Genomic DNA, 228,096 nt, shown 5'->3' with positions numbered 1-228,096 from the left:
CACGAACGGAACCGTGTTGCCGTCCGCATCGACCTTCGGGTGGGCCGAGACGACCTGACCGGCGGCGATGTCGTCGTCGAAGGCCTCGTCGGTCGCTCCGACCTTGAGCCCGACCGCTTCGAGGGCGGCCTTGGCCTGCGCGGGGGACATGTTCCGCACGTCCGGGACAGGGCCAGCCGAGACGAGGAGGTCGACCGTCGAGCCCTGGAACGAACCGCCGCCGCCGGAGACGTCGACGCCAGCCGTCGTATCGGTGGCCGACAGGACGATGCCCTTGGCCGTCTCTGCGTTGAACTGCTCCGAGACGGTGCCCGTCTTCAGCTGCAGGTCCTCGATCGCCTTCTGCGCGTCCGTCTGGCTCAAGCCGGCCAGAGCCGGGATCGTCACGGGCTGCGGTCCCTGCGAGACGAGCACGGTGACGACGGAGCCCTTGTCCGCGAGGATGCGTGCGGCCGGGTCCGTTCCGGCGACCTGGCCGGCAGGGACCGTGAGGCTGAAGACCTCACCGGCCTTCGGCTGGAATCCGAGCTTCGTGAGCTCAGCGGTGGCCGCAGCGGGATCCGCGCCGACGAAGTCCGGGATCGCCACTTTGGAGCCCGGGCCCGACCCGAAGTACCAGCCGGTGCCGCCCGCGAGTGCCGTGAGCATGAGGATCGCGATGAAGAGGATGAAGCCCGTCTTCCGACGCTGCTTCGCTTTCGTCGCGAGGAGCGTCGGCCCGTCGTCGGCGGCGCGTTCGACCTGCTTCTGCGGCTTGGTCTGCCGCCCGATGACCTGCGTGACGTCCTCGGCGAGGCCGTCCGTGTACGAGGAGGGCATCACGATCGTGGGCTGGGCGCCCGTCGCGACGGAGGTGAAGCCGAGGCTCGACTCGATCGACCGGAGCCGTTCCAGCATCATTCCGGCGCTCGAGGGACGGTCGTCCGGGTTCCGCTCCGTGGCCCAGAACACGAGCTCGTCGAGTTCGTGGGGGACCGCGGGGTTCTTGGCGCTCGGGGCCGGCACGGATTCGTTCGCGTGCTGGTAGGCGATCTGCATGGGCTGTTCGCCCTTGTAGGGCTGTTCGCCCGTCAGCATCTCGTACATCATGATGCCGAGCGCGTAGATGTCGCTGCGGGTGTCCGCCTGGCCGCGGGTGACGAGTTCGGGGGAGAGGTAGGCGATCGTGCCGAGCAGGGCCTGACCGGTCGCCGTGTTCGCGCTTGCGGCGCGTGCGAGGCCGAAGTCGCCGATCTTGATGCGGCCGTCGTCCGCGAGGAGGACGTTCTCCGGCTTGACGTCGCGGTGCACGATCCCGGCGCGGTGCGCTGCCGCGAGGCCGGACAGCACCGCGTCGAGGATGTCGGCGGCCTGACGCGGAGTGAGCTTGCCGTTGTCCCTGATGAGTTCACGGAGTGTGATGCCGGGCAGGTGCTCCATGACGAGGTACGCCATGTCGAGGTCCTGGCCCTGGTCGAAGACGCTCACGACGTGCGGGTTGGCCAGACGGGCCGCAGAACGGGCCTCCTGGATGAACCGGTCCTTGAACGTGTTGTCGTCCGACAGATGGCTGTGCATGACCTTGATGGCAACTCGGCGCTCGAGCCGGAGGTCGTGTGCGAGGTAGACCGTGGCCATGCCGCCGCGCGCGATGCGTGAGCGCACCTGGTATCGCCCGTCCAGGAGACGGCCGATCATGGGATCGGTCTGTTGGTTGCTGCTCACCATCCGAGTGTATGGAACGTCCGGCCGCCTCGGCTGTCAACACCCCGTGCAGGCGCCAGGCGCCCGAGATCGTTACGAGACCGCGATGCGTGTACGACGGGCCCACCGACATGGCAGACTCGTAGGGTGACTGAGCAGAATTCCGAAACCGTGTGGTTGACCGTTCCCGATCTGACGACCGAACTCGGTCTCGAGGTCAGCCGGGTCAGGAGACTCCTCGAGGAGCACTACCTGCTGGCCGTCCGCGTCGACGGGGTGCTGAAGGTCCCGTCCTCGTTCATCAAGGACGGCGAACCGGTCCACAACCTCCGCGGCACGATCATGGTGCTCGGCGATGCCGGCTTCTCCGACGACGAGGCCATGGAGTGGCTGCTCAACCCGGAGGAGAGCATCGGCATCGCTCCCATCGAGGCGCTCCGTCAGGGCCGTCGGTCCGAAGTGCGTCGCGTCGCCCAGGCGCTCGCCTGAGCTGAGTCGTCCCCACCCGGTCCGGCCGGCTCGCATCACATGTTGCGGCGTGCCACCGAGACGGCGAGTCCGCGCAGGTGCGCCCTCGCGTCGTCGTTGATCGGAGCCTCACCGAGTGCGGTGAGCGCTTTCGCGACGTGGTCCTGGATGAGCTTCTCGACCCGGTCGACGGCTCCGCTGTCGCGGATGGTCGCCTGGAGCAGGCCGATCTGGTCCTCGTCGAGTTCCGGATCCCCGAGCAGTTCGTCGAGGATCGATCGCGAGCCCGGCTGCAGGGCCTCACGGGTGAGCGCGATGAGGATCGTCCGCTTGCCCTCCCGCAGGTCGTCGCCGCTCGGCTTGCCGGTCACCTCGGGGTCGCCGTAGACGCCGAGCAGGTCGTCGCGCAGCTGGAAGGCGATGCCGAGCGGCAGGCCGTACGCGCGGAGCGACTCGAGCTGCTGTTCGGACGCTCCGCCGAGGAGGGCTCCGAGGGCGAGTGGCGACTCGATGCTGTACTTCGCCGATTTGAAGATGAGGACGCGCTCCGCACGGTGCCGCTGCTCGGCGTCGGTCGAGTCGCGCCACGCGCGCTCCTCGAGGATGTCGAGGTACTGGCCGGCCGTCACCTCGGTTCGCATGCGGTTGAACTCCTGCCGCGCGGCCCGTGCCGCGAGACGGTCCTTGAGGACGTCGAGCCCGTCGTCGAGCATCTCGTCGCTCCAGCCGAGCAGGAGGTCGCCGAGGAGGGTCGCCGATGCCGTGCCGAACGTCTGCGGGTCGCCGAGCCAGCGCTTCTCGCGATGCATGCCGGCGAAGGCCATGTGGGCGCTCGGAGCGCCTCGACGCGTGTCGGAGTTGTCGATGATGTCGTCGTGGACGAGCGCTGCGGCGTGGAAGAGTTCGAGGGCTCCGCAGGCCGCGATCACAGTGTCGAGGCCGCCCGGCCCGCTCGCGTGACGGCCGCTGGACACGGCTTGCCAGCCGCGGAAGCAGAACTGGGCCCGGAAGCGCTTACCGCCACTGAGAAAGTTCCGAGAGAAGTCGAGGAATGGGGAGAGCTCCGGCCCGATCTGCGCGACAATGGAACCGCGCGAAGAGAGAAAGTCGGTGAGCCCGCGGCCTACCATGGTGGCGAGTTCAGTACTTTCGATCACGCACCTAGCCTAGTCATGGATTGGTGACTAGACTTGATCGACTACGTCGCGTCGCGTGACCTTGAGGGGAATCAGATGCCACTTTCAGAGCAGGAGCAACGGCTCCTCGATGAGATGGAACGCCACCTCTACCGCAGTGATGCCGATTTCGTGTCCAAGGTGAGTTCGGGCAAAGGCAAGCCGAGCTACCGGGGCATCGCGCTCGGCTCGCTCATCGCAGTCGTCGGCGCCATCGGTTTGGTGCTCGGCGTCGTGCTGCAGCAGCCGATCATCGGCCTCGTCGGATTCGCCGTCATGCTGACGGGTGTGCTCGTCGCCACGAAGCCGACCCGCGCACCGCTCGAAGCGCCGAAGCCGCGCTCCACCGCGAGTGCCTCCGCGAAGCCCACGCGTCTGATGGACCGTCTCAACGACCGCTGGGACAAGCGCCAGTCGGGCGACGGCCAGGAGTAGCTCCTCCGGCATGAGCAGTTGCCGCCGGGCCGAGGGGCACTGACCCTCCACTTCCCTCCACGGGTGCGCAAGCGCTCACCCGCACCACAGCCTCAACGGGGCCGATCTTCGGATCGGCCCCGTTTTTTTGTGCCCTCTTCGCCCTCCACGCGGCCCTCCGGCGGCGGACTTCCGCGCGCCGTGACGCCCGCGGAACTGATGTGAGCCTCCCCGAAGCTGAGAATCCCTCCCGGATGGTGAAAATCCCTCCACTTCCCTCCACCGCCAAGATCCCTGTATTTCCGGGGTAGTTGCCTCGACACGACCCGCAATTGCCGCAAAACCGCTGGTTAAGTGGGGGAAAGTGGAGTAAAGTGGAGGAGAACCAAGATGTTGGCCAGAACGATTGGGGGATGAGGCGATGTTCCTCGGTAGCCACGCCCCCAAACTCGACGAAAAAGGCCGCCTCATCCTGCCCGCGAAATTCCGTGACGAACTCGCCGGAGGCGTCGTCATGACGCGCGGTCAGGAGCACTGCATCTACCTCTTCAGCACGCGAGAGTTCGAATCGCTGCACGACAAGATCAGGCAGGCCCCCGTGACGAGCAAGCAGGCGCGTGACTACCTCCGCGTCTTCCTCTCCGGAGCGAGTGCCGAGACGCCCGACAAGCAGCACCGAGTGACCATTCCCGCGAACCTCCGCCAGTACGCCGGCCTCGGCCGTGACCTCACGGTCATCGGCGCCGGCAGCCGTGCGGAGATCTGGGACACCGAGGCATGGGAGACCTACCTCGCCGAACAGGAGAGCGCCTTCTCCGAGACCGCAGAGGAGGTGATCCCCGGACTCTTCTAGCGCCTGGCCTCTGACTCCCAGCCGTGCCTCGCCCTGACACACTTCCCCGGTGCCAGGTCGGAACGGATGGGGATCAGGAGCCAGGAGCCGTCCGGAATGCATATGGGAATCGACCAGATCCACACCCCAGTCATGCTCGAACGTTGTGTCGAGCTGCTCGGCCCCGCCATCGGTCGAGACGGAGCCGTCCTCGTCGACGCCACCCTCGGCATGGCGGGTCACGCGGAGGCGCTCCTCGAGCGGTTCCCCGGCCTCACCCTCATCGGCCTCGACCGCGACCTCGAAGCGCTCGCCATCGCCGAAGAACGCCTCGTGCGCTTCGGCGACCGCGTCGAACTCGTCCACGCGGTCTACGACGACATCGATGAAGCCGTCGAAGGCCTCGGCTACGAGGAGGTCGACGGCATCCTCTTCGACCTCGGCGTCTCCTCGATGCAGCTCGACCGCACCGAGCGCGGTTTCTCCTACTCGCAGGACGCACCGCTCGACATGCGCATGGACGGAACGAGCGAACTGACCGCGGAGGTCATCCTCGCGACCTACAGCGAGGTGCAGCTCCGCCGCATCTTCTGGGAGTACGGCGAGGAGAAGCTCGCGCAGCGCTACGCGCGCCGTATCGTCGAGGACCGCAAGACGAGCCCGCTGACCACGTCGGCTCAGCTCGTCGACCTCATCGACCGCGCGACGCCGGCCGCCGCACGCCGCACCGGCCACCCGGCCAAGCGCGTCTTCCAGGCGCTCCGCATCGAGGTCAACGCCGAACTCGCCGTCCTCGAACGCGCGATTCCGCGGGCGATCGACCTCCTCGCCATCGGGGGGCGCATGGTCGTCCTCTCCTACCAGTCGCTCGAGGACCGCATCGTCAAGCGCGAAGTGCAGACGAGGAGCGCCTCCACGGCTCCCGCCGGCCTGCCGGTCGAGCTGCCGGAGCACAGCCCTGAACTGAAACTGCTCGTCCGCGGCGCCGAACTGGCGACGCCGGAGGAGATCGACGAGAACCCACGATCGAAGCCGGTCCGACTGCGGGCCGTGGAGCGACTCAGGAGGCCAGCATGAGCAATGCCACGGCAGCACTCGATTTCGACCTCCTCCCGGATCGCCACCCCAGACGTCGGCAGGACGTCCGCAAGCCGGACATCCGCGCCGTCGCGGCCGGTGTCCGTTCCCGCACCAAGCCGAAGCCGCTCTACGCGGTCGTCGTCGTGGTGGCGGTCATCGGCATCGTGAGCGCACAGTTGCTCGTGAGCGTCTCGCTCAGCCAGGGCGCCTACGAGATCACGCAGCTGCAGGGCCAGCAGAAGGAGCTCGGGCGCACCACGTCGACGCTCACGGAGGATCTCAACCGACTCTCCTCGCCGCAGTACCTGGCCGAGAACGCTCAGGCGCTCGGCATGGTCGGCAACACGGTCCCGAGCTACCTCCGCCTGTCCGACGGAGCCATCCTCGGCGTCCCGACGCCCGCGGAGGCATCGACGAGCCCCATCTTCGACGCGTCGCTCGTCCCGAACTCGCAGACGGCCGGCCTGCCGCTCGTCTCCGCGGACAAGCCGGCCGGCACCGATCCGGCGAACGCCAGCGTGCCGCCCGCCGGAGGCGAACAGGGGCCCGTAGCGTTGCAGGACGGGTTGCCGTCGCCGACCACGCGATAGCCGCACGACTCGATGACACGATGACAACGACTCGATGACGACGACCCCGACGCCGGCGACGGCGCTCAAACCAGCAGCAGGCCCGGCGAAGGGGAACGTATCGTGGTGAGTCACACCAAGTCCACCAAGCGGCGGTTGGCCGCCTCGGTCCTGGCGGTGTCGCTCATCGTTGGGCTCTTCGTCGTCCGACTCGTCGACATCCAGGTCGTGCGGGCGAGCGAGCTCACGGCCGAGTCGCTCACGAAGACCGAGGTCTCGAACGCGGCCATCCTCTCCACCAGGGGGAGCATCCTCGACGCCAACGGCGAAGTGCTCGCGACCGCCGTCCTCCGGTACAACGTGCAGTTGTCCCCGAAGGACGCAGGGCCGTTCGAGCGCACGGTCGACGGCAAAGAGAACACGATCAGCCTCGACGAGGCCGGCGCCGAGATCGGCGCCGTCATCGGCCAGCCCGGGCCCGCCATCGTCGCGATCATCACCGACGCCCTCGCGATCAACAAGGACTCCGACTACGCGGAGGTCGCGAAGTCGATCACCGCGGAGCAGCTCAAGGCCCTGGACGCACTCGACATCCCGTGGCTGTACTTCAAGCCCGACCCGAGCCGCGTCTACCCGAACGGCGCCGTCGCGGGCAATCTCGTCGGCTTCGTCGGCTCCGAGGGCGAGGCCCAGGCCGGCATCGAGCTCAAGGAGAACTCCTGCCTCGCCGGCCACGACGGCACCCAGACGTACGAGAAGAGTCGGGACGGCGTTCCGTTGCCCGGAACGCTCGTGACCGACCAGGCCAAGAACGGCGGCGACGTCGTCCTCACGATCGATGCCAACCTGCAGTGGTTCGCCCAGCAGGCCCTCGCCGCACAGGCGCAGGCGACCGGCGCGAGCTGGGGCGTCGTCACAGTCATGGAGGTCAAGACCGGCAAGCTGCTCGCCGTCGCCGACTACCCGACCGTCGACCCGGGCAACGTCGGCGCCTCCGACGCCGACGACCGCGGTTCGCGCGCCTTCCAGGCGCCGTTCGAGCCGGGCTCGACCTACAAGACCATCACGGCGGCCGCGCTGCTCGACCAGGGCGCAGCCCACCCCAACGACCAGGTCGTCGCGCCGTACCGGATTAAACCGGCCAACGGCGCGGACATCAATGACAGCGACCGACACGGCGACCTCCGGTTGACGCTCACCGGCGTCCTCGTGCAGTCGTCCAACACGGGCATGTCGCAGTTCGGTGAACTGCTCTCGCCCAAGACGCGCTACGACTACTTCGAGAAGGACGGTCAGACCAAGAAGACCGAGGTCGGCTTCCCCGGGGAGTCCGGCGGCATCATGAACGACTACCAGGACTGGGACAACCAGACCCACTACACGACGATGTTCGGCCAGGGCTTCTCCACGACCGCGATCCAGGGCGCGAGCCTCTACCAGACCGTTGCGAACGGCGGCGTGCGCATGCCCGTCCAGCTCGTCGAGGGCTGCAAGAACGCCGACGGCACCTTCACGAAGACGAAGACCCCAGAGGGCACTCGCGTCTTCTCCGAGGAGGCTGCGGCCGGAACGACGTCGATGCTCGAGATGGTCGACCAGAACAGCTGGGTCGCGAACCTCGTCGACATCCCCGGCTACCGAGTGGCCATGAAGACCGGTACCGCACAGCAGCCGGACGGCGACGGCGGGTACAGCCACAGCTACCTCGTGTCGATCGCGGGATACGCTCCGGCGGAGGCCCCGCAGTACGTCGTTTCGGTGAACCTGGCCGACCCGGTTAAGATGAATACATCTGCTGCCGCCGCCCCGCTCTTCCGGGACGTGATGACCCAGGTGTTGAAGACCAGGGGCGTGCAGCCATCAACCACCACGGCGACCGATCTGCCGTTGGATTATTAAGAGCAATGAAACGAAGGATGGGCTCAGTTGACTAGTCAGGGCCCGATAAGCCTTCGGCCGGAGCATCCCCAGCACCGCGCACTCTCACAGCTTGTCGCCGATTTCGACCTCACCGTGGTCGGGAACGCCGACGGTGTCGAGGTGAGCGGAGTGAGCCTGAGCTCCTCGGCCGTCGAGCCAGGAGATCTCTACATCGGCATGCCCGGTGTCCGGGCACATGGAGCGAGCTACACCGCGGAAGCCCGAGACCGGGGCGCCGTCGCCGTCCTCACGAACGAGGCCGGCCGTGAACTGGCGGCCGAGAGCGGGCTGCCGATCGTCGTCGTCGCCGACCCGCGCGCTGTGCTCGGCCACGTCGCGGCGTGGGTGTACCGCACGGCGGAGGAGCCGCCGACGCTGTTCGGCGTCACCGGCACGAACGGCAAGACGAGCGCCGTGTATCTGCTGAACGGGATCCTCGGCCAGCTCGGCATCGTGTCCGGCCTGAGCTCCACCGCCGAGCGTCGCATCGGCGACGTCGCGGTCACGAGTTCGCTCACGACTCCGGAGGCGAGTGAACTGCACGCCCTCCTCGCCCGCATGCGCGAGTCCGAGGTGCGCGCCGTCGCGATCGAGGTCTCGGCGCAGGCGCTCACCCGTCACCGCATCGACGGCATCGTCTTCGACGTCGTCGGGTTCACGAACCTCAGCCATGACCACCTCGACGACTACGCCGACTTCGAGGAGTACTTCTCCGCCAAGCGCGAGCTCTTCGAACCAGAGCGCGCCCGTCGCGGCGTCGTCACGGTCGACTCCGAGTGGGGGAGGCGCCTCACGCATGAGAGCCGCATCCCGCTCGCCACGCTCACGACCGTCGAGGGCGTCGAGGCCGACTGGCGCATGACGATGCTCAGCGAGTCGAGCACGTCCACGAGCTTCCGTCTGGAGGGCCCGGAGGACCGCGTGCTCGAGACGAGCGTTCCGCTCCTCGGGTGGTTCATGGCCGCCAACGCCGCGCTCGCCATCGTGATGCTCGTCGAAACCGGCATCGAGTTCGACATGATCGCTCAGGCGCTCGAACGCGACGGCGGCATCGACGCGTACATCCCGGGACGAGCGGAACGCATCAGCGGCGACCGCGGGCCCGTCGTCTACATCGACTACGGCCACAGCCCGGACGCCTTCCTGAAGACGCTCGAAGCCATCCGCTCCGTCACCGAAGGACGGATCATCATGGTCTTCGGCGCCGACGGCGACCGGGACACGACCAAGCGCGTCGACATGGGGGCCATCGCCGCCCGTGGATCCGACGTCGTCGTCGTGACGGACTTCCACCCGCGATCAGAGGACCCTGCCTCGATCCGCCGGGTGCTCCTCGACGCCGCCCGCGCCGCGGTTCCGGAACGCGAGCTGCACGAGGTCGCAGACCCCGCGACGGCGTTCCGCGCCGCGCTCGCTCTGGCCGTCGAAGGCGATGTCATCCTCTACGCCGGTCCCGGCCACGAGGACTACCACGAGGTCGCCGGGGTCAAGATCCCGTACTCGGCCCGTGAGGATTCCAAACAGGCACTGCGAGAGGCCGGGTGGCTGTAGATGATCGGGCTCACGTTGCAGGAGATCGCCGACGCGATCGACGGCGGATTGGTGCTCGGCGCGTCCGGCGCCACGCCGGAGAACGTCGTGTCCGGGCTCGTCGACACGGATTCGCGGCTGATCGGCGCGGGTGACGTCTTCGTCGCCAAGCCGGGTGAGGAGACCGACGGACACCTCTTCGCCGGTCAGGCCGTCGAACGTGGGGCGGCGCTCCTCATCGTGGAGCGCCCGCTCGCCTTCGACATCCCGCAGATCGTGGTCGCGGACTCCGTCGTCGCGCTCGGCGCCCTCGCGACCGAGTCGATCCGTCGGATCCGTGCGCGCGGGGCGTTGCGCATCGTGGGCATCACCGGCTCGAACGGCAAGACGACGACCAAGAACCTCCTCGCCGCCGTGCTCGAGCGCGTGGGGAACACGGTCAGCCCGAAGGGCTCCTTCAACAACGAGGTCGGCGCACCCATCACGATGCTCCGCGTCACCGAGCAGACCGAGTTCCTCGTCGCCGAGATGGGCGCGAGCGGCATCGGCGAGATCGCACGCCTCATCCGCATGGCCAAGCCGGACATCGGCGTCGTCCTCAAGGTGGGCCTGGCGCACGCCGGCGAGTTCGGCGGCATCGAGGCGACCGTCACGGCGAAGACCGAGATGGTCTCCGACCTCGATCCGGACGACGTCGCCATCCTCAACATCGACGACAGCCGCGTCGCAGGAATGGCCGGAGCGACGAAGGCCCGGGTGCTCTGGTTCGGTCTCGACGACCGTGCCGACGTCCGTGCCTCCGCCGTCGAAGCCGACGCGACCGGCACCCGCTTCACGATCCATCTCCCGAACGGCGAGCAGGCCGACGTGCGCTTCCGGGTCCTCGGCGAGCACCATGTCATGAACGCCCTCGCCGCCGCAGCATCCGCGTACACGCTCGGCGTGCCGCTCACAACGATCGTCGAAGCGCTCGAGAGCGTCAGCCGCGCCGAACGGTGGCGCATGGAGCTCATGGGCGGCCGCGACGACGTCTCGATCATCAATGACGCCTACAACGCGAGTCCGGACTCGATGTCTGCCGCCATCCGCACGCTCGCGCAGATTGCCCGTACGGGCAGCCGCACGATCGCCGTCCTCGGCGCCATGAGCGAACTCGGCGATTGGGCGGGGGAGGAGCACGACCGCATCGGCCTGCAGGTCGTCAGGCTCGGCATCGGTCGGCTCGTCGTCGTCGGTCCTGAGGCTCGCCGCATGCACATCACCGCCATCAACGAGGGATCGTGGGATGGTGAGTCCGTGTACTTCGCAACGGCCGACGAGGCCTACGACTACCTGGCAACGGAGATCGCCGCAGGCGACACCGTGCTCGTGAAGTCGTCCAACTCAGCCGGTCTGCGGTTCCTGGGAGATCGATTGGGAGAACTGTACTCGTGAGAGCACTACTGATGGCTGGAGCGATCTCGCTCGCCTTCTCACTCTTCCTGACCCCCCTCTTCATCAAGCTGTTCCGGCGGCTGGCCTGGGGCCAGTTCATCCGGGACGACGGCCCGCAGAGCCACCACACCAAGCGCGGCACCGCCACGATGGGCGGCATCATCATCATCGTCGGCACGCTCGTCGGCTTCTTCGTGAGCATGTGGGTGAACGGCGAGCACATCACCGTCTCGGCGCTGCTCGTGCTGTTCATGATGGTCGGACTCGGCGTCGTCGGCTTCATCGACGACTTCTTGAAGACCAGGAAGCAGCAGAGCCTCGGGCTCGGCGGCTGGGCGAAGGTGTCGGGTCAGCTCATCGTGGCCACGATCTTCGCCGTGCTCGCGATCAACTTCCCGAACACTGCGGGATTCACCCCCGCCACCACGAACATCTCGTTCATCCGTGATCTGCCCATCAACTTCATGGCGATCGGGATCCCGGCGCTCGGTGTGCTGCTCTACGTGCTGTGGACCTCGGTCATCGTCACGGCAGCCTCGAACGGCGTCAACGTGACGGACGGCCTCGACGGGCTGGCGACCGGTGCGTCGATCCTCGCGATCGGCTCATACATCATCATCGGCTTCTGGCAGTCGAACCAGTCGTGCTTCAGCACGACCCTGCACTCCGACGTCGCCTACAAGTGCTACGACGTCCGAGATCCGCTGGACCTCGCGATCGTCGCGACGGCCATCGTCGGTGCGCTCATCGGCTTCCTCTGGTGGAACACCTCGCCAGCGCAGATCTTCATGGGCGACAGCGGCTCGCTCGCACTCGGCGGCGCCATCGCAGCCCTCGCGATCCTCAGCCGCACGGAGCTCCTCCTCGTCCTGGTCGGCGGCCTGTTCGCCATCGAGGCCGGCTCGGTCATCGTGCAGCGGGCCTACTTCAAGGTCACACGAGGCAAACGCATCTTCCTGATGAGTCCCATCCATCACCACTTCGAACTGAAGGGCTGGGCGGAAGTCACCGTCGTCGTGCGCTTCTGGATCATCGGCGGACTCCTCGTGGCAGCGGGTGTCGGCACCTTCTACCTCGAGTGGTTGAGTCAGTAGTGGGGGAGTCGATGTCCGGCGCAGGGTCCTCGGAGGAACGTGCCTCGAGCGCAGGTGTGTCCAACGAGCGTGCCTCGGCGACCGCCGAACGCCTCGCGGCGCTCACGAGTTGGCGCGCGGACTGGTCCGGTCTCCGGGTCGCCGTGCTCGGGCTCGGTGTGACCGGCTTCTCGGTCGCCGACACGCTCACAGAACTCGGGAGCGACGTCCTCGTGCTCGCGGGCGCAGCAGCGGACGAACGAGCGGACCTCGTCAAGGTCATCGGTGCGCGGCTCGTGCAGCGCGACCTCGGATCGGTGCCGGAGGAACTCGTCGAGTTCCTGCCCGAGCTCATCGTCGTCTCGCCCGGGTTCCACCCCGACCACCCCATCCTCGAGTGGGCGCGAGAGCAGGGCGTCGCCGTGTGGGGCGACATCGAACTGGCGTGGCGCGTCCGCGACAAGACCGGGAAGCCCGCCGAGTGGATCTGCGTCACCGGGACGAACGGCAAGACGACGACCGTGCAGCTCACGGCGTCCATGCTCGTCCAGGCGGGTTTCACCGCGGCGCCGTGCGGCAACATCGGCATCCCCGCCCTCGACGCGGTACGCGACCCGCAGGGCTTCGACTTCTTCGTCGTCGAACTCTCGAGCTACCAGCTCCACTACCTCGGGCGCCACGGCACGCCGAGCCCGGTCTCGCCGCTCTCGAGCGTCTGCCTCAACATCGCCGACGACCACCTCGACTGGCACGGCTCCGCGGACGCCTACCGGGACGCGAAGGCCGTCGTGTACGAGAACACCCGTGTGGCGTGCGTGTACAACCGCGCCGACCGGGTCACCGAGCGCATGGTCCAGGAGGCCGAGGTCGTCGACGGCGCCCGGGCCGTCGGGTTCGGCCTCGACGTGCCGGGACCGAGCGATTTCGGCGTCGTCGACGGCATCCTGTGCGATCGCGCGTTCCTCGAGGAGCGTTCGACGAGCGCCCTCGAACTCACGACGGTCGCCGAGCTGGCCCTCGTCGGCCTGTCCGCGCCGCACATCGTCGCCAACATCCTCGCCGCGAGTGCCCTGGCGCGGTCCGCGGGCGTCCCCGTCGAGGCCGTCCGTGCGACGCTGCTCGAATTCGGGCTGGACGCGCACCGCATCCAGGTCGTCGCGAGCTCGCAGGACATCGAATGGATCGACGACTCCAAAGCGACCAACCCGCACGCGGCGGACGCGTCCCTCGCCGCCTACCGCTCCGTCGTCTGGATCGTGGGCGGCCTCCTCAAGGGCGTCTCGATCGATCGACTCGTGGAACGGCACGCGGACCACCTGCGCGGCGCCGTCGTCATCGGCGCGGATCGGACCGAGGTCCTCGAGGCATTCGCACGACACGCGCCAACCCTCACCGTGATCGAGGTCACGGCGACGGAGACTGAACACGTCATGCCGGAGGCCGTCGAACGGGCCGCCGAGATCGCCCAGCCGGGGGACACCGTCCTCCTCGCACCAGCGGCGGCCTCGATGGACCAGTTCACGGACTACGGGCACAGGGGCCGGCTGTTCGCAGCGGCCGTCGAGGAGCATGTTGGAGGTGAGGCGGATGACCGATCCGCCTCGCAGTGACCGCGTGAGCACTTCTGGACGGACAGCCGCCAAACGCACTGGGCCGAATCCCATCGGGTCGAGTGGTGCAGCGACGGAGCCGACGGCCTCCAGCGGCGTGACGATGGCTCGGATCTCGCTCGGCAAGGTCCTCCGGCCCGAGTCGGCGAACTACTTCCTGCTGCTCGGCGTCACCCTCTTCCTCGTCGGACTCGGCCTCGTGATGGTGCTCTCGTCGTCGTCCGTCGACTCCCACCTCGACGGAGGCGGCTACTTCGGCGCGTTCTGGCGTCAGGCCACGTATGCACTCATCGGCGTGCCGCTCATGCTCATCGTGAGCCGTTTCCCGATCAGGTTCTGGAAACGATGGGCGTGGCCGGCACTGCTCGTCGGCATGTTCCTCCAACTCCTCGTCTTCACGCCGCTCGGCATCGAGACCGGCGGCAACCGCAACTGGATCGAGATCGGCTCCTTCACGGCTCAGCCCTCCGAGGCGGTCAAGCTCGCCCTCGTGATCTGGTTGGGGCTCATCCTCACGGTCAAGCAGGAGCGCCTGACCGACTGGAAGCACGCGCTCATCCCGGTCGTCCCCATCGCGGGGCTCTCGATCGGCTTCGTCCTCCTCGGCGGTGACCTCGGAACCGTCGTGATCATGGCGGCGATCGTCTTCGCGGCACTCTACTTCGCCGGTGTCAGACTCCGGGTGCTCGCGATCCCCATGCTCGGCGGCGCGCTGCTGTTCGCGATCATGGCCATCACGAGCCCCAACCGCATGCAGCGCATCATGTCGTTCCTCGGGGACGGCTGCACCGACTACGAGAACGCCTGCTGGCAGCCGTTGCACGGAACCTGGGCCCTCGCGAACGGCGGCATCTTCGGTGTCGGCCTCGGCAACTCCAGGGCGAAGTGGTCCTGGCTGCCCGCGGCGTCCAACGACTACATCTTCGCGGTCATCGGTGAGGAGCTCGGGCTCATCGGTGCGGTCCTCGTCCTCGGCCTCTTCGTCTTCCTCGCGATCATGTTCGTCCGCATCATGCGTTCGACCGACGACCAGTTCGTCCGCGTCACGACGGGAGCGGTCATGACCTGGATCATCGGCCAGGCGCTCGTGAACATCGGTGTCGTGCTCGGCGTCCTCCCCGTCTTAGGTGTTCCGTTACCGTTGATGTCATCCGGCGGCACCGCTCTGCTCACGACACTGATCGCCATGGGCATCGTGCTGTCGTTCGCGCGTGATCGCGCCAAACCCGTCCGTCCGTCGGCGAGGCGTCGCCCAGCCCGCCGCACGACGACCACCACTGTAGGAGCAAGATGACCACGTACCTCCTGGCCGGCGGCGGCACCGCTGGGCACGTCAACCCGCTGCTGGCGGTGGCTGACGCCCTGCGCGCCCGCAATCCGGACGACACGATCCTCGTGGTCGGCACCAAGGAGGGCCTCGAATCCCGGCTCGTCCCCGAGCGCGGATACGAACTCCTCACGATCCCGAAGCTGCCGTTCCCGCGGCGCCCGAACGTCGACGCGATGAAGTTCGGATCGCGTCTCCGCGCGGCGGTCGCCCAGGTCGCGTCGATCATCACGACGAACTCCGTCGACGTCGTCATCGGTTTCGGCGGCTACGCGTCCGCCCCCGCCTACCTCGCGGCCCGCCGCACGCGCGTCCCGCTCGTGATCCACGAGGCGAACGCGAAGCCAGGTCTCGCGAACCGCCTGGGCGCCAGGTACACGCCGTACGTCGGTGTCGCCTTCCACCACACGCGCATCCGCCACGCCCGCTTCGTCGGCATGCCGCTGCGCCTCGAGATCGAACAGCTCGACCGCGACGCCCTGCGTCCACTCGCCGTCGAGGAGTTCGGTCTCGACGCGTCCCGTCCGACCGTCCTCGTGACGGGCGGGTCGCTCGGTGCTCGCCGACTCAACACGACGATCAACGAAACGGCGACGGACCTCGTCGCCACCGGCTACCAGATCCTCCACATCACGGGCGCCCGCGGCGAAGCCCTCGACCCCGGGATCCCGCACTACCACGTGCTCGACTACTGCTCGCGGATGGAACTCGCCCTCGCAATCACCGATCTGGCGGTCTCCCGCGCCGGGAGCGCCACCGTGAGCGAGTTGTGCGCGGTCGGCGTGCCGGCCGTCTACATCCCGTACCCCGTCGGCAACGGCGAGCAGCGCTACAACGCCGCGGACGTCGTCCGTGCAGGCGGAGCGGTTATGGTAGATGACGCGCGTTTCGTTCCGGACTGGGTCAGATCGACCCTCGTTCCCCTGCTCGGCGATCGGATGCGGGTCCACGACATGGCCGCCCAGTCCAAGAGCGTCGGAGTGACCGACGGCACGGCGCGCCTCATCCGCCTCGTCGACGAGGCGATCGGCTCCCGCGTCTCGGCTGCACGCTGACGATGCACGAGCCCAGCCAGCGATTCCACCACGAAAGCGTGTCATTGTGATCAAGCCAGACCCAGCAGTCCAGATTCCCGACGACCTCGGCGCGGTCCACTTCGTGGGGATCGGCGGCAGCGGGATGAGCGGCATCGCACGTCTCTTCATCGGTGCGGGAACGACCGTGACCGGCTCCGACGTCCGTGAGTCGGCCAACATCGACGCGCTCCGCGACCTCGGCGCGACCGTCACGATCGGCCACGACGCCGCGAACGTCGGCGAGGCCGACACGCTCGTCGTCACGGGGGCGCTCTGGGCGGACAACCCCGAATACCTCCTCGCGAAGGAACGCGGGCTCACGATCCTGCACCGCTCGCAGGCGCTCGCCTGGCTGACGAAGGACAGTCGACTGATCTCGGTCGCCGGCGCGCACGGCAAGACGACGTCGACCGGCATGATCATCACCGCGCTTCTGGAACTCGGCGCCGATCCCAGCTTCGTCAACGGCGGCGTCATCGAATCGCTCGGGCTCAGCTCCGCGCGCGGAGAAGGCGAGCTCTTCGTCGTCGAGGCGGACGAGTCGGACGGTTCGTTCCTCCTGTACAACACGGCCGTCGCGCTCATCACGAACATCGACCCGGACCACCTCGACCACTACGGTTCCCTCGAGGCCTTCGAAGAGGCGTTCGTGACCTTCGCGCAGCAGGCGAGGGAGCTCGTCGTGATCTCCTCGGACGACGCCGGCGCCGTCCGGGTGACGCCGAAGCTCGAAGGCCAGCGCGTCATCACCTTCGGCGAGGCGGAGACGGCCGACGTCCGTGTGCACTCGGTCGTGACCGACGGTCCCGTCGCATTCTCCGTGTCCTACCAGGGCGTCGACTACCGCACGACGCTTCGCGTGCCGGGTCGCCACAACGCGATCAACGCGGCCGGGGCGTTCGCGGTCCTCGTCGGCGTCGGCTTCGACCCGGCGACGATCCTCGACGCCGTGAGCGCATTCGGCGGCACTCAGCGGCGCTTCGAGCTGCATGGCGTCGTCGACGGCGTGAGCGTGTACGACGACTACGCGCACCACCCGACCGAGGTCGCTGCAGCTCTGTCCGCCGCACGCACGGTCGTCGGTGAAGGACGGATCATCGCGGTGCACCAGCCGCACCTCTACAGCCGTACGCGCCTCTTCGCCCAGGAGTTCGCCGACACCCTCGAGCGCTACGCCGACCAGACGGTCGTGCTCTCCGTGTACGGTGCGCGCGAGGACCCGGAGCCCGGTGTCACCGGTGCCCTCGTGTCCGAGAAATTCTCCGATCCGTCAAAGGTCGCCTATGTCGACGACTGGCAGCGCGCCGCCGACTACACGGCGACGATCGTCCAGCCGGGCGACTTCGTGATCACCCTCGGGTGCGGCGACGTCTACCGCATCGTCCCGCAGCTCCTCGAGGCGATCTCGCGCCACGAGTCGGTGTGACGGTGCGGCAGTGAAGCGTCCGGACGGCTTCAAGCCGGCTGATCGAAGCGCTGCGGAACGACGCGCGGCGCTCGAACGGGCGGCTGGAGATCGTGAGGCATCATCACCGCGCGGGCGGAGCGTTCCGTCACCGGTCGATGAGCAGTCGACGGACATCCTCGACTTCGACGCCGACCGGCTGAAGAAGCGTTCTGCGAACACAGCCGGTCCGCAGGACTCCGGCACTGCCAAGGCCACACCGGTGAAGAGCGGCCCTGCGAAGAGCGGCCCTGCGAAGAGTAGCCCCGTCAAGAGCAGCCCTGCCAAGGCCGGCCCTGCGAAGAACAGCCCCACGTCCAGTCCGGAGCCCGAGCTCGATCCCCGACAGACGGCGAAGGATCGGAAGCGTCACGAACGCGAGGAGATCCGGCGGTTCACGGCGCGCAGGCGATCCCGCAACCGTGCCTGGCTGATCGTCGCGGCGGTGTCCGCCGCTCTCGTGGTGTTCTCGATCGCAGGCGCGTACTCGCCGCTCATGGCCGTGCGGACAGTCGAGGTCGTCGGTGCGAGCAGGGTGGACGCGGCGGCGCTCAGCAAGGCCCTGGACGGACAACTCGGCAGGCCGTTGTCGCTCGTGGACGCGAGCGAAGTGAAGGCCGTGCTCGTCACGTATCCGCTCATCGCGAGCTACTCGCTCGAATCGAGGCCGCCCGGCACGCTCGTCGTCCGCGTCGTGGAACGCGAACCGGTCGGGATCGTCCAGGGATCCGGCGGCTTCACGCTCGTCGACGCCGCAGGCGTGTCGATCCAGCAGAGCACGACCGCGATCCCTGGCTACCCGCTGCTCGAGGTCACGGGAGGGGCCGGCTCACCTGGATTCACCGCCGCGGCGGACGTGCTGCGCGCGTTGCCTGCCGATCTCCGCGCCAGGGTCGCCAAAGTGAACGCGTCGACGGCCGATGACGTGACGCTCACACTCGCCGACGTCTCCGCGCGCATCGTCTGGGGGAGTGCGGAGGACTCCGGACTGAAGGCCATCGTCCTGGCGCGCGCCCTCGGCTCGATCGATCCGAACACGGTCAACGAGTTCGACCTTTCGTCGCCTTCGAACGTCGTCACCCGCTAGCGGTCGGTCCGTGCGGTCCGCACCGTCCGCATGGTCCGCACGGATGTCGACGGGTTTCCCGTCCGATCTGCCGACACGCGGGCGCGCCTCCCCGAGCGCTCGGGGCGTGCACCTAACGTCAATCTCAGGAAATGCATACTGAGCATGACTTTAAACCTGAACTAGAGGTTGAAAGTTCTCACGGAGGCCGGAAGTGACTACAAACCAGAATTACCTCGCCGTCATCAAGGTCGTCGGAATCGGCGGCGGTGGCGTCAACGCAGTCAATCGCATGATCGAGCTCGGCCTTCGTGGGGTGGAGTTCATCGCCATCAACACCGACGCGCAAGCGCTGTTGATGAGCGACGCGGACGTCAAGCTCGACGTCGGTCGCGAGATCACTCGCGGTCTCGGCGCCGGTGCGGACCCCGAGGTCGGCCGTCGCGCCGCCGAGGACCACGCCGAAGAGATCGAAGAGGCCATCGCGGGCGCCGACATGGTGTTCGTCACGGCAGGTGAAGGCGGTGGCACCGGTACCGGTGGCGCACCCGTCGTCGCCCGGATCGCGAAGTCAATAGGAGCACTCACGATCGGTGTCGTCACGAAGCCGTTCGGCTTCGAGGGGCGCCGCCGTCAGGCGCAGGCCGAGCTCGGCGTCGCGCGCCTCAAGGAGGAGGTGGACACGCTCATCGTCGTGCCCAACGACCGCCTCCTCGAGATCAGCGACCGCGGCATCAGCATGCTCGAGGCCTTCTCCACGGCCGACCAGGTGCTCCTCGCGGGTGTCCAGGGCATCACGGACCTCATTACCACGCCCGGCCTCATCAACCTCGACTTCGCTGACGTCAAGTCGGTCATGCAGGGCGCGGGATCGGCCCTCATGGGCATCGGGTCCTCCAGGGGAGCGGACCGTGCCATCAAGGCCGCCGAACTCGCCGTCGCGTCTCCGCTCCTCGAAGCGAGCATCGAGGGCGCTCACGGCGTCCTGCTCTCCATCCAGGGCGGGTCGAACCTCGGCATCTTCGAGATCAACGACGCCGCCAAGCTCGTGCAGGAGGCCGTGCACCCCGAGGCCAACATCATCTTCGGCGCCGTCGTCGACGACACGTTGGGCGACGAGGTCCGTGTCACGGTCATCGCGGCCGGCTTCGACGGCGGGGAGCCGCTTACGCGCTCCGTCGCATCGCCGACCGACGCGGTGATCTCGGGCGGCATCATGAGTTCTGCCGATGAGACGCCTTCGTCGCCCACCACGGTACCGGCCGCCGCGCAGAGCTCCTCGAGCTCGGTCGGCTCGTCGAGCTCCTCGGACGGCAGCAGCGGAAGCAGCAGCTCCGGCTACGGGAGCGAACAGCAGCACGTCTCCTCGTACCGTCAGGAGAGCGTCGTCGAAACCGTCGTCGCCGACCCGTCATTCGACGATGAAGGCGAACTGGACATCCCCGACTTCCTGAAGTAGTGGGAGCCGATCTCGAATCGCCCGGTCCGGCATCCCAGGATGTCGGGCCGGGCGCTCTGGCATCGCGCCTCGCGGCCGTGCGTGAGGGCATCGCGGACGCTGCAGCCGAGGCGGGGCGGTCCGCCGACGAACTGACGCTCATCGCCGTCACGAAGTTCCATCCGATCGAACTCGTGCGTGAACTCGCCGCCCTCGGTATCACCGACGTGGGGGAGAACCGCCACCCGGAGGCGCGGGACAAGGCGGAGGCCGCACACGGACTCGGGCTGACCTGGCACTTCATCGGCCAGCTGCAGACCAACAAGGCCAAGCAGGTGCGCCGGTACGTGGACGCGGTGCACTCGATCGACCGGCCGGAACTCGTCCGGGCGCTCTCGAGCGAGGAACGGACGATCGACGGCTTCGTCCAGGTGAACCTCACGGAGGACGCCGGGCGCGGCGGCACCGACGACGCCGCATTGGAAGACCTCGTGACCGCTGTGCTCGACGCGCCCGGGATCCACCTGCGCGGGATCATGGCTGTCGCTCCGCTCGGAGCGGAACCGCGTGCCGCGTTCGCTCGCGTGCGCCAGGCGTCCGAACGCGTCCAGCGCCTCGCGCCGACGGCGACCGCGATCTCCGCGGGCATGAGCCACGACTACCGCGAGGCCGTCCTCGAAGGCGCGACACACCTTCGCATCGGGACGGCAATCACGGGGAATCGTCCGGCCGGAGGTTAATCTGCAAGGAGCACGGCTCGCAGATCATGGAGGAAACGATGTCCAACCCGCTCAAGAAGACCATGGTGTACCTCGGGCTCGCCGACGACGACCTGGAGTACGAAGAGCAGCAGCACGCAGCTCCTGCAGCTCCGGCAGCAGCACCCGCTCCGGTGCGCGCTGAGAAGTCAGCGCCCGTCACGCCTCTCCGGAAGCCCACCGCAGTCCGTCAGCAGACGCCGGCGCCTTCGGAGCTCAACGAGATCCTCACGGTGCACCCCAAGCAGTACCGTGATGCTCAGATCATCGCTGAGAGCTTCCGCGACGGCGTTCCGGTCATCATCAACCTCTCGCAGATGAGCGACGGCGACGCACGTCGCCTCATCGACTTCGCGAGCGGATTGTCGCAGGGACTCTACGGAAAGATCGAGCGCGTCACGAGCAAGGTCTTCCTGCTGTCGCCCGAACACGTCGCTGTTTCAGGCGACAACGGGAACGGTGCGCCGGAAGCGGCAGAGGCGACCTTCTTCGCTCAGTCATAATTGAGGAGTGGCTTCCCTCATCTCCGTGATCGGCACGATCCTCTACATCGCGCTGCTCATCTACTTCTTCCTCCTCTGGGGACGGTTCATCCTCGATCTCGCACGGGTGCTCCGCCCTCAGTGGCGTCCCTCCGGGGTGGCTCTGTTCCTCGCTGAGGCGAGTTACTCGGTCACGGACCCGCCGATCAAATTCTTCCGTCGGGTGCTCCCGAGGGTCGCGATCGGCCCCGTGGCGCTCGATTTCGGGTGGACGCTCACGATGCTGTGCTGCATCATCGCCATGACGCTCGTGAATGTGTGGCTACGATAGAGCGTCGGTTCACGACGAGACGTTACGTGCCGTTGTCAAGATGTCTCCACCACGGGGTCAGACTTTGCTAGCGTAGTGACGTTGTACAGATTTTCGATTCGACATGAAGGTGGTTCGCTATGGCGCTCACTCCCGAAGACGTGGTCCAGAAGCGGTTTCAGCAGACCAAGTTCCGCGAAGGGTACGACCAGGACGAGGTGGACGACTTCCTCGACGAGGTGGTCGTCGAACTCCGCCGACTGATCCAGGAAAAGGAAGACGTCCAGCAGAAGCTGACGGCTGCCGAAGCCAAGATCGCTGAACTGCAGGCCGGCGGCGGCAAGTCCTCCGCTCCCGCAGCAGCCAAGGTCGAAGAGGCCCCCGTCGCAGCTCCCGTCGTCGCAGCACCGGCCGCTCCTGCAGCAGCCGAGTCCGCGGACAACACGGCAGAGAGCTCCAACAACCTCCTCCAGCTGGCCCGCCGTCTCCACGACGAGCACGTCGCAGAAGGCGCACAGCGTCGCGACGCACTCATCGCTGACGGCCACGCCACGGCAGCCCGTGTCGTCGCTGAGGCGGAAGCCAAGCAGCGCGCACAGATGCAGGTCCTCGAGCAGGAACGCTCCGTCCTCGAGCACAAGATCGACGAACTCCGCAACTTCGAGCGCGACTACCGCCTCAAGCTGCGCGGCTACATCGAGAGCCAGCTCAAGGAACTCGACAGCTCCGCAACGAGTGCTGCACCTGCAGCACCCGTCGACAGCGTCGTTTAGGCTTGTCCGCCGTCTCACCGTCGAAGACCAGCGTCAGGACTCTTGGAGTCCTGGCGCTGGTCGCCGTCGTGGCCTATGCACTCGATCAGTTCACGAAGTTCCTGATCGTCTCGAACCTCGAAGTCGGTGAGGTCGTCCCCGTCATCGGGAACTTCCTCCAGCTGTACTTCGTCAAGAACTCCGGCGCTGCGTTCTCGCTCGCGAGCGGGTACACCTGGATCTTCTCGATCCTCGCGACCGTCGTGGTCGTCGTCATCGTGTGGTTCGCGCGGCGCATCCGATCGATCGCGTGGGCCGTCGTCTTCGGTCTGCTGCTCGGCGGTGTCCTCGGCAACCTGACCGACCGCCTCTTCCGTGAGCCGTCGTTCGGGCTCGGCCACGTCGTCGACTTCATCTCCACTCCGTGGCTCATCCCGGCGATCTACAACGTCGCGGACATGTGCATCATCGTCAGCATGGTGATCTTCATCCTGCTCACGCTGTTCGGCGTCAACCTGGACGGCACCCGGACGCCCAAGGCCTCGAAGGCTGTGCCGACGGATGCTGTGCCGCCGGATGCTGTGCCGACGGATGCGGGCACAGACGCTGGCACGGAGGGCCGTCCACTCGACACCTCGGCAGCGCCCGACGACTCCACAACGACCCCGAAGGCCGACTAGCTCTCCATGGAATCACGCAGCACGTTCGTCCCGGACGGTCTCGACGGCGAACGCGTCGATCAAGGTCTCGCCAAGCTCCTCGGGTTCTCTCGCACCTTCGCGGCCGAGGTCGCCGTCGCCGGCGGCGTCACGATGGACGGCAAGGCGGTTTCGAAGTCCGACCGGCTCGTCGCGGGCTCCTGGCTCGAGGTCGAATGGGCACCTCGTCGGGAGGCCGTGATCGTTCCGATCGCCGTGCCCGACCTCGGCATCATCCACGATGACGACGACATCGTCGTGATCAACAAGCCCGCAGGCGTCGCGGCCCACCCCTCCGTGGGCTGGACGGGTCCGACCGTGCTCGGCGCACTCGCGGCCGCAGGCTTCCGGATCTCGACCTCAGGCGCCGCTGAACGCGCCGGCATCGTGCACCGCCTCGACGCAGGCACGAGCGGGCTCATGGTGGTCGCCAAGACCGAGACCGCGTACACGGCGCTCAAGCGGGCGTTCCACGACCGTGAGGTCGAGAAGATCTACCGTGCGGTCGTCCAAGGTCACCCGGACCCGCTCGCGGGCACGATCGACGGACCCATCGGGCGGCACCCGCGCTCGGATTGGAAGTTCGCGGTCGTCTCTGACGGCAAGCCGTCGGTGACGCACTACGAGACCATCGAAGCGTTCCCGTACGCGTCGCTCCTCGAGATCCATCTCGAGACCGGGCGCACCCATCAGATCCGCGTGCACATGGCCGCGCAGCGCCACCCGTGCGTCGGCGACACCATGTACGGGGCGGATGCGGCCCTCTCGGCCCGTCTGGGACTCACGCGCCAGTGGCTGCACGCGGCGCAATTGGGCTTCGCACACCCGCACACGGGGGAGTGGGTCTCGTTCGAGGCGCCCTACCCCGAGGATCTGACGCACGCGCTCGGCATCCTCGAGCTCGACTAGCGCACGCGCCCGAACACCGATGGCTCCTCCGGAGCCCAGTTCCCAGCACCCAGCCGGACGCCGCTTCAGGCGTCGATGTCGGTGATCGACGTTAGGCTTGAGTGACCGTCCGATCGATCCTCCGGAGACGCCGTCGTGCCCAGTTCCACCGATTCCTTCGTGCACCTGCACGTCCACAGCGAGTACTCCATGCTGGACGGTGCGGCGCGAGTGAAACCGCTCATCGAGGCGGCCGTCGCGCAGGGCATGCCGGCCGTCGCCGTGACGGACCACGGGAACATGTTCGGTGCGTTCGACTTCTGGCGGACGGCCACTGAGGCCGGCATCAAGCCCATCATCGGCACCGAGGCGTACATCACGCCGGGAACCGCTCGCGGCGATCGCACGAGGATCCGCTGGGGCGACGGCGGTGGCGATGACGTCTCTGGCGCCGGTTCGTACACGCACATGACGCTCCTGTCGGAGACGACCGAGGGCATGCACAACCTGTTCCGCCTGTCGTCGAAGGCATCGATCGAGGGGTACTACTTCAAGCCCCGCATGGACCGTGAGATCCTCAGCCAGTACGGCAAGGGCCTCATCGCGACGACCGGCTGCCCGAGCGGCGAGGTGCAGACGCGCCTGCGCCTCGGCCAGTACGACGAAGCGGTCAAGGCCGCGGCGGAGTTCCGCGACATCTTCGGAGCCGAGAACTACTTCTGCGAGATCATGGACCACGGCCTCGGCATCGAGCGGCGGATCATGTCCGACCTCATCCGCCTGTCCAAGGACCTGGGCCTGCCGCTCGTCGCGACGAACGACCTCCACTACACGCACGCCGAGGACGCCAAGGCGCACGCTGCCCTGCTGTGCGTGCAGTCCGGATCGACGCTCAACGACCCCAACCGCTTCAAATTCGACGCCGACGAGTTCTACCTCAAGACGGCCGACGAGATGCGCCGGCTCTTCCGCGAGTACCCGGAGGCCTGCGACAACACGCTCGCGATCGCCGAGCGCTGTAACGTCGAGTTCAACACCAAGGCCAACTACATGCCCCGCTTCCCGGTTCCGGCCGGAGAGAACGAGGAGAGCTGGTTCATCAAGGAGGTCGAGGTCGGCCTCAACAACCGCTACCCGAACGGCATCCCGTCCTCGGTGCGCGAGCGCGCGGACTACGAGACCCAGGTCATCGTGCAGATGGGCTTCCCCGGCTACTTCCTCGTCGTCGCCGACTTCATCCAGTGGTCCAAGCGCAACGGCATCCGCGTCGGTCCCGGCCGCGGATCGGGCGCCGGTTCGATGGCGGCGTACGCCATGCAGATCACCGACCTCGATCCGCTGCAGCACGGCCTCATCTTCGAGCGGTTCCTGAACCCAGACCGCGTCTCCATGCCCGACTTCGACGTCGACTTCGACGACCGTCGCCGCGGCGAGGTCATCAAGTACGTGACCGAGAAGTACGGCGACGAGCGCGTCGCCCAGATCGTCACCTACGGCACCATCAAGGCCAAGCAGGCGCTCAAGGACTCCTCGCGCGTGCTCGGCTTCCCCTTCGGCATGGGCGACAAGCTCACGAAGGCCATGCCTCCGGCCGTGATGGGCAAGGACATCCCGCTCGACGGCATCGTCGACCCCAAGCACCCCAGGTACCGTGAGGCCGTCGACTTCCGAGGCATCATCGAGACCGACCCAGAGGCTCGCACCGTGTTCGACACGGCGCTCGGCATCGAGAACCTCAAGCGGCAGTGGGGTGTGCACGCCGCGGGTGTGATCATGTCGAGCGACCCGCTCATCGACATCATCCCCATCATGAAGCGCGAGCAGGACGGCCAGATCGTCACGCAGTTCGACTATCCGGCGTGCGAGTCCCTCGGGCTCATCAAGATGGACTTCCTGGGCCTCCGCAACCTCACGATCATCAACGACGCGCTCGACAACATCGAGTCGAACCGGGGTGAGCGACTGGTGCTCGAGGACCTCGCGCTCGACGACCAGGGTGCGTACGACCTCCTGTCCCGTGGCGACACGCTCGGCGTCTTCCAGCTCGACGGCGGGCCGATGCGCGCCCTCCTGCGGCTCATGAAGCCAGACAACTTCGAGGACATCTCGGCCCTCATCGCCCTGTACCGTCCGGGCCCGATGGGTGCGAACTCGCACACCAACTACGCGCTCCGCAAGAACGGCGCACAGGAGATCACGCCGATCCACCCGCAGCTGGAGGAGCCGCTGTCGGAGATCCTGTCGACGAGCTACGGCCTCATCATCTACCAGGAGCAGGTGATGGCCATCGCCCAGAAGGTGGCCGGCTTCTCGCTCGGCCAAGCGGACATCCTCCGTCGCGCGATGGGCAAGAAGAAGAAGTCGGAGCTGGACAAGCAGTTCGAGGGCTTCTCAGGCGGCATGGTCGACAACGGCTTCTCGATGGAGGCCGTGAACAAGCTCTGGGAGATCCTGCTCCCGTTCTCCGACTACGCCTTCAACAAAGCGCACTCGGCGGCGTACGGAGTCATCTCGTACTGGACCGCATACCTCAAAGCGCACTACCCGGCCGAGTACATGGCCGGACTGCTGACGAGCGTCGGTGATTCCAAGGACAAGATGGCGCTCTACCTCAACGAGTGCCGCCGCATGGGCATCCAGGTGCTCCCCCCAGACGTCAACGAGTCGATCGGCTTCTTCGCCGCTGTCGGCGAGGACATCCGTTTCGGCCTCGGCGCCGTCCGCAACGTCGGCTCGAACGTCGTCGAACTCATCCGTCAGGCCCGTGAGAGCGAAGGCCGCTTCACGTCCTTCCACGACTTCCTCCGCAAGGTGCCGCTGCCGGTGGCCAACAAGCGGACCATGGAATCCCTCATCAAGGCCGGCGCGTTCGACTCGATGGGCGATACCCGTCGTGCGCTGTACGAGATCCACGAAGACGCCGTCGACTCGGTCGTCAAGGACAAGCGCGCCGAGGCGTCGGGAAGCGTCGGCTTCGACTTCGACAGCCTCTTCGCCGAAGTGGGCGAGGTGCCGCTCGCGAGCGTTCCGGAACGCCCGGAGTGGACGAAGCGCGACAAGCTGAACTTCGAACGCGAGATGCTCGGCCTCTACGTCTCCGACCACCCGCTCGCGGGGCTCGAGATGGAGATCGCGAAGCACGCGACCACCACCATCACCGATCTCATGACCTCGGATGACAACGATGGGGAGACCGTCGTCATCTCCGGCCTCATCACGAGCGTTCAGCATCGCATCGCCAAGGCGTCCGGCAACCAGTACGGCATGATCCAGGTCGAGGACTTCGGCGGTGAGATGACCGTCATGTTCATGGGCAAGGCGTACCAGGAGTTCGCTCCCGTCCTCATCGGCGACACGATCGTCGTCGTCCGTGGTCGTGTGAGCGTCCGTGACGACGGCATGAACCTCCACGCGTACAGCATCTTCACGCCGGAGTTCCCGGAGACCGGTGCCGACCGGGCACTGCAGCTGCTCATGTCGGACAGCCGCGCGACGACCGAGGTCGTGACATCGCTCGGCGACATGCTCGTCCGTCACGCAGGCACGACCGAGGTCAGGTTGCGGCTTGTCCGCGGCGAGATCGCGAGGGTCTTCGAGCTGCCGCATCGGGTCTCGGTGTCGCCGGGGCTGTTCGGGGAGCTCAAGTCGCTTCTGGGTCCCAACTGCCTGGGATAGCCGGCTGACGGGGCTGCCCGCTGACGGGCTGCCTGTGCCCTGGCAATGCAGGGAGCTCAGGCTTCGGCGCCCGGCAACCGATAGTTTCGCTCGTGGTAGAGCAGTGCATCGTCGTCTTCGCCGGCGCCGCCGTCCTCGATCTGCACGACGACGACGGCACTGTTGTGCACTTCGAAGCGTTCGACGATGCGACAGATCATCCACGTCGTCACCCCGTCGATGATGGGGAGGCCGTGGGGACCGGCGTGCCAGTGATCGCCGACGAAGCGGAGCGCATGGTCTCCGGAGAGTCGTTCGGCGACGGCACGGTTCCGGCTGCCGAGCATGTGGATCGCGACTCGCTCCGCCTCGACGATCGCGGGCCACGAGCTCGCGCTCCGCGCCATGTTGAACGTCGCGAGGGGTGGCACCGCCGAAAGGGAGGCGAGGGAAGTGGCGGTGAAGCCGACGGGCAGTCCGTCCGGGGTGAGCGTGGTCACGATCGCGACGCCTGCTGCATGGCGCCGGAATGCGCGTTTGAACGCGTCGAGATCCGGGGTCACGGGTTCTGGGGTCACGGGTTCCGGGGCCACGGGTTCTGGGGTCGGGGGTTCCGGGGTCAGCTCGGGTCGGCGCTCGGATTCCATCGGATCGGCCCTCCTACGCGTTGGGCGGGGTCTCCGGCCGTGTGCTCCGCATCTCGGCTCGATCCGGCGGAACGATAGGATGGGCGGGCCATGATCACGACCATTGACCTTCGCGGATCCCACCCTACTCGCGGCGAACTGCTCGCCATGCTCCCGAGGCCCGTCGTCGACGTGTCGACCGCGGCCCGGTCAGCAGGCGAGCTCATCGACGACGTCAGAGCTCGCGGCTCCGAAGCGCTGCTCGAGCAGGCCGACCGGTTCGACGGAGGCCGCCCGCATGCGCTCCGTGTTCCGCAGGAGGAGATCGACCTGGCGGTCGAAGCGCTCGACCCCGCGGTCAAGGCCGCGCTCGTCGAGGCGATCGACCGGGTCCGGGCCGCGACGCGTGCTCAGATCCCGGACGAGCGCGTCACCACGCTCGCCGACGGCGCGACCGTCCGTCAGCGATGGGCGCCCGTCAGCAGGGTCGGCCTGTACGTCCCAGGAGGCAAGGCCGTCTACCCGTCGAGCGTCGTGATGAACGCGGTGCCTGCGCAGGAGGCCGGCGTGACGTCGATCGCCCTCGCCTCGCCTCCGCAGCGCGACCACGACTCCGCCGTGCACCCGACCATCCTCGGTGCGGCGGGACTCCTCGGCATCACCGAGGTCTACGCCATGGGCGGGGCCGGGGCGATCGGCGCCTTCGCCTACGGAGTTCCCGATGCCGGACTCGAGCCGGTCGACGTCGTCACGGGACCCGGCAACATCTTCGTCGCGGCCGCCAAGCGGATCGTCAACGGACAGGTGGGCATCGACGCGGAGGCGGGAACCACCGAGATCCTCGTGATCGCCGACTCGACCGCTGATCCGCGCCTCGTCGCAGCGGACCTCGTCAGCCAGGCCGAGCACGATGAGGCCGCAGCCTCCCTCCTCGTCACCGACGCCCCTGAGCTCGCCGTCGAGGTCGAGCGCTGGCTCGCCACGTTCGCGGGGGAGACCCGCCACGGTGCGCGGGTCGTCGAGGCCCTCGCGGGTCGCCAGTCCGCGATCGTCCTCGTCGACGACCTCGACGCAGCGGTCGCGTTCAGCAACGCCTACGGTCCGGAGCACCTCGAGATCCAGACGGCAGACCCTGAGGCACTCCTCGAGCGCATCACGAACGCGGGTGCGATCTTCCTCGGCGACCACTCGCCGGTCAGTCTCGGCGACTATCTCGCGGGTTCGAATCACGTTCTGCCCACCGGGGGCCAGGCCCGCTTCTCGTCGGGCCTCGGAGCGTTCACGTTCCTGCGCCCGCAGCAGATCGTCCGGTACGACGAAGCATCGCTTCGCGCAGTGGCCGACCACATCGTCGCGCTCTCCGGCTCCGAGGACCTCCCTGCGCACGGCGAAGCGGTGACCGCCCGCTTCCCGGTGCAGTAGTCTGGTCACAAGATGTATTGCCCTTTCTGTCGTCACCCAGACTCCCGTGTGATCGACTCGCGAACCAGCGATGACGGTCTCTCCATCCGCCGCCGGAGGCAGTGCCCCGAGTGCGGCCGACGCTTCAGCACGACGGAGACCGCCAGCCTCGGCGTCATCAAGCGCTCTGGCGTCGTCGAGCCGTTCAGTCGTGAGAAGGTCGTCAGCGGCGTCCGGAAGGCGTGCCAGGGTCGCCCGGTGACCGATTCGGATCTCGCGGTCCTCGCGCAACGTGTCGAGGAGGCGATCCGAACCACGGGCGCTTCGCAGATCGACGCGAACGACATCGGTCTCGCCATCCTCACGCCGCTCCGCGAACTCGACGAAGTCGCGTACCTGCGCTTCGCGAGCGTCTACCAGGCGTTCGAATCACTCGAGGACTTCGAGACCGCGATCGCCCTCCTCCGCGTCGAGCACCAGAATGCCCCGGAGGCAGCGTCGGACGAGGTCGGCCAGAACCGGTAATCTTGCAGAGGCATGTATCGCTTCCTGTTTACCCACGTCCTGTCGAAGCTCGATCCTGAGCGCGCCCATCACTTGGCCTTCGACGTCATTCGCGCACTCCCCGTGACGGGCCTCGGTGTCATCGCCAGAGCGGTCACCCGTCCCCGGGCGGACCTCGGCGTCGATGCACTCGGGCTGCATTTCGATTCACCGTTCGGCGTCGCCGCGGGCTTCGACAAGGACGGCAAAGCCGTGCTGGGTCTCGGGCAGCTCGGTTTCGGACACGTCGAGGTCGGAACGATCACGGCGATCCCGCAGCCGGGCAATCCGCGCCCGCGCCTGTTCCGACTCGTTCCCGACCGCGCTGTCATCAACCGCATGGGCTTCAACAACGGGGGAGCGGCTGCAGCCGCCGAACGCTTGCGCCGTACTGCCGCGAAGACGAAGCGTCCCGTCCTCGGCATCAACATCGGCAAGAGCCGGGTCGTCGACGTCGCCGATGCGACCGCAGACTACGTGGCGAGCGCGACGCTCCTCGCACCGCACGCCGATTACCTCGTCGTCAACGTCAGCTCGCCGAACACTCCTGGCCTCCGTGGCCTGCAGGAGCTCGACCAGCTCGCACCGCTCCTGGAAGCGGTCAAGGCCGCGGCGGGCTCGACCCCGCTCCTCGTGAAGATCGCTCCGGACCTGAGCGACGACGAAGTCGATCGCATCGCCGGACTCGTCGTCCGTCTCGGACTCGACGGCATCATCGCGACCAACACGACGATCTCCCGTGAGGGCCTTGTCACCGACCCGTCCGTCGTCGAAGCCGCCGGCGCCGGCGGACTGTCCGGCGCACCCCTCGCAGAGCGCTCACTCGAAGTGCTGCGCCTCATCCGCGCCATCGTGCCCGCAGAGCTGTGCGTGATCTCCGTCGGCGGCGTCGAAACGGCAGCCGACGTCCAGGAGCGCCTCGACGCGGGAGCCACGCTCGTGCAGGGCTACACGGCCTTCCTCTACCTCGGCCCGCTCTGGGCTCGTCAGATCAACCGCGGGCTCGCGAAGCGCGGATTCGCGAAGCGCGGATAGCAGAACCAGGGACCGCGCACGTGAGAACGGCCCCAGTCCTCGGACCGGGGCCGTTCTGCAGTTCTGGTGGGGTGCGCGTTACTTCGGGAACTGGCCGCGCTTGACCTGCGGCTTCGGCAGGCGGAGCGGACGCAGCTGGAGCGCGCGCATGGCGGCGTACCACCGGACGCCGCGCTCGGCCTCGCCGAACTTCGCGGCAAGCGCCTTGCGGACCCGGAAGCCGAGGAACACGCAGTCGAGGATCGCGATGATGAAGAACACCCACAGCGTGAGCATGCCGTAGACCTGGATCTCGGGCACGGGGATGAACGTGAGGAGGATCACGAGGAACATGACCGGGATCATGAACTCGCCGATGTTGAAACGTGCATCCACGAAGTCGCGCACGAACTTGCGCTGCGGTCCGCGTTCACGCGCCGGGAGGTACTTGTCGTCGCCGGCCGCCATACCGGCCTGAGCACGACGACGTGCCTCCGCCTGCTGGGTCTTGGCCTGCCTGGTCGCTTCCTTGCGGTCGGACGGGACGAGGGGACGCTTGTTCTGCGCTTCCCGTTCTGCACGGCTCGGGGTCGGTCGGCCCTTGGCGACGCTCGCGCTGCGCGCGATGCGTTCTGCCGTCTGCTCGGCGGTCTCGATGACCGGCTCGGGTGCTGGGGTGCTCTGCTGTTTCGCCACGATGGAACGTCCTTGATCGAAGATTCACCTTAAGATTACCTGCATGACGACTGGTACCACGACGGAATTCGGACAAGACCCATCGAATGAGCAGGAACGCGACGCGCGCCTGACCGAGGCGGTGGCCGGCTCATTGCCGTCGACCATCGCGGATCTGGGCACGCTCGTGCGCATCCCCTCGGTCTCCTGGGCCGCTTTCGACGACTCGCACGTCGAGCGGAGCGCCCACGCGGTGGCCGATCTGGCACGTGCGACGGGTGTCTTCGACGTCGTCGAGATCAAGCGAGCGCCCATCACGGACTCGACGGAACCCGGCCAGCGGGACCTCCTCGGCCAGCCGGCGGTCCTCGCGAAGCGCGCTGCCCGGAACGGCAAGCCGACGGTGCTGCTCTACGCCCACCACGACGTCCAGCCGCCCGGGAACGACGACGGCTGGGACTCGCCCCCCTTCGAGCCGACGATCCGCGACGGCCGTCTGTACGGCCGTGGCGCGGCCGACGACAAGGCGGGCGTCATGGCGCACATCGCCTCGATCCGCGCGCTGACCTCCGTGCTCGGCAACGACTTCGACCTGGGGCTCGTCCTCTTCATCGAGGGCGAGGAGGAGTTCGGCTCACGATCCTTCGCCAACTTCCTCGAGCAGAACCGCGACACGCTCGCGGCCGACGTCATCGTCGTCGCCGACTCCGACAACTGGGACGAATCGACGCCGGCCCTCACGGTCGGCCTCCGCGGCAACGTGACCTTCCGCCTGACGGTGAAGACGCTCGAGCACGCGTCGCACTCCGGCATGTTCGGGGGAGCGGTGCCCGATGCGATGATGGCGACCGTCACCCTGCTCGCCTCGCTCTGGGACGAGGCCGGTTCGGTCGCCGTCGAGGGCCTCACCTCGCACGAGACCGAGACGCCCGACTACTCCGAAGCCCAGTTGCGCGCAGAGGCGGGCCTACCGGAGGGCGTCCTCCCCGTCGGGCGTGGCACGATCCTCAGCCGGATCTGGTCGCAGCCCTCGATCACCGTCACCGGCATCGACGCTCCGACGGTCGCGAACGCGTCGAACACGCTCACGCCGGAGGTCTCGGTGCGTGTGAGCGCACGCGTCGCTCCCGGACAGGACGCCTCTGACGCCTACCGTGCGCTCGAGGCGCACCTGCTCGCCAACGCGCCCTTCGGCGCGCAGCTCACGATCGACGACGTCGACCAGGGCGACCCCTTCCTTGTCGACACGAGCGGCTGGGCGGTCGCCGAGGTCAAGCGGGCCATGGCCGACGCCTGGGAGGTCGAGCCCGTCGAGATGGGCATCGGCGGATCGATCCCGTTCGTCGCCGATCTGGTCCGCACCTTCCCGGAAGCGCAGATCCTCGTGACGGGTGTCGAGGATCCGCACACACGTGCACACAGCCCCAACGAGTCGCTGCACCTCGGCGTCTTCCACAAGGCGATCCTCACCGAAGCGCTCTTCCTCGGCAGGCTCTCCTCGTTCGAGGTTCCGAAGGCCTGAGCGCGGGCGTTTCCGTCATCCGGTCGACAGGCGTCCTCCGGGCGCCCCGGAACAACTGACCCGCAACGGGAATGTACCCGGCCGCTTCGCGGTTTCGGGAGGTAGAATTCCAACCATGGCGCCGCACGGTGCCACGTCAACTCGAGGAGATCCATGAGCGACACCATCATGACCGAGTCGTCCACGGCCGCCGCGCACGGCGTCGGCCTGTCCGATGCAGCCGCCCTCAAGGTCAAGAGCCTGCTCGGCCAGGAGGGTCGCGACGACCTCCGCCTCCGCGTCGCAGTCCAGCCGGGCGGTTGCTCCGGCCTCATCTATCAGCTGTACTTCGACGAGCGCATGCTCGACGGAGACGCGACGGTCGACTTCGACGGCGTCGAAGTCATCGTCGACAAGATGAGCGTCCCGTACCTGGACGGCGCACAGATCGACTTCGAGGACTCGATCCAGAAGCAGGGCTTCACGATCGACAACCCGAACGCCGGCGGCAGCTGCGCGTGTGGAGACAGCTTCCACTAGCCGACTCCGCTCCGTCTGATCGTTCAGACGGTGAGCCGACTCGCTCCAGCGAGGGGGAATCGCCCGACATCGGGCGGTTCCCCCTCGCTTTTTTCGTGCACGACAGCGGCGGTTTTCGTGCAGCAGCGGCCGCCACGGCCCGGAATGGTCCGGCGGGCGGCGACCATGACCACTAGACTTGTCGACGAACCACAGCTGTGTATTCGAAAGGTCTCGTAGGTGCGCTCGAATCGTCGTCTCCGCTTGGCAGCCATTCCGTTGGCCGCCACACTCGCCATAGTCCTGGCGGGTTGCACGCAGGCAGAACTGCACGGCTATCTGCCGGGCTTCATTGAGGGTGAATCACCCGTCACGAACCACACCGACCGCATCGCCGGTCTGTGGGTCACGGCGTGGCTCGTCCTCCTTGCAGTCGGTGTGATCACGTGGGGGCTCATCATCTGGGCCGTCATCGTGTACCGCCGCCGGAAGGGCCAGACCGGCCTCCCCGTGCAGCTCCGCTACAACATGCCGATCGAGATCTTCTACACGGTCGTGCCCCTCATCCTCGTGCTGGGCTTCTTCGCCTTCACGGCACGCGATCAGGCGGCCATCGAGACGCAGTACAAGGACCCCGACGTCGCGATCTCCGTGTTCGCGAAGCAGTGGGCTTGGGACTTCGTCTACGACAAGTCCGTCGAGGGCGAAGACGTCTGGTCCGCCGGCGTCCAGGCTCAGGAAGGACCTGGCGGCGTCATCGACCAGGACCAGCTCCCCACCCTGTACCTCCCCGTCGGCAAGACGGTGAAGATCGCGCTCCAGTCGCGCGACGTCATCCACTCCTTCTGGGTCATCGACTTCTTGTACAAGAAGGACATGTTCCCCGGAAAGATCAACTACATGTCCTTCACGCCTGAGCGTGAAGGAACGTATGCCGGCAAGTGCGCCGAGCTGTGCGGCGAGTACCACTCGCTCATGCTCTTCAACGTGAAGGTCGTCTCGCAGGCCGAGTACGACGCACACCTGAAGAAGCTCGCAGACTCGGGGAACATCGGCAACTACGGCACCGATTACGACCGAAACACCAACCTCCCGGGCACCAAGGCCCCGGCAGGTCTTGAAGAGCACGGAGCAGGGGAATGACCACCACCACGCTTCCCGCCGGCCAGGCAAGCGTCATCGGGCGCAGCACGGTCGAGCGCAAGGGCAATGTCCTGGTCAAGTGGATCACCTCCACGGACCACAAGACCATCGGGTACATGTACCTGATCGCGTCGTTCGTCTTCTTCTGCCTCGGCGGAGTGATGGCGCTCATCATCCGCGCACAGCTCTTCGAGCCCGGCGGAACGATCATCGAGACCAAAGAGCAGTACAACCAGCTCTTCACGATGCACGGCACGATCATGCTCCTCATGTTCGCGACGCCGCTCTTCGCAGGCTTCGCCAACGCCCTCATGCCGCTGCAGATCGGCGCCCCCGACGTCGCCTTCCCGCGACTGAACGCATTCGCCTTCTGGCTCTACGTCTTCGGCAGCCTCATCGCCGTCGGTGGCTTCCTCACCCCGCAGGGTGCTGCAGCGTTCGGTTGGTTCGCCTACTCGCCCTTGTCGAGTACGACCTTCTCGCCAGGGCTCGGTGGCAACCTCTGGGTCCTCGGCCTCGCACTGAGCGGTTTCGGCACGATCCTCGGTGGTGTCAACTTCATCACCACGATCATCACGATGCGCGCCCCCGGCATGACCATGTTCCGCATGCCGATCTTCACGTGGAACACCCTCGTGACCTCGCTCCTCGTGCTCATGGCCTTCCCGGTCCTCGCAGCGGCGCTCTTCGCACTCGGTGCGGACCGCGTCTTCGGCGCCCACATCTACGACGCTGAAAACGGCGGCGTGATCCTGTGGCAGCACCTCTTCTGGTTCTTCGGCCACCCAGAGGTCTACATCATCGCCCTGCCGTTCTTCGGCATCGTGTCCGAGATCTTCCCGGTCTTCAGCCGCAAACCGATCTTCGGGTACAAGACCCTCATCTACGCGACGATCGCGATCGCTGCGCTCTCCGTCACGGTGTGGGCCCACCACATGTACGTCACCGGATCCGTCCTGCTGCCGTTCTTCGCGCTCATGACGATGCTCATCGCAGTGCCGACGGGTGTGAAGATCTTCAACTGGCTCGGCACCATGTGGCGTGGTTCAGTCACGTTCGAGACCCCCATGCTCTGGTCGATCGGCTTCCTGATCACCTTCGTCTTCGGTGGTCTGACCGGTGTCATCCTCGCTTCGCCCCCGCTCGACTTCCACGTGTCCGACTCGTACTTCGTCGTCGCGCACTTCCACTACGTCGTCTTCGGCACCGTCGTGTTCGCGATGTTCGCCGGCTTCTACTTCTGGTGGCCGAAGTGGACGGGCAAGATGCTCAACGAGAAGCTCGGCTACTGGCACTTCTGGTTGCTCTTCATCGGCTTCCACACCACGTTCCTCATTCAGCACTGGCTGGGCGTCATCGGCTTCCCGCGACGCTACGCGACGTACTCGCCTGAAGACGGCTTCACGTGGATGAACCAGCTGTCCACGGTCGGATCGTTCATCCTCGCCGTCTCGCTCCTGCCGTTCTTCCTCAACGTCTACATCACGGCCCGGAAGGCGCCGCGTGTGACCGAGGACGACCCGTGGGGCTACGGCGGATCGCTCGAGTGGGCGACCAGCTCGCCCCCGCCGCGTCACAACTTCGTGACCATCCCGCGCATCCGTTCGGAGCGCCCGGCGTTCGACCTGCACCACCCCGAGGTCGGCGTTCCGGTGGGAGTCGGCCCCGCGAAAGACGCTCCCGACGCCCCAACCCTCGATCTCGCAGAAGGACAGGTGAAGTAGCGCATGCGCGCGAATATCATCCTCTTCGCTCTCCTGACCGTCTTCTGCGCCTTCCTCGCCGCGCTGTACACGTTCTGGTCGCTCATCGACCCGAACCACGGCAAGGTGGAGTGGGTCGGAACGGTCACGCTGGCCCTCTCGGCCATCCTGAGCGCGTTCCTCGGCTTCTACCTCAACCGGGTGCACAAGAGCCAGGGCGGCGAACTGCCCGAGGACACCGTCACGGCGAACATCGATGACGGCGACCCGGAGATCGGGCACTTCAGCCCGTGGAGCTGGTGGCCCATCATCATGGCTGCATCCGCAGGTCTCCTCATCCTCGGCCTCGCCGTCGGGTTCTGGATCGCGTTCATCGCCGTCCCGCTCGTCGTGATCGCCGTCGTGGGTTGGACCTACGAGTACTACCGCGGATACCACGCACGGTAATGACGGACTCGTTCAGCATCCGCCGGGGTCGTCCCGAGGACTCCTCAGCCGTCTTCGCACTGGCTGGTCAGCTCATCACCGGCTCGATCCCACCGGCGGCAGACGACTTCGTCACCGCGTACAACAACGTCATGCGTCCTCGTGAAGACGAGACGAACGTGTTGTACGTCGCCGTCGATGCGTCGGAAGCGGTCGTGGGCTACACCCTCATGTCCGTGTCCCGTCTGCTCCACGCTGCGGGCCTCACGGCCCACCTGCAGGAGCTCGTCGTCGACGAGGGCGCCCGCGGCCGCGGCATCGGATCCGCCCTCGTGGAGGCCAACGAGCAGTACGCCGTCGAACGCGGTGCACGTCAGCTGACGATGTCGACTGCTCGTGCCGGTGATTTCTACCGTCGCCTCGGCTACGCGGTCACCGCGGAGTTCTACAAGAAGATCCTGCCGCTCGGATAGAGCTGCTGTGCGGTCGCCGAGCGACCGTCATGTCGAAGGCCCCATCCGGTATCCGGACGGGGCCTTCGCTCGTTGTGGCCTCCTAGACGGGGCGTGAGTAGTCTTCGAGCCGGATGTTCGTGGCCGGTCGGTCGACGAGCCGCATGAGGGGCGAAGCGAGTGTCAGTGCCGAGAACATGAGGTTGCGGACCCGGATGCCGAAGCGTGTGGCTGGCGCGAGCAGGCGACCCGCGTTGACCTTCTGAGACACGGAGGCGTACCGCCGGAAGACGTCCTCGTACCGACGGAACGCGACCGTGTGGTCGCCTCCCGCGCGGTGCAGCTCTCCGGCGAGGACGTACGCCCCGACGATCGCGAGCCCGGTGCCGAAACCGCCGAGTGCGTTGCCGTACGCGGAGTCGCCCACGAGCGCCACTCGGCCGCTCGTGTAGCGGTCCATCGTGACTCGGCTGATCGAGTCCATGTGGAACTCCCGGACGGCGGGGATCTGCTGCATGAGTTCGTCGAGCCGCCAGCCACCGTTCGCGTAGGCGGCGGTCACCTGTCGTTTCTGGGCGTCGACATCGTCCCGTGCGTCGGAGTCCGGTTGAGAGGCGAACACGAAGAACGCCGGAGCCTTCGATCCTCCGAGCGCGGCCATGCGCCCCGGCTCGTTGTACATGACGTCGTCGTCACCGGCATCGAGCCCCGCGAGCGCATAGGAGTGGCCGAGGTGCCTGACGTAGTCCGCTTCCGGTCCGAAGGCGAGCGAGCGGACGTTCGAGTGGATGCCGTCCGCCCCGATGACGAGGTCGAAGGTCGCCGGTTCCGCGTGAGCGAAGGTGACGTCGACACCGTCTCCCGTGTCGGTGAGCGACACGATGGAGTCGTCGAAGCGGTACTCGCAGTCTGCGAGGGTCCGCTCGGTCAGCATCCGGGCGAGATCGCCGCGGGGGATGTTGATCTCGCCGCCGGAGAACGCACCGGGGACGGTGCCGATCTTCCGCCCGTGCGAATCCACGATGAGGCCATCGCCCTCCACGACGCTCGCCTGCTCGACTGCCTCGAGGATGCCCATCCGTTGGAGGACTGTCCGGTGGATGGGTCCCTTGAAGTCGACGGCCTGACCGCCGGGGCGGACCGTGCGGGCCTTCTCCACGACGGTGACCTCGAAGCCGTAGCGATGCAGCCAGAAGGCCAGAGCGGGTCCCGCGATGCTGGCACCGGAGATGAGGACGCGGGCGGGGTGAGTGCTCGTGTTGTTCATGTTGTCGCCGTCTGTGCCGCATCTGTTGGCGCCGTCACTGTCTGCGCTGCTGCTGCTGCTGCTGTGGCTGTGACGAGCGAGGTGAAGGCGCGATCCAGTTCGTCGAACGCGATGTCGGCATCGCGGGACATGGCCGCTGCTGCGCCATCCGTCGGGCCGTTCGCGAGCATGCTCTCGCCGATCAGATCCGTGATGGTCTGGATGACGGAGATCAGCGCAGCGGCGTGTGCCTTGACGCTCAGAGGGTGCAGCTCGGGGATGCTCGTGAGGATCGCCTCGGTGATGGCGAGCACCTGGAGCTCGCGCGTCTCGAGCGCGAATCGCCGGAGCGTCGGACTCTCGAGGCACTGCGCCGGGAACTCGCCGCGCGCGATCGTCGGATCCGCCTGCCGGTAGCGAGCGATGTCGTCGGCGACGAGCTGCCGCAGCGCTGTGGCGGGGGAGGAGCCGGCGGCCCGCTCGTGCACGACCCTGCCGTAGAGTTCTCTGATCTCATCGGCGCGGTCGAGGACGAGGTCCTGCTTCGCGGTGAAGTAGTTGTAGACGGTCTGATCGGAGACGTCGGCCGCGCGCGCCACGTCCACGACGGACACAGCGTCGTAGCCGTGCTCGGCGAACAGACGTGCCGCGACGTCGGCGAGCCGATGCCGTGTCTGTGCTTTCTTGCGGTCCCGCAGACCTGTTTCACGTGCCATGGTGGGAGCGTAACACGATACTTTGGGAGACCCAAAGAATTGTGGCAATCCAGGTTTGTTGCATTCGTCACGTACGGACGTGGACTGCCGGTCACTGGGTCCGAAGCGTCTCCAGCACGGCCGTGAGCTGGCGAGGGTGGACGAAGCGCGCAACGATGAGGCCCGGCGCTCGTTCAATCGCCGCGGTCACACGTGACGGTGCCGCCGCTTGGGTGCGCCATCCCCATCGGATGATGTGGTCGCGATCACTGAAGATCGTGTGCAGAGGCGGCTCCTGATTGCCGTTCCAGAGCTCCTGGTGAAGGATGCGGCGACGGAGTGTTCTCGAAATCAGCCGACGCATGACCAACGGCTTCCGAAATTCGAGCGAGAGCATTAGATCCGCACGATCAACGAGGAGCTCACGGACGTCCGTGTACTGCCACTCCGTGATCCAGGAGGCGCGGCTCGTGAAGTGGTCGACGTCATCTACGAACGTCTTTCTGGGGATCCAGCCTGCTCCGTGGAACAGCGAGTCGAGTTCGACGTACGGGCGGTCGAGGTGCGCTGCCAGGGCCGCTGCGAGGGCGCTCTTCCCGGAACCGGACGAGCCCGCGACGAGGATCCGCTGGGAGGTTCGGATGAGCTCGACCATCGCCGACGTCTCGGTTGCGTTCCGTTCCGGCATCGAGCCAGTCTACGAGTCGCCCGGGGGAGTGCAAGCACCTCTGGGAACGGGACAGGCCCTCCGGAACCGAAGTTCCAAAGGGCCTGCCGTGGTGCGCGTGAATCGAGCGATTAGTGGTGGTCGCCGTGCGCCTTCTCGATGTCCGTCGAGGTGACCGGAGCGATCCGATCCTCGAAGAACCACCGGGAGAGAGCTGCACGGACCCGCTGTCCACCGGTGATCTTGCCCTGAGCGTTCGGACGGATCATGAGCGGTGCGTAGTCGCGATAGCTCGCGAGGCGCCAGCGCTCGTACTCGTCGACGGGCTCGTGGACCTCGATGTACTCGCCGCCGGGGAGGCGGACGATGCGACCGGACTCGTAGCCGTGGAGAAGGATCTCGCGATCCTTCTTCTGTAGGCCGATGCAGGTGCGCTTCGCGATGAAGTAGGCGATGAACGGTCCGATGATGACGACGGCCTGGAGGACGTGGATGACGCCTTCCATGCTGACCTTGAAGTGCGTCGCGATGATGTCCGACGAGGCTGCGGCCCAGAGGCCTGCGTAGAACGTGACACCGGCTGCACCGATCGCCGTACGGGTCGGGGCGTTGCGCGGACGGTCGAGCACGTGGTGTTCGCGCTTGTCTCCGGTGATCCAGGCCTCGATGAACGGGTAGATGAGCACTGTGACGATGAACAGGCCGAGTCCGATGAGCGGGATCAGGATGTTGAACGACCACGTGCGGTCCCACAGGACGAACTCGAGGTGCGGCGGGATGAGTCGGAGCGCACCGTCGGCGAAGCCGATGTACCAGTCCGGCTGGGTACCTGCCGACACCGGTGAGGGGTCGTACGGTCCGTAGTTCCAGATCGGGTTGATCGTGAACAGCGAGGCGATCAGCATCACGACACCGAAGACGATGAAGAAGAAGCCGCCGGCCTTGGCCGCGTACACGGGGAGGACGGGGTAGCCGACCACGTTCTGCTCGGTGCGGCCAGCGCCCGGGTACTGCGTGTGCTTGTGCACGACGACGAACGTCAGGTGCAGCGCGATGAAGAGCAGCACGAGCGCGGGGAGCAGGAGGATGTGGAGCGAATACAGTCGTCCGACGATGTCCGTTCCCGGGAACTCGCCGCCGAAGAGGAGGAAGGAGATCCAGGTTCCGACGAGCGGGATGCCCTTGACCATGCCGTCGATGATACGGAGGCCGTTGCCCGAGAGCAGGTCGTCGGGGAGGGAGTAGCCGGTGAAGCCTTCAGCCATCGCGAGGATGAAGAGGACGAAACCGATGACCCAGTTGAGCTCGCGCGGCTTGCGGAATGCGCCCGTGAAGAAGATGCGGAGCATGTGCAGGCCGATGGAGGCCACGAAGAGCAGTGCGGCCCAGTGGTGGACCTGACGCATCAAGAGGCCACCGCGGATGTCGAAGGAGATGTCGAGGGTCGACGCCATGGCGGCGGACATCTCGATGTTCTTCAGCGGGATGAACGAGCCGTCGTAGTGAACTTCGGCCATCGACGCCTGGAAGAAGAACGTGAGGAACGAGCCGGACAGCAGGATGATGACGAAGCTGTAGAGCGCGACCTCGCCGAGGAGGAAGGACCAGTGGTCCGGGAAGATCTTCCGACCGAACTCCTTGACGGCGACCGAGATGACGGTGCGTTCGTCGATGTAGTTCGCCGCGGCGGCGGTGAAGCCGCCGGACTTCTTGGCCTGAGGGGCGCCGGACGCCTGCTCAGGAGCGCGTGGTGCTGTTGTGGTACTCAATGACGCTCCCAGAAGCTCGGGCCGACAGGTTCATGGAAGTCGCTCTGTGCGACGAGGTAGCCTTCGTCGTCGACCGAGATCGGCAGCTGGGGGAGCGGCCGAGCAGCGGGTCCGAAGATGACGGCGCAGTGGTTGGTGACGTCGAACTGCGACTGGTGGCACGGGCACAGCAGGTGGTGCGTCTGCTGCTCGTACAGGGCGACGGGGCAACCGACGTGGGTGCAGACCTTGGAGTACGCGACGATGCCGTCGTACGACCAGTCCTTCTTCTCGGGAGACTCGATGAGGTCTTCCGGCTTCAGGCGCATGAGGAGGACGATCGCTTTCGCCTTCTCGTTCAGGACGTGCTCTGCTTCGTGCAGGTTCTCAGGGATCACGTGGAACGCGCTGCCGAGCGTGACGTCCGAGGCCTTGATGGGCGCACCGGAGGGGTCGCGAGCCAGACGGGTTCCCTTTTCCCACATGGTGTGGCTGAGGAGCTCGACCGGGTCCTCGTCCTGCGGTGCGAGACCGCGGAACAGGACGACGCCGGGGAGCGGGAAGGCGACGAGTGCGCCGATGAGGCTGTTGCGGATGAGCGAGCGGCGTCCGAAGCCGGACTCCTCGTTCGCTTCGCTGAAGATCTCGACGGCGCGTGCGCGGGTCTCATCGGAACCACGCGTGGGGTGACGCTGGTCGACGCCCTCGTGGTCCGCCATGAGCGCCTTGCCCCAGTGGACGGCGCCGATGCCGATCGCGAGCAGGGCGAGTGCCATGCCGAGACCGATGAAGAGGTTGTTCAGCCGAACCGAACCGAGGTCCTCGGATTCGATGGGGAATGCCATGTAAGCGGCGATCGCCCAGACGCTTCCGACGATCGACAGGTAGAAGAGCGTGTAGACGAACCGTTCGGCCCGCTTGTCCTTCTTCGGGTCGAGGTCGGTGACGCGCTTGCGGTGCGGCGGCAGACCGGGATCGGCGATCGCATCGCGTGCGATTACTGCCGTGCCGGCCGAGACCTGCAGCTCTTGCCCATGGGCAGACGAGTCGGCGGCGATCTCAGTGCCGCTCGTGTCGTCCTTAGCCATTGTGCTCCTTCGTACGTGTAAAAAGTCGTGTCGCGTCGGTCAGTTGGACTTCGCGGTGATCCAGACGGTGAGGGCGACGATCGTGCCGAGGCCGAAGATCCAGAGGAAGAGTCCTTCGGAAACCGGGCCGAGCGAGCCGAGGTCGTTGCCGCCTGGCGACGGGTTGTTCTCCATGAACTTGAGCGCCGTGATGACGTCGCGCTTGTCCTCGGGGCTGAGGTTCATGTCGTTGAAGACGGGCATGTTCTGCGGGCCGGTGATCATGGCCTCGTAGATGTGTGCTGCGCTGACGCCGACGAGCGACGGTGCGTACTTGCCTTCCGTCAGTGCTCCACCGGCGGCTGCGACGTTGTGGCACATGGCGCAGTTGATGCGGAAGAGCTGAGCGCCGTTGGCTGCGTCACCCTGGCCGTCGAGGTACTTCTCGTCGGGGATGGCGGGGCCGGGGGCGACCGATGCGACGTACGCGGCGAGGGCCGAGATCTGCTCGTCCGTGAACTGGACGGGCTTCTCGGGGGCCTGAGGACCCTGGTTCTGGAGGGGCATGCGACCGGTGCCGACCTGGAAGTCGACCGCCGCCGCACCGACGCCGAGGAGGCTCGGGCCGGCGGTGGTGCCCTGCATGTCGAGACCGTGGCACGTTGCGCAGTTGGCGCTGAAGAGCTTCTGGCCTTCTTCGATCGTCGCTTGGGTGTGCGCTGCGGGAGCCGTGGACGCACTGGCGGTGCTGACACTGAATGCGGCGTAGGCGCCGCCCGTGACGAGCAGGCCGATGGCGAGCAGCGCTGCCGTGGCGAAGGGGCTCCGGCGACCGCTCTTGCGGGCCTTCTTGGTGTGCTTCTGCATGGAGTCAGTCATTCCGTGGTTATTTCAGGACGTAGATGACGAAGTAGAGGCCGATCCACACGACGTCGACGAAGTGCCAGTAGTAGGACACGACGATGGCGCTCGTGGCCTCCTTGTGGCCGAACTTCTTGACGGCGTAGGCGCGACCGATCACGAGGAGGAAGGCGATGAGGCCGCCCGTCACGTGGAGGCCGTGGAAGCCCGTTGTCAGGTAGAAGGCCGAGCCGTAGGCGTTGGAGCTGAGGGAGATGCCCTCGCTCACGAGCGTCGCGTACTCGAAGATCTGGCCGGCGACGAAGACAGCGCCGAGGGCGTAGGTGAGGAAGAACCACTCGACCATGCCCCACTTGCGCGGGCTCCATCCGGTCATCCTGGGCTGCATGCGCTCAGCGGCGAAGACGCCGAACTGGCACGTGAACGACGACGACACGAGGATGATCGTGTTCACCGTCGAGAAGGGAACGTTCAGCCGACTGGTTTCCGCGGCCCACAATTCGGGGGCCATCGATCGCAGCGTGAAGTAGATCGCGAACAGGCCGGCGAAGAACATGACCTCGCTGCCCAGCCAGACGATCGTTCCAACTGCGACCGGGTTCGGTCGGTTGATCCGGGGCGCACTCGGCGCAAGGTTGATTGAGGTGCTCGTCACCCATCCATTATGGCCGAAAGACGGAGCGGTTTTTCGCATTTCGGGGGCTCGGCCGAAGGTGGACCGGGTTAGGTTAACCTAATTTCCTGGTGAAATACCGAACTGTTGCTGGCCGAATCCCGTGACTTCACGAGGCTCACGGCTCCGTCCCAGCGAGGACGTGACGACTGAGTGACAAGCGTGCGGGCGGGCGGAGACTCTCGGGGGACCGGCGAGTCCCCTGTTCAGTCCCTTGTAGGATCGCACTCATGCCTGCTCTCTTCTCCTGGCCCTCACTCATCGGCGATCTGCTCGACGGAAAAGACCTGAGCGTCTCCGAGTCCACCTGGGCCATGGAGCAGGTCATGACGGGCAGCGCGACCGATGCACAATTGGCCGGATTCCTCATCGCCCTCCGCCAGAAGGGCGAGACGGTCGACGAGATCGTCGGGTTCCGCGATGCGATCCTCGAGCACGCGATGCCCCTCGTCGCTCCCTCGCGCGCCCTCGACATCGTCGGGACGGGCGGTGACCGCTTCGGTACGGTCAACGTGTCGACGATGGCGTCGGTCGTCGCTGCCGCGTCGGGCATCCCCGTCATCAAGCACGGCAACAAGGCGGCGAGTTCGTCCTCCGGCTCCTCCGACGTGCTCAAAGCGCTCGGCGTGAACCTCGAGCTCCCGACGGACCGCGTCGCAGACGTGCTCGCCGAGACCGGCATCACCTTCGCGTTCGCTGCCGCCTTCCACCCGGGCTTCGGGCACGCCGGTCCCGTCCGCAGCGAGCTCGGCGTTCCGACGGTGTTCAACATCCTCGGGCCGCTCTGCAACCCGGCTCGTCCGGAAGCGTCCGCCGTGGGTGTGGCGAACGCCGATCGCATCCCGCTCTTCGTCGGGGTGTTCCAGACGCGTGGTGCGACGGCGTTCGTGTTCCGTGGCGACGATGGCCTCGACGAGCTCACGACGACCGGTCACAGCCACCTGTGGGAGGTCAGTCGCGGTGCGGTGACCGAACACGACCTCGACCCGCGGGACCTCGGGTTCGCTCGCGCCAACATCGACGACCTCCTCGGCGGCGATGCTGCGCACAACGCGCAGGTCGCTCGTGCCGTCCTGGCGGGGGAGACCGGGCCGGTGCGCGACATCGTGCTCCTGAACGCGGCCGCCGGCATCGTCTCGTTCGAGCTGTACGACGATCCGTCCCGATCGCAGGAACCGATTCTCGAGCGGTTCGCGGCTGCGATCGACGTCGCCAGGACCACGATCGACTCCGGTGCGGCGACGGCGAAGCTCGACGCGTGGGTCGAGGCCTCGAACCGCGTCGCCTCCTGACATTCGGAGCGCTGGCTCTGGGCAAGCTCTCGACGTCGGAGCGACCGGTTCTGCACGAATGTGCAAGCTGTCTGAGGTGACTCGCCCGGGCCTCCGGACCCCTTACGTCCAGGGGCGCACTGGCGTAGGTTGAGAGTCGGTGCCGACCCCCGGATCGGCTGTCCCGAACCGAACGTCCAGGAGGATTCAATGAAGAAGCTCATCAACGATCCGAAGCACGTCGTCGACGAGGCGGTGGCAGGCTTCGGCGCTGCGCACGCCGACATCGTCGATGTCTCGCTCGATCCGATCTACATCGTCCGCAAGGATGCTCCGTTCGCAGGCAAGGTCGGCATCGTGAGCGGTGGCGGCAGCGGACACGAGCCCCTCCACGGCGGATTCGTCGGCTACGGCATGCTCGACGCAGCCGTTCCCGGTCCGGTCTTCACCTCACCGACGCCCGACCCCATCCTCGCCGCCACGAAGGCCGTCGACGGCGGCGCCGGTGTGCTCCACATCGTCAAGAACTACACAGGAGACGTCCTCAACTTCGAGACGGCAGCCGACCTCGCCCTCGCCGAGGGCATCGAGGTGCGCGCCGTCGTGACGAACGACGACGTCGCCGTCAAGGACTCGCTCTACACCGCCGGTCGTCGTGGCGTCGCGGGAACCGTGCTCGTCGAGAAGATCGCCGGCGCGAAGGCCCAGGCGGGCGCGAGCCTCGACGAGGTCGCTGCAATCGCCGAGAAGGTCAACGGTCTCACCCGCACGATGGGCGTCGCACTCACCCCCTGCGTCGTTCCGCACGCCGGCGAGCCCAGCTTCACGCTCGCCGACGACGAGATCGAGATTGGCATCGGCATCCACGGCGAGCCCGGCCGTGAGCGCATCAAGCTCGAGCCGGCCGATGCGATCGTGGATCGGCTCCTCGACGCGATCCTCGAGGACCTGCCCTACGAGAGCGGCGAGAAGACGCTGCTGCTCGTCAACGGCATGGGTGGAACACCCCAGGTGGAGCTCTTCATCGTGTTCAAGCACGCCGCAGAGGTCTTGGCCGCGAAGGGCGTCGAGGTCTCCCGATCGCTCGTCGGCAACTACACCACGAGCCTCGAGATGCAGGGCGTGTCGATCACGCTCCTCAAGCTCGACGACGAATTGACCGAATTGTGGGATGCGCCCGTGCAGACGGCCGCTCTCCGCTGGGGAAGGTAGGACGCATGGGGCTGGATGGCGCTTGGGCCGTCGACTGGATGCGCAGGAGCGCGGCGGTCGTCGCGGAGCATCGGGTCGAACTGATCACCCTCGATCGGGACATCGGCGACGGTGACCACGGCGAGAACCTCGATCGTGGCTTCTCGGCGATCCTGCCGAAGCTCGACGACCTCGACGCCGATGCGACCCCGGGCGACGTCCTGAAGCTCGCGGCGACGACCCTCATCTCGACGGTCGGCGGCGCGAGCGGCCCTCTCCTCGGCACCGCGTTCCTCAAGGGCGCCATCGCTGCGGGGACGGCGACCGAGCTCGACGCCGCCGGCATCGTGACGGTGCTCACCGCTGCGCGCGACGGCGTGGTGCTGCGAGGCAAGGCCGAGCGGGACGACAAGACGATGATCGACGCCTGGACGCCTGCGGTCGAAGCGGCACAGGAATCGCTCGACGCCGGCGCCGATGTGGTCGCGGTCCTGAACGCCGCGGCGGATGCGGCTCAGGCCGGTGCCGTTGCGACGGAGCCGCTCGTCGCCCGCAAGGGGCGCGCGAGCTACCTCGGCGAACGGGCGATCGGGCATCGGGATCCGGGTGCGCAGTCGAGCGCCTACCTGCTGCGTGCGGCTGCCGATGCCGCAGCGGCATCCGCGGGCGCCTCGACCGGGGCTGACGCATGAGCGTCGGGATCGTCTTCGTCTCCCACAGCCCCAAGATCGCCGAAGGTCTCGTCGACCTGGCCCGTCAGATGGCGCCGGACGCGAAGCTCTTCGCCGCGGGCGGCACCGACGACGACGGGATCGGGACGAGCTTCCAGCGCGTTTCAGACGGCATCGCTGCGGTCGACGACGGGGAGGGTGTCGTCGTGCTCTGCGACCTCGGCTCCGCCATCCTGACAGCGGAGACGGCGCTCGACTTCCTCGAGGACGAGCAGCGGGCTCGTGTCCGCATCGTCGATGCTCCGCTCGTCGAAGGCGGTGTCGCGGCCTCGGTCGCAGCGCAGACCGGTTCGTCGCTCGATGACGTCGTCGCTGCAGCGCGATCTGCCAACGTCGTCGGTGATGCCGATGCGGATTCCGCCGTGGCGGCGCCGGACGCGCCGGCCGGCGCTCCGACCGGAGACGACGGCATCGTGACGGCGACCGTGACGCTGCTCAACAAAGATGGGCTGCACGCGCGTCCAGCTGCGGAGTTCGTCAAACTCGCGAGTACCTTCGGCGCCAAGGTCACCGTCAACGGCAAGGACGCGAAGAGCCTCCTCGGCATCATGGCGCTGGGTCTCACGAAGGGCGCGGACGTCTCGCTCACCGCGGACGGGCCCGACGCTGCCGCAGCAGTCGACGCGCTGACCGCACTCATCACAAGCGGGTTCGGAGAGCTCTGAGCGCGTGCCGGTCGTCGTATCGGCTGGCAGTGCAGGGTACGCGCGCGGAGCACCGAACGTGCGCAGTGCAGGGAATGCGTGCAATTCGGGCACGGCGAGCGTACGATGCCGCACATGGACACGAACGCGACGATGCGGGGTGGGGACGAGCGCTCTGCGCAGTTCTCCGGCGGGACTGACGAGGGCCGTGAAACGGTGGCGGGGTCGCCGATTCCCGTGCCGCACGGCGCAGATGAGGCGGACGCGGGTCGACTGTGCACCGTGTGCGGGCACGCGCTCAGCGAGCACGCCTTCGACAGGAGTTCAACGCACGACCATTACATGTACTGCCCGGTGACTGATCGACTGCCGGATCCCAACCGCTCATCCGTGCCGGTGAACGAGTTCGGAATGGCGCTCGTGAACGAAGATCCCGACGCGCAGTAGCCCGCGTCGGTGACGACGCAGCGGAATCTCCAGCCGCCGCTTCGCGATGCGAAGTGGATGCATCATCCGCAATGGGAGTCCCTGCTGAGTTGGCTTTTCGGCGGGGGTTCTGTCAGTAAGCGGATGTCGTATCCGATGGCTTGGGCGCCTGCGCTCAGGCGCGCTCGAGCGCCAAAGCCTCACGCAGGAGGACAGCAAGCTTGGCTTCGTCGATCTGCTCGACCGACTCGACCTTGAGCGTGCCCATCCGCTGTGAGCCCGCCGGCTCCAGCTCGCCCTGTGCGTCGAGCAGGTCCTGACCGCGCCAGATCATGAAGGTGATGTAGTTCGCGTAGGCCTTGAATCCGGCGATCGGCGTCTTGTCGTCGAGCCACACCGGGTGACCGTGCCATACCGTCCCCTCGATGTCTCCGAGGGCGGTTTCGAGGACCGCGGCGAGCGTCTTCGCCACTTCCTGCAGCGGTTCGGCGACGGTGAGGTTGTACTCGGCGATCGTGGTCGCGGCCATGGGTGAGGCCCTTCTGTCTGCGGTTCTGTCTGCGGTGGTGCTCGTCCGCGGGTCCGTGGTGCGGACTGCGCTCACGCTAGCAATCGGTGCGGCCACGGTCAATCAGGAGCGCCGGGGTCCGATGCGGTGATCGGTGATGCCCGGTGATGTCTCGGTGACGCCTCAGCGACGCCTCAGCGACGTGTCGGCGAGGCGAGCCGGCGGCGCGGCTCAGTGGAGGTCGAGGGACGTGAGCCCTGGGCGACTGGCCGTCGCGGCGAGGATCGCGTCGACGAACGCCGGGTAGTCGGGGAATGCATCGCGTTTGGCCCAGGCTCTGGCTCCCGCCCAACCGAAGTCGATGGTCCTCCGACGCCCTCGGTGGTCGACCGTCGTGACGGTGCGGGCGGTGAGGGATCCCGGCGGCGTGACCAGGATCGAGGCGAGGTCATGGAACCCGACGGTGTCCCGATCGAGGGTGATGGAGGTCCCTGTGACCGTGATGCTGTCCGGTACGCCTCGTCCCGCGGTGACCGCAGGGACGCCCAGGGCGATAGCGAGACCGATCGCGGCGGCGCTGATGCCTCCGTAGGCAAGCATCGCCGTGACGTCCCCGCGAAGCCCCGGCACGTACGCGAACACTGCGCTGAGCGCCAGCCAGGCGGCGCCGACGACTGCCACATTGGCCCAGGCTCGGCTGCGTACGCGGCGAGCGGTCGTCGTGAACGCCGCCGAGCTGAACGGTGTGCGCGCGAACGCTGCATGGTCTCGTGTGGGATGTCCCGGCCCATCAGAGCGTCCGCTCCCGACCATCTGGTAGGTCGGTGGGGTCATGGTCGGGCTCGTGCCATCGGTGTTCGGTGTCTCAGCGGTGTCGGCGGTGTGAGTGTTCTGGGTGTTCTGGGTGTTCTGGTCGTCCATGCTCCCGGCTGCAGTGCTCGAGGTGTCGATGGCTTCGATCGCGGCGACGAGTGCCGAGTACGACCTCCGGCTGAACGCGGTCAGCTTGAGTTCGGTCCGTCCGTCCGTCGTATCGACCAGGATGCTGCGATCGGAACCGTTCGGCAGGCCGTTCATGGTCCTGCGAACGATGTGCGGTGTGAATCGCGTCGTCGAGCGCTGCCAGTCGTGCACCGTTCGACCCGGACGTCGGACCTGGACCCGGGAGTCCGTGACCCGCACGGAGCGGTTCTGCACCCAGAACACCCAGAACGTGACGAACAGGAGTCCGATGGCCCAGATGCCGATGAACAGCGCCGACGGGACGTCCGGATCGATGCGCGGGAGTCGCGCCAGGATGAAACGAGAGAGGGGGAACGCAACGAAACCCGTGAGCAGCACGCCCGGGATCAGGCTCGCGATCTGCGCGCCGAGTTGGGGACGGAACGTCACGCCTCCGGCATCGCTCGTGCGTCGATCGGTGGCGGACGGCATCGGTTCCCCAGGCATTGCCTCAGGCTAGCGTCAGATCGTGTTGATCCGGGAGGGTTCGCCCTCTGTCGTCCTCCTCGGTGTTCGTCCGTGTGGGTGCCTCGTGGTCGTCGACCGGTGGGGTCGGACGGACGACATCGCCACCGAGGAGTGGAAGCACGGCACCTCATTGCGGAAGGCGCTCATCGCTGCGCTCGGTGAGGTGCTCTCCTTCGACGTGGTCCGTGCATTCCCGGTCGACTGAGCTGACGCGATCGCGTCCGGCTGCGGTCATCGCTCCAGAGAGACTGGGCCGTTTGCGCGGATGCTGCTCGCGATGGACACGGCGAGGGGGATCGCGATCACGGTGAGTGCGGCGGCGGTCGGCAGCAGCAGTGTCGGCCCCCAGCTCGCGAGGATGATTCCTCCTGCTGCGCCTCCGAGGGCGATCGAGCAGTTCCACACGGTGACGAGCGCGGACTGGGCCGCGTCCGCTGCTGCGCCCCCGACCCGGGCGACGGCGACCTGGAACAGCACGGAGTATGCACCGAAGGCGAGCCCCCACGCTGCCGCGGCGAGCACGAGCAGCCATGGCGCCGCCGCGAACGAGGCCGCAGTGAGCCCGGTCGCCCCGATCGCGAGCGCCGTGATGACCGACGCGCCCAGGCGCCGGTTGGCGAGTCGGCCGGCTCCAAGGGTGCCGACGACGGATGCGACCCCGAACGCACCCAGCACGACACTCAGTGCAACGGCAGGAGAGCGCCCCGTCAGGACGGGTGCGAGATACGTGTACGCGACGTTCTGAGCGCTCACGGAAGCGGCTACAGCGGCAAGCACGACCAGCACGGAGCGCTTCGCGAGGGCCGTGCGGATCCCGGAGCCGTTCGAGGCCCGAACACCGGCCACCCGTGGGGCGATCAGCAGTGCGACGAGTCCGAGCAGAAGCGTCCCGGCCGAAATGGCGGCATAGACGCCGCGCCAGCCGATCTGGTCGCTCAGGATCGTGCCGACGGGCACTCCGACGGCGAAGCCGAGGGTCGCACCGGACAGCACGATGCCGAGCGTCGAACCGAAACGGCCAGGGTCGGTGAAGCCTCGCGTGTAGCCGGGGAGCATCGCCCAGACGAGACCCGCCACGAGGCCGGCGACGAAGCGGGTGAGGAGGTGCGTCCAGATCTCCGGAGCGAGTGCGGTTCCGAGGTTCGCGAGCATCGAGACCGTGATCGCGAGGAGGACGAGCGTCCGTCGATCCAGGCGGGCCGTCGCGCGGGTGAGCGGGATCGCCGCCGCGATGCAGCCGAGCGCGAAGACGGCGACGCTCTGCCCGGCGAGGGACTCTGAGACTCCGAGGTCTCGAGCCATCGCGGGCAGGACTCCGGCGGGCAGGACCTCCGTGAGGAGCGTGATGAAGCCGACCGCCGAGAGGAGGAGCGCGGTCGGGACGGGTGATCGGCGGAGTCGTGGGGAGGGTGAGCTGGGGCTGGGGCTGGGGCTGGAACTGGAACTGGGGCTGGGGCGCGAGCTGGAAGTGCGATCGCCGGCGGCGAGGCTGTGTTCGGTGGGCATGCATCGAGTGTCGTTCCCTGCCACTAGTGTCAGGGTCAAATCGGCGTGTCGGGAATATCTCCGGAGGGCACTCGGCTGTTGTCGAGGGGTCGCACACAGAACGATCTCAATCGCATTTGGAGAGGACGTGCACATGCGCATCGGAGAGCTCGCTGCGCTGACCGGCAGTACACCTCGCCTGTTGCGATACTACGAGGAGCAGGGTCTCCTGCGACCCGAACGCGGCCCCAATGGGTATCGCGACTACGGCGAGCATCTCGTGCTGAAGGTCCAACGCATTCGTGGACTGTTGAGCGCGGGGATGCCGCTCTCGCTCATCCACGACATCCTGCCGTGCTTCGATGGCGACGACACGATCTACCAGGTCGTTCCCGCTCCCGAGATCGTGACACGGTTGCTCGCCCATCGTGCACGCTTGGACGCGAAGTTGACCTGCCTGCAGGCGAGCCGCGACGCGATCGACGAGTATGTGCTGCGGACCGGTGCGATCGCCGCCGACTCGGTTCCCGCGGAGTCGTTGCGCGCCTGACCGACTCTCTGTCGGTCTCTCACTGTCGAAGCCCTCTCGCTTTCGTCGGCCTTCTGTGCGAGGTTGGGACGGGCGAACGATCGGGGGATGGCGATGACGGTGGCGACAAGTGTCGGTTCGATGGCGCCGAAGCGCGTCACGAGGTACCTGCACAAGGCGCTCATCGTGGTCGGAATCCTCCTGCTCACGCCGTGGTTGATCACGGCGGCGCTCGACGACCGGACGGCGCTCGACGCGACCGGCATCACCGTGGTGGTCGAGACGGGACTGCTCTGGCTCGTCACCCGCGATTTCCGCGGCGACAGCGAGGACCTCGTCGCGCCCCGTGCGTGGTGGCGGATGACCGAATTTCCGACGATGAGCTTCATCGCGGCCGCCTACTGTGCGTTCGGCATCGTGATCAACCTGCACTCGATGCTGACCTGGGGAGCGGATTTCGTGAGTCCCCTGCAGTTCGTCGGTCTGACGATGCTTGGAGCACTGTTCCTGATCTCCGGAGTGCTGCTCGTGCGAGCGGGAGTCACTGCCAAGCGCGTACGTTGACCACAGCGCACTGGCTCAGGAGCCCGTGACGCCGCCTGCGGAAGCCCGCCTCTAGGCCTGCTGCTCGGCGAGCACGCGCTCCAGCACGTCGAAGAAGCCGTTGTAGCCGATGACCGTCTGCTCGTACTGCTCGGGCGTGAGATTGCCGCCGTTCTGCGTCAGCGTCATCTCCGCGCCGTCCGCGACGGCGGTGATCGCAACGGTCACCGGCTCACGGGAAGGGCGTGCGGGGTCGTCCGTCATGGTGAAAGCGAGGAAACCGGGTTCGTCCACTGCGGTGTACTCGCCGAGCCAGTGGATCACGTGCCCGTCCGGCAGGTGCATGTCCGCCCGCCATTCGCCTCCGACGCGGACGTCCATCGACACGGTGTCGAGCGGCACGTCGACGGCGTCCGTCCCGAACCAGACCGAGAACTGATCCGGCGTCGTCCACGCCGCGTAAACGAGCTCGGGCGGTGCTGCGAAGGTACGGGTGATGCTGAGGCCGTCAGTCATGAGTGTGCTCCGTCGTGTCGAAGATCTGAGGGCCGCTGGGCGCGTTCTCGCTTGCGGCCAGCTCGAACCTACCGGACCTCGGTGTCGGCTGCCAGGGAGGGAACGCCGAACCGGTGAGTCACGTGAGCGACGTTCAGCGCTGACGCGCCTGGCGGCCCAGCAGCCAGAGCAGGTACGCGCCACCGAGACAGATCGTGATCATTCCGGCGGGCAGTTGCACGGGGGAGAAGAGCCGTGTTGCGACGGTGTCGCTCGCGAGGAGCAGGACCGACCCCATGAGAGCGGTCGTCACGAGAGGAGTGCGGTCCGGGAGCAGTCGTTTCGTCAGATGCGGTGCGACGAGCGCGATGAACGCGATCGGACCGGCGACCGCGGTGACGGCAGCGGTCAGCGCGATGCCGACGGCCACGATCATGAGCTTCGTGCGCCCCACCCTCACGCCGAGCGCGATCGCGAGATCGTCGCCCATCTCCAGCAGTCGCATCCGATTCGCTCCGAGCGCTGCGATGACGATGAGGACGGCGACGATCGTAGCCGTCGGCACCACTTGCGCCCAGGTGAGGCCGTTGAGCGAACCGGCGCCCCAGACCGCTGCGGCGAGTGCTGTATCCAGGTCCGCGGTGAGGATGAGCCAATGGTTGGCGGCGGTGAACATCGCACCGATCCCGATGCCGACGACGATGAGTCTGGTTCGGCCTCCGTGGCCTCCGGCGGCGAGACCGGCCACGAGCACTGCCGCGAGCACTCCTCCGAGGACGGACCCGATGAGCGTTGCACCGACGCCTCCTCCGACGACCACGATGGCGACGAGGGCTCCCGTGTACGCGCCGGAGGTGAAGCCGACGACGTCAGGGCTGCCCAGCGGGTTGCGGGTGAGCGATTGGAACAGCGCTCCGCTGACTGCGAGACCGGCGCCGAATGCAACGGCCGCCACGATCCTCGGGAGTCGGAGGGTCAGGACGACGGTCCGGGTGGCGCTGTCGCCCCCGCCGAACAGTGCGGCGAGGACGGCACGTGGATCCGCTGCGAACGGACCCGTGAGCAGCGCGAACGTGGCGATCGCCACGATCACCGTGATGAGGCCGAGCACGACGACGATCTCGCGTCGCCTGCGGTGCCTGGTGATCGATCGTCGGACAGTGGGCTCTCGCGTCAGGCTCACAGCTCGCGCAGCTTCCGCGACCGTGCCAGGAGCACGAGGACCGGAGCGCCGACGAAGGCCGTGACGACCCCTGCCGGCAGTTCGCCCGAGTACAGGACGCGACCGAGGAGGTCCGCGACGACGAGGAGGAGCGCACCCAAGACGCCGCAGCACACGAAGAGCGGCCAGGGCCTGGTCGACCCGGCCAGTCGACGAGCGGCGTGCGGCACCATCAGACCGATGAAACCGATCGGACCGGCAGCGGTCGTCGCCGCACCGCACAGGAGCATCACCGCCAGGAGCGATCCGATGCGGACTCGTCCGAGGTGCACTCCCAAGCCGACAGCGACGTCATCGCCCAGGGAGAGCAGCGACATCGAACGGTTGCCGACTGCCGCGATCACGACGCCGACGGCGATGAACGGCAGCACCGCGACGAGGACATCGAAGCCGCGTCCCTGCAAGGAGCCTGCGTTCCACGAACGGAGCTGATCGAATGCTTGTGGCTGCAACTGCCCGATGATCGCTGTGACGCCGCTGAGGACCGCAGTGAGGGCGACCCCGGCCAACGTCATCGTGAGCGGATCGGATCGTCGCCCTCGGCCCGCTCCGAAGAGGTACACGACGGTCGATGCGATCCCTGCCCCCAGCAGACCGCTCCACACGAACCCGAGGGGCGACGTGATTCCGAGGAAACCCACAGAGACGGCGATCGCCAGCGCCGCTCCTGCGTTGACGCCGAGGATTCCAGGGTCCGCGAGGGCATTACGGGTGGTCGTCTGCATGAGAAGGCCGGCGAGTCCGAGGGCTGCGCCGACGACCAGGGCGAGGAGCATCCGGGGGAGTCGCTGTTGGACGACGATGCCGTAGTCGGCCGTTGCGCGGAGCGCCTCGTCCGGTGCGAACACGGCGCGAATCGCGGTCTCGAACGGGATGGGCCGAGCGCCGATCAGCAGGCTCGCGGCTGAGGCCGCGACGAGGGCCAGGAGGAGCACTATCAGAACGATCGGGAACGTCGTGAGGTGCGGGCGCAGCGGTGGCTGGTCCTGCCGTGCCTTCGGGTGCTGCGTGAGAACGGCCACTGAATGAGGATACCCTTACTTCATGCCATCACTTTTCAGCGCTCGTTCGTCGCGCCTGCACGCCACCAGTCCTGTGAGTCGGCTCGGAGCCTCAGCTGCTCGAGGGCCGGTTCGTTCCGTGGCGACGATGGTCGTCGCATCGGTCGCCGTCATCGGGCTGTTGAGCGGATGTGCCACGACCACCGACAAGACCGGTGCAGGCAACGCCGATGTCGCGACCGGTGGCGCGAAGTTCTCGACCGCCGATGAAGCGACCGCTGCGCTCGGAACGGACGCGAAGCCGGGTGTCTTCCCTCGGACGATCACCCACGCGGCCGGAACGACCGAACTCGCAGCCAAGCCGAAGCGAGTCGTTGTGCTCGACACCGGCGAACTCGATGAGGTGCTCGCGCTGGGCGTCACCCCCGTCGGCATCCCCACGACCGATGGAGCCAACCCGACGCCCGCGTATCTCGCCGACAAGGTCAAGGGGATCGAGACCGTCGGCAAGATCCAGGAACTCAACCTCGAAGCGATCGCTGCACTCAAGCCGGATCTGATCCTCGGCAGCCAGCTCCGCGCAGACAAGCTCTACCCTCAGCTGTCCGCCATCGCCCCGACGGTGTTCAGCATCCGTCCCGGGTTCCCGTGGAAGGAGAACTTCCTGCTCGCGAGCAAAGCCCTCGGCGATGAGGACAAGGCCGTCGAGATCCTCAACGACTACGCCCAGAAGGCTGCGGACCTCAAGAAGGACGTGACGGGGAAGCCGACGATCTCGCTGCTCCGCTTCATGCCCGGGAAGACGCGTCTGTACGGCAACAAGTCGTTCATCGGTGTGGTGCTGCATGACGTCGGTCTTCCGAGGCCGAAGGACCAGGACTTCGATGAGCTCGCGATCGAGATCTCTCCCGAGAACGTTCAGCAGGCGGATGCCGATCGCATCTTCTACAGCAGCTACGGCTCACCGGACGCGACAGCCGAGCAGCAGGTGCTCGACGGTCCCGTCTGGCCGACGCTCAGTGCGGTGAAGGCGGACAAGGCCGTTGCCGTCGACGACGGGACGTGGTTCCTGGGCCTCGGGCCGCTCGGTGCGGCTCAGGTGCTCAAGGACCTGCGGAAGCTGCTCGTCACGAAGTAGGGGTACTCAGCTCGCGGGCGACAGCGGGAGGGTGCTCGGCTTCGACGGTTCGCTCAGGGAGATCGCGAGCACGATGAGCCCAGCGACCGGCACGAGCAGCCAGAACACGTTCTGCCAGGCTCGCCCGGTGTCGCGGAGTCGACGGACGGTGACAGCGAGCGTCGGGAGCGCAGTGGCGATCGCCCAGACCGATGCGAGGCTCGAACCGATCGAGATCACCCCGCTGGGCGTGGTGAGGTTGAGGGCGCCGAGGGCGCTGCTCACGAGGGCGACGAACAGGATGAACCACCAGAACTCGGGTCGGTTCGCCCGGCCCGAGAAGTCCGCGTACTTCCGGAACGCGATGCTGATCGCTGCGCCGAAGGTCGTCGAGGTCGTCGAGATCGTCGTGTACGGGCTCGGGGCGCTCGGCGGAGTCGGCTCTGTCATGAGGAGAACTGTATCGAAGGGCGGGGTGCTGTGTCGTGGCGCTCGTGCACTTCGACAGGCTCAGTGACCGGGATGCGGCGCGCGGGAGGGTTGCCCTTCGACGGGCTCAGGGGCCGGGTGCGGGGTCCGTGGTGTAGGCCTCTCGGCGGGGTGGGGCGCGTGGCGCGGAACGCAGGGTCGTTCCATGGTTCGGGCCTGAGGGAAGGGGGTGCGCCTCGCAGACCCAGTGCCGAATCTGCGAGACGCGGCTAGTGGGCCGGGACCGTCACGACGTCGACGCCCTGGGCGCGGAGCTCGGCGAGAGCGTCCTCCGGGGCGGAATCGTCGGTCACCAGGATGTCGATGGCGGACGGATCGCAGACGACCGCCATCGCGGAACGCCCGAACTTGGCGCCCTCTGCGACGGTGATGACGCGACGAGCCGAGCCGATCATCGCCTGCTTCGCTGCGGCGTCTTGCAGGTCGTACGCCATCACTCCGTCGATGGCTGACAAGCCGCAACAGCTGAGAACGGCGGTGTCGAAGCGGAGTGATCGAAGCGACGCCTCGGCGAGCGGGCCCACGATGGACCCCTCGTCGGCGCGCACGGTGCCGCCCGGGAGGATGAGGGTGACGGACGTGCTTCCGGAGAGGTTCGCGATCGCCTGAACGGAGAACGGCATGACCGTCAGTCGTCGGCTCGCGAGCTCTCGAGCGACTGCCGCGCCACTCGTCCCGCTGTCCACGGTCACGGCCTCGCCGTCCTGAATGAGCTCACTGACCGCCGCTGCGATGCGTTCCTTGACCGAGCTCGCATCCAGTCCGCGCATCGCGAAGGGGAGTCCTTCGCCGCGCATCATGAGGTTGACGGCACCACCGCGGATGCGACGAAGCACACCGACCTGCGCGAGGTGATCGAGATCGCGGCGGATCGTGACCTCGGAGGTGTCGAGCTCGTCGGCGAGGACGGCGACGTCGACTCGGCCGTCGCGGCTCAGGCGATCGAGGATCTGTTCGTGACGCGTGTTTCCGCTCATGCGTCAAACATACAACGAATCTGATCAAACGAAAGCATATTCTGACTGATTCGTGTATCTTCGAGGGAATCAGGAGCCGGGCTCGATGGACCGCAACCCGCGCGACCCACAAGACCCGCCCACCCCGCACAGCCACCACGGAGCATTCATCCATGACCACCACCGTCAGCCAGGGCATCACACCGCGCCTCCGCCGCGCACGCGTCGGCGTGTTCGGCATCTTCTTCGTCGTCGGCTTCCTGATGGCGATCTGGCTCGTCAACATCCCGGCGATCCAGGAGCAGACGGGTGTGTCGCACGCGGTCCTCGGCGGCCTGATCCTGTTGCTCGGGCTCGGCTCGTTCATCGCCATGCAGATCACCGGTGTCATCATCGACAAGCTCGGCAGCCGCTTCGCGACCATGTCCGGCGTCATCCTCATGATCGTCGCCGTGAACCTGCCGGGACTCGCAACAGACGCGATCACGCTCGGCATCGCCCTCTTCGTCTTCGGACTCGGGAACGGGGCGGCCGATGTCGCGATGAATCACCAGGCCGTCGTGGTCGAGCGCGAGTATCCCCGACCGATCATGTCCGCGTTCCACGCGTTCTTCTCCTTCGGCGGAGCGGCAGGAGCCCTCCTGGGTGCGCTCGCGCAGTCGATCGGACTCGACCTGCACTGGTCGCTCCTCGGCGCTGCCGTCCTCGGGGCGGTGCTCGCCGCGTTCTGTGCGCCGATGCTCCTCTCGACAGCCGACGAACGAGGCTTCGAAACGCAGAAGGCGGCTGCCGACGCCACTGAGGCGACGACCGACGCCGCGGTCCACGCATCGCCTGCGGCAGGCAAGGGCGATGAGAGCAGCGCCGTGCCCGTTTCACCGAAGCCTCCCGTCAACATCAAGCGTCGCGTGTTCGCCCTCGCGACGCTCGCGTTCCTGCTCATGCTCTCGGAAGGCGTCGCGAACGACTGGAGCGCATTGCAGGCCGTCGAACACCTCGCCCAGCCCGAGGCCGCCGCGTCACTCGCCTATGGAGCGTTCGCGATCATGATGACGATCGGTCGCCTCTGCGCCGACCGGGTATCCCACGCGTTCGGCGCCGTCAACGTCGTGCGATACGGATCGGCGGCCGCTGCGCTCGGCATGCTCCTCGTCGTCGTCTCGCCGGTGTTCCCGCTGACCCTCGTGGGTTGGGCGCTCTTCGGTGTGGGCATGTCCGGCATCGTTCCGCAGATCTTCACGGCAGCAGGCAACCTCGATGCGGCGACGTCGGGTGTGACGTTGTCCAGAGTCGTCGGCGCCGGCTACATCGGCATCCTCGCTGGCCCCGCGGTCATCGGCTTCCTGGGCGGCGTCATCGGTCTGACCCTCGCGTTCATCCTGCCGATCGCCTTCTGCGTGCTCGGCGTCTTCCTCGCGCCGATCGTGTCGTCCTCGAAGTCGAAGGGCCGAGTGTCCACTTCGGTGTGAGGCGAAGGGCTCGCGGAGAGCAGCTCGGTGCAGTCCCACTCGGTGCAGTCCCACTCAGTGCAGTCGGAGGCCCAGTGAGGTGGTGATCGGCTCGCGCTGACCACCGGAGTGCACGATGTCGGTGCCGACGACGGTGAGTTGGCTCGCGTGATGGCGGAGTGCAGCCGTGACCGTCGGCAGGTGCTCCGCCAGATCGAACCAGTCGAGGGTCGTCGTGTGACGGGCTTCGACGTCCGGTCTCGTCTGCACGACCTCGGCGAACGGGACGCCCAGCTCCTGGCTCGCCAGCAGGCTCGCCTCATGCATCCGCACGTGGTCGGGGTGCCCGTAGCCGCCGCCGTCGTCGTAGCTGATGATGAGGGCGGGGCGGACGTGAGCGATGAGCGCCTCGAGGTCGTCGACGACCTCGGTGATCGGGGCGATCGCGAAGGCGTCGTCGTCGATGTCGGGAGCGGGGCCTGCGAGGCCCGGCCGGATCCAGGACATCCCGGAGTCACGGTAGACGCGGTCGCCGCGTCCGGCGGCTCGGGCGGGGGCCTTGCCGAGCCAGAAGCGCTCGTCGACGCCGAGGATCGCCGTGGCGCGCTGCAGTTCGCGCTCCCGTTCGTGCGCGAGCTCCTCCGTGCCGGCGAGTGCGGACAACGGGCCGGCGACGACCTCACCGCGTTCGCCCCGACTTGCGGTCACGAGGGCGACTCGGAAGCCACGTGCAGCGAGTTCCACGATGAGCGCGCCCGTCGCGATGGTCTCATCGTCCGGATGCGCGTGGGCGAGGAGCACCGTGATCGGTTCGGCTGTACCCGAACCTGCCTGCCCGGCGAGATCGTCCAGCACGCTCACGAGCGGAGGACCGGCGTCTCGAGGAGCTGACGGTACACGGAGACGAGACCATCGGCCGACCGCTCCCAGTCCAAGAGCTCGGCGCGCTGCCGTGCCGCGGCGGAGAGCTGTCGCGCGAGCGTCGCGTCATCGAGGATCCGGGTGATGGTCTCGGCCCAGATCTCCGGGTCGCGTGTGTCGAGCACAACGCCGGTCACGCCGTCGACGACCGCTTCACGCAGACCACCGGAAGCAGCGGCCACGACGGGGACGCCACTCGCGGCGGCTTCCAGGGCGACGAGACCGTAGGTCTCCGAGTGGGACGGGACGAGCACGAGTCGAGCATCGCGGAGGAGGGCTGCGAGGCCCGACCGCGACTGCGGGCCGACGAATCGGACCTCGCGCTCGATGCCGTCGGCCGCGGCGAGGCGGGACAGCTCGGCGATGTACTCGTCGTAGTCGGCGGAGACGTCGCCCGCGACGACGAGTTCCGGGCGGATGGACGCGGGAACGTGGGCGATGGCCTCGATCGCGAGGTCGAAGCCCTTGAGGGGCTGGAGGCGACCTGCGACGATCGCGTACCCACGATCCGACGGAGCAGCGCTCGGAGCATCGGCGTCGCGCGGGTGGAAGAGGACTCCATCGACGCCGGGCGGGACGACGGCGACGTGATCCGGAGAACCGCCGAGGCGTGTGATGACGGTCTCGGCTTCCGCTTCGCTGATGGCCACGACGGAATCGGACTGCTGCGCGAGCCACGCCTCACCCGCGAGGCGACCGGGGGATTCCGGACGTTCGCCGGCGGACAGCGGAGTCGACTCGTCCGCTGCGATGCTGTGGAAGCTCTGCACATGCGGGATGACGAGACGGCGGGCGACGGGCAGGCCCGCCATGCCGGAGAACCAGTGGTGCGAGTGGATCAGGTCGGTGCCGACGGCGGAACCGCCCTCTACGCCGCCCGCCGATCCGGCCTCAGCCCGGATCGTCGCGAGGACGACGTCCAATCCGCTCTCGAAGTCGGCGATGAACCCCTCGTGGTCGCCCTTCGGGACGGGGTGCGCTGGCCCGGCGTCGACGAACCACAGCGTGACACGCTCGGCGAGTTCGACCCGAGCGGGCTGCTCGGCGGAGGAGCGGCGGGTGATGAGATCGACCGTGTGACCGGCTGCAGCCATCGCATCGGCCTGGTGGCGGACGACGACGTTCATGCCTCCGGCATCACCGGATCCGGGCTCATCGCCCGGAGAGGTGTGGAGGGAGACCATGGCGATGCGAAGGGGAGTTGACTCGTGGGGCACAAGCCGAGCTTAACGGCCACTGAACATCGATGTCGCCGTGAGGTGGTGATACCACTTGCGTACCACCATACTGGGAGCCGTGAAGAGCAATCTCGAGACGATCGACGGCAGGCGCCCCGTGCGCACCCTCATCCGTCTCCTGGCGCAGCATAAGCGTCGTCTCATCCCCGCCGTCATCGTGTTCGCGGTCAAGGACAGCCCGCTCTGGCTCATGCCGATCCTGACCTCGGCGATCATCGACATCGTCGTGGCCCGCGGCCCGCTCGACAAGCTGTGGCTGTACGGAGGCATCGCGATCGTCGTGATCGTGCAGAACTATCCGATGCACGTGCTCTGGACTCGCCTGTACAGCGGGTCCGTCCGGCACCTCGGAGCAGACCTCCGCAACGCACTCGCATCGCGGCTCCAGAGCCTGTCGATCGGGTTCCATTCACGGGCGAGCGCATCGGTCATCCAGACGAAAGTCGTCCGTGACGTCGAGAACATCGAGCTGATGCTGCAGCAGTCGGGCCAGCCGGCGCTCTCGGCAGTGTTCGTCCTCATCGGCGCCATCACGACCACCGCGATCCTCGTGCCGCAGTTCATCGTGGTCTTCGCGCTCACCGTCCCCATCTCGGTCGTCCTCTACGCGACCGTCCGACTCCGGGCGAACCGACGCAACGAACGGTTCCGGCTCGAGGTCGAGCAGTTCTCGGCGCGGGTCGGGGAGATGGCGACGCTTATGCCGATCACGCGGGCGCACGGTCTCGAGGGAGTCGCCGAGACGCGTGTCGCGGCTGCGGCGGAGGGCGTGCGGAGCGCGGGCTTCACGCTCGACATGCTCAACGGCCGCTTCGGCTCGGCGACCTGGGTGGCGATGCAGGTCCTGGCGTTCGGCACACTCATCGCCGCCGCTGCGATCTCGATCAGCGGGATCGTCTCGATCACGGCCGGTGAGGTCGTCCTCCTCAGCACCTACTTCACGATCCTCACGGGCGGCATCACGGGACTGCTGCTCCTGCTCCCCGTGATGAGCAAGGGCATCGAGTCCATCCGCTCGATAGCCGAGGTCATGGAGGAGCCGGACCTCGAGCAGAACGAGGGCAAACGAGCGGTCGGTGAGGTCCGCGGCGAGCTGGAGCTGCAGGACGTCCGGTACCGGTTCGAGCCGACGTCGTCGCCAGCTCTCGACGGAGTCGACCTCCACATCAGACCGGGGGAGACCGTCGCCTTCGTCGGCCCGTCCGGTTCCGGGAAGTCGACCCTGCTCAACCTCGTCCTCGGCTTCCTCCGACCCACCGACGGCCGCATCCTCCTCGACGGCGTCGACATGGAGACGCTCGACCTCCGCACGTTCCGCTCCTCGGTCTCCGTCGTGCCGCAGGACTCCGTGCTCTTCGAGGGGACCGTTCGCGACAACGTGACCTATGGACTCACCGATGTGCACGACGACCGTGTGGTGGACGCCCTCCGCGATGCGAACGCACTGGAGATCGTCGACGCGATGGATCAGGGCTGGGACACGATCGTCGGCGAACGCGGAGCGCGCCTGTCCGGAGGGCAGCGTCAACGACTCGCGATCGCCAGGGCGCTCGTCCGCGACCCGCGGGTGCTCCTCCTCGACGAGGCGACCTCGGCGCTCGATGCGGAATCCGAGGCGAAGGTCCGGGAGGCCCTCGCCCGTCTCATGCGGAACCGGACGACGCTCGTCGTCGCGCACCGGCTCTCGACGATTCGCTCAGCCGATCGCATCGTCGTGATCGACCACGGTCGGATCGTCGAGGTCGGCTCGCACGACGAGCTGCTCGCCGCCGATGGGCGGTACGCCGCGTTGCACCGCGCTCAGGCGCTGTAGGGATCGCCGCCGCGTTCGGCTTCGCTCGGTCGCGCCTCGCTGACCTGTTCCGTGGTTCCAGCGCGCCTTCCCGAAGATGGTACTGGAGTATCATGTACTTAGATGGGTACACGCGCAGACTGGGTGCATGAGTCGATCAGTCACCCTTGCGTCCTCTCGAACCACCGCTCCGTCCCGGCGTGATCGTCTCATCGGCGTCGCCGCTCTCGTCATCTGGGTCGCCCTCATCGTCGCGGCCACCATCGGGATCGCGCTCGCGACCGGCGTGAACGGATGGCTCGGGTTCGCCGTCGTCGCCCTCATCGGAGTCCTCGTCGGGACCGTCTGGCTCGGCGGCCTCCGGACCATCGGCATCCTCATCGCCTACCCGTTCGTGGCCAGGACGCAACGCGGGCGTGAGCGGGAACGATCGGCACAGCGCGAACCGATCTCGCAGGCGCACGTCGCGCTCCTGTACTGCACCGCGAACGATTTCGACGCGCAAGCGCTCTCGGCCTCCATGCGCCAGACGCACCCCGGCGTGAGCACCGTCATCCTCGACGACTCGAGCGATCCAGGCAAGCAGGCGGAGATCGACGAGTTCGCGCGCGTCTCCGGCGCACAGGTCGTCCGCCGCGCCGAGCGCACCGGCTACAAGGCCGGTAACCTCAACCACTTCTTCTCGACGAAGCCGACGCACGACGCGTTCGTGATCCTCGACAGCGATGAAGTACTCCAGCCCGACTTCGTCGAGCGCTCGCTCGACCGGCTCTCCCGGGAGAGCGCGACACGGGTGGTCGGGGTCGTGCAGGGCCGTCATCGCACCCACCGCGGCCAGTCGCGGTTCGCCGACGAGTTCGGCCAGATGTTCGAGACGCACGTCCGGGTGACGCAGCTCGTGCGCGCGAACCACGGCTTCTCCTTCTTCATGGGGCGTGGAGCCCTCATCACCGCCGAGTGCGTCGAAGCGGTCGGCGGGTTCCCCGAGATGGTGATGGAGGACCTGGCGTTCAGCCTCGAGCTGCAGCGGGCCGGGTTCGACATCGTCTACGCCCCGGAACTCGTCAGCAGCGAGGACTACCCGGTCGACTACCACGCCTTCACGAAGCAACACGGCAAGTTCATCGAGGGTGCCACCGAGTTCGTCGGCCGGTACACGTCGACGATCCTCCGCTCCCGTCTGAGCGCTGCTCAGAAGATCGATCTCCTGCTCGAGACGGTGATCGCTCCGGCCGGTGCCGCGTTCGCGATCATCATGTTCCTCGGCGGGCTGCTCCCGCTCGGTCCCGACGGTGGCGCCATCATGCCGGGCTGGATGGGCGCGTCCCTCGCGATGTGCGGTGTCGCCCCATTCCTCGGCGAGACCATGCGTCGCATCGGCGCCGGGCATCCCGTCAGCGCGGTGGTCTTCCTCTGTCGTGCGCTCGCGCTCTTCGCGTCCGTCCTCTGGGTCACGATCCGTTCCACAGCAAGGGTCGCCTTCGGCGCGAGGGCCGTCTTCGCGGTCACACCGAAGGGGCGCACCACGAAGGGATGGCGTGCGACCGCAGCACTCGAAGCGGGCGTCGCACTCGTCGCGATCGTGGTCGCCCTGCTCGTGACGCAGTCGGTGGCTCCGGCGATCGCCTTCCTCTGTTGCGCGGCCGCGGCGTGCTCCATCACGGCCTTCAGCGGCCGAGACCGTGCCGCACAGACGTTCGTCCGGACGCTGAGTCCGGGTGCGCATCGTCCTGCGGCGCCCGCGCTCCAGGCGGCGTGACCACCGTGATGACGTGCACCAACCCGCTCGCCCATGTGCTCGGGACGCTGTCCGCGTTCATCATCACCCGACTCCTCCGCCGTCCGCTCCGGAGGAATCACCACTGCTCATCGAAGGACTCGAACAATGACTCAGACTGACCTGCCGAGACGTATCGACGGTCTCCCCACCGTGACGGTCGTGATCCCGGCGTTCAACGAGGAGCGGATCATCGCCAGATGCCTCACTGCGCTGACCACAGCTCCGGACCCAGCCGACGAGATCATCGTCGTCGACAACGGCAGCTCGGACGCGACCGCACAGATCGCGGCGCGGTTCCCCGGCGTCCGCGTCGTCACCGAGCCGAGGAGCGGGGTGACCTACGCGCGCACGGCCGGATTCGACGAGGCTGGCGGCGAGATCATCGCCCGCATCGACGCCGACACGATCGTCACCAGCTGTTGGATGGGACGGATCAGGTCGATCTTCCACCGACGGGCCGCGCTCGACGCGATCGGCGGAGGGGCGACGATCGCGGAACTCTCGCCGGGACGACTGCTGTGGTGCGGTTGGTGGTACCGCGGATTCCGCTGGTGGCACGAACGCAGCATCGGCGTCCGGCCGATGGTCTATGGATTCAACGGGGCCATGCGGCGATCCGCGTGGCGGTCGGCTCGCAGGCTCATCGCGATGGGGGACCACGAGGTGAGCGAGGACGTCGACCTCACGATCGCGCTCCTCCGCACCGGCCATCGCATCGTGTTCGTGCCACGGCTCCTCGTGAAGGCACGGCTGTTCCGCTCGATCGACCGGGAGAAGCTCGCGAGGTACTACCGGACGGACAGCCTGACGCTCACTCGCCACGGCCACGGGAACCCCCGACGGTGGGTGCGACGTGACGAACGTTGACGGGCGCGGGGGAGATGCTGACGGGCACAGGGGAGATGCTGATGGGCACAGGGGAGATGCTGTCGCTCCGACCGCCGCCGGCCCGGTGCCCTGGTACCGCCGTGCCCGGATCTGGATCAGCATCGTCACCTTCGCACTGGTGGCGGCACTCGTCGCCGGGTCCTGGAACCACATCATCGATGCATTCCACAGCCTCGCACGGGTCGACGTGTGGGTCCTGCTGCTCCTGGTCCCCGTGCAACTGCTGAGCTACTGGGTCACGGGCGAGACGATGTTCTCCTTCCTCCGCTCGCGAGGCGAGCTCCGGGGGATGCATCCGCTCACCGCGATGCGCATGTCCTTGGAGTTCAACTTCTCGAACCACATGCTCCCGTCGGCCGGTGCCGCGGGCATCGTCTACACGACCTGGAAACTCGGGCGATTCGGGGTCTCGCTGGAACGAGCCTCCGTCGCGCAACTCGCCCGCTTCGCCGTGACGTTCATCTCCTTCAGCGTGCTGCTCACCGCCGCCACCGTCTCCCTGGTCCTCGCGGGTGAGGGGAGTCCACAGGTCCTCGGGGCCGCAGCGCTCGTCGGTGCCCTCGCGCTCGTGAGCACCACCGTCGGCGTCGTCCTGCTCCGGCGCAGGCGGCTCCTGCATCGCACGGCCGGACTCGTGACCGCACTCGCCAATCGTGTGCTGCGGTTGCTCCGTCGTCCGAACCCACTGAGCAGCGTCCCCGTCGTCCGCTACTTCGACGGCCTGTACCTCGAGGTCAGGGCGCTCGGCGAACGCCCGGCGACGCTCCTCCGCCCGTTCCTCTGGTCAGCCGTCACGAATCTCGCGGACGCGTCACTGTTCTTCATCGCGTTGAGCGCCTTCGGAGTCGTCCCGGATCCACGCCTCGTGCTCGTGGCGTACGGCCTGGCGACACTCGCGAGCATCGTCATCGTGACGCCGAACGGTCTTGGCGCGTACGAGGTCGCGCTCATCGCCGTGCTCGTGTCGGGGGGACTCCCCGAGGGGACGACGATCGCTGCGGTCGTGCTCGCTCGGGTCGTGCTCCTGCTCGGGACGATCGTGTTCGGGTGGGGGTTCTACCAGCAGAGCGTGCTGCGCTCCGGCGCCCCGCCGATTCGCGTGCGCCACCTCGACTCGCGATCCTGAACGCTCCGCTTGTCGGCCTGAGGTGACTGGCCTCACCTCCGCCTGCCTCGTGTCCGTCGGCCTCACGTCCGTCGGAAGCGCGCCTGATACGTCGACGGCGTGACGCCGTGCTCCTGGTGGAAGGCACGACGGAACGCCTCATCGCTCGCGAAACCTGCTGTCCTGGCGGCCTCCGTCACGTTCGCGCCTTGCTCGAGGAGCATGCGCCCGGCCTCCGTCCGTGTCTGTTCGACGAATGTCGCGGGAGAGACGCCCAACTCGGTCTGGAACAGGCGACGGAGATGCCTCGTCGTCAGCGACGCCCTGGCCGCGAGTGATTCGACCGTGTGGCCGCCGGTGCGTCGTCCCGTCGGTTCATCGGTGATCTCGTCGACGAGCCGACGGAGACGCATGTCGGTCGTCTCGGGGACGCGCTGCCGGACGGAGAACTGGGACTGGCCGCCGGGGCGACGCAGGAAGACGACGAGTTCACGGGCGACGTCGCGGGCGAGATCCGGACCGTGGTCGTCCTCGACGAGTGACAGGGTGAGGTCGATGCCCGTGGTGACGCCGGCGCTCGTGGCGAATCGGCCGCTGCGGACGAAGACGGCGTCCGGAGCGACCTCGACGAGGGGGAACCGTCGTCGGAGGGCTTCGGCGTGGCGCCAGTGGGTCGTCGCCCGGTGGCCGTCGAGGTAGCCGGCGCCTGCGAGGAGGAAAGCTCCAGTGCAGATCGACGCGATGCGGGACGCGTCGGTCGTGATGGCGTCGATCCGCTCCCGGACCGCGGTGCCGGACGGCAGCATCGGCAGCTCGTCCGCCCCGCTCACGATGAGCGTGTCGAACGGACGGGCATGGCTGTCCGTGCTCATGGCATCGGCCCGCAACCGCACGTGAGACGACGTGTCCACCTCGAGCGAGTCCCAGCCGAGGATCGAGACGCGGTAGTCGGCGCCGAGTCGGTTCGCCTGATGGAAGACCTCGGTCGGTCCGGTGACGTCGAGGAGCTGCGCGCCGTCGAAGGCGATGATGCCGACGCGGTGGATTCGGCTGTCGTGACTCGCCGTGTGGTGGGCCATCGTGTCCTCGGATCATTTGTGCGGGGTCATGGGGCGTGCTGAGCTAGGGGGTGTGCGGGGCCGCGCGGCGTCAGGCGGTGTCGTGCTCCGCCGGATGCCAGCCGATGTCCGATCGTACGCCTCTTGCGTCTGTTCGGACATAGAGGTCGGCACCCTGCTTCGGCGAGGCTCGACGTACGGCCCGCCATCACAGGGATGAGCGCGGCTCGACGAAGAGGAGAACACCCATGTCGGAGACGATCGCCGGGATCACGATCCCGGACACCCAACTGGTCCGCGACGCGACGGACCTCGTCCGGGCTGCGACGGACGAGCTGCTCTTCAACCACTCGCGACGGGTATTCCTGTTCGGCTCGCTCCAGGGGAAACGCCTCGGTCTGCAGCCGGACCCGGAACTCCTCTACGTCGGTGCGATGTTCCACGACCTCGGACTGACCGACGCATACGGCTCCGGATCGGACGCGGACGGAGCGCTCCGCTTCGAGATCGACGGCGCGCATGCGGCAAAGCGGTTCCTGACCGAGCACGGCCTGAGCGCCGGTGATGCGGAAACGGTGTGGCTCGCGATCGCGCTCCACACGACGCCGGGCGTTCCAGAGCATCTCGCGCCGGAGATCGCCCTCGTCACGGCGGGGGTCGAGACGGACGTGCTCGGCATCGGGTATCGAGACCTCGAGCAGGCGCTCCTCGCGGACGTCACCGCCGCCCACCCGCGGCCGGACTTCAAGCGCCGGATCCTGCAGGCGTTCACCGATGGCAACATGCGGCGCCCGCACACGACGTTCGGTAACGTCAACGCCGACGTCCTCGCGCACGCCGACCCGTCCTTCGTCCGAGACGACTTCGTCGAGATCATCCGGGGAAGCGACTGGGCCGAGTAACGGCGTCCGGCGCACAGGGCAACGGCGAAGGGCGGGACATCCGAGGATGTCCCGCCCTTCGCCGTACAGCAGGCGCCGTCGCTACTTCACGGCGCCGGACGCGAGGCCCGTCTTCCAGAAGCGCTGCAGCGAGATGAAGATGATGATGAGCGGGATGATCGACACGAGCGAACCCGTGATGACCGACTCCTGCAGTGCCGGCACGCGAGCGGTGGAGGCGTTCCAGTTGAACAGACCCAGCGTGATCGGGTACAGGCGGTCGTTCTGCAGCATCACGATCGGAAGGAAGAAGTTGTTCCAGATGCCGACGAACTGGAACAGGAACACCGTCACGAGCGAGGGGACCATCAGCCGGAAGGCGACCTGGAAGAAGATCCTGAACTCCCCGGCGCCGTCGATGCGCGCCGATTCGAGGATCTCGTCCGGAACCGCGCCCGCCGTGAAGATCCGAGCCAGGTAGACGCCGAACGGGCTCACGATGCTCGGGAGGAAGACCGCCCAGTACGTGTTGACGAGCCCGACCTGCGAGAACAGGAGGAAGAGCGGCAACGCGAGTGCGGTCGTCGGCACGAGGACGCCGCCGAGGATCACCCCGAAGAGGCCTTCACGGCCTCGGAAGGAGAACTTCGCGAGCGCGTAGCCGGTCATCGCCGAGATGAGCGTTCCGACGAGGGCGCCACCACCGGCGTAGAGGAGGCTGTTGAGCGCCCACTGCAGGAAGATGCCGTCCTGACGTGCGAAGAGCGTGCCGAGGTTCTCGAACAGGTTGAAGTTGGAGAACCAGAGGCCGGAGGTCGACGCGAGGTCGCCCTGCGGCTTCGTGGCGGCGACGACGAGCCAGTACATCGGGAGCAGGAAGTACACCGCGAGGATGATCATCAAGCTCATGGACGCGATGCGGGAGACCGTGCTCTCCTTGGGGACACGACCCGGCTGCAGCTTCTGCTGGCGGGGGATCGTCTGCCAGCGCTGCGGCTTGGCTGCTGCCTTCGTCGCGGCCTGTGGGGGCGTGGACTGCTGGGGGTTCGGCGTTGTCGTGGTCACAGTGCTGCCTTACGCGAAGTCAATTTCATGAACCCGAAGCTCAGGACGAAGGTCACGATCGCGATCAGGACCGAGACGGCCGCGGCCTGCGGGTAGTTGTTCCCGCCGGCGAGCGAGTACGCGAGCATGTTCGGGGTGAAGGTGCTCGAGATGTTCGAGGAGATCTGCGCGAGTACCGTCGGCTCCGTGTAGAGCTGCAGGGTTCCGATGATCGAGAAGACCGTCGTCATGACGATCGCGGGGGCGATGATCGGGATCTTGATCTTCACGGCGATGGCGAAGTTGCTCGCGCCGTCGAGCTTGGCGGCTTCGTACAGTTCCTGGGGGATGGCCTGCAGCGCCGAGAAGATCACGAGCATATTGTAGCCGGTCCAGAGCCACGTCGAGACGTTGGCGATCGACCAGAGGATCGCGCCGGCGCCGAGGAAGTCGGCCTTGATGCCGATCGAGGCCAGGGCATCGACGATGGGGGAGAGCTGCGGGTGGTAGAGGAACGACCACATGATGGCGGCGATGACGCCCGGGATCGCGTACGGCATGAACGCCGCGATGCGGAAGAAGCCCTTGCCCTTGATGAAGGGGGAGTCGAGCAGGAGCGCGATCACGAGGGCGATCAGCAGCATGAGTGGGACCTGGACGACGCCGAAGAGGCCGATGCGTCCGATGCTGCCCCAGAACTCGGGGTTCTGCAGGACGGCCGCGTACTGGGTGAAGCCGCCGAAGACGGTGGTGCTCGTTCCGAACTGTCCGGACCCGCGCTGCACCACCAGGAAGCTCTGCCACAGGGCGTAGCAGATCGGGACGACGTAGAAGAGGACGAACGGCACGAAGAACGGAAGGAGGAAGAGGACGATCGTCTTCGCCTTCGGTCCAGGCGTGTGCCGTGTACGTCTGGAATCCTGCAGGACGGCCGGCGCCGTCGCGGTGGTGGTCATGGGACGTTCTTTCCAAGCTGGGGGAGTGGGTGATCCGGTGCGGGACGCTGGGTCCCGCACCGGATCGGTTCTGTGGAGCTGGTGGAGCTTGTACTGCTCGTGGAGCTGATGGTGCTGGTGGAGCTGCGCCGCTCGACTACTTGGCGTTGACCGGGATGTCCTGGTCCTTCATCGACGAGATCGCCTTGGCCTGAGCGGCCTTGAGCGCGTCGCTGAGCGAACCGCCGTTGTTGACCGACTTGGCCATCGCGTCCTGGAGGGCGACGTTGACCGTCTTCTGGGTGGGGCCCCAGGTGAAGTCGGGGTTGACGTTGTTCGAGGCGTCCTTGAAGACGTCGAAGATCTTCTGTCCACCGTAGTAGTCGACGCCTGCCGTGAGGGCGGGCAGTTCGAGGCCGGCGTTGGCGGCCGGGTAGAGGCCACCGAGCGAGTTCTCGAGCGCGAGCGCCTCAGGGTCGGTGTTCAGCCAGAGGTTGAACTTGACTGACTCGTAGAGGTGCTTGTTGCCCTTCATGAACGCGACGGTCGAGCCGCCCCAGTTGCCGGAGGCCTTGCTGTCTGCAGCGAAGGTCGGCAGCGGAGCCACGCGCCACTTGCCGGACTGGTCCGGCAGGTTGTCGCGGAGCATGCTGTAGCCCCAGGCTGCGGACACGTTCGTGGCGAGTTCGTCCTTCTCGAAGGCGGCGAACTGCGGGGTCGAGCCGCTCGCGAGGTCGGTGCGGACCGTGCCGTCGGAGATGAGCTTCTGCCAGTAGTCCGCGACCTCGCGGGTCTTGGCGCTGTCGACGTCGACGTTCCACTTGTCGTTGGAGTAGCTGTACATGTTGGCGCCGTTCTGCCACAGCAGACCGTTGAACGCTTCAGCGTTGTTCAGGTCGAACGATGCGATGGAGAGGTTCGGGTCGGCCGCCTTGAGGGCCTTGCCGGCGGCTTCGTACTGCTCCCACGTGGTGGGAACGGCGATGCCGTACTTCTCGAACAGGTCCGCGCGGTAGTACAGCGCCATCGGGCCGGTGTCCTGCGGGATGGCGTAGACGCCTTCGCCGCCGAAGGTCGCCTGCGACCAGGTCCACGGCACGAAGTCGGACTTGGCCTTGACGGCGTCCTCGCACTTGGAGGCGTCGACGAAGCCGTCCTGGAGGCGGAGGTTCGCGAGCTGGTCGTAGCCGACCTGCGCGAGCTCGGGCGCCTGGCCGGCCTTCAGGGAGTTGGAGATGGTGCCGTAGGCGTCATTGGAGATGTTCTTCAGTTCGACCTGGATGTCGGGGTTCTTCTTGTTCCAGAGGTCGACGACCTTGTCCATGCCGGAGACCCAGTTCCAGTACTGGATGGTGACCGGCTTGCCGGCGGGCTCACACGAAGCGGCTGCGCTTCCGGAGTCGGCGGGGCTGGAGCAGGCTGCGGTCGTGGCCACGGCGGCGATGGTCGCTGCGATGGCCAGGCCCCGCATGATGGTGCGTGGTGTGGTGCTCAAGGTGATCCTTTCGGGGGGCAACCCGTCCGCGTCTGCGGGCGAGTCAGGAGGAGTGCAAGAACAGCGCTACTCAGATCCCGTGGATGAGGCCTCGTTACCCACCGTTGGGACTTAAGTAAGGACAATATGACTTTCGTATTTATAGGCCTGGGAACCCCTGAAGTCAAGCGGGTTTCTGGGATGTTTCCGGAAGGCGCTCTCCAGCCTACATCGGTATTTGTCCTCATGTACTGACATGAGCTGAGCGTTCGCTCAGACGTCCGATGGATTGATCCGGTGTTTGCGGGCATCTGGATCACGCGAGTTCCTCCATCGAGTGGATGAACCCCCGCGGAATCCAGGAAGTACGCCGTTTTCGTTCAAGTTCGAACATCAGCTTGACGTGACAAAGGTCGTATGTTTATCCAAGAACCTGTGAACCTGGCGGAAACGAGATTCGCCCAGAAAATTCTGAGCTTCCGTCTCACCTTCGACCTCACGGTTCACCTTCTCGTCGCCCGTCGTCGCACGCCGCGGAGCTCGGCCGCATTGCGCGGTCGGGCCCCTGTCGTCTGTCTGTCTGTCTGCCGTCTACCGGACCAGCCGGACGATGTGCACGTTCCCGAACTGCTCGTCGTTCTTCTCCGCACCGTCCGGCACGAAGCCGTTCCGGGCGTAGAACGCTCTGGCGCGCGGGTTGTCGGCGAGGACCCAGAGCGATGCGGGTCCGCCGTCGAGTGCCGCATCGAGGAGGGCCTGCCCTGCCCCGGATCCGTGGTGCGAGGCAAGGAGGTAGATGGCCCCCAACTCGATGTCCCGCACGGGCGCCTCGTCACGCGGAGCCGACACCGATGCGAACCCGACGACGCTCCCGTCGGCCTCCGCGACCCACAACCGCCCCCAGCCGTTCTCGAGCACCTGACGCCACATCTCCGCTCGGCGTTCGGGCGGGAACGCCTCGATGCTCCCGGCCGGGAACACGTCCGAGTACGTCTCCAGGTGCGTCGCGAAGTGGATCCGCCCGATCGCTTCGACGTCGTCGATCGTCGCATCGCGGACGTGTGGGGCCGGGTTCGTCTGATCTGGCATCCCCACAGTCTGCCGAAGGCCGGGTCGGAACCGCAGCCGGAACCTCCTCCATGGCAGGATGTTTCGCTATGGAACCAACCGACGGTGTTCGGGACGCGATCGAGCTGCGGGTGCGGTTCGCCGTGGATGACGCGGTGTTGACGCGCTTGCACGAGCGTGCATTCGGCGCGTCCGGGCAGCTCGCCGCTGCGCAGGCCGCGGAACCTGTGCCGTGGGCGCACCGCCTCGAGCGGCACAGCGTCGCGTGGATCGGTGCGTTCGAAGCTGGTCGGGCGGGCCACGACGAGCTCGTCGGGTTCGTGCACGCGGTCTGGGACGGCGGTGAGCATGCGTTCCTGCTCGACACGATCGTCGATCCGTCTGTACAGCGCCGCGGCATCGGACGTGCGCTCGTCCTGCGGCTCCGTGAGGTCGTCGCCGAGGCGGGCTGTTCCTGGTTGCACGTCGACTTCGAGCCGCGCCTGTCCGGTTTCTATCGCGAGTGCGGTTTCCGTCCGACCGAGGCGGGTTTGCTCCGCTTGGGGTGAGCGCACTTCGACAGGCTCAGTGACCGGGGCTCAGTGCTCGAGGATCCGTTGGAAGAGCACGTGGTCCTGCCAGGTGCCGTTGATCGACAGGTAGCGAGGCGCGTACCCGATGCGTTCGAAGCCTGCCTTCGCGAGGACGCGCTGCGACCCGGCGTTGTCCGGCAGGGTGCCGGCTTCGATGCGGTGCAAGCCCAGACGATCGCGCGCATCGGCGACGATCGCCTGCACGGTCGCCGAGGCGAGTCCTCGTCCAGCGTGCGATTCGACGACCCAGTAGCCGAGACCGGCGCTCTGGAACGGACCGCGGGAGATGCTCCCGAGCGTGAACCGTCCGACGACTGACGTGTTGCGTGCGATCGTCCCGGGATCGGCGTCCACACGAGATCCACTGCCGCCACGGAGGTCTTCGAGCACGAGCGGGAGCTCCGCCTCCTGGCCGAGCGCTCGTGTCGCGCGGAGGAGTTCCGTCGTCCACCAGCTCTCGGTGAAGTACGCCTCCGGGCGGACGGGTTCCCACGGGGCGAGGTAGGCCCGGTTCTGCGCCAGCGCCGTCGCAATGGCCAGGGCGTCCGTCGTCTGAACCGTGCGCAGCAGGATGTCATCGGCGATCTCGCGTGGCTCGAACATCGGATCAGCCTAGGGGAACCTCGACCAGGGCAGGGCTGACGGCACCGAGACCCCAGAGCTCCATGTCAGCGGTGCGAGCCAGAATGATGGGGTGCAGCAGATCGACACCGGACGACTCGTCCTCGAACCCCTGACGGAAGCCGACCTCTCGGAGATGTTCGCCGTCTACTCCGATCCGCGGACCTGGGCGCATCTGCCGTCGCACCGCCACCGGCATCCCGACGAGACGGCGCGGAACATTGCGAACACCACGAGAAGCCGACACCTCACGGGGCTCGGCATGTGGGCGATGCGGGTCGGACCCGAAGCCGCCGACGATGAGCTCCCGGAGGGCACCTTCATCGGCACGGGCGGCGTGGTCCTCGTGGGACCCGACCTCTGGAACCTGGGCTACCGGCTGTCACCGCGAGCCTGGGGGCGAGGATTCGCGACGGCGGTCTCGCGAGCCGCCACCGAGGCAGCCGCCGAAGTCGCCCCGGACCGAGCCGTCACCGCTCGGGTGCTGTCGAACAATCCCGCCTCTGAACGAGTCGTCCGCAAGGTGGGCCTCTCGCTCGTGTGGGAGGGCGTCTCGTCCGAGACGGAGGCCACCTCGTCTTCTCCGGCTCCTCCCGTCATGCGCCGAGCCTTCGCGGATCGAGAGCTCTCGCCGGATGCCACGGCCTGGCTCATCGCCATGGCCTAGCTGGATGATCTCGCGCCTCGCACACAACAGGGCCCGACCGCACGTCGTGTGCGGCCGGGCCCTGTTGTTCGGTGCTCTGCTGTTCAGCGCTCTGCAGTTCAGCGCTCTGCAGTTCAGCTCACGTCGCTGCCGCTCAGCGCAGGTGCAGCGTCCGGATCTCCCACGGGCCGAGCTCGACCTGGACGGATCCGGCCGCGTCCTCGGATGACAACGGGCGACCCAGCAGGTCGACCGTGCCGACAGACGCGAACGAGCCGGAAACGGTCGCCGTGACGGGGGAAGCGCTGAGGGCGACGAGTCGCACCTCGGTCGCATCGCCGACGCGGCGGAGGGTCGTGACCTGGACGTCAGCACCGTCGACGCGGATGCCGGCCTCCGGAGCCGGAACCGTGCCCCCCGTTCGCTGCGTTCCGCGCGCGACGAGGCCGTCTGCACGGAACTCCTCTGCGAGGGCGACGGCGCCGGCCGGCTGCCAGCCGCCCCGGACGGGAACGACGCCGAACTCTGCCAGCACGTTCGTGCCGAGCTCCTGACCGCCGGGGATCGGGATCTCGGAACCCGCAGGCTCGTCGCGCAGCGGGTGCACGTTGACGCTGATCGAACCGACGGCACGCACGAGCGTGATCGCGAGCTCGGTGCCGTCGCCGACGACCTCGTACTCGCTCGCGTGCTTCAGCAGGACCGTTGCGGGGCCGGCGTTCACGAACGACGTCGCCGGGAAGGTCGGGATCGGGAACTCACCCCAACCGCCCTCGCTCGTGAGGCCTCGCTCGGTGACCGAGAACTGGCCCTCCGAAGCCGACCCGGTGACTGCCTCGGGCAGCGGAACGTGCAGACGCAGACGGTGGTCGGCGATCTGGTTGACGTACTCGACGCTCACGCGCACGAAGCCTTCGCCCGCGCGGACCTCGTAGCGGGTCTCGATCGTCGTGTCGACGGTCTCCGTGGAGCGGACGTCGACATCTTCGGACAGCGACACGGGCAGTGCGTACGTGCGGAGCGCACGGACGACGGCGCGGACATCGCCGACCTCGACGGTTTCGACGACGACCTTCACCGGGGCGTCGATGACCTCACCGGACGAGATCGGACCGAAGTTGTAGCTGTCGCCACGGTCGGCCTCGTCGACGAGACGGCCGACGCCCTCGAGCACGGTGCCGTCGGCTCCCGTGATCGTCGCGGTGCCGTCCGCGGTGATCGTCGCGGAGACGAGACCATTGCCGATCGTCGCACCAGCGCCCTCTTCCGAAGCGGCGATGGGGGAGACGGTCGCCTCGGACTCGCCCTGGGCGATCGTGAACGAGGTGCTGCCTGACGCGAGGACCGGAACGGCGACGAGCACCCGACGACGCGGCTCGGCGAGCGTCAGGACGTGCCACTCGCCCGGGTGCGCCGCAGCGGCCTCGGTGAGCGCGTCGCGCGTGGCCAGCAGGTCGAAGACCGGGGTCTTCGGGATCTCGGCGACGCGGAACGTCAGGCGGTTCGGCTCGATCGTGCACGTGTCGATGTCCTGACCGAACAGCTCACGACGGTGGATGCGACGGATGACGCGGTCCACCTGCGAAGCATCCATGCGCTCGTCGCCGAGGACGGTCTTCGTGCGACCGATCTCCTGGACGTGCAGGACGGTGCCGTCTGCGAGCTTCGCGACGAGCGGCAGCTCTTCGTCCGGCGAGGCCACCTCGACGTCGACGAAGATGGTGCGGTCGCGAGGCAGCGTGTTGACCACGACGTACGCGTCACTCGACACGGGCTTCGCGAGTTCGCGCAGCACGCCGTCCCGGACGGAGCGTGCGGCCTGTGCGGACTCTGCGAGACGTGCGGCGACCTGCTCGACGGTCTCATCGGTGCCGGAGCCGACGACGGAGTCGTGGGCGGTGGACTCGATGATGCCGCGAGAGGCGATGTCGAAGAACGGCTCGTAGTCCTCGTCGGACCAGCGGGCGGCGACGCGCTCGGCCTCGTCGAGGATGCGTTCGGCGTCGGCCATCGCCTCCTTGAGTCCGAGACGGATCGAGATGACACCGGGCAGGATGTTGCCGCGCTGGTGGCTGCGGAGCTCACCGACGACGTCGACGAGCTTCGCGGCGCCCTCGGCGTCAGCCGCGTAGCGCTCGAAGTACTCGGTGAGCGTCTCGACGGCGATCGGGAAGGCCGCCTCGTCGAAGCGACGGACCCAGTTCATGAGCTCCGGATTCGGCGCCATGTGGTCGGTGCCGACCATGCCGAGGATGGGCTCGTCGCCCCAGCGTTCCTTCGTCAGACGGTGGTAGTCGCGGAGGGCGCGCGGGATCTCGTCCGGGACGAGGAGGAAGTCGAGGGCATTGTCGTAGCCGTCGAACAGGTACTCGGAGCGCACACTCGAGCCGTCGGGGGCGACCCAGCGGAACTGGTGGCCGTCGACGGTTCCGGGGACGCCGCGCCAGAAGGCTGACGTCGTGATGCCTGCGCGGTTCAGGATCTGCGGCATCTGCGCGACGTGACCGAACATGTCGGGGAGGTAGCCCACGGGCATCGCTCCACCGAGACGCTCGGCGCCGGACCAGCCGAGCTGCAGGTTGCGGATGATCGTCTCGCCCGTGCAGAGGAACTCGTCGAGGAGGATCAGCCACGGGCCGAGGGCGAGCTGGCCGCTGCGCACGATGGCCTTGATGCGCTCGGTGTTCTCCGGACGGATCTCGAGGTAGTCCTCGACGGCCGCGGTCTGCCCGTCGAGCGTGAACCGGAACTGCGGGTCGCGCTCGGCGGTCTCGAGGACCTGGTCGAGGGCTTCGACGAGCCGGAAGCGGAAGACCTGGAACGGTTCGTACCATTCGCGGTCCCAGTGGGTGTGGGGGACGAAGACGATGCCGGACGGGTGTCCGTCGGTGCCGTTCGCCGCGTCGCCTGCTGGTGCCTGGGTGGTGTCGGTCACGCCTGTGCCGCCTCTCCGCCGATCGTGATGCCCTGCGCGGTCGCGAGGGCGCGAGCCATCCGCAGTGCCGTGATGAGGTCCTCGCGACCGTGGCTGATGCCGGTGGGCGCAGCGACGCCCTCCGTCACGAGGGTGTGGAACGCTGCGAGTTCGGTCTCGAACGCTTCGGAGACCTCACGCGTGACGGTCTTCGTCTCTCCGCCGACGCCGGCGCGCGCGACGACGCGCAGCTCGGTCGGCGCGTTCAGCAGGTACGGGACCTGGAACTCGACCTCGAGCGTGCCGGTCGTGTGGTGGATCCGGACCGTCTCGTGGTACGCCGGGTAGTCGGCGAGGTAGTGCCAGTGCAGGTGCACGCGCGCACCTGCCGAGATCGTGCCGCCGAATTCGAGCGATCCCGCGCTGTCGACGTTGCCCCACTGGCTCGCGCTGTCGACGCTCGTGATGGACCCGAGGAGTGAACGCAGCACGGAGATGTCGTGGATGAGGCTGCCCGCGATGACGTCCGTGTAGAGCGAACGGAACACCGCGGGGGTGCCTGCTCCGATGGCCTGGTCGATCGCGACGCCGTCGCGCTGCTTGAAGCCGGCGATGACGGACGGGTCGATGTCGCGTGCCGGCGGCTGCAGGTTCGCGTACGCGAGCTGCGAGCCGGGGCTCGGGTGCAGGACCTCGACGTCGACGTAGCGGATGTCCTCCGCTGCGGGGAGGAGTTCGCGCAGGCCCTGGACGGCCGCGTCGTACTCCTTCATGTACGCGAGGAGCAGCAACGGGCGACCGGCTGCTGCCTCGGCCGCGGCCAGGGCGTCGACCTCTTCGAGGGAGAACGCGAGGGGCTTCTCGCAGAACACGGCGACGCCGGCCTGGATGGCTTCGAGCGCCGGTCCGCCGTGCGAGCCGGAGGTCAGCAGCACGACGCCGTCGAGTGCTTCCGCGGCGAGCATCGTGGTGAGGCTGTCGTGGCGGTTCGCGGCCGCGATGCCGAATTGGTCGCCGACGCTCGCGAGGAGCGTGGGGGACAGGTCGGCGACGGCGACGAGCTCGAAGAGGTCCCAGCGGCGCTGGATGAGGGGCAGATGCACGGACTGGGCGACGGCGCCCAGGCCGACGACGCCGATGCGGATCTTCTTGGTCATGGCAACCACTTTCTGAGGGCTTCTCGGTTGATTCTCTGGTTGGCGATCGCACGATCGATCGTGTCGCCAGGCCGGGGGATGACGTCCTGCTCGATCACGAGCCAGCCGTCGAAGCCGGTGCTCGTGAGGTGTTCCATGACCGCTTCGAGATCGAGATCGCCCGCTCCGAGGGCGACGAACGCCTCACCGGACCAGACTTCGCGCATGCCCCCGCCCGCGGCGAGGATCTCGCGCAGACGGTCGGTGCGTGCGTCCTTCAAGTGGACGTGGTTGATGCGGTCGGACCAGCGCGTGAGGCCTTCGATCGGGTCGCCGCCGCCGATGATGAGGTGCCCGGTGTCGAGCGTCAGGCCGACATCGGTGCGGGCCAGGAACTCGTCGATCTCCGCCGGGGTCTCGACGTAGGTGCTCGTGTGGTGGTGGAACGTCGGCTCGAGTCCGCGCTCGCGCACGAGCGCTGCTGCGCGCTGCACGTTCGCCGCGAACGTCGTCCAGCCCGCCTCGTCGAGGCTCAGACCGTCGCCGCCGCCCGGTCGCGCCTGGCGGTCCGGCGTCGCGCTGGCGGCGAGCGTCGGAAGCGGGAGGTGCTGCGGATCGACTGCGGCTCCCTCGATGAAGTTGTCGAGTGCTTCGGCGAGCGCGGGGAGGCTCGCTGCGAAGGCCGCGTCATCGTGGAACGGGAGGTCGACCCACCCGCCGACGAGGCTGAGCTCGTACCGACGGAGCCGGTCCTGGAGCTCGGCGCCGCGGCCGAGGAAGCCGACGGGTCCGAGGTCGATGCCTCGGTACCCGGTGTCGTGGAGGGCTGCAGCGATGTCGTCGGGTCCCGGAAGTACGGCACCCTCCTCCGGCTCCAGCTCGAAGACACCGAAACTGACGGGTGCGCCTGCGATCCGCACGGGCACTCCTTTCGGGGGATGTGGTCGGGGAAGTGAGGGTGCTCGCTCGCACGCCGTGGGGCGGACGACTTGAGCGATTGAGAGCATTACATAGAATGTCCTTACAAACATTCACTCTAGCGAGTGTACCCACGACTCCGCCGCTCGATGCGTGGTGGTTCACATCGGACGATCAGCGTTCCGCAACCGTTCACACCCGCAGGGCCGGCCGCAGCAGACATCAGCAGACACCGCACATCCGCAGGACACAGCAAGGGAGCAGTGACACGTGAGCACGCACGAACTCCGGTACGACCGGCCCGCCGCGACGTGGCTCGAGGCGTTGCCGCTCGGCAACGGCAGGCTCGGCGCCATGGTCTTCGGCACGCCCGGTCGTGAACGCTTCCAGCTCAACGACGGCACAGCGTGGTCCGGAAGCCCACGGAGTGAGGCGGAATTCGGTCTCGTGAACGCCGAGGTGGCGGCCGACGCCCTCGCTGCATCCCGTTCCGCGCTCGACCTGGACGACCACGCGAGCGCGATCAGCGAGCTGCAGCGGCTCCAGGGCCGCTACTCGCAGAGCTACCTGCCGTTCGCCGACCTGTTCGTGGACGCTCGACCGAGGGGATCCAACGCCGGCGACGTCCGCTCGTTCTCGCGTCATCTCGACCTCCGGACGGCGGAACACGTGGTGGATTACGTGCTCGCGGGTCGCGGGTCCACCGGCTCGGCCACCGGCACCCGCCTGGTGTGGCGCTCCTCGATCTCTCACCCGGACGGCGTCCTGCTCGTGACGCTCGAAGCCGATGCGCCCGTCGATCTCACGGTGTCCCTCACCTCCCCGCTCCGCGTCATCGGCTCGCAGAGCGATGAACGAGGGTGCGGCATCGATCTCCTCCTCCCGTGCGACGTCCCTCCGCCGCACGAACCGGCAGAGCCGGTCCGCTACTCCACGGCGCCGGGTGATTCGCTCCGCGGCGCCGTGGTCCTCTCCTGGGAGCACGACGGCACGGACGCCGGTCTCGCCGACGGGGCCGATGCGGGCTCCCGCAGCGCCGCCGGTGTGACGCGCGCGACGATCGTCCTCGCGACCGAGACGACGTTCGACGGCATCGGACGGGCTCCATCCGGTGACGAGCACGATGCGCGTGCGCGCGCCGCTGCCCGCGTCGGCGCGGCGCTCTCCTTCGGTGCCGACGCAGTGCGCGCCCGCCAGCGCGCGGACCACGGCGCGCTCTACGACCGCACGGAGCTCCACCTCGCGGCTCCACCCTCGTCCGAGCCCACGGACGGCGCTCGCTCCTCGGACCAGCGCTTGGCGCACGCCGTCGAAGCGCCGGGCGGCGCCATGGCAGCAGACCCCCAGCTCGCAGCCCTGCTCTTCCACTATGGCCGCTACCTGCTGATCTCCGCCTCTCGTCAGGGAGGTGTCGCGGCGACGCTCCAAGGACTCTGGAACGACGAACTGCGCGCACCCTGGAGCTCCAACTACACGGTCAACATCAACACGGAGATGAACTACTGGCCCGCCGAGACGGCGAATCTCAGCGAGTGCCTCGTGCCGTACGTCGACCTCGTGCGCGGCGTGAGCATCGCGGGTCGGGAGACGGCCGAGCGGCTCTACGGCGCTCCGGGGTGGGTCGCCCACCACAACACCGACGTGTGGGCGTACACCTCACCGGTCGGCATCGGCCGCGCGGATCCGTCGTGGGCGTTCTGGCCGCTCGCCGCGACCTGGCTGACCCAGGGCCTGTTCGAGCACGTGCGCTTCGGTGCCGACGACGCCTTCGTCCGTGAGGAAGCGTGGCCGATCATGCGATCCGCGGCGGAGTTCGCGCTCTCCTGGCTCATCGAACGACCGGACGGCACGCTCGGCACCTCGCCATCGACGTCTCCCGAAAATCACTTCGCGACGCCGGCCGGCGGCGAGTCCGCGGTCGGAGTGTCCTCCACGATGGACCTCCGCCTCATCTCGTGGTTGTTCGATGCGGTCATCGGGTTGTCGGATCGCCTCGACCTCGGCGACGATGCGGTCGTGCAGGCCGCACGCGCCGCACTGCCGCGCATCCCCGGCTTGTCCGTCGGACGCGACGGCATGATCGTCGAGTGGCTCGCCGACCATCCGCAGGTGGAGCCGACGCATCGTCACCTCGGCCACCTGGTGAGCGTGTTCCCGGGCGATGAGCGCCTGACGTCGAACCTCCGGGAGGGAGTGCTCCGCAGTCTGGAAGGCCGCGGCGACGACTCGACCGGCTGGTCCCTCGCCTGGAAGCTCGCGCTCCGGGCCCGGCTCGGCCAGCGAGACAAGGTCTCCGACCTCCTCCGGCTCGTCTTCCGACCTGCTCCCGCGGGAACGGACGTCCAGCAGGGCGGGCTCTACCCGAACTACTTCGGCGCCCACCCGCCGTTCCAGATTGACGGCAACTTCGGGTACGTCGCCGGCATCGCCGAGTCCCTGCTCCAGAGCCACACGGGCGAGCTCGTCCTCCTGCCAGCGGTCCCGCTGGAATGGCGCGACGGCTCGGTTCGCGGCCTCGTCGCACGACCCGGCATCGAAGTCGACGTGCGGTGGACGGCGGAGCACGGCATCGGCGGCATTGACGGCGCCGACGGCATCAGCGGCGTCGCACAGCGGCCGAACCTCGTGGAAGCGACGTTCCGCGCGATCCGTCCGTCCGGCCGAACGGGCCTCGACGTCCTCCTCGGCGACGCACGCGTGACGATCGATCTCACGGCGGGCGAAACGGTTCGGCTCACCGCGGCCGACTTCGCCGCCGTCACCGCGTAGCGCCGCTCCGCTGCAACCCACCCGCTGCAACCCACCTGCTGCAATCCAGAACCCGACTCAGAACCCCTCGACCTCCCACCGTCGTTATGAAAGGCTGAATGGTGACCACCACCTTCGAGACCATCCGTCCACCCCGTGGAGCTTCCCCCGCCAGAGCCAGGGTGGAGACCGATGCGGCGAGCCTCAGCCTCGACGGCACCTGGAAGTTCGCGCTGTCGCCGACCGCGGCGACTCCCGCGGATCCCACCGAGCGCGGCGACGACTGGGGCACGATCGAAGTCCCCGGCCACTGGCAGCTCCAGGGCCACGGCTCGCCCATCTACACGAACCAGCAGTACCCGTTCCCCGTCGACCCGCCCTTCGTCCCCGATGCGAACCCGACGGGGGAGTACCGCACCGTCTTCGTGAAGCCAGAGTGGGACGGCGGACGAACGCTCCTCCGCTTCGACGGCGTCGACTCGTGGTTCGAGCTGTGGGTCAACGGGCAGTCGATCGGCGACTCGTCCGGAAGCCGGCTCGCCGTCGAGTTCGACGTGACCGACGCGCTCGTCGACGGCGAGAACCTCGTGGCGCTCCGCGTGCACCAGTGGAGTTTCGCGAGCTACGTCGAGGACCAGGACCAGTGGTGGTTGTCCGGCATCTTCCGTTCCGTCGCGCTCCTGCACCGCCCGGCAGGCGGCATCGACGACGTCTTCGTGCACGCCGGATACGACGCCGCGACGGGTGCGGGCACCCTGCAGGTGGAGGTCGCGATCAGCACCGCCGACGCCGTCTCGATCGAGTTCCCGGAGCTGGACGCCTCGTTCACGCCCGACGAGCTCGTGATCCTCGAGGGGATCGAGCCGTGGTCTGCAGAGGTCCCGCGCCTCTACGAACTCGTCGTCTCGACGCCGGCGGAGCGCATCACGCTCCACATCGGCTTCCGGACGATCTCGATCGACGGACCGGTGCTCCTCCTGAACGGCGAGCCGATCACGTTCCGCGGCGTCAACCGCCACGACTTCGATCCGCGCTCGGGCCGTGCCGTGAGCCGCGAGACGATGGAGGACGACGTCCGCCTCATGAAGCGCCACAACATGAACGCCGTGCGCACGAGCCACTACCCGCCGGACCCGTACTTCCTCGACCTGTGCGACCGCTACGGCCTCTACGTCATCGACGAGTGCGATCTCGAGACGCACGGGTTCTCACTCGTCGACTGGCGGGGGAACCCGTCGGGCGATCCGCAGTGGGCGGACGTCTACCTCGACCGGATGCGCCGGACCGTCGAGCGCGACAAGAACCACACGAGCGTCGTCATCTGGTCGCTCGGCAACGAGGCCGGTTGGGGCGAGAACCTCGCGAAGAACGCCGAGTGGACCCGTGACCGGGACCCCGAGCGCCCCATCCACTACGAGCAGGACGCCGAGTGCGAGGGCGTCGACATCTACAGCCGGATGTACGCGACCTTCGACGAGCTCGACGAGATCGGACGCCAGGCGGAACCGCGCCTCGCGAACGCGGAGCTCGACGCGGCCCGTCGCGACATGCCGATGATCCAGTGCGAGTACGCGCACGCCATGGGCAACGGGCCAGGGGGCCTGGAGGACTACGAGCGCATCTTCGACGCCTACCCGCGGCTCGCCGGCGGTTTCGTCTGGGAGTGGTTCGACCACGGTATCGAGGTCGTCGCGGAGGACGGGTCGATCGGGTACGCGTACGGCGGCGACTTCGGCGAACGGATCCACGACGGCTCGTTCGTCGTCGACGGCCTGCTGCTGCCGGATCGCACGCCGTCGCCAGGACTCATCGAGTACGCGGCGGTCATCGCACCGTTCCGTTTCCTGCTCGACGACGACGGCACGGCGATCGACGCGACGACGGCCGGCGGCACGGCGAGCGATGCGGCAGCGCCTGCCGCTGCCGTCTCGATCGAGAACCGGTTGAGCTTCCAGACGACGGACAGCGCTCGCTTCAGCTGGGTGGTCGAGGCCGACGGCGTCGAGCTCGCGAGCGGTGACCTCGACGTGCCCACGATCGCCCCGCGCAGCATCGGCGCGGTCGCTCTGCCGGAAGCCGTGCGCACGGCACTTGCGGGAGCTGTGGGCGAGCGCTTCCTCACGTTCCGTGCCGTGACGGCCGATGACGCAGTGTGGGCCGATGCCGGGCACGTCCTGGCGATCGGGCAGCACGACTTCGGTGTCGGCATCGAACGGGAGACGGTTCCCGCTCGGGCCACCGCGATCGGACGGACGGCGGACGGCGGCTACGCGATAGCCGACGCCGTGTTCGACAGGCGTGGCGTGCTCATCCGCCTCGCGGGCGCGGAGGTCCTGACGGCCGCGCTCGACGCGTGGCGCGCACCGACCGAGAACGACCGCTATCCGGGGCTCGAGGAGGAACCGCCCGCCGTCGAGACCTGGCGGATCGACGGACTCGACCGTCTGGAGGAGCGCGGGGTCTCGCTCGAGGTGGTCCGCGACGCCGACGGCGCCGAAGAACTCGTGCGCCGCACGCGCGTCGCCGGTGCGAACACCGACGTCGCGTTCGACGCGGTCTACCGCTGGCGAGCCGTGAACGGTGCCCTCTCGCTCGAACTGACCGCGGAACGCGTGGGCGAGTGGCGGAACCCGCTCCCACGCCTCGGTCTCACGATCGGGCTCGCTCAGGAGGACGCCGCATCGGTGCCCGTCAGCTGGTTCGGCCAGGGGCCCGCCGAGAACTACCCGGACTCGCAGGTCGCTGCGCGTGTCGGCCGGTTCGGCGCGTCGGTCGCGGAGCTGCAGACGAACTACGTCGTGCCGCAGGACAACGGGTACCGCATGGACACCCGCACGGTCGAACTCGGTCTCACCGGAGGCGCCCTGCGCATCGACGGCCACACGCCGTTCGACCTGGCCGTCCGTCCGTGGTCGATCGCCGAGCTCGAGCGCGCGACACACGCGAACGAGCTGCACGCCGGATCCGTCCTCTGGCTGCACCTCGATGCGGGGATCAACGGCGTCGGATCGGCGACCTGCGGGCCGTCGGTCCGTCTGCCGGAACGCTTGATCGTCTCGGGCGCATCGCTCGGGTTCACCTTCACGGTGCTCGGCGTGTAGCGAACCGATTCGAACGGGCCTCGGCCGCGCATTCCCTGCGCGGTCCGAGGCCCTTCGTGTTGCGCCCGTTCGTTCGGGAAGCCCGGCAAAACACGACAACATGTGACGGGTTGTCTATATGTCAGGACAAAGTAGCTTGAGCTGTGTATTCTGGAAGCAACGGCCGGGTCGAGACACTTCGACCGGCGATGCCGACCCCACTCCGACACCCGATGCCGGAGCCGCACTGTTTGTGAAGGACGTGAGATGAGCGCATCACCCGATGACGCCACCCGGTTCGACCTCCTGGCCATGGGCCGGGTCGGAGTCGACCTCTACCCACTGGAATCCGGGGTCACCCTCGATCGGGTGAGCACCTTCGGTCGCTTCCTCGGCGGCACCGCCGGCAACGTGACCGTCGCCGCCGCGCGTCACGGTGTGCGGGCCGCGCTCATCTCGCGGACCGGTGAGGATCCCTTCGGGCGCTTCATCCACACCGAGTTGCAGCGCCTCGGCGTCGACGACCGCTACGTGTCCTCGGTACCGGGTCTGAACACGCCCATCACCTTCTGCGAGTTGTTCCCGCCGGACGACTTCCCGCTCTACTTCTACCGCCAGCCGCAGGCGCCCGACCTCGTCATCAACGCCGACGAACTCGACCTCGACGCCATCGCGAACGCCCGGATCTTCTGGTCCACCGTCACGGGCCTGTCGAGCGAACCGAGCCGATCCGCCCACCACGCCGCGTGGGAGGCCCGCGCTCGTCGGCCACTCACGATCCTCGACCTCGACTACCGTCCCATGTTCTGGGAGGACGCAGACGACGCCCGCCGAGAGGTCGGTGCCGCGCTCGAACACGTCACGGTCGCCATCGGCAACAAGGAGGAGTGCGAGATCGCCGTCGGCGAGACCGAGCCGGAGCGCGCGGCGGACGCCCTCCTCGAGCGCGGCATCGAACTCGCGATCGTCAAGCAGGGACCGCTCGGCGTCCTCGCGAAGACGCGCGAGGAATCGATCGTCGTCCCCGTCCACGCCGTCGAGGTCGTCAACGGCCTCGGCGCGGGCGACAGCTTCGGGGGAGCACTGGCCCACGGCCTGCTCTCCGGCTGGTCGCTCGAACGCACCATCCGATTCGCCAATGTCGCAGGTGCGATCGTCGCGTCCCGACTCGAGTGCTCGACGGCCATGCCGACGACCTCCGAAGTCCTGAGTGCTCTCGAAGGAGCCGCTGATGTCTGAACTCTCATTCGATGACCTGCAGGCGGCCCGCGCGAGCCACCCGGAGCGCATCGCCGAACTCCAGTCGTCGCGTCGTCGTCGCCCGCTGCTCCGCGAGGACGGCAAGCTCTTCATCATCGCCGTCGACCACCCGGCACGCGGCGCCCTCGGCATCCGCCAGGACCCCCTTGCGATGGCGAACCGCTACGACCTGCTCAGCCGCATCGTCACCGCCCTCAGCGTCCCCGGCGTCGACGGTGTGCTCGGCACGCCGGACATCCTCGAGGACCTCCTGCTGCTCGGTGCGCTCGACGACAAGATCGCCGTCGGTTCGATGAACCGTGGCGGCCTCCGCAGAGCGAGCTTCGAGATGGACGACCGGTTCACGGCGTACACCGCGGCGAGCATCGTCCGCGCCCGCTTCGACTTCGCCAAGCTCCTGCTGCGCGTCGACCTGAACGACGCTGGGAGCGCAGCGACGCTCGAAGCGTCCGCCCGCGCCGTGTCGGAAGCCGCTGACCTGCAGCTGCCGATCATGCTCGAACCGTTCATGAGCACCCGGACCGCTTCCGGCATCGTCAACGATCTCAGCACGGAAGCCGTCATCAACTCCGTCAGCATCGCGAGCGGCCTCGGCACCTCGTCCGCGTACTCGTGGCTGAAGCTCCCCGTCGTCCCCGAGATGGAACGGGTCATGGAGGCCACGACGCTTCCGACGCTGCTCCTCGGCGGCGAGCCGGGCGAGGACCAGGACGCCAACTACGAGAACTGGTCGAATGCGCTCGCGCTGCCGGGCGTCCGCGGCCTCGTCGTCGGGCGTGCGCTGCTGTACCCGGCCTCCGGCAACGTCGTCGACGCGGTCTCGACGGCCGCATCGCTCGTCCACGGCGGCGTCCTCGCCGCCGCCCGTTGAGCTCGCCGGTTCCCCGACAGACCGTTCCCCGACAAGCGACTCCCCAGCAGTCGACTCCCCAACAGCACTGAATCACCGAAGGAGCATCTCCACATGACATCATCCGTTCCGGTCGTCGAGCACTGGCTCGACGGAGCGTCGTTCGTCGGCGAGTCGACCCGCACCTCGCCCGTCTACAACCCCGCAGAGGGCATCGTCACCAAGGAGGTCCGCCTCGCGACCCCCGCCGACGTCGATGCGGCGGTCGCGTCCGCCAAGGCGGCGTTCCCGGCGTGGGCTGACACGTCGCTCGCGAAGCGTCAGCGCATCATGTTCCGATTCCGCGAGTTGCTCAACGAGCGCAAGCAGGAGGCCGCCGAGATCATCACCTCGGAGCACGGCAAGGTTGTCTCCGACGCACTCGGCGAGATCGCCCGCGGCCTCGAGGTCGTCGAGTTCGCCACGTCGATGCCGCACCTGCAGAAGGGCGAGTACTCGCAGAACGTGTCGACGGGCGTCGACGTGTACTCGACCAACGAGCCGCTCGGCGTCGTCGGCATCATCACGCCCTTCAACTTCCCGGCCATGGTCCCGCTGTGGTTCTTCCCCATCGCGATCGCGGCCGGCAACGCGGTCGTCCTGAAACCGAGCGAGAAGGACCCGTCGACCGCCATCTGGCTCGCGGAGCTCCTCAAGGAGGCCGGTCTCCCCGATGGCGTCTTCACGGTCCTGCACGGTGACAAGGTCGCCGTCGACGGACTCCTCGAGCACCCCGACGTCGCCGCGATCTCCTTCGTCGGCTCGACGCCGATCGCGAAGTACGTCTACGAGACGGGCACGGCGCACGGCAAGCGCGTCCAGGCCCTCGGCGGCGCGAAGAACCACATGCTCGTGCTCCCTGACGCCGACCTCGACCTCGTCGCCGACTCCGCCATCAACGCGGGCTTCGGCTCCGCGGGCGAGCGCTGCATGGCCGTGAGCGTCGTCGTCGCCGTCGAATCGATCGCCGATGCGCTCATCGCGAAGATCACGGAACGGATGGCCACCCTGACGGTGGGCGACGGACGCCGCAACTGCGACATGGGCCCGCTCGTGACGAAGCAGCACCGCGACAAGGTCGCCGGCTACCTCGACATCGCGGTGGAGGACGGTGCGAAGCTCGTCGTCGACGGACGTGACATCCAGGTCGACGGCGCCGCGGACGGCTTCTGGCTCGGCCCGACCCTCGTCGACCAGGTGCCGACCGACTCGCGCGTGTACACGGACGAGATCTTCGGCCCCGTCCTCTCCGTCGTGCGCGTCCCGAGCTACGACGAGGGCATCGCGCTCGTCAACTCGAGCCAGTACGGCAACGGAACGGCGATCTTCACGAACGACGGCGGCGCCGCGCGTCGCTTCCAGCGTGAGGCGCAGGTCGGCATGATCGGCATCAACGTGCCGATCCCCGTCCCCGTCGGCTACTACTCCTTCGGCGGCTGGAAGGATTCGCTGTTCGGCGACACCAAGGCGTACGGCGCCGAGGGCGTGCACTTCTACACGCGCTCCAAGGCGATCACGAGCCGGTGGCTCGACCCGTCGCACGGCGGCATCAACCTGGGCTTCCCGCAGAACTAGCGGCCCGCCCGGAACGACCGCTGCCGCCCGTCCTGAGACCTCGCTCGGACGGGCGGCAGCGCTAGCAGCAGCTCAGTGCTCGTCAGATCACGTCTCGACGAGGGTGATCTCGAACGAATAGCTCTCCGGAGGATACGAATGGACGCCGTACTCGACCGCGCGACCTCCGTCGTCGTAGAGGGTTCGGGACATCGTGAGGACGGGCGATCCGACGGGGCGCGCGAAGAGCGTGCCCTCCTCCTCGGTCGCGGCACGGGCGCCGATGCGCTGTTTCGCGACACGCATCGTCGTCCCGCGCGCACGCAGGATCTGATAGAGCCCCTGGCGTTCGAGCTGTTCGGCCGTGATGTCCGACAGTTCGGCCGGCAGGTAGTTCTCGAGGAGTGCGAGCGGGTCGCCGTCGGCGCGACGCAGCCGCTTGATGTGCAGGATCGGCTCGGGCGAGCTCAGGTCCAACGCCTCCATGACGTCACCGGACGGCGTGACGAGCTCGTGGACGAGGAGCGTCGTCGTCGGGACCTTGTGGTCCCTCGAGAGGTCGTCGAAGAGGCTGCTGAGTTCGACCTTGCGGGTGATCTTGCCGTGCACGACCTGCGTGCCGATGCCGCGTCGGCGCACGAGCAGACCGTTGCCCACGAGCTCCTGGATGGCACGGCGGATCGTCGGGCGGGACAGCTTGAGGTCGTCGGCGAGCTTGAGTTCGTTCTCGAGCTTCGTGCCGGCGGGCAGCATCCCGCTCTCGATGGCGCCTTCGATCCGTCTCGCGACCTGGAAGTAGAGGGGCAGCGGACCGGAGCGGTCCAGGTCGTCGAAGAGCGCTGTGAACGAATCCATAGGCGAGGTCTCATCTCTGTCGAGGCGGGGACGGTGTGCCGCGGGAGTGCGGCGGTGCGGTCTCCTGGGGTCAGCCTAGTGAAGGCCGGCAGTCGTACGTAATGTTAAACTATTGTCAGGACAAACGCATGATGGGTTATCCATGAAGTATTACCACCCGGCAGGAAGCCGAGCAAACGGTGGCGTCACCGTCGACATCGATCCCGAGACGATCGGCGGGGCCGAGCATTCCGGTGCCGCCGCGTCCGAGCACACCGGCTGGCAGTACACCGGTCTCACCGTGCTCGAACTCGGTGCAGGGGAGTCCCACGCCGTCTCGCTCGACGGTCGTGAGGCGGTCGTCGTCCCGCTGAGCGGCTCCGTCGATGCGGAGGTCCGCACCGACGACGGCACAGAGAGGCACCACCTCATCGGACGGGAGACGCCCTGGGGTGTCACGGACGTGGTCTACGCACCCGTCGGATCCCGGCTCGAGCTCCGAGCCGCCGCGCCCGTCCGTGTGGCGATCACGTGGGCGGTCGCCGAACGCGCCTTCCCGATCCAGTACATTCCGGCGTCGAGCGTTCCATCCGAGCTCCGCGGCGCCGGCATCTGCTCGCGGCAGGTCAACAACTTCGGCATCCCCGGCGTCCTCGACGCCGACCGCATCATCGTGTGCGAGGTCATGACGCCGGGCGGCAACTGGTCCTCCTACCCGCCGCACAAGCACGATGTCGCAGGGGAGACCGAGACGGTCCTCGAGGAGATCTACTACTACGAGGTCGCTCCGTCGCCCGTCGGCACGCCCGGCTTCGGGTTGCAGCGGGTCTACGCGTCGGAAGCGGGCGAGATCGACGTGACGGTCGAGGTGCACACGGGCGACGTCGTCCTCATCCCGCACGGGTACCACGGTCCGAGCGTGGCCGCGCCCGGTCACGACCTCTACTACCTCAACGTCATGGCGGGCCCCGCCGACCCTGCACGCGCCGATCGGCAATGGCTCATCAGCGACGACCCCCAGCACACGTGGATCCGCGAGAGCTGGGCCACCGAGACCATCGACCCGCGTCTGCCCTTCGGCGGCGCACAGCAGCAGGCACGCCAGAGCGCCCGCGTCAGTGAGGACAGCGAATGACCACCACCCCGAGCAACCAGCCCGCCGCCACGACGAGGTCCGAGACCGTCCGCCTGACCGTCAGCCAGGCGATCGTGCGCTTCCTCTCGCAGCAGTTCACGCTGCGGGACGGCGTCGAGCACCGCGTCATCGAGGGCGTGTTCGGCATCTTCGGCCACGGGAACGTCGCCGGTCTGGGCCAGGCGCTCCTCGAAGCTGAACTCGACGACCCGACGACGATGCCCTACTACCTGGCTCGCAACGAGCAGGGTGCCGTGCACGCCGCATCCGGTTTCGCGAAGCAGCGCAACCGTCTGTCGACGCTCGCCGTGACGACGTCGGTCGGTCCAGGCGCGACCAACATGATCACGGGTGCAGCTCTGGCGACCGTGAACCGGATCCCCGTACTCCTCCTTCCCGCCGATACCTTCGCGTCGCGCGCACCGGACCCCGTCCTGCAGCAGCTGGAGCGCAGCGAGTCGCAGGACGTGACCGTGAACGATGCGTTCCGTCCCGTCTCCGCGTTCTTCGACCGCGTGTGGCGGGCAGAGCAGCTGCCGCTCTCGCTCCTCAACGCGATGCGGGTGCTCACGGATCCGGCGCAGACCGGCGCCGTCACGATCGCCCTGCCCGAGGACGTCCAGGCGGAAGCGCACGACTGGCCCGTCGAGTTCTTCCGCAAGCGCGTCTGGACGGTCGCGCGGACCCGAGCCGACATCGACTCCGTGCGGGCCGCCGCCGACCTCATCGCCCAGGCGAAGCGCCCCTTCATCGTCGCGGGCGGCGGCGTCCAGTACTCGGAGGCCAACGCGGCTCTGGCGGAGCTGAGCGAGCGATGGGGGATCCCCGTCGGGCAGACGCACGCCGGCAAGGGCTCCCTCCCGGCCGGTCACCCGATGGACCTCGGCGGCGTCGGCTCCACCGGCACCATCGCGGCGAACGCCCTCGCGTCCACGGCCGACCTCGTGATCGGCATCGGCACGCGCTACTCCGACTTCACGACCTCCTCGAAGGCGCTCTTCCAGCGCGACGACGTCCGTTTCCTGAACCTCAACGTCGCGGGCCTCGACGCGATCAAGCTCGCGGGCCACGCGGTCGTCGGTGACGCACGCGAGAGCCTCGTCGAACTCGGCGCGCTGCTCGCCGGGCACACGACGGGCGACGCCTACCTGGCCGAGATCACCGCGGCGCGCGAGGCCTGGGAGGCGACGCGCGCAGCCGCCATCGCAGCGGCCGCACCCGCCGCGTCGCCGGACGGGATCAGCCTGCCCGCGCAGATCGGCCTCCTCGGCATCCTCAACGAGGAACTCGCCGACGAGGACGTCATCGTGAACGCCGCCGGCTCCGCCCCAGGCGATCTGCACCGCCTCTGGCAGCCGCGCTCCGCGAAGCAGTACCACGTGGAGTACGGCTTCTCAACGATGGGCTACGAGATCGCCGGCGCCCTCGGCGTCAAGATGGCGGCGCCGGAGCGCCAGGTCGTTGCGCTCGTCGGCGACGGTTCGTACCTCATGCTCTCCCAGGAGATCGTGACCGCGGTAGCCGAGCGCACGAAGCTCGTCATCGTGCTCATCGACAACCAGGGCTTCGCCTCGATCGGCAACCTCTCCGAGTCGGTCGGTTCGCAGAGATTCGGGACGAAGTACCGGTACCGGAACGTCGACACCTCGCGGCTCGACGGCGGAATCCTGCCCGTGGACCTCGCGGCGAACGTCCGGAGCCTGGGCGCGCACGTCATCGAGGCGAACGGGCTCGACGAGTTCCGCTCCGCTGTTCGGGAGGCCCTGGCCGCGGAGGAGACGACGGCCGTGTACGTGCGCTCGGATCCGACTGCTCCCGGTGTTGACGGAGGGTGGTGGTGGGACGTCCCGGTCGCCGAGGTGTCGCAGATCGAGAGCACCGCTGCGGCGAGGGCCCAGTACGAGATCGACCGCCTGGCGCAGCGCCCGCACCTGTGAGCTCACCGGTCATGGGTGCTGATGCCGCTGCTGATGCTGATGCCGCTGCCGCTGCCGCTGCCGTGACGGTCGTCGACGTGACGTGGTTCGGAGCCGACCCGGACGGCGATGCGGACTCCGCACCCGCCGTCCGCGCGGCGCTCGCCCATGCGCGGACGATCGACGGCCCCGTCGTCATCGACTTCCCCGCGGGCGAGTACCACCTGTGGCCGGAGCACGCCGTCAGGCGTGAGCTGTACGTGTCCAACACGGTCGGGGACGACGAACGGCACCGGGTCAAGACGATCGGCATCCTGGTCGAGGGGGTCAGCGATCTCACGATCGAGGGCAACGGTTCTCGGTTCGTCTCCCACGGGCTGCAAACCACGTTCGCGGTCATCGACAGCGAGCGTGTGCGGTTCCGTGGTGTCACGCTGGATGTCGCGGCCGCGACGGTCGTTGACGCGTCCGTCGTCGAGGCCGGACGTGCTCCGGACGGCGCCGCATACCGGGTGATCGAGGTCCCGGGGACGAATCCCTACCGGGTCGACGGGCGAACCGTGCACTGGCTCGGCGAGACCAGTCCCGCCACGGGCGAACCGTACTGGTCCGCGACGGATGCGCTCGAGTACACGCAGATCCACGATCCGGCTGCCGCGCGAACCGTGCGCGGCGACAACCCGCTGTTCGTGGGCGTCGACCGTGCGACGGATCTCGGCGGCGGTCGGATCCGGTTGGATTACGTGCGTCCCAGTGCCGCGCCCCGCGACATCGGTCTCGTGTACCAGATGCGACGGACCACACGTGATCACCCCGGGATGCTGCTCCTCCAGAGCACCGACGTCACCCTCGAGGACCTGCGCGTGAACTATCTCCACGGGTTCGGGGTCGTGGCGCAATTGAGTCGGGACGTGACGGTCGAGCGCGTCGTCTTCCAGACGCCGGACGGCTCCGGACGGAGTACTGCCGGGTTCGCGGACTTCCTGCAGTTCTCCGGCGTGGCGGGTGACGTCATCGTGCGCGACTGCGTGTTCGACGGTCCGCACGACGACCCGATCAACGTCCACGGGACGTACCTGCGCGTCGTCGACCGTCCAGACGATCGCACTCTCGTGCTCGAGTACGCCCACCCGGAGTCGGCCGGGTTCCTCGCCTGTTTCGCGGGAGACCGGGTCGAGATCGTCGACGTCGCGAGGCTCGTCGCCGTCGGTGGCCCTGGGGCCTCCGCGCTCGTCGTCGCATCGGTCGACGGACCGAGCGGACGGGACCACGCTCGTGACCTCCGACGGATGACCGTCGTGTTCACCACGGACCTTCCCGCGGAGGTGACGATCGAGGCGGTCCGTGCCGGTGCGTTCGTGGTCGAGAACATCACCTACACGCCGCGGGTCACCATCACCGGATGCACGTTCCGGAACACGCCGACGCGAGCCATCCTCGTGACGACTCGCCGACCCGTCCGCATCGAGCGCAATCGGTTCGAGCGGCTCTCGATGGCGAGCATCTCGATCTCCGCGGACGCCCACCAGTGGTTCGAGTCCGGTCCCGTGACCGATGTGGTGATCCGCGACAACGTCTTCGTCGACGGTGCGAGCCCGATCATCTCGATCGAGCCGACCAACGTCTTCGTCCACGCGTCGGTCCCCGTGCATCGTGGCATCGTGATCGAGGGCAACGAGTTCGTCGTCGGTGAGGTGACGCTCGTGGAGGCGAAGAGCGTTCAGGGGCTCCGCTTCTCCGGGAACCGGGTGACGAGGGTCGGCGCTGCGCAGGTCGGAAGTGGTGCTCGCGATGCCCTGCCGACGTTCCGTTTCCTCGCGTCGACCGACATCGTCATCGAGGGGAACGACTTCGGAGCGGGTGTTGTGCCGGTCGTCGAGGACGTCGTCGTGTGTGGTGCGAAGACGGGTGGCGGTGTGGCGATGGTTGATGGCGCGGCGATGGTTGATGGTGCGGCGATGGTTGATGGTGCAGCGACGGTCGGTGGCGCAGCGATGAACGGCGACGCGGCCGGATCGGCATCGGAAGGGCTTCGTAGACTGGCGGCATGGTGACGCCGATGCAGGATGCTGCTCCCTCCGAGCCGGAAGGTGCGGCGCGGATCGAGCGCGGTGCCGACGGGACGAACGGATCAGACTGGAACCCCTCCCAATACCTTCGGTTCGCCGATGAACGCACGCGTCCGTTCCGGGATCTGCTCGCGCAGGTGCACCTGTCGTCGGCATCGCGGATCGTCGACCTCGGCTGCGGTCCGGGCAACGGGACGCCCGCGCTGCGTGAGCGGTGGCCGGAAGCGTGGATCGAGGGTATCGATTCCAGTCCGGAGATGATCGGTCGCGCGACCGCGGACAACACCGATGCGCGGGTGTCCTATCGTGTCGGTGATCTCGTGGAGTGGCGCGCTGTCGGTGTCGCTGTCGGTGCTGGTGCTGGTGCGGGTGCTGGTGCGGGTGCTCGTGCTGGTGCCCCCGGTACCGTCGCGGGTCCGGAGTCCGTGCCCGTCGATCTCCTCGTGAGAAACGCGACGCTGCAGTGGGTCCCTACTCATCGTGCGGTCCTTCCCGTGCTCGCCGATCAGGTGGGTCCTGGCGGTGCCTTCGCGTTCCAGGTGCCCGGCAACTTCCGAGCTCCTGCTCACGTGCTGCTCGCCGAACTCGCCACGTCCGGTCCCTATGCGGAGTTCACGCCATCGACGACCGACCGTGTGTCCTTCGACCCTGCCGTCTACCTCGAGGACCTCTCGCGGCCGGGGTGGTCCGTCGATGCCTGGGAGACCACGTACTCCCATGTTCTGACGGGTGAGGACCCCGTGTTCGAGTTCATCGCGGGGACGCACGCTCGTCCCGTGATCGATGCGCTTCCCGATGGCCTGCGCGAGCGTTTCGTGGGGGAGTATCGAGCGTTGTTGCGCGATGCGTTCCCGATCAGTGCTCAGGGAACGACGATCATGCCGTTCCGTCGTGTCTTCGTCGTCGCTTCCCGCGTCTGACGTCGCTGGGCGCGTGAGAGGTCGTGAGCCCTCGCTCCGCCCTGCACCGGGCCCGGTCGCTGAGCCTGTCGAAGTGTTCTCCCGGTCACTGAGCTTGTCGAAGTGTTCTCCCGGTCGCTGAGCTTGTCGAAGTGCGTTGCCCTCACAATTCTGCCGCGCCTCTCACTCCCGGTCACTGAGCTTGTCGAAGTGTGGGGTCCAGTCGCGCAGCACCAGTTCTCCACAGATTCGTTCGAACCCCTGTTCTAGAACACGGGCCCTTGGTATTCTTGATGAGTGGACATACCTTCGACTCCGGACGCGAACGCCGCTCGTCTCACGAGCCTGGGCGAGCAGATCGTCGCGGAAGACGTCTGTATCGCGGCAGCTGAAGCACGCAAGGCCACTCTGTTCGCTGAGACCGCCCGCCTGTCCGATCTCACCGCGTTGACGCTCGCTCCACCCGGCACGACCCCGGCCCGGGCGAAGTACCTCGCCCGTCTCTCCCTGCACCTGGAGCTCTCGGCGATGACGCGGGTTCCGGAGCGCACGATCCAACATCGCATCGCCGAGTCCGAAGTCCTCGTGGACCAGCTCCCTGCCACGCTTGCCGCGCTCTCCGGGGGTTCGATCTCGGTCGGGCATGCTCGGGTGATCGTGGAGCAGCTCGCGGATGTCGACCCTGCGGATCGTGCCGAGTTCGAGACCCGGATCCTGCCCCTCGCACAGACCTGCACCGCGGCACAGCTGAAGCAGCTGGCCCGGCAGCTGCGGGAGAAGCTCCACCCGGAAACCATCGGTACCCGTCACCACCGGGCCAGGCAGGACCGCCACGTGACCTTGTCCCCGGCACCGGATGGCATGTCGTGGCTGTCGATCCTCACCACCGCGACCATCGCGACCGCCGCCTACAACCGCCTGTCCGACCTCACTGCGGCCACCCAACGCCGGGGTGACCCGCGGACGCGTGCGCGGTTGATGGTCGACAACGCCCAGAGCCTGCTCCTCTACGGTGTCACGGCGTCCTCCGGCCCTGCGGTCGCGGTCGCGGCACCCGAAACCACTCACTCCAGGGTCGAGGACGATGAAGTCCCGACCTGGGCGGCACGGTCAGCACCAGCCCGTGGAGCCGCATCCATGGACGACAGGGCAACCACACCGAGACAGAGCATGGGCGGTCTGGCCCGTCGCACCCAGCCCATCCAGCCGACCCAGCCAGTTCAGGCGACTGAGCCGGTTCAGATGAGCGGGCCGGTTCAGGTGACCGAGTCGGCCCGGACGACCGTGCCCGTCCAAACGGCTGGGCCGCTGCGGAGCGCTGGCTCTGTTCAGGGAGCCGGGTCGTCCCCGGGCATCGAGCCCCACCCCATCACCGGACTGTTGCCGAGCATCGAGGACATCACCGATGGCATCATCCCCACCGTCCACGTGACGGTCCCGGTGATGACGATCCTTGGTCACGAGCACCAACCAGGTTCCCTCGAAGGCTACGGTCCCATCGACCCGGAGACCGCGGTCCGGCTGAGCGTGCAAGCGAAGTCCTTCACCCGGATCCTCACCCACCCTGAGACCGGGGCGGTCCTCTCGGTGAGTCGAGAACGATACGTGCCACCCGCGGACATGAAACGAGCCCTCGCGATCCGAGACACCCACTGCCGAGCACCGGGCTGCAACCGCCTCGCGAAGGGATGCGAACTGGACCACACGGTCCCGTGGTCGGAGGGAGGTGAAACGAACGTGGGCAACCTTGCGCACCTGTGTCCGAAGCATCATCACCTCAAGCACGACACCAACTGGTCCCTGGAGCCGGGATCGGATGGTGCGCTCACCTGGATCAGTCCGAGCGGTCAGGTATTCAGCACGGAACCGGATCCTCCGGACTGGTACCCCCTCGAACCCCTTCCGGAACCTGACGGCGACGCACACGGTCCCTGAGCACGTTCACCCGGTCCCTGAGTCTCACTGACCAGACCGCCCCGGTCACTGAGCTTGTCGAAGTGCGGACGGCCCTGATCCGTGGGCTCAACCCTTCGACAAGCTTAGGGAGCGGCATGCACCCGGAACAGACCCGGTCACTGAGCCTGTCGAAGTGGAGACGCTTCGAATCCCCGAACCCAACCCTTCGACAAGCTCAGGGACCGGTGTCTCCGGAAACGGAATCCCACCCGGACGTTCATTGATCCACCCTGGTTCTCGGATCGCATCGGGTCGACAATGGGACCAGTCGCACCACGGCAACCCAGCAACCCAGCAACACCGAAACACCGAAACACCGCACGGCAGCAACACAGCACCACCACCACACCAGCCGAACGACGATTCGTCGGACAGGCGCAATGGAAGGACGATCATGACGAGCAACCTCAACCCCTACCTCAACTTCCGCACTACTGCGAAAGAAGCGATGGCGTTCTACCAGACGGTGTTCGGAGGAGAACTCACCTCGAGCACGTTCGCGGACTTCAACATGGAGGTCGAACCGTCCGAGAAGGACTTGATCATGCATTCCCAGCTCACGACGCCCGCAGGCTTCGTGCTGATGGGCTCTGATACGCCGAGCCACATGGACTTCACGCCCGGAACCAACTTCTCGGTCTCCATCAGTGGCGACGACGAGACCGAGATCCACGGCTACTGGGACAAGCTCGCCGAAGGCGCCACCGTCACCCAGCCGCTCGAGAAGGCTCCGTGGGGAGACAGCTTCGGGATGCTCAACGACCGCTTCGGTGTCAGCTGGCTCGTCAACATCGGCGGAACGCCTCAGACGGACGCCTGAGTACTCGGAAGGTGAGCCATTGCACCATCACAACGCGCTCGACTGGGAAGAGTTTTCCGGCCGAGCGCGTTGCCGTCAGTGCAGGACCACGTCGAGTGCGTCCGTACCGCAGTGGAACCTCGCTCATCGAAAGGCTCGGATGACCATCTCGGGACTGCACCTGAACGCAGCACGACAAACAAGCCCAGCACTGCACGCGAACTCAGACCCGCACGCGAACTCAGACCCGCACGCGAACTCAGACCCGCACGAGAATCCAGACCTGCACGCACATCCAGAACTGCACACGGTGCCGGCCGGAGCACCGACCAGCGCAACCGACGTCTGCGATCGCGAAGAGACGACAGTCGCGTTCGTGCGGGAGATGTTCACCCGTCTCGGCGAGAAGTGGACGATGCCCGTCCTCGACCGGCTGATGGACGGCCCACTGCGCTTCACTGCGATCATGGCCGCAGTGCCCGGTATCTCGCATCGTGTCCTGACGGTAACCCTCAGAACCCTCGAGAACGACGGCATGATCACCCGCACCTCGTATCCGGAATCTCCACCGCGTGTCGAGTACGAGGTCACGGCACTGGGTGGGCGGTTCATGGCTGCCGCACTGCAGATGGTCGTGTGGGCACAGGACAACCGAACCGACGTCCTCGCGAGCCGGGAGCGTGCCCTGCGCTGAGTGCTCTGACGGGCCCGCGCACTTCGACGGGCTCAGCGACCGGTAGAGATCACTGAGCCCGTCGAGGGTGACGAGTCGCGCGGCGCGGACGCTACGCGCCGACGGACACCGGAGCGTGCAGCGGAGCGAGCGCAGCCGACCAGGCCTCGAGCTGGTCGAAGAGCGCAGTGGCGCTGTCGGCGTGCTGCGGGCCGGGTGCGAAGGCGCTGAAGTTCTCGAAGTCGGTGAAGAGCGAGAACGCGACCTGGGCGCGAACCGTCGCGATCTGCAGTTCGGCTGCGATGAGACGGAGGTGCTCGACGGCACGAGTGCCACCGAGGCTGCCGTAGCTGACGAAGCCGGCCGCCTTGTTGTTCCACTCGGCGGACAGGTAGTCGATCGCATTCTTCAGGACACCGGACGTCGAGTGGTTGTACTCGGGTGTGACGAAGATGAACCCGTCGAACTCGGCGATCTTCGCAGCCCACTGCTTGGTGTGCTCGTTCGCGTACTGGCCGTAGGCGGCGGGCAGTGCCTCGTCGAGGTGGGGGAGCGGGAAGTCGGCCAGGTCGACGAGCTCATAGGTGGCACCGGTGCGGGTCGAAGCCTGCTCGAGCACCCAGTGGGCGACGGCTTCACCGTTGCGGCCCGGACGGGTGCTGCCGATGATGATGGCGATGTTGGTCACGTAGATCTCCAGATGGGGTCGGCCAGGCCTGATTGGCCTGTACTGCCTCGATCCGGAACGTGGTCCGCCGGTCCCGTAATCCCGCTCGGGATCCCGCACTTTGACGTGCGTCACGTCCTTCCAGGGAAGAAATGCGGAACCGGGCGGAACTGTGTGCAAGCGATCTAGGACGTGGTCGCTCCGGCAGCTGCAGCTCCAGCTCCAGCTCCAGTGGCACGTGCTCGCGCAGCCGCCTGGGCTTCGAGGCGGAGCGCGGGCGTCACCGTGACGCCGGAGGGCTCGACCCGTCGGCCGTCGGCCGTCACGAAGGCGACATCGAGCGCCTCTCCCGTGATCGCGTCCGTGTAGACGGGTCCTGTGCTGTCCTCCCGAGGACGGTTGTCCTCACCCCAGCGGGAGAGTCCCGCGATGACGAAGTGCAGGTCCGCGCCCGCATCGGTCAAGACGTACTCGTGACGCTCCCGGCTGCCCTCGTCACGGTACGGCCGACGCTCGAACACGCCGTCGTCGACGAGCTTCGTCAAGCGCGCCGTGAGGATGTCGGGAGCGATGCCGAGTTCGTCGCGGAACTGCGAGAACTGCGTGCTACCCCAGAACGCCTCGCGCACGATGAGGAGCGTCCATTTGTCGCCGAGGAGGTCGACCGCGCGAGCGATCGCACACCGAGCCTCTTTGCCGAGTGACTTGACCATGAAGACATCGTATCACCTGGGTATGAAAAACCTATCCATATGCTAGCTTGGAATCTCCAAGTCAGAGGGTGGCGAGTGTCACCACGTCGGAGAGGGACAAGATATGCGCACACTGAGCGACCGGGCGAGCTTCCGGGTATCGGCGATGGTGGTGGGCCTCGCCCTGTGGGCCAGTGCCGCCCCGTCGATGAGCTACCCGCTCTATGCGGCCGCATGGGGGCTCACTCCTGCCCTCACGACGATGGTCTTCGCCGTCTACCCGATCGCCCTCGTCGTTGTGCTGCTGCTCTTCGGCAACCTCTCCGACTACATCGGCAGACGTGCGTCGATGCTGCTCGGCCTCACCTCGCTGCTGGTCGGAGCCCTCCTGTTCGCGGCGGCATCGGACGTCTGGTGGCTCTTCGTCGGCCGCGCATTCATGGGTATCGGCGTCGGGCTCTCGGTGAGTCCGGGCAGCGCGGCGATGATCGAGTTCAGCTCTCCGGAGAAGCGGCGGCTGACGAGCGCCATCAACACCGCGGCGACCGCGTTCGGCGTGGTCCTCGCGCTCTTCGTCGGTGGAGCGCTCGTGCAGTTCGCACCGCTGCCCCTGCACCTCGACTACCTCGTGCTCGCAGCCGTGATCATCGCAGTCCTCGCCCTCACCTGGTTCCTGCCGCGCCGGACCGGCTCCGAGGCCGCGGGGCGATGGAGGCCGCAGGGCATCGCCGTTCCGCGGGGCCTGCGACTCGTCCTCATCACGGCTGCTGCAGCGATCACCTGCGCCTACGCCGTCGGCGCGCTGCTCCTGTCGCTCGGTGGCCAGATCGCTCACGACCTCGTCGGTTCGAACAACGCATTCGTGACGGGCGCCCTGATGTCGCTGTTCGGGATCGCCGTCGGCATCGTCGCGATCGCGTGCTCCCGTCTGGCGCCGCGGCTCAACATCGGCATCGGCGCCGTCGTCTCGCTCCTCGGCGTCGCGCTGCTCGTCGAAGCCGGAGTGACCCACAACCTGTGGATCTTCCTCGCGTCGTCGGTCGTGAACGGAGCCGGCTACAGCCTGACGTTCCTCGGTGGTGTCTCGCTCATCGGGGCCACTGCGCCGGCCCATCATCGCGCAGGGATGTTCTCCGCCGCATACCTCGTCGGGTACGTCGGTCAGGGGATCACGGCCGTCGTGCTCGGCGTCGTCGCGACGAATACGGGGATCGGTTCCGCGCTCGACGACGGCGCCGTCGCCCTCGGGGTGCTCTTCCTCGTCGCGCTCACGCTCGCCTGGACGACGCGGGTGCGCAAGCGCGCAGGGATGAATGCTGCCGCGACGGGTGCGATCCCGACGGCGGACGCGGCGTGATCGCTAGTGCTGTTCCGGGCGCATGAGGACGGTCGTCGGGATGACGAATGCGAGCGTCGCCGCGAGGATGCCGCAGAAGAACATGAGCGCCTCGACGCCGTGCATCTCGGCGGCCGTTCCCATCAGGTAGAGCCCGCCGAGGAATAGCACGAACGACGCGATGAGCGTCACTCCCGTGACGCCGCTCCCGGGGCCTTCGATGTCGCCGGTCGGGTCGACCGGGCGCCTGGAGCGGGGTCCATGACTGGTGTCGGTCGGGGTGTGTGAACGGTTCTGGTTCTGTGAACGGTTCTGGTTGCTGCTGCTCATGTTCGTCCTTCGGTTGACTGCGCGGGTCCGGTGGTTCGGGTAGGCGGCCTGGGTGACCAACGGCCGGCGCCTGGCTCACGAACGAGCACGGTCGCGGAACCGTTGGGCACCTCGTCCGGCTCGATGCCGATGAGCGCGTTCATGATGCTGCGCGCTACGACCAGGTGGCAGACGAGGATGAGGTCCTCACTCGGATACACCTGGAGGACGCGCCGGAGACCCGTGCTCACGCGGGCGTCGACGTCGCGGCGCCGCTCGCCCTCCGGGGAGTCGCCCGAGGGCCAGGTGAGGAAGGCGTCCTTCGCGGGAGTGCCCTCGGCGACGCCGAAGGACTGCTCGGTGAACTCGGGGACGATCAACGGCTCATCGAGTCCGAGGTGCTCGGCGATGATGCGCGCCGTCGTCGAGGCGCGTCGGAGGGGGGATGCGATGACGCGCGCCCATGAGGTGGGTGGACGGGGGATCGCGGGCTCTGGGAAGGGCGCTCGGGGCGCCGTCGGCCCCGCGAGCTCCATGGCGGCCAACAGTGCCTGGGCTTCCCCTGTCGCGTTCAGCGGTTGATCGACGCGCCCTTGGAGGAGCCCTTGGCGGTTCCAATCGGTCTCGCCGTGTCGAATGACCGCGAGGCGTCTCGGGGAAGCGATTGGGTCGCCGGCCACGGGAAGACGTCCGTCAACTGCTTCATGCACAAATCAATAGTGCACGAACTAATTGAGGAAGGCAAAACACGAGACGGACGCGCGCATGGGCGCTCTCACGCTCACGCACACACGGCCGACGACCGTCGCCGGTCAGTCGCTGCTGTCTCCCGACGGCTCGGCGCTCGCGTCTCCGCGGTCGTCAGAGCCGACATCGCCTCCGTCTTCGTCACGTGCGTCGCCCGTGGAGGAACCGACCCGCGTCGTCGGCGACGGTTCGAGGTCGGCTGCGGGCGCGGACTCCTCACCGTGCGCGCGAAGGTAGTCGGTCTCCTCGTCGGCAGCACCCTCGGATTCCTGCGGGACGTTGTTCTCGGTGCCGAAGCTGTCGCTCATCGTGCGGTCCTTCCGGAAGGTGTTCGGGTGGTCACGTGCTCGAGTGCTCGCGTAGTCGCGTGTCCGACGCTAGTCCTGCTGACGCTGCCGTCCGACGGGTTGACGGGCGCACAGCAGGCGAGTACGCGGCATTTGTCGCGATCGTGTCGACGCAGCGTGGAGTACCGTTGGGGGATGGTTGATCTGATGTGGGATGCGGTGCGCCGATCGGTCGACCGGGTGGGGGATCAGCGTGTCTGATCGGTTCTCGGCGGCTGCGGAGGCGCTCTACAAGCTGCAGGACGACGCGCACCTCACGCGCCCCGTGCTCGACGTCGTCCCCGTCACCGGCGCATCGATCTCCACGATCGGCGAGTTCCTCGGTCCGGAGACGATCTCTTCGAGCGACTCGGTCGCAGCCAGGCTCGATGAACTCCAATTCGACCTCGGTGAAGGCCCGTGCTGGGATGCTCTGAGTTCCGCCGGACCGGTGCTCGTGCCCGACATCCGCGACATCGAAGCAGGCCTCTGGCCGGCGTTCACACGCGCCATCAGCAGCGAGGGCGTCGGCGCCATCTTCGCCTTCCCGCTCGCCATCGGCCCGCTTCGGATCGGAGCGATGGACCTCTACTCGGCTGAGCCGGGTGAACTCAGCAGCGAATACGCCGAACAGTCGATGCTGCTCGCCGACATCGTCAGTCGCCGGGTCCTCAGGAGGTCGCTGCGTCTCGCAGGCGCCCCCGAGTACGCGGAGGACAACAGCCGACACTCCAGGCGCTCCATCCATCAGGCCGTCGGTTTCGTGATCGCCCAACTCGGCATCTCTCCCGAGGACGCACAGCTCCTCATCCAAGGGCACGCGTTCGGCGAAGGGCGTTCGATGCGCGAGGTCGCCGAGGACATCCTCGAACGGCGGCTCACCTTCACGGCGTCCGCCAGCACGATCGGAGACGTCCGATGACAGAGGTGAACCGAGACGCCAGGCTCTTCGAAGTCTTCGCGACACTCGCGGACACCCTCGTCGACGACTACGACGTCTTCGACCTCCTGCAGACGCTCGTCGAAGCCTGTCAGGAGCTGTTCGACGTCTCGTCCGCGGGGCTTCTGCTCGCCGACGAGCAGCACGGCGTCCTCGACGTCGTCGCTTCGACGAGTGAGGAGAGTCGACTCGTCGAGACGATGCAGCTCGGTGCGGAGGCCGGTCCGTGCATCCGCTGCTTCGAGACCTCCACGATCGTCTCCCTGCCCGACATCTCGCAGGCGCCGCCTGAGTGGTCCGCGTTCCGGGACAGTGCTCTGGCGCAGGGCTATTCCTCCGTCTATGCGCTCCCGCTCCGCCTCCGCGACACGACGATCGGGGCACTGAACCTCTTCCGACAGAGCGTCGGGGAGCTGAACGAGACCGATGTCCGTGCGGCGCAGGCCCTCGCGGACGTCGCGACGATCGGCATCCTCCACGAACGCACGCTGCGCGCCACGGATGCGGTGCGGGACCAGCTGCAGCACGCGCTGACCACGCGTGTCACGATCGAGCAGGCGAAGGGCGTCCTCGCGTACACGCACGACGTGACGATGGACGAGGCGTTCGCCATGCTGCGGAGCCACGCCCGGAGCAATCGACTCGCGCTGGCGGAAGTCGCCCGTCAGCTGGTCGACCGGACCCTGATCTTCTAACGGAGACCCGTCACGGCCGACCAGCGGCCGTTCGCGCGGTTCACTCGGATCGGGTAGTCGAATGCGGCTGAGATGTTGTCCGTCGTCAGGACGTCGTCGGCCGGCCCCTGCGCGATGATGCGGCCGTCACGGACGAGCGCTGCGTGCGTCGTCGTGCTCGGCAGCTCTTCCAGGTGGTGCGTGATCGTCACGGTCGCGAGCTTCGGATGCTGCTGCACGAGGCCACGGATCCGATCGAGTAGGTGCTCGCGCGCGGCGACGTCGAGCCCGGTCGAGGGTTCGTCGAGGAGCAGGAGTTCCGGATCCGTCATGAGCGCACGGGCGATGAGCGCACGGCCGCGTTCGCCCTGCGACAGGGTGGTCCACGGCTCGTTCCGGATGTGCGCGATGCCGAGGAGGTCGAGGAGCGCATCGGCTCGATCGAGCTGTTCCTCGGTGGGATTCCACCGCATCTGCCGTTCGATGGTCGCGGTCACGCCCGTGAGGACGACGTCGACCGCGCGGAGCGGGGAGGTGAGCGGGTGCCGCGGCTGCACGAAACCGATATCGTGGCGCAGCTCGTTGAGATCGGTCCGCCCGATGCGACGCCCCAGGACCCAGGCTTGCCCGCGCGTGGGGTGCGTGACGGCTGCGCAGAGGATCATGAGCGTCGTCTTGCCCGCGCCGTTCGGACCGATGATCGTCCAGTGCTCGCCCTCGTGCACCTCGAGGTCGACGTCTTCGAGAAGCGTTCTGCCGTTGCGGACGAACGCGACATCGGTGAAGTGCAGGACGGTGCGGGTGGTCTCGGCGTTGGCTCGGGTGCCGATGGTGGCGCGGGTGGTTCGGCGAGTACTGGTGTCGCTCACGCGAGCTCCTCGTGGGTGTATCGGTCCCGCCCGGCGAGGAGCGCGAAGATGAACTGGGTCGCTGCGATGCAGACGACGAGGACGATGGGGGCCATCCACCAGCCGCTCGCATCGATGAGGAGGCCGGCGCCGATCGGGCCGAACGCCGCGAGCAGGTAGCCGACGCCCTGGACCATCCCGGAGAGGCGCGTGGCGTCGGAGGCTGAACGGGATCGGAGGGCGACGAGGCTCAGCGCGACCACGAGACTGCTCCCGGAGCTGATGCCGGCGATGACGACCCACAGGATGATGAGGTCTGGCATGAACAGCAGGCCGAGCATCGCCGCGAGCATGCCGGCGCTCACCGCTGCACCGACGGCGCGCTGGTCGGCTCGTCGACCCATGAGCAACGTCACGCCGAGCCCGCCGGCGATGCCGACGATCTGGAAGGTGAAGAGGTGCCAACCGGCCGCGGCGATGGCGGTACCGCCGTGCGCCTCGATCGCGGGAAGCCACGTGATGAGGAGGTAGAAGCTCGTGGACTGCAGGCCCATGAAGCACGTGACCTGCCAGGCGACGGTCGACGTCCACATCGAACGACGGGCGGGACGCGGGTGCGGCGTCGTCGGTTCGGCGGGCAGGGCACTGAACGGCGCTGATGCGCGGCGGGGGAGGCGGAGCGTCCAGACGGCGGCCGAGACGATGCTCAGGAGCGCCCAGACGCCAATGCCGAGCCGCCAGCCGCCCCACTCGCTGAGGGGGACTGCGATGCCGGAGGCGAGTGCCGCGAACGCACTGATGACCGCGGAGTACGCGCCCGTCATGAGGGCGATGCGTCGGGGGAAGTCGCGCTTGACGATCGACGGGACGAGGACGTTGCAGACGGCGATCGCCGCACCGAGCACGGCGGTGCCGATCCACAGGTTCGCCTCGAAGCCCGGCAGGGATCGGATGACGGTCCCCATGATCAGAACCAGGAGCGCGAGGAACACGGCGCGTTCCGTGCCGAGGCGGGTGCTGATGAGGTGCACGAACGGTGACACGACCGCGAAGGCGAGGAGCGGGACCGCTCCGAGCAGGCCGAGTGACGCGGTCGCGAGCCCCGTGTCGTCGGCGATGTGCCCGATGACGGCGCCGACGGCCGTGATCGACGGTCGCAGGTTCGCTGCGACGACGAGGACCGTGAGCGCGAGCAGGGCGTTCGGCAGGATGCGATGTGTTCCGGAGGTGAGGGCTTGCCCCTGAGGAGCAGCGGGAATCGGAGCGGCGGGAATCGGAGCAGCGGGAATCGAAGCGGTCGTCACGAGGCAGGACCGCCGATGGCGCTCAGGAAGGTCACGTCGTCGATCAGTTCGGTCGCGATGCGCTCCGCGGCGTCCGGCTCGTGGTCGGCGATCGCCTGGCGGAGCTGCCGGTGCGACCGCTCGATGATGGGGTCCTCCGGGAGGACCGCCGTCTGGCTGATGGTCTCGGTCATCGTCTGCGCGATGGCGTCGTAGAGGCGGACGAGGAGCGGATTGCCGCTGGCCTCGATGACGCCTCGGTGGAACCGGATGTCCGCCGCCACGTAGGCGTCCCGGTCTCCTCGGTCGTGGGCTTCCTGTCGTGCGGCGAGCGCTTCGTCGAGTGCTGCGACGTGCTCGGGGGTCGCGTGTTGGGCGGCACGACGGGCCGCGGCCGTTTCGAGGACGGACCGGACGTCGAGCGCGTGCGCGAGATCGGTGACGACCTGGTCGCGCGTGAGGATCGCGGTGAGTTCGTCCGTTGCGCGCACGTAGGTGCCGTCGCCGACCCGCGGGTCGAGCAGCCCGGAGAGGCTGAGGGCCCGCAGGGCCTCGCGGACGGTCCCTCGGCTCACGCCCAGATCGGTGGCGAGTTGGTTCTCGCCGGGGATCTTCGAGCCGACGGGCCAGGTCCCGTCCTTGAGCAGCGCGGTGAACTGCTCGGCGACCTGGGTGACGAGCGGAGCCTGACGGACGGGTGTCGCGATCGATGCCACGTGTAAACCTCCTACATTTACATCGAGGCTATCAGGTCAGACCCAGAACGCGTCCTCGGCGGCCTGATCCTCGCTCATGAGCCAGACCTCGACGATTCGGTCGTCCTGCACTCGGAAGACGTCCACGCCGTGCTGGTGCAGCGGTGCACGGCCCTCGCGCGTTCCCGTGAAGGTGACGGTGGCGGCGACGAGGTCTCCGCCGACGATCGAGGCGTCCGTCGCGACGACGAGCGACCCGGCGCTGCGCTCCATCATTCCTCCGAGGAGGGCAAGGACTGCGGCGGGGCCGACGTGGTCGCCGGAGAGCGGGTGCGTGCCCGGCTGGTGCCAGACGACGTCCGGGTGCAGGGTCGAGGCGAGTGCTGTCATGTCGCCCGCGGCGAGGCTCGCGAGGTAGCGGTCGAAAGTGGATGTCGCGGTCATGGCGGTGTCCGATCTGTGAGGTGAGGTGCGGTGAGGTGCGTGCAGCTGCGCTGCGCAGCGCGCTGGTTCATTTATCCTTGACCGGTCCCGGTTACTTCATCGTTACCTCCTCGGACGCTCGCCCACCCATCGACTCACGCAGCATCATCGCGACTCACGCATCATCGCGACTCACGCAGCATCATCGGACAGGAGCACGACCGTGGCGCCACGCTGGAACGTGTTCTCGAAGACCTGTCCGTCGAGGACGTCGCTCGCACGCATCGCGAATAAGTGGACGGCCATGATCGTCATCTCGCTCGCCGAACGGCCCCACCGATTCGGTGAGCTGCACACACGGCTCGAGGGCATCAGCAAGAAGGTCTTGAGCGACACCCTCCAAGCACTCGAACGCGACGGGATGGTCGAGCGTGCCGAGTTCGACCCGGGATCGGGCTCGGGTTCCGTCCCCGGCTACGCCCTGACACCGCTCGGTAGAACGCTCGAGGAGCCGTTGCTCGCGCTCCAGCGGTGGTCGGAGTCGCACATCGAGCAGGTCCTCGAGTCGCGCGATCGCTGGGACGAGGCCGCGGACGACGCGGTCCTCGGAGGCGCCGTCGAGGGCGTGCAGGACACGTAGGGCACTCAGAGTCGGCACGGCTCATCGGGTGAGCGCAGTCGACCGACGTTCAGGGTCTGAGTCGCTGGGCGACGAACAGCGCCGCTCGATCGACCGCGAGATCGGCTTCGTCCAGTCGTCCGGCCCAAGCCTGGAACACGTGCGGGACATCGGCCGTCACATCGAGGATGACATCGACGCCGGCTTCCCGCGCGCGGTCGGCGAGCCGAACGGAATCGTCCAGCAGGAGCTCGTTCGTGCCGAGCTGCAGCAGGATCGGAGGGAGGCCGGAGAGGTCGGCGAGCACTGCCGGAGCCAGGAGTGGTTGCTGCGGATCCTGGCCGGCGAGGTACAGCTCACCCGTGCGAGCCATGCCGTCGACGGTGAAGAACGGATCGACGCCCTCCTTCGAGTGCATCGAGGTACCCGTCCGGGTGTGGTCGAGCCCCGGGGAGAACGCCACGAGTCCCGCCGGGAGCGGGAGGCCTGCATCTCGGGCCGCGAGGGCCGTCGTGACGGTGAGGCCGCCGCCCGCTGAGTCGCCGGCGAATACGACGGATTCCGGATCGAGCCCGCCGTCCAGCAGCTCGCGATAGGCGTCGAGGCAGTCGTTGATCGCCGCCGGGAACGGATGCTCGGGAGCGAGCCGGTAGTCGAGCGAGATCGCTCTGACACCGGTGCGGATGACGAGATGCGTCGTCACGGCCATGGCCGTCTGCGGAGATCCGAGCGAGAACGATCCGCCATGGAAGTACAGGATCGTTCCGGGTCGTGGCGCTGCATCGGGCCTTGCGTCCGCCTCGACGAGCACGGCCGGGCGACCGCCGAGGCGTGTCGGCGTCCGATGCGCGCCGACCGGAACGGCAAAGGAGCCCATGAATGCGGCGAATCCCGCCCGCATCTGCTCGATGGGGACCGGCCCGGACGGTTGTGGCGCTCGGCGGAGTTCTGCGTCCAGCGCCCGACGCTGCGACCTGCTCACGATGCCGCGCTCACGATGTTCTGCTCGCGATGCCGTGCTCACGATGCTCTGCTCGCGATGCTGTGCTCGCGATGCTGTGCTCGCGATGCTGTGCTCATCCTGCTGTCCATGATGCTCCCGCCCGTCGTGGACAGTGTGGCACGCCCCGCCGACAGGGACGGCCCCGCTGATGAGGGAAGGCATGCGGTGACGACCAGGCCGCCACCAGAACGGGCTTCGAGGAGGAGCGTCCCACCGTGGACCTCGACGATGTTGGCGACGAGCGCGAGACCGAGGCCGTGCGTCTCCGGCATGGCACCACGCGCATTCGGCGGCGTGGTGACCCGCCCGCGAGCCCGGTAGAACGGCTCCGAGAGGAGGGCGAGCTGCTTTGACGAGACCTCCGGGCCGGTGTTCTCGATGGTGAGTGACGCGGGTCGGTCCGCGCCCTCGATCGTCACGGTCGCGAGACCTCGCTCGTCGTTGTGGCGCACGGCGTTGGTCAGCAGGTTGCCGACGAGCTGCCCGAGGAGGACCGGATCGCCGAGGGGTGTGGTCGCGCCGGCCTCCGGACGCCGTTCGTGCACGTCGAACGTGACGCCCGCCGCGACGGCCTCGTGATCGATCGCGGCAAGCTCGGCGTCGACGATCGCACGCAGATCGACCGGCTCCACCGTGATCTCCGTCCTGGCCGTGTCCGAGAGGTCGAGCATCGCCTCCACGATCCGCAGGCTCCGGTCGTTGGTCTCCGACAGTCGCTCGATGAGGAGTGGCAGTCTGCGCGGATCCGGCTCGTCACGACCGACGTCCAGCAGCGCCTTCGTCGTGACGAGCGGAGTGCGCAGTTCGTGCGAGGCGTTGGCGGCGAAACGCTCGTGCGCCGTGAAAGAGCGCTCCAGCCGGTCGAGCATGTCGTCGAAGGTCTTCGAGAGGCGGGTGAACTCGTCGTCGGGCCCTGTGAGTGCGACGCGATGGCTGAGCGACCCGCCCGACGCGCGCTCGGCGGCGCGGGTGAGCGCGCCGAGCGGCCGCAGCATGCGACCCGCGATGATCCAGCTGAGGAAGGCGCCGAATGCGCCGATCACGAGGAGGGCGAGCGAGCTGACGATGAAGAGCGTGTTGAGGACGTCGCCGACGTCCGAGATGACGATGCCGGTCCCGGAGGCGATGCCGGTCCCGGAGGCGGTGGCGGGGGTGGCGTCGACCGGGGTGGAGCCGGTCGGCGCGAACGAGGACGGCGTCAGTGTCGACGGCGTCAGTGTCGACGGTGTCAGGAGCGGAGGCCCCGCCGCCGTGAAGTTGTACGTCGGCACATAGCGCATGACGACCGAGACGACGACGAGCATGAGGATGCCGACGAGCAGGATGAGCAGCGAGCAGGCGAGGGCGAACCGTGCCCGTGCTGACAGGCGCCCGACCAGGCGGGCGGCGAGCTCAGGCATCGGCCCCGCCCATCCGGTAGCCGACGCCGGAGACGGTCTGGATGATCCACGGTTCACCGAGTTTCTTGCGAAGCGCCGAGATCGTGACGCGGATGGCGTTCGTGAACGGATTCGCGTGCTCGTCCCACGCCTGCTCGAGCAGTTGCTCGGCGCTCACGACCCCGCCGTTCGCCCGCATGAGGACGTGCAGGACGGCGAACTCTTTGCGGGAGAGCCGGGTGTAGCGACCGGCGCGGAAGACCTCGAATCGGAAAGCGTTCAGCGTGATGTCGCCGAACTGCAGCGTCGTCGGAGCCGCCTTTCCCGAGCGCCGTTCGAGCGCACGGAGTCGCACCACGAGCTCCGGGAACTCGAACGGTTTCGCGAGGTAGTCGTCCGCTCCCAGCTCGAATCCGCTCACGGTGTCGTTCAGGCGTCGTGCGGCCGTCAGCATGAGGATCCGGGTGTCGAGTTCCGAAGCGCTGATGCGGCGGCAGACCTCGTCGCCGTGGAGGCCGGGCAGGTCGCGATCGAGGACGACGACGTCGTAGTCCGTGATCGTGACGGCCTCCATCGCGGCGAGCCCGTCGTGGACGACATCGGCCGCGATCGCCTGCCGGGTCAGCGCCGTGCGGATCGCGTCCGCCAGGTAGGGCTCGTCTTCGACGATCAGTACACGCATGCGTCCTCCGGGTGCGGTGCTCGGCGTGCTGTGCGCGCCGGAGTCGGGATCACCGCCCGAATGATTAGAACAGATGTCGTATAAGGAAAACGTAGGGACGAATCCTGACGATGTCGCGACGCCGGGTTCGGTGGACTGGATGCACGACCGATCGACGGTCGGAGTCAAGGCCGGGACACCCGGTGAAGGAGCAACGATGTCATTCAGTACTGCAGTCAAGCGTCGGATCATCGGTGGGGCGGCGGCCGCTGCACTCACCCTCGGCGCCGTCGGCGTCGGTGTGGCCATGGCCGGAGCCGCCTCCGCGTCGACGCCGGACGAGTCCGCGAAGGCGACCTCGCTGACCGGGGTCACCGGTGCGAACACGACGGCGCCGTCGGACCACCCGATGGAGCTGCCGAAGGATGTGAAGCCGGGAACGTTCGTCGAGGTCGGCCCGATTTCCCAGGCGACGATCGATGCGATCAAGAGCGGTTCGACGTCCACGCTCACCGAGGCTGTTCCGGCCAAGTAGGCGCCCCTCGCAAATGGTCAGCACACGCTGTATAGTCAGCGTGTGCTGACCATTACTTCACGCCTCGATGTGCTCAACCGACTCGGCCGAGCGATGGCGGATCCAACCCGTTCCCGTATCCTGCTCAGCCTTCTGGAAGGACCGGGACACCCCGCGCAACTCGCGGCCGACCTCGACCTCACCAGATCGAACGTGTCCAACCACCTCGCCTGCCTCCGGGGCTGCGGCATCGTCGTCGCCGTGCCGGAGGGTCGTCGGACGCGGTACGAGATCGCCGACCCGCACCTGACGAAGGCGATGGCCGAGCTCGTGGACGTCGTGCTCGCGGTCGACGACGGGGTTCCGTGCGCCGACGACACGTGCGACGTACCCCTCTGCTGCGGGCCGGGCGCGTGAGCGCCGCCTGCTGCGGACCTGTCGACGAGACGGGCGACGTGAGGGAGGACGTTCCCGGCGTCGAGCAGCGCGAGGCGCCTGAACCGCTTGAGAGCGCTGTTCCGCTTGAGGGCGCTGTTCCGTGGTGGCGGGACCGGGGCGTCCTCACCCCGATCCTGTCCGGCGTCCTGCTCGCCGTCGGGTACGGACTGGCGTGGACCGGGGGCGGCAGCGGCCTCGAAACGCGCGCGCTCGCCACGGCCGCGACGATCGTCCTCGCGGCGAGTCTCCTCGTGGGCGCCTCGACCTTCGTCCCCGGCGCGATCCGGAACCTCGTGCGCGGACGCCTCGGCGTCGGGCTCCTCATGACGATCGCCGCCGTCGGTGCGGTTCTCCTCGGTCACGTCGGCGAAGCAGCTGCGCTCGCCTTCCTCTTCTCGATCGCGGAAGCCCTCGAGGATCGCGCGATGGACCGCGCCAGAGACGGCCTCCGCGCATTGCTCGACGTCCTTCCGGAGACCGCGCGACTGTCGAAGCTCTCCGGCGACGTCATCGTCCCGGCCGCCGACGTGCGCGAGTTCGACATCCTCGAAGTCCGAGCGGGAGAGCGCATCGCGACCGACGGCGTCGTCGTATCGGGGCACAGCAGCCTCGACACGTCCGCCGTCACCGGCGAGTCGATCCCCGTCGACGTCGGACCCGGCGATGTCGCGCCGGCCGGATCGATCAACGGCGGCGGGGTCATCCAGATCGAGGCGACGGCAGACGGTCTCGACAACTCGCTCACCACGATCGTCCGCCTCGTCGAGGAAGCGCACACGCGGAAGGGCGCGAGGGCCCGTCTCGCGGACCGGATCGCTCGTCCGCTCGTCCCGATCGTGCTCGTCGTTGCGGCAGTCGTCGTCCTGTTCGGTTTCCTCGTCGGTGATCCGGCGCTCTGGACCGAGCGCGCACTCGTGGTCCTGGTCGCCGCATCCCCGTGCGCCCTCGCGATCGCCGTCCCCGTCACCGTCATCTCGGCCATCGGATCGGCGAGCCGCTTCGGCGTGGTGATCACCTCCGGCCTCGCCTTCGAGCAACTCGGCGCCGTTCGCAGGATCGCCTTCGACAAGACGGGCACGCTCACCAGGAACGCTCCGGAGGTCGTCGCTGTCGTGGTGGGGTCCGGGGCGAGGGGGTCAGGACTGTCAGAGGCACGAGTGCTCGCTCTGGCCGCGGCGGTGGAGGCACGGAGCACCCATCCCCTCGCCGCAGCACTCGCGACCGCGGTGGACCGGGGCCGGTCGGCCGGATCCCTGCACGCGAGCGACGTCGTCGAGTCTCCGGGACGGGGCGTCACCGGCGTCGTGGACGGAACGGTCGTGCGCGTCGGCAGCACGCGCTGGATCGATCCTGTGGGCCTCGCGGACGCGGCGATGCGCTTCGAGGAGGATGGCATGACCGTGGTCGTCGTGGAGACGGACGGCGAGGCGGCCGGCGTCATCGGCATCCGGGATGAACTGCACCCGGAAGCGGCCGAGGCCGTGCGACGGATCCGTGCCGCGGGCATCGACGTCATGATGCTCACGGGCGACAACGCGCGCACGGCGTCCGCCATCGCCGTGCAGGCCGGCATCGACGAGGTCCGTGCGGAATGCACCCCTGCCGACAAGGCCCAGACGGTCGAGGCGGCCTCCCGTCAGGCGACGACCGCCATGATCGGCGACGGCGTGAACGACGCTCCGGCCCTCGCCGCAGCGAGCGTCGGCATCGCGATGGGGGCGACCGGATCGGCGGCGGCGGTCGAGTCCGCCGAAATCGTCTTCACCGGCACCGACCTCCGTCTCCTACCCGACGCCCTCCTGCACGCGCGGCGGGGCCGCCGCATCATGACGGGCAACATCGTGCTCGCGCTGCTCATCATCGCGGCGCTGTTCCCGCTCGCGCTCTTCGGGGTCCTCGGCCTGGCAGGAGTCGTGCTCGTCCACGAGATCGCTGAGGTCGTCGTGATCCTCAACGGGGTGCGCGCCGCCAGACGGAAGCCCGGATCTCGGGTCGGCTAGAGCAGTGCGCCCTCGGTCGTGTGCGGCACGAGGTCGGGATGGAACGCGCGCCCCGGAGCCCCGAGCGGGATCACGAGCGGGGTGCCGGCGATCGGGTCGGTGAGGATGTGCGCAGGGAGGCCGAAGACGTCGTGGACGAGCTCGGCCGTGATGACGTCCGACGGGGCGCCCTCCGCGACCACCGCACCATCCGCCATCGCGATGATGTGGGTCGCGTAGCGGCAGGCGTGGTTGAGGTCGTGCAGGACGGCGACGAGTGTTCGACCGCCGTCGACGTTGAGTCCGCGCAGCAGTTCGAGGAGCTCGATCTGGTGCGCGATGTCGAGGAAGGTCGTCGGCTCGTCGAGGAGGAGCAGCTCGGTCTCCTGGGCGAGGACCATCGCGACCCACACGCGCTGTCGCTGACCGCCGGAGAGTTCATCGACGAGTCGACCGGAGAGGTCCGTGATGCCCGTCGCTTCGAGGGCCGCCGTGACCGCGAGTTCGTCCTCCACCGACCATTGGCGGAGCATCTTCTGGTGCGGGTGGCGACCGCGCGAGACGAGGTCTGCGACGGTGATGCCGTCGGGGGCGATCGACGTCTGGGGGAGCAGGCCGAGGGTCTGGGCGACCTCTCTGGTCTTGAAGTCGTGGATGTTGCGGCCGTCGAGGAGCACCTGGCCGGCCGACGGCTTGAGGAGTCGGGAGAGCCCTCGGAGGAGCGTCGACTTGCCGCAGCCGTTGGGGCCGACGATCACGGTGAAGGAGCCGTCGGGGATCTTCAACGACAGGTGTTCTGCGATGACGCGTTTCTCGTACGCGAGCGTCGCGTCGGCGACGGCGAGTCTGGTCTCGGTCATGGACGTCTGGCCTCTCTGATCAGCAACCAGACGAAGTAGCCGCCGCCGAGGACGACGGTGACGACTCCGACCGGCAATTCGGACTCGCCCAGGGCGTGCTGAGCCACCCAGTCTGAGGCGAGGAGGAGCACACAGCCCACGGCTGCTGCTGCGGCGAGCGAGATGCCCGCGGAACCTGCGAGTCGTCTGCCGATCTGGGGAGCGGCGAGCGCGACGAAGGCGATGGGGCCGGCGAGGGCGGTCACGGTGGCCGACAGGCCGACGCCGACGATGACGAGCGCGAGTCGCGTGCGCTCGGCGCTCACCCCGAGCTGCCTCGCCGAGTCGTCGCCGAGCTCGAGCATCCGGAGCGGCTTGCTGAGGAGGGCGGCGGCGGGCATGAGGATCGCGAAGGCGATGATCGCCGGCACGAACTGCTCCCACCCGGCTCCGTTCAGCGATCCGGCGCCCCAGAAGGACGCGCTCATCGCGTCGCGGAGTGATGCCTGCAGGATGAGCCAGGTGTTGAAGGAGCCGAGCATGGCGGTCACGCCGATGCCGACGATGATGAGGCGGAAGCCCTGAACGCCGCGCCGGTACGCCAACAGATAGACGACCGCCGCGGTGATGAGGCCTCCCGCGAGGGCGCCGCCCGTCGTGGCGAAGGATCCGCCCTGGACGATGAGCATCACGATGAGCGCACCGCTGTACGCGCCGGCGTCGAATCCGATGATGTCCGGGCTGCCGAGCGGGTTCCTGGTGAGCGATTGGAAGATGCCGCCCGCGAGGCCGAGAGCGATGCCGAAGATCCCGGCGAGCAGGACGCGGGGGAGTCGCCACTCGAGGACGATCGTCTGCACGATGCCCGTCGATCGGCCGGTGAGCGCTTCGACGACTTCGGGAATGCTCAGTTGGTAGGCCCCACTGGCGAGCGAGACGAGGGCGATGAGCACGGCGGCGATCGCGGCGATGACGCACACGACCACGGTTCTGCGCTGGACGCGCCAGGACACGCGGTGTCCACGGCTGCGGCCGGAGAGCTGCGGCCCGCCGAAGTCGATCGCTGGTGCTGCGCCCGGTGTTGGTGCTGCGCCCGGCGCTGGTGCTGCGTCGACGCGGCTCACAGGGCACTCGCCTTCGAACGCCGCGCGAGCCAGATCAGGACGGGTGCGCCGACGAAGGCCGTCACGATGCCGACGGGCAGCTCGGACGGGCGGAGCACGATCCGGCCGAGGACGTCGGAGCCGATGAGGAGGATCGGTGCGAAGGTGATGCTGAGGGCGATGATCCACCGCTGGTCCGGGCCGACGATCCAGCGGGCGACGTGGGGGACCATGAGTCCGACGAAGCCGATCGGGCCGGCCGCAGCGGTTGCAGCGCCGACGAGGAGCGTCACGCTGATGAGCACGAGGATGCGAGTGCGCACCACGCGCGTGCCGAGGGAGGCGGCGAGGTCGTCGCCGAGCCCGATCGCGTTGAGCTCGCGCGCTGCGATGAGGGCGACGATGATCCCGATCACGACGAACGGTGCGATCGTCGCGGAGATGTCGAGCGGACGACCGCTGATCGAGCCGGCGTTCCAACCGCGCATGCTGTCGAAGGCCTTGGGGTTCAGGAAGGTGATGCCGGTCGTGAGACCTGCGAGGACCGCTCCGATGCCGACGCCCGCGAGGGTCAAACGGATCGGTGTCGCGCCTCCCCGACCGATCGACCCGATCGCGTACACGGCGAGGGTGACGAGGATCGCACCGGCGAACGCGAACCACAGGTACTGGTTGATGCTCGTGAGGCCGAAGAAGCCGACGGCGATGACGACGAAGAAGGATGCTCCCGCGTTGACTCCGAGGATGCCGGGGTCGGCGAGCGGGTTCCGGGTGAGCGCCTGGATGAGAGCCCCGGCGACGCCCAGGGCGATTCCCGCGAGGACGCCGAGGACCGTCCGCGGCACTCGGAGGTCGCGGATGATGAGGACCTGGTCCGAGTTCGACGGGTGGAAGAGCGCGCCGACGACCGTCCCGAGCGGGATGTCCTTCGAGCCGATCGCGAGGCTCGCGAGGATGACGAGGACGAGGGCGACGGCCGAGGCGATCCACCAGATCGTGCGGACGCCGTTGGTGTGGACGAGTCCGGAACCTCGGGCGGCTTCGATCGACGACGCCGCGGCTGCTCGTGCGGCCGGGCCGGCGGTCGTTCGCTCGGCGAGGGCCGGTCGTGCGTCGTGCCCCACCGAAGCGTCCGCCTGCACAGGCGTGGACGAGCGGTTCGGGGACATGGGTTCTTCGTTCCGTTCTCAGCGACGACGAGTGCGTCGGGCGGGTGCAGCCCACATCCTCGGGGACGCGCTCTGCAAGCAGGTGTGAGGTAAGCCTAACCTGAGAGCCGTAGATCAGCGTAACGTCGGCCCGGTCGAATGCCCTGTCGAGAACCTGCCGAACGGTGTCGCGAACCGGACATGATCGCTCAGACGGTGAGGGTCTCGACAGCCGTTGGGTGGTCGTCTTCGAGATGAGCGAAGTACGCGCCCGGCGTCTGTCCCGTCACGCTGCGGAAGGAGGCGATGAAGGCGCTGGCGGACGAGTACCCGACCCGACTCGCCGCCTGGCTCACGGAATCGCCCTCGGCGAGGTGGGCGAGCGCGCTCCTGAGGCGGAGCAGCGTGCGCCACCGGGTGAAACCCATGCCGGTCTCGGCGGCGAAGATCCGGGACAGCGTCCTCGACGAAGCACCGACCGTGCGTCCCCAGGCGGCGAGATCACGAGCATCGGTAGGATCCGCCACGAGTGCATCGACGAGATTCCGCGCGCGGGAGTCCTGCGGCATCGGGAGGTCGATCGTCAGCGTGTTCACGGGGCGGAGCAGATCCGGCACGAGTGCTTCGGCCCGGGTCCGTTCCTCGACGCTCAACTCCGTGCACAGGTGGTCGACGAGCTCGCGGAGGAGAGCGCTGACGGTCACGACCGTCGGGACGGTCGGCTGCTCCCGACCGGTCGTCGGTTCGAGGTAGATGCCCTGCATGGTTCCCGCGCGGATCGAGGTGGTGCTGTGCCAGGTGCCCGCGGGGATCCAGAGGGCGAGCGTCGGTGGCAGCATCCAGTGTCGACCGTCGATCGTGACCATCAGGACGCCTGTGCGCACCCAGGCGAGCTGATGTTCGCGGTGCACGTGATCCTCGAATCCCTCACCCTCCTCGAGCGCGAACGAGTCGAGGGCGATGGCGGTCTGCCGCGCGATCGGGACTCCGTGCGGAATCCTGAGTTGGCGGGGAGTCGACATGATCCGTCACCGTACCCCAGTCGCGCCAGCCCCGCATGCGACTATTTCTCGGACAACTGTCCGAGAAGTGGTACACTGGAAGGAATGGCGCGACAATCAGGACCTTCCGACCCCGAGACTGCTCCGGGGCGGACGACAACCGATCCCCGAGCAGAGCGCACCAGGCAGACCATCTTCTCCGCCGTCGGCACGCTCATGGCCGAACGATCCGAGAGCGTCTCCGTCGGCGACATCGTCCGAACCGCGGGTATCAGCCGCAGCTCGTTCTACGCGCACTTCTCGAGCCTCGACGAGCTCACGACCGACTTCCTGCGCCTGCAGTTCTCCGAGATCGGCACGGCCGGCGTCGAGGTCCACCGCGACGAACTCGGTGGCGATCTCGACACGGGACTCGCGGCGGCGCGCATCGGCTATCGACGCCTCATCGCGCATCTCATCGAACACTTCCCGCTGTATTCGAGCGTCCTCGATCTGCCTGTCGCCCGCGACACCTACGACGACATCGTCACGGCCTACACCAACCGGATGCTCGCCTCCCTCATCGACACCGTCACTGTGCCGCCCGGAGTGAAGCCGGAAGTCGTCACCACCTACGTCGCGGGTGGAACACTCGCCCTCATCGACGTCTGGATGCGCGGACGGATCGATGTCTCCGACGACCAGTTGGTCGACGAACTCATCGACCTGTTACCGCCCTGGCTGCTCGCCTCCGGCACCGAGTAGCCCGGGATGACGCAGTTCACGCCCCGAAGCTCGACCCCATAGCCCGTCCGATCACCGGACCCACACCTGTTCGACCTCTGCCGGCTCCAGCCAGTCGGCGCACGCAACCTGAGAAGAGAAGAGACACACTGCCATGAAGTTCACTGTTGGGGAAACGCTCGTCTACCCGCACCACGGCGCCGTCACCATCACCGAGCTGTCGACCCTCACCATCAAGGGTGAGGAACAGCAGGTCATGACCCTCCGCGTGCACACGAGCGATCTGACGATCAAGCTCCCGATCGCGAACGCCGACCTCGTCGGCGTCCGCGACGTCATCGACAACGAAGGCGTCCAGGCCGTGTACACGGTCCTCCGCGAGCCCTTCGTCGAGGAGCCGGGCAACTGGTCGCGCCGGTACAAGGCCAACCAGGAGAAGATGGCGAGCGGCAACGTCCACCGCGTCGGCGAGGTCGTCCGCGACCTGTGGCGCCGCGACCAGGACAGCGGCGTTTCGGCCGGCGAGAAGCGCATGCTGCAGAAGGCGCGCCAGGTCCTCGTCTCCGAGCTCGCACTCGCCCAGGGTCTCGACGACGACGGCGCCTCCGTCCTCCTCGACGAGGTCCTCGCGCAGACGCTCGCGGACCCGGAGACGCTCACGGCTGCCGCCAAGTAGCAGGGCAGGGCAGCGTCCGGACGCCCCGGAAGCATCGTTGGAAGCGCGGGTCCTCTCGGACCCGCGCTTTCGTCGTTCCTGGACCTGCCGTGACGTACGGGGGTTCCTCACGCCTCCGGAGGGAGCGCCTCGTGGTGCCTCGCGCCGTGGGTTCGGCGGTCCTCCTCGTTCCTGGACCTGCCGTGACGCCCGGGGTTCCTCACGCCTCCGGAGGGAGCGCCTCGTGGTGCTTCGCGCCGTGGGTTCGGCGGTCCTCCTTCATCTCCGCTTCGAAGAGGTGTCGACGCCCGCCCACGAGCTCGTCACGGGCGGTGCGCTCAACAGCCTTGAACGCGTCGTAGTAGCCGTCGTCGTAGTCCTCGACGATCTGGAACGTCCACCGTCCCTCGATGACGTTCCGCCCGACGAGGTCGTGATCGATCCGATCGGCGAGCTCGCCGTGCCCGGCGTCCCGAAGGAGCCCCGCCGCCTCGCCCAGGGCCAAGTCCGCCGAACCGGTCAGGCGGTGGAAGGCGTAGAGCGCACCGCGCGCGTGCTCGACCGTCTCCAATGCCTCGGAGAGCTTTCCGAGCGCCTCGACCGTCGCGTCATCGACTCCTGCCGGGCGGCGGTGCGCTTCGTCCGGGCCGGTCGCGCGTGCACGATGCGGGTGTTCTGGGGGCGTCGATGCTGAGCTCATGCACAGCAGTCTCGCCGTCCCCGTACCAGCGCGGCTAGGGGTTGCATCCCGGCCTGGTCGCTGTGTGACGAGCGCTCGCTCAGCGACCGTTCGTCGTGAGGATCGCGATGATGCCGACGGCGGCGATCGCGACGAGCGGACCGAAGGAGAGGAGTCGCCTCGTCATGACCCACGTGGGATTCTCCGGCGGAGCCGCCGTGATCTGCGCGACGGGGGACTTCCCGTCGGTCGCGGCGACGGTCTCGCCGTTCTCCAAGTGGAGGACCCGAGAGCCGGTCCATCCCGCGCCGTCGAATTCGACCTGGGTGTCGTCGTCGTCGGGGTGCGGGTACCAGCCGGCGGCCTCGGTGAGGACGGGCTTGTTCCGTTCGAAACGGAGGACTCGCGACTCGCCCCATTCGGTGCCGTCGAAGCGGAGCTCCTTCGTGGGGTCGTCCGGGTGCGGATACCAGCCAGCCATCGTTCCCATCCCTCCAGTATGCCAGCGTCAGGCTGACGATTCGTCCATATACGGCCCGCGCGGTCGGCGTCGATCTTCGACCCGCTGAGGTGTGCGACCGACTACCATGACGACGTGGGCGGCGAGCAGCGGGACCACGGGCCGATGGAGGTCCGACGGGCGGGATCGATCATCGACGCTGCCCGGGCGGCGATTCGGCTCGCGGCGGAGGACAATCCGCGAGAGGTCGACAAGGCCCTCGGCCTGCTCGACGAGGCGGACGAGATCGCGAAGTCGCTCGATGCCGGAGCCGAGTTCCGAGCCGATCGTGACGCGCTTCTGGAACAGACGTGTCGAGTCCGCCTGTCGCTCTTCGGCCTCGTCCGGGGCGACGCGCAGGCCGCGCAGCGTGCGATCACCGCGCTCGTCGCATCGCTCGCCACGCCGAATCCCGTGCTCGAGACGGAGCTCCGTGCCGAACAGTTCGCCCTCGCCGGCGAGCACGGCCGAGCGTTCCCGTTGCTGCGCGACCTGGCGCTCGAGGTCCGTCCGGGCACCTGGATGGAGTCGGACGCCGCGTACCTGGGGATCCTCGGACTGCGGGGCGAGCGCTCCGAGGCCCTCGCCGTGTTCCGCCGAGCGGCGCGCGCACGACTCGCGCAACGGCGCATCGCGGTCGACTCGCTCATCGAGCTCGGAGCCGCCGTCGTCACGACGGAACTGCTGTCCGGTCGACCGACGCGTGCCGCGCTCCTCGTCACGAGCGGAAGCGCCCTCCTTCGCGCCACCCCCGCGCCCCTCGAACGCCGGGTGGGTGCACTGTCCTTCGCCTCCGGGATGATCGATGTCGCATCGGGCCGGTGGAGCGGGGCGACGGACCGTTTCGAACACGCCATCGCCTCGATGCCGACCGGCGACGTCCTCGACGGGCACGCGCAGGCGTCCGCGTACCTCTCGTATTCCGCGAGCGTCCAGGGCGATGCATCGGCCGCCTCCGTGCTGCGAGAACGGGCGATCGGATCCCTCGGGGCGGGCAACCGGACGTACGCCGGGTACACGAGATACCTCTGCGCACTGTCCGCGCTGTGGTCGAAGCTCGACGACGTGGCTGCAGAGGACGCCGCGGACCTCCGGGCCGAAGCGGAACGCGAGGACCTCCCGCTCCTCGAGGTCTACGCCATCCACCTGCTCTCGATGTCCGGGGAGTCGACGCCGTCGCTCGCCCGCCGTGCCGCTGATCTGGTCGATCGGTGCGACGCTCCCGTCGCGGAGCCGCTGCTCTACCAGATCGAGTCCGGCCGGAACGCGCCGAGCACACGAGCCCTCAGCCGTCATGGCTTGTGGATACCGGCCCACGGAGCCTCCCTCGCCGACCTGAGCACCCGTGAACGCGAGATCGCGTTCCTGGCGGCGCTCGGCTTCTCGACCGCGGAGATCGCGACCCGACTGTACATCTCCGGACGGACCGTCGACACGCACCTCGGCAAGGTCTTCACGAAGACCGGCACGCGCAGTCGCGAAGAGCTCGCCAAACTGCTCCACGACGTCGAGTACTGAACGCTCTCGCGCTGGGTCGTGCTCGCCGGATGCACTCGGACGATTGGCCAGACCGGGTGACACGCAGTACCGTCGGAACGGTGATCGATGCCGACACGCTCGTCACGGTGTTCACGCCGATGTTCGCGGCGTGCCGTCCCTCGCACGCCTCATCGCCAGCTCCACCACCCATCAGTTGTTCCACCCATCCGTGACACCACACGGTCCCAGGACTGCGACGCCCTGAAGACGGCCTGCTCACCCTGAAGGACGCACCATGAACACCACGCCACTCGCCCCGCCGGCGCCGGACGAGCGCTGGGCGCGCGAGCCCGCGACTCGGTATGAACCCTCGATGACCGAACGGTACGTGCAGGACGTCATCCGTCGGCTGCCCGCACGGCAGCGGAGCACGGTCGACACCGAGCTCCGGGGCGGGATCGCGGAAGCGGTCGAAGCGCTCACCGACGCCGGAACATCGCCGGCCTCGGCGGAGCGGCAGGTCCTCACGGAGCTCGGCGATCCGGCACGCCTGGCCGCCTCTTACACCGATCGACCGTTGCACCTCATCGGATCCGAGCTCTACCGCGACTACCTCCGACTCGTGACCATCCTCCTGTCCACGGTCCCGCCGCTCCTGTTCGTCCTGCTCGCCGGCATCCGGATCCTGACCGGGAGCGGAGTGGGCGCAGCGCTCGGCGCCGGCTTCTGGACGGTCCTGGTCGTCGGCATGCACATACTCTTCTGGACCACGGCGGTGTACGCCCTCATCGAGCGCATCACCCCGCGCCGATGGTCCAGCCGGCGGCGGTGGACCCCTGACGCGCTCCAGGACGGTCCCGGGAAACCGATCGACTTCACCGTGCTCGTGTGGGGAGCCGCCGTCACCATCTTCCTCGCTGGGCTCCTCGTCCTGTCGCAGACCGTCAGCCCCGTCGTCGACGCCACGGGACGCCCGATCGGTGCGCTCGCTCCAGACCTCTGGTCCTCCGGCGTGCTCCTCGTCATCGTCTGCATCGCCGTCGTCCGCATCGGCTTCGACCTCCTGGCGTACTACGCCGGATGGGGTCTCCCTCAGGCACTCGCCAACACCGCCCTGGCTGTGCTCTTCGTCGGTCCGATCGTGTTCGTCGCAGCTCAGGGCGCACTCCTGAACCCGGCGTTCTTCGATGCGATCGGATGGCCGGGAGGCGCGGCTCCCGGTGGCGGTCTCACGGTCACCATCCTCGTCGTCGTCATCGTGCTGAGCGTCGCTGACGTCGTCGTTGGCTTCGTCCGGGCGTTCGCCCGCATCCCGGGAGTCGAGCGTCCGCGAGTGGACGCCGATGGGACCATCCCGCCTGTCGCAAGATAGCCGTCCGCCTCTCGCAAGATGACCGTTTCTGACCATCTCCGGCTCTGACGGGGTGACAATGGTTGCACCCATGAATGCGAACCAGACTCCAGACCAGGTCCCCACAGGCGCAGCACCAGCAGCAGTTCGAACACCAGCACCGGTTCCCGCACGGCCGCCCAGGCCGCAGACGATCCTCGAGGTGCAGCAGAGCACCTGGCTCACTCCGCACCTCGTGCGGTTGACCCTCGGCGGCGACGGGTTCGCCGACTTCCGACGGAACGACGCGACCGACGCGTACGTCAAGATCTTCTTCGCGAAGCCGGAACTCGGTCTCGAACCGCCGTACGACGTCCTCGCGCTCCGCGAGACGCTGAGCCCGGAAGACCTCCCGGTGACCCGCACGTACACGGTTCGTCGGGTGGACGAGACGGCGCGAACGGTCGACATCGATTTCGTCGTCCACGGCGACGAAGGACTCGCCGGCCCCTGGGCTGCTGTCGCGAAGCCGGGCGACCGCGTCGTGTTCGCCGGTCCAGGCGGCGCCTACCGGCCGGACCCGGAAGCGGACTGGCACCTGTTCGCCGGCGACGAATCCGCGATCCCCGCCATCGCAGCCGCCTTCGAAGCGCTCCCCGCCGACGCCGTCGGCCTCGCCTTCATCGAGATCGGCGGGAAGGACGACGTCCTCGAACTCCCGGCTCCATCAGGCGTCCAGGTCATCTGGGTCGGCCGTGGAGAACGCGGGGAGGGGACGCCGTCGCTCCTCGCCTCGGCCGTGACCTCGTACCCGTGGCCGACCGGTCGGGTCCAGGTCTTCGCGCACGGTGAGCGGGAATCGATGAAAGCGCTCCGCGACGTCTTCCTCGGTCAGCGTGGCCTCGATCGCAAACAGCTCTCGCTCTCCGGCTACTGGGCTGCCGGCCGGACCGAGGACCGGTTCCAGGCCGAGAAGCGGGAACCCATCGGCGTCGTCCTTCCGGCGTGATGACCATGAGCACACCGAAACGCGCGCTCGTCGTCATCGACGTCCAGTACGAGTACGTCACCGGGGCGCTCCCCATCCAGTACCCGCCGCTCGACGTCAGTCTGCCGAACATCGCCTCCGCGATGGATGCGGCCACGGCCGAAGGCGTCCCGATCGTCGTCGTGCGCCAGACCGCGCCGGAGGACGCGCCGATCTTCGCTCGCGGCAGCATCGGCGGCGGACTCCTGGAGCAGGTCGCGGAGCGTCCGTGGGACCACTTCATCGAGAAGTCGCTGCCGTCGGCGTTCACCGGGACGGATCTGGCCGAGTGGCTCGCGGAGCGGAGTGTGGACACGATCTCGATTGTCGGCTACATGACGCAGAACTGCGATCAGTCGACGGCCGTCGACGGCCTTCACCGCGGGTTGCAGGTGGAGTTCCTGTCCGACGCGACGGGCACGCTCAACCTCGAGAACGAGGCCGGTCGGGTCACGGCGGAGGAGCTTCACCGCTCCGTGCTCGTGACGATGCAATCGCGGTTCGCGGCGGTGACGGAGACGGCGGACTGGATCGACGCGGTGCGCGACGGTTCCGGACTCGCGCGATCGAACATCGCTGCCAGCGCCGGAGTGGTCAGACGCCGCTCAGCGATGTAGCGGGCGTCGGGGCTGCAGGCCGGGAGCCGCCGCCGGGGAGCTGTGCTCAGTGGGACGGGTCGGCGCTCAGTGGGACGGGTCGGCGCTCAGTGGGACGGGTCGGCGCTCAGTGGGACGGGTCGGCGCTCAGTGGGACGGGTCGGCGGACTTCGCGCGGGCCCGCCGAACCCGCGACGGGCGCTCGACCTGGGCGCGGATGTCCGGCGGGACGAGCTCGAGCAGCTGGTCGCGACGGAGGGGCAGGTCGAGCAGGCTCAGCTTCAGTCTGCCCTTCCGCGAGTGGCGGCTCGGGTCGAGGCGGACGACGTTCGCCGCATCCTTGACGAGTCGTACCGTCAGGATCGCTCCACTGCCGACGTCGGCGAGGACCCGGCCGTCGATCTCGACGGCGGCGGACTTCGTCGCCGACCCGATCGTGAACTGGAGACGTTCCGCCGGTCCGAGGATGATGGAGCGGTCGATGCCGGACATGGGGGCGACCGGCGTCACGACCGTCGCGGTGACGGCGGGGGAGAGCACGGGGCCGCCGGCGGCGTAGTTGTACGCGGTGGAGCCGGTCGGGGTGGCGATGACGATGGCGTCGGCCTTGAAGTAGCCGTACGCGGTCCCGTCGACGGCGAGATCGGCGAGGACGACGCCGGTGCCTGGGCGCCGAGCGATCGACACGTCGTTGAACGCGAGCAGGTGGTTGACCGATCCCTCGCTCGAGATCGTGACCTCGAGGCCGTGGTGCGGCTCGATCGAGAAGTCCTTCGCCTGTACCCGCTCGAGCGCCTTCGGAAGGCCGGCCGGTTCCACCTCGACGAGGAAGCCGACGTTGCCGTAGTTGACCCCGAGCACGGGAGCGGATCGTCCGGCGAGCGTACGCATCGCGCCGAGCATTGTCCCGTCGCCGCCCATCGCGACCGCCACGTCCACCTGCGCCGCGAAATCGTCCTCGGCGAGAAGCTCGACGTCGTCGCCGAGCCGCCCGGCTTCGGTCTCGAGGCCGACGAGCCTGGCGCCGTTCTCCCGCTGCCAGGCGCGCAGGATGCGCACCGAGTCGTCGATGTTCTTGGTGGGGTGGGTGATGAGTCCGATGGTGGTCACCGGTGAAGCCTACTGGCCGACCCTGACACCCGCCTCTGATGCCGCCCGACGGCCCGCGAGGGGCCGCGAATGGGGAGAACCGGGCAGAATGGTGGGATGGCGAAGACACACGGGAACCGCAGGGAAGTCGTCCGGACCACCGGATTCGTCGCGCTCGTCGCATTCGTGGTCGTGATCATCTGCTTCGTCGTGTGGACGCAGGCCGTGATGCAGGGCACGCGCGCAGCGGCTCTCGCGGTCTGGGAGAACGACGCGGTCCAGATCACGGAGGTCGACGGGTCCATCGTGATGACCCCGACGGACGCTGCGGCGGAACCTGCCTCAGGCGACGGCCTCGTCTTCATCCCCGGCGCCAAAGTCGATCCATACGCCTACCTCGCTGTGCTCGCCGGAGCGGTCGAGGACGACGGGCTCACGGTCGTCATCACGAAGCCCACCCTCAATCTGGCCTTCTTCGACACGCGTCCGCTCTCCGCGTTCACCGCGGCAGCTCCCGGCGTCGACCGCTGGTACGTCGGCGGCCACTCGCTCGGCGGCGTCCGCGCCTGCCAGCTGGCGGACGATCCCGCCGTCTCCGGACTCGTGCTGTTCGGCAGCTACTGCGCCAACGACCTCTCGGGAACGGACCTCGCCGTTCTGAGCCTCTCCGGCAGCGATGACGGACTCAGCACTCCCGAGAAGATCGCCGACGCGCGCCACCTCCTGCCGTCGGACACGACGTTCGTGGAGATCGACGGGGCCAATCACGCGAGCTTCGGCGACTACGGAGTGCAGCCGGGCGACGGCACCGCGACGATCGACCACGCGAAGGCGCACCGCGAGATCACCCGGGCGCTCAGCACGTTCCTGCGGTAGGGACCGCAGTGGTGGTGGTGCTCCATGTCGTATCCCTCAAAAGGGGGACATCGGCCGCGGATTTTCGCTAGGATCGGGGCGTCCACTTCGACTGCACATGTTGGGAAAGCAATGCCAGAGCAGCACCCCTCCAGGTCCGACCGATCCCGGCGCGCGCTCGGGGATCGAGTCAAGGCGCTCCTCGCGGGCGGGGCGATCCTCGCGGCTGGAGCGGCGGTGACGCTCGCTGCTTGGACGACCGGTGCTTCCGTCGCGACGCCCCAACTGAGCGCGGGCGAGTTCGGCGTCGAGCTCTCCGTCGACGCTGGCACGACGTGGAAGACGGCCACCGGCACGGGCGCGGGCAACGCGCAGACCCTCAGCTTCACGGGCAGCTCGCAGACGCTGAAACCCGGCATCGACCTGTACTCGACGTTCCTCGTCCGCACGACGGCCGGGTCCTGGGAGGCGAACAGCGTGCTCTCCGCCGCCGGCGTGCTCGACGGCAGCGATCCCGAACTGCTCGACGGCCTCGGCTACCAGCTCTACGAGGTGTCGTCAGCCGCGAAGTGCGCTGCGGGCAGTGCGGAGCTCGCCGCGGACCGCCTCCTCCTCGGGAAGTCTGCGAAGGGCACCGTGAGCGACGCCGCTCCCACCGTCACGGCCGGTCGAGAGGTCGTCCTCGCGCGTGCTGGCGCCTCGACCCCCGGAGACGTCTCGACCGTGTGCCTCAAGCTCTCGATGGCCGATTCCGCCTACAACAACCGACCCGTGCTCATGAACACCACGGGAGGGTTCGTCTACAACATCGTCGCGAACGAGATCGTCGACTGAGGTGACGTCGGACCCGACCGAGTCGACCGGTGCGCGAAGCCGGAGTGCCGCCCGCGCGCGTCCGGCGTGGCTCCTGACGGCGGCCGCGGTCGTCGGCGCCCTCAGCATCCTCCTGTTCCTCGCGTCGCTGCTCTTCGGGGTGCGCGTGTACGCCTTCGCGTCCGGATCGATGGAACCGACGATCCCGCGTGGATCGCTCGGACTCACGCTCGAGCGGTCGGTCGACCTCGTCGAGCCCGGTGACGTCGTGACCGTCGTCCGAGCGGATCAACTCCCCGTCACCCACCGCATCGTGGACATCGAACGCGGCGATGCCGGTGCGCCCGCGACGCTCACACTGCAGGGCGACGCGAACCCGGATCCCGATGCGACGCTGTACTCCGCGACGGCGGTGCAGGTGCTCGTCGGAAGCGTTCCCGGACTCGGCTACGTCGTCGGCGCCGCTCTCGGGCAACCATGGCTCATCGGGACGCTCACGATCCTGCTCGCCGCGGGGGTCACCTGGTATTGGTGGCCTGGATCCGGACGACGCCGTGCCGGAGCACCCCCGGCATGAAGCATCGCCTCGCCGTCCTCGTCGCCGTCACGAGCGTGCTCGCGCTCGCGACCGGCGGCGGTGCGGCGTGGGCGGGCTGGTCCGCGGGTGGGACGGTCGCGGACTCCGGCGTGACGACGGGGACGTTCAGCCCCGAGTCGAAACAGGCCGGTGGTGCCTGGACGCCCTGGGAGCAGCTCCCCGACGCGTGGGGCGCCGGGACGCAGCTGCCCGTCGTGGACGACGCATCCGTTGTACCTGGGGCGACCGTCTTCACCGAGCTCGAACTGCGCAATCGGGGGAGTCTCGACGGATCCGCATCGATCGGCGCGGCGGCCGTGCAGTGGGCTGCCGCATCGGAACTGACCGTCGTCCAGGTCGCCGCGGGTGTCAGGCACGCCCTCATCCTGACGGCCGACGGCACCGTGTACGCGTTCGGTTCTGGGGCGGACGGCCAGCTCGGCACCGGCCTGTTCTCGGGGTCGAGCGTGCCCGTGCAGGTGCGTGCCGGAGCGCAGCCCGGTGGTTCGATGCTGTCGGGCATCGCGCAGATCGCCGCCGGCGACAACACCTCGCTCGCGGTCACGACCGATGGAGCCGTGTACGCGTGGGGCTCCGGGTACTGGGGCAGCCTCGGCGACGGCACGAGCGGTGATGGACGACGGCAGTCGGTTCCTGTTCGCGTCGGCGGCGGGGAGCAGGGCGCCGGGCCGCTTTCGGGGATCGCCGAGGTGTCGATCGACACCTGGCGGGGCACGGTGCTCGCCCGGACGACCGATGGCGCGGTGTACGGCTGGGGCTCCGGCAACTCCGTCCTCAACGAGGCCAGGACCGCTGCACCGAAACGACTCCTGGCGGGTGACCAGGGCGGCGCCTATCTCACCGGGATCCGCAAGGTGAGCGTCGACACCGGCTTCGCGATCGCGCTCACCGCCGACGGGTACGCGCTCGTGTGGGGCAACCACGACGGCAACAACGGCGAGATGGGCAACGGGACGATCGGCTCCACCGCAGGCTCCTCGTCGAGCGTCCCGAAGTGGGTGCCGGGCGGCGCGCAGGGCGGTCAGTGGTTGCAGGGGCTCGTCGACGTGTCCGCGGGGGCGTACCTCTCGGTCGTCGACGGTTCGGGCCGTGCCTACGTGTGGGGCGGCGGCAAGGTCTGGGCGGAGGCGGTCGTCGTCCCTCCCGTCCGCATGGTCCGCACGGGTCAGAGTTCCCCGGCCCTGTTCACCACGACCGACGGCAGGCTCTTCGCCGCCGGCGCGGCCCCGCAGACCGGGGCGGGAGGCGCCTCCGTCTCCGCGTCCGTCACCGCTCCCGTGCAGGTGTCTGCCGGGATGCAGGGGTCGGGAGGGCTCACCGGCGTCCGCCAGGCCTCGGGCGGTTCCGGCTTCGGGCTCGCCGTGACCGACGACGGCGCCGTCTACTCGTGGGGTGCGAACGCCCTGGGGCAGCTCGGGGTCGGCGGACGGGTCGAGCAGCTCATCGGCGAGGGGCGCATCTCCCGGGACGCGACGACCTCGAACGTCACCCTGACCACGACCATGAACGTCCAACGATCAGCCGATGCGAGTGCCGGCCTCGCCGTCCGCGACGACGGCGCGAACCGCCTCCAGGCCACGTTCCGAGCGATCGACGACGGCCGCATCGACCTCGTCGCGACCGTCGGCGGGGTCGATCGCGTCCTGTATTCGAGCGTCGGCGAGGTGGGCGCGGAGGTGGTCGGGCTCTCGCTCACCGCGATCGGCTCGACCGTCACCCTGCTCCGCGACGGCGCCAAGATCTTCGAAGGGACGTTGACCGATGCCGAACGGGCGGCGCTCACGTCGACCCGCGTGTCGCTCCTCGTGAACGGTGCGTCCGTCTCGCAGACCGGCATCACCGCCCCCGCCGTCTGGCCGACGCTCGGCGAGTGGAGCGAGCGCGGCATGGGTGGTGGCGAGGCGTACGGTGGCGCGTTCACGCAGATCCGCTTCACCTTCAACACCGGTCGGGACATCCCAGGCAGCGACTACCGGAAGCCCGTGCTGACGTGGTCGAACGCGAACGGAGCGCATCGGCTCGAGATCCCGATCTCGAGCTGGACGCCGTCAGGCGGCGCGAGCGTCGAGGGGGCTGGAACCGCGGGGGAAGTGGGCCATCTGCCGGTTCCCGGGGCGCAGTTGCTCTCCCCGCTCATCCAGGTCGATGCGCCGACGACGTGGACGCTCACCTTCGAGACCGCGATGACGGCCGATTCGCCGAAGGACGCCCTCTACACCGGCTTCAACGGCGGGAGCAGCTACTTCGGTCCGGACGGGCTCGGGGTGCCGAACAACGCGAACTGGCTTGGCAACGGCTACGCGGCTCCGGTTCCGACCGAGCGCGTCATCCTGGCCGAAGGATGGGAGGACCTGCGGAACTGGACGACCGACCATGGCGCGACACGGGTGACGACCTCTGATTCCTCCGGTGGCGTCCTCGGCGACCAGTTCTCGCCGGTCCGGGTCAGGCGTGCACCGGTGCTGCTCTACTCGGCGTACCTCAACCCGCCGACGTGCAGTGCGACGGGCGTTTCCGCCGCGACGCGCATCGTCGACCGGTGGGACATCCGAATCGCTCCGGGCAAGGTCGTCGGGCTCGATGCGGGCGCCGACGGCGGCCAACGACTCTGCCTGCAGCTGAGCACCGACCTCGCCGGTGTCCTGGGCGTCACGTGGCCGTTGACGGCCGAGATCACGAAGGAGCGTTCCGGTCCCTGAACGTGTCGAAGGGTGTTACGCCTTCGGAACCGGAGGCCCGACGACGAGCAGCACCGTGAACACGACGACGACACCGACGACGAAGATCGCACCGAACGCGACGGGGTGGCGGAGCAGCCACCGCAGCAGTCGATCGAACCAACGCGCATCCCTCGGGTCGTCGGTCGTCTCGCGGCGCCAGGGGCCGTCGAGCTTCCCGCGTCGGTCCGCCCAGACGTCGAACGGGATCGTCGCGTACGGGACCACGGCGCTCACGACGCCCACCGCGATCGTTCCGAACCTCCACCGCTGATTCACTCCGACCACGACGACGGACGCCGCGTAGACGAGGAAGACGAACCCGTGGATGGACCCACCGATGCGGACGCCCAGGTCACCGGCCTGGACCATGTACTTGAGGATCAGTCCGATGATCAGGAGGGTCCAGGTGATCGCCTCGGCGATCGCGACGGCACGGAAGAACAAGCGGGGTGACACAGTGGTACTCCAGATGATCGGCGGTCCACCCATGGTCGCAAAGATCGGGGAGAGCCGCGAATCGTGCGCGCCTGCTCACCCCGGCATCGACCGCAATTCGACCACTTTCGCGCTCCACGGGCAGTAGTACTCGGAGGTGACGGTTCCGTCCTCGACGTATCGGGGGAGTCCGTCGCACACTTCGATCGCGACGTCGGCGAACTCGAGCGTCTTCGGATCAATGTGCCATGTCCATGGCGCGTTGACGCCACCGTCGCCCGGTTCGACCTTGCCGACCGGGATGCGACCCTCCTCGGAACCGTTCATGAGTTCGACGGCGTGGCCGACCTGTTCGTCGGTCGTCAGCTCGATCGAGTACGTGCCCTGCCCCGCGACCTCGAAGGTGACGACGGCCGGGGCGGTCGGGATGGCGCCGGTGCGGTCGGGGGTGCAGCCGGCGAGTCCCGTCGCCGTGAGCAGGCCGATCAGTGCGGCTGCGGCCGCGAGGCGGGTGCGGCGACTCCGGAACGGCTCCATGGCCCCATGCTGGCACGCTGCGGGGGTCGCCGGAAGGGCCGGTTGCGCGCGTCGTGGCGAGTCGCGCAGTGTTGCGCTGTGCGTCTCCACTCGCGCGAGCTGTCGGGCGTCCGGGTACCGTGGACGGTGGAGCGCCATCGTCCGCTCCGGGAAGGCGTCGACGATGATCGGAACGAACCGGCTGGCCGGAACGAACGGGCTGGCCGGAACGAACGGGCTGAGCCGACCGGCGTCGCTGTGGGACGCATGGGATGCGCTGAGCGCCGATGAGCTCCGCAGGCGGCAGACCCGGAAATGGTCGGTCGATTCACCGGCACGGCCCGATGCGATCGGCGCCTGGGTTGCGGAGATGGACTTCGGGACGGCCCCCGCCGTGCTCGACGCCCTCGACGACGCCGCAGCACGGTTCCGATTCGGGTACGCGCCGCCCAGCATCGTCCGCGACCTCTCCGAGGCGACGGCCGAATGGTACGGCGCGCAGACGGGCTGGGTGATCGACCCGGACGACATCGCCCCGATCGCCGATGTCATCGCAGGCCTGGAACTCGCGATCGAGCACTTCTCGAAGCCCGGGGCACCCGTCATCGTGCCCACGCCTGCGTACATGCCCTTCCTCTTCGTTCCACCGGCTCTCGGCCGCGAGGTCATCGAGGTGCCGATGCTGCGCGACGAGCACGGCGGATTCTCACTCGACCTCGAAGCCATCGATCGGCATCTCGCGGCCGGCGCCGACCTCGTCGTCCTCGCGAACCCCGGCAATCCGACGGGCAAGGTCTACCGTCGAGACGAACTCGTCGCCCTCGGCGAGGTCGTCGATCGTTTCGGCGCTCGTGTCTTCAGTGATGAGATCCACGCCCCGCTCACCCTCTTCGGCTGTCGTCACATCCCGTTCGCGAGCGTCTCCGAGGCCGCTGCCCGTGCAGCCCTCACCTCGATCTCGGCATCGAAGGCCTGGAACGTCGCCGGCCTCAAGTGCGCACAGCTCATCGTGAGCTCCGACACCGACCGCGCCGTCTGGAAAGGGCTGCGTCGCATCGAATCGCACGGTGCGAGTACGACCGGCATCCTCGCCAACACCGCTGCCTACCGATCCGGCGGCGCCTGGCTCTCCGAGGTCACGGCGTACCTGGAGCGGAACATCGCGGCGTTCGACCTGGCACTGGGCGAAACGTTGCCGCTCGCTCGGCGAGCTCCCATCGAAGGCACCTATCTGGCCTGGGTGGACCTCAGCGCCTACGGGGTCGGTGCGGATCCCGCCGCGTTCCTCTTCGATCGGACGGGTGTCCTCACCAACAGCGGACCCACATTCGGTGCGGTCGGCGCCGGGCACGTCAGGCTGAATCTGGCGACGCCGTTGCCGATCCTCCACGAGATCATCGAGCGGTTCGGATCTGCGCTGGAGCCTGTGGGGTAGTTCGGTCCCGGCTCGCCCGGCTGCTCGCAGCGCGCCGCCGGGAATGCGCGGCATCCCAGCAGCGTTCCCGGTACTCATGCAAATGCATACGATTGGGCGTGCTCGCAGTCGCGCGATCGAGAACGGCGTGCTCGCAATCGCGCGAGCAGGAATACGGGAAGCAGGACTGGCAGATGACTCAGGTCGAATTCGGCATCGACACCTTCGGGGACGTGACGGTGGACGCGAACGGAGCGATGCTGTCGCACGCGCAGGTGCTGCGGAACCTCGTCGAGCAGGGCGTGAAGGCGGACGAGGTCGGACTCGACTTCATCGGCATCGGTGAGCACCATCGTGAGGACTTCGCCGTCTCGGCTCCGGAGGTCGTGCTCGCAGCGATCGCCAGTCGGACGGAGCACATCCACCTGGGCTCCGCCGTCACCGTGCTGAGCTCGGATGATCCCGTACGGGTCTTCCAGCGGTTCTCGACCCTCGACGGCATCTCCAACGGTCGCGCCGAGGTCATCCTCGGACGAGGCTCCTTCACCGAGTCGTTCCCGCTCTTCGGACTCGACCTCGCCAGGTACGAGGAACTGTTCGACGAGAAGCTCGACCTCTTCGCCGAGCTGCTCAAGCAGGAGCCCGTCACCTGGTCCGGCAACACCCGCCCGGGGCTGACCGAGCAGTCGGTCTTCCCGCGCGTCGAATCGGGCACTTTGAAGACCTGGGTCGGCGTCGGAGGGAGCCCGGAATCGGTGGTCCGTGCTGCGCGGTACGGGTTCCCGCTCATGCTCGCGGTCATCGGCGGCGGTCCGCTCCGGTTCGCTCCGTTCGTGGACCTCTACCACCGTGCAACGGCTCAGTTCGGGGTGGGGGAGCAGCCCGTCGGGATGCACTCGCCCGGTCACATCGCGGAGACGGACGAGGCCGCTCTCGAGCAGCTGTGGCCGCACTATTCGGTCATGGTCGACCGCATCGGTCGTGAACGTGGATGGGGGCCGATGTCGTACGAGCGGTTTGTCGACGAGTCCGGTCCGGATGGTGCGCTCTTCGTCGGGTCGCCGGAGACGGTCGCTGCGAAGATCGCGACTGCCGTCCGTGGGCTCGGGCTGTCTCGCGTCGATCTCAAGGTCAGCAACGGGACGCTCCCGCACGAGCTCCTCATGCGGAGCATCGAGCTCTACGGAACCGAGGTCGTTCCTCGCGTTCGGAAGCTCCTCGAGGACTGAGCGTCCGGTCCCGGTCACTGAGCCTCCGGCGCCGGTCGCTGAGCCTCCGGCGCCGGTCGCTGAGCCTCCGGCGCCGGTCGCTGAGCCTGTCGAAGTGCTGAACCCGGACCACCGTTAGCAGGCTCAGCGGGATGACACCAGGCCTTGCCGCTCGCACCGGGTGGGCGAAGGGTGGAGGGATGGAGATCAACGACATCACCTTCAGCACAGCCATCGTGACGGGATCGGATTCAGGCATCGGACGGGCGACGGCGATCGCGCTCGCGCAGAAGGGCTTCGACGTCGGAGTGACCTGGCACAGCGATGAAGACGGCGCGAACGAAACCGCGGCCATCGTGCGCGCTCTCGGCCGGAACGCTGTCGTGGCGCAACTCGACACGACCGAACTCGAGCATTGCGGAGCGGTCATCGACGGACTCGCCGACGAGCTCGGGGGAGTCGACGTGTTCGTCAACAACGCAGGCATGGGCGGGCGAACCATGTTCCTCGACCTGTCGCTCGAGGACTGGCGTGAAACGGTGGCCGCCGACCTCGACGGTGCATTCGTGTGCCTGCAACACGCGGCGAAACGGATGGTCGCTGCGGGTCGAGGTGGACGCCTCATCGCCGTCACGAGCGTCCATGAAACGCAACCACGAGTCGGTGCGAGCCCCTACGTCGCCGCGAAACACGGTCTCGGGGGTCTCATCAAGACGATCGCCCTCGAACTCGGTCGTCATGGCATCACGGCGAACGCCGTCGCTCCGGGCGAGATCTCGACGCCCATGAACGATGCCGAGGACGAGAACGCCCTCGAACAGGACCGTCCGGGCATCCCGACCGGTCGACCAGGCGACCCCCGTGAGGTCGCAGCCGTCATCGCGTTCCTCGCATCGGAGGAGTCGTCGTACGTGACGGGTGCGTCCTGGGCGGTCGACGGAGGGATGCTCCAGATGGGGCCGCAGGCCGGATCGCACCTGCTGAGTGATGACTGGCGGACCCAGTTCTGAACGGACGGGTGTTGCGGCACGACCTCTCGTCGTGCCGGCTCGGCCAGGCTCAGTCCGGGTTCTGGATGAACGGACCGGGCTCGTCCGCGGCCGACGACGGGATCGATGCCACGAGCTGGTCCAATGCCGCGTCGTCGAGCTGGATCCCCTGATCGGTCAGGCGATCTCGCAGGGACGCGCGCGCATCCAGTTCGGGGTTGAGCGACACGTCAGCCGACACCTGGGACAGGATGCCCTGCAGGCGATCGTCACTGCTCGCCTCGTGCACGTCCTCCCGGGTTCCGTTCTCGTCGTTGTTCCCAGTCCCAGTGCTCGTGCCAGTGCCGTGATCGGACATCGGTCGTCTCCTTCGTCGGGTCGCCTCGGTGGACCCTGCCTCCGACCGTAGGTGCAGAGGCGGACTTCGCGACAGGCATTGACGCCCGTCCGTCGGCCGGGTAGACCCGCAGGCTCCACCCGCCCGGTACGATTGCAGGACCGCACGAAAGGTGACACCCATGGTCGACGTCCTGCTCTACAGCTTCCTCGGATTCATCTCCATCGTGGGAGGCATCGGACTCATCGCCTCGATGATCGCGCTCGCGAAGTCCGGTTACCACCACTGAGCTGAATTCACGCGCTGAGCTGCACCGCGGCTCTGCACACACGTACTGAGCTGCACCACACCGGGATTCCGTCCCGGATGAACGGGCGCGTCGGATCACATCCGATGCGCCCGTTGTGGTGTGAGCCCCGCGTGACACGCCCGAGTTGCACAGCACGTGTCGATCGTCAGCAGACGACCAGACGTGCAGCGGAGGCCAACCCGGACGACGGCGAAACGTATCGCAGGATTCGGGCGACCGCCGCAAACCCCGCTCATCTCACGGGTTGGTCGAAGTACCGGTGGTGGGACTCGAACCCACACGCCCTCTCAGGCAAAGCATTTTGAGTGCTCCGCGTCTGCCATTCCGCCACACCGGCGCACAACAACCTGCACCAGAGTACCGTAGGATTTGATGGTGACCGAGCAAGAGACCCCAATCGTAGCCCCGCGGCGAGTCGTCGTCGCCGAGGACGAATCCCTCATCCGCCTCGACATCGTCGAGATCCTCCGCGACAACGGATTCGAAGTCGTCGGAGAGGCGGGCGACGGCGAGACGGCTGTCGCGCTTGCCACCGAGCTTCGGCCTGACCTCGTCATCATGGACGTGAAGATGCCTCAGCTCGACGGCATCTCCGCGGCGGAACGCATCGGCAAGGCGCACATCGCTCCTGTTGTGCTCCTCACCGCGTTCAGCCAGAAGGAGCTGGTGGAGCGCGCGAGCGAAGCCGGCGCACTCGCCTACGTCGTGAAGCCGTTCACCCCGAACGATCTGCTCCCCGCCATCGAGATCGCCCTGTCGCGCTACCAGCAGATCATCACGCTGGAAGCCGAAGTCGCCGACATGGTGGAGCGTTTCGAGACCCGCAAGCTCGTCGACCGCGCCAAGGGCCTCCTCAACGAGAAGATGGGCCTCAGCGAACCGGAGGCGTTCCGCTGGATCCAGAAGGCGTCCATGGACCGCCGTCTCACCATGCACGACGTGGCCCAGGCCATCATCGAGCAGCTCAGCGCCAAGAAGTAGCACCGCTCCACACCAGGGCGCACACACTCAGACGTCACGAACGGGCTCTCCCTCGGGAGGGCTCGTTCTGCGTTCGTGATCGACCGTGACGCGTAGCCGGCGAGGCAGACCGGCTCGGTCTGCGAGCAGCGTCAGATCGTGCCGGGGGCGTCCTTGATGAGGTTCGTGATGCGGATGGTCGAACAGCGCCGGCCCTGCTCGTCGGTCACGGCGATCTCGTGGACCGTCAGACTGCGTCCGAGGTGGATGGGCGTGCAGACGCCGGTCACGACGCCGCTCGTCGCGGAGCGCGTGTGGGTCGCGTTGATGTCGATGCCGACTGCGAGACGACCGCGTCCGGCGTACAGGTTCGCGGCCATCGATCCGAGGGACTCGCCGAGGACGACGTACGCACCGCCGTGGAGGAGCATCGCCGGCTGCGTGTTGCCCTCGACGGGCATCGTGGCGACCGAACGTTCGACCGAGAATTCGGTGAACTCGATGCCCATCTTCTCCGCGAGGGCGCCCATTCCGCGGGCTGTGAGGTACTCGAGGGCGTCGGCCCGGTCGTCGGTCGTGTCGTTCGTCATGTCCACCTTCGGATCGGGCCGGTCCCGTGTCGGACGTGGCTTGTAGGCTGGGTCCGTGTCGGATTCAGAAAAGCCTACCCTCCTCGTCATCGACGGCCACTCGCTCGCGTTCCGGGCGTTCTACGCCCTGCCGGTGGACAGTTTCCAGACCAGGGACGGGCAGCACACCAACGCCATCCACGGCTTCATCGCGATGCTCATCAACCTCCTGAAGAACGAGAATCCGACGCACATCGCCGTCGCGTTCGACATCTCCCGCCGGTCGTTCCGTACCCGCGAGTACCCCGAGTACAAGGGGACGCGCGGAGAGACGCCTGCGGAGTTCATGGGGCAGGTGCCGCTCCTCGAAGAGGCGCTCAAGGCCATGAACATCACGACCATCAGCAAAGAGGACTACGAAGCGGACGACATCCTCGCCACGCTCGCGTACCAGGGCTCCCACGAGGGCTTCCGGGTCCTCGTCGTCTCCGGCGACCGCGACACGATCCAGCTCGTGAACGACGACGTCACGCTGCTGTACCCGTCGACGCAGGGCGTGTCCGCACTCACGCGCTACGACCCGGCCAAAGTCTTCGACCGCTACGGCATCCGACCCGAGCAGTACCCGGAGATCGCGGCGCTCGTCGGCGAGACGAGCGACAACCTGCCCGGCATTCCCAAGGTCGGTGAGAAGACGGCGGTGAAGTGGCTGAACCAGTTCGGCAGCCTCGACGCGATCCTCGAGCGTGCGGACGAGATCACCGGCAAGGTCGGCGAGAGCCTTCGCGAGCACAAGGAGAACGCGGTCAGGAACCGCAGACTCAACCGACTCCTGACCGACGTCGAACTCCCGGTCGGCCCCAAGGACCTGACCCGTCTGCCCCTCGACGTCGACGAGGTGACGGCGATCTTCGGCCGACTCGAATTCCGCACGCTCCTCGACCGCGTCTTGAAGCTCGAGGGCAAGGAATCGTCCACGAGCGAACCGGCGGCCACGGCGCAGATCGGCGAGTCGATGCCGGCGCAGAAGGAACTGCTCGACGAGGAGCTGGCGGCCTGGCTGACCCGCACGACCGCTGCGAACCCCGACGGCATCGGTGTGCACATCGAACTCCACGAAGGCCTGCCCGTCTCGTGCGGTCTCGCGACGTCGACGGAGATCGTGACACTCGCCTGGAAGCCGGGCGAAGCGGACTACGAGCCGCTCGAAGCCTGGCTCCGCGGTGATGCCCCGAAGATCATGCACGATGCGAAGCCTCAGGTGAAAGCGGCGGCACGGGCCGGCATCGCGATCGACGGCCTCGCCTATGACACCGTCGTCGCCGGTTGGCTCCTGCGTCCGAGCGGTGGGGACAAGTCCATCGCCGACCTCGTGGCCAGGTACCTCGACGAGACGCTCCCCATCGCCGACCCGAATCAGCTCGTCCCGGACCAGGACCCGGTGTCCGCCGGAGGAACCGCCTGGTACACGCTTCGTGTTGCGGCAGCGACGAGGACGGCCCTCGACCCGGGGTCCCTGAAGGTCCTGCTGGAGATGGAGCTGCCGGTCCTCCGGGTGCTCGCCCACATGGAACTCAACGGCGTCACGGTCGACCACGGGATCCTGAGCGGCCTGTCGGCCGAGCTCGGCACGAAGAGTGCGGAGCTCGCATCGCAGGCGTTCGCAGAGATCGGCCGCGAAGTGAACCTCGGTTCGCCCAAGCAGCTGCAGGAGGTCCTCTTCGACCAGCTGGGCATGCCGAAGACACGAGCCAACAAGACGGGCTACTCCACGGACGCCGGCGCTCTCGCCGACCTGCAGGAGAAGAACCCGCATCCCTTCCTCGGACTGCTCCTCGAGCACCGTGACGCCACGAAGCTCCGTCAGATCGTCGAGACGCTCGACAAGGCGATCACGCCGGACGGACGCATCCACACGACGTACGTGCAGATCGGCACGAGCACGGGTCGCATCTCGTCGACGGACCCGAACCTGCAGAACATCCCGGTCCGCACCGAGGAAGGCCGCCGCATCCGCGCCTCCTTCCAGGCCGGGACCGACTACGAGACGCTGCTCACCGCCGACTATTCGCAGATCGAGATGCGGATCATGGCGCACCTCTCGGGCGATGGAGCGCTCATCGAAGCGTTCAACGCCGGAGAGGACCTCCACCGCTTCGTCGGTGCACGGATCTTCGGCGTGCCGGCAGAAGACGTCACCTCGCTCATGCGCACGAAAGTCAAGGCGATGTCCTACGGCCTCGCGTACGGGCTCAGCGCGTTCGGACTCTCCAAGCAGCTTCGCATCTCGAGCGCCGAGGCGAAGCAGCTCATGTCCGACTACTTCGAGCGCTTCGGAGCGGTCCGCGATTACCTCCGTCACGTCGTCGAGCAGGCGAAGATGGACGGCTACACGGAGACGATCTTCGGTCGCCGTCGTCTCTTCCCCGAGCTCTCGAGCCCCAACCGGCTGGTCCGCGAGAACGCGGAACGAGCAGCGCTCAACGCCCCCATCCAGGGTTCGGCGGCAGACATCATGAAGATCGCCATGATCGGGATCGAACAGGACATGGCCGCAGAAGGCCTGACCTCGCGCATGCTCCTCCAGGTGCACGACGAATTGATCTTCGAGACGGCTGCGGGGGAGTGGGATGCGCTCGAGCGCATCGTGCGTGCCCGGATGTCAGGCGCAGCGGATCTCCGCGTTCCGCTCGACGTCCAGGTGGGCCGCGGACACGACTGGGACTCCGCAGCGCACTGAGCCGTCGGCCGGAGCGAAGCGGTCGGTGGAGTCGGGTCGGTGCAGTCGGGTCGGTCGTCCCATACGGGGCGGCCGACACCCGTTCGGCTTGGCGGGTCGAGCCGGATCGTCCTAGGCTCGATGCATGGCCAACGACGACGCACGCCCCACCACGCCCATCGACGCGATCGCTGAACGGTGGGTCGACACCCTCGTCGAGCTGCAGCCGGTCCTCGGCACGTACATCGGCCGGAACGAGGTGAACGACCGTTACGGCGACTACTCGCCGGCGGGGCACGAGGCGTACATCGACGCTGCGAAGCGGACACTCGGCGAACTCCGTTCGGCGACGCCGGTCGATGCGGTCGACGAGGTCACGAAGACCGACCTCGGCAACGAGCTCGAACTCGACGTGGAGAGCTCGGACGCAGGCCTGCAGTATCGCGACCTCAACGTCATCGCGTCGCCCGCTCAGGAGCTGCGTGAGGTGTACGACCTCATGCCCACGGCGTCGGTCGACGACTGGGAGACGATCTCAACCAGGCTCGGCAACCTCCCCGAAGCGGTCCACGGCTACATCCAGACGCTCCGCGAGGGCATCGACAAGGGGATCACTCCGGCGAAGCGACAGGTCGCCGAGGTGTTCGAGCAGGTGAACCGGTACGCGGCCGAGGACGGTTTCTTCGTCGAACTCGCCGCCAACGGAGGACCGGACGAGGGTCAGCTCCCCGCTTCGCTCGCGAGCCAGCTCGGCGCCAACGCGGGCGCGGCCGCCGTCGCGTACGGCGAACTCGCCGACTTCCTGGCCCAGCAGCTCCTGCCCGTCGCAACGGAACGCGATGCGATCGGCCGTGACCTCTACGCGTTGCAGTCTCGTCGATTCCTCGGCGCGACCATCGACCTCGACGAGAGCTACGAGTGGGGCATCGAGGAACTCGCCCGGATGGTCGCCGAGCAGGAGTCGATCGCGAACGAGATCCTGGCCGGCGCCTCCGTCGAGGAGGCCGTCGCCTTCCTGGAACGTGACGACAGCCGCAAACTGCACGGCACGGAAGCACTGCAGCGCTGGATGCAGGAGACGAGCGATCGGGCCGTCGAAGAGCTCGGTCGGACCCACTTCGACATCCCGCAGGAGATCCGTGCGCTCGAGTGCATGATCGCACCCACGCAGGAGGGCGGCATCTACTACACGGGGCCGACGGACGACTTCTCCCGTCCCGGTCGCATGTGGTGGTCCGTTCCCGAGGGCGTCACCGAGTTCGACACCTGGCGTGAGCTGACGACCGTGTACCACGAGGGCGTTCCCGGTCACCACCTGCAGATCGGCCAGGCCGTCGTCAACCGAGGCAAGCTCAACACGTGGCGCCGACAGCTCGCGGGCACGTCAGGGCACGCCGAGGGGTGGGCGCTCTACGCGGAGCGCCTCATGGAGCAGCTCGGCTACCTCGCCGACCCGGCGGACCGCCTCGGCATGCTCGACGGACAGCGGATGCGAGCGGCTCGCGTCGTCCTCGACATCGGCGTGCACCTCGAGAAGCAGCTTCCCGACGGCAGCGGACCGTGGACGGCCGAGTACGCGTTCGACTTCATGGGCCGGAACGTCAACATGTCGCCCGAGTTCGTGAAGTTCGAGGTGAACCGCTACCTCGGCTGGCCGGGACAGGCGCCTTCGTACAAGATCGGGCAGCGGATCTGGGAGCAGCTGCGCGACGAGGTCCACCGCCGCGAGGGGGACGCGTTCAGCATCAAGGAGTTCCACCGCCGGGCGCTCGATCTCGGCGGCGTCGGCCTCGACACGCTCCGCTCGACGCTCCTCGGCTGAGCCGGGACCCGGTGACGTATGGCGGATCCGACGCGGTCCGCTCTCCGTACGAGGACGCCCTCGGCGCTTCGCTGAACGGTCTGCATCCGCGTCTCCGTGCCTACTTCAGTGCGATTCCCCGAGGCTCCGTCGGCATCGGGTCCGGCGTGTTCGACACCGTGGGCACGCCGAAGCGATGGCTCTGGCCGCTGCTGCGGTTGTTCTCGGGCGAGCAGATCATGTTCCCGCTGTGGAGGCGCGCCGTGCCGTTCACGGTCGTGAACCGCCCGAGCACCGGTCTCGACGGGACGCCCGCGGTCTCGGCGACCCGGACGTTCCGTTTCGCCGACGGCGAGCAGGTGATGGTCGATCTGATCACGAGCGGGGAGGCCGGAAGCGGCATCGTCGTCGATGACCTCGGGTGATCGGGACGGGTCGTCTCGATCCTCGAGGCGTCGGTCGCCGACGGCGCGCTCCGGCTTCGATCCACGGCGGTCACGATCCGGATCATGGGGCTGGCGCTGCGGATCCCCTCCGGCCTCGCCCCTGTCGTGACCCTCCACGAGCGATGGGACGAACGTACGGAGGAGCAGTGCGTCGCCGTCGTGGTCGAGGCTCCCGTCCTCGGTAGGCTCTACGAGTACGCCGGACGCTTCACCTATGCGATCCGGCCGGGGGAGGCAACACCGTGACCGAGCGGATCGTGATCGCTGGCGCGTCCGGGTTCATCGGCCGGTACCTGATCGACACGTACCGCGCTCGGGGTGCGCAGGTCAGCACGATCGGCCGACGGGCAGGGCACGGAACCGATGCCGTTTGGGGGGACACCGAGCGCATCACGGCACTCCTCGACGGCGCGGACCTCCTGGTCAACCTCGCGGGCAAGAGCGTGAACTGCCGCTACAACGCCCGGAACCGAGCCGAAATCCTCCGCTCCCGCGTCGAGACGACGACCGAACTCGCCACGGCGATCCGGGCATGCGCGGTCCCGCCACCGCTGTGGGTCAACTCCTCCACGGCGACGATCTACCGTCATGCCGAGGATCGACCGATGACGGAGTCGACGGGAGAACTCGGCACGGGCTTCTCGGTGGACGTCGCGACGGCGTGGGAAGCTGCGTTCTTCGCGGGCGAGCTCCCGGGAACCCGGCGCGTCGCGCTACGGATGGCGATCGTCCTCGGCGACGGCAGCGCGTTGCTCCCACTCATGCGGCTCGCTCGGTTCGGCCTCGGCGGCGCGCAACTCGACGGGCACTGGCCGTCCACTCGCGCGGGGCGCGAGGCCGGCACGTACCACGCCTCCCGTGCCGGGGGTGGGCGTCAACGCTTCAGCTGGGTGCACATCGACGACGTCCTCGGCGTCATCTACTTCGTGGGCGAGCATCCCGACGTCGACGGGGTGCTCAACACCTCATCCCCGAACCCCACCGACAACCGCACCTTCATGCGCACGCTCCGACACGCACTCGGTGTTCCCCTCGGCCTGCCCGCGCCCCGATGGATGCTCGAACTCGGTTCGATCACCATCCGGACGGAGACCGAACTCGTGCTGAAGAGCCGATGGGTGGTCCCCGAACGGCTCCTGGCTCTCGGCTACCGATTCGCCCGTCCCGATCTCGATCCGGCGCTCCGTGCGATCGTCCGTGAGCGCGTGAACACAACGGGATAACGCCTCGCTGGACAGCCGGACAAGGCGGCTTGCCTGGAGCTGCAGAATCCAGCTAAGCTGGACTGTCACAATTGTGACGTTCTATCCGCCTGCCAGTCTCGCAGGGCGAAGCGTCGGCCACCCGGTCGAAGCGGCACACACATCATCGCTCGATCCCCTCAGGATTTCGAATCCAGTGGTCCTCGAACCGATGCGTGCGACTGGCCTGAAACATTGTCCGCACTGGAGCAACTACTACATGACAAGCGCAACGACCGCCCCCCGGCAGGTCGCAATCAACGACATCGGATCTGCTGAAGACTTCCTGGCAGCGGTCGAGAAGACTCTGAAGTTCTTCAACGACGGCGACCTCATCGAAGGCACCGTGGTGAAGATCGACCGCGACGAGGTCCTCCTCGACGTCGGTTACAAGACCGAGGGCGTCATCCCCTCACGCGAACTCTCCATCAAGCACGACGTCGACCCCAGTGAGGTCGTCAACGTCGGTGACACGATCGAGGCTCTCGTTCTCCAGAAGGAGGACAAGGAAGGCCGTCTGATCCTGTCCAAGAAGCGCGCACAGTACGAGCGCGCTTGGGGCGATGTGGAGAAGATCAAGGAATCCGACGGCGTCGTCACCGGTTCGGTCATCGAAGTGGTCAAGGGTGGCCTCATCGTCGACATCGGCCTCCGTGGCTTCCTCCCGGCATCGCTCATCGAGCTGCGCCGCGTCCGCGACCTCACGCCGTACCTCGGCCAGGAGATCGAAGCGAAGATCCTCGAGCTCGACAAGAACCGCAACAACGTGGTCCTGTCGCGTCGTGCGCTCCTCGAGCAGACGCAGTCCGAGAGCCGTACCACCTTCCTCAACAACCTCCAGAAGGGACAGGTCCGCAAGGGCATCGTCTCGTCGATCGTCAACTTCGGTGCGTTCGTGGACCTCGGCGGAGTGGACGGCCTCGTGCACGTCTCCGAGCTCAGCTGGAAGCACATCGAGCACGCCAGCGAGGTTGTGGAAGTCGGCCAGGAAGTCACCGTCGAGATCCTCGAGGTGGACCTGGACCGCGAGCGCGTCTCCCTGTCGCTCAAGGCGACGCAGGAGGACCCGTGGCAGGTCTTCGCCCGCACCCACGCCATCGGCCAGGTTGCACCGGGTAAGGTCACCAAGCTCGTTCCGTTCGGTGCGTTCGTTCGCGTCGCAGACGGCATCGAGGGCCTCGTGCACATCTCCGAGCTGTCGGGCAAGCACGTCGAACTCGCTGAGCAGGTCGTTTCGGTCGGCGACGAGGTCTTCGTCAAGGTCATCGACATCGACCTCGAGCGTCGCCGCATCTCGCTGAGCCTCAAGCAGGCCAACGAGGGTGTCGACCCCGAGGGCACCGAATTCGACCCGGCCCTCTACGGCATGCTCACGGAGTACGACGACCAGGGGAACTACAAGTACCCCGAGGGCTTCGACGCCGAGACGCAGGAGTGGAAGGAAGGCTTCGACGCCGAGCGCGAGAAGTGGGAGCAGGACTACGCTGCAGCCCAGGCTCGTTGGGAAGCGCACAAGAAGCAGGTTGCTGCTGCGGCCGCCGAAGAGGCGAACCCGACCACGTCGACCGCTTCGCCCTCCGCTGGTTCCTCGTTCTCGAGCGAGTCCACCACCGGTGGAACGCTTGCCGACGACGAGTCGCTCGCCGCTCTGCGCGAGAAGCTCTCCAGCAACTAGTCACATCCGCGGACCGGCCTTCTCGCCGGAACGCACGGAAGAGGGTCGCCTTCGGGCGGCCCTCTTCTGCGTTGTCGGGTGTGCGGGTTTCCGACTCAGGCCGGAGTGGCGATGCGTCGCCGTCGCTTCCGCACGACGCGCCACGCGATGATCGCGATCACGACGACCGCGATCGCGACGAGCACCGGCACGATGAGCGCGAGCGCGGAGGCGACGAGGCTCCCGATGTCCTCCGCGACGCTCAGGACGGGCGCGGCGAGGCCTGCGGTCGCAGCATTCGCGACGGGCCGGACGCCCATCTTCAGGAGATGGATGAGGAGTGCGATGACCACACCCGCGACGACGGGCACCCACTGTCCGCTCTGCAGAGCCGCTTCCGGGTCCTGCACCGCAACCGTCTCCGCGCCGAATCCGGAACCGAACGCGATGCCGCCGGCGGACGGACGGACGACCGTCTGGACGACGTCGTTGATCGTGTCCACGGCAGGGATCTTGTCCGCGACGGCGTCGAGCACGAGGAGGAAGCCGAGGATGCCGAGGACCCACGGGTTCTCGAGCCACGTCCATCCGGCGGGGAGCGTGAGCAGCTCGGTGAACCGGCCGAGCAGGCCGAGGGTCAGGAGCGGGATGTACGCGTTGACCCCGGCGGCCGCGGCCAGACCGGCGCCCGTGAGGATTTCGAGCATGGTCGCCTCCCAGGTCTGGTGACCGCCCGTGGAGCGATCGATGATCCGTGTCGCCCATCGTAGCGAGGCGTGGTTCGCAGACCCCGGGCGCCGCTCACACGAGGCTAGGCTGGACGCATGTACTTGATCGGGCTCACCGGCGGGATCGCGTCGGGCAAGTCGACCATCGCACGCCGGCTCGAGTCGTTGGGCGCGATCGTGATCGACGCGGACGTCATCTCACGAGAGGTCGTCGAGCCGGGGACACCGGGTCTGCAGGCGATCGTGGAGCGGTTCGGTCCGGAACTGCTCGATGCGGACGGCGCGCTCGTGCGTGCCAGGCTCGGCGCGATCGTGTTCAGTGATCCTGCAGCCCTGGCTGACCTCAACGCGATCGTGCACCCGGCCGTGAAGCGCCGCTCCCACGAGCTCATCGAAGCCGCCTCCGCGGTCCCTGGAGCGGTCGTCATCTACGACGTCCCGCTGCTCGTCGAGACGGGTCGCGCTGACGAGTTCGATCGCGTCGTCGTCGCGCACGCCCCGGACGAGACGCGTCTGGAGCGGCTCACGGGCATTCGGGGACTCGACGCGGGGGAGGCGCAGCGGCGCATCTCGGCCCAGGCCACCGACGAGCAGCGGCTCGCCGTCGCCGACGACGTCGTGGACACCGACGGGACCATGGAGCACACGCTCGAGCAGGTGGACCGCATCTGGGAGGCCGCCTTCGCGGCTTCGCGCCAGGAGTCGACGCGGCGCTGAACGGCGACCGGACCGATGCCGGTGAGTCATGCGGGTCCCACGCGTACGCTGCCCGCGAAGCGGGAGTCCGATGTCGGTGGTGCTCCGTAGACTCGAAGCATGGAACCCACACGCTCCGTTCGTCCGTTCGAGGTCATCAGCGACTACGAACCGAGCGGCGACCAGCCGAAGGCGATCGCCGAGCTCACGGGTCGCATCAACGCCGGCGAGACGGACGTCGTCCTCCTCGGCGCCACCGGTACCGGCAAGTCGGCCACCACGGCGTGGCTCGTCGAAGCGGTGCAGCGCCCCACGCTCGTGCTCGCGCACAACAAGACCCTCGCCGCCCAGCTCGCCAACGAGTTCCGTGAGCTCATGCCGAACAACGCGGTCGAGTACTTCGTCTCGTACTACGACTACTACCAGCCCGAGGCGTACGTCCCGCAGACGGACACCTTCATCGAGAAGGACTCGTCGATCAACGCCGAGGTCGAACGGCTCCGCCACTCGACCACCAACTCGCTCCTCAGCAGGCGCGACGTCATCGTGGTCTCCACCGTCTCCTGCATCTACGGCCTCGGCGCCGCAGAAGAGTACCTGGAGGCGATGGCAGCGCTCCAGGTCGGTCAGAACATCGGCCGCGACCGCCTGATCCGCAAGTTCGTCGGCATGCAGTACAACCGCAACGACGTCGATTTCTCCCGGGGGAACTTCCGGGTGCGTGGCGACACGATCGAGATCATCCCCGTCTACGAGGAACTCGCCATCCGCATCGAGTTCTTCGGCGACGAGATCGAGGCGCTGTACGCCCTGCACCCGCTCACGGGCGACGTCGTGAAGAAGCTCGACGCCGTGTCCGTCTTCCCGGCCACGCACTACGCGGCGAGCCCGCAGACCATCCAGCGCGCCATCGGGACCATCCAGGAGGAGCTCGCCGAGCGTCTGCAGGAACTCGAACGGGAAGGCAAGCTGCTCGAAGCCCAGCGGCTCCGCATGCGCACCACCTTCGACCTGGAGATGATGCAGCAGATCGGCTTCTGCTCCGGGATCGAGAACTACTCGCGGCACATCGACGGCCGGAACCCCGGCGAGGCACCGAACTGCCTCCTCGACTACTTCCCGGACGACTTCCTCACCGTCATCGACGAGTCGCACGTCACGGTGCCGCAGATCGGCGCCATGTTCGAGGGCGACGCGTCTCGGAAGCGAACGCTCGTGGAGCACGGCTTCCGCCTGCCGAGCGCCATGGACAACCGACCACTGCGCTGGGACGAGTTCAAGAACCGTGTCGGTCAGACCGTCTACCTCTCGGCCACGCCAGGCAAGTACGAGATGGGCATCGCCGACGGCATCGTCGAGCAGATCATCCGCCCGACCGGTCTCGTGGACCCGGCGATCATCGTCAAGCCGTCGAGCGGCCAGATCGACGATCTGCTCGAGGAGATCCGGGTGCGCGCGGAACGCGACGAACGTGTGCTCGTCACGACGCTCACGAAGAAGATGGCGGAGGAGCTCACCGACTTCCTGACGGAGGCCGGCGTCCGCGTCCGCTACCTCCACTCCGACGTCGACACTCTGCGTCGCGTGGAGCTCCTGAGCGAGCTCCGAGCCGGTGTGTACGACGTCCTCATCGGCATCAACCTGCTGCGTGAGGGCCTCGACCTCCCGGAGGTGTCGCTCGTCGCCATCCTCGACGCCGACAAGGAGGGCTTCCTCCGTTCGTCCACGTCGCTCATCCAGACCATCGGACGTGCGGCTCGAAACGTCTCTGGCGAGGTGCACATGTACGCGGACGTCCTCACCGACTCGATGAAGCGTGCCATCGAGGAGACCGACCGACGCCGTGAGAAGCAGGTCGCGTACAACCTCGAGCGCGGCATCGACCCGCAGCCCCTGCGGAAGCGCATCGCCGACATCACGGAAGCCCTCGCTCGTGAGGGGGCGGACACGGCGGAACTCCTCGCCGGCCGGGACAAGTCCAAAAAGAGCCCGACGCCCAACCTGCGCAGGGAGGGCATCGCTGCGGAGGGCGCGAACGACATCGAGTCGATCATCGCCGACCTCAACGCCCAGATGCTCGCGGCCGCGGCCGAGCTCAAGTTCGAGCTCGCCGGGCGCCTGCGCGACGAAGTGGCGGAACTCAAGCAAGAGCTCCGACAGATGTCGAAGGCCGGGCACATCTAGTCGGTGGTCTGAGGGCCCCGAGCCTTCTCGGACGCCGAGTCTTCTGAGGGCGCTGAGGGCGCAGGGCGTTCCGCGTGCTCTGTTTCACGGGCCTCGTCGGCGGCGCATGTCCGACCGGACTTCGCTCTCGGCGCAGCCCTGGGTGATCCAGTGTCGGTGGCTCTGCGTACACTCGTAGGGTGTCAATTGCGAAGGTAGAGAACCACTCAAAACTCAGTGTCCGCGGCGCCCGCGTCCACAATCTCCAAGACGTCGACCTCGACATCCCACGCGACTCGCTCGTCGTCTTCACGGGCCTGTCCGGCTCGGGGAAGTCGTCGCTCGCGTTCGACACGATCTTCGCGGAGGGGCAGCGCCGCTACGTCGAGTCGCTGTCCGCCTACGCGCGTCAGTTCCTGGGGCAGGTGGACCGCCCGGACGTCGATTTCATCGAGGGTCTGAGCCCAGCGGTCTCCATCGACCAGAAGTCGACCAACCGCAACCCGCGCTCGACCGTCGGCACCATCACCGAGGTCTACGACTACATGCGTCTGCTCTGGGCGCGCATCGGCGTTCCGCACTGCCCCGTCTGCGGTGAAGTCATCCAGCGCCAGACCGTGCAGCAGATCGCCGATCAGCTCATGGAGCTCGAGGAGAAGCGGCGCTACCAGATCGTCGCACCCGTGGTCAGCCAGAAGAAGGGGGAGTTCGTCGACCTCTTCAGCGAACTGTCCGCGAAGGGCTTCGCGCGTGCCATCGTCGACGGCGAACAGATCCAGCTGAGCGAACCGCCCACCCTCAAGAAGCAGGTCAAACACGACATCGCCGTCGTCGTCGACCGTCTCGTCGCGGGACCGGAGATCCTGGGGCGCCTGACCGACTCGCTCGAGACGGCCCTGACACTCACCGACGGCCTCGTGAAGATCAACTTCGTCGACGAGACCGGAGACGACGCCTGGCGGACCTTCTCCGAGAAGCTGTCCTGCCCGAACAACCACCCCTTGCAGCTCACGGAGATCGAACCGCGCACGTTCTCGTTCAACGCACCGTTCGGCGCGTGCCCGGAGTGCTCCGGCCTCGGAACCCGCATGTCGGTCGACGCCGAACTGCTCCTCGGGGACGACGAGCTCAGCATCAACGAGGGCGTCATCATCCCCTGGACCACGCAGGGCAAGGGCCTCTACCAGTACTACGAGAAGCTGCTCGAAGGTCTTGCACGCGACCTCGACTTCTCGCTCAGCACGCCATGGCGCGACCTTCCGAAGAACGTCCAGGAGGCAGTCCTCCGCGGCAACAACTTCAAGGTCACCGTCAAATGGCGCAACCGCTTCGGCCGCGACATGAGCTACTCGTCTGGCTTCGAAGGGGTCATCCCGTACATCGAACGCCAGTACCTCGAAGCGGATTCGGACTCGCAGCGGGTCCGCTGGTCCGAGTACCTGCGAGAGGTGCCGTGCCAGGTGTGCGATGGCAAGCGTCTGAAGCCGGAGGTGCTCTCCGTCCTCATCCACGACAACAGCATCGCCGACGTCGCGCTCCTGTCGCTCGGTGACGCACGTGCGTTCATGGACAAGCTCGAACTGACCGACCGCGAGGCGCACATCGCGGCTCAGGTCCTCCGCGAGATCAAGGTGCGCCTCGACTTCCTCATCCAGGTCGGGCTCAACTACCTCGACCTCGCCCGCTCCGCCGGGTCGCTCTCGGGCGGTGAAGCACAGCGCATCCGTCTGGCGACGCAGATCGGTTCCGGTCTCACGGGCGTCCTGTACGTCCTGGACGAACCGAGCATCGGGCTGCACCAGCGCGACAACCGTCGTCTCATCGAGACCCTCGTGGCGCTTCGCGACCTCGGCAACACGCTCATCGTCGTCGAGCACGACGAGGACACCATCCGAACGGCCGACTGGATCGTCGACATCGGACCAGGCGCCGGCGTCAACGGCGGCAAGGTCGTCCACTCCGGCTCCTTCGACGCCCTCCTGGCCAACACGGAGTCGCTCACGGGCGACTACCTGTCGGGTCGCAAGATGATCGAGACGCCTGAGGTCCGTCGGAAGATCGACCCGGAGCGCCAGATCAGCGTCATCGGCGCATCGGCCAACAACCTGCGCAAGGTGAACGTCGACTTCCCACTCGGCGTCCTCACGGCCGTCACGGGCGTCAGCGGTTCCGGCAAGTCGTCGCTCGTCAACGACGTGCTGTACCGCGTGCTCGCGAACAAGCTCAACGGGGCCCGTAAGGTCCCGGGCAAGCACACGAAGGTGACGGGCCTCGAACTGCTCGACAAGGTCGTCCACGTCGACCAGGCGCCCATCGGCCGCACGCCACGATCGAACCCAGCCACCTACACGGGCGTGTTCGACCGCATCCGCACACTCTTCTCCGAGACGTCGGAGGCGAAGGTCCGCGGCTACCTGCCCGGTCGGTTCAGCTTCAACGTCAAGGGCGGCCGCTGCGAGGCGTGCTCAGGCGACGGCACGATCAAGATCGAGATGAACTTCCTCCCCGACGTCTACGTTGCGTGCGAGGTCTGCGGGGGAGCGCGCTACAACCGCGACACGCTCACGATCCACTACAAGGGCAAGAACATCGCCGAAGTCCTCGACATGCCGATCGCGGAGGCCGCCGAGTTCTTCGAGCCCATCTCGTCGATCCACCGCTTCCTGAAGACGCTCGTCGAGGTCGGCCTCGGCTACGTCAGACTCGGCCAGAGCGCCACCACGCTCTCGGGCGGAGAGGCGCAGCGCGTCAAGCTCGCCACGGAACTGCAGCGCCGGAGCAACGGTCGGAGCGTGTACGTGCTCGACGAACCCACCACGGGTCTGCACTTCGAAGACGTCCGCAAGCTCCTCCTGGTGCTCGGCAGCCTCGTCGACAAGGGGAACACCGTCATCGTCATCGAGCACAACCTCGACGTCATCAAGACCGCCGACTGGCTCATCGACATGGGTCCGGAGGGCGGCGCAGGAGGCGGCAAGGTCCTGGCGACCGGAACCCCTGAACACCTCGCGACCGTCAAGCAGAGCCACACGGGCGTCTTCCTGCGGGAAGTGTTCGAGGCCGAAGCCGAGGCCGGCGACAGCCGCAAGGCGGGCTGAGGTGCCGGCGGTCCAACGGGGGAGCGGTCTCTCGTACCGGCCGAAGGCGGGGGAGATCCCCACCCTGCCGGGCGTGTACCGCTTCAGCGATGACTCCGGTCGGGTGCTCTATGTGGGCAAGGCGCAGAACCTGCGTGCGCGCCTGAGCAACTACTTTGCACCGCTGCACACGCTGCACGAACGCACGAGGCGGATGGTCACGACGGCGACGGGCGTCGAATGGACGACGGTCGGCAGCGATGTCGAAGCGCTGCAGCTCGAGTACACGTGGATCAAGGAGTACGACCCGCCGTTCAACGTCAAGTTCCGGGACGACAAGTCCTACCCGTACCTGGCGATCACGCTCGGCGATGAGGCGCCACGGGTGACGGTCACGAGGAACACCCGGATCAAGGGAGCGAAGTACTTCGGGCCGTACCCGAAGATCTGGGCGGTCCACGACACGGTCGACCTCATGATCAAGGTCTTCCCCATACGCACCTGCTCGGACTCCAGCTACAAGCGTGCGATGACCACGGGCAAGCCGTGCTTCCCCGGGCAGATCGGCCGCTGCGGCGGTCCGTGCTCCGGCAAGGTCACGATCGAGGAGCACCGCGCCATCGTGGACGACTTCGTCTCGTTCATGGCAGGGAACGACAAACGCTTCACCACACGCATCACGGCGGAGATGAAAGCGGCCGCGGAGCGCCAGGACTACGAGTCCGCCGCGAAGCACCGCGACCAGCTCCTCGCGCTCGATCAGGTGCTGCAGAAGAGCGCGGTCGTGCTGCGCGACGGCGTCGACGCCGATCTCTTCGGGATCGATCACGACGAGCTCGCGGCATCCGTTCAGCAGTTCATCGTCCGAGGAGGGCGCATCCGCGGCGTCCGATCCTGGACGGTCGACAAGGAACTCGACGTCTCGACGGCGGAGCTCGTCGACGGCGTCATCCAGCGCGTGTACGACGCGGCGACGCCGGCGGACATGCCGCGTGAGGTCCTGGTGCCCGTCCTGCCGGACGACACCGACGGACTCGAGGACCTGCTGAGCCAACGACGCGGCGCGAAGGTGAAGGTGCGCGTCGCGCAGCGCGGCGAGAAGGCCACGCTCATGGAGACGGCCGTCGTCAACGCCAAACAGGCGCTCATGCTCTACAAGACGAGGCGCAGCTCCGACTTCGTCTCGCGGACCCAGGCGCTCGAGGACATCCGCGACGCCCTCGGCATGCCGGAGGCGCCGTTGCGCATCGAGTGCTTCGACGTCTCCCACCTGAGCGGGACGAACATCGTCGCCTCGATGGTCGTCTTCGAGGACGGACTCGCCCGCAAGGACGAGTACCGACGGTTCGGGGTCACGGAGTCGACGGACGACACCGACTCGATCTACCAGGTCGTGTCCAGGCGCCTCGCGCACCTCACATCGGCCGAGCCGGTCGAATCGGTCGACGAAGTCACGGGGGAGCGGAAGCGCCGGAAGTTCACCTATCCGCCCCAGCTGCTCATCGTCGACGGCGGACAACCGCAGGTCGCCGCCGCTGCTCGAGCACTCGAGGAGTCGGGGCTCACGGGCATCACCCTCTGCGGGCTGGCGAAGCGACTCGAGGAGATCTGGCTCCCGGACGATCCGTACCCCGTCATCCTCCCGCGAGGCAGCGAAGCGCTCTTCCTGCTGCAGCGGGTTCGAGACGAGGCCCACCGATTCGCGATCACCTTCCAGCGGCAGAAGCGCAAGCGCGACATCACGAGCGTCCTGGGGGAGATCCCCGGCCTCGGACCGGCCAAAGTGCGCGAACTCCTCAAGCATTTCGGTTCCGTCGCGAAGCTCAAGGAATCCACGCCGGAAGCCATCGCGGAGGTCAAGGGCATCGGCCCGAAGCTCGCGACGACCGTCCACGAGGCCCTCAACTCTCGATAAGCTGGAGCCATCCCTCCCAACTCCGTCGAAAGCGTGTCGATGTCTCCCGGTCAGCCGCAGCACCAACAGGAAGTGCTGATCGTGACCGGCATGTCCGGCGCAGGACGCTCCACCGTCGCCAACGCACTCGAGGACCTCGACTGGTACGTCGTCGACAACCTGCCCCCGCAGATGCTGCGGCCACTCGTCGACCTCGCGGAGCGCGCCGGCTCGCGGCTCCCTCGCATCGCCGCCGTCGTCGACGTCAGAGGGCGGGACTTCTTCAGCGACCTGCAGGAGATCGTCCCAGCACTGCGCAGCGGAACGCACCTGCGCATGATCTTCCTCGAAGCGACCGATGCGGCGCTCGTCCGCCGTTTCGAAGCCGTGCGCCGTCCGCACCCGCTGCAGGGCGAGGGGACCATCCTCGACGGCATCGTGGCCGAGCGAACCCGCCTGAGCGAGATCCGGGAGTCGAGCGACGTCATCATCGACACGAGCGAGCTCAACATCCACCAGCTCGCGACGACCACGCGCGAACTCTTCGCCGGTGCAGAGGTCCCCGGTGTGCAGGTCACCGTCATGAGCTTCGGTTTCAAGTACGGTCTGCCGCCCGATGCCGACCTCGTGGCCGACATGCGCTTCCTCCCGAACCCGTTCTGGGTGCCGGAGTTGCGAGCGCTCACGGGCCAGGACGCCGCGGTCAGCGAGTACGTGCTGTCGCAGCCAGGAGCAGAAGAATTCATCGAGGGCTACGCGCGAGCCCTCGAACCGGTCCTCGCCGGATACCAGCGCGAGAACAAACGTCACGCCACCATCGCGGTGGGCTGCACGGGCGGCAAACACCGCTCCGTCGCCGTCGCGCTGCAGCTGGCCGAGCGGCTCCGGACCCTGTCCGGCGTCGCCGTGCACGTCAGACACCGCGATCTGGGCCGCGAGTAGTCGCACCGCGCCACAAGCGCAGCCCCATCCCGCACCAACAGATAGGAACCCACGTGGCCCTCACCGCCGACGTCAAAAACGAACTGGCGCTCGTCCGCGAAACCCGCAACCAGGTCCGGGCAGCAGAGCTCGCCTCACTGCTCCGGTTCTCCGGCGGACTCCACACGATCTCCGGTCGTGTCGCCATCGAAGCCGAACTGGACAGCCCGGCGCTCGCGCAGCGCGTCCGCCGCGACATCGGCGAGCTCTACGGCATCCGTAGCGAGATCCTCGTCCAGAATCCGGGCACCTCCGGAAAACCCGCCGTCTTCGTCGTCCGCGTGATCGAGGGCGGCGAGACGCTTGCACGCCAGACCGGCCTCCTCGACGCGCGTCGTCGTGCGGTCCGCGGCCTCCCGAACCGCCTCACGACCGGCTCCCGCGACGAACTCGCGGCCGTCTGGCGCGGTGCCTTCCTCGCGACGGGCTCACTGACCGACCCCGGCCGGTCGGCATCGCTCGACGTCGTGTGCCCCGGCAACGAGTCCGCGATGGCGCTCGTCGGCGCGGCAGGGCGCATCGGCGTCCCCGCGAAAGCACGTGAAGTGCGCGGCGTCCACCGCGTCGTCATCCGTGAGGGCGATGCGATCAGCGGCATGCTGACGCTCATGGGCGCGACCGCGACCGTCACCTCGTGGGAGGAGATGCGCCAGCGCAAGGAGGTCCGTGCGACCGCCAACCGCCTCGTCAACTTCGACGACGCCAACCTCCGCCGCTCCGCGCAGGCCGCCGTCGCCGCCTGCGCCCGCGTCGACCGGGCGCTCGAGATCCTCGGCGACGAGGTGCCGGAGCACCTGCGCTACGCCGGCCGCCTGCGCCTCGACCACCGCGAGGCGAGCCTCGACGAGCTCGGCCACTTCGCCGACCCGCCCATGACGAAGGACGCGATCGCCGGTCGCATCCGCCGCCTCCTCGCGATGGCCGACAAGCACGCCTCCGACCTCGGCATCCCGGGAACCGACGCGAACCTGCCCGCTGACTTCGACGAGGTGTGACGCACGTCGCCGACCGGTCGCACGCGCCGAACACAGCAGCGCTCGGTGACCGGCCGGCGAACGGAGTGTAGCCATTCGTCATCTGGGGGAGAACCCCGGGCCGTGAAGGACTCGTCTCACTAGACTGGGCCTGATGCTCAGAGCCGTGCGCAGACCGTGCACGGCACGATTCGAGGAGATCACACGAATGGCTGTCTACACCCTGCCCGAACTTCCGTACGACTACAGCTCGCTGGAACCGCACATCAGCGCAGCGATCACGGAACTCCACCACGACAAGCACCACGCAGCGTACGTCGCCGGTGCAAACACCGCGCTCGACAAGCTCGCCGAGGCTCGATACGCGAACGACTTCACGAACGTCAACAAGCTCGAGAAGGACCTCGCGTTCAACCTCGGCGGTCACGTCAACCACACCATCTGGTGGAACAACCTCTCCCCGGACGGCGGCGACAAGCCCACTGGCGAGCTCGAGTCCGCGGTCGACGAGTACTTCGGCTCCTTCGACAAGTTCCAGGCGCACTTCACTGCCGCCGCCCTCGGCGTCCAGGGCTCCGGCTGGGCCGCGCTCACGTGGGACACCCTCGGCCAGCGCATCAACATCCAGCAGTTCTTCGACCAGCAGGGCAACTTCCCCGCCGGAACCGTCCCCCTGCTGCTGCTCGACGTCTGGGAGCACGCCTACTACCTCGACTACAAGAACGTCCGCGCCGACTACGTCAAGGCGTTCTGGAACATCGTGAACTGGGCCGATGTCCAGGCCCGCTTCGAGGTCGCGCGAGCACAGACCAGCGGCCTGCTGGTACTGTCGTAAGTGACAGGGTTGTCCCGGGCCCACGGTCCGGGACAACCTTCCCCGCTCACTCGAGCATCCGTACAACTGCGCCATCGCGCCCCAGTATCAGGAGTCATCTGTGTCCGTAAAGATCGGTATCAACGGCTTCGGCCGCATCGGCCGCAACTTCTTCCGCGCCGCCCTCGCGAAGGGCAGCGACCTCGAGATCGTCGCGGTCAACGACCTCACCGACAACAAGGCACTCGCTCACCTGCTGAAGTACGACTCCATCACGGGTCGTCTGGACGCAACGGTCGAGCTCGACGGCGACAAGATCATCGTCAACGGCAAGCCCATCATCGTCCTCGAAGAGCGCGACCCCGCCAACCTGCCTTGGGGCGAGCTGGGCGTCGACATCGTCATCGAGTCCACCGGCCGCTTCACGAAGTCGGAAGACGCTCGCAAGCACATCACCGCCGGAGCCAAGAAGGTCCTCGTCTCCGCTCCCGCAACGGGCAGCGACGTCGCGACCATCGTCCTCGGCGTCAACGAGGGCACCTACGACGCAGCGACGCACGACATCATCTCGAACGCGTCCTGCACCACCAACTGCCTCGCACCGCTCGCGAAGGTCCTGCTCGACAACTTCGGCATCGAGCGTGGCCTCATGACTACGGTCCACGCCTACACCGCAGACCAGAACCTGCAGGACGGCCCGCACAGCGACCTCCGCCGTGCACGCGCTGCAGCAGTCAACATCATCCCGACGTCGACCGGTGCCGCCAAGGCGCTCGGCCTCGTCATCCCCGAGCTCGTCGGCAAGCTCGACGGCTACGCACTGCGCGTTCCGGTCCCGACCGGCTCGATCACCGACCTCACCGTCGAGCTCACGAAGCCCGCAACGGTCGAAGAGATCAACGCTGCGTACAAGGCTGCGGCAGAGGGCCCCCTCAAGGGCATCCTCAAGTACACCGAGGACCCGATCGTCTCCAGCGACATCGTGACCGACCCGCACTCCTCGATCTTCGACGCCGGCCTCACGAAGGTCATCGGCTCGCAGGTCAAGGTCGCTTCCTGGTACGACAACGAGTGGGGCTACTCCAACCGTCTCGTCGACCTCACGGAATACGTCGCAGACCGACTGTAAGTCACCGTCGTATGAGTCAGGCGCACTGAACCGTGTTCAGTGCGCCTGACTCAGTTTCACCCTCCAGCCCCACCACCCATCTGAAGACAGAAGAGGTTATGGCACTTCGCACGCTCGAATCACTCGGTTCGCTCGCGGGCAAGCGCGCCGTTGTCCGTCTTGACTTGAACGTCCCTCTGAAGGACGGCGTCATCACCGACGACGGCCGCGTGCGCGCGGCACTCCCCACCCTGAACGCCCTCATCAATCAGGGCGCCAGAGTGGTCATCGTCTCCCACCTCGGCCGCCCGGACGGCGCGCCCGACGCCAAGTACAGCCTCGCGCCGGTCGCCCAGCGCCTGAGCGAGCTCCTCGGCAAGCCCGTCACCTTCGCCGCCGACACCGTCGGCAGCGCAGCGACCGATGCGGTCGCCGCCCTCGAGGACGGCGACGTCGTCCTCCTCGAGAACCTCCGGTTCAACCCGGGCGAGACGAGCAAGGACGCCGAAGAGCGTTCCGCGTTCGCCGCGAAGCTCGCCGCGTTCGGCGACGTCGTCGTCTCCGACGGGTTCGGCGTCGTCCACCGCAAGCAGGCGAGCGTCTATGAGCTCGAGGGCCTCCTCCCGAGCGCTGCCGGTCACCTCATCGCGACCGAGCTCGAAGTCCTCGACCGGCTGACGGAGAACCCGGAGCGTCCGTACACGGTCGTCCTCGGAGGTTCCAAGGTCTCGGACAAGCTCGGCGTCATCGGACACCTGCTCCCGCGCGTCGACGCGCTCCTCATCGGTGGCGGCATGCTCTTCACCTTCCTCGCAGCCAAGGGCTACAAGGTCGCGTCGAGCCTCCTCGAAGCCGACCAGATCGACACCGTCCTCGGGTACCTCGCCAAGGCGGAGGAACTCGGGGTCAAGATCGTCCTCCCCACGGACGTCGTCGTCGCCTCGAAGTTCGGTGCGGACGCGGAGCACGTCGTGCGCGCGGCCGACGCCATCGAGGACACCCCGTTCGGCGCATCCGGCCTCGGCCTCGACATCGGTCCGGAGACGGCGGAAGCCTTCGCCGCGATCGTGCGCGATTCCAAGACGGTGTTCTGGAACGGCCCCATGGGCGTCTTCGAGCTCGAGCCGTTCGCGGCGGGGACGAAGACGCTCGCAGAAGCACTCACCCACACCGACGGCCTCAGCGTCGTCGGTGGCGGTGACTCAGCAGCAGCGGTGCGAGCACTCGGCTTCACCGACGGCCAGTTCGGCCACATTTCTACCGGCGGCGGCGCCAGCCTCGAGTTCCTCGAGGGCAAGCGTCTGCCAGGACTGGAGGTCCTCGGATGGCAGCAGTAGGCGCACGGCACGGGCGGGTCCCGCTCATCGCCGGCAACTGGAAGATGAACCTCGACCACTTCCAGGCGATCGCACTCGTCCAGAAGCTGGACTGGACCCTCAAGGACGCGAAGCACGACTACGCCTCCGCCGAGGTCGCCGTGTTCCCGCCGTTCACCGACCTCCGTTCGGTGCAGACGCTCATCTCGGCCGACAAACTCCAGCTCCGCTTCGGCGGCCAGGACCTGTCGCAGCACGACTCGGGCGCCTACACGGGCGAGATCTCCGGCGCGTTCCTCGCGAAGCTCGAGTGCAGCTACGTGCTCGTCGGCCACTCCGAACGACGCACTCTGCACAACGAGACCGACGAGGTCGTCGCAGCGAAGGTCAAGGCGGCCATCCGCCACGGCATCGTCCCGATCATCTGCATCGGCGAGACCGCCGAGGACCTGGAGACGCACGGTCCGAGCGCCGTCCCCGTCGCGCAGCTCAAGGCGGCACTCGAAGGCGTCGACACCGCGGCGGACATCGTCGTCGCGTACGAGCCCGTGTGGGCGATCGGTTCCGGCCAGGCGGCGATGCCGGAGCAGGCTCAGCAGGTCGCGGCCGCACTGCGCACAGCGATCGCGGAGATCCTCGGCGATGACGTCGCACAAAAGACCCGGATCCTCTACGGCGGCTCCGTGAAGGCGGTCAACATCGCCGGCTTCATGAAGCAGCCCGACGTCGACGGCGCCCTCGTCGGCGGCGCGAGCCTCCAGGCGGACGAATTCGCCGGAATCGCACGCTTCGAGAAGCACGTCGGCCTCTAAGCGGCCGCACCCTCACGAACCCTCCAACGGAGCCGAGCCTGTCGGGCATGGCTCCGTTGGAGGGTCGAGGTATACTTGACGACGGTTCAGCCTCTCTGAACGCGAATTGAAAGGTCCCACGTGGAGATTCTCCAGGTCATCTTGCAGGTGTTGCTCGGCATCACCAGCCTCCTGCTCACCTTCCTGATCCTGCTGCACAAGGGTCGTGGCGGAGGTCTGTCCGACATGTTCGGCGGCGGGATGTCCAGCAACCTCGGCTCATCGGGCGTCGCGGAACGGAACTTGAACCGATTCACCGTCATCCTCGGCCTCACGTGGGGGACCTGCATCGTCGTGATCGGTCTGCTCACGAAGTTCACCGCGTCCTAAGCCCGTGGGCCCGAGCGATCGGGCCGCACCGGCCGCAGCACAGGCACCAGTACAGAAGGAAGACACAATGGCATCTGGCGGAAGCGCCATCCGGGGTTCGCGCGTTGGCGCCGGCCCCATGGGAGAGCAGGACCACGGCTACCACGCCGACCGCATCGCGGTGTCCTACTGGGACGCACTGGGCAACGAGACCGTACGGTACTTCGCAGCCAACGTGCCGAACGAGGAGATCCCCGAGACGATCGACTGCCCGACCTCGGGTCTGCCCGCCGGTCGCGACAAGGAGAACCCGCCGGAGGTCTCGAAGCTCGAACCCTACAAGACGCACCTCGCATACGTGAAGGAACGTCGCTCCGAGGAAGAGGCTGAAACCCTCCTCGAAGAGGCGCTCCAGCAGCTGCGTGCCCGTCGTGGCACCGCTGCCGCTGCGGCCAAGAAGGCGTAAGCGACAGATTCTCAGCACAACACAGAAGAGGCCGTTCCCGATCGGGAACGGCCTCTTCTGTGTCGTGCAGCTGTGCTGATCCGCAGATCAATACTCCGGCAGGATGAGGGAGTCCGGGACCTCGGCCGCAGCGGCCTGGTCCACGAAGAACACCGTGCGCTTCTTGCCCTTGGCGCCCGCGGCGGGCACCTCGTTGAAGCTTGCGCCGGCGAGTGCCAGCCCGAGGGCCGACGCCTTGTCCGCGCCCGCGAGGACGAGCCACACGCGGACCGAGGAGTTGATCGCGCCGCGCGTCAGGCTCAAGCGCTCCGCAGGAGGCTTGGGGGACTGGCGCACCGGTACGACGGTTCCTTCGGTCACGGTGATCTCGCGACGTTCGGGGAAGAGCGAGGCGACGTGGCCGTCCGGGCCGACACCGAGGAACGTGATGTCGAATCGGGGGAGGTCGTGGCCCTCCGGTGCGAACGACTTCAGTTCCGCAGCGTAGACCTCTGCTGCGGCATCGAGTTCGATGCCGTCGTCGGACGCGGGGAATGCGTGGATGTTCTCCGCCGGCACGTCGAGGTCGTCGAGGAGGGCCACGCGGGCCTGGAGCTCATTGCGCTCCGGGTCCGCGCGCCCGACCCATCGCTCGTCGCCCCACCAGAAGTGCACGCGGGAGAAGTCGACCTTCTTCAGGTCCTTCGACGCACGCACCGCCTCAAGGGTGCCGATACCGACTGTGCCGCCGGTCAGAACGACGTGTACGACGTCCTGTCCTTCGAGGAGCTCACGCGTCCGCGAAAGGAACCGTTTCGCAACGGCGACCGTGAGCTGGTCACGATCGGGGTAGACGAGTACACGTCGTTCGGTCGCCATCAGTTCGTCCTTGCTCGCAGTGTCACGGGTTCGCCGAGGCCGGGGAGGCCCTCGGTGATGACCTGGCCGTACAGCTGATCGGGGTCGAGCGTCCTCAGCTCCTCCGCGAGGCAGTCACGGAGACTGCGCCGGGGGAGGGAGAGGTCGTGTGTCGGCTGACCCGGCTGGATGAGCGTCGCGATGTCCGGTACGGGACGTTCGAGGACGACGTCCCCGGAAGCCCGCGTGAGCCGGACGCCGTGGATGCCGCTCGAACCGTGCGCCATCGTGAGCTCGTGCGTGACGGGCACCTGCAACTGCAGCTGCAGCCACGCCGCGAGGAGCTCGGTCGACGGGGAGTCGGCCGCTCCGGACACCTGGATGGCGGTGACCTGCTCGTACGGCGGCTGATCGAGCACCGCGGCGAGCTGGGCCCGCCACAGCGTCAGACGAGTCCACGCGAAGTCGGTGTCGCCGGGAGCGTAGTTCTCCGACAAGGCCCGAAGCGCTTCGTGCGTGTTCGAGTGCGACGACGCGTCCGTGATGCGACGCTGGGCGATCCGACCGATGGGCGAAGCGGAGACGCGCGCGGGCGCCTCGGCCGGCCACCACGCCACGACGGGCGCATCGGGCAGGAGCAGACCGGTCACGAGGCTCTCCTCGTTCTCGGCGACTGCTCCGTAGGCGCGGAGGATGACGACCTCGCTCGCGCCGGCGTCACCGCCGACCCGGATCTGGGCGTCGAGGCGGTCGCCGACCTGGCCGGCGGTGCCGGTCGTGTCGGTCGACAGCACGATGACCCGCATGGGGTGCTCGCGCGACGCCTCGTTGGCCGCCTCGATCGCTTCCTCCTCGGCGCCGAGCGCCGTGGAGATCACGAGGGTCAGGACGCGTCCGAGAGCGACGGCGCCGCCGTCCTCCCGAATGGTCACGAGGGCTTTGGACACCTTGCTGGTGGTGGTGTCTGGCAGGTCTACGATCATGGTCGTCTCCACGTCCGTCCGTCGCGAGCCATGAGCGCGTCAGCCGACGCAGGCCCCCAGGTTCCAGGAGCGTACTGCTCCAGCGGGTTCTGCTGCGCAGCCCAGTACTCTTCGATCGGGTCGAGGATCTTCCAGGAGAGTTCGACCTCCTCGTGCCGCGGGAACAGCGGCGGGTCGCCCAGCAGGACGTCCAAGATGAGGCGTTCGTACGCTTCCGGGCTCGCCTCGGTGAAGGCGTGGCCGTAGCCGAAGTCCATCGTCACGTCGCGGACCTGCGTTCCCGCACCGGGGACCTTGGAACCGAAACGGATCGTGACGCCCTCATCGGGCTGCACACGGATGACGAGGGCGTTCTGACCGAGCGCCGAGGTCTGGCTCTCCGCGAAGAGGTACTGCGGAGCACGCTTGAAGACGACGGCGATCTCGGTGACGCGTCGACCGAGGCGCTTGCCTGCACGGAGGTAGAACGGCACACCGGCCCACCGACGGGTGCCGATGTCGAGGCGCATGGCCGCGAACGTCTCCGTCGTCGACTCCGGGTTCATGCCGTCTTCCTCGAGGAAGCCCAGCACCTGCTCGCCGCCCTGCCAGCCGCCGGCGTACTGCCCGCGAGCCGTCGAGGCGCCGAGATCGGCTGGGAGCCGGACGGCGGCCAGGACCTTCTCCTTCTCCGCGCGCAGATCGGCCGCGTCGAAGGAGATGGGCTCCTCCATGGCGGTCAGTGCGAGGAGCTGGAGGAGGTGGTTCTGGATGACGTCGCGAGCCGCGCCGATGCCGTCGTAGTAGCCGGCACGACCGCCGACGCCGATGTCCTCGGCCATCGTGATCTGCACGTGGTCGACATAGTTCGCGTTCCAGATGGGTTCGTACAGCTGGTTCGCGAAGCGGAGCGCCAGGATGTTCTGGACGGTCTCCTTGCCGAGGTAGTGGTCGATGCGGAAGATCGAGTCCGACGGGAACACGGACTGGACGATGTCGTTCAGCTCGCGTGCCGTCTTCAGGTCGCTTCCGAACGGCTTCTCGATGACCACACGACGCCACTGGCCGTCGTCGGGCTCTGCGAGCCCTGAACGACGCAGCTGTTCGGTGACCTGCGGGAACGCCTTCGGCGGGATCGACAGGTAGAACGCGTGGTTGCCCATCGTTCCGCGGTCGCGGTCGAGTTCCTCGACGGTCTCCTTCAGCTTCGCGAAGGCGGCGTCGTCACCGAACTCGCCGGGAACGAAGCGGATGCCGTCGGCGAGTTGCTTCCAGACGTCCTCTTTGAACTCGGTTCGTGCGTACTGCTTGACGGAATCGTGGACCACTTCCATGAAGTCCTGATCCTCCCAGTCACGTCGGGCGAAGCCGACGAGGGAGAATCCGGGCGGAAGCAGTCCGCGGTTCGCGAGGTCGTAGACGGCCGGCATCAGCTTCTTGCGTGACAGGTCGCCCGTCACACCGAAGATGATGAGGCCGCTGGGGCCTGCGATCCGGTTGAGTCGTCTGTCGGAGTCAACCCGCAGCGGGTTGGACTCCGGGGTGATATCCACGGGGGACATGCAGCTCCTTGGTCGCTGTGTTCGCGTCTTAATCGTTGACGGCGTCGAAGAGGGACACGATGTTCTGGTCCGGCGACGTGAGCGTCAACGTGAGGACAGGACGACCGTGCTCGGCGAGGACACCGGCGTCGCCGCCGGCCTGTGCCTGGATGAGCTGACCGAAGGTGAACGGACGAGCGGGGATCTCGAGGTCGACGGGTGCCGTCTCGGTGATCTGCAGGAACACACCGGTGGCCGGGCCGCCCTTGTGGTACTGACCGGTCGAGTGCAGGAACCGCGGGCCCCAGCCGAAGGTGGTCGGACGACCGGCCTTCGCGGCGACGAGGTCGCGGATGCTCTCCAGCTGCGGCGACGCGAGACGGTCGACGTAGGCCTGGATCGAGACGTAGCCGTCTGCGCCGAGGGTGGCGACGAGTGCGTCGATCGCACCGGACAGCGTCGTGACGCCGTCCAGGAGGCCTGCACTCGCACGGACCTCGATGCCGGCGTCGACGAACGCGGGAGCGGTGGGCTCCGGGCGTGCATCGAGGAGGCCGCGCGTGGCGACCTTCGCGGATTCGACGTCGGGCTGGTCGAACGGGTCGATGCCGAGGAGGCGGCCCGCGACGGCGGTCGCGTACTCCCAGACGAGCATCATGGCGCCGAGGCTGCCGCTGACGAGGATCTCTCCCTCGTGGCGGTCGCGCGGGAACAGGTGCAGCGCTTCAGCGTCGTCGACGATGCGGACGATCTGGAGATCGGCCGGCTTCGACTCGAGCTCGGGAGCGAGCGTGTTCAGGACGACGGGGAGCAGGCCCTTGCCGGACTTGCCCGTCGATTCGGCGATGAGCTGCTCCACCCAGTCGGGGAATCCGACGATGTGCGTGCCGTCGGTGATGAGACCGAGCTTGTCGCGCAGCGGGGTGGTGCCGGCGATGGCCGCGCCCAGGACGAGTCCCGGGTTGGACGGGTCGTCGATCGCGAGCTCGAGGAGCACGGATTCCGCGTCGTCGAGCAGTTCACCGATGTCGACGCCGGCGAGGCCGGACGGGACGAGGCCGAACGCGGTGAGCGCGCTGTAGCGTCCGCCGACGTTGGGGTCGGCGTTGAAGACGCGGTAGCCGGCTTCACGCGCGGAGGCCTCGAGCGGTGAGCCCGGGTCGGTGACGACGACGATGCGACCGGTGGGGTCGATGCCGGCATCGCGGAAGGCCTGCTCGTACGTGCGGCGCTGGCTGTCCGTCTCGACCGTGGAGCCGGACTTCGAGGACACGACGAGCACACTGGTCTCGAGGCGGTCGGCGAGGGCGCTGAGGACCTGGCCGGGAGCCGTCGAGTCGAGGACCGTCAGTCGTCCGTCGAGCGTGTTCGTGATGACCTCTGGAGCGAGCGAGGAACCGCCCATGCCCGCGAGGACGATGTGGTCGATGCCCTGTTCGTGCAGTTCCTCGCGGAGCGCGAGGATGGGCTCGACGAGGGGACGGGAGATGGCGACTGCCTCCGTCCAGCCGAGGCGCTTAGCTGCCTCGGCCTCGGCCGCAGGGCCCCACAGCGTGGGGTCCTGCGACGTGATCCGCGAGGCGACGAGGTCGGCGACGAGCGTCGGGACGACGTTCGCTACCGCTTCCTCGGACGCGCCGCTCACATGGATCTTGAAGCTCACTTGGAGGCCTCCAGCGCTGCCGTCACGGTGTCCAGCAGTTCGTTCCAGGACACGATGAACTTCTCGACGCCCTCCTTCTCGAGGAGTGCGGTCACCTCGTCATAGGAGATGCCGAGCTTCGCGATGGCGTCGAGGACCTCGTTCGCAGCGGCGTAGGAGCCCGTGACGGTGTCGCCCGTGATCTCACCGTGGTCGAAGGTCGCTTCGAGCGTCTTCTCCGGCATCGTGTTGACGACGCCGTCCGCGACGAGCTGCGTCACGTAGAGCGTGTCGGGGAGCTCGGGGGACTTGACGCCCGTCGACGCCCACAGGGGGCGCTGGCGGTTGGCGCCGGCCTCGAGGAGGGCCGTGGCCCGCTCGCTGCCGAATTCCTGCTCGAACGCCTGGTAGGCGAGCTGAGCGTTCGCGACGCCCGCCTTGCTCTTGAGCGCGACGGCCTCGTCCGTGCCGACCGCTTCGAGGCGCTTGTCGATCTCGGTGTCGACGCGCGACACGAAGAAGGAGGCGACCGAGTGGATCGTCGACAGGTCGTGGCCCGCGGCCTTGGCCTGCTCGAGACCCGTGAGGTACGCGTTGACGACCTCGCGGTAGCGAGCCAGGCTGAAGATGAGCGTGACGTTGACGCTGATGCCGGCGGCGATCGTCGCGGTGATGGCTTCGAGGCCCTCGACCGTTGCGGGGATCTTGATCATCGCGTTGGGCTGGTCGACCTTGGCCCAGAGTTCCTTGGCCTGCGAGATCGTGGCGGCGGCGTCGTGTGCGAAGCCGGGCTCGACCTCGATCGACACGCGTCCGTCGTAGCCGCGCGAGGCGTCGTAGACGGGGCGGAAGATCTTCGATGCTTCTGCGACGTCGTCGGTGGTGATCTCGAAGACCGCCTCCGTGACGTTCTTGCCTGCAGCGGCGAGCTGGGCGACCTGCTCCTTGTAGACGTCGCCGTTGCTCAGCGCCGAAGCGAAGATCGTCGGGTTCGTGGTGACGCCGACGACGTTGCGGTCGGCGATGAGCTTCTGCAGTCCGCCGGACTGGATGCGCTCGCGCGACAGGTCGTCGAGCCAGATGCTGACGCCGGCTGCACTGAGCTGGGCGGTGGGGGTTTCAGTCATATTCTTCTACTCTCCTTCGCCCGGGCTACTTGCCGAGCGTCTCTTTCGCAGCGGAGACGACGGCCTCCGTGGTGATGCCGAACTCGCGGAACAGGGTCTTGTAGTCCGCCGATGCACCGAAGTGCTCGATCGAGACCGTACGACCCGCGTCGCCCACGATGCTCTTCCAGGTCAACGCGAGACCGGCCTCGACCGATACCCGAGCGGTGATCGCTGTCGGCAGAACGTGCTCGCGGTACTCGTCGGACTGCTCCTCGAACCACTCGAGCGACGGCACCGAGACGACACGGGCGTTGACGCCCTCGCCACGGAGCGCTTCACGAGCGTCGACGGCGAGCTGGAGCTCGGAACCCGTCGCGATGAGGATGACGTCGGGCGTGCCGCCGGGCGCTTCGGCCAGGATGTACGCGCCCTTGGCGACGTTGGAAGCAGCTGCGAAGGTCTCGCCGCTGGCTTCGCCTTCGCCGCGCTCGAACACCGGGATGTTCTGACGGGTCAGTGCGATGCCGGCGGGGCCGCCGCGGCGCTTGAGGATCTCGAGCCAGGCGTACGCCACCTCGTTCGCATCGCCCGGACGGACGACGGCGAGGTTCGGGATGGCGCGCAGGGTCGCGAGCTGCTCGATCGGCTGGTGCGTCGGTCCGTCCTCGCCGAGGGCGACGGAGTCGTGGGTCCACACGAAGATGGACGGCACGTTCATGAGGGCGGCGAGACGGACTGCCGGACGCATGTAGTCGCTGAAGATGAGGAAGGTGCCGCCGAAGGCGCGGGTGGGGCCGTGGAGCACGATGCCGTTGAGGATCGCGGCCATGGCGTGCTCACGGATGCCGAAGTGCAGCACACGCCCGTACGGGTTGCCGGTCCACTCGTGGGTGGAGTGCTCGGACGGGATGAACGACGCACCGCCCTCGATGGTCGTGTTGTTGGACTCTGCGAGGTCGGCGGAGCCGCCCCACAGTTCGGGGAGCACGGGGCCGAGTGCGTTGAGCACCTTGCCGGATGCCGCACGCGTCGAGACGTCCTTGCCGGCTTCGAAGACGGGGAGTGCCGCTTCGACGCCCTCGGGCAGTTCGCCGGCGAGCAGGCGCTCGAGGAGGGCGTTGCGCTCGGGGTTGGCTGCAGCCCAGGCGTCGAAGTCGCTCTGCCAGGCCGCGTGGGCCTCTGCACCGCGTTCGACGGCCTTGCGGGTGTGCTCGATGACCTCGTCGGCGACGAAGAAGTTCTGCTCGGGGTCGAAGCCGAGGACTTCCTTGACCGCTGCGAGCTCTTCGGCGCCGAGTGCGGAACCGTGGATCTTGCCCGTGTTCTGCTTCTTGGGCGCAGGCCAGCCGATGATCGTCTTGAGGATGATGAGCGACGGCTTGTCGGTCACGCCCTTGGCGGCCTCGATGGCGTCGTTCAGCGCGTGCACGTCTTCGACGTACTCGCCGGTCTGCTTCCAGTCGACGACCTGGACGTGCCAGTGGTAGGCCTCGTAGCGGGCCTTGACGTCCTCGGTGAAGGCGATGTTGGTGTCGTCCTCGATCGAGATCTGGTTGGAGTCGTAGATCGCGATGAGGTTGCCGAGCTGCTGGTGGCCGGCGAGCGAGGAGGCCTCGCTCGTGACGCCTTCCTGCAGGTCGCCGTCACCGGCGATGACGTAGACGAAGTGGTCGAAGGGGCTCTTGCCCGCTTCGGCCTCCGGGTCGAACAGGCCGCGCTCGAAGCGGGACGCGTACGCGAACCCGACTGCCGAGGAGAGTCCCTGTCCGAGCGGACCGGTCGTGATCTCGACGCCGTCGGTGTGCCCGAACTCCGGGTGGCCCGGCGTCTTCGAGCCCCAGGTGCGGAGCGATTCGATGTCTTCGAGCTCGAGGCCGTAGCCGCCGAGGTAGAGCTGGACGTACTGCGTCAACGAGCTGTGGCCGACCGAGAGTACGAATCGGTCACGCCCCAACCAGTGCTGGTCGCGCGGATCGCGCCGCATGACCTTCTGGAACAGCAGGTAGGCGGCGGGAGCGAGGCTCATCGCGGTGCCCGGATGACCGTTGCCCACTTTCTCGACCGCGTCCGCGGCGAGGATGCGCGCCGTGTCGACTGCTTTGTTGTCAATGGGATCCCACTGCAGAGCTGCCACTGAATACTGACCCTTCTCATCGGAACAAGGGGGCAGGCCGCGTCGCGGATGCCCTCTTCTGTGCGTTCGGTCGCCCACGACGTCTTCGGCGCCCGCGCAGCGCACCACGAGCATCGGTTGGGAAGCTTGGGGGAACGCGGCACGGTGGCTAGCGAGCCTTTCCAGCATAGCGAAACGCACACCTGGCGGGGCGACCTTTCGTCATGACGGACCGGCGGGCTCCCAGCTTTGGCATAGAATTGATGCCGAGACGTGTCCCCGAGACATGGTTAGAGGAGCAATGGACGTCGCTGTAGAAGATCGCGTCCGGCCTGACAGGGTCGGATTCTCGCGCAAGGCGAAAGCGTACATCGCGCTGACCAAGCCGCGTGTCATGGAGCTCTTGCTGGTGACGACGATTCCCGTCATGATCCTGGCGCAGGGTGGGCTGCCGAACATCTGGCTGGTGGTGGCGACCGTCATCGGCGGCGCCATGAGCGCCGGTTCCGCGGCCGCGTTCAACTGCTACTTCGATCGCGACATCGATGCCGTCATGGACCGCACGAAGAAGCGTCCGCTCGTCACGGGTGAGCTCACGCCGCGCGAAGCGCTCGTCTTCGCGTGGACGCTCGCGGTCGTCTCGACCGTGTGGCTCCTGCTCACGACGAACGTGCTCGCAGCGGCCCTCTCGGTCGGCGCCATCCTCTTCTACGTCGTCATCTACACGCTGTGGCTGAAGCGTCGCACGCAGCAGAACATCATCTGGGGCGGCATCGCCGGCTGCTTCCCGGTCCTCATCGGCTGGTCGGCCGTCACCGGTTCGCTCACGTGGGCGCCCGTCATCCTCTTCGGCGTCGTGTTCCTCTGGACGCCGCCGCACTACTGGCCGCTCTCCATGAAGTACCGCAGCGACTACAAGGCCGTCGACGTCCCCATGCTCGCGGTCGTCCGCGGACGGGCTCAGGTCGGCCTCCAGGTGATCCTGTACGCATGGGCCACGGTCGTCTGCTCGCTCCTGCTCATCCCCGTGGCGGACATGGGCATCGTCTACGGAGCCGTCGCGTTCCTCTCCGGCGGTTGGTTCATCTACGAGACGCACCGCCTGTACAACCTGGCGATCCGTCACGAGAACGTCTCGCCCATGCGCGTCTTCCACGGCTCCATCACGTACCTGACCCTCCTGTTCGTCGCCGTCGGCATCGACCCGCTGCTGCCCTTCTGAGTGTGAGTACCGTCAGCGCGGACGCGGAGCGCATCCCGCTGATCGATCGTGTGCCCACCGTGAGTGGGAGCGACGCGATCTTCGACGCCTTCGTCGACTGGGCGGAAACGGACGGCCTGTCGCTCTACCCGGCACAGGAGGAAGCGCTCATCGGCATCGTCGACGACGCGAACGTCATCCTGTCCACGCCGACGGGCACGGGGAAGTCGCTCGTCGCCGCCGGTGCCCACTTCCAAGCGATCAGCACGGGCCGCCGGAGCTATTACACGGCGCCCATCAAAGCGCTCGTGAGCGAGAAGTTCTTCGCACTCGTCGCCGCGTTCGGCGCCGAGAACGTCGGCATGGTCACGGGGGACTCCTCGGTCAACGCCGACGCCCCCATCATCTGCTGCACGGCCGAGATCGTCGCGAACCTGGCCCTCCGCCACGGTGCGGACGCCGGTATCGACCAGGTCGTGATGGACGAATTCCACTTCTACGCCGATCCCGATCGCGGGTGGGCGTGGCAGGTGCCGTTGCTCCTGCTGCCGGATACGCAGTTCATCCTCATGTCGGCGACGCTCGGCGATGTGAGCGAGCTCGCCGCCGACCTCCAGCGACGCACGGGCCGCGAGACGGCGATCGTCACGGGCGTCGAACGTCCGGTGCCCCTGCACTTCTCGTATGCCACGACGCCGATCCACGAGACCGTCGAGGAACTCCTGCACACGGGCCAGTCGCCCATCTACATCGTGCACTTCGCGCAGGCGGCAGCCCTGGAGCGGGCGCAGGCGCTCACGAGCATCAAGGTCGTCAGCCGGGAGCAGCGCGACGCCATCGCGGACGCCATCGGCGAGTTCCGGTTCACCACGGCCTTCGGCAAGACGCTGTCCCGCCTCGTGAGGAGCGGCATCGGCGTCCACCACGCCGGCATGCTCCCGAAGTACCGTCGTCTCGTCGAGCAGCTCGCGCAACGCGGGCTCCTCCGGGTCATCTGCGGCACCGACACGCTCGGTGTCGGCATCAACGTGCCGATCCGCACCGTGCTCTTCACCGCCCTCACGAAGTACGACGGCACGAAGATGCGCCAGCTGAACGCGCGCGAGTTCCACCAGATCGCCGGCCGTGCGGGGCGAGCCGGCTACGACACGGCCGGAACGGTCGTCGTGCAGGCACCGGAGCACGAGAGCGACAACCTCAAGCTCATCGAGAAGGCGGGCGACGACCCCAAGAAGCGCCGCAAGATCATCCGCAAGAAGGCGCCGGAGGGCTTCGTGTCCTGGGGAGAGCCGAGCTTCGCGCGACTCGTGGACGCCGAGCCGGAGACGCTCACGAGCAGCATGCAGTTGACCCACGCCATGCTCCTCAGCGTCATCGCCCGCGGGGGAGACGCGTTCGGGACCATCCGCTCGCTCGTCTTCGACAACCACGAGCCGCGGGCGAAGCAGTTCGCCCTCGCCAGGCGCGCGCTCGAGATCTACCGCACGCTGCGCACGGCCGGTGTGATCACGCAGACGGTCGATCCGGAGACGGGCCGCGTCGTCATCGGGCTCACGGTCGAGCTGCAGGCGAACTTCGCGCTCAACGCGCCCCTGTCGCCGTTCGCCCTCGCGGCGTTCGAGCTCATCGCGCCGGACGAGCCCGGATTCGCCCTCGACATCATCTCCGTCGTCGAATCGACGCTCGACAACCCCCGTGCCATCCTCGCCGCGCAGCAGCACCTCGCGAGAGGCGAGGCGGTCCAGGCCATGAAGGCCGAGGGCATCGAGTACGACCAGCGGATGGAACTCCTCGAGGAGGTCACGTACCCCAAGCCGCTCGACGAACTCCTGACGGCGGCGTTCGCGAGCTACACGGCGTCGCAGCCCTGGGCGCTCGACCTCGAACTGCGCCCCAAATCGGTCGTCCGCGACATGATCGAACGGGCGCTCAACTTCAGCGAGTTCGTCTCCTTCTACGGCCTCTCGCGGTCCGAGGGCCTCGTGCTGCGCTACCTCTCGGACGCGTACCGCGCCATCCGTCAGAGCGTGCCGGACGAGTTCAAGGACGAGGAACTGCTCGACCTCATCGAATGGCTCGGCGAACTCGTCCGCCAGGTGGACTCGAGCCTGCTCGACGAATGGGAGGAGCTCTCCCATCCGGACCCGGCCAAGCACGATCAGATCGCGCACTCGCTGCCGCCGACGCCGCGGAGCATCCTCGTCAACCGGCGCGCCTTCACTGTCCTCGTCCGCAATGAGCTGTTCCGCCGTGTGCAGATGGCGTCCCTCGAACGGTACGACGCCCTCGGTGAACTGGATGCATCATCCGGTTTCGACGCCGACGCGTGGGCCGACGCGATGGATCCGTACTTCGAGGAGCACGGCGAATTGCCGACGGGTGCGGGGGCGCGCAGCCCGGCGCTCCTCGTGATCGACGACGAGGACGAACGATCCGGTGCCGTGTGGCACGTGCGCCAGGTGTTCGCCGATCCAGCGGGGGACCACGACTGGGGCATCGACGCCGACGTCGACCTCGAGGCGTCCGAGGAGACCGGCACGGCCGTCGTCCGCGTCACCGCGATCGGCATGCGCTAGCTGGCTACGCGGCAGCCACACCCGCGCGGTCGTCCGCCGTGAACGCCTCAGCAGCCTTCGCGGGCAGCGTGAGCGACAGGATCACGTTCGTCATGGCCGCGACGAGCAGCGCCGCGAGGACCATGTGGATGCCGACGAGGAGCTCTGGAAGCCCGAGACGCGCCTGCGTGAGGCCAACGGCGACCTGGACGAGTTCGACCGCCAGGAGCGTCACGACGGCACGACGGACGCGAGCGATGCCGTTCGGCGAGCCGAGGGTCCACGCGCCGATGACGAGGACGATCGTCGCCGCGAGCAGGGCATACGCGGGCCAGCTGTGCAGGTGCTGGAGGAATTCGGGGTCGAAGCCGTTCCGTGGAGCCGGAACCTCTTTCGAGTTGTCGCCGGCGTGGGGGCCAGCACCGGTGGTGAGGATCCCGAAGATCACCGTGATCGCGACGAAGAGCGATGCGACGTGGGCGATGATCCGGTACCAGCTCGGCATCACGCGGACAGCGCCGCGAGGGCCGCGGTACACGCGGAAGAGCAGCGTCGCCGTGAGGACGACGAGCAGGATCGAGATGACGAAGTGCATGCCGACGACGTACGGGTTCAGGCCCGTGAGGACCGTGATGCCGCCGATGACGGCCTGCGCGGGGATCGAGAGGCCCTGGAGGAGCGTGAGCCAGAAGAGGTCGCGGCGCTGCTTGCGCATGCGGAAGACCGAGAGGAACGCCGCGACGACGATGATCACGAGCACGAACGTCAGCATCCGGTTGCCGAATTCGATGATGCCGTGGATGCCCATCTCGGGCGTCGACACGAAGGATCCGTCGGTGCATTTCGGCCACGTCGGGCACCCGAGACCGGACGCCGTCAGGCGGACCGCGCCGCCCGTGCCGATCAGGACGACCTGGAAGATGAACGACAGCCAGGCGAAGACGCGCACCGGGCGGTTGACCGTGGAGGGCAACCACGAGACGAATCTCGAGAAGAGGGTTGTGGTCGCTGGCACGCTCGTTGACACGGCTGGTGGTCCTTTGTTCTCTCCGGGCGGATGAAGACTGCTCTCTTCGGGCGGATGAAGACCATCGTCCTCACCCAAAACGCACAGCAACCTGTAGGATTATGAGGTTCACGGTGCGCGCGACAGCGATAACGGACCGCGGAGACGGATACTCCACGACCGAGGCCGCAGCGCCATGGTTCATGAACATTGTAGGTACGCAATGAAGCCGCCCGCACACTCCCTCCCTGATACGAAGTGGTACAACCACGTCGTCGGGAGGGAATGGCAGCCATCACCCGGTGGTTGTCTCGAGGGAGGAAAGAGGGACACATGTCAGACATCCTGATCGAACGCCCGGAGCTCGATGGACTCGGACAGTACGAGTTCGGATGGCACGACGGTGATGCCGCAGGCGCCTCCGCGCGCCGCGGGATCAACACCGAGGTCGTCACTGACATCTCGGGCCTCAAGAACGAACCGGACTGGATGCTTCAACGTCGTTTGAAGGCGTTGCAGCTGTTCGAGCGCAAACCCATGCCGCTGTGGGGCGCCGACCTCTCCGAGATCGACTTCGAGAACATCAAGTACTTCGTGCGCTCCACGGAGAAGCAGGCCCAGACCTGGGACGACCTGCCCGACGACATCAAGAACACCTACGAGAAGCTCGGCATCCCTGAAGCGGAACGCCAGCGCCTCGTGTCCGGCGTCGCCGCCCAGTACGAGTCCGAAGTGGTCTACCACCAGATCAACGAAGAGCTCGAAGCCCAGGGCGTCATCTTCATGGACACGGACACCGCTCTGCGTGAGCACCCCGAGTTCTTCGAGGAGTACTTCGGCACGGTCATCCCCTCGGGCGACAACAAGTTCGCTGCCCTCAACACGGCCGTCTGGTCGGGCGGATCGTTCGTCTACGTGCCGCCCGGCGTCCACGTCGAGATCCCGCTGCAGGCCTACTTCCGCATCAACACGGAGAACATGGGCCAGTTCGAGCGGACGCTCATCATCGCCGACGAAGGCAGCTACGTCCACTACATCGAGGGCTGCACCGCCCCGATCTACAAGTCGGACTCGCTGCACTCCGCCGTCGTCGAGATCATCGTGAAGAAGAACGCCCGCGTTCGCTACACGACGATCCAGAACTGGTCGAACAACGTCTACAACCTCGTCACGAAGCGTGCCACGGCAGCTGAGGGCGCGACCATGGAGTGGATCGACGGCAACATCGGTTCCAAGGTCACCATGAAGTACCCGTCCATCTACCTCATGGGCGAGCACGCCAAGGGTGAGACGCTCTCCGTGGCCTTCGCCGGTCCCGGCCAGCACCAGGACGCCGGCGCGAAGATGATCCACATGGCTCCGTACACGCAGTCGTCGATCGTCTCGAAGTCGATCGCCCGTGGCGGCGGTCGTGCAGGTTACCGCGGTGAGGTCCGGGTCGACGCGAACGCGCACCACTCGGCCAACACGGTCCGATGCGACGCCCTCCTCGTGGACACGATCTCCCGGAGCGACACCTACCCGGCCATCGACATCCGCGTCGACGACGTCCAGCTGGGCCACGAGGCCACGGTCTCGAAGGTCAGCGAAGAGCAGCTCTTCTACCTGATGAGCCGTGGCATGCCCGAAGACGAGGCCATGGCCATGATCGTGCGCGGCTTCATCGAGCCCATCGCTCGTGAACTGCCCATGGAGTACGCACTCGAACTCAACAAGCTCATCGAGATGGGCATGGAAGGATCAGTCGGTTAATGACGACTGCAGCACCGACTCAGACCCAACTGCCCGAGGGCCAGCACGGCATCAAGGCGCACAGCGACGGAGCGGGGAAGGTCGTCCCCGTCCAGACTCGCTCCGAGCGCTTCGCGTCGTTCGACGTCAACGACTTCCCGGCCGTCACCGGCCGTGAGGCCGTGTGGAAGCTCAGCCCCGTGGCATCGTTCACCGATCTCACGGCGGGGGAGCTCGACGGCTCCAGCTACCCGATCGAGGCGGACGAGATCGACGGTGTGACCGTCGAGTGGATCGACCGCACCGACGGCCGCGTCGGTTCCGCCGGCATCCCGGAGGAGCGCGCATCGGCCAACGCCTGGTCGAGCTTCGAACAGGCGCTGTCGATCACGATCGATGGTGAAGAGGCGAAGACGGTCCGCGTGAACCGCTCCCAGCTCGGTGATGCCGCACGCGGCGCGCACACCGTCATCACCGCGAAGCCCTTCAGTCGCGCGATCCTGATCCTCGAGAGCACGGGCGACGCCCGACTCACCGAGAACGTCGAGATCGTCGTCGGCGAGCAGGCCCAGCTCACGGTCGTCAGCGTGCAGTGGTGGAACGACGAAGCGGTGCACCTCGCGAGCCACTTCGCCGAGATCGCCCGCGACGCCAAGCTCAAGCACGTCGTCGTCTCGCTCGGCGGCAAGGTCGTCCGCGTCAATCCGACGCTGCACCTCGCCGGTCAGGGTTCCGACCTCGAATCGCTCGGCGTCTACTTCGCCGACGCGGGTCAGCACCTCGAACAGCAGGTGTACATGCACCATGACGCGCCGAACACGCGCGGTCGCGTCACCTACAAGGGCGCCCTCCAGGGCGTCGGTGCACGCACCGTCTGGATCGGTGACGTCCTCATCAGCAACCGCGCGGTCGGCACGGACAGCTACGAGCAGAACCGCAACCTCGTCCTCACGGACGGCACGCGCGCAGACTCCGTGCCAAACCTCGAGATCGAGACCGGCGACATCGCCGGCGCCGGTCACGCGAGTGCCACGGGCCGGTTCGATGACGAGCAGCTGTTCTACCTGCAGGCCAGAGGGATCACGGAGGAGGAGGCGCGACGTCTCGTCGTCCGCGGCTTCCTCACCGAGATCGTCCAGCAGATCGGCGACGCACCTCTGCAGGAGCGCCTCCAGGACGCGATCGAGGCCGAACTGCTCGGTGCGCAGGCTGCTCAGGCAGCTTCGTCCGCCGAACACGCCGAGGGTGGAGCGCAGCAGTAGTGGCGTCTTCCAAGGTCTGCTCGTTCGACGAGCTCGCCGTCAACCAGGCCAAGCGCGTCGTCATCGGCGGCGTCCCCATCGCGCTCGTGCGTGACGCGAACGACGACGTCTTCGCGATCGGCGACACCTGCACCCACGGCGACATCTCCCTCGCCGAGGGCTTCGTCGAGGACGGCAACCTCGAATGCTGGGCGCACGGTTCCCAGTTCTCGCTCACCACGGGTCAGCCGCTGACCCTGCCGGCGTACGAGCCGGTCCCCGTCTACACCGTCGAGCTGATCGACGGTGACATCTACATCGACCCGACCGCAACGAAAGAGATCTAGCACCATGTCAGTACTTGAAATCCGCGATCTGCACGTCAGCGTCGAGACCGACCAGGGCACCAAACCGATCCTGCGCGGCGTCGACCTGACCATCCGCAAGGGCGAGACGCACGCGATCATGGGACCCAACGGTTCCGGCAAGTCCACGCTCGCGTACACGATCGCCGGCCACCCGAAGTACACGGTGGACAGCGGTTCGATCACGCTCGACGGCGAAGACGTGCTGGCCATGACGGTCGACGAGCGTGCACGCGCCGGCCTCTTCCTCGCCATGCAGTACCCGGTCGAGATCCCCGGCGTGACGGTAACGAACTTCCTCCGCACCGCCAAGACGGCGATCGACGGCGAAGCTCCCCCCATCCGCAGCTGGATCAAGGACGTGCGCCAGTCGATGAAGGACCTGCGCATGGATGCCGCCTTCGCCGAGCGCAACGTCAACGAGGGCTTCTCCGGTGGCGAGAAGAAGCGTCACGAGATCCTCCAGCTCGAGCTGCTCAAGCCGAACTTCGCCGTGCTCGACGAGACCGACTCCGGCCTCGACGTCGACGCGCTGAAGATCGTCTCGGAGGGTGTCAACCGCGCCAAGGAGAACATCGGCCTCGGCGTGCTCCTCATCACCCACTACACGCGCATCCTGCGGTACATCAAGCCGGACTTCGTGCACGTGTTCGTCAACGGCCAGATCGCCGAGCAGGGCGGCCCAGAACTCGCCGACCGCCTCGAGGACGAAGGCTACGACCGCTTCCTCGTCGAGGAAACGGCAGTCGCCGACGACGCAGCCGCCGTCTAGCGCGGTCGGGGCTAAGATAACGACATGGTAACAACGCTGAGTCCGCAGAAGTTCGACGAAGTCGAGGAAGCACTCAAGGACGTCATGGACCCCGAGCTCGGGATCAATGTCGTCGACCTCGGCCTCATCTACGACCTCGGGTGGGACGACGAGCACAACGCGCTCGTCATCCACATGACCCTCACCTCCGCCGGCTGCCCCCTCACCGATGTGCTCGAAGAGCAGACCGGTCAGGCGCTCGACGGCGTCGTGGACGCGTTCCGCATCAACTGGGTGTGGATGCCGCCGTGGGGCCCTGAGAAGATCACCGACGACGGGCGCGACATGATGCGCGCGCTCGGGTTCTCGATCTGATCCGAATCACCGATCCGATCTGCAGCACCGTCACCGTGAACGCGGGTGGGATGATCCCACCCGCGTTCTCGTGTGCGTGACCTGCTCCCGCTAGGGTCGTTGGTATGGTTCTCGTCACGTCAGATCCCATCGAGGTCCTCCGCTCTCGCACGAGCGAGAAGTGGTCCGAGTACCCGCCCGACGTCATCCCGATGTTCGTCGCCGAGATGGACGTCCCGCTCGCACCCGTGATCAAGGACGCGTTGCACGCCGCGATCGACCGGGGCGATGCGGGGTACGTGGCGAGCAGAACCCGTCTTCCGGAGGTCTTCGCAGCGTTCGCCGGGCGCCGCTGGGGGTGGGACGTCGATCCGGCCTCCGTGTTCACAACCGCCGACGTCAGCATGGGCATCGTCGAGATCCTGCGGCGCGTGATCTCCCCGGGCGATGGCGTCGTCATCAATCCGCCGATCTACCCGCCATTCTTCGAGCTCGTCTCCGAGGCCGGCGGCAGCGTGGTCGAGGTGCCGCTCGTGCAGCTCGCTCCCGAAGCCGACGATGCCGACGATGTTGCCGGCGCAGACGTGTGGTCGCTCGATCTCGCCGGCCTCGAACGCGCGTTCGCCGCCGGTGCGAAGGCGTACCTGCTCTGCAATCCGCACAACCCCATCGGCCGTCCGCACCCGCGCAGCGAGCTCGAAGCCGTCGCCGCACTTGCGGAGCGGTATGGGGTCACGGTCGTGAGTGACGAGATCCACGCGCCGCTGACTCATTCGACGGCCGTGTTCACGCCGTACCTCAGTGTCGCCGAATCCGCACGACGGACCGCCTACTCGGTACTGTCCGGGAGCAAAGCCTGGAACCTCGCGGGGCTGAAATGCGCCATGATGATCGGCGCTTCGTCGGAGACGCGCCCAGTACTCGCCGGGCTGCCCGTCGAAGTGGCCTGGCGCACCGGTCAGTTCGGCGTCCTCGCGAACATCGCGGCGTTCGAGGACGGGGAGCCGTGGCTCGAGGGGCTGCTCGAACTGCTCGACGGCAACCGCCGACTGCTCGCCTCGCTCCTCGCCGATCACCTGCCGGAGGTCCGGTATCGGATCCCGGAGGCCGGCTATCTCGCATGGCTCGACTTCCGCCAGCTCGGATGGGGCGACCACCCGGCACGGAAGATCCTCCGGGAGGCTCGCGTCGCCCTGCAGGCCGGGCGCCCGTTCGGCGAGCCCGGGACGGGATACGCACGACTCAATCTCGCGTGCAGCCCGGAACTGCTCACCGAGGCGGTCCTGGCGATCGCCGCCCTGCGAGAGCGTGCCTGACGGCCGAAAAGCCGCCAGGCGCGGCCGCGGACGTCGCCGTGCGCGCTTGCAGCGTTCCGACGCGGGTAGACTAGAGGGCTGACCCCCACCCCGCGTTGTCGAAACGCAAACAGAGAAATGGACTATGCCTGTGCTGAGTGTGCACGACCTCGAAATTCGCGTGGGGGCACGCGTGCTCATGGAAGGCGTCAACTTCCGTGTGTCCGACGGCGACAAGATCGGCCTCGTCGGTCGCAACGGAGCAGGCAAGACCACGCTCACGAAGACGCTCGCGGGGGAGACCCTGCCCACGAAGGGTCGCATCGACCGCTCGGGTGAGATCGGCTATCTGCCGCAGGACCCGCGTTCCGGCAACCCCGAGGACCTCGCTCGCACCCGCATCCTCGACGCACGTGGCCTCGGCCAGCTGGCGCTCGGCATGCAGGAGTCGAGCATGGCGATGGCGAGCGACGACCCCGCCGTCGCAGCAGCGGCCATGAAGAAGTACGGCAATCTGACCGATCGCTTCAACGCACTCGGCGGGTACGCTGCCGAAGCAGAGGCCGCGTCGATCGCGAGCAACCTGAACCTGCCCGACCGCATCCTCGACCAGCCGCTCAGCACCCTCTCCGGTGGCCAGCGTCGTCGCATCGAGCTCGCTCGCATCCTGTTCTCCGACGCGCAGACGATGATCCTCGACGAACCGACCAACCACTTGGACGCCGACTCCGTCGTCTGGCTCCGCGAGTTCCTCAAGCAGTACAAGGGCGGCTTCATCGTCATCACCCACGACATCGAACTCGTGGGGGAGACCGTCAACCGCGTCTTCTACCTGGACGCGAACCGCACGGTCATCGACGTCTACAACATGAACTGGAAGAACTACCAGCGTCAGCGCGAGGCCGACGAGGAGCGCCGCAAGAAAGAGCGCACCAACGTCGAGAAGAAGGCGACCGCGTTGCAGTTGCAGGCGGCCAAATTCGGTGCAAAGGCGAGCAAGGCAGCAGCGGCCCACCAGATGGTCGCCCGCGCCGAGCGGATGCTGTCCGGCCTCGAGGAGGTGCGCGCTCAGGACCGCGTGGCCAAGCTGCGCTTCCCGACGCCAGCCCCCTGCGGCAAGACGCCGCTCATGGCGAGCAACCTGTCGAAGAGCTACGGCTCGCTCGAGATCTTCACGGCCGTCGACCTCGCGATCGACCGTGGTTCCAAGGTCGTCATCCTGGGCCTCAACGGCGCTGGCAAGACGACGCTGCTCCGCATCCTCGCCGGTGTGGACAAGCCGGACACCGGGCAGCTCGAACCGGGTCACGGCCTTCGCGTCGGCTACTACGCGCAGGAGCACGAGACGATCGATGTGAAGCGCAGCGTGCTCGAGAACATGGTCTCGTCGTCGCCGAACATCACCGAGATGGAGGCACGCCGTGTCCTCGGCTCCTTCCTCTTCACCGGTGACGACTCCGCGAAGCTCGCCGGTGTCCTCTCCGGTGGTGAGAAGACACGTCTCGCCCTCGCGATGATCGTCGTCTCCGGTGCGAACATGCTGCTCCTCGACGAGCCCACGAACAACTTGGACCCGGCCAGCCGCCTCGAGATCCTCGATGCGCTCGCGCATTACGAGGGCGCCGTCGTCCTCGTCAGCCACGACGAGGGCGCCGTCGAGGCGCTCAACCCCGAGCGCGTCCTCATCATGCCCGACGGCGTCGAGGACCACTGGACGAAGGACTACTCGGAGCTCATCAGCCTCGCGTAGCGAGTCGCCTGACGTCGTCTCCGGTCGCGCGCCTATCGGCGCGGATCGAGGCGGCGTTCGAGCCAGGCGAGCATCGCGTCGCCCTGTCTGCGCTGCGCCCCCCGGATGGTCGGGAGGCCGGCAGGGGCAGGCCGGCGCGCGGCGTCGACGAAGTACCCCGTGAGACCGGCGATGACCCCGTCGATCACGTCGCGATCCACGCCGTCGAACAAGGGGTGGTCGATGATGAGCGCGTCCGCATCGAACGACGGTTTCCCGACGAGCACATCGCCGAGCAGGCCGACGCCGTCGAACCAGGACTGCCCGCGATTCGCCCACGGCCAGTCGACGAGCACGATGCCGCCGGCGCGGGTGACAAGGATGTTGTCGCTCCGCAGGTCGGTGTGGACGAGCCCGTCACCGTCGAGTTCGGGGAGCGCACCAGTAGCGAGGCGGTCGAGCCAGGCGATCCGGGAGGGGGTCCAGCCCTCCGGCGGTGTCACGTCGTCCTCGAGGAGGTTCCGCCATCCGCGGAAGGTGCCCGCGAGGTCGACGCTCGCGTACGGGAGCACATGGTCCGGATCGTTCACCTCGACGCCGGAGAGCTGTTCGACGGCGTCGAGCACGTCCCACAGCTCATCGGCGTCGCACGGCGTCTTGGGCGAGGTGCCGACGACGTCCTCGAGGACGATCGCGACCCAGTCGTCATCGTCGTAGCTGCCGAGCATGCGCGGCGCCGGCACATCCGCGGGGAGCACGCCCATGACGGCGATCTCTCGACGATGAATCGTCGGCGTGTCCGGGTTGCGGTCGGTTCCGCAGGCCTTCACGAACGCGCGTCGGCCGCTCTGGGTCACGACACGGTCCGCCGTACCGGGGGAGAAGCCGCCCGATTGGGAGTGCCATTCGACGACCTCGTCGCCGATGATCCGCTCCACGCCACGCTGCACTCCGGCGGGGAGGTCCTGCCAACCGATCCGTCCGTTCGTCGACCCGTTCATTGCCGCAGTCTAGCGATGGGTGCCTACGAGCGGTGCGTCTCGAGGATCTCGTCCTCGACGTCCGCATCGGACTTCGTCTTGGCCGCGGCCTTCCGTGCGCGGGCAGCGGCGCGTTGCTGCTCCTTCGGGTCGTCGGAGTTCCTGATCCGATACTCCTGACGGATCGCGTAGCCGAGGAAGAGGAAGCCCATGATCGCGAACACGATCCACTGGAACGCGTAGGAGAGGTGCGGGCCCTCATCCGGAACGGGCTTCTGAGCGGGGAGCGGCGCCGCATCGCGCGGAGCCGGGCTCTCGGAGACGAGGAGTCCGTACGCGCCCGTGTAGAGCTTGTCGCCGTGGATCTCGGCGATCTGCGGCAGGTTGATCGTCGCGACCTGGCCGTCGGCGGCGCCACGGCCGGGCAGCGTCGGCTCGCCCGGACGGATCCGAGCGACGACCTGCACCTCGCCGGACGGCGGCGCCGGAATGGAGTCGGGGAGGTCCTGCGACTCGCCGGCGGGGAGCCAGCCGCGGTCGACGATGAACACGGTGCCGTTCGCCAGCTGCAGCGGCGTCAGGAGTTCGAAGCCGGCGTTGCCGTCCCTCGGACGGTTGCGGACGAGGAGCTCCTGGTCCTCCAGGTAGGTTCCCGTCATCGAGACGGGGTGCCACTCGTCGGCCAGGGTGAAGGATCCGAGCTTCGGGAGCGCTTCCTCGAGCGGGATCGTCGGTGCGTCGAAGTTGAGCGCGACGCGATCGATCTCCGACTCCTTCTCGGCGCGGCGGGACAGCTGCCAGTTGGAGAGGAGCACACAGACGATCGCGAAGACGATCGCCACAGCGAGATAGCCGAACCAGCGGCGGCTGATCGCGAAACGCCAGCCCTTCACGAAGCAGACCCCGCACTCGGCGCACCCGAAGTGCTCGAGGTGCCTGAAGCGTCTGCAATGGCACGACGGTTGACGGGGAAGGAGCGTGCGGCGAGGAACTCGGACAGGAAGTCGACGTGTTCCTCGCAGGCGAGCCAGATCTTGATGCGATCCTCCGTGTGAATCTTCGGGTTTCGCCATTCGATGCGCCAGACGGCGTCGTCGCGGCAACCCGCGCGGGAACAGACGAGGCCGTCGGGCTCCGCTCCGAATCCGATCATCGTGCAGTGTCCTCATCGGTGGGCGGTTGGGGCAGGGGTGCCGTGCGCGGGTCGACGACGACGCCGGTGGGGCGTTCGATCTTCGACACGCCCGGGATGGATCCGACGTTCGCGAGCACCACGGCAACGTACGGCAGGAAGATCGCGCCGGCGGCGAACACGAACATCCAGCCGCCGTGCACGAACGGGAGCGCAGCAAGGCACAGTACGCGAATACCCATGGTGATCGAGTACTTGATGACCCTGCCGCGTCGTTCATCGTCCGGCGACGGTGGGAGTGAGGTGATGCTCGGCTGTTTCATGCACCTTCCAGACTACGCTTCCCCAACGCATATGCTGGTACGGGCCTGCGGGCTGATTCGACGCTCGAAAGGAATTGCTCTATGACGACACCACGCACCGTACTGATCACCGGAGGAAACCGAGGGATCGGCTACGCGATCGCGGAGGAGTTCGTCGCGCAGGGCCATCGCGTCGCTGTCACGGCTCGTTCAGGCCAGGGGCCGGAAGGATCGCTCACGGTTCGTGCCGACGTCACCGACGCCGCGTCGGTCGACGCCGCGTTCACCGAGATCGAGGCTGCCCTCGGACCCGTCGAAGTGCTCGTCGCAAACGCCGGCATCACCAAGGACACGCTCCTCATGCGCATGTCGGAGGACGATTTCGACAGCGTCGTGGACACGAACCTCGGCGGCGCGTTCCGTGTGGTCAAGCGTGCGTCGAAGGGCATGCTGAAAGCCCGCTACGGCCGGATCGTCCTGATCTCGAGCGTCGTGGGGCTGCTCGGGTCCGCCGGCCAGGTCAACTACGCGGCCTCGAAGAGCGGTCTCGTCGGCATGGCTCGTTCCATCACGCGCGAACTCGGCGCCCGCGGCATCACGGCGAACGTCGTGGCTCCCGGCTTCATCGAGACGGACATGACCGCCGAGCTCCCAGCCGAGACGCAGGCCAACTACAAGAAGAGCATCCCGGCCGGACGGTTCGCCACGGCGAGCGAGGTCGCGAAGGTCGTCACCTGGATCTCCGGAGATGACGCGGGGTACATCTCCGGTGCGGTCATCCCCGTCGACGGTGGCCTCGGCATGGGGCACTGACACGCTGCGCTGATCTTCCTGATTTTCCTGATCGTTCTCTGGCCTCGGGCCGCGATCCTGTTCGGCTCGCGGCCCGAGGTCGTTTCACGGTGATGCTCAGTCCGGTCCGACCTTCCTCACACAGAACGGCGCAGAATCCGCAACGGGTGGCGATCGCATCGGCGGACTGATTCGCTGGACGTGTTCCGGCCGGGGGAAACGCCGGGGCTCGGTACCGACGACGGGGCGTTCGCATGGTGGGTCAGGGGAGTCATGCGGAGGCATCGCCCAGAAGGCGTCGAGCGATCATCGCCGCGTACGTCCTGGTGGTCGTCCTGACCGTCGCCGTCCTGGTGTGGTTCAGCGTACTGCTCCTCCTGAACGGTTCCGTTGAGCTGGTGCCGCGCATCGTGACGACGGGCGCCATGACACTGCTCATCACGGTTCCGGTCGCGCTGGGAAGCATCGTGATCGGCTGGCTCGTCGATCCGCGGAGTCCAGAGGGGCGTCGTTCGTTCATCCGGCTGATGCTCGTCGGACTCGTCATCGAACTGTTCTCCGGTGCGCTGCTCATCGGCGCTGCCGTCGCCTCGAACGCGTCGGTCTTCTGGCCGATCGTCGTTGCCCTCGTCTCGCTCCTCCTGACCGCTACCGGAGTCGCATTCGCCGAAGCGGTTCGACGCGCGACCCAGCGCAGGGTGCCGCGGCGGACGACGCTCGATGGATTCACCCCGGAGGACGTGCGGAAGAAGATCCGTGCGATCGTGCTGACGGTCGTGGTGGCGGCGTGCGCTGCGGGACTGGTGGCTGTGGTCGTGAGTGCGTGGCGCGGGTGGGGTGAAGTATCCACAACGACGGTCCTCTTCATCATCCCCCTGGCGTTCATCGCGATGAGCTGCAGCTGCCTGGTCGTGACCCGCAACATGCCCGCCCAGATCCGCGCGATTTTCGGCGGGGATGCTGGGCTGCAACGTCGAGTGACGGGTGCTGTGCTGAAGAACGTCCGCGATCCGGCCGATGCGGACCTGATCGACACCGATGCTGCGACGGAAGTGCTCTACAGCAGGCTCATGGCCGTGTATCTGCCGTTTCAGTTTCTTCAGCTCGGCGGCCTCGCGCTCTCGCTCGTCGCGAATCGGCTCGTCAGCGTGTTGGACGGTTCCGACCGTGTGGGGCCGTGGGTGAATGTCGTGCTCTTGGCTCTGTTCGGGGTCGCGGTGGGCGTGATCGTTTTTTCGTCCGGTCGACAGCTCCGCCGGGTGCTGGCGAGGGTGCGGGCTGCCGACGCGGCTGCGCAGCGTGCGGAGACACCGTCTGTCGGCCCAGCCGGTCCGGTCGGGTAGTCGCTGCTGCCCGGACGATTCGGCGAGGAACCAACAGACTGTGCAGCCGGTGTTCGGGGAACCGTCGTGAGGAATTCACCCGTCGTTTCCCGGTGCTCCCGAAGCTTGCGGTGGTCGCACCCGCGACGCTTCGTGGTCCCCCAAGCGAAAGACCCTCACTTGCACACCAACAGGCGCCGGCTCCTCACTGCCGCTCTCGCTTCCCTCGCGCTCACCGCGCCCCTCCTCGCGACGGCGATCCCCGCCGCAGCACAGCCATCTGCGTCCACCGACGCAGCTCTCGCGGACTCGGCTTCCGGCGCAGCAGTCGGCATCCGCATCAACGAGGTCGAATCCGACGGGGGTACCCCCGGCGACTGGATCGAACTCACCAACACGGGTGCGACGAGCACCGATATCGGCGGGTTCGTCCTCAAGGACAACGACGACTCGCACGTGTTCCGCATCCCCACTGGAACCGTCATCGGCGCCGGTGCGTTCCTCGCCTTCGACGTCGACGTCTCGGGCGGCTTCGGCCTCGGGAAGGCGGACTCAGCACGCCTCTACGCGTCCGACGGGTCGAGCCTCATCGACAGCACCAGCTGGACCGCTCACGCGGCGACCACCTACGGTCGCTGTCCGGACGGCATCGGTGATTTCGTCCCGACCACCTCCTCGACGAAGGGTGCGGCGAACGACTGCGGACCGTCGACGCCCGAGCCGACGCCGACACCGACGCCGACCGTGTCGCCGACCCCTCCGACGACGCAGACCGTCGTGATCAACGAGGTCGAGTCGAACGGCGGCGTCTTCGGTGACTGGGCCGAGCTCTTCAACACCGGTTCTGCGGCCGTCGACCTGTCCGGCTGGGTCGTCAAGGACAACGACGACTCGCACGTGAGCGTCCTCCCGAACGGCACGACGATCGCCGCGAACGGGTACTTCGTCGTCGAGGAGGCGCAGCTCGGCTTCGGACTCGGCAAGGCCGACTCGGTCCGTCTCTACACGCCGGGCGCCGCTCAGCTCGTCGACTCCACGAGCTGGACCGACCACGCCACGACCACCTACGGCCGCTGCCCGAACGGAACCGGGGCGTTCGCCACCACAACGACCTCGACCAAGGGTGCGGCGAACGACTGCACCGGCGACGGCGGAACGCTTCCGACGATCCCGGGCGACGCTGCACCGTGGCCCGGTAGCGCATCCGTCTCGACCCTCGATGCACAAGGCACCTTCGGCGGCAACCTGAGCGGGCTCGACTACGTGGCCTCCGGCACGTCTGCTCCCGGCGTCCTCTGGGCGGTCAAGAACGGTCCGAGCACGCTCTACAGGCTGCTCTGGGACGGCACGAAGTGGACTCCGGACACGGCGAACGGCTGGGCTGCTGGCAAAGCCCTGCGCTACGCGGACGGCACGGGCGACCCCGACGCGGAAGGCGTGACCGTCGTCGACGGCGCCGTCTACGTCTCGACCGAGCGCGACAACGGCAAGAGCGGTGTGAGCCGCCCCGCGGTCCTCCGATTCGATGTCGCCGGCACGGGCGCGGCCACCACGCTCTCGGCTCAGCAGGATTGGAACCTGACGGCAGACTTCCCCGGCATCGCCCCCAACAGCGGGCTCGAAGCCGTCGAGTGGGTCCCCGACTCCGTCCTCGTCGCGAAGGGCTTCGTCGATCAGAAGACGGGTGCCGCGTACGACCCCTCGCTGTACCCGGGCCACGGCGCAGGGCTCTTCTTCGTCGGTCTCGAAGCGAACGGCGGCATCTACGCCTACGCGCTCTCCAGCACGGTCCCATTCACGAGGATCGCCGCAATCGCGAGTGGGTTCCCGGGCATCATGGACCTCGAGTTCGAGGCCGAGACGAACCAGCTCTGGGCCGTCTGTGACGACACGTGCAACGGTCGGACGTCGACGCTCGAGATCGGTGCGACCGGCGCCTTCGCGATCACGCACACGTACGAACGCCCCGCGTCGATGCCGAACATCAACAACGAGGGTTTCACGATGGCGCCGGACGCCCAGTGCGTCGACGGGGTCAAGCCCGTGTTCTGGGCGGACGACTCCGACACGGACGGCCACTCGATCCGAGGCGGCACGATCCGCTGCACGACGAAGCCCACCGATCCGACCGACCCCACCGACCCCACCGACCCCACCGACCCCACCGACCCCACCGACCCCACCGACCCCACTGACCCGACGACCCCGACGACGCCGACGACGCCGCAGCCGGTTCCGGCCAGCGCACTGACGGACGCGAGTCGCGGCGGGGTGGGTGCTCCGTCGAGCGCTCGGGCCGGGGACACGATCACGATGGACGTCGGGGCCGCGCGCGCGGGTACCGCGGTCGATGCGTGGCTCTACTCGAGCCCCGTGCACCTCGGGACGAAGACCGTGTCCACCGCTGGTGCGATCGTCGTGACGATCCCGTCCGACACCGTCGCCGGGGCGCACCGCCTCGCGGTCGTCGGTCCGGACGGAACACTCGTCGGGTGGACCGACATCCGTATCCTCGCCGCGGTGGGCGCAGGTGCAGGAACCGGGGGAGCGTCATCCGATCCGTCCGGTCTCGCCTCGACGGGATCCTCCGCCGACGCCGTCCTCCCGGCCGCGATCGCGCTCCTGCTGCTCGGCTCGATCCTCGTCATCGCACGACGGAAGCGCTCGCTCGCCCCGTAACCGCACATGACGAAGGGCTCCACCGGATCATCCGGTGGAGCCCTTCTGCGTGCGCGGCATGCGCTCAGCGTTTGGGTGCTCGCGGTTTCGACAGACTCATTCGCATGAGTTTCCACGACAAAAGCGCAGCCGCAAGGCACGCGAGGGTGAGCGCCCATGCATTGAGCGTGACCGCATACGCGAGTGCGGACAACGCGCAGAACACGGCGAGAGTCACGGCGATTGCGCGGCCCGATGGTACGGGCGGTGCAGCGTGATCGTGAGAGTTCACAAGGGCCAGCTCGATCCGTGCTCGCACACCGCGTCTCCAGCTTGATCCACCATCAAATCCACCCAGACGTTGCCTTCCATGTGCGCAGGAACGTCGTGCCCGAAATTGACCATCCTGTACGACTGATAGCCCGAATCATGAGCTGGTGTTGGATACCCAGGAGCGGAGATGTAGTCGTCGGACGAGTCGACCGTTCCGACGAAACACCATCCCCAGGAACCCTGAACGATTTCGTTCTTGGTCTTCGCCCAGATGATGGACCCGTACGAGGCGGTGTAGTCGATTCGGATTCGGTATTGGACGATCACATTGCCGAGAGCATGTTTGCTCCAGCGCTCGCACCATGCCCAGTAGTCCTTCGTGGGACCGAGTTGGGACAACTTCTCCGACTCGCTTGAACCAGCCTGCTTGACGCCGCTCTCAACCGGGATCGACGCCATGCTTTCCTGATCGCCCCATGCGCCTCGTGCAATGTGCTCAGGAACGCCCTCGGACGTTGCTGCCGCCACGAACGTGGACTCTGACCAGCCGCTCAGACGTGGATCCGAACCTTGAGCGACAGCTGGACCGCCGGCGAGGCTGAAGCTTGCTATGAGGATGGTGGCTAGAGCTCCGCACGAGATCTGGGAATACTGCATGGGAGTCACCTGTCATTCGTGGACGATGGAGGCAGGGATGCCTAGCATCAGACTGGCAGGAAGCTGCACATCTGTCTATAGAATATCTAGAATATATTCGATCCGTTCTGCAGGTTTCGTGGGAAGGGCCACGTCGCTCGCGTTGAAAGAATGCAGGCGGAGCGACAGAGGTCTCCGTGGCGTTCGACAGACGCCTGCTGTTAGACCTCGGGGACGCCGAGCACGGACAGGACCGTCGTGAGGTCGACGGGACCGGCGACGACGTCCGCACGCTCGCGGACGACGGGCTTCGCGTTGAACGCGACAGACAGGCCGGCGACGGCCATCATGCGCAGGTCGTTCGCACCGTCACCGACGGCGACCGTGCGGCCGAGCGGCACGTCGTCCTCAGCCGCCCACTCCTGAAGTGCCGACGCCTTCGCCTCCGCATCGATGATCGGACCGACGAGCCCTCCGGTGAGGACGCCGTCCCGCACGTCGAGGCGGTTCGCCCGCACATGGTCGAGTCCGAGTTCTGCCGCCAAGGGGTCGAGGAGCTCGTGGAAGCCGCCCGAGACGACACCGATGCGCGAGCCGTGCGCGTGGAGCGAGGCGATGAGCGACCTGAGACCGCGCGTCTCCACGATCCGCTCGCCCACGGTGTCGAACGCGGACACGGGCACGCCGGCGAGCGTCGAGACCCTGGCGCGCAGACTGTCTGCGAAGTCGAGTTCGCCGCGCATCGCACGGTCGGTGATCTCCGCGACCTCGTCGAGACTGCCCGCCTCTTCCGCGAGCAGCTCGATGACCTCGTTCTCGATGAGCGTCGAGTCGGCGTCGAGCACCACGAGGAACCGCACCTCGCGTCCAGCCGATGTGCGATCCGGGAACAGGGCCACCATCGGTGAACGTTCAGTGCTCATGGAACGACGCGTACTCCCTTGCCGACGACGGTGAGACCGGATTCGGTGACCGTGAAGCCGCGTGCGCGGTCCCGGTCGTGATCGACGCCGACGCGCGCGCCTGCCGTCACCACCACATCCTTGTCCAGGATAGCCCGCTGCACGTAGGCGTCCGGTTCGATGCGCACCTTGTCGAAGATGACGGAGTCCACGACGTGCGAACCGGACTCCAGGAGCGCCCACGGTCCGAGTACGCTGCGCTCGATGTGCGCACCGGAGATGAGCGAACCGAGCGAGACGATCGAATCGATGACCTGTCCCAGGTTGCCCTTCGCGTCGCGGACGAACTTCGCGGGCGGGGAGTTCAGCTGCTGGCTGAAGATCGGCCAGTCGCGGTTGTACAGGTTGAAGACCGGGAGCGTCGAGATGAGGTCCTGGTGGGCTTCGAAGAACGAGTCGATGGTCCCCACGTCGCGCCAGTAGTACCGGTCTCGATCGGTGGACCCCGGCACGTCGTTTCGCTGCAGGTCGTAGACGCCGGCCTGACCCTGCTCGACGAAGTAGGGGATGATGTCGCCGCCCATGTCGTGGTTGGACGAGGTCCGTTCGCCGTCGCCGATCACGGCTTCGATGAGCGCATCGGCGTCGAACACGTAGTTGCCCATCGAGGCGAGGACCTCGTGCGGCGCGTCGGGGAGCCCCGGCGGGTCGAGCGGCTTCTCCAGGAACTGGGCGATCTTCGTCGGGTCGTCCGGGTCGACGTCGATGACGCCGAACTGGTCGGCGAGGGAGATCGGCTGACGGATCGCGGCGACGGTCGCCTTCTGGCCCGAGTCGATGTGGGCCTGGATCATCTGCTCGAAGTCCATGCGGTACACGTGGTCAGCGCCGACGACCACCACGATGTCCGGCTTCTCGTCGCGGATGAGGTTGAGGCTCTGCAGGATCGCGTCGGCGGAGCCGCTGAACCAGCGTTTCCCGAGACGCTGCTGCGCCGGCACCGACGCGACGTACGAGTTGAGGAGGCCGGAGAGCCTCCAGGTCTGGGAGACGTGCCTGTCGAGGCTGTGGGACTTGTACTGCGTCAGCACAACGATCTGCGTCAACCCCGAGTTGATGAGGTTCGACAGTGCGAAATCGATGAGCCGGTACTGACCCCCGAACGGCACAGCGGGCTTCGCCCGGTCCGCCGTCAGCGGCATCAGACGCTTTCCCTCGCCACCTGCGAGCACGATTCCGAAAATCTTCTTTGACGTCGCCATGCCTTCACAGTAGATGGTCGAACAGGACTGCACTAGCGTCGAGGCATGCGAGTTGACCTTCTCACCCGGGAGTATCCACCGGAGGTGTACGGCGGTGCCGGCGTGCACGTCGCCGAACTGGTGAAATCCCTTCGAACCGAACTGTCCGTGACCGTCCGATGCTTCGGCGCGCCACGCGACGAACCGGACACGTACGCCTACCAGACGCCTGCTGAGCTCGTCGGGGCGAACCCCGCGCTCACGACCATCGGCACGGACCTCCTGATGGCGCAGGACGCCGCTGGGGCCGATCTGGTGCACTCCCACACCTGGTACGCGAACGGCGCCGGTCACCTCGCATCGATGCTCCACGGGATCCCGCACGTGATCACGGCGCACAGCCTCGAACCGCTGCGCCCGTGGAAGGCCGAGCAGTTGGGCGGCGGGTACCGCGTGTCGAGCTGGGTCGAACGAACTGCGTACGAGGGCGCTGCGGCGATCGTGGCCGTGAGCGACGGCATGCGCCGCGACATCCTGCGCTCCTATCCGAGCCTCGACCCGGAGCGCGTCTCGGTGATCTACAACGGGATCGACCTGACGGACTGGCAGCCGCGCGTCGACGACGACTTCCTCGCCAGCGTCGGCATCGATCCGTCGCGTCCCTCGGTCGTCTTCGTCGGTCGCATCACCCGCCAGAAGGGGCTCCCGTACCTGCTGCGTGCCGCGAAGCTGCTCCCGCCCGAGGTGCAGCTCGTGCTGTGCGCCGGAGCGCCGGACACCCCGGAGATCCTCGAAGAGGTGAAGGGCCTCGTCGCCGAGCTCCAGACCGAGCGTTCCGGCGTGGTCTGGATCGATCGCATCCTCCCTCGCCACGAACTCTGCACGGTGTTGACGGCGGCGACGACGTTCGTGTGCCCGTCGGTGTACGAACCGCTCGGCATCGTCAACCTCGAAGCGATGGCGTGCGGCGCCGCGGTCGTCGGCACCGGCACCGGCGGCATCCCCGAGGTCGTCCAGGACGGCGTGACCGGACGCATCGTCCCCATCGACCAGGCGACGGACGGCACGGGCACCCCGCTCGACCCGGAACGGTTCGTGGCGGATCTCGCCGCGGTGCTCACCGAGGTCGTGAGCGATCCGGCCCGCGCCCGGGCGTACGGCGAAGCGGGCAGACGGCGCGCCGAGACCGAGTTCAGCTGGTCGCAGATCGGCACGCAGACGGCGGCGCTGTACCGCTCGCTGCTGTAGATCGCGCGGGGTTTCGGAGGCTCCGAAACCCCGTGGAGCGACGGCTCGGAGGACGGGCGCGAGCACTAGGCTAGGAAGCATGCCGAGTGTCCTGCAGTTCTCCGACGTGTCCGTGGTCCGCAATCTCAACCCCATCCTCGACGGGGTCAACTGGGAGGTGACCGGCGACCAGCGGTGGGTCATCCTCGGACCGAACGGCGCCGGCAAGACCACGCTCCTGCAGCTCGCCTCCACGCTCATCCACCCCACCAAGGGGTCGGTCACCGTACTCGACGAGACGCTCGGCAAAGTCGACGTCTTCGAACTGCGTCCGCGCATCGGGTTCGCCTCATCCGCGCTCGCGAAGCGCGTCCCCGAGACGGAGACGGTCCTCGACGTCGTCCTCACCGCCGCATACTCGGTCACGGGTCGCTGGGTCGAGCAGTATGACGACATCGACGTCAAGCGGGCCACTCGCGTACTCGCAGAATGGAAGCTCGACCACCTCGTGGACCGCCGCTTCGGCAGCCTGAGCGACGGCGAGCAGAAGCGCGTCCAGATCGCCCGTGCGATCATGACCGACCCGGAACTCCTCCTGCTCGACGAGCCGGCCGCGAGCCTCGACCTCGGCACGCGCGAAGAACTCGTCGAGCTCCTCGGCGGCTTCGCGAGCGCCGACGACTCGCCCGCCATCATCATGGTCACCCACCACGTCGAGGAGATCCCCGTCGGTTTCAGCCACGTGCTGCTGCTCCGTGACGGCGAGATCGTGGCCGCAGGCCCCATCTCCGAGACGCTCACGGCAGAGAACCTCTCGGAGACCTTCGATCTGCCCATCGAACTGACCGAGACCGACGGCCGCTACCACGCGCGTTCCGCTCGCGCCGGTGCCGCAGCACGCGCCTGAATCTGGTAATGTAGACAGCTGGCTCGTGCAGCCAAAAGCTTCTTGCCCCGAACCCCAGGTTCGCCGACGGGTACGGGCGCCACCATCCAAACCGCTCAACAAGGACTCCTGATGAAAACTGACATCCACCCCACCTACGAAGCCGTCGTCTTCCGCGACCTCGCGTCGGGCTCGACCTTCCTCACGCGTTCGACCGTGTCGTCCTCCAAGACGATCGAGCTGGACGGCGTCACCTACCCGGTGATCGACGTCGAGATCTCCTCCGAGTCGCACCCGTTCTACACGGGCAAGCAGCGCATCATGGACTCGGCCGGCCGCGTCGAGAAGTTCAACCAGCGCTTCAAGGGCTTCGGCAAGTAGTCAGCCCACGCTCGACATCGAGCACAACAGAACGGCCCGATCCGCTTGGATCGGGCCGTTCTGTGTTTCTGCAGTGTCATGATTTCTGCAGTGTCATGAGCGTTTCTGCAGTGTCACGAGCGGACGGGTGCAGCTAGCGGATGGGCCAGCCGATCTCGGCGGTGAACTCGGGGTCGCGGGCGCGGCGCATGTAGGACTCGAAGTCCTTGGCCTGCTCTGCCGCCCACCCGACCTGGAGGTCGTGGAGGTCTGCCGCCTCGAAGGGCAAGTGCTCGGAGTGGATACGTGCGATGGCCTGGGCGATACGGCCCGCCGCGATCGCGTCCACACCGGCGTCGTGTGCGCCTTCCAGAGGAACGCCGTAGAACGCCGAGACGAGGTCGAGGGTTCGCTTGCCCTTGCGGTAGCGGTCGAGCTGCTTGTCGATGATGAGCGGGTCGATGACGGGGGACGGCTCCGCGATGGACTCGATGCCGTGGCGGAGCGCTTCGTGGTGGAGGAGCGAGAAGTCGTACGGCGCGTTGTAGGCCACGACGGGTGTGCCGGCGTCGAGCAGGAGCCGCAGGGTCGACACGATCTCGGCGACGACCTCCGGGGACTGGCGGCCGTCCCTCCGAGCCGCCTCCGTGGTGATGCCGTGGACCTCGGTGGCCCGTTCGGGGATCTCGACCCCGGGGTCCGCCATCCACGACCACGCCTCCTCGACCTGGCCGTCGGCGCCCAAGACGCCGATGAAGGCCGTCACGATGCGACTCGTGGCGACGTCGATGCCCGTGGTCTCGAGGTCGAAGACCGCGAGTCGGTTGGTCCAGGTGGGGAGGGTCGTCTCGATGTTCACGGTTTCACCCTACGGCTGACGGCCGACACACCGAGGAACCCGCCCGGCACGTCGTGCCGAACGGGTTCCTGTTGTGGCTGATGGTGTTAGTGGAGTTGGTGTTTACACGTAGCTGGTCTGACCGATGTGCAGCCAGTAGAAGCTCTGCGTCGCGAGCGTCAGCGTGAGCACGCCGTTGTCGTCCACGCTCGGGAACTGTCCGCCGCCGAACAGGTCCTGCAGTCGGACGTTCTCGAAGTCGGGCGCCTGGATCCGGACGGTGATCGGGTTGTGCGCGAAGCTGAACACGCACAGGATCTGCTCCGGCTGGTCCCCGAAGTGCGTGCCGCTGCCCTCGTAGGTGCGGACGAACGCGAGGACGGACTCGTGGTCGGTCTGCAGCACGCGCAGCGAGCCGAGGCCGAACGCGGGGTGCGCCTTCCGCACGTGGATGACGTTCCGGACCCAGTGCAGGAGCGAACGGGACTGCGCGAGCTGCGATTCGACGTTCACCACGGAGTAGTTGTAGACGAGCGATTGCACGACGGGCAGCGTGAGCTTGCCGGGATCGGCCGAGGAGAAGCCTGCGTTGCGGTCCGGCGTCCACTGCATGGGCGTCCGGGACGAGTCGCGGTCGTCGAGCCAGATGTTGTCGCCCATGCCGATCTCGTCGCCGTAGTAGAGGAACGGGCTGCCGGCGAGCGAGAACAGGAGCGCGTGGGCCAGTTCGAGCTCTGCACGCGAGTTGTCGAGCAGAGGCGCCAGCCGACGACGGATGCCGATGTTGGCGCGCATGCGCGGGTCGTAGGCGTACCAGCCGTACATCGCCTGCCGGTACTCCTCTGAGACCATTTCCAGCGTGAGCTCGTCGTGGTTGCGGAGGAAGACGCCCCAGCCCGCCCATGAGGGGATGTCCGTGGTCTCGGACAGCACGCGCACGAGTTCGTCCGCCTGCTGTGAGCGCAGCGAGTAGAAGATGCGCGGCATGACGGGGAAGTCGAACGCCATGTGGCACTCGGGCTCCTCATCGGTCCCGAAGAACGCCGAGACCTCCTTCGGCCACTGGTTCGCCTCGGCGATCATGATGCGGCCCGGGTACTCCCGGTCGACCATCGCACGGAGCTCCTTGAGGAACTGGTGGGTGGGCGGTTCGCCTTCGCCGTTGCCCTCGTCGGACTCGTAGAGGTAAGGGATCGCGTCGAGTCGGAACCCGTCGACGCCGAGGTCGAGCCAGAAGCGGACGATGTCGAAGACCGCGTCGTGCACGGCCGGGTTGTTGAAGTTCAGGTCCGGCTGGTGCGAGAAGAAGCGGTGGAAGTAGAACTGACGACGCACGGGGTCGAACGCCCAGTTGGATTCCTCCGTGTCGGTGAAGATGATCCGGATGTCCGGCCATTTCTCATCGGTATCGCTCCACACGTAGAAGTCGCCGTAGGGCCCCTCCGGGTCGCTGCGGGACTGCTGGAACCAGTCGTGCTGGTCCGAGGTGTGGTTGAGGGGGAGGTCGATGATGACGCGCATGTTGCGCTCGTGCGACTTGCGCACGAGGTCCTTGAACTCGTCGATCGTGCCGAAGTCGGGGAGGATCGCGCGGTAGTCGGCCACGTCGTAGCCGCCGTCGCGGAGAGGCGACTGGAAGAACGGGGGGATCCAGAGCGCGTCGATGCCGAGCCACTGCAGGTAGTCGAGTTTCGACGCGAGTCCCTGCAGATCTCCAGAGCCGTCGCCATTGCTGTCCACATAGGCGCTCACGAGCACCTCATAGAACACTGACCGGCGGTACCAGTGCGGGTCGCGGGTGAGGCCGGGCAGCTGAATGGGCGCAGTAAAGCTCACGTTCATCCTCTCGAATGCTGTTGGGGGAGTAGGGGATCAGGGCACAACCATTCGAGTCTAGGGTCGGCTGTGCGGCCGTGTACACGTGTGGGCTGCCTAAACTGGGGCTGTGCCAGTTGATTCTCCGTATGCAGCCCTCCTCGACCGCGTTCCCGTCGAGGAACGGTCGGTCACCGTGTTCGGCGTGGAGACGAAGTTCTGGGACTACGGTGATTCGGGTGCGTCGACGACGATCGTGCTCGTCCACGGGTTTCGAGGCGATCACCACGGGCTCGAACCGGTCGTCGCGCAGCTGTCCGGTGTCCGGATCCTCGCGCCGGATCTGCCCGGATTCGGGGCTTCCGCGGCCTTCACGGACCGCCCTCACGACATCGCCTCGTACTCGACGTGGTTGCCCGCATTCCTCGACGCGGTCGCCCCGACCGGGCGTCTCGTCGTCCTCGGCCACTCCTTCGGGTCGATCGTGGTCAGCGCGGCCGTCGCCGGTGGTCTCCGGCCCGACGACCTCGTGCTCGTCAACCCGATCGCCGCTCCGGCCCTCGAGGGTCCTCGGGGGATTCTCACCAGACTCGCAGTGTTCTACTACCAGGCGTCGGCATGGCTGCCGGAGAAGCTCGGCTTCGCACTCCTGCGCAGCGGTGCCGTCGTCCGGATCATGAGCGAGGCGATGGCGAAGACGAAGGATCCTGCACTCCGTCGATGGATCCACGATCAGCACGCGCGCTACTTCAGCGCGTTCGCCGACCGCAACGTCGTGCTCGAAGCGTTCAAGGCGTCCGTCAGCCACGACGTGAGCGAGTACGCCGAGGACATCCCCACCAGGACGCTCCTCATCGCGGCCGAGCGGGACGACATCACACCGGTTGCGGCGCAGCACGTGCTGCAGGGTCGGTTCGCCGATGCGCAGCTCCACGTCATCCCGCGCGTCGGTCACCTCATCCACTACGAGGAGCCCGTCATGGCCGCACAGCAGCTCACGGCGTTCCTCGCGACGGATCACCGCGCGGGCTGAGTCCGCGACGCGGAACGGGCACCGCCCGTGCACCGCTCCGAGCGGGTCCCGCTTCTACGCGTCGGTCGCGCCAGAACCGATGACCGTCGTGAACGACGCCGGCAGTAGGTGCTCGGCGATCGTCGTCAGGGTCTCGCTCGTCCCCGCATCGATCTTGACGTTGGCACGCGTGTCGGCCTTCGTCGGGCCGCGGTTGATGACGACGACCGGCAGCCGACGACGCCTGGCCTGTTCGAGGAGCCGGATGCCGGAGTTCACGACGAGCGATGATCCCGCGATGACGAGGGCTTCGGAGGAACGGACGAGCGCCGACGCCTCGGCGAACTTCTCCGCGGGGATGAACTCGCCGAAGAAGACGACGTCGGGCTTCAACATGCCGCCGCACACGGAACAGACGGGGACGACGATGTCGTCGACACGATCGACTTCAGCGTCGCCGTCCGGGTTGATCGTCACATCGGTCGTCGTGTCGATCCACGGGTTCAGCAGGGACATGCGATCGGCGATGCTCGATCTGGCGTAGGTCTGGCCGCAGGACAGACAGCTGACGCGGTCCATGGAGCCGTGGAGGTCGACCACCCGACGAGAACCGGCACGGATGTGCAGACCGTCGACGTTCTGGGTGATGACGCCGGAGAGGATCTCGGCCTCCTCCAGATTCGCGATGACCCTGTGGCCTTCATTGGGGCGGGCACCGTCAAATCGCTTCCAGCCGAGATGGCTGCCTGCCCAGTAGCGCTTGCGTGATGCGTCGTTCGAGAGGAACTGGTCCACCGTCATCGGCGTCCGCTTGGGCGCGCCCTTCCCGCGATAGTCGGGGATGCCCGAGTCCGTGCTCACGCCAGCGCCGGTCAGGATGATGAGTCGCTTGCCGTCGAGCAGCTGGATCGCCTGCTCGGTCGCCTCCGCGACGGCGCGCTCGGAGACCGCTTCGTCCTGCACGTCGACGGGTGCTGTCATGTCTCCTCCATCAGGCGCCGGAGAACGCCGGCACCACTGAGTGTAAACGGCTGGCTTTTCGGTTGTGTTCCCGGCTCTGGCAAAGTAGGGCGGAGCCACCGAGGATCTCGGGGCGCACCTGCTCGAGAGGACACACCATGCGGACGATTCGGATCACGGATCTCGAGGACGACCGACTGGCCGACTACTCCCGCCTCACGGACGTCGCGCTCCGACGGGTCTCGGAACCGGAGGGCGGCCTCTACATCGCGGAGTCGACGAAAGTCATCGAACGGGCGATCCGAGCCGGACACATGCCGCGGTCGATCCTGCTGCAGGAGAAGTGGCTGGACGACGTCGAGGGGCTCGTCGGCGATCTCGACGTCCCCGTCTTCGTGGGGGAACCGGCCCTCCTCGAACAGCTCACCGGGTTCCACCTGCACCGGGGTGCGCTCGCGTCCATGCATCGCCCTCCTCTCGTCGATCCGCGCGAGCTCCTCGTCAACGCCCGCCGCGTGGTGATCCTCGAAGACATCGTCGACCACACGAACGTCGGCGCGATCTTCCGCGCGGTCGCCGGGCTCGGCGCCGACGCCGTGTTCATCACACCGCGCTGTGCCGATCCGTTGTACCGCCGGAGCGTGCGCGTGAGCATGGGGACCGTCCTCCAGGTGCCCTGGACCCGCCTGCCGGAGTGGGCAGAAGCCCGTGCCATCCTCGACGAGTTCGGATTCGAGGTCGCGGCCCTCGCCCTCGCGGACGACGCGGTCACGCTCGACTCGTTCGCGATCGATGCGCCGGAGCGTCTCGCGATCCTCCTCGGAGCGGAAGGAGACGGTCTCAGTCAGCCCGCCCTCGAGGCTGCGGACACGATCGTCACCATCCCGATGCTGCACGGCGTCGACTCGCTCAACGTCGCGTCGGCCAGTGCCGTCGCCCTGTGGGAATTGCGCGTCCGCGACTGACGCGCGCCGGACGTCGCCTGGTCGTGAAGCGCCCTCAGCGAACGACGGGTGTCGGACGGGTACCATTGCCGGGTGCCACTCACGAGACGACAGATCTATCGCCGCCGCCGCCTCGCCGTCTTCGGTGGTCTCGTGGCCGTTCTCGTGGTCCTGATCTACGGCGGCGGAGCGCTCGCCAGGCCCGTTCCGGCAGCTGCCGCGACCCTCGAGCCGACACGCACGATCAGTGCTCCGGCGGTCGCCATGACGTGGCCGTCCTTCGGCCGAGGTGCGTTCGGCGCCGTCGGATTCGACGGGGTCCTCAGCACGACCGGTGATCAGACGCCGTTCCCCATCGCGAGCCTGACGAAGACCATCACCTCGCTCGTCGTCCTCGACGCGAAGCCGCTCGCGTCGGGGGAGAGCGGCCCCGACATCACCCTCACCGACGCCGACGTCGGCTACTACTACGACACGATCGCGGAGAACGGCTCGGCCGCTCCCGTCGTGGCCGGTTCCGTCTTCACGCAGCGGCAGATCCTCGAGGCCATGCTCCTTCCGTCCGCGAACAACTACAGCATCTCGCTCGCCGTGTGGGCGTTCGGCTCGGTCGACGCGTACCTCGCAGCCGCGAAGACCTGGCTGGCCGAGCACCATCTCACGGGCACGACGGTCACGAACACGAGCGGTCTCGGACCGTCGAACATGAGCACGCCGGCCGACCTCGTCGCGATCGGAAAACTCGTCCTGAAGAACCCCGTGCTGCCCGGCATCGTCTCGGAGACCTCCGCGACGCTCCCGTCGATCGGCCCGGTCGAGAACACGAACGCGCTCCTCGGCACCCACGGGGTCACCGGGATGAAGACCGGCACGGACGACGAGTCCGGCGCTTGCCTCCTGTTCTCTGCCGATCTGATGATCGCCGGGCGTCCGGTCACGATCGTGGGCGTCATCCTGGGTGCTCCGGATCACGACGTGCTGAACGATGCGGTCGTCTCGGTGCTGGGCGGCATTCCCGCAGGATTCCACGACGTTCCGCTGACGACGGCGGGCGCCGACTTCGGCAGCTACGACGCCACGTGGGGCGAGTCGTCGAAGATCGTGACCACGGAAGAGGCGTCGACGTTCGTCTGGCAGGACACGACGGTGACCGAGACCGCGTCGGTCCGTCCGGTGGAGGCCGGAGCGAAGGGTTCGACCGTCGGTTCTGTGACCTACGAGGTCGGTGCGGGAGCCGCCGGTGGGGCGACGAAGATCACCGTGCCGCTCGCGCTCGCGAGCGACATCGCTCCGCCGACGTCCTGGTGGCGCCTGACCAACCCGTAGCGGGCCGGGAGGCCGGGTCGCTGGGCCTCGACACTTCGACAGGCTCAGTGACCGGGAGTCCGGTCCTGAGCCTGTCGAAGGGTGGGTTCTCACGCCCAGTGACCGAGAGTCCGGTCCCTGAGCCTGTCGAAGGGTGGGGTCACCTGCCCGGTGACCGGGACAGGAGGACAGAGCTCGCTAGTCGAGCTCGTCCGACCGCGCCGAACGAAGGGGCCCGGCGGTCGGACGCTTCGCCGTGATGAAATCGCCCGACGACTGGTGCCTGATCCGCCGCAGCACCCACGGTACGAAGTACTCACGCGCCCACACGAGGTCCTCGGTGCGCGCCTCGCGCCAGCGGGCGCTCGGCAGCGGCTCCGGTTGGAGCGGCTTGAGGTCGTTCTCGACGTTCAACGCCGCGAGCACCAGTCGAGCGACCTCGTGGTGCCCGAGGGCGTTGAGGTGGAGTCGGTCCGGTGCGAACATGCGCGGATCCTGGATCGCCGCGAGTGACCACTGGTCGGCGACGATGCAGTCGTGACGCTGGGCGATGGCCCTGAGGTTCTCGTTGTAGATGGCGACCTTGCCGCGGATGCTGCGGAACACGGGGGAGAAGCCGACGTCAACGCCCGTGAACAGGACGACCGTCGCGCCGTCGCTGCGGAGCCGCACGATCGCCTGTTCGAACCGGCTCGCGATGTCGTCCGGGTCCGTCCCCGGGCGGATGACGTCGTTGCCCCCCGCCGAGATCGTGATGAGGTCCGGACGGAGTTCGAGTGCCGGTTCCACCTGGTCGTCGAAGATCTGCTGCATGAGCTTGCCCCGGACCGCGAGGTTGGCGTACGCGAAATCGGTCGTGGTGGAATCGAGGACTTCGGCGACTCGATCGGCCCAACCGCGGTGCCCGCCCGGCACGTCCGGTTCCGGGTCACCGATGCCCTCCGTGAACGAGTCGCCGATCGCGACGTACCGGGACCAGGGGTGCAATCGTTCAGCCATGCAGTGTCTCCTCTCAGTGCGAGCAGACGTCCTGGACCGGTCGACCATCGTGGCCGTCCCGGGAGGGCGCGTCGCCATCGCCAGCGTACGCCACGCCCGATGTGGAGTCGCCTGAGGGCGCCGTCGAGGATGTCGTGTCGGTGGGAGTCCGGTAGATTGGTGTCCAGTGAACGCGGAATCTGTATCGAACTCGAACCTGGGCACCTCCGCAGCCGAACACCTCTCGCCGGCCTTCCCCGAACGCGCTGCGTGGGGTACCGCGAGCAAGCTGCGTGCCTGGCAGGCCGAGGCCCTCGAGGCCTACTTCTCAACCGAACCCAGGGACTTCCTCGCGGCCGCGACCCCGGGCGCCGGCAAGACGACCTTCGCGCTCCGTCTCGCGTCTGAACTGCTCCATCGCGGCACGATCGACCGCATCACGGTCGTCGCACCGACGGACCACCTCAAGCGGCAGTGGGCCGAGGCCGCGCACCGTGCGGGCATCCGACTCGACCCGAACTTCGCGAACCGCGACAGCGTCTTCGGTCGGCACTTCCACGGTGTCGCCGTCACCTACGCGCAGGTCGCCGCGAACCCGCCAGTGCATCGACGCGTGACCGAGGCTGGCCGCACGCTCGTGATCCTCGACGAGGTCCACCACGGTGGCGATGCGCTCAGCTGGGGTGACGGCATCCATGAGGCCTTCTCGCGCGCGACCAGACGGCTGTCGCTCACGGGGACCCCGTTCCGCTCCGACACGGCCCCCATCCCGTTCGTCGTCTACCAGCCGGACCACCAGGGCATCCGGACCTCCGTCACCGATTACAACTACGGCTACGGTCGCGCCCTCGCCGACGGCGTCGTGCGGCCCGTCCTCTTCATGGTCTACGCCGGGCACATGCGCTGGCGCACGAAAGCCGGTGAGGAGATGGAGGCGCGGCTCGGTGAGGGCAACACGAAGGACATCACCTCCGCGGCGTGGCGCACAGCTCTCGATCCGCAGGGCGACTGGATCCCGGCCGTCCTGAAGTCCGCGGACCTCCGTCTGTCCGAAGTGCGGCACGGCGTGCCGGACGCAGGCGGGCTCGTCATCGCGACCGATCAGACGACCGCGCGGGCCTACGCGGCGATCCTGCACGAGATCACGGGAGAGGCGCCCACGATCGTCCTGTCCGACGAGAAGGAGGCGAGCGATCGCATCGCGGACTTCTCCGCGAACACCAAACGGTGGATGGTCGCGGTCAGGATGGTGTCGGAGGGTGTCGACGTCCCCCGCCTCGCCGTCGGCGTGTACGCGACGTCCGCATCGACCCCCCTCTTCTTCGCCCAGGCCGTCGGCCGCTTCGTGCGCGCCAGGCGCCGCGGTGAGATCGCGAGCATCTTCCTGCCGAACGTCCCGAGCCTCATGGCCCTCGCCGAGAAACTGGAACTCGAACGCGACCACGCGCTCGACCGACCGAGCGACCCGGATGCGGAAGGCGACCTCTTCAACCCTGAGGACGCGATGTCGGCGGCGGCGGAGCGTGAGGACAAGGCATCGGACTCCCTGCTCGACGAGTTCGAGTGGCAGGCGGTCTCCTCGAACGCCCACTTCGACCGGGTGGTCTTCGACGGCGCCGAGTTCGGCGAGCTCGCGCAGCCCGGAACCGAGGAGGAGTTCGACTTCATCGGCTTCCCCGGTCTCCTGGAACCCGAGCAGGTGCATGAGCTCCTCGTGCAGCGGCAGTCCCGGCAGGCCAAGCGCGGCGCCTTCGTCGACCCGAACGCGGCGTCCCCCGGCGGCGATGCGGACATTCCCGCACCGCTCTACCGGACGCTCAAGGAACAGCGCAGTCTCCTGAACAGTCTCGTCGGTCTCTATGCGAAGCACACGAAGGAGCCGCACGGGATCATCCATGCGGAGCTCCGGCGGGTCTGTGGCGGCCCAGCGGTGCCGCAGGCGAGCGTGACGCAGTTGCAGTCGCGGATCGAGCTGCTGAGGCGGCGGCTGGGGCACGGCCACTAGTCCTTTAAGGCCCAGCGGTCGCTCCCGGGCGAGCGATCGAAGCGCGCCGCGCTGAGGTCGCCGGCCCGAAGATTTCTCGAAGTTTCTTCGCGAGGGCGTGCAGGCCGGGCGTGTCGCAGGGGTCGACGGTGTCGCGGGCATCGGCGTATATGCCGAAAGGCGCATGGAAACTTTCTCAGAAAGTTTTCCATGCGCCTTCGTCGTCGTGTTCCGAATCGCTTCCGGGAAACCCCGAATCCTCTCCGGACAAACAAGAACGGCCGGAGCTCGAAAGCTCCGGCCGTTCGCCGTCTCAACACGGTGTGCGCGAAGGGGGACTTGAACCCCCACGCCCGTTAGGGCACTAGCACCTCAAGCTAGCGCGTCTGCCATTTCCGCCACCCGCGCCTGTGTTGTGATGTTCCCGACTTCCGTCGGGCACGAGAAGAAACACTATCACGGATTTCGACGCACGTTGTGCACATGTGGTTCACCGCGGTGGCGACGGGTAGCGTTGCAGCATGACCTCAGGACACGGAACGCAGCCGGCCGACACCGAACTCGACGAGACCGCTCGCATCGCGCGTGACCTGATCAGGATCGACACGACGAACTACGGCAACGGGAAGGCCGTGGGGGAGACGGAGGCGGCGGAGTACGTCGAGTCCTATCTGAGCGAGATCGGTCTGAGCCCGGCGCTCTACGACGCCGCTCCTCGACGCACGAGCGTGGTCGCCCGCGTCCCCGGTCGCAACCCCGAGAAGCCGGCGCTCGTCGTCCACGGCCACCTCGACGTCGTTCCAGCGGATCCGACCAACTGGAGCGTCGACCCCTTCGGCGGCGTCATCTCCGACGGTCTCCTGTGGGGGAGGGGCGCCGTCGACATGAAGAACATGGACGCGATGATCCTCGCCTCTCTCAAGCACATCCTCGGGTCCGGGCAGCAGCCGGAGCGGGATCTCGTCGTGGCCATGTTCTCCGACGAGGAGAACGGCGGCGTCTTCGGCTCGCACCACCTCGTCGAACACCACCCGGAACTCTTCGCCGGCGCGACCGAAGCGATCAGCGAGGTCGGCGGGTACTCGATCACCTTCGGCGGGCAGCGCGCCTACCTCCTCCAGACCGCCGAGAAGGCGCTCGTGTGGATCAAGCTCGTCGCGAAGGGCCGCGCGGCCCACGGCTCCCGCTACGTGAGCGACAACGCCGTCACGAAGCTCGCGGAGGCCGTCGCCGCGATCGGCCGCACCGACTGGCCCATCCGGCTCACCGGGACGACGGAACAGCTCCTCGGCGAGATCTCCCGCATCCTCGGCGCCGACCCGCAGCAGGTCGGTCCGGACGAGCTCGCCATCGCGACGGGGACGGCGGCCGGATTCATCCAGGCATCGCTCCGCACGACGAGCAACCCGACGCTCCTGCAGGCCGGTTACAAGCACAACGTGATCCCGGACACGGCCGAAGCCCTCATCGACATCAGGACCCTGCCCGGCGAGGAGGACGCGGTGCTCGCGCGCGTCGCGGAGATCGTGGGGCCCGACATCGAAATCGTGGTCATGCACCGCGACATCGGCCTGGAGACGCCGTTCTCCGGCCCGCTCGTCGACGCGGTGATCGACACGCTCGGCAAGCACGACCCCGGAGCGCCGGTGCTCCCGTACATGCTCTCGGGCGGCACCGACAACAAGGCCCTCTCCACCCTCGGCATCAAGGGATACGGCTTCGCACCGCTCAAACTGCCGGAAGAACTGGATTTCCCTGCGATGTTCCATGGTGTCGACGAGCGAGTTCCCCTCGACGCGCTAGTGTTTGGCAGGCAGGTCCTCACGGAGCTGCTCCTCAGCTACTGATGCGCTGAGCTTTCCCAACGACTGACCACCAACCGCAAGCCGCTCGGCCAATGAATGCCTGACCCGGCCGAAGAAAGGCGCGCATGGACGTCCTCAACGCCATCATCCTGGGCTTCGTGCAAGGACTCACCGAGTTCCTGCCCATCTCCTCGAGTGCACACCTCCGCATCCTGGGTGAGTTCCTCCCGGGCGCGAAAGACCCCGGTGCAGCATTCACGGCGATCACGCAGATCGGTACCGAAGCTGCGGTCGTCGTCTTCTTCTGGCGCGACATCGTTCGAATCGTCTCGTCCTGGGCCAAGTCCCTCGTCGGGAAGATCCCGCGCAACGACCCCGACGCGCGCATGGGGTGGCTCATCATCATCGGCAGCCTCCCGATCGTGATCCTCGGGCTCCTCTTCCAGGACGAGATCGAGACGACGTTCCGTTCACTCTGGATCGTGGCCGTGATGCTCATCGTCTTCGGCATCCTGCTCGGGATCGCGGATGCCGTGGGCGCCAAGAAGCGTCGTCTCAAGAACCTGACCTACCCGCAGGGCGCCGTCTTCGGTTTCGCGCAGGCGCTCGCCCTCATCCCCGGCGTCTCCCGTTCGGGCGGCACCATCACGGCAGGGCTCTTCATGGGCTACGAACGTCGTGCAGCCGCGCGCTACGCCTTCCTGTTGGCCATCCCCGCCGTCTTCGGCAGCGGTTTCTACCAGGTGTACAAGAGCATCGGCGAACCGTCGGTGTACGGGCCGCTCGAGACGCTCCTCGCGACCGTCATCGCCTTCGTCGTCGGCCTCGCCGTCATCGCGTTCTTCATGAGCTACATCTCGAAGCGCAGCTTCCTGCCGTTCGTGATCTACCGCATCGCGCTCGGCCTCGTGCTCATCGTGCTGCTCGCCACCGGCGTGATCAACGCGTAGGGGTCGGCGTGGATTCATGGAACCGTCCTGAGGTCCCGGCTCTCCCGGGAAGCGGCTCGACCCCTCGCATCTGGTGTACCGCCGACGGCACGCTCGTCGAGGCTTCCGCCGAACACACGGCACGTCTGTACGTGTGCGGCATCACCCCGTACGACGCGACCCACCTCGGCCACGCGTCGAGCTACCTCGCCTACGACACCCTGCAGCGCGTGTGGCTGGACGCCGGCTACGAGGTGCACTACGCGCAGAACGTGACGGACGTCGACGATCCGCTGCTCGAACGCGCGGACGCGACCGGGGTCGACTGGCGCGAGCTCGCCGCAAGCCAGGTCGCGCTCTTCCGCAGCGACATGGAGCACCTGCGGATCCTGCCGCCGGAGGACTACGTCGCGGTGACCGAGGTCATCGAACCGATCGCGGAAGCCGTCGCGATCCTGCGGGAGCGCGGACTCGCGTATCCCGTCGACACCCCGGACAGCTCGGTCGGCGAGGACCTCTACTTCGACGTCCGCGCCGCCGCGAGCGACGTGTGGCACCTCGGAGCCGAGAGCAACCTCGACGACGCGACGATGGCCGCGTTCTTCGCTGAACGCGGGGGAGACCCCGACCGCCCGGGCAAGCGCGATTCTATGGACCCGCTCCTCTGGCGGGCGGCACGTGAGGGCGAACCCAGCTGGCCGTCCGTCGTCGGCGAGGGGCGCCCCGGCTGGCACATCGAGTGCTCGGTCATCGCGCTCCAGCACCTCGGTTCCGACTTCACCGTGCAGGGCGGGGGAGCCGACCTCGTCTTCCCGCACCACGACATGAGCGCCGGCCACGCCGCAGCGCTGTCCGGACGCCCGCTCGCGAAGGTCTTCAGCCACGCGGGCATGGTCGCCTACGAGGGCGAGAAGATGTCGAAGTCGCTCGGGAACCTCGTGCTCGTGTCGCGGCTCGTCGAGTCCGGTGTCGACCCACGGGTCATCCGGTTGTCGATTCTCGCGAACCACTATCGCTCGAACTGGGAGTGGCACGACGGGCGTCTCGCCGAGGCGGCGGGTCGTCTCGCCGCCTGGACGGCCGCTTTCGGCGGTGCTGAGAGCGATGCCGAGGCGCCCCGAAACGAATCGGATGATTCATCCGTTGCGGTTGCTGCCGTGACCGCCGCAGATCTGCTGGCCGAGGTCCGCGCCCGTCTCGCCGACGACCTCGACACGCCGTCGGTGCTCGCGCTCCTGGACGCCGCTGCGCTCACGGGCGTCGACGACCCTGCGCTCGTCCGGACGCTCACCGACGCGCTCCTCGGCATCCGCCTCGCCTGAAGCGCTCTTCCCCGCACCCAGGACTCGCCCCAACACGCCGAGGTGAGGCTTCCGGTCGTTCAGACGCGCGCTGAACAACCGGAAGCCTCACCTCGGCGGATGCGACTGGGCGCGGGAGGCCAGCGGGGGAGGCCGGAGCGGGAAGCTCAGTCCTTGCGTCGGAAGTCGTCCGGCTTGTCGTCACGCCGGAGATAGCGCTCGAACTCCTTGGCGATGGCTTCACCGCTCGCCTCGGGGGACTCGACCGTGTCACGAGCCTGCTCCAGCTGCCGGATGTACGCCGCCATGTCCTCATCATCGGCCGCGAGCGTGTCGATGCCCGACTGCCACTCGCCCGACTCCTCGACCAGTTGACCGCGAGGGATCACGACATCGATGAGTTCCTCGAGCTTGTCGATGAGCGCAAGGACGGCCTTCGGGGAGGGAGCGCTGTGCACATAGTGCGGAACGGATGCCCAGACGGAGAGCGACGGGACACCCTTGCCCTCCGCGGCCTCCGCGAGAACGCTCAGGATGCCGACGGGCCCCTCGTAGGTGCTCCGCTCCAGTTGGAACGTGGTGCGGAGCGCTGCGTCCTCGCTCGACGCGAAGACGGAGATGGGCCTCGTGTGCGGGACGTCGGCGAGCATCGCTCCGAGCATGACCATGGTCGTGATGCCCTGCTCCTCGATGACGGCGAGCACCTCATCCACGAACGCCTTCCACCCGCGTGAGGGCTCCGCGCCCAGCAAAACGTAGACATTGGAGCCGCCATCGGCGCTCACGTGCAGGTCGGCGTCGTCGGCGAGCGGAGTCGCGGGCTTGGCCTCCTCGTCGGAGGACGGCCCGAAGATCGTCGTGCCCGGCCAGACCAGGCGTCGCTTGCCTTCGTCGTCTGTCCCGATCGTCGGCCGATTGAACTGGTAGTCGTAGTACGGCTCCGGGTCGATCTCGAGGATCGGCTGCAGATCCAAGGACTGCTGCAACACCCGGACGGCACCACTCGCGGCTTCGCCGGCGTCGTTCCAGCCCTCGAAGGCCACCACGAGCAGGCGACCGCCGAGCGGTCCCTTCGACGCATCGCTCACGTTTCACTTCCTCGACGCAGGGGACTTCCCCGAGCCGTCCTCCCAGAATAGGCGCTCCACGACCCGGTAGCATGAGAACCCGTGACCAGTCTCCTGCCCGCCGCCGTCCTCTGGGACATGGACGGCACCGTCGTCGATACCGAGCCGTACTGGATGAAAGCGGAGACCGACCTCGTGGAATCCCACGGGGGCGTGTGGACGCACGAGGACTGCATGACGCTCGTCGGCTTCGGCCTCTGGGACGCCGCAGCCGTGCTGCAGGGCCGCGGCGTCGCGCTCGACGCCGACGCCATCGTCGCCCACCTGACCGGCCGCGTCCGTCAGACCATCGAGGAGCAGGGCGTGCCGTTCCGCCCGGGCGCCCAGGAGCTCCTCCGCGAACTCAAGGACGCCGGCGTGAAGACCGCCCTCGTCACGATGTCGATCCGCTCCATGGCGGAGGACATCATCGGCGGCATCCCATTCGACGCGTTCGACGTCATCGTGCCGGGCGACGAGGTCGACCAGCCGAAACCGCACGCTGCGCCCTATCTGCGCGCGGCGGAACTCCTCGGCGTCGACCCCGCCGACTGCATCGCGATCGAGGACTCGCCGACGGGTCTCGCCTCCGCGGTCGCCGCCGGCACCATCGCGATCGCCGTGCCGCACGCCATCGACATCCCACCAGGACCACACCACACCACGTGGGCGACGCTCGAAGGGCGCCGACTCACCGACCTCGCCGCGCTCGTGGCGGGTCGCCAGATCCAGGAAGACGAGGCAGCACGCCGATGAGCGCCAGCCACCAGCCGCAGAACAGCGGACCGTTCCGCGAAGGGGACCGTGTTCAGCTCACGGGACCGAAGGCCCGCCGGAACACGATCACGCTCGAAGCCGGCGGGGTCTTCCACAGCCACCGTGGCATGATCGCGCACGATTCGATCATCGGCCTGCCCGACGGCAGCGTCATCGAGAACACGGTCGGCGTCGAGCACCTCGCGCTCCGTCCGCTGCTCGTGGACTTCGTGATGTCGATGCCGCGCGGCGCCGCAATCATCTACCCGAAGGACGCGGCCGAGATCATCGGCCAGGCGGACATCTTCCCCGGCGCGACGGTCGTCGAGGCGGGCGTCGGTTCCGGAGCGCTCTCGCTCTGGCTCCTGCGCGCCATCGGTCCGTCCGGCAAGCTGCAGTCCTTCGAACGCCGTGAGGAGTTCGCCGACGTCGCGCGCGGCAACGTCGCGACGTTCTTCGGCTACGACCCGGAGAACTGGACGGTCACCGTCGGCGACCTCCAGGAGACGCTGCCGATCACCGCTCCCCCAGAGTCCGTCGATCGCGTCGTCCTCGACATGCTCGCTCCTTGGGAATGCCTCGAAGCGGCCTGGACGGCTCTCAAGCCGGGCGGCGTCATCCTCTGCTACGTCGCGACGGTGACCCAGCTCTCGCGTGTCGCGGAAGCCCTCCGTGCCACGGGCGGCTTCACGAACCCGGTCTCGAACGAGACGATGATGCGCGGCTGGCACGTCGAGGGCCTCGCGGTCCGTCCCGACCATCGGATGATCGGCCACACGGGCTTCCTCATCACCGCGCGGAAGCTCGCGCCAGGAACGGTCCTGCCGGAACTCAAGCGCCGCGCGTCGAAGTCCGACTTCAGCGATGAGGACGTCGAGCTGTGGACTCCCGGCGCCCTCGGCGAACGCACACCGAGCGCGAAGATCCTGCGCAAGCGCGTCCGTTCGGCCCAGGCATCGGCCGACGCATCCCTCGCCCGCAACTTCGAGGGCCCCGGCTCCGGCGACACCGACTCGTCGGTCGTCGAGGGCGGAGCGGACATCGCTGTGGACGACACCACGCCCGACGCGGACGATCGACCCGGTTCCGTCAACTAAACTGTGCGACGGCGCTCGTCGTCGTATCAGTCGCGTCAGCCGTGTCTGATGCACCAGCTCGACTGCACCCAGCTCGATTGCACCCGGTCCACCCACAGCTCTCCGCTCCACCCGCCTCACCACCGCTTCCGAAACGAGGATCCGTGCGCACTGCACCCGCCATCATCGCGACCGCTGGTCTGCTCCTGGTCACCCTGACCGGTTGCAGCCCTGCCGGTGCCGCCAACTGCTCCGATGCGGCCGAGGCCGGTGCGGCCACGAAGCTCGTGCACGTGACGGGTGCGGAGGGCGAGCAGCCCAAGGTCGAGGTCCCGTCGCCGATTTACACGAAGACGACGGAGCGCGACATCGTCTCCGAAGGCACTGGTGCGCCGCTCAGCGAGGACCAGACCGCGATGGTGAACTTCGTGCTCATCAACGGCACGACCGGTGAGACCATCGGCTCCTCGGACTTCAGCAAGCCGGGTTCGCTCGCCCTCAACCTGAAGAGCGGCGCGAAGGGCTTCCGGGATGCACTCGTGTGCGCCCCCGTCGGCTCGCGAGTGACCGCTGTGATCCCCGCCACGAAGGCCTTCGCCGAGGCCGAGGCGTCACAGTTGGGCCTCACGAAGAACGATTCCATCGTCCTCGTCGCCGACATCTCCAACGCGCTCCTCGGCCGTGCGAACGGCGCCGAGCGTCCCACGCCATCCGGGTTCCCCACGGTCGTGACCGCTCCCGACGGACGCCCCGGTGTGACGGTGCCCTCCGCGGAGCCGCCCACCACGGTCGAGACCGCCGTCATCAAGCAGGGCGACGGCGCGACCGTGAAGAAGGGCGACAACGTGACCGTCGCGTACACGGGCGTGCTGTGGAAGGAGAAGAGCGTCTTCCAGTCCACGTGGGAGGACGGCAAGCCGCTCTCGTACAAGGCCGGCGAACTCGGTATCAAGGGCTTCGACAACGCGATCATCGGTCAGAAGGTCGGTTCGCAGGTCATCGTCGTGCTGCCGCCGAAGGACGCGTACGGCGACCAGGGGTCCGGTCCCGTCCCCGCCAACGCCACGCTCATCTTCGTGGTCGACATCCTCGGCGTTTCCCCCGCGAGCTAGTCGGGGCGCGGCGTTCGCGCAAATAGGATGGTCTGGTGCCAACTCGCGAGAACCCCAAGCCCGTCCCGGTCGAAGAACGCCTCTTCAGCCTGGTGTTGGCGTTGCTCGCGACGGAAGCCGGCCTGACGAAGAACGAGATCCTCTCGACGGTGCAGGGCTATCGTCAGCAGTTCGTGGGCGGCGGCAACAACGCGAGCCTCGAGCGGCAGTTCGAACGCGACAAGGACAACATCCGCGAACTCGGTGTCCCCCTCGAGACGATCGAGCAGCCGGGGGAGCCGGGCAACAACCAGTCGATGCGCTACCGCATCCCCAAGGGCGCGTACGAACTGCCGGCTGACGTCCGGTTCACGCCGGCCGAGCTGTCGTTGCTGTCCCTGGCCGCGACGGTCTGGCGGGAGGGGTCGCTCTCCGGCCAATCGCAGCGGGCGATGACGAAACTCCGTTCGCTCGGCATCGAGCCGGACGAACCCATCATCGGTTACGCACCGCGCCTGCGCACTCGCGAAGCCTCGTTCGAGCCGCTCGACGCCGCACTGGAACGGCGTGCGGTCGTCGCGTTCCCCTACCTCAAGCCGGGTGAGCGGGAGCCGCGCAAGCGAACGGTCGCTCCGCTCGCCCTCGTGCAGCACGAGGGCCGCTGGCACCTCTACGCGAACGATGAGGACGTCGACGACACGCGGACGTTCCTGCTCTCGCGCATCGTCGGCGACGTCAAGCAGACGGGTGCGACGTTCACCACCGACGACCGCGACCACGCGGCAGACGCCATCGCCGGCCTCCGCCGTGTGTCCGGCTCGCAACATGCGACCGTGCAGGTGCGCCCGGGCACCGACGCGGCCGCGCGTCTCGGCAACCGGTATCCCGGTACGTCCGCCGCAGCGACGGGGACGCTCACGATCCCGTACCTCGACCTCAACATCCTCGCCGACGAACTCGCCGGCTTCGGCCCGGAAGTGCTCGTGACGGCGCCGCCCGCGCTCATCGACGCCGTCGTCATGAGGCTCACCGACGTCGCAGACGCACACCGCACCGAGGAGGCAGTTCGTGGCTAAGCGCCCCAGCACGCCGCGCGCGCAGGACAAGCTCATCTTCCTGCTGTCCCTCGTGCCGTACCTGATCGATCGAGAGCGCGTCACCGTCGACGAGGCGGCCCGCCACTTCGGCCTGCCGCCGCAGCAGATCCGCGATGCGGTGTCGCTGCTCACGGTCTCCGGCATCCCCGGGGAGACGCGCCAGTACCTGTCGAGCGATCTCTTCGACATCGACTGGGGCAGCTTCGAGGAGGACGACGAGATCGTCCTCACGCATCTCGTCGCCCTCGACGACTCGCCGCGATTCTCCGCCCGTGAGGCGTCGGCGCTCATCGCGGGTCTCCAGTCCCTCTCCCGTCTGCCCGAGTTCGTGGACAGCGACGTCATCGGGGGAGTGATGGCGAAGCTCGCGCGCGGTGCTTCGTCCACACCCGGGCAGGTCGCCGTCACCGAATCGCACTCCGATGTCTCCGTCGGCATCATCCGCACGGCCATCGGCAGCGGCCGCAGCGTCGCGTTCGACTACGTCAACGCGCGCGGGGAGCACGAGTCGCGCCTCGTGGATCCGTTCCGGCTCGAGTCGCAGGACCAGGACTGGTACCTGTTCGGCTGGTGCCACCTCCGTGAGGCGACCCGCCGATTCCGACTCGACCGCATGACCGAGCTGACGGTGAGCGATCAGCCGGTCGTCTCGCACGCCGCGGACCTCGCCGTCCCGGAGGCGCTCTTCGAACCGAGCGATTCCGATCTCGCGGTCACGGTCCGGTTGCAGTCCTCGGTCGTGCCCCTCATCGACGACTACGTCGCTGCGATCACCCGGACCGACGGCGATCAGGCGACCGCGACGCTTCGCGTGGCGCATTACCACGGCCTCAAACGGCTCGTCGCGAGTCATCCGGGTCTGATCACCGTGCTCGGCCCGGAGGAAGCCCGGGCGATCGTGGCCGACTGGGCCGGCGACGCGCTCGCACAGTATCGATGATCCGCCGCCCCGGCCGGTGCCGGAGAGCCGACGCTCGGTGATCCGAGACAGTTAAGCCCCATTTGCAGTCCGACGGGTTACACTCGTAAGGAAGTAGCCCCCAACGTCAGGAAGATGACTCATGTTCGGCAACGCACTCTCAGGATGGCACCTCGTCATCATCCTGCTCGTCGTCCTGTTGCTCTTCGGCGCACCGAAGCTTCCCGGTCTCGCCCGGAGCGTCGGCCAGTCGATGCGGATCTTCAAGAACGAAGTGAAGACGCTCAAGGACGACGACAAGCCGGCTGAGCCCGGCGCACCGGTGGAATCCAGCTCGGCTGCAGCAGCGCCTGCATCGCCTGAGCCGCCGATCAAGCCGTAACCGGACGTGCGAACCGGCACTCAACGGCAGAAGACGCGCGACGGGCGGATGTCGCTGGGTGAACACCTGGTCGAGCTCCGCAAACGCCTCTTCATCGCCGCCATCGGCATCATCGTCGGCATGGTCGCCGGCTTTCTGGTGTCGGGATTCGTCATCGACGCAATGAGCATCCCCATCAAGGAGATCGCCGACGAACGCGGTCAAGCGCTGCTCAACTTCACGAATGTGACGAGCGCCTTCGACTTGCGTATGAAGATCGCCCTGACGACGGGCATCGTCCTGTCGAGCCCCGTCTGGCTCTATCAGATCTGGGCCTTCCTCGTTCCGGGATTGACGCGCAAGGAGCTCAAGTACGCGGTCGCGTTCTTCGCGAGCGCCGTCCCGCTGTTCCTCCTCGGCTGCTACGCCGGTTGGACCGTGCTCCCGCACATCGTGGAGCTCATGGTGAGCTTCACACCGGCGTCCGCGTCGAACTTCTTCGACGCCGCCACCTACTACGACTTCGTCCTGAAGCTCGTGCTCGCCGTCGGCATCGCCTTCGTCCTGCCGGTCTTCCTCGTGCTGCTGAACTTCGTCGGCGTGCTGTCGGCGGCGTCGATCATCAAGTCGTGGCGTGTCGCGATCCTCGTGATCATCCTCTTCACGGCGTTCGCCACCCCCGCGGCCGATGTCGTCTCGATGTTCCTGCTGGCCGTCCCGATGGTCATCCTCTACTTCGCCGCGTACGGCGTCTCCTACTTGAACGACCGGCGCAAGGCGAAAGCCGCGAAGGCGCTCGAAGCCGAACTCGCCGAAGGCGGGTCTCTGTGACCGATCAGGCCACGCCCGCGGAACGTTTCCGCGCGGCGAAGGCTCGTGCGGCCACACCGCGCCTGCAGGCCTTCCGCGCACAGCTGCGCTTCGACCTCGACCCGTTTCAGGTGGAGGCGTGCGAGCGCATCGAAGCCGGTAACAGCGTGCTGGTCGCGGCGCCCACCGGGGCAGGCAAGACGATCGTCGCGGAGTTCGCGATCGCTCTCGCGATGCATCAGCCGAACGCGAAGGTCTTCTACACGACGCCGATGAAGGCGCTCAGCAACCAGAAGTTCCAGGAGCTGACGGCCGAGTACGGCGCCGAGTCCGTCGGTCTCCTCACGGGCGACACCAACATCAACGGCAACGCGCGCATCGTCGTCATGACGACCGAAGTGCTCCGGAACATGCTCTACGCGGACTCCGACGCGCTCATCGACCTCGCCTTCGTGGTGATGGACGAGGTCCACTACCTCGCAGACCGGTTCCGCGGGGCGGTGTGGGAGGAAGTCATCATCCACCTCCCGTCCGAGGTGAAGATGGTCTCGCTGAGCGCGACCGTGTCGAACGCCGAGGAGTTCGGCGACTGGCTGCAGGCCGTCCGCGGCGACACGGACGTGATCGTGTCGGAAGAACGTCCCGTTCCCCTCAACCAGCACGTGCTCATGCGGACGAAGCTCGTCGACCTGTTCGCGGCTCCCAGCCTCGCGGACACGCATCAGGTGAACCCCGAGCTCGTCAGGATGGCGCAGTTCGGCGGCCGCGCCCCGAACTCGCGGAAGTACAAGGACGTCAGCCGTTACAACCAGCGTCGCGCGCCGCATCACGCGGAGAAGATGGATCGTGGCGCCTTCGTGTCGATGCTCGGCGAGCACCACCTGCTCCCCGCCATCTTCTTCGTCTTCAGTCGTGTGGGCTGTGACCAGGCCGTCAAGCAGGTGCTCCGCTCTGGGGTCCGCCTCACCGAAGTGCACGAACGCGACGAGATCCGCCGCATCGTGGATGACCGCTGCCGCACCCTGCTCGACGAGGACCTCGCCGTCCTCGGCTACTGGGAGTGGCTCGACGGCCTCGAACGCGGTGTGGCAGCGCACCACGCCGGCCTCCTGCCCGCGTTCAAAGAGGTCGTCGAAGAGCTCTTTCGTCTGAAACTCGTGAAGGTCGTCTTCGCGACGGAGACCCTCGCGCTCGGCATCAACATGCCGGCCCGCACCGTCGTCCTCGAAAAGCTCGAGAAGTTCAACGGAGAAGCACGCGTCCCGATCACGCCGGGGGAGTACACGCAGATCACCGGTCGCGCGGGTCGCCGCGGCATCGATGTCGAGGGGCACGCGGTCATCCAGTGGTACGAGGGTCTGCACCCGCAGTCGGTCGCATCGCTGGCATCACGACGGACGTACCCGCTCAACTCCAGCTTCCGGCCGACCTACAACATGGCCGTCAACCTCATCGATCAGTTCGGTCGCCAGCGCACGCGCCAGATCCTCGAGTCGTCGTTCGCCCAGTTCCAAGCCGACCGCGCGGTCGTCGGGCTCGCTCGCCGCGTTCGCGAGCAGGAAGCCTCGCTCGCCGGGTACGAACAGTCGATGCAGTGCCACCTCGGCAACTTCGTCGAGTACGCGGGCATCCGTCGGGAACTCACCGATCTCGAGCGCAAGGGGACCGAGCAGGAGTCCCGCGCTGCGAAGGATCGGCGCCAGCGGAAGCTCACCGAGCTCCGCAAACGCATGCGCGCCCACGACTGCCATGTGTGCCCGGAGCGCGAGGACCACGCCAGGTGGGCCGAGCGCTGGTTCAAGCTCAAGAAGCAGACCGATCAGGTGAAGCAGCAGATCGCGACTCGGACGGGTGCAGTGGCGCGCGTGTTCGACCGCGTGACCGACGTGCTCCTCGAGTACGGCTATCTGCAGCGCGACGAGTCCGGGAAGGTCGTCATCGCTCCTCCCGGCAAGACCCTCAAGCGCATCTACGGCGAACGGGACCTGTTGATCGCGGAGTGCTTGCGCTCCGGCGCCTGGAATGACCTCGACGCGTCGTCGCTCGCCGCGATGGCCGCTGCGATCGTCTATGAACCACGTCGAGATGAGCAGAACACGCCGGAGCGCTTCCTGCCGCGTGGTCCGTTCCGCTCCGCGCTCGAGAGGACCCAGGACATCTGGAGCCGCCTCGATGACAGCGAACGCGATCACAAGCTGCCCGGCAGCAACCCGATCTCCACGGGCCTCTCGCTCGCGATGCACCAGTGGTCGCGCGGGCAGAGCCTCGACGTCGTGCTCATCGAGGCCGAACTCGCCGCCGGCGACTTCGTGCGCTGGTGCAAGCAGACGATCGACCTGCTCGACCAGTTGAGCGGTGCCGAAGGGCCCGTCGCACGAACAGCACGTCAGGCCCTCGACTCGATCCGTCGCGGTATCGTGGCGTACAGCTCGCTGTGACCGGCTCGGACAAGTCCCCGGACGTCGGCACGATCCCTGCGAACGGGCGACGCGTGTCGGGGGACCCCGGTGATACCGGTTCGCGCCGCAGGGCTCGCCGACAGGCGAGACGCTCCAGACGGCTCGAGGCGAGAGCGCTCCGACGTCCTCCGCTTCCACTGTGGCTCGCGGTCGTCGTGGCGATCGCAGCCGGTCCGATCCTCGACGGCGGGTTCCCCGACCGTGGCGTGTGGCCGCTGGCGTTCGTCGGCATCGGTCTCATCCTCCTCACGCTCATGGGGCGGAGCGTCTGGGGCGCACTGCTCATCGGCTTCATCGCGGGGGAGTCGTTCTACCTCGTGCACATCGAGTGGGCGACCGTGTACCTCGGGCCGGTTCCCTGGGCGGCGCTGGCGACGGTCGAGTCGATCTTCTTCGCGCTCGGAGCGATCCTCATCACCCTCGCCTACCGCTTCATCCCGCGAGCGTTCCCGGGAACGGCGGGCCGTGTCTGGTTGACGGCGGCGGTCGTCGCAGCGGTCTGGACGGCTCGGGAGTCGCTCGTGAGCGTCTGGCCCTATGGAGGCTTCCCCTGGGCTCGGATGGCACTCAGTCAGTCCGAGAGCCCGTTCGCGCCGCTCGTGGCCTGGGTCGGGTTCTCCGGCCTGAGCTTCATCATGGTGCTGCTCGTCGCGCTCTCGATGCAGCTCGCAGCAGCCGCCGACGTCAGGGTGATGACGAAGGTCGGTACAGCCCTGCTCGCGGTGATCGCCGTGCTGATCGTTCCGTCGTGGCCCACGCCGAGCACGGGCTCGTCCCGAGTCGCTGCAGTCCAGGGAAACGGACCGGCCGGCTACTTCGACGGCGCCGCTCCGGGCACGGTCATGAACACGCAGATCGAGGAGACGCTCAAGATCATCGACGAACCGGTCGACATGGTCGTCTGGCCGGAGGGCAGCGCGGATCTCGACCCCCAACGGGTACCACAGTCGGCTGCTGCGCTCGATTACCTGAGCCGCCGGATGAACGCACCGTTCATCGTCGGTGCGATCTCGAACCGCGGAGACGAGTACTTCAACTCGTCGCTCCTCTGGTCCTACCCGGACGGCGTCAAGGACATCTACGACAAGAAGCACCCCGTCCCCTTCGGCGAGTACGTACCGGACCGCGCGTTCTGGGAACCGCTGTCGCCCGATCTCATCGGTTTGATTCAGCGCGACTACACGCCGGGGACGAAGGACAACGTGTTCGACATCGGGGGAGTGCTCACCGGCATCAGCATCTGCTTCGACATCGCCGACGACCAGCTCACGCGCGATGCGGTGGCCGACGGAGCCCGGATGATCCTCGCCCAGACGAACAACGCCGACTTCGGGACCACCGACGAGAATGAGCAGCAACTCGCAATCGCCCGGCTCCGCGCGATCGAATCGGCTCGATCAGTCGTCAACATCTCGACGGTCGGGACCAGCCAGATCATCGGCCCGGACGGGCACACGATCACGAGCATCCCTGCGTTCAAGCCCGGCTCGATGGTCGCCGACGTTCCGTTGACGGACACCGTGACCCCGGCGATGGCGTTCGGTCACCAGTTCGAGCTGTTCATCGATGGGATGGGTCTCGCGACGCTCGTCCTTGCGGGCTTCGCGTCCACCCGCCCGAAACGGAAGCGCGCGTAGCGCTCGCGCAGTACCGACTCGCCCGCTGCGCGTCAGCACATGTTCGCCACATTCGGTTTCGGGCATGACAAAACCCCCGACTCGCGATGCAGCTGCTGCATCGCGGTTCGGAGGAGTGTGTGCCGGTGGTCAGGCGCTCTTCTGCTGGCCGCGACGTGCCCGGAGGTAGTCGAGGCGCTCCTGCAGGAGCTCTTCCAATTCGTCACGTGAACGACGTTCGAGGAGCATGTCCCAGTGGCTCCTCGGGATCTTCACATCGCCACGGTCGACGACCACGGGCTTGGAGTCCACGAGCAGGATTGCTTCGGCGCCGCAGTGACGGCACTCCCACAGCTCGGGTACTTCCGCATCCGCGGCGAACGTCATCGTGGTCTCTCGGTCGCAACTCTGACACCGGTAGGTGTGGTTGGTCCGATCCGAGAAAATGACGCCTTCTTCGGTTTGTAGACTCTGGGCGCCCAGGCGCATTCCGCGCAAACTGCGATCTGCCATTGTGTGGTCTCCTCTCGCTCGCCACCCATAGTTATAAACCCGGAAGCTGGGGAAAGTGTTCCGATTGCCAGGTCTTCTCCCAGCTGGCGTTCAGCTTGCGGAACGGATGACGGCGAGCGCGATGTCTGCGCGGTCGGTGACGAGCCCGTCGACGCCGAGATCGAGGAGTCGACGCATGTCGTCGGGGTCGTTGATCGTCCAGACGTGGACCTCCACGCCGGCCGCGTGCATGGTTCGGACGAGGCGTCGGGTCACCACTCGGAGTCCGCGGAACCGTTCCGGGATCTGCACGGCGTCGACACCGGAGAGAAGCCGGCGGACGGGCGCGATCCATCCTGCGAGCGCGAACGGGAGGACGCGGCTGAGGACGCCGACGCCTGGCGACGAAGCAGTGTCGACCGCCGGAACGAGAGGGAGGAGTGCCGCCGTCATCGCGAGGCGTCTCGCGTCGGAGAACGACGTGATCAGGACTCGGCCCTGTGCCCCCGCCTCGTTCACCGCCCTGGCGGCCGGGTCCGCGGCGTCGGCCGCTTTGACATCGATGTTGAAGCGGGCCTCCGGGAAAGCAGCCAGCGCCTCGGCGAGGGTCGCGACCCGGTCACCGCCGAGATCGACGCTCTGCAGCTCGGCGAGCGTCATGCGTGCGATGGGGCGCCTATCGCCCGTGATCCGTTCGAGCGTTTCATCGTGGAAGAGGACGGCGACGCTATCGCTCGTCACGCGGGTGTCGGTTTCGAGATACTCCGCACCCGCGTCGACGGCCAACCGGAACGCCGCCAGCGAATTCTCCGGCACCCCAAGGGCCAGGCCCCGGTGTGCGAACACACGGGGCCCGGTCGGACTGAAGAATCCCTGGTGCGCCGGAGCGCTCATGCTTACTCCGAGGCGGGCGGCGTGGTCGGGGGAGCGGGCGGCGTCTGTGGCGCTGTAGGCGGGAAGCCAGGCACGTTCGGCGGCACGATGCTGGATGCCGAGCCATCGGTCGGCGGAACTCCGACCGGCGGGGTCAGCCCGGCAGCGGCAGCCGCTGCGGCGAGCGGGTTCCTCGTGTTGCCAGGACCGAACGCGCTGCCGATGCCCTTGAGCGCCTCGGTGAGTTCGCTCGGGATGATCCAGAGCTTGTTCGCCTGCCCCTCTGCGATCTTCGGGAGCATCTGCAGGTACTGGTAGCCGAGGAGCTTCTCGTCTGGGTCGCCTTCGTGGATGGCCTTGAAGACCGTCTGAATGGCGGACGCTTCACCCTGGGCACGGAGGACGGCCGCCTGCGCGTCACCCTCTGCGCGGAGGATCTCGGCCTGTCGTGCGCCTTCCGCGGTCAGGATGGCGGACTGCTTGGTTCCCTCTGCCGTCAGGATGAGTGCACGACGGTCACGCTCGGCCCGCATCTGCTTCTCCATCGAGTCCTGGATGGAGAGGGGCGGGTCGATCGCCTTGAGCTCGACGCGGCCGACGCGGATGCCCCACTTGCCGGTCGCTTCGTCGAGGACGATGCGGAGCTGGCCGTTGATCTCGTCGCGGCTCGTGAGGGCCTGTTCGAGGTTGAGGCCACCGACGACGTTACGCAGCGTCGTGGTGGTGAGCTGCTCGACGGCGCCGAGGTAGTTCGCGATCTCGTAGGTCGCTGCGCGGGCATCGGTCACCTGGAAGTAGACGACCGTGTCGATCGACACGACGAGGTTGTCCTCGGTGATGACGGGCTGCGGCGGGAAGGAGACGACCTGTTCACGCATGTCGATGAGGGGACGCAGGTGGTCGATGAACGGGATGAGGATGTTCAGACCCGGCGTGAGGGTCTTGTGATAGGCGCCGAGCCGTTCGACGACACCCGCCGTGGCCTGCGGAATGATCCGGATGGAGCGGAACAGCACCACCAGGACGAAGATGACGACGACAACACCGATCACCCACCCGATGATCATCGGGACGACTTCGCTTGCATCGGTCATGACTGCTCCTGCTCTTCGTTCGGCGCGTGCGGCGCGGTGCGTGCGGGGATGACGATAGCCGTGGCTCCGTCGATGGTTTGGACGAGCACAGCTGTGCCCGGTTCGAGGCTCGAGACCGGACCGCCCTGAGGTGTGCGGGCCGTCCAGGTGTCGCCGTTGGTCAGTTTGACCTGCCCGTTGTGCGCTCCGACGGTGGAGATGACCACACCGGAGAGGCCGAGCAGGGCGTCGACGTTGCTCTTCGTGGGATCAGCTCCCTTGTGGAGCGCTCTGAGCAGCGGCGGCCTGACCGTGAGGAGGAGCAGCACGGAGGCTGCACCGCCGATGATCAGTTGCAACCACCACGGAGCTCCCACGAACCCGGAGAGCATTCCCACGACGCTGCCGACGGCGAGCATCAGGAAGGTGAACTCGAGCGAGAGGATCTCGATGGTGACGAACACGAGGATGAGGACGAGCCAGCCGATCCACGCGTACTCGGTGATGACGTCCATGTCAGACTTCCTCCCAGACCGGAAGTGAACTGCACCGGTCGCTTCAACGCTACCAGCTGGGTGGTTTCCGGGACCGCGAAGCGCGTGGTTGTTGATAAGGTCGGTGGCTGGAACCGCCGTCGCTCGATGGCGCCAGGATTACAAGGAGCCCGCGTTGTCGAACCCCCTCGAGCCAGGATCACTCACCGGTAAGAACGTCCTCGTCACCGGGTCGTCGCGGGGCATCGGCGCCGACACGATCCGCTACTTCGCCGCTGCCGGCGCGAACGTCGTCATCAACTTCCGCAACAAGGAGGCCCGCGCGGTCAAGCTCGCGAACGAGGTCACCGAGCTCGGCGTCAAGGCCGTCGTCGTCGGCGCGGACCTCACGGACCCCGCTTCGGTCAAGGGCATGTTCGACACCGTCGAGCAGGAACTCGGCAAGCTCGACGTCCTCGTCCTGAACGCGTCCGGCGGCATGGAGAGCGGCATGGCCGAGGACTACGCGATGCTCCTCAACCGCGAGGCACAGGTGAACGTCCTCGAGCAGGCGCTGCCCCACCTGGCGACCGGTGCGCGCATCGTCTTCGTCACGAGCCACCAGGCACACTTCATCCGCACGACCCCGACGATGCCCGAGTACCTGCCCGTCGCGACGTCGAAGCGCGCCGGCGAGGATGCCCTCCGCGCCAAGATCCCCGCACTCACCGAGGCGTCGATCGAGTTCGTCGTCGTCTCCGGCGACATGATCGAGGGCACGATCACCGCGACGCTCTTGGAGCGCGCGAACCCGGGCGCCATCAGCGAGCGCAAGGAATCGGCCGGCCGCCTCTACAACGTGGGCGAGTTCGCCGCGGAGGTCGCCTCGGCCGCCGTGGACCCGATCCCCGAGAACAACACGCGCTACGTCGGCGATACGAGCGACTTCATCGCGGAGTAGACCCGCGCGGGCTCACTGCCCGGGACGACGATGGCCGGCAGATTCCTGAGGGAATCTGCCGGCCATCTGTGTTGCCGGTGGAGGCATGCTCGACACCGAACTCATGAATATCGATCATCCCTCTCACGTCGATCTCTGAAGCCTATTGAGAGTCGCCTTGCGACCCGACAGGGAGCATGCCAGACTACCCCTCACCAAATCAGAACATATATTACAAGGGAGGAGTGGAAGTGAAGTATGTTGGACGAAAGACGGCTGTGGCGCTTGCGGTAGCAGTCGTGCTGATTGGTGGGTTTGCTCAGTCGGCTTCGGCGGCGTACAACCAGTATTTCAGCGGAGATGTCGCACGAAATGTTCCGAAAACGAGTGGCTTCGCCACGATCAGTGGCGCTCGAGCTTCACTGAAGATCGAACTCGCCGATTTCTACATCCACCTGACGACGTTCTCGCCATACCCAGGCTATGTGGACCATGGCTCGACGAGCGGAAATGCCCCAGGGAACGTGTACCTGGGCCACCCAGCTGTCGCCAACGTGAAGAACCAGTGTTTCTGGTCGGTCGGTGGCGGCGTCGCGGGCGACCTCAAACTCACCTGCGCATACAGCGGCTGACGGATTGAAGTGAGGGGAGATTGATGATGAACAGATCCACGGTTGTCGCTTTCGCAACGTTGGCGGTTGCTTCCATCGGTGTCGCATTCTTGACGGCAGGCGCTAGGCCCGAGGGTCAATCGTTGGCTGCAGGCCAGCTCGTTGGCGCGTTCGAACGCTCACAATCGGCGACCGACGAGTTGCCGAAGTCTCTGTCGAGTATTGCGCGTGATGCCCAGCTTGAATTGGCTACCTCCCGCTTCCTCGGTCGGTCTTCATTGGGGACCCATTGGGTTGCACTGGACGACGACGGCTCGGTGTGCCTGTTGACGTCGCTCGACGAGGGGAGCGTAGCCGGAGGGAACTGCATGCCACGTCAACAGTTCGCCACAAATGGGGCCGCTCTCCGAGTGACTGGTCCAACTGGGCGTGGTGAAGTTGCGCACCTGTTGCCACCAGGAGTGACGACAGATGACGTGCCTCAATCCTTGAGGTCGGGAGATCGTGTGGATCACATTGATGCCACAACCCCGGCTCCCGAGTTTTTCGTTGAAGAGGGCCTCGTTGTCATGGATGTTCGCACCGCCGATGCAGTTGGGAGAGCCGAGGTGCCACGCAAGCATCTTGACGACCTCGTGCTGCCGTCGCTCAGGCCGTAGGTGATTGCGCTCATGCTCGTCCGAACGCTCGCAGGTGGATTCGGGGCAGTCGTGTATGTCTTCGGCGTCGGTTACCTGTCCATGCAGGCAGATGCCGTATCGTCCGGGGTCATCCTCAACGGTCTGTTCCATCTGCAGGCTGTCACGACAGCGCACGCACCCTGGCTTCAGTACCTGGCGCTTTCGTGCTGGGCTGGGCTGGCGGCGTACCTTCTCTTTCGGCGGTCACTCGCATCAACACGGCCCGCAACACTGGTGCATGCCATTGCGCCAGCGGTCATTCTCACGATCTGCGTCGCGGGGTCCCTTGCGACGACGACGTATCCCTACGAAGGACCGCTCGCGTCCAAGGCCTCACCTGTCGAGACCTTGTTCCGTGAGGGTGCACTCAGCCCGTGGACGCTTTCGCTGGGCGTGGCGCTGATCGTCTTCGCAGTTGTGGATATGGAAACGCGAAAGCAGGTCGCCAGCTCGTCGAGGAACACGGCATAGAACGTGTTCAACGACGATGGCCGGCAGATTCCTGAGGGAATCTGCCGGCCATCTGTGTTGCCGGTGCGGCTACGCGAGCTTCGCGGCCTTGGTGCGACCGAACGTGAACGCCTGCACGATCTCGACGATGCCGGCCGCGATCAGGAAGAACGCGGTGAACCAGAGCAGCGCGATGATCGCGCTTGCCGGCCAGACGAGGACGAACACGCCGCCGACGATGCTGATGATCGCGTAGAGCACCGCGAACCAACGCGAGGAGTCGGGGGAGGCGTCGAACAGAGCGGCGACACCCTCGATGATCCAGGTGATGCCGATCGTCAGGCCGAGCGCCAGGATGCCGACGGCGGGCTGAGCGAACACGTAGATGCCGCCGACGACGAGCAGGACGCCGAGGATCGTGCTGAAGACGCGCCAGCCGGTGCTGTGCTCCTTCGCAGCGATGCCGCGAGCGATGCGGACGACACCGGCGATGATGAAGTAGATCGCGAAGATCCAGGCCACGGCGATGAGCGACGCCTTGGGGGCCGCGAGCAGGAAGATCCCCA

Annotated in this window: 209 protein-coding genes, 2 tRNA genes and 2 pseudogenes (2 of these 213 running past the window's edge); 132 read left to right on the top strand and 81 right to left on the bottom strand. The window is 67.4% G+C overall.

Features of this window, described 5'->3' with window-relative positions:
* Positions 1-1,707 carry the 5' portion of a Stk1 family PASTA domain-containing Ser/Thr kinase gene (pknB, locus tag ACQ3HB_RS08105; RefSeq protein ID WP_430919381.1) on the bottom strand. 243 nt of this gene lie to the left of the window's left edge, so the window shows 1,707 of its 1,950 coding nt (coding positions 1-1,707); the start codon lies at positions 1,705-1,707; its stop codon lies off the left edge, out of view.
* A gap of 123 nt (positions 1,708-1,830) precedes the next feature.
* Between pknB and ACQ3HB_RS08100 the strand changes: the two genes are divergently transcribed.
* Positions 1,831-2,172, top strand: a complete 342-nt coding sequence (locus tag ACQ3HB_RS08100; RefSeq protein WP_430919379.1) for an Rv2175c family DNA-binding protein — start codon at positions 1,831-1,833, stop codon at positions 2,170-2,172.
* Between the two features lie 35 nt (positions 2,173-2,207).
* Here ACQ3HB_RS08100 and ACQ3HB_RS08095 read toward each other — a convergent pair whose 3' ends face one another.
* On the bottom strand, positions 2,208-3,308 hold the full coding sequence (locus tag ACQ3HB_RS08095; protein WP_430919377.1) for a polyprenyl synthetase family protein: 1,101 nt from the start codon (positions 3,306-3,308) through the stop codon (positions 2,208-2,210).
* Positions 3,309-3,383: 75 nt separating this feature from the next.
* Between ACQ3HB_RS08095 and ACQ3HB_RS08090 the strand changes: the two genes are divergently transcribed.
* The 21 genes and pseudogenes from ACQ3HB_RS08090 to dnaE all read left to right on the top strand — a co-directional run bounded on the left by ACQ3HB_RS08090 (position 3,384) and on the right by dnaE (position 27,702).
* On the top strand, positions 3,384-3,761 hold the full coding sequence (locus ACQ3HB_RS08090; protein WP_430919374.1) for a DUF3040 domain-containing protein: 378 nt from the start codon (positions 3,384-3,386) through the stop codon (positions 3,759-3,761).
* Positions 3,762-4,161: 400 nt separating this feature from the next.
* On the top strand, positions 4,162-4,593 hold the full coding sequence (gene mraZ, locus ACQ3HB_RS08085; RefSeq protein WP_430919372.1) for a division/cell wall cluster transcriptional repressor MraZ: 432 nt from the start codon (positions 4,162-4,164) through the stop codon (positions 4,591-4,593).
* Positions 4,594-4,695: 102 nt separating this feature from the next.
* The gene (rsmH, locus tag ACQ3HB_RS08080; protein ID WP_430919370.1) at positions 4,696-5,649 is read left to right on the top strand and encodes a 16S rRNA (cytosine(1402)-N(4))-methyltransferase RsmH; all 954 of its coding nucleotides are present in this window, start codon (positions 4,696-4,698) and stop codon (positions 5,647-5,649) included.
* Positions 5,646-6,242, top strand: coding sequence for a cell division protein FtsL (ftsL, locus tag ACQ3HB_RS08075; RefSeq protein ID WP_430919368.1), 597 nt, complete (start codon positions 5,646-5,648; stop codon positions 6,240-6,242). The genes rsmH and ftsL overlap by 4 nt, the downstream gene beginning before the upstream one ends.
* 102 nt (positions 6,243-6,344) lie before the next feature.
* Positions 6,345-8,120 carry a peptidoglycan D,D-transpeptidase FtsI family protein gene (locus ACQ3HB_RS08070; RefSeq protein WP_430919366.1) on the top strand — a complete coding sequence of 592 codons (1,776 nt, stop codon included), beginning with the start codon at positions 6,345-6,347 and terminating at the stop codon, positions 8,118-8,120.
* 27 nt (positions 8,121-8,147) lie between these two features.
* On the top strand, positions 8,148-9,692 hold the full coding sequence (locus ACQ3HB_RS08065; protein ID WP_430919364.1) for a Mur ligase family protein: 1,545 nt from the start codon (positions 8,148-8,150) through the stop codon (positions 9,690-9,692).
* Positions 9,693-11,105 carry a UDP-N-acetylmuramoyl-tripeptide--D-alanyl-D-alanine ligase gene (locus tag ACQ3HB_RS08060; RefSeq protein ID WP_430919363.1) on the top strand — a complete coding sequence of 471 codons (1,413 nt, stop codon included), beginning with the start codon at positions 9,693-9,695 and terminating at the stop codon, positions 11,103-11,105.
* A complete protein-coding gene (gene mraY / locus ACQ3HB_RS08055) occupies positions 11,102-12,199 on the top strand; it encodes a phospho-N-acetylmuramoyl-pentapeptide-transferase (RefSeq protein ID WP_430919361.1) in 1,098 nt (365 codons plus the stop codon). Before ACQ3HB_RS08060 ends, mraY begins: the two co-directional genes overlap by 4 nt.
* A gap of 56 nt (positions 12,200-12,255) precedes the next feature.
* Positions 12,256-13,788, top strand: a complete 1,533-nt coding sequence (gene murD / locus ACQ3HB_RS08050; protein WP_430919360.1) for a UDP-N-acetylmuramoyl-L-alanine--D-glutamate ligase — start codon at positions 12,256-12,258, stop codon at positions 13,786-13,788.
* A complete protein-coding gene (gene ftsW / locus ACQ3HB_RS08045) occupies positions 13,766-15,082 on the top strand; it encodes a putative lipid II flippase FtsW (RefSeq protein WP_430919357.1) in 1,317 nt (438 codons plus the stop codon). Before murD ends, ftsW begins: the two co-directional genes overlap by 23 nt.
* Complete coding sequence (gene murG, locus ACQ3HB_RS08040) at positions 15,079-16,170, top strand: undecaprenyldiphospho-muramoylpentapeptide beta-N-acetylglucosaminyltransferase (protein WP_430919355.1); 1,092 nt, start codon at positions 15,079-15,081, stop codon at positions 16,168-16,170. The genes ftsW and murG overlap by 4 nt, the downstream gene beginning before the upstream one ends.
* Positions 16,171-16,216: 46 nt before the next feature.
* Positions 16,217-17,617 carry a UDP-N-acetylmuramate--L-alanine ligase gene (gene murC / locus ACQ3HB_RS08035; RefSeq protein ID WP_430919353.1) on the top strand — a complete coding sequence of 467 codons (1,401 nt, stop codon included), beginning with the start codon at positions 16,217-16,219 and terminating at the stop codon, positions 17,615-17,617.
* A gap of 10 nt (positions 17,618-17,627) precedes the next feature.
* Complete coding sequence (locus ACQ3HB_RS08030) at positions 17,628-18,722, top strand: cell division protein FtsQ/DivIB (protein ID WP_430919351.1); 1,095 nt, start codon at positions 17,628-17,630, stop codon at positions 18,720-18,722.
* Between the two features lie 193 nt (positions 18,723-18,915).
* Positions 18,916-19,870 (top strand): annotated as a pseudogene (gene ftsZ / locus ACQ3HB_RS08025) (cell division protein FtsZ); the annotation flags it as partial.
* A gap of 289 nt (positions 19,871-20,159) precedes the next feature.
* A complete protein-coding gene (locus ACQ3HB_RS08020) occupies positions 20,160-20,879 on the top strand; it encodes a YggS family pyridoxal phosphate-dependent enzyme (protein ID WP_430919349.1) in 720 nt (239 codons plus the stop codon).
* Positions 20,880-20,917: 38 nt separating this feature from the next.
* The gene (locus tag ACQ3HB_RS08015) at positions 20,918-21,400 is read left to right on the top strand and encodes a cell division protein SepF (protein ID WP_430919348.1); all 483 of its coding nucleotides are present in this window, start codon (positions 20,918-20,920) and stop codon (positions 21,398-21,400) included.
* A gap of 7 nt (positions 21,401-21,407) precedes the next feature.
* The gene (locus ACQ3HB_RS08010) at positions 21,408-21,710 is read left to right on the top strand and encodes a YggT family protein (RefSeq protein WP_430919346.1); all 303 of its coding nucleotides are present in this window, start codon (positions 21,408-21,410) and stop codon (positions 21,708-21,710) included.
* A gap of 119 nt (positions 21,711-21,829) precedes the next feature.
* Positions 21,830-22,462: a DivIVA domain-containing protein gene (locus tag ACQ3HB_RS08005; protein WP_430919344.1), complete on the top strand. Its 633-nt coding sequence runs from the start codon at positions 21,830-21,832 to the stop codon at positions 22,460-22,462.
* Between the two features lie 2 nt (positions 22,463-22,464).
* A complete protein-coding gene (gene lspA, locus ACQ3HB_RS08000) occupies positions 22,465-23,121 on the top strand; it encodes a signal peptidase II (RefSeq protein ID WP_430919342.1) in 657 nt (218 codons plus the stop codon).
* A gap of 6 nt (positions 23,122-23,127) precedes the next feature.
* Positions 23,128-24,048 (top strand): RluA family pseudouridine synthase, encoded by a 921-nt coding sequence (locus tag ACQ3HB_RS07995; protein WP_430919340.1) that lies wholly within the window; start codon positions 23,128-23,130, stop codon positions 24,046-24,048.
* Between the two features lie 189 nt (positions 24,049-24,237).
* Positions 24,238-27,702, top strand: coding sequence for a DNA polymerase III subunit alpha (gene dnaE / locus ACQ3HB_RS07990; RefSeq protein ID WP_430919426.1), 3,465 nt, complete (start codon positions 24,238-24,240; stop codon positions 27,700-27,702).
* 56 nt (positions 27,703-27,758) lie between these two features.
* On the opposite strand, the gene ACQ3HB_RS07985 is transcribed toward dnaE, so the two are convergent.
* Positions 27,759-28,328: a flavin reductase family protein gene (locus ACQ3HB_RS07985; protein WP_430919338.1), complete on the bottom strand. Its 570-nt coding sequence runs from the start codon at positions 28,326-28,328 to the stop codon at positions 27,759-27,761.
* A gap of 90 nt (positions 28,329-28,418) precedes the next feature.
* Here ACQ3HB_RS07985 and hisD point away from each other — a divergent pair, with 90 nt between their 5' ends.
* The 3 genes from hisD to ACQ3HB_RS07970 are packed head-to-tail and all read left to right on the top strand — an operon-like array spanning position 28,419 to position 31,286.
* Positions 28,419-29,729, top strand: a complete 1,311-nt coding sequence (gene hisD, locus ACQ3HB_RS07980; RefSeq protein ID WP_430919336.1) for a histidinol dehydrogenase — start codon at positions 28,419-28,421, stop codon at positions 29,727-29,729.
* Positions 29,730-29,741: 12 nt separating this feature from the next.
* Positions 29,742-30,233, top strand: coding sequence for a transcriptional regulator NrdR (nrdR, locus tag ACQ3HB_RS07975; RefSeq protein ID WP_430919334.1), 492 nt, complete (start codon positions 29,742-29,744; stop codon positions 30,231-30,233).
* A gap of 12 nt (positions 30,234-30,245) precedes the next feature.
* Entirely contained in the window at positions 30,246-31,286 is a 1,041-nt protein-coding gene (locus ACQ3HB_RS07970; RefSeq protein ID WP_430919332.1) for a quinone-dependent dihydroorotate dehydrogenase, read from the top strand.
* Between the two features lie 78 nt (positions 31,287-31,364).
* On the opposite strand, the gene ACQ3HB_RS07965 is transcribed toward ACQ3HB_RS07970, so the two are convergent.
* Positions 31,365-31,961 (bottom strand): DUF3043 domain-containing protein, encoded by a 597-nt coding sequence (locus ACQ3HB_RS07965; RefSeq protein WP_430919330.1) that lies wholly within the window; start codon positions 31,959-31,961, stop codon positions 31,365-31,367.
* A gap of 43 nt (positions 31,962-32,004) precedes the next feature.
* Between ACQ3HB_RS07965 and ACQ3HB_RS07960 the strand changes: the two genes are divergently transcribed.
* The 6 genes from ACQ3HB_RS07960 (at position 32,005) to ACQ3HB_RS07935 (ending at position 37,705) form a co-directional block, all read left to right on the top strand.
* Entirely contained in the window at positions 32,005-33,462 is a 1,458-nt protein-coding gene (locus ACQ3HB_RS07960; RefSeq protein WP_430919328.1) for a dipeptidase, read from the top strand.
* Positions 33,463-33,615: 153 nt separating this feature from the next.
* Entirely contained in the window at positions 33,616-33,981 is a 366-nt protein-coding gene (locus tag ACQ3HB_RS07955; RefSeq protein WP_430919326.1) for a HesB/IscA family protein, read from the top strand.
* Positions 33,982-34,200: 219 nt separating this feature from the next.
* Complete coding sequence (gene ctaC, locus ACQ3HB_RS07950) at positions 34,201-35,103, top strand: aa3-type cytochrome oxidase subunit II (protein WP_430919325.1); 903 nt, start codon at positions 34,201-34,203, stop codon at positions 35,101-35,103.
* Positions 35,100-36,827, top strand: coding sequence for an aa3-type cytochrome oxidase subunit I (ctaD, locus tag ACQ3HB_RS07945; protein WP_430919323.1), 1,728 nt, complete (start codon positions 35,100-35,102; stop codon positions 36,825-36,827). The genes ctaC and ctaD overlap by 4 nt, the downstream gene beginning before the upstream one ends.
* 3 nt (positions 36,828-36,830) lie before the next feature.
* The gene (locus ACQ3HB_RS07940) at positions 36,831-37,253 is read left to right on the top strand and encodes a cytochrome c oxidase subunit 4 (protein WP_430919321.1); all 423 of its coding nucleotides are present in this window, start codon (positions 36,831-36,833) and stop codon (positions 37,251-37,253) included.
* On the top strand, positions 37,253-37,705 hold the full coding sequence (locus tag ACQ3HB_RS07935; RefSeq protein ID WP_430919320.1) for a GNAT family N-acetyltransferase: 453 nt from the start codon (positions 37,253-37,255) through the stop codon (positions 37,703-37,705). Before ACQ3HB_RS07940 ends, ACQ3HB_RS07935 begins: the two co-directional genes overlap by 1 nt.
* Before the next feature lie 82 nt (positions 37,706-37,787).
* Here ACQ3HB_RS07935 and ACQ3HB_RS07930 read toward each other — a convergent pair whose 3' ends face one another.
* From ACQ3HB_RS07930 to ctaE, 7 genes are all read right to left on the bottom strand, one after another.
* Positions 37,788-38,951, bottom strand: coding sequence for an FAD-dependent monooxygenase (locus ACQ3HB_RS07930; protein ID WP_430919318.1), 1,164 nt, complete (start codon positions 38,949-38,951; stop codon positions 37,788-37,790).
* Entirely contained in the window at positions 38,948-39,646 is a 699-nt protein-coding gene (locus tag ACQ3HB_RS07925) for a TetR/AcrR family transcriptional regulator (RefSeq protein WP_430919316.1), read from the bottom strand. The genes ACQ3HB_RS07930 and ACQ3HB_RS07925 overlap by 4 nt, the downstream gene beginning before the upstream one ends.
* 91 nt (positions 39,647-39,737) lie before the next feature.
* Entirely contained in the window at positions 39,738-40,313 is a 576-nt protein-coding gene (locus ACQ3HB_RS07920; RefSeq protein ID WP_430919315.1) for a P-loop NTPase family protein, read from the bottom strand.
* A gap of 110 nt (positions 40,314-40,423) precedes the next feature.
* Positions 40,424-42,061: a cytochrome bc1 complex cytochrome b subunit gene (qcrB, locus tag ACQ3HB_RS07915; RefSeq protein WP_430919313.1), complete on the bottom strand. Its 1,638-nt coding sequence runs from the start codon at positions 42,059-42,061 to the stop codon at positions 40,424-40,426.
* Positions 42,058-43,128 (bottom strand): cytochrome bc1 complex Rieske iron-sulfur subunit, encoded by a 1,071-nt coding sequence (gene qcrA / locus ACQ3HB_RS07910; protein ID WP_430919311.1) that lies wholly within the window; start codon positions 43,126-43,128, stop codon positions 42,058-42,060. Before qcrA ends, qcrB begins: the two co-directional genes overlap by 4 nt.
* 39 nt (positions 43,129-43,167) lie before the next feature.
* Complete coding sequence (gene qcrC, locus ACQ3HB_RS07905; RefSeq protein WP_430919310.1) at positions 43,168-43,974, bottom strand: cytochrome bc1 complex diheme cytochrome c subunit; 807 nt, start codon at positions 43,972-43,974, stop codon at positions 43,168-43,170.
* Between the two features lie 19 nt (positions 43,975-43,993).
* On the bottom strand, positions 43,994-44,662 hold the full coding sequence (gene ctaE / locus ACQ3HB_RS07900) for an aa3-type cytochrome oxidase subunit III (RefSeq protein WP_430919308.1): 669 nt from the start codon (positions 44,660-44,662) through the stop codon (positions 43,994-43,996).
* 209 nt (positions 44,663-44,871) lie between these two features.
* On the opposite strand from ctaE, the gene trpD reads away from it, so the two are divergent.
* The 5 genes from trpD to ACQ3HB_RS07875 all read left to right on the top strand — a co-directional run bounded on the left by trpD (position 44,872) and on the right by ACQ3HB_RS07875 (position 48,925).
* On the top strand, positions 44,872-45,933 hold the full coding sequence (gene trpD / locus ACQ3HB_RS07895) for an anthranilate phosphoribosyltransferase (protein ID WP_430919306.1): 1,062 nt from the start codon (positions 44,872-44,874) through the stop codon (positions 45,931-45,933).
* Between the two features lie 189 nt (positions 45,934-46,122).
* Positions 46,123-47,124: a dihydroxyacetone kinase subunit DhaK gene (gene dhaK / locus ACQ3HB_RS07890; protein WP_430919304.1), complete on the top strand. Its 1,002-nt coding sequence runs from the start codon at positions 46,123-46,125 to the stop codon at positions 47,122-47,124.
* Positions 47,125-47,129: 5 nt separating this feature from the next.
* Positions 47,130-47,795 carry a dihydroxyacetone kinase subunit DhaL gene (dhaL, locus tag ACQ3HB_RS07885; RefSeq protein WP_430919302.1) on the top strand — a complete coding sequence of 222 codons (666 nt, stop codon included), beginning with the start codon at positions 47,130-47,132 and terminating at the stop codon, positions 47,793-47,795.
* On the top strand, positions 47,792-48,499 hold the full coding sequence (gene dhaM / locus ACQ3HB_RS07880; protein WP_430919300.1) for a dihydroxyacetone kinase phosphoryl donor subunit DhaM: 708 nt from the start codon (positions 47,792-47,794) through the stop codon (positions 48,497-48,499). Before dhaL ends, dhaM begins: the two co-directional genes overlap by 4 nt.
* Before the next feature lie 114 nt (positions 48,500-48,613).
* On the top strand, positions 48,614-48,925 hold the full coding sequence (locus tag ACQ3HB_RS07875; protein ID WP_430919298.1) for a hypothetical protein: 312 nt from the start codon (positions 48,614-48,616) through the stop codon (positions 48,923-48,925).
* 154 nt (positions 48,926-49,079) lie between these two features.
* Here ACQ3HB_RS07875 and ACQ3HB_RS07870 read toward each other — a convergent pair whose 3' ends face one another.
* Together ACQ3HB_RS07870 and ACQ3HB_RS07865 are read right to left on the bottom strand one after the other, a co-directional pair.
* On the bottom strand, positions 49,080-49,433 hold the full coding sequence (locus tag ACQ3HB_RS07870; RefSeq protein WP_430919296.1) for a DUF1801 domain-containing protein: 354 nt from the start codon (positions 49,431-49,433) through the stop codon (positions 49,080-49,082).
* A gap of 210 nt (positions 49,434-49,643) precedes the next feature.
* A complete protein-coding gene (locus ACQ3HB_RS07865) occupies positions 49,644-50,861 on the bottom strand; it encodes a hypothetical protein (protein ID WP_430919294.1) in 1,218 nt (405 codons plus the stop codon).
* A gap of 22 nt (positions 50,862-50,883) precedes the next feature.
* Between ACQ3HB_RS07865 and ACQ3HB_RS07860 the strand changes: the two genes are divergently transcribed.
* Positions 50,884-51,087 carry a hypothetical protein gene (locus ACQ3HB_RS07860; protein ID WP_430919293.1) on the top strand — a complete coding sequence of 68 codons (204 nt, stop codon included), beginning with the start codon at positions 50,884-50,886 and terminating at the stop codon, positions 51,085-51,087.
* A 26-nt stretch (positions 51,088-51,113) separates the two neighbouring features.
* On the opposite strand, the gene ACQ3HB_RS07855 is transcribed toward ACQ3HB_RS07860, so the two are convergent.
* Entirely contained in the window at positions 51,114-52,388 is a 1,275-nt protein-coding gene (locus ACQ3HB_RS07855) for an MFS transporter (protein WP_430919291.1), read from the bottom strand.
* Positions 52,389-52,521: 133 nt separating this feature from the next.
* Here ACQ3HB_RS07855 and ACQ3HB_RS07850 point away from each other — a divergent pair, with 133 nt between their 5' ends.
* Complete coding sequence (locus tag ACQ3HB_RS07850; RefSeq protein ID WP_430919289.1) at positions 52,522-52,917, top strand: MerR family transcriptional regulator; 396 nt, start codon at positions 52,522-52,524, stop codon at positions 52,915-52,917.
* 87 nt (positions 52,918-53,004) lie between these two features.
* Positions 53,005-53,460 carry a hypothetical protein gene (locus tag ACQ3HB_RS07845; protein WP_430919288.1) on the top strand — a complete coding sequence of 152 codons (456 nt, stop codon included), beginning with the start codon at positions 53,005-53,007 and terminating at the stop codon, positions 53,458-53,460.
* Positions 53,461-53,511: 51 nt separating this feature from the next.
* Here ACQ3HB_RS07845 and ACQ3HB_RS07840 read toward each other — a convergent pair whose 3' ends face one another.
* The 3 genes from ACQ3HB_RS07840 to ACQ3HB_RS07830 all read right to left on the bottom strand — a co-directional run bounded on the left by ACQ3HB_RS07840 (position 53,512) and on the right by ACQ3HB_RS07830 (position 56,178).
* On the bottom strand, positions 53,512-53,955 hold the full coding sequence (locus ACQ3HB_RS07840) for an SRPBCC family protein (RefSeq protein WP_430919286.1): 444 nt from the start codon (positions 53,953-53,955) through the stop codon (positions 53,512-53,514).
* 133 nt (positions 53,956-54,088) lie between these two features.
* Complete coding sequence (locus tag ACQ3HB_RS07835; protein WP_430919284.1) at positions 54,089-55,117, bottom strand: FecCD family ABC transporter permease; 1,029 nt, start codon at positions 55,115-55,117, stop codon at positions 54,089-54,091.
* Positions 55,114-56,178, bottom strand: coding sequence for a FecCD family ABC transporter permease (locus ACQ3HB_RS07830; protein ID WP_430919283.1), 1,065 nt, complete (start codon positions 56,176-56,178; stop codon positions 55,114-55,116). Before ACQ3HB_RS07830 ends, ACQ3HB_RS07835 begins: the two co-directional genes overlap by 4 nt.
* A gap of 127 nt (positions 56,179-56,305) precedes the next feature.
* On the opposite strand from ACQ3HB_RS07830, the gene ACQ3HB_RS07825 reads away from it, so the two are divergent.
* The gene (locus ACQ3HB_RS07825; RefSeq protein WP_430919424.1) at positions 56,306-57,295 is read left to right on the top strand and encodes an ABC transporter substrate-binding protein; all 990 of its coding nucleotides are present in this window, start codon (positions 56,306-56,308) and stop codon (positions 57,293-57,295) included.
* Positions 57,296-57,301: 6 nt separating this feature from the next.
* On the opposite strand, the gene ACQ3HB_RS07820 is transcribed toward ACQ3HB_RS07825, so the two are convergent.
* Together ACQ3HB_RS07820 and ACQ3HB_RS07815 are read right to left on the bottom strand one after the other, a co-directional pair.
* Positions 57,302-57,724 (bottom strand): DUF805 domain-containing protein, encoded by a 423-nt coding sequence (locus tag ACQ3HB_RS07820; protein WP_430919280.1) that lies wholly within the window; start codon positions 57,722-57,724, stop codon positions 57,302-57,304.
* A 248-nt stretch (positions 57,725-57,972) separates the two neighbouring features.
* Positions 57,973-58,740, bottom strand: coding sequence for a DeoR/GlpR family DNA-binding transcription regulator (locus ACQ3HB_RS07815; RefSeq protein ID WP_430919278.1), 768 nt, complete (start codon positions 58,738-58,740; stop codon positions 57,973-57,975).
* A gap of 152 nt (positions 58,741-58,892) precedes the next feature.
* Here ACQ3HB_RS07815 and ACQ3HB_RS07810 point away from each other — a divergent pair, with 152 nt between their 5' ends.
* On the top strand, positions 58,893-60,188 hold the full coding sequence (locus ACQ3HB_RS07810) for an MFS transporter (protein WP_430919276.1): 1,296 nt from the start codon (positions 58,893-58,895) through the stop codon (positions 60,186-60,188).
* Between the two features lie 54 nt (positions 60,189-60,242).
* On the opposite strand, the gene ACQ3HB_RS07805 is transcribed toward ACQ3HB_RS07810, so the two are convergent.
* Positions 60,243-61,022, bottom strand: a complete 780-nt coding sequence (locus ACQ3HB_RS07805) for a PIG-L deacetylase family protein (RefSeq protein ID WP_430919274.1) — start codon at positions 61,020-61,022, stop codon at positions 60,243-60,245.
* 2 nt (positions 61,023-61,024) lie between these two features.
* Entirely contained in the window at positions 61,025-62,305 is a 1,281-nt protein-coding gene (locus ACQ3HB_RS07800; RefSeq protein WP_430919272.1) for a glycosyltransferase, read from the bottom strand.
* Between the two features lie 79 nt (positions 62,306-62,384).
* Between ACQ3HB_RS07800 and ACQ3HB_RS07795 the strand changes: the two genes are divergently transcribed.
* The 4 genes from ACQ3HB_RS07795 (at position 62,385) to ACQ3HB_RS07780 (ending at position 67,912) form a co-directional block, all read left to right on the top strand.
* Positions 62,385-64,139 (top strand): ABC transporter ATP-binding protein, encoded by a 1,755-nt coding sequence (locus tag ACQ3HB_RS07795; protein WP_430919271.1) that lies wholly within the window; start codon positions 62,385-62,387, stop codon positions 64,137-64,139.
* Positions 64,140-64,266: 127 nt separating this feature from the next.
* The gene (locus tag ACQ3HB_RS07790; protein ID WP_430919269.1) at positions 64,267-65,877 is read left to right on the top strand and encodes a glycosyltransferase; all 1,611 of its coding nucleotides are present in this window, start codon (positions 64,267-64,269) and stop codon (positions 65,875-65,877) included.
* Positions 65,878-66,003: 126 nt separating this feature from the next.
* Positions 66,004-66,765 carry a glycosyltransferase family 2 protein gene (locus tag ACQ3HB_RS07785; protein WP_430919268.1) on the top strand — a complete coding sequence of 254 codons (762 nt, stop codon included), beginning with the start codon at positions 66,004-66,006 and terminating at the stop codon, positions 66,763-66,765.
* A gap of 85 nt (positions 66,766-66,850) precedes the next feature.
* Entirely contained in the window at positions 66,851-67,912 is a 1,062-nt protein-coding gene (locus tag ACQ3HB_RS07780; RefSeq protein ID WP_430919266.1) for a lysylphosphatidylglycerol synthase transmembrane domain-containing protein, read from the top strand.
* Between the two features lie 62 nt (positions 67,913-67,974).
* Here ACQ3HB_RS07780 and ACQ3HB_RS07775 read toward each other — a convergent pair whose 3' ends face one another.
* Positions 67,975-68,970, bottom strand: coding sequence for a GlxA family transcriptional regulator (locus tag ACQ3HB_RS07775; RefSeq protein WP_430919264.1), 996 nt, complete (start codon positions 68,968-68,970; stop codon positions 67,975-67,977).
* A gap of 227 nt (positions 68,971-69,197) precedes the next feature.
* Between ACQ3HB_RS07775 and ACQ3HB_RS07770 the strand changes: the two genes are divergently transcribed.
* Positions 69,198-69,851 (top strand): HD domain-containing protein, encoded by a 654-nt coding sequence (locus ACQ3HB_RS07770; protein WP_430919263.1) that lies wholly within the window; start codon positions 69,198-69,200, stop codon positions 69,849-69,851.
* Between the two features lie 81 nt (positions 69,852-69,932).
* On the opposite strand, the gene ACQ3HB_RS07765 is transcribed toward ACQ3HB_RS07770, so the two are convergent.
* The 4 genes from ACQ3HB_RS07765 to ACQ3HB_RS07750 all read right to left on the bottom strand — a co-directional run bounded on the left by ACQ3HB_RS07765 (position 69,933) and on the right by ACQ3HB_RS07750 (position 74,372).
* The gene (locus tag ACQ3HB_RS07765) at positions 69,933-70,895 is read right to left on the bottom strand and encodes a carbohydrate ABC transporter permease (protein WP_430919261.1); all 963 of its coding nucleotides are present in this window, start codon (positions 70,893-70,895) and stop codon (positions 69,933-69,935) included.
* Complete coding sequence (locus tag ACQ3HB_RS07760) at positions 70,892-71,830, bottom strand: carbohydrate ABC transporter permease (RefSeq protein WP_430919259.1); 939 nt, start codon at positions 71,828-71,830, stop codon at positions 70,892-70,894. Before ACQ3HB_RS07760 ends, ACQ3HB_RS07765 begins: the two co-directional genes overlap by 4 nt.
* Before the next feature lie 136 nt (positions 71,831-71,966).
* Entirely contained in the window at positions 71,967-73,304 is a 1,338-nt protein-coding gene (locus tag ACQ3HB_RS07755) for an ABC transporter substrate-binding protein (RefSeq protein ID WP_430919257.1), read from the bottom strand.
* A 570-nt stretch (positions 73,305-73,874) separates the two neighbouring features.
* Positions 73,875-74,372 carry a GNAT family N-acetyltransferase gene (locus ACQ3HB_RS07750; protein ID WP_430919255.1) on the bottom strand — a complete coding sequence of 166 codons (498 nt, stop codon included), beginning with the start codon at positions 74,370-74,372 and terminating at the stop codon, positions 73,875-73,877.
* 68 nt (positions 74,373-74,440) lie between these two features.
* Between ACQ3HB_RS07750 and ACQ3HB_RS07745 the strand changes: the two genes are divergently transcribed.
* On the top strand, positions 74,441-74,899 hold the full coding sequence (locus tag ACQ3HB_RS07745) for a GNAT family N-acetyltransferase (RefSeq protein WP_430919254.1): 459 nt from the start codon (positions 74,441-74,443) through the stop codon (positions 74,897-74,899).
* Between the two features lie 30 nt (positions 74,900-74,929).
* Here the strand turns inward: ACQ3HB_RS07745 and ACQ3HB_RS07740 are convergent, their stop codons facing one another.
* On the bottom strand, positions 74,930-75,526 hold the full coding sequence (locus tag ACQ3HB_RS07740) for a GNAT family N-acetyltransferase (RefSeq protein ID WP_430919252.1): 597 nt from the start codon (positions 75,524-75,526) through the stop codon (positions 74,930-74,932).
* A gap of 91 nt (positions 75,527-75,617) precedes the next feature.
* Here ACQ3HB_RS07740 and ACQ3HB_RS07735 point away from each other — a divergent pair, with 91 nt between their 5' ends.
* Positions 75,618-76,211: a GNAT family N-acetyltransferase gene (locus tag ACQ3HB_RS07735; protein ID WP_430919251.1), complete on the top strand. Its 594-nt coding sequence runs from the start codon at positions 75,618-75,620 to the stop codon at positions 76,209-76,211.
* Positions 76,212-76,344: 133 nt separating this feature from the next.
* On the opposite strand, the gene ACQ3HB_RS07730 is transcribed toward ACQ3HB_RS07735, so the two are convergent.
* From ACQ3HB_RS07730 to ACQ3HB_RS07720, 3 genes are read right to left on the bottom strand one after another with little or no spacing between them, the layout of a single operon-like run.
* The gene (locus tag ACQ3HB_RS07730) at positions 76,345-79,125 is read right to left on the bottom strand and encodes a glycoside hydrolase family 38 N-terminal domain-containing protein (RefSeq protein WP_430919249.1); all 2,781 of its coding nucleotides are present in this window, start codon (positions 79,123-79,125) and stop codon (positions 76,345-76,347) included.
* Entirely contained in the window at positions 79,122-80,261 is a 1,140-nt protein-coding gene (locus ACQ3HB_RS07725) for a Gfo/Idh/MocA family protein (protein ID WP_430919247.1), read from the bottom strand. The genes ACQ3HB_RS07730 and ACQ3HB_RS07725 overlap by 4 nt, the downstream gene beginning before the upstream one ends.
* A complete protein-coding gene (locus tag ACQ3HB_RS07720; protein ID WP_430919245.1) occupies positions 80,258-81,160 on the bottom strand; it encodes a TIM barrel protein in 903 nt (300 codons plus the stop codon). Before ACQ3HB_RS07720 ends, ACQ3HB_RS07725 begins: the two co-directional genes overlap by 4 nt.
* A 268-nt stretch (positions 81,161-81,428) precedes the next feature.
* Between ACQ3HB_RS07720 and ACQ3HB_RS07715 the strand changes: the two genes are divergently transcribed.
* From ACQ3HB_RS07715 to ACQ3HB_RS07695, 5 genes are all read left to right on the top strand, one after another.
* On the top strand, positions 81,429-83,927 hold the full coding sequence (locus ACQ3HB_RS07715) for a glycoside hydrolase family 95 protein (RefSeq protein ID WP_430919243.1): 2,499 nt from the start codon (positions 81,429-81,431) through the stop codon (positions 83,925-83,927).
* A 98-nt stretch (positions 83,928-84,025) separates the two neighbouring features.
* Entirely contained in the window at positions 84,026-87,007 is a 2,982-nt protein-coding gene (locus ACQ3HB_RS07710) for a glycoside hydrolase family 2 TIM barrel-domain containing protein (RefSeq protein WP_430919242.1), read from the top strand.
* A 246-nt stretch (positions 87,008-87,253) separates the two neighbouring features.
* A complete protein-coding gene (gene iolC / locus ACQ3HB_RS07705; RefSeq protein WP_430919240.1) occupies positions 87,254-88,225 on the top strand; it encodes a 5-dehydro-2-deoxygluconokinase in 972 nt (323 codons plus the stop codon).
* Complete coding sequence (locus tag ACQ3HB_RS07700; RefSeq protein WP_430919239.1) at positions 88,218-89,117, top strand: Cgl0159 family (beta/alpha)8-fold protein; 900 nt, start codon at positions 88,218-88,220, stop codon at positions 89,115-89,117. Before iolC ends, ACQ3HB_RS07700 begins: the two co-directional genes overlap by 8 nt.
* A gap of 93 nt (positions 89,118-89,210) precedes the next feature.
* Positions 89,211-90,710, top strand: a complete 1,500-nt coding sequence (locus ACQ3HB_RS07695) for a CoA-acylating methylmalonate-semialdehyde dehydrogenase (RefSeq protein WP_430919237.1) — start codon at positions 89,211-89,213, stop codon at positions 90,708-90,710.
* Between the two features lie 87 nt (positions 90,711-90,797).
* On the opposite strand, the gene ACQ3HB_RS07690 is transcribed toward ACQ3HB_RS07695, so the two are convergent.
* The gene (locus ACQ3HB_RS07690; RefSeq protein WP_430919235.1) at positions 90,798-91,544 is read right to left on the bottom strand and encodes a GntR family transcriptional regulator; all 747 of its coding nucleotides are present in this window, start codon (positions 91,542-91,544) and stop codon (positions 90,798-90,800) included.
* Between the two features lie 142 nt (positions 91,545-91,686).
* Here ACQ3HB_RS07690 and iolB point away from each other — a divergent pair, with 142 nt between their 5' ends.
* The 7 genes from iolB to ACQ3HB_RS07655 all read left to right on the top strand — a co-directional run bounded on the left by iolB (position 91,687) and on the right by ACQ3HB_RS07655 (position 100,991).
* Positions 91,687-92,658, top strand: a complete 972-nt coding sequence (gene iolB / locus ACQ3HB_RS07685) for a 5-deoxy-glucuronate isomerase (RefSeq protein WP_430919233.1) — start codon at positions 91,687-91,689, stop codon at positions 92,656-92,658.
* The gene (gene iolD / locus ACQ3HB_RS07680; protein ID WP_430919231.1) at positions 92,655-94,595 is read left to right on the top strand and encodes a 3D-(3,5/4)-trihydroxycyclohexane-1,2-dione acylhydrolase (decyclizing); all 1,941 of its coding nucleotides are present in this window, start codon (positions 92,655-92,657) and stop codon (positions 94,593-94,595) included. The genes iolB and iolD overlap by 4 nt, the downstream gene beginning before the upstream one ends.
* An 11-nt stretch (positions 94,596-94,606) precedes the next feature.
* Positions 94,607-96,628: a right-handed parallel beta-helix repeat-containing protein gene (locus ACQ3HB_RS07675; protein WP_430919229.1), complete on the top strand. Its 2,022-nt coding sequence runs from the start codon at positions 94,607-94,609 to the stop codon at positions 96,626-96,628.
* Positions 96,622-97,563, top strand: a complete 942-nt coding sequence (locus tag ACQ3HB_RS07670) for a methyltransferase domain-containing protein (RefSeq protein ID WP_430919228.1) — start codon at positions 96,622-96,624, stop codon at positions 97,561-97,563. The genes ACQ3HB_RS07675 and ACQ3HB_RS07670 overlap by 7 nt, the downstream gene beginning before the upstream one ends.
* A 276-nt stretch (positions 97,564-97,839) precedes the next feature.
* Positions 97,840-99,477 (top strand): HNH endonuclease signature motif containing protein, encoded by a 1,638-nt coding sequence (locus ACQ3HB_RS07665; RefSeq protein WP_430919227.1) that lies wholly within the window; start codon positions 97,840-97,842, stop codon positions 99,475-99,477.
* 415 nt (positions 99,478-99,892) lie between these two features.
* A complete protein-coding gene (locus tag ACQ3HB_RS07660; RefSeq protein ID WP_430919226.1) occupies positions 99,893-100,318 on the top strand; it encodes a VOC family protein in 426 nt (141 codons plus the stop codon).
* A gap of 139 nt (positions 100,319-100,457) precedes the next feature.
* Complete coding sequence (locus tag ACQ3HB_RS07655; protein ID WP_430919225.1) at positions 100,458-100,991, top strand: winged helix-turn-helix transcriptional regulator; 534 nt, start codon at positions 100,458-100,460, stop codon at positions 100,989-100,991.
* A 91-nt stretch (positions 100,992-101,082) separates the two neighbouring features.
* Here ACQ3HB_RS07655 and ACQ3HB_RS07650 read toward each other — a convergent pair whose 3' ends face one another.
* The gene (locus ACQ3HB_RS07650) at positions 101,083-101,658 is read right to left on the bottom strand and encodes an NADPH-dependent FMN reductase (protein WP_430919222.1); all 576 of its coding nucleotides are present in this window, start codon (positions 101,656-101,658) and stop codon (positions 101,083-101,085) included.
* Between the two features lie 164 nt (positions 101,659-101,822).
* Entirely contained in the window at positions 101,823-102,350 is a 528-nt protein-coding gene (locus tag ACQ3HB_RS07645) for a winged helix-turn-helix transcriptional regulator (protein WP_430919220.1), read from the bottom strand.
* 103 nt (positions 102,351-102,453) lie between these two features.
* On the opposite strand from ACQ3HB_RS07645, the gene ACQ3HB_RS07640 reads away from it, so the two are divergent.
* Positions 102,454-103,686, top strand: a complete 1,233-nt coding sequence (locus ACQ3HB_RS07640) for an MFS transporter (protein ID WP_430919218.1) — start codon at positions 102,454-102,456, stop codon at positions 103,684-103,686.
* A gap of 3 nt (positions 103,687-103,689) precedes the next feature.
* On the opposite strand, the gene ACQ3HB_RS07635 is transcribed toward ACQ3HB_RS07640, so the two are convergent.
* The 3 genes from ACQ3HB_RS07635 to ACQ3HB_RS07625 all read right to left on the bottom strand — a co-directional run bounded on the left by ACQ3HB_RS07635 (position 103,690) and on the right by ACQ3HB_RS07625 (position 105,029).
* Positions 103,690-103,995, bottom strand: a complete 306-nt coding sequence (locus tag ACQ3HB_RS07635; RefSeq protein WP_430919217.1) for a hypothetical protein — start codon at positions 103,993-103,995, stop codon at positions 103,690-103,692.
* A complete protein-coding gene (locus ACQ3HB_RS07630) occupies positions 103,992-104,684 on the bottom strand; it encodes a histidine phosphatase family protein (RefSeq protein ID WP_430919216.1) in 693 nt (230 codons plus the stop codon). Before ACQ3HB_RS07630 ends, ACQ3HB_RS07635 begins: the two co-directional genes overlap by 4 nt.
* Positions 104,685-104,786: 102 nt before the next feature.
* Positions 104,787-105,029 carry a hypothetical protein gene (locus tag ACQ3HB_RS07625; RefSeq protein WP_430919214.1) on the bottom strand — a complete coding sequence of 81 codons (243 nt, stop codon included), beginning with the start codon at positions 105,027-105,029 and terminating at the stop codon, positions 104,787-104,789.
* A gap of 232 nt (positions 105,030-105,261) precedes the next feature.
* On the opposite strand from ACQ3HB_RS07625, the gene ACQ3HB_RS07620 reads away from it, so the two are divergent.
* Positions 105,262-105,969, top strand: a complete 708-nt coding sequence (locus tag ACQ3HB_RS07620) for a GAF and ANTAR domain-containing protein (protein WP_430919212.1) — start codon at positions 105,262-105,264, stop codon at positions 105,967-105,969.
* Positions 105,966-106,682 carry an ANTAR domain-containing protein gene (locus ACQ3HB_RS07615; RefSeq protein WP_430919210.1) on the top strand — a complete coding sequence of 239 codons (717 nt, stop codon included), beginning with the start codon at positions 105,966-105,968 and terminating at the stop codon, positions 106,680-106,682. The genes ACQ3HB_RS07620 and ACQ3HB_RS07615 overlap by 4 nt, the downstream gene beginning before the upstream one ends.
* Here the strand turns inward: ACQ3HB_RS07615 and ACQ3HB_RS07610 are convergent.
* The 4 genes from ACQ3HB_RS07610 to ACQ3HB_RS07595 are packed head-to-tail and all read right to left on the bottom strand — an operon-like array spanning position 106,679 to position 109,931.
* Positions 106,679-107,530: an ABC transporter ATP-binding protein gene (locus tag ACQ3HB_RS07610; protein ID WP_430919208.1), complete on the bottom strand. Its 852-nt coding sequence runs from the start codon at positions 107,528-107,530 to the stop codon at positions 106,679-106,681. The two genes, ACQ3HB_RS07615 and ACQ3HB_RS07610, sit on opposite strands and share 4 nt — an antisense overlap.
* Complete coding sequence (locus tag ACQ3HB_RS07605) at positions 107,527-108,813, bottom strand: CynX/NimT family MFS transporter (protein ID WP_430919206.1); 1,287 nt, start codon at positions 108,811-108,813, stop codon at positions 107,527-107,529. Before ACQ3HB_RS07605 ends, ACQ3HB_RS07610 begins: the two co-directional genes overlap by 4 nt.
* Positions 108,810-109,508, bottom strand: coding sequence for a FadR/GntR family transcriptional regulator (locus ACQ3HB_RS07600; protein WP_430919205.1), 699 nt, complete (start codon positions 109,506-109,508; stop codon positions 108,810-108,812). The genes ACQ3HB_RS07605 and ACQ3HB_RS07600 overlap by 4 nt, the downstream gene beginning before the upstream one ends.
* A gap of 36 nt (positions 109,509-109,544) precedes the next feature.
* Positions 109,545-109,931 (bottom strand): nuclear transport factor 2 family protein, encoded by a 387-nt coding sequence (locus tag ACQ3HB_RS07595; RefSeq protein ID WP_430919204.1) that lies wholly within the window; start codon positions 109,929-109,931, stop codon positions 109,545-109,547.
* Positions 109,932-110,214: 283 nt separating this feature from the next.
* Between ACQ3HB_RS07595 and ACQ3HB_RS07590 the strand changes: the two genes are divergently transcribed.
* Positions 110,215-110,550 (top strand): winged helix-turn-helix transcriptional regulator, encoded by a 336-nt coding sequence (locus ACQ3HB_RS07590; RefSeq protein ID WP_430919202.1) that lies wholly within the window; start codon positions 110,215-110,217, stop codon positions 110,548-110,550.
* Between the two features lie 49 nt (positions 110,551-110,599).
* Here ACQ3HB_RS07590 and ACQ3HB_RS07585 read toward each other — a convergent pair whose 3' ends face one another.
* From ACQ3HB_RS07585 to ACQ3HB_RS07575, 3 genes are read right to left on the bottom strand one after another with little or no spacing between them, the layout of a single operon-like run.
* A complete protein-coding gene (locus ACQ3HB_RS07585) occupies positions 110,600-111,553 on the bottom strand; it encodes an alpha/beta hydrolase (protein WP_430919200.1) in 954 nt (317 codons plus the stop codon).
* Entirely contained in the window at positions 111,550-112,932 is a 1,383-nt protein-coding gene (locus ACQ3HB_RS07580; RefSeq protein WP_430919198.1) for a sensor histidine kinase, read from the bottom strand. Before ACQ3HB_RS07580 ends, ACQ3HB_RS07585 begins: the two co-directional genes overlap by 4 nt.
* The gene (locus ACQ3HB_RS07575) at positions 112,925-113,593 is read right to left on the bottom strand and encodes a response regulator transcription factor (protein ID WP_430919196.1); all 669 of its coding nucleotides are present in this window, start codon (positions 113,591-113,593) and stop codon (positions 112,925-112,927) included. The genes ACQ3HB_RS07580 and ACQ3HB_RS07575 overlap by 8 nt, the downstream gene beginning before the upstream one ends.
* 196 nt (positions 113,594-113,789) lie before the next feature.
* Here ACQ3HB_RS07575 and ACQ3HB_RS07570 point away from each other — a divergent pair, with 196 nt between their 5' ends.
* From ACQ3HB_RS07570 to ACQ3HB_RS07560, 3 genes are read left to right on the top strand one after another with little or no spacing between them, the layout of a single operon-like run.
* A complete protein-coding gene (locus ACQ3HB_RS07570; protein WP_430919195.1) occupies positions 113,790-114,107 on the top strand; it encodes a hypothetical protein in 318 nt (105 codons plus the stop codon).
* Between the two features lie 42 nt (positions 114,108-114,149).
* Positions 114,150-114,503, top strand: coding sequence for a Cd(II)/Pb(II)-sensing metalloregulatory transcriptional regulator CmtR (gene cmtR / locus ACQ3HB_RS07565; protein WP_430919194.1), 354 nt, complete (start codon positions 114,150-114,152; stop codon positions 114,501-114,503).
* Positions 114,500-116,524, top strand: a complete 2,025-nt coding sequence (locus ACQ3HB_RS07560; RefSeq protein WP_430919423.1) for a heavy metal translocating P-type ATPase — start codon at positions 114,500-114,502, stop codon at positions 116,522-116,524. The genes cmtR and ACQ3HB_RS07560 overlap by 4 nt, the downstream gene beginning before the upstream one ends.
* Here ACQ3HB_RS07560 and ACQ3HB_RS07555 read toward each other — a convergent pair.
* The 4 genes from ACQ3HB_RS07555 to ACQ3HB_RS07540 all read right to left on the bottom strand — a co-directional run bounded on the left by ACQ3HB_RS07555 (position 116,521) and on the right by ACQ3HB_RS07540 (position 120,615).
* On the bottom strand, positions 116,521-117,363 hold the full coding sequence (locus ACQ3HB_RS07555) for an ABC transporter ATP-binding protein (RefSeq protein WP_430919192.1): 843 nt from the start codon (positions 117,361-117,363) through the stop codon (positions 116,521-116,523). The genes ACQ3HB_RS07560 and ACQ3HB_RS07555 overlap by 4 nt on opposite strands.
* Positions 117,360-118,466 carry a FecCD family ABC transporter permease gene (locus tag ACQ3HB_RS07550; protein ID WP_430919191.1) on the bottom strand — a complete coding sequence of 369 codons (1,107 nt, stop codon included), beginning with the start codon at positions 118,464-118,466 and terminating at the stop codon, positions 117,360-117,362. The genes ACQ3HB_RS07555 and ACQ3HB_RS07550 overlap by 4 nt, the downstream gene beginning before the upstream one ends.
* Complete coding sequence (locus tag ACQ3HB_RS07545) at positions 118,463-119,614, bottom strand: iron chelate uptake ABC transporter family permease subunit (RefSeq protein WP_430919190.1); 1,152 nt, start codon at positions 119,612-119,614, stop codon at positions 118,463-118,465. Before ACQ3HB_RS07545 ends, ACQ3HB_RS07550 begins: the two co-directional genes overlap by 4 nt.
* Positions 119,615-119,802: 188 nt before the next feature.
* Positions 119,803-120,615, bottom strand: coding sequence for an AraC family transcriptional regulator (locus ACQ3HB_RS07540; RefSeq protein WP_430919188.1), 813 nt, complete (start codon positions 120,613-120,615; stop codon positions 119,803-119,805).
* Between the two features lie 84 nt (positions 120,616-120,699).
* On the opposite strand from ACQ3HB_RS07540, the gene ACQ3HB_RS07535 reads away from it, so the two are divergent.
* Together ACQ3HB_RS07535 and ACQ3HB_RS07530 are read left to right on the top strand one after the other, a co-directional pair.
* Entirely contained in the window at positions 120,700-121,338 is a 639-nt protein-coding gene (locus tag ACQ3HB_RS07535; protein ID WP_430919185.1) for a TetR/AcrR family transcriptional regulator, read from the top strand.
* A gap of 133 nt (positions 121,339-121,471) precedes the next feature.
* On the top strand, positions 121,472-121,993 hold the full coding sequence (locus ACQ3HB_RS07530; protein WP_430919183.1) for a CarD family transcriptional regulator: 522 nt from the start codon (positions 121,472-121,474) through the stop codon (positions 121,991-121,993).
* Positions 121,994-122,192: 199 nt separating this feature from the next.
* Here the strand turns inward: ACQ3HB_RS07530 and ACQ3HB_RS07525 are convergent, their stop codons facing one another.
* Positions 122,193-122,672, bottom strand: a complete 480-nt coding sequence (locus ACQ3HB_RS07525) for a hypothetical protein (protein WP_430919182.1) — start codon at positions 122,670-122,672, stop codon at positions 122,193-122,195.
* A gap of 79 nt (positions 122,673-122,751) precedes the next feature.
* Entirely contained in the window at positions 122,752-123,141 is a 390-nt protein-coding gene (locus tag ACQ3HB_RS07520) for a hypothetical protein (RefSeq protein WP_430919180.1), read from the bottom strand.
* 105 nt (positions 123,142-123,246) lie between these two features.
* Between ACQ3HB_RS07520 and ACQ3HB_RS07515 the strand changes: the two genes are divergently transcribed.
* The 4 genes from ACQ3HB_RS07515 (at position 123,247) to ACQ3HB_RS07500 (ending at position 127,603) form a co-directional block, all read left to right on the top strand.
* Positions 123,247-124,668: a helix-turn-helix transcriptional regulator gene (locus tag ACQ3HB_RS07515; RefSeq protein ID WP_430919179.1), complete on the top strand. Its 1,422-nt coding sequence runs from the start codon at positions 123,247-123,249 to the stop codon at positions 124,666-124,668.
* Positions 124,669-124,924: 256 nt separating this feature from the next.
* Positions 124,925-126,001: a permease prefix domain 1-containing protein gene (locus tag ACQ3HB_RS07510; RefSeq protein WP_430919177.1), complete on the top strand. Its 1,077-nt coding sequence runs from the start codon at positions 124,925-124,927 to the stop codon at positions 125,999-126,001.
* A 70-nt stretch (positions 126,002-126,071) separates the two neighbouring features.
* The gene (locus ACQ3HB_RS07505) at positions 126,072-126,968 is read left to right on the top strand and encodes a siderophore-interacting protein (RefSeq protein WP_430919175.1); all 897 of its coding nucleotides are present in this window, start codon (positions 126,072-126,074) and stop codon (positions 126,966-126,968) included.
* Between the two features lie 5 nt (positions 126,969-126,973).
* The gene (locus tag ACQ3HB_RS07500) at positions 126,974-127,603 is read left to right on the top strand and encodes a cysteine hydrolase family protein (RefSeq protein WP_430919173.1); all 630 of its coding nucleotides are present in this window, start codon (positions 126,974-126,976) and stop codon (positions 127,601-127,603) included.
* A gap of 126 nt (positions 127,604-127,729) precedes the next feature.
* On the opposite strand, the gene ACQ3HB_RS07495 is transcribed toward ACQ3HB_RS07500, so the two are convergent.
* Complete coding sequence (locus tag ACQ3HB_RS07495) at positions 127,730-128,692, bottom strand: NAD(+)/NADH kinase (protein ID WP_430919171.1); 963 nt, start codon at positions 128,690-128,692, stop codon at positions 127,730-127,732.
* 96 nt (positions 128,693-128,788) lie between these two features.
* On the opposite strand from ACQ3HB_RS07495, the gene ACQ3HB_RS07490 reads away from it, so the two are divergent.
* The 4 genes from ACQ3HB_RS07490 (at position 128,789) to ACQ3HB_RS07475 (ending at position 133,636) form a co-directional block, all read left to right on the top strand.
* Positions 128,789-129,547, top strand: a complete 759-nt coding sequence (locus ACQ3HB_RS07490) for an alpha/beta hydrolase (protein WP_430919170.1) — start codon at positions 128,789-128,791, stop codon at positions 129,545-129,547.
* A gap of 111 nt (positions 129,548-129,658) precedes the next feature.
* Complete coding sequence (locus tag ACQ3HB_RS07485; RefSeq protein ID WP_430919168.1) at positions 129,659-130,360, top strand: hypothetical protein; 702 nt, start codon at positions 129,659-129,661, stop codon at positions 130,358-130,360.
* A 1-nt stretch (position 130,361) separates the two neighbouring features.
* Entirely contained in the window at positions 130,362-130,916 is a 555-nt protein-coding gene (locus ACQ3HB_RS07480; protein ID WP_430919167.1) for a signal peptidase I, read from the top strand.
* Positions 130,913-133,636 (top strand): RCC1 domain-containing protein, encoded by a 2,724-nt coding sequence (locus tag ACQ3HB_RS07475; protein WP_430919165.1) that lies wholly within the window; start codon positions 130,913-130,915, stop codon positions 133,634-133,636. Before ACQ3HB_RS07480 ends, ACQ3HB_RS07475 begins: the two co-directional genes overlap by 4 nt.
* A 15-nt stretch (positions 133,637-133,651) precedes the next feature.
* Here the strand turns inward: ACQ3HB_RS07475 and ACQ3HB_RS07470 are convergent, their stop codons facing one another.
* Positions 133,652-134,113 carry a DUF3817 domain-containing protein gene (locus tag ACQ3HB_RS07470; protein WP_430919164.1) on the bottom strand — a complete coding sequence of 154 codons (462 nt, stop codon included), beginning with the start codon at positions 134,111-134,113 and terminating at the stop codon, positions 133,652-133,654.
* Between the two features lie 75 nt (positions 134,114-134,188).
* Positions 134,189-134,629 carry a BP74-related protein gene (locus ACQ3HB_RS07465; protein ID WP_430919162.1) on the bottom strand — a complete coding sequence of 147 codons (441 nt, stop codon included), beginning with the start codon at positions 134,627-134,629 and terminating at the stop codon, positions 134,189-134,191.
* A gap of 163 nt (positions 134,630-134,792) precedes the next feature.
* Between ACQ3HB_RS07465 and ACQ3HB_RS07460 the strand changes: the two genes are divergently transcribed.
* The 3 genes from ACQ3HB_RS07460 to ACQ3HB_RS07450 all read left to right on the top strand — a co-directional run bounded on the left by ACQ3HB_RS07460 (position 134,793) and on the right by ACQ3HB_RS07450 (position 138,240).
* Positions 134,793-136,043 (top strand): MalY/PatB family protein, encoded by a 1,251-nt coding sequence (locus ACQ3HB_RS07460; RefSeq protein WP_430919160.1) that lies wholly within the window; start codon positions 134,793-134,795, stop codon positions 136,041-136,043.
* A 173-nt stretch (positions 136,044-136,216) separates the two neighbouring features.
* Positions 136,217-137,251 carry an LLM class flavin-dependent oxidoreductase gene (locus tag ACQ3HB_RS07455; protein WP_430919158.1) on the top strand — a complete coding sequence of 345 codons (1,035 nt, stop codon included), beginning with the start codon at positions 136,217-136,219 and terminating at the stop codon, positions 137,249-137,251.
* Between the two features lie 179 nt (positions 137,252-137,430).
* Positions 137,431-138,240: an SDR family oxidoreductase gene (locus ACQ3HB_RS07450; RefSeq protein ID WP_430919156.1), complete on the top strand. Its 810-nt coding sequence runs from the start codon at positions 137,431-137,433 to the stop codon at positions 138,238-138,240.
* Between the two features lie 49 nt (positions 138,241-138,289).
* On the opposite strand, the gene ACQ3HB_RS07445 is transcribed toward ACQ3HB_RS07450, so the two are convergent.
* Complete coding sequence (locus ACQ3HB_RS07445; protein WP_430919154.1) at positions 138,290-138,577, bottom strand: hypothetical protein; 288 nt, start codon at positions 138,575-138,577, stop codon at positions 138,290-138,292.
* Positions 138,578-139,120: 543 nt separating this feature from the next.
* Positions 139,121-139,203, bottom strand: a tRNA-Leu gene (locus ACQ3HB_RS07440).
* 35 nt (positions 139,204-139,238) lie between these two features.
* Between ACQ3HB_RS07440 and ACQ3HB_RS07435 the strand changes: the two genes are divergently transcribed.
* Positions 139,239-139,847, top strand: coding sequence for an ANTAR domain-containing response regulator (locus tag ACQ3HB_RS07435; RefSeq protein WP_430919153.1), 609 nt, complete (start codon positions 139,239-139,241; stop codon positions 139,845-139,847).
* A 131-nt stretch (positions 139,848-139,978) separates the two neighbouring features.
* Here the strand turns inward: ACQ3HB_RS07435 and ACQ3HB_RS07430 are convergent, their stop codons facing one another.
* Positions 139,979-140,416, bottom strand: a complete 438-nt coding sequence (locus ACQ3HB_RS07430; RefSeq protein ID WP_430919151.1) for a hotdog fold thioesterase — start codon at positions 140,414-140,416, stop codon at positions 139,979-139,981.
* A gap of 55 nt (positions 140,417-140,471) precedes the next feature.
* Here ACQ3HB_RS07430 and polA point away from each other — a divergent pair, with 55 nt between their 5' ends.
* The 5 genes and pseudogenes from polA to rpsA all read left to right on the top strand — a co-directional run bounded on the left by polA (position 140,472) and on the right by rpsA (position 148,277).
* Entirely contained in the window at positions 140,472-143,135 is a 2,664-nt protein-coding gene (gene polA, locus ACQ3HB_RS07425; RefSeq protein WP_430919149.1) for a DNA polymerase I, read from the top strand.
* A gap of 124 nt (positions 143,136-143,259) precedes the next feature.
* Positions 143,260-144,936, top strand: coding sequence for a DUF885 domain-containing protein (locus ACQ3HB_RS07420; protein ID WP_430919147.1), 1,677 nt, complete (start codon positions 143,260-143,262; stop codon positions 144,934-144,936).
* Positions 144,937-144,947: 11 nt separating this feature from the next.
* A pseudogene (locus ACQ3HB_RS07415) lies at positions 144,948-145,607 on the top strand (DUF4166 domain-containing protein).
* Positions 145,604-146,584 carry an epimerase gene (locus ACQ3HB_RS07410; RefSeq protein ID WP_430919145.1) on the top strand — a complete coding sequence of 327 codons (981 nt, stop codon included), beginning with the start codon at positions 145,604-145,606 and terminating at the stop codon, positions 146,582-146,584. The pseudogene ACQ3HB_RS07415 and the gene ACQ3HB_RS07410 overlap by 4 nt, the downstream one beginning before the upstream one ends.
* Before the next feature lie 238 nt (positions 146,585-146,822).
* Positions 146,823-148,277, top strand: a complete 1,455-nt coding sequence (gene rpsA, locus ACQ3HB_RS07405; RefSeq protein WP_430919143.1) for a 30S ribosomal protein S1 — start codon at positions 146,823-146,825, stop codon at positions 148,275-148,277.
* A 95-nt stretch (positions 148,278-148,372) separates the two neighbouring features.
* On the opposite strand, the gene ACQ3HB_RS07400 is transcribed toward rpsA, so the two are convergent.
* Positions 148,373-148,963, bottom strand: a complete 591-nt coding sequence (locus ACQ3HB_RS07400) for a DUF4126 domain-containing protein (protein ID WP_430919141.1) — start codon at positions 148,961-148,963, stop codon at positions 148,373-148,375.
* A gap of 117 nt (positions 148,964-149,080) precedes the next feature.
* Between ACQ3HB_RS07400 and coaE the strand changes: the two genes are divergently transcribed.
* The 12 genes from coaE (at position 149,081) to ACQ3HB_RS07340 (ending at position 163,633) form a co-directional block, all read left to right on the top strand.
* Complete coding sequence (coaE, locus tag ACQ3HB_RS07395) at positions 149,081-149,701, top strand: dephospho-CoA kinase (RefSeq protein ID WP_430919139.1); 621 nt, start codon at positions 149,081-149,083, stop codon at positions 149,699-149,701.
* Positions 149,702-149,800: 99 nt separating this feature from the next.
* Positions 149,801-151,864: an excinuclease ABC subunit UvrB gene (uvrB, locus tag ACQ3HB_RS07390; protein ID WP_430919137.1), complete on the top strand. Its 2,064-nt coding sequence runs from the start codon at positions 149,801-149,803 to the stop codon at positions 151,862-151,864.
* Positions 151,865-152,043: 179 nt separating this feature from the next.
* Complete coding sequence (gene uvrA, locus ACQ3HB_RS07385; RefSeq protein WP_430919136.1) at positions 152,044-154,941, top strand: excinuclease ABC subunit UvrA; 2,898 nt, start codon at positions 152,044-152,046, stop codon at positions 154,939-154,941.
* A gap of 1 nt (position 154,942) precedes the next feature.
* Positions 154,943-156,835, top strand: a complete 1,893-nt coding sequence (gene uvrC, locus ACQ3HB_RS07380; protein WP_430919135.1) for an excinuclease ABC subunit UvrC — start codon at positions 154,943-154,945, stop codon at positions 156,833-156,835.
* A gap of 39 nt (positions 156,836-156,874) precedes the next feature.
* Positions 156,875-157,756: an RNase adapter RapZ gene (gene rapZ, locus ACQ3HB_RS07375; RefSeq protein WP_430919133.1), complete on the top strand. Its 882-nt coding sequence runs from the start codon at positions 156,875-156,877 to the stop codon at positions 157,754-157,756.
* A gap of 53 nt (positions 157,757-157,809) precedes the next feature.
* A complete protein-coding gene (gene whiA / locus ACQ3HB_RS07370) occupies positions 157,810-158,790 on the top strand; it encodes a DNA-binding protein WhiA (RefSeq protein ID WP_430919132.1) in 981 nt (326 codons plus the stop codon).
* 187 nt (positions 158,791-158,977) lie between these two features.
* On the top strand, positions 158,978-159,604 hold the full coding sequence (locus ACQ3HB_RS07365) for a superoxide dismutase (RefSeq protein ID WP_430919130.1): 627 nt from the start codon (positions 158,978-158,980) through the stop codon (positions 159,602-159,604).
* A gap of 100 nt (positions 159,605-159,704) precedes the next feature.
* Complete coding sequence (gap, locus tag ACQ3HB_RS07360; protein WP_430919128.1) at positions 159,705-160,712, top strand: type I glyceraldehyde-3-phosphate dehydrogenase; 1,008 nt, start codon at positions 159,705-159,707, stop codon at positions 160,710-160,712.
* A gap of 98 nt (positions 160,713-160,810) precedes the next feature.
* Entirely contained in the window at positions 160,811-162,028 is a 1,218-nt protein-coding gene (locus tag ACQ3HB_RS07355; RefSeq protein ID WP_430919126.1) for a phosphoglycerate kinase, read from the top strand.
* Positions 162,016-162,819 carry a triose-phosphate isomerase gene (gene tpiA, locus ACQ3HB_RS07350; RefSeq protein ID WP_430919124.1) on the top strand — a complete coding sequence of 268 codons (804 nt, stop codon included), beginning with the start codon at positions 162,016-162,018 and terminating at the stop codon, positions 162,817-162,819. Before ACQ3HB_RS07355 ends, tpiA begins: the two co-directional genes overlap by 13 nt.
* Positions 162,820-162,939: 120 nt before the next feature.
* Positions 162,940-163,188, top strand: coding sequence for a preprotein translocase subunit SecG (gene secG, locus ACQ3HB_RS07345; RefSeq protein ID WP_422780486.1), 249 nt, complete (start codon positions 162,940-162,942; stop codon positions 163,186-163,188).
* Positions 163,189-163,255: 67 nt separating this feature from the next.
* The gene (locus ACQ3HB_RS07340; protein WP_430919122.1) at positions 163,256-163,633 is read left to right on the top strand and encodes an RNA polymerase-binding protein RbpA; all 378 of its coding nucleotides are present in this window, start codon (positions 163,256-163,258) and stop codon (positions 163,631-163,633) included.
* A gap of 87 nt (positions 163,634-163,720) precedes the next feature.
* On the opposite strand, the gene pgl is transcribed toward ACQ3HB_RS07340, so the two are convergent.
* The 6 genes from pgl to tkt are packed head-to-tail and all read right to left on the bottom strand — an operon-like array spanning position 163,721 to position 171,858.
* Positions 163,721-164,491 carry a 6-phosphogluconolactonase gene (gene pgl, locus ACQ3HB_RS07335; protein WP_430919120.1) on the bottom strand — a complete coding sequence of 257 codons (771 nt, stop codon included), beginning with the start codon at positions 164,489-164,491 and terminating at the stop codon, positions 163,721-163,723.
* A complete protein-coding gene (locus tag ACQ3HB_RS07330; protein ID WP_430919118.1) occupies positions 164,491-165,453 on the bottom strand; it encodes a glucose-6-phosphate dehydrogenase assembly protein OpcA in 963 nt (320 codons plus the stop codon). The genes pgl and ACQ3HB_RS07330 overlap by 1 nt, the downstream gene beginning before the upstream one ends.
* A complete protein-coding gene (gene zwf, locus ACQ3HB_RS07325) occupies positions 165,450-166,994 on the bottom strand; it encodes a glucose-6-phosphate dehydrogenase (protein WP_430919116.1) in 1,545 nt (514 codons plus the stop codon). Before zwf ends, ACQ3HB_RS07330 begins: the two co-directional genes overlap by 4 nt.
* Before the next feature lie 28 nt (positions 166,995-167,022).
* Positions 167,023-168,636, bottom strand: a complete 1,614-nt coding sequence (locus ACQ3HB_RS07320) for a glucose-6-phosphate isomerase (RefSeq protein WP_430919114.1) — start codon at positions 168,634-168,636, stop codon at positions 167,023-167,025.
* The gene (tal, locus tag ACQ3HB_RS07315) at positions 168,633-169,742 is read right to left on the bottom strand and encodes a transaldolase (RefSeq protein ID WP_430919111.1); all 1,110 of its coding nucleotides are present in this window, start codon (positions 169,740-169,742) and stop codon (positions 168,633-168,635) included. The genes ACQ3HB_RS07320 and tal overlap by 4 nt, the downstream gene beginning before the upstream one ends.
* Positions 169,743-169,767: 25 nt before the next feature.
* Positions 169,768-171,858, bottom strand: a complete 2,091-nt coding sequence (gene tkt / locus ACQ3HB_RS07310; RefSeq protein ID WP_430919109.1) for a transketolase — start codon at positions 171,856-171,858, stop codon at positions 169,768-169,770.
* A 280-nt stretch (positions 171,859-172,138) separates the two neighbouring features.
* On the opposite strand from tkt, the gene ACQ3HB_RS07305 reads away from it, so the two are divergent.
* Positions 172,139-173,059: a heme o synthase gene (locus ACQ3HB_RS07305; protein ID WP_430919107.1), complete on the top strand. Its 921-nt coding sequence runs from the start codon at positions 172,139-172,141 to the stop codon at positions 173,057-173,059.
* Between the two features lie 32 nt (positions 173,060-173,091).
* On the top strand, positions 173,092-175,614 hold the full coding sequence (locus tag ACQ3HB_RS07300; RefSeq protein ID WP_430919421.1) for a DEAD/DEAH box helicase: 2,523 nt from the start codon (positions 173,092-173,094) through the stop codon (positions 175,612-175,614).
* Between the two features lie 4 nt (positions 175,615-175,618).
* Here ACQ3HB_RS07300 and ACQ3HB_RS07295 read toward each other — a convergent pair whose 3' ends face one another.
* Positions 175,619-176,620, bottom strand: coding sequence for a COX15/CtaA family protein (locus ACQ3HB_RS07295; RefSeq protein ID WP_430919106.1), 1,002 nt, complete (start codon positions 176,618-176,620; stop codon positions 175,619-175,621).
* Positions 176,621-176,932: 312 nt separating this feature from the next.
* Here ACQ3HB_RS07295 and sufB point away from each other — a divergent pair, with 312 nt between their 5' ends.
* The 7 genes from sufB (at position 176,933) to ACQ3HB_RS07260 (ending at position 184,086) form a co-directional block, all read left to right on the top strand.
* Positions 176,933-178,351 carry a Fe-S cluster assembly protein SufB gene (sufB, locus tag ACQ3HB_RS07290; protein WP_430919104.1) on the top strand — a complete coding sequence of 473 codons (1,419 nt, stop codon included), beginning with the start codon at positions 176,933-176,935 and terminating at the stop codon, positions 178,349-178,351.
* Positions 178,351-179,592: a Fe-S cluster assembly protein SufD gene (gene sufD / locus ACQ3HB_RS07285; protein WP_430919103.1), complete on the top strand. Its 1,242-nt coding sequence runs from the start codon at positions 178,351-178,353 to the stop codon at positions 179,590-179,592. The genes sufB and sufD overlap by 1 nt, the downstream gene beginning before the upstream one ends.
* Positions 179,592-179,918, top strand: a complete 327-nt coding sequence (locus tag ACQ3HB_RS07280; RefSeq protein WP_430919101.1) for a non-heme iron oxygenase ferredoxin subunit — start codon at positions 179,592-179,594, stop codon at positions 179,916-179,918. Before sufD ends, ACQ3HB_RS07280 begins: the two co-directional genes overlap by 1 nt.
* A 4-nt stretch (positions 179,919-179,922) precedes the next feature.
* Positions 179,923-180,708 (top strand): Fe-S cluster assembly ATPase SufC, encoded by a 786-nt coding sequence (sufC, locus tag ACQ3HB_RS07275; RefSeq protein WP_430919099.1) that lies wholly within the window; start codon positions 179,923-179,925, stop codon positions 180,706-180,708.
* A 24-nt stretch (positions 180,709-180,732) separates the two neighbouring features.
* On the top strand, positions 180,733-181,062 hold the full coding sequence (locus tag ACQ3HB_RS07270) for a metal-sulfur cluster assembly factor (protein ID WP_430919098.1): 330 nt from the start codon (positions 180,733-180,735) through the stop codon (positions 181,060-181,062).
* Between the two features lie 104 nt (positions 181,063-181,166).
* Positions 181,167-182,357 (top strand): MalY/PatB family protein, encoded by a 1,191-nt coding sequence (locus tag ACQ3HB_RS07265; protein ID WP_430919096.1) that lies wholly within the window; start codon positions 181,167-181,169, stop codon positions 182,355-182,357.
* A 130-nt stretch (positions 182,358-182,487) separates the two neighbouring features.
* The gene (locus ACQ3HB_RS07260; RefSeq protein WP_430919419.1) at positions 182,488-184,086 is read left to right on the top strand and encodes an ABC-F family ATP-binding cassette domain-containing protein; all 1,599 of its coding nucleotides are present in this window, start codon (positions 182,488-182,490) and stop codon (positions 184,084-184,086) included.
* A 32-nt stretch (positions 184,087-184,118) separates the two neighbouring features.
* On the opposite strand, the gene ACQ3HB_RS07255 is transcribed toward ACQ3HB_RS07260, so the two are convergent.
* Genes ACQ3HB_RS07255 through ACQ3HB_RS07240 form a run of 4 tightly spaced genes read right to left on the bottom strand, consistent with a single transcriptional unit; the run spans position 184,119 to position 186,500 of the window.
* Positions 184,119-185,066, bottom strand: a complete 948-nt coding sequence (locus tag ACQ3HB_RS07255) for a phosphotransferase (protein ID WP_430919094.1) — start codon at positions 185,064-185,066, stop codon at positions 184,119-184,121.
* 23 nt (positions 185,067-185,089) lie between these two features.
* Positions 185,090-185,938 carry an SURF1 family cytochrome oxidase biogenesis protein gene (locus ACQ3HB_RS07250; RefSeq protein ID WP_430919092.1) on the bottom strand — a complete coding sequence of 283 codons (849 nt, stop codon included), beginning with the start codon at positions 185,936-185,938 and terminating at the stop codon, positions 185,090-185,092.
* Positions 185,935-186,198, bottom strand: a complete 264-nt coding sequence (locus ACQ3HB_RS07245) for a hypothetical protein (protein ID WP_430919090.1) — start codon at positions 186,196-186,198, stop codon at positions 185,935-185,937. The genes ACQ3HB_RS07250 and ACQ3HB_RS07245 overlap by 4 nt, the downstream gene beginning before the upstream one ends.
* Positions 186,195-186,500, bottom strand: a complete 306-nt coding sequence (locus ACQ3HB_RS07240; RefSeq protein WP_430919089.1) for a DUF3099 domain-containing protein — start codon at positions 186,498-186,500, stop codon at positions 186,195-186,197. Before ACQ3HB_RS07240 ends, ACQ3HB_RS07245 begins: the two co-directional genes overlap by 4 nt.
* An 81-nt stretch (positions 186,501-186,581) precedes the next feature.
* On the opposite strand from ACQ3HB_RS07240, the gene fabG reads away from it, so the two are divergent.
* The 3 genes from fabG (at position 186,582) to ACQ3HB_RS07225 (ending at position 191,272) form a co-directional block, all read left to right on the top strand.
* The gene (gene fabG, locus ACQ3HB_RS07235) at positions 186,582-187,292 is read left to right on the top strand and encodes a 3-oxoacyl-ACP reductase FabG (protein WP_430919087.1); all 711 of its coding nucleotides are present in this window, start codon (positions 186,582-186,584) and stop codon (positions 187,290-187,292) included.
* A 233-nt stretch (positions 187,293-187,525) separates the two neighbouring features.
* Positions 187,526-188,614, top strand: a complete 1,089-nt coding sequence (locus ACQ3HB_RS07230; RefSeq protein ID WP_430919085.1) for a hypothetical protein — start codon at positions 187,526-187,528, stop codon at positions 188,612-188,614.
* Between the two features lie 159 nt (positions 188,615-188,773).
* Complete coding sequence (locus tag ACQ3HB_RS07225; RefSeq protein WP_430919083.1) at positions 188,774-191,272, top strand: lamin tail domain-containing protein; 2,499 nt, start codon at positions 188,774-188,776, stop codon at positions 191,270-191,272.
* 267 nt (positions 191,273-191,539) lie between these two features.
* Here ACQ3HB_RS07225 and ACQ3HB_RS07220 read toward each other — a convergent pair whose 3' ends face one another.
* From ACQ3HB_RS07220 to glgC, 3 genes are all read right to left on the bottom strand, one after another.
* Positions 191,540-192,181, bottom strand: a complete 642-nt coding sequence (locus tag ACQ3HB_RS07220) for a hypothetical protein (RefSeq protein WP_430919081.1) — start codon at positions 192,179-192,181, stop codon at positions 191,540-191,542.
* Positions 192,182-192,381: 200 nt separating this feature from the next.
* On the bottom strand, positions 192,382-193,062 hold the full coding sequence (gene serB / locus ACQ3HB_RS07215; protein ID WP_430919418.1) for a phosphoserine phosphatase SerB: 681 nt from the start codon (positions 193,060-193,062) through the stop codon (positions 192,382-192,384).
* A 17-nt stretch (positions 193,063-193,079) separates the two neighbouring features.
* Positions 193,080-194,324, bottom strand: a complete 1,245-nt coding sequence (gene glgC / locus ACQ3HB_RS07210; protein WP_430919079.1) for a glucose-1-phosphate adenylyltransferase — start codon at positions 194,322-194,324, stop codon at positions 193,080-193,082.
* A 45-nt stretch (positions 194,325-194,369) separates the two neighbouring features.
* Between glgC and glgA the strand changes: the two genes are divergently transcribed.
* From glgA to ACQ3HB_RS07195, 3 genes are all read left to right on the top strand, one after another.
* Positions 194,370-195,551, top strand: a complete 1,182-nt coding sequence (gene glgA, locus ACQ3HB_RS07205; protein WP_430919077.1) for a glycogen synthase — start codon at positions 194,370-194,372, stop codon at positions 195,549-195,551.
* 79 nt (positions 195,552-195,630) lie between these two features.
* Complete coding sequence (locus tag ACQ3HB_RS07200) at positions 195,631-196,437, top strand: ABC transporter ATP-binding protein (RefSeq protein WP_430919075.1); 807 nt, start codon at positions 195,631-195,633, stop codon at positions 196,435-196,437.
* A gap of 111 nt (positions 196,438-196,548) precedes the next feature.
* Entirely contained in the window at positions 196,549-196,797 is a 249-nt protein-coding gene (locus tag ACQ3HB_RS07195; protein ID WP_422780510.1) for a type B 50S ribosomal protein L31, read from the top strand.
* A gap of 133 nt (positions 196,798-196,930) precedes the next feature.
* On the opposite strand, the gene ACQ3HB_RS07190 is transcribed toward ACQ3HB_RS07195, so the two are convergent.
* Together ACQ3HB_RS07190 and treS are read right to left on the bottom strand one after the other, a co-directional pair.
* A complete protein-coding gene (locus ACQ3HB_RS07190) occupies positions 196,931-197,629 on the bottom strand; it encodes a 3'-5' exonuclease (protein ID WP_430919416.1) in 699 nt (232 codons plus the stop codon).
* Positions 197,630-197,737: 108 nt separating this feature from the next.
* Entirely contained in the window at positions 197,738-199,450 is a 1,713-nt protein-coding gene (gene treS, locus ACQ3HB_RS07185; protein WP_430919073.1) for a maltose alpha-D-glucosyltransferase, read from the bottom strand.
* Between the two features lie 109 nt (positions 199,451-199,559).
* On the opposite strand from treS, the gene ACQ3HB_RS07180 reads away from it, so the two are divergent.
* Entirely contained in the window at positions 199,560-200,462 is a 903-nt protein-coding gene (locus ACQ3HB_RS07180) for an alpha/beta fold hydrolase (RefSeq protein WP_430919071.1), read from the top strand.
* Between the two features lie 54 nt (positions 200,463-200,516).
* Here ACQ3HB_RS07180 and ACQ3HB_RS07175 read toward each other — a convergent pair whose 3' ends face one another.
* On the bottom strand, positions 200,517-201,422 hold the full coding sequence (locus ACQ3HB_RS07175) for a Sir2 family NAD-dependent protein deacetylase (RefSeq protein WP_430919069.1): 906 nt from the start codon (positions 201,420-201,422) through the stop codon (positions 200,517-200,519).
* Between the two features lie 137 nt (positions 201,423-201,559).
* Here ACQ3HB_RS07175 and ACQ3HB_RS07170 point away from each other — a divergent pair, with 137 nt between their 5' ends.
* Both ACQ3HB_RS07170 and ACQ3HB_RS07165 read left to right on the top strand, forming a co-directional pair.
* A complete protein-coding gene (locus ACQ3HB_RS07170; protein WP_430919067.1) occupies positions 201,560-202,366 on the top strand; it encodes a TrmH family RNA methyltransferase in 807 nt (268 codons plus the stop codon).
* Between the two features lie 72 nt (positions 202,367-202,438).
* Positions 202,439-203,671 carry a D-alanyl-D-alanine carboxypeptidase family protein gene (locus tag ACQ3HB_RS07165; RefSeq protein ID WP_430919065.1) on the top strand — a complete coding sequence of 411 codons (1,233 nt, stop codon included), beginning with the start codon at positions 202,439-202,441 and terminating at the stop codon, positions 203,669-203,671.
* 177 nt (positions 203,672-203,848) lie between these two features.
* Here ACQ3HB_RS07165 and ACQ3HB_RS07160 read toward each other — a convergent pair whose 3' ends face one another.
* Complete coding sequence (locus ACQ3HB_RS07160) at positions 203,849-204,649, bottom strand: SGNH/GDSL hydrolase family protein (RefSeq protein ID WP_430919063.1); 801 nt, start codon at positions 204,647-204,649, stop codon at positions 203,849-203,851.
* A 166-nt stretch (positions 204,650-204,815) separates the two neighbouring features.
* On the opposite strand from ACQ3HB_RS07160, the gene ACQ3HB_RS07155 reads away from it, so the two are divergent.
* Complete coding sequence (locus ACQ3HB_RS07155; RefSeq protein WP_430919062.1) at positions 204,816-206,633, top strand: DEAD/DEAH box helicase; 1,818 nt, start codon at positions 204,816-204,818, stop codon at positions 206,631-206,633.
* A gap of 303 nt (positions 206,634-206,936) precedes the next feature.
* On the opposite strand, the gene ACQ3HB_RS07150 is transcribed toward ACQ3HB_RS07155, so the two are convergent.
* A tRNA-Leu gene (locus ACQ3HB_RS07150) sits at positions 206,937-207,020 on the bottom strand.
* Positions 207,021-207,133: 113 nt separating this feature from the next.
* Here ACQ3HB_RS07150 and ACQ3HB_RS07145 point away from each other — a divergent pair.
* The 3 genes from ACQ3HB_RS07145 (at position 207,134) to mshC (ending at position 210,668) form a co-directional block, all read left to right on the top strand.
* A complete protein-coding gene (locus ACQ3HB_RS07145) occupies positions 207,134-208,459 on the top strand; it encodes a M20/M25/M40 family metallo-hydrolase (RefSeq protein WP_430919061.1) in 1,326 nt (441 codons plus the stop codon).
* A gap of 83 nt (positions 208,460-208,542) precedes the next feature.
* Positions 208,543-209,367, top strand: a complete 825-nt coding sequence (locus ACQ3HB_RS07140) for an undecaprenyl-diphosphate phosphatase (protein WP_430919060.1) — start codon at positions 208,543-208,545, stop codon at positions 209,365-209,367.
* A gap of 8 nt (positions 209,368-209,375) precedes the next feature.
* The gene (gene mshC, locus ACQ3HB_RS07135; protein ID WP_430919058.1) at positions 209,376-210,668 is read left to right on the top strand and encodes a cysteine--1-D-myo-inosityl 2-amino-2-deoxy-alpha-D-glucopyranoside ligase; all 1,293 of its coding nucleotides are present in this window, start codon (positions 209,376-209,378) and stop codon (positions 210,666-210,668) included.
* Between the two features lie 146 nt (positions 210,669-210,814).
* Here the strand turns inward: mshC and ACQ3HB_RS07130 are convergent, their stop codons facing one another.
* A complete protein-coding gene (locus ACQ3HB_RS07130) occupies positions 210,815-211,735 on the bottom strand; it encodes a PAC2 family protein (RefSeq protein WP_430919056.1) in 921 nt (306 codons plus the stop codon).
* An 81-nt stretch (positions 211,736-211,816) separates the two neighbouring features.
* Here ACQ3HB_RS07130 and ACQ3HB_RS07125 point away from each other — a divergent pair, with 81 nt between their 5' ends.
* The 9 genes from ACQ3HB_RS07125 (at position 211,817) to lnt (ending at position 221,959) form a co-directional block, all read left to right on the top strand.
* Positions 211,817-212,509: an HAD family hydrolase gene (locus ACQ3HB_RS07125; RefSeq protein WP_430919054.1), complete on the top strand. Its 693-nt coding sequence runs from the start codon at positions 211,817-211,819 to the stop codon at positions 212,507-212,509.
* Positions 212,506-213,606, top strand: coding sequence for a tRNA (adenine-N1)-methyltransferase (locus ACQ3HB_RS07120; protein ID WP_430919053.1), 1,101 nt, complete (start codon positions 212,506-212,508; stop codon positions 213,604-213,606). Before ACQ3HB_RS07125 ends, ACQ3HB_RS07120 begins: the two co-directional genes overlap by 4 nt.
* Before the next feature lie 143 nt (positions 213,607-213,749).
* On the top strand, positions 213,750-214,697 hold the full coding sequence (locus ACQ3HB_RS07115; protein WP_430919051.1) for an FKBP-type peptidyl-prolyl cis-trans isomerase: 948 nt from the start codon (positions 213,750-213,752) through the stop codon (positions 214,695-214,697).
* A gap of 35 nt (positions 214,698-214,732) precedes the next feature.
* Complete coding sequence (locus tag ACQ3HB_RS07110) at positions 214,733-215,752, top strand: helix-turn-helix transcriptional regulator (protein ID WP_430919050.1); 1,020 nt, start codon at positions 214,733-214,735, stop codon at positions 215,750-215,752.
* Positions 215,745-216,713, top strand: a complete 969-nt coding sequence (locus ACQ3HB_RS07105) for a helix-turn-helix transcriptional regulator (protein WP_430919049.1) — start codon at positions 215,745-215,747, stop codon at positions 216,711-216,713. Before ACQ3HB_RS07110 ends, ACQ3HB_RS07105 begins: the two co-directional genes overlap by 8 nt.
* A gap of 121 nt (positions 216,714-216,834) precedes the next feature.
* Positions 216,835-217,074, top strand: a complete 240-nt coding sequence (gene tatA, locus ACQ3HB_RS07100; protein WP_430919047.1) for a Sec-independent protein translocase subunit TatA — start codon at positions 216,835-216,837, stop codon at positions 217,072-217,074.
* A 48-nt stretch (positions 217,075-217,122) separates the two neighbouring features.
* Entirely contained in the window at positions 217,123-217,884 is a 762-nt protein-coding gene (gene tatC, locus ACQ3HB_RS07095; RefSeq protein ID WP_430919414.1) for a twin-arginine translocase subunit TatC, read from the top strand.
* Positions 217,881-220,301: a DEAD/DEAH box helicase gene (locus ACQ3HB_RS07090; protein WP_430919045.1), complete on the top strand. Its 2,421-nt coding sequence runs from the start codon at positions 217,881-217,883 to the stop codon at positions 220,299-220,301. The genes tatC and ACQ3HB_RS07090 overlap by 4 nt, the downstream gene beginning before the upstream one ends.
* Positions 220,302-220,477: 176 nt before the next feature.
* Positions 220,478-221,959, top strand: coding sequence for an apolipoprotein N-acyltransferase (lnt, locus tag ACQ3HB_RS07085; protein ID WP_430919043.1), 1,482 nt, complete (start codon positions 220,478-220,480; stop codon positions 221,957-221,959).
* 129 nt (positions 221,960-222,088) lie between these two features.
* On the opposite strand, the gene ACQ3HB_RS07080 is transcribed toward lnt, so the two are convergent.
* From ACQ3HB_RS07080 to ACQ3HB_RS07065, 4 genes are all read right to left on the bottom strand, one after another.
* Positions 222,089-222,451, bottom strand: coding sequence for an RNA polymerase-binding protein RbpA (locus ACQ3HB_RS07080; protein ID WP_430919041.1), 363 nt, complete (start codon positions 222,449-222,451; stop codon positions 222,089-222,091).
* A 90-nt stretch (positions 222,452-222,541) separates the two neighbouring features.
* Positions 222,542-223,324, bottom strand: a complete 783-nt coding sequence (locus ACQ3HB_RS07075) for a glycerophosphodiester phosphodiesterase family protein (RefSeq protein ID WP_430919039.1) — start codon at positions 223,322-223,324, stop codon at positions 222,542-222,544.
* Positions 223,325-223,326: 2 nt separating this feature from the next.
* Entirely contained in the window at positions 223,327-224,397 is a 1,071-nt protein-coding gene (locus ACQ3HB_RS07070; protein WP_430919038.1) for an SPFH domain-containing protein, read from the bottom strand.
* Positions 224,394-224,891, bottom strand: coding sequence for an NfeD family protein (locus tag ACQ3HB_RS07065; RefSeq protein WP_430919036.1), 498 nt, complete (start codon positions 224,889-224,891; stop codon positions 224,394-224,396). Before ACQ3HB_RS07065 ends, ACQ3HB_RS07070 begins: the two co-directional genes overlap by 4 nt.
* Positions 224,892-225,045: 154 nt before the next feature.
* Here ACQ3HB_RS07065 and ACQ3HB_RS07060 point away from each other — a divergent pair, with 154 nt between their 5' ends.
* The 3 genes from ACQ3HB_RS07060 (at position 225,046) to ACQ3HB_RS07050 (ending at position 227,551) form a co-directional block, all read left to right on the top strand.
* Complete coding sequence (locus ACQ3HB_RS07060) at positions 225,046-225,810, top strand: SDR family oxidoreductase (RefSeq protein ID WP_430919035.1); 765 nt, start codon at positions 225,046-225,048, stop codon at positions 225,808-225,810.
* A gap of 176 nt (positions 225,811-225,986) precedes the next feature.
* Positions 225,987-226,421, top strand: a complete 435-nt coding sequence (locus ACQ3HB_RS07055) for a hypothetical protein (RefSeq protein ID WP_430919033.1) — start codon at positions 225,987-225,989, stop codon at positions 226,419-226,421.
* Between the two features lie 650 nt (positions 226,422-227,071).
* The gene (locus tag ACQ3HB_RS07050; RefSeq protein ID WP_430919032.1) at positions 227,072-227,551 is read left to right on the top strand and encodes a hypothetical protein; all 480 of its coding nucleotides are present in this window, start codon (positions 227,072-227,074) and stop codon (positions 227,549-227,551) included.
* A 69-nt stretch (positions 227,552-227,620) separates the two neighbouring features.
* Here ACQ3HB_RS07050 and ACQ3HB_RS07045 read toward each other — a convergent pair whose 3' ends face one another.
* Positions 227,621-228,096: the 3' portion of an HdeD family acid-resistance protein gene (locus ACQ3HB_RS07045; protein WP_430919030.1), read on the bottom strand. Its footprint extends 118 nt past the window's final position; the window shows 476 of its 594 coding nt (coding positions 119-594); its start codon lies off the right edge, out of view; the stop codon is at positions 227,621-227,623.

The organism is Plantibacter lichenum (assembly GCF_050587525.1).
In the GTDB taxonomy this organism is placed as follows: Bacteria; Actinomycetota; Actinomycetes; order Actinomycetales; family Microbacteriaceae; genus Plantibacter.
The sequence above is the reverse complement of the archived record's forward strand: the minus strand, read 5'-3'. Positions and strand labels throughout refer to the sequence as shown.

Excerpts from the sequence above, each read along its gene's own strand:
- ACQ3HB_RS08090 (WP_430919374.1), top strand. The coding sequence starts at position 3,384 with ATGCCACTTTCAGAGCAGGAGCAACGGCTCCTCGATGAGATGGAACGC.
- mraZ (WP_430919372.1), top strand. The coding sequence starts at position 4,162 with ATGTTCCTCGGTAGCCACGCCCCCAAACTCGACGAAAAAGGCCGCCTC.
- rsmH (WP_430919370.1), top strand. The coding sequence starts at position 4,696 with ATGGGAATCGACCAGATCCACACCCCAGTCATGCTCGAACGTTGTGTC.
- ftsL (WP_430919368.1), top strand. The coding sequence starts at position 5,646 with ATGAGCAATGCCACGGCAGCACTCGATTTCGACCTCCTCCCGGATCGC.
- ACQ3HB_RS08060 (WP_430919363.1), top strand. The coding sequence starts at position 9,693 with ATGATCGGGCTCACGTTGCAGGAGATCGCCGACGCGATCGACGGCGGA.
- ftsW (WP_430919357.1), top strand. The coding sequence starts at position 13,766 with ATGACCGATCCGCCTCGCAGTGACCGCGTGAGCACTTCTGGACGGACA.
- murG (WP_430919355.1), top strand. The coding sequence starts at position 15,079 with ATGACCACGTACCTCCTGGCCGGCGGCGGCACCGCTGGGCACGTCAAC.
- ACQ3HB_RS08015 (WP_430919348.1), top strand. The coding sequence starts at position 20,918 with ATGTCCAACCCGCTCAAGAAGACCATGGTGTACCTCGGGCTCGCCGAC.
- ACQ3HB_RS08005 (WP_430919344.1), top strand. The coding sequence starts at position 21,830 with ATGGCGCTCACTCCCGAAGACGTGGTCCAGAAGCGGTTTCAGCAGACC.
- ACQ3HB_RS07995 (WP_430919340.1), top strand. The coding sequence starts at position 23,128 with ATGGAATCACGCAGCACGTTCGTCCCGGACGGTCTCGACGGCGAACGC.
- dnaE (WP_430919426.1), top strand. The coding sequence starts at position 24,238 with ATGCTGGACGGTGCGGCGCGAGTGAAACCGCTCATCGAGGCGGCCGTC.
- ACQ3HB_RS07985 (WP_430919338.1), bottom strand. The coding sequence starts at position 28,328 with ATGGAATCCGAGCGCCGACCCGAGCTGACCCCGGAACCCCCGACCCCA.
- hisD (WP_430919336.1), top strand. The coding sequence starts at position 28,419 with ATGATCACGACCATTGACCTTCGCGGATCCCACCCTACTCGCGGCGAA.
- nrdR (WP_430919334.1), top strand. The coding sequence starts at position 29,742 with ATGTATTGCCCTTTCTGTCGTCACCCAGACTCCCGTGTGATCGACTCG.
- ACQ3HB_RS07970 (WP_430919332.1), top strand. The coding sequence starts at position 30,246 with ATGTATCGCTTCCTGTTTACCCACGTCCTGTCGAAGCTCGATCCTGAG.
- ACQ3HB_RS07960 (WP_430919328.1), top strand. The coding sequence starts at position 32,005 with ATGACGACTGGTACCACGACGGAATTCGGACAAGACCCATCGAATGAG.
- ACQ3HB_RS07955 (WP_430919326.1), top strand. The coding sequence starts at position 33,616 with ATGAGCGACACCATCATGACCGAGTCGTCCACGGCCGCCGCGCACGGC.
- ctaD (WP_430919323.1), top strand. The coding sequence starts at position 35,100 with ATGACCACCACCACGCTTCCCGCCGGCCAGGCAAGCGTCATCGGGCGC.
- ACQ3HB_RS07940 (WP_430919321.1), top strand. The coding sequence starts at position 36,831 with ATGCGCGCGAATATCATCCTCTTCGCTCTCCTGACCGTCTTCTGCGCC.
- ACQ3HB_RS07935 (WP_430919320.1), top strand. The coding sequence starts at position 37,253 with ATGACGGACTCGTTCAGCATCCGCCGGGGTCGTCCCGAGGACTCCTCA.
- ACQ3HB_RS07930 (WP_430919318.1), bottom strand. The coding sequence starts at position 38,951 with ATGAACAACACGAGCACTCACCCCGCCCGCGTCCTCATCTCCGGTGCC.
- ACQ3HB_RS07925 (WP_430919316.1), bottom strand. The coding sequence starts at position 39,646 with ATGGCACGTGAAACAGGTCTGCGGGACCGCAAGAAAGCACAGACACGG.
- ACQ3HB_RS07920 (WP_430919315.1), bottom strand. The coding sequence starts at position 40,313 with ATGCCGGAACGGAACGCAACCGAGACGTCGGCGATGGTCGAGCTCATC.
- qcrA (WP_430919311.1), bottom strand. The coding sequence starts at position 43,128 with ATGGCTAAGGACGACACGAGCGGCACTGAGATCGCCGCCGACTCGTCT.
- qcrC (WP_430919310.1), bottom strand. The coding sequence starts at position 43,974 with ATGCAGAAGCACACCAAGAAGGCCCGCAAGAGCGGTCGCCGGAGCCCC.
- ctaE (WP_430919308.1), bottom strand. The coding sequence starts at position 44,662 with ATGCGAAAAACCGCTCCGTCTTTCGGCCATAATGGATGGGTGACGAGC.
- trpD (WP_430919306.1), top strand. The coding sequence starts at position 44,872 with ATGCCTGCTCTCTTCTCCTGGCCCTCACTCATCGGCGATCTGCTCGAC.
- dhaK (WP_430919304.1), top strand. The coding sequence starts at position 46,123 with ATGAAGAAGCTCATCAACGATCCGAAGCACGTCGTCGACGAGGCGGTG.
- dhaL (WP_430919302.1), top strand. The coding sequence starts at position 47,130 with ATGGGGCTGGATGGCGCTTGGGCCGTCGACTGGATGCGCAGGAGCGCG.
- dhaM (WP_430919300.1), top strand. The coding sequence starts at position 47,792 with ATGAGCGTCGGGATCGTCTTCGTCTCCCACAGCCCCAAGATCGCCGAA.
- ACQ3HB_RS07875 (WP_430919298.1), top strand. The coding sequence starts at position 48,614 with ATGGACACGAACGCGACGATGCGGGGTGGGGACGAGCGCTCTGCGCAG.
- ACQ3HB_RS07870 (WP_430919296.1), bottom strand. The coding sequence starts at position 49,433 with ATGGCCGCGACCACGATCGCCGAGTACAACCTCACCGTCGCCGAACCG.
- ACQ3HB_RS07865 (WP_430919294.1), bottom strand. The coding sequence starts at position 50,861 with ATGCCTGGGGAACCGATGCCGTCCGCCACCGATCGACGCACGAGCGAT.
- ACQ3HB_RS07855 (WP_430919291.1), bottom strand. The coding sequence starts at position 52,388 with ATGCCCACCGAACACAGCCTCGCCGCCGGCGATCGCACTTCCAGCTCG.
- ACQ3HB_RS07850 (WP_430919289.1), top strand. The coding sequence starts at position 52,522 with ATGCGCATCGGAGAGCTCGCTGCGCTGACCGGCAGTACACCTCGCCTG.
- ACQ3HB_RS07845 (WP_430919288.1), top strand. The coding sequence starts at position 53,005 with ATGGCGATGACGGTGGCGACAAGTGTCGGTTCGATGGCGCCGAAGCGC.
- ACQ3HB_RS07840 (WP_430919286.1), bottom strand. The coding sequence starts at position 53,955 with ATGACTGACGGCCTCAGCATCACCCGTACCTTCGCAGCACCGCCCGAG.
- ACQ3HB_RS07825 (WP_430919424.1), top strand. The coding sequence starts at position 56,306 with ATGGTCGTCGCATCGGTCGCCGTCATCGGGCTGTTGAGCGGATGTGCC.
- ACQ3HB_RS07820 (WP_430919280.1), bottom strand. The coding sequence starts at position 57,724 with ATGACAGAGCCGACTCCGCCGAGCGCCCCGAGCCCGTACACGACGATC.
- ACQ3HB_RS07815 (WP_430919278.1), bottom strand. The coding sequence starts at position 58,740 with ATGAGCGGAAACACGCGTCACGAACAGATCCTCGATCGCCTGAGCCGC.
- ACQ3HB_RS07810 (WP_430919276.1), top strand. The coding sequence starts at position 58,893 with ATGACCACCACCGTCAGCCAGGGCATCACACCGCGCCTCCGCCGCGCA.
- ACQ3HB_RS07790 (WP_430919269.1), top strand. The coding sequence starts at position 64,267 with ATGAGTCGATCAGTCACCCTTGCGTCCTCTCGAACCACCGCTCCGTCC.
- ACQ3HB_RS07785 (WP_430919268.1), top strand. The coding sequence starts at position 66,004 with ATGACTCAGACTGACCTGCCGAGACGTATCGACGGTCTCCCCACCGTG.
- ACQ3HB_RS07775 (WP_430919264.1), bottom strand. The coding sequence starts at position 68,970 with ATGGCCCACCACACGGCGAGTCACGACAGCCGAATCCACCGCGTCGGC.
- ACQ3HB_RS07770 (WP_430919263.1), top strand. The coding sequence starts at position 69,198 with ATGTCGGAGACGATCGCCGGGATCACGATCCCGGACACCCAACTGGTC.
- ACQ3HB_RS07760 (WP_430919259.1), bottom strand. The coding sequence starts at position 71,830 with ATGACCACCACCGCGACGGCGCCGGCCGTCCTGCAGGATTCCAGACGT.
- ACQ3HB_RS07750 (WP_430919255.1), bottom strand. The coding sequence starts at position 74,372 with ATGCCAGATCAGACGAACCCGGCCCCACACGTCCGCGATGCGACGATC.
- ACQ3HB_RS07745 (WP_430919254.1), top strand. The coding sequence starts at position 74,441 with ATGGAACCAACCGACGGTGTTCGGGACGCGATCGAGCTGCGGGTGCGG.
- ACQ3HB_RS07740 (WP_430919252.1), bottom strand. The coding sequence starts at position 75,526 with ATGTTCGAGCCACGCGAGATCGCCGATGACATCCTGCTGCGCACGGTT.
- ACQ3HB_RS07725 (WP_430919247.1), bottom strand. The coding sequence starts at position 80,261 with ATGACCAAGAAGATCCGCATCGGCGTCGTCGGCCTGGGCGCCGTCGCC.
- ACQ3HB_RS07710 (WP_430919242.1), top strand. The coding sequence starts at position 84,026 with ATGGTGACCACCACCTTCGAGACCATCCGTCCACCCCGTGGAGCTTCC.
- iolC (WP_430919240.1), top strand. The coding sequence starts at position 87,254 with ATGAGCGCATCACCCGATGACGCCACCCGGTTCGACCTCCTGGCCATG.
- ACQ3HB_RS07700 (WP_430919239.1), top strand. The coding sequence starts at position 88,218 with ATGTCTGAACTCTCATTCGATGACCTGCAGGCGGCCCGCGCGAGCCAC.
- ACQ3HB_RS07695 (WP_430919237.1), top strand. The coding sequence starts at position 89,211 with ATGACATCATCCGTTCCGGTCGTCGAGCACTGGCTCGACGGAGCGTCG.
- ACQ3HB_RS07690 (WP_430919235.1), bottom strand. The coding sequence starts at position 91,544 with ATGGATTCGTTCACAGCGCTCTTCGACGACCTGGACCGCTCCGGTCCG.
- iolB (WP_430919233.1), top strand. The coding sequence starts at position 91,687 with ATGAAGTATTACCACCCGGCAGGAAGCCGAGCAAACGGTGGCGTCACC.
- iolD (WP_430919231.1), top strand. The coding sequence starts at position 92,655 with ATGACCACCACCCCGAGCAACCAGCCCGCCGCCACGACGAGGTCCGAG.
- ACQ3HB_RS07675 (WP_430919229.1), top strand. The coding sequence starts at position 94,607 with ATGGGTGCTGATGCCGCTGCTGATGCTGATGCCGCTGCCGCTGCCGCT.
- ACQ3HB_RS07670 (WP_430919228.1), top strand. The coding sequence starts at position 96,622 with ATGGTGACGCCGATGCAGGATGCTGCTCCCTCCGAGCCGGAAGGTGCG.
- ACQ3HB_RS07660 (WP_430919226.1), top strand. The coding sequence starts at position 99,893 with ATGACGAGCAACCTCAACCCCTACCTCAACTTCCGCACTACTGCGAAA.
- ACQ3HB_RS07655 (WP_430919225.1), top strand. The coding sequence starts at position 100,458 with ATGACCATCTCGGGACTGCACCTGAACGCAGCACGACAAACAAGCCCA.
- ACQ3HB_RS07645 (WP_430919220.1), bottom strand. The coding sequence starts at position 102,350 with ATGGTCAAGTCACTCGGCAAAGAGGCTCGGTGTGCGATCGCTCGCGCG.
- ACQ3HB_RS07640 (WP_430919218.1), top strand. The coding sequence starts at position 102,454 with ATGCGCACACTGAGCGACCGGGCGAGCTTCCGGGTATCGGCGATGGTG.
- ACQ3HB_RS07635 (WP_430919217.1), bottom strand. The coding sequence starts at position 103,995 with ATGAGCAGCAGCAACCAGAACCGTTCACAGAACCAGAACCGTTCACAC.
- ACQ3HB_RS07625 (WP_430919214.1), bottom strand. The coding sequence starts at position 105,029 with ATGAGCGACAGCTTCGGCACCGAGAACAACGTCCCGCAGGAATCCGAG.
- ACQ3HB_RS07615 (WP_430919210.1), top strand. The coding sequence starts at position 105,966 with ATGACAGAGGTGAACCGAGACGCCAGGCTCTTCGAAGTCTTCGCGACA.
- ACQ3HB_RS07595 (WP_430919204.1), bottom strand. The coding sequence starts at position 109,931 with ATGACCGCGACATCCACTTTCGACCGCTACCTCGCGAGCCTCGCCGCG.
- ACQ3HB_RS07590 (WP_430919202.1), top strand. The coding sequence starts at position 110,215 with ATGATCGTCATCTCGCTCGCCGAACGGCCCCACCGATTCGGTGAGCTG.
- ACQ3HB_RS07580 (WP_430919198.1), bottom strand. The coding sequence starts at position 112,932 with ATGCCTGAGCTCGCCGCCCGCCTGGTCGGGCGCCTGTCAGCACGGGCA.
- ACQ3HB_RS07575 (WP_430919196.1), bottom strand. The coding sequence starts at position 113,593 with ATGCGTGTACTGATCGTCGAAGACGAGCCCTACCTGGCGGACGCGATC.
- ACQ3HB_RS07570 (WP_430919195.1), top strand. The coding sequence starts at position 113,790 with ATGTCATTCAGTACTGCAGTCAAGCGTCGGATCATCGGTGGGGCGGCG.
- ACQ3HB_RS07555 (WP_430919192.1), bottom strand. The coding sequence starts at position 117,363 with ATGACCGAGACCAGACTCGCCGTCGCCGACGCGACGCTCGCGTACGAG.
- ACQ3HB_RS07545 (WP_430919190.1), bottom strand. The coding sequence starts at position 119,614 with ATGTCCCCGAACCGCTCGTCCACGCCTGTGCAGGCGGACGCTTCGGTG.
- ACQ3HB_RS07540 (WP_430919188.1), bottom strand. The coding sequence starts at position 120,615 with ATGTCGACTCCCCGCCAACTCAGGATTCCGCACGGAGTCCCGATCGCG.
- ACQ3HB_RS07535 (WP_430919185.1), top strand. The coding sequence starts at position 120,700 with ATGGCGCGACAATCAGGACCTTCCGACCCCGAGACTGCTCCGGGGCGG.
- ACQ3HB_RS07530 (WP_430919183.1), top strand. The coding sequence starts at position 121,472 with ATGAAGTTCACTGTTGGGGAAACGCTCGTCTACCCGCACCACGGCGCC.
- ACQ3HB_RS07525 (WP_430919182.1), bottom strand. The coding sequence starts at position 122,672 with ATGAGCTCAGCATCGACGCCCCCAGAACACCCGCATCGTGCACGCGCG.
- ACQ3HB_RS07520 (WP_430919180.1), bottom strand. The coding sequence starts at position 123,141 with ATGGGAACGATGGCTGGCTGGTATCCGCACCCGGACGACCCCACGAAG.
- ACQ3HB_RS07510 (WP_430919177.1), top strand. The coding sequence starts at position 124,925 with ATGAACACCACGCCACTCGCCCCGCCGGCGCCGGACGAGCGCTGGGCG.
- ACQ3HB_RS07505 (WP_430919175.1), top strand. The coding sequence starts at position 126,072 with ATGAATGCGAACCAGACTCCAGACCAGGTCCCCACAGGCGCAGCACCA.
- ACQ3HB_RS07500 (WP_430919173.1), top strand. The coding sequence starts at position 126,974 with ATGAGCACACCGAAACGCGCGCTCGTCGTCATCGACGTCCAGTACGAG.
- ACQ3HB_RS07490 (WP_430919170.1), top strand. The coding sequence starts at position 128,789 with ATGGCGAAGACACACGGGAACCGCAGGGAAGTCGTCCGGACCACCGGA.
- ACQ3HB_RS07485 (WP_430919168.1), top strand. The coding sequence starts at position 129,659 with ATGCCAGAGCAGCACCCCTCCAGGTCCGACCGATCCCGGCGCGCGCTC.
- ACQ3HB_RS07475 (WP_430919165.1), top strand. The coding sequence starts at position 130,913 with ATGAAGCATCGCCTCGCCGTCCTCGTCGCCGTCACGAGCGTGCTCGCG.
- ACQ3HB_RS07465 (WP_430919162.1), bottom strand. The coding sequence starts at position 134,629 with ATGGAGCCGTTCCGGAGTCGCCGCACCCGCCTCGCGGCCGCAGCCGCA.
- ACQ3HB_RS07460 (WP_430919160.1), top strand. The coding sequence starts at position 134,793 with ATGATCGGAACGAACCGGCTGGCCGGAACGAACGGGCTGGCCGGAACG.
- ACQ3HB_RS07455 (WP_430919158.1), top strand. The coding sequence starts at position 136,217 with ATGACTCAGGTCGAATTCGGCATCGACACCTTCGGGGACGTGACGGTG.
- ACQ3HB_RS07450 (WP_430919156.1), top strand. The coding sequence starts at position 137,431 with ATGGAGATCAACGACATCACCTTCAGCACAGCCATCGTGACGGGATCG.
- ACQ3HB_RS07445 (WP_430919154.1), bottom strand. The coding sequence starts at position 138,577 with ATGTCCGATCACGGCACTGGCACGAGCACTGGGACTGGGAACAACGAC.
- ACQ3HB_RS07435 (WP_430919153.1), top strand. The coding sequence starts at position 139,239 with ATGGTGACCGAGCAAGAGACCCCAATCGTAGCCCCGCGGCGAGTCGTC.
- ACQ3HB_RS07430 (WP_430919151.1), bottom strand. The coding sequence starts at position 140,416 with ATGACGAACGACACGACCGACGACCGGGCCGACGCCCTCGAGTACCTC.
- ACQ3HB_RS07420 (WP_430919147.1), top strand. The coding sequence starts at position 143,260 with ATGGCCAACGACGACGCACGCCCCACCACGCCCATCGACGCGATCGCT.
- rpsA (WP_430919143.1), top strand. The coding sequence starts at position 146,823 with ATGACAAGCGCAACGACCGCCCCCCGGCAGGTCGCAATCAACGACATC.
- ACQ3HB_RS07400 (WP_430919141.1), bottom strand. The coding sequence starts at position 148,963 with ATGCTCGAAATCCTCACGGGCGCCGGTCTGGCCGCGGCCGCCGGGGTC.
- coaE (WP_430919139.1), top strand. The coding sequence starts at position 149,081 with ATGTACTTGATCGGGCTCACCGGCGGGATCGCGTCGGGCAAGTCGACC.
- uvrB (WP_430919137.1), top strand. The coding sequence starts at position 149,801 with ATGGAACCCACACGCTCCGTTCGTCCGTTCGAGGTCATCAGCGACTAC.
- rapZ (WP_430919133.1), top strand. The coding sequence starts at position 156,875 with ATGTCTCCCGGTCAGCCGCAGCACCAACAGGAAGTGCTGATCGTGACC.
- ACQ3HB_RS07365 (WP_430919130.1), top strand. The coding sequence starts at position 158,978 with ATGGCTGTCTACACCCTGCCCGAACTTCCGTACGACTACAGCTCGCTG.
- ACQ3HB_RS07355 (WP_430919126.1), top strand. The coding sequence starts at position 160,811 with ATGGCACTTCGCACGCTCGAATCACTCGGTTCGCTCGCGGGCAAGCGC.
- tpiA (WP_430919124.1), top strand. The coding sequence starts at position 162,016 with ATGGCAGCAGTAGGCGCACGGCACGGGCGGGTCCCGCTCATCGCCGGC.
- ACQ3HB_RS07340 (WP_430919122.1), top strand. The coding sequence starts at position 163,256 with ATGGCATCTGGCGGAAGCGCCATCCGGGGTTCGCGCGTTGGCGCCGGC.
- pgl (WP_430919120.1), bottom strand. The coding sequence starts at position 164,491 with ATGGCGACCGAACGACGTGTACTCGTCTACCCCGATCGTGACCAGCTC.
- ACQ3HB_RS07330 (WP_430919118.1), bottom strand. The coding sequence starts at position 165,453 with ATGATCGTAGACCTGCCAGACACCACCACCAGCAAGGTGTCCAAAGCC.
- zwf (WP_430919116.1), bottom strand. The coding sequence starts at position 166,994 with ATGTCCCCCGTGGATATCACCCCGGAGTCCAACCCGCTGCGGGTTGAC.
- tal (WP_430919111.1), bottom strand. The coding sequence starts at position 169,742 with ATGACTGAAACCCCCACCGCCCAGCTCAGTGCAGCCGGCGTCAGCATC.
- ACQ3HB_RS07305 (WP_430919107.1), top strand. The coding sequence starts at position 172,139 with ATGGACGTCGCTGTAGAAGATCGCGTCCGGCCTGACAGGGTCGGATTC.
- sufB (WP_430919104.1), top strand. The coding sequence starts at position 176,933 with ATGTCAGACATCCTGATCGAACGCCCGGAGCTCGATGGACTCGGACAG.
- sufD (WP_430919103.1), top strand. The coding sequence starts at position 178,351 with ATGACGACTGCAGCACCGACTCAGACCCAACTGCCCGAGGGCCAGCAC.
- sufC (WP_430919099.1), top strand. The coding sequence starts at position 179,923 with ATGTCAGTACTTGAAATCCGCGATCTGCACGTCAGCGTCGAGACCGAC.
- ACQ3HB_RS07270 (WP_430919098.1), top strand. The coding sequence starts at position 180,733 with ATGGTAACAACGCTGAGTCCGCAGAAGTTCGACGAAGTCGAGGAAGCA.
- ACQ3HB_RS07265 (WP_430919096.1), top strand. The coding sequence starts at position 181,167 with ATGGTTCTCGTCACGTCAGATCCCATCGAGGTCCTCCGCTCTCGCACG.
- ACQ3HB_RS07255 (WP_430919094.1), bottom strand. The coding sequence starts at position 185,066 with ATGAACGGGTCGACGAACGGACGGATCGGTTGGCAGGACCTCCCCGCC.
- ACQ3HB_RS07245 (WP_430919090.1), bottom strand. The coding sequence starts at position 186,198 with ATGATCGGATTCGGAGCGGAGCCCGACGGCCTCGTCTGTTCCCGCGCG.
- ACQ3HB_RS07240 (WP_430919089.1), bottom strand. The coding sequence starts at position 186,500 with ATGAAACAGCCGAGCATCACCTCACTCCCACCGTCGCCGGACGATGAA.
- fabG (WP_430919087.1), top strand. The coding sequence starts at position 186,582 with ATGACGACACCACGCACCGTACTGATCACCGGAGGAAACCGAGGGATC.
- ACQ3HB_RS07230 (WP_430919085.1), top strand. The coding sequence starts at position 187,526 with ATGGTGGGTCAGGGGAGTCATGCGGAGGCATCGCCCAGAAGGCGTCGA.
- ACQ3HB_RS07220 (WP_430919081.1), bottom strand. The coding sequence starts at position 192,181 with ATGCAGTATTCCCAGATCTCGTGCGGAGCTCTAGCCACCATCCTCATA.
- serB (WP_430919418.1), bottom strand. The coding sequence starts at position 193,062 with ATGGTGGCCCTGTTCCCGGATCGCACATCGGCTGGACGCGAGGTGCGG.
- glgC (WP_430919079.1), bottom strand. The coding sequence starts at position 194,324 with ATGGCGACGTCAAAGAAGATTTTCGGAATCGTGCTCGCAGGTGGCGAG.
- glgA (WP_430919077.1), top strand. The coding sequence starts at position 194,370 with ATGCGAGTTGACCTTCTCACCCGGGAGTATCCACCGGAGGTGTACGGC.
- ACQ3HB_RS07200 (WP_430919075.1), top strand. The coding sequence starts at position 195,631 with ATGCCGAGTGTCCTGCAGTTCTCCGACGTGTCCGTGGTCCGCAATCTC.
- ACQ3HB_RS07195 (WP_422780510.1), top strand. The coding sequence starts at position 196,549 with ATGAAAACTGACATCCACCCCACCTACGAAGCCGTCGTCTTCCGCGAC.
- ACQ3HB_RS07175 (WP_430919069.1), bottom strand. The coding sequence starts at position 201,422 with ATGACAGCACCCGTCGACGTGCAGGACGAAGCGGTCTCCGAGCGCGCC.
- ACQ3HB_RS07170 (WP_430919067.1), top strand. The coding sequence starts at position 201,560 with ATGCGGACGATTCGGATCACGGATCTCGAGGACGACCGACTGGCCGAC.
- ACQ3HB_RS07160 (WP_430919063.1), bottom strand. The coding sequence starts at position 204,649 with ATGGCTGAACGATTGCACCCCTGGTCCCGGTACGTCGCGATCGGCGAC.
- ACQ3HB_RS07145 (WP_430919061.1), top strand. The coding sequence starts at position 207,134 with ATGACCTCAGGACACGGAACGCAGCCGGCCGACACCGAACTCGACGAG.
- ACQ3HB_RS07140 (WP_430919060.1), top strand. The coding sequence starts at position 208,543 with ATGGACGTCCTCAACGCCATCATCCTGGGCTTCGTGCAAGGACTCACC.
- ACQ3HB_RS07120 (WP_430919053.1), top strand. The coding sequence starts at position 212,506 with ATGAGCGCCAGCCACCAGCCGCAGAACAGCGGACCGTTCCGCGAAGGG.
- tatA (WP_430919047.1), top strand. The coding sequence starts at position 216,835 with ATGTTCGGCAACGCACTCTCAGGATGGCACCTCGTCATCATCCTGCTC.
- tatC (WP_430919414.1), top strand. The coding sequence starts at position 217,123 with ATGTCGCTGGGTGAACACCTGGTCGAGCTCCGCAAACGCCTCTTCATC.
- ACQ3HB_RS07080 (WP_430919041.1), bottom strand. The coding sequence starts at position 222,451 with ATGGCAGATCGCAGTTTGCGCGGAATGCGCCTGGGCGCCCAGAGTCTA.
- ACQ3HB_RS07075 (WP_430919039.1), bottom strand. The coding sequence starts at position 223,324 with ATGAGCGCTCCGGCGCACCAGGGATTCTTCAGTCCGACCGGGCCCCGT.
- ACQ3HB_RS07070 (WP_430919038.1), bottom strand. The coding sequence starts at position 224,397 with ATGACCGATGCAAGCGAAGTCGTCCCGATGATCATCGGGTGGGTGATC.
- ACQ3HB_RS07065 (WP_430919036.1), bottom strand. The coding sequence starts at position 224,891 with ATGGACGTCATCACCGAGTACGCGTGGATCGGCTGGCTCGTCCTCATC.
- ACQ3HB_RS07055 (WP_430919033.1), top strand. The coding sequence starts at position 225,987 with ATGCCAGACTACCCCTCACCAAATCAGAACATATATTACAAGGGAGGA.
- ACQ3HB_RS07050 (WP_430919032.1), top strand. The coding sequence starts at position 227,072 with ATGCTCGTCCGAACGCTCGCAGGTGGATTCGGGGCAGTCGTGTATGTC.